Here is a 221,186-nt window from a genome sequence, read left to right as displayed (position 1 = left end):
CGCCCACTTTCATGCCGCCCCACCGAGGGTCATCCACAGGTTCTGATCATTGCTCGGGGAACAGCACGATCCACAAGTAGTCGACCAGATGCCAGAACGACGCCACGGACTCCGGGACCAGGCGACGCGCGCTGTCGTAGAAACCGCGCCGGGAGTTGACCCAGACGTAGGTCAGCAGGCTGGTTCCCAGTAGCACGTGCGTGAGGTGGATGCCGGTCAGCGTGAAGTACCACATGTAGAAGGTGTCAGTCGCCGGGGTGATGCCGTGAGTCAATTTCTGGGTGTACTCAATCGATTTGGAAATCACGAACATGACTCCGGTGAGCACGCCTACCAGCAGGTAGCGCGATGCGTGAGCGATGAGGTCACGCTTAATGGCTTGCACCGCAAGGGCGACCGCACAGGAGCTGGTCAGCAGGATCAGTGTGTCGATTCCACCCAAGTTCATGTTGAGCGTCTGCCGAGCTGCGTCGAACATCGCGGGGTTTCGCTGCCGATCCTGCATGAAAGTCAGGAACAGGATCGCGAAGATCACCGAATCCGCGCCGAGGAACACCCACACGCCCTCGGCGCCGGGCAGCCGCCTGGGCCGAGCTTCGTCGACGGTAACCAGTTGCATGCGTCTAACCGTTCAGGCCACCGACGGCAGCACCGTCGGTACCGCTGCGAATCAAGAGACTCCGCACCCGGCACCCATTGGCCACCAGAACCAACTCCTTTCGCAGCCCATCAGCCACACCGATAGCCCGAATCCGCCTCACGGTCGATCAGATAGCCTCAGCATTGCGGACTCAGCGACCGCGGACATCCCTCGGACGAGCACACTTTGTTCTCCCCTTGGGGCAACCCGAGATTGGCCGCTTAGAACCCGACTCCATGGATCTCGTGCCCCGGTTGCTCCGCGCCGAGGCCGCGGTAGGCGTCTTCGACGGTGGCCCCGTGGTTGATGACGGAGTCCACCTGGCGGGCAATCGGCATGTTCAGCCCGTATTTTTTAGCGAACTCCATCACCACACTGACGGCCTTGACACCCTCGGCGACTTGGTTCATCGCCGTGATGATGTCCTCAATGCTCTTACCGGTGCCGAGTTGTTCGCCGACGTGCCGGTTGCGGCTGCGCTGACTAGTGCAGGTGACTATCAGATCACCCATCCCTGCCAGTCCGGAGAAGGTGTCTCGGTGGCCGCCCATGGCCTCGCCGAGCTTGGACATCTCGCGCACCGCGCGGGCCATCACCAGGGCGCGGGTATTCTCGCCGATGCCCAGTGAGTAGCCCATGCCGACGGCTATCGCATACACATTCTTCAGCGCTCCGGCCATTTCCACCCCCACCACATCATCGGTGGTGTAGGTCCGAAACCGCCTGGTGCGGAACAATCCGGCCAAGTTGGCGGCCATGTGCTGGTCGGGCATTGCCAGCACCGCCGCCGCCGCATACCCCTCGCCGACCTCGCGGGCGATATTGGGCCCGGCCAGGATGCCGGCCGGATGCCCGGGCAGCACCTCCTCGACGATCTGACTCATCCGCATGTTGGTGCCCTGCTCCAGGCCCTTCACCAGCGACACCACCGGTACCCACGCCCGCAAATCGGCGGCCAGCTCGATCAGTACCCCGCGGAACCCGTGGGACGGCACCGCCATCACGATGACGTCGGCGCGACTCGCAGCCTCGGAGAAGTCGGTGGTGGCACGCAGCGTGTCCGACAGCACAGCGGTATCGCCCAGATAGCGGCTGTTCCGATGATTGTCGTTGATGTCAGCGGCGGTCTCCGCCGAGCGCACCCACTGCAGCGTCGGACCGCGCCGCGCGCAGATGGAGGCAACGGTGGTGCCCCAGGAACCGCCGCCCAGGACAACGACATTCAGTTCACGCTGCGTAGGCACCATGCCGTTCACTTCTTGCCGGCCGCGCCGATCAGATCGGTGTACTGACCAGTCACCGCAAGGACCGTCTGCCAGAGGTATCCGTCGATATCGACCCGCTTTGGTGACGAGACCGCCAAGGGGATCGGGACATGAGTTAAACGGCGCCGCCAGGAACCGACGACGGTGTCCGTGTGACCCGCCATACCCGCATGCACGGCCGCATGTCCCAAACGGAGACAGAAGTTTCCGTCCCTGGCATTGGCGGGGAGACTGCGAATCATGTAACTCGGATCGATGTACTTGATGTTCACCGAACTTCCTCCCGATCGAAAAGCATCCTTGATCTGATCTCTCAAATAGAGGCCGATATCGGCGTAGCGGCGGTTTCCGGAGGCATCGCACTCGGCCACTTCGGCAAGCAGGTGTTGACCGGCACCCTCGGCGACAACGATCACCACGGAACCGTCTCGCTCGATGCGCCGTTCCGCGATGCGGACGACGTCATCAATGCTGAACGGGACTTCCGGGATGAGGCACAGACCGACCTGGGTGTCGGCGAGCGTCGCAAAGCTGGCGATGAACCCCGAATCGCGGCCCATCAATTTGACCAAGCCGATGCCGGACCGTGCGCATGAGGCCTCCACGTGAGCTGCGCGCGTCGCCTGGCGAGCCGCTTCGACGGCGGTGTCGAAGCCGAAAGACATGTCGATGAAAGAGATATCGTTATCAATGGTTTTCGGTACACCTACAACTGCGATCGCCAGTCCCCGTCGCCGTATCTCCTGAACTATCGCGTGCGAACCCCGTAATGTCCCGTCACCACCGATCGTGAACAACAACTGGATCCCGAACCGCTCAAGCGTGTCGACGATCTCATCGACAGGTTGCGGTCCGCGGGACGAGCCCAGTACCGTACCGCCGATTTCGTGGATCTGACTCACTCGACGGGGCGTCAATTCGATCGGCGCCAGTGCATCGCGCTCTATCAAGCCTTCATAGCCGAACCGGAACCCGTACGTCGTCGGGACACCGTAGTTTTCGCGTAGGCAGAACACGATAGAACGGATGACATCGTTCAGACCGGGGCAGAGTCCGCCACACGTTACGATCCCGCACCTCAGTTCGGCCGGATCGAAGTAGATCCTCTCCCTGGGTCCCGCCAGTTCGAAAGAAGGCGGTTCGACATCGGCATCCAGTTGAGCCCGCAGCTCATCGACGTCGTTGCGAAACAACAGCCGTTTCTCCGTATCAATGAAACGGCTTGCTCGGAACGGCGAGACGAATCTGCATTCGCCCAGCCGAGCGGTTTCGAAATCTGACCGCACCGGTGTGGCCTCTATCACGTCGTCAGCATCACCGATCCGGCTTGCGCGCGCCTCCTTCAACAGGGCCCAATATGGTCCCCCTTTCGAGGCAGGCGGTCGAGGTTGCCGTCAGCTGCGGCAAACCCACTCAGCATCGGGATCCCGACAAGCTATCGGACCACGACGGCATCGTGTTGACCCGATTCGGCCAACTCGTCGGCGTAGCGGTGTACGTGTCGGCACATGCGCCGTGCCGCCGCTGCGTCGTCGCGCCCCCGAATCGCTTCTGTTATCGCCCGGTGCGCCTTGGCCGTGGCCGCGCGGATCTCGGAGTCGATGAACGCGGCGTTCTCGGTACCGGTGTAGATGGCTTTGGACAGAGCGAGCATGAATCCCATCAACAGCTCATTGTGGCTGGCTATCGTCACACCGACGTGCCAGTCCAGGTTGGCCTGCAGGAATTGTGCGAGGTCAGCCGCCGGGTCAGCGATCGCCCGGTTGGCTCGGTCAAGTTCAGCGAGGTCCTCGTCGGTGCGGTTGCGGGCGGCAAGCTCGGCGCAGCACGGCTCCAATGCCTCCCTGGCCTCCATCAGGTCACCGAGTTTGATGTGCTGCCCCCTGATCAGCATGGTGACGGAGTTGACCATCGACGTGGTGGTCGGTCGCTGCACGAAGGCGCCGCCCGCCCGACCCGGTTTCACCCGAACCAGGTTCTGCACTTCCAGGATGCGCAGTGCTTCACGCACGGTGGCCCGGCTCATCTGCGTTTGCTTAACCAGCTCACGCTCCGCCGGCAGCGCAATGCCCTCGGCGAGTTCGCCGTTGAGGATTCGCTCCCGGAGCTCCCCGGCGAGGACGTCGGAGGATTTCGGGACGTCCACAGGGCTCAGCCTGAGGTCGGATCGCGAGGGTTTGGCTGCCGCTGGTTCCATCGCATGCCCCTCTTGGTTTATGGTCAGACCGAAGATACCATTATCTATCCTCGGTCGTCCCGGGCACGGAGCCCGATCACGGCCGATCGGCGGCAGGAGAGATGGCGATGCATTGGGAGCTTTCCGAAGAACAGGAACTGTTCACCACCTCGCTGCGCGAGTGGCTCGGCGAACGCGCGAACTCGACAACGGTCCGCAGCTGCTGGGAAGCCGGCGATTCCACCGGCTTCGAGAACATCTTCGTCAGCGAAGGGTGGGCCGGCGTCGGCTTTGACGATGACCTCGGCGGCCAGGGCGGCGGCCTGCTGGAGCTAGCTCTCACCGCCCGTGAGCTGGGCCGAGCAGCGGCACCGTCGACAAGCTGGCTGCAGTCGGCGATCATCCTGCCTGCCCTGGCCGGCGAACCAGCGCTGGTACGCGCCGCCATAGAGTCCGGCGAGGTGACCGCGTTGGCCGTGCGCGCCGACCAGATCCCGTCGGCGACAACTTCGGTACGCATAGCCGCCGATCGGCTACACGGACGGATCCCCTGCGTTCTGGGCGCCGGCCGGTCACAGCGGCTCCTGGTCCCGGTCCAGGACGGCCACACCACGTCGCTGTGGCTGGTGGACAGCACGGACGGCGGCGTCCAGCTGCGCCCGAGGCCGCTGCTGGACCGTTCACGCGATGTCGCCGACGTCGTTCTTGACGACGTCACGGCGCGCCGGCTGGACATCGGCCCCGACGCGGCGCTTGGCGAGATCGCCGCCAGGGCAGCGGTTCTGACAGCCGCCGACGCTCTCGGAGCTTGCGAACGGATGCTGCAGTTGGCCGTCGAGTACAGCAAACAGCGTCAGCAGTTCGGGCACCCGATCGGCTCGTTCCAAGCCGTCAAACACGCCGCGGCACAGATGCTGGTCACCGTGGAATCCTCGATGTCGATCGTCTACTACGCGGCACAATCAACCGAGGAAGGTCAGCCCGAGCATGCAACACACGCGGCTGTGGCGAAGGCGCAGGTCACCGAACATGGGGCCGAACTGGCCGACAGTGCGTTGACCCTACACGGAGCGATCGGATACACCTGGGAACACGACCTGCACCTGTTCTACAAGCGGGCAAAGCTCGACCGAGTGCTCTTCGGCACTCCAGCATCCTGGAACGAGTGCATCGCACAGAATCTGCCGCTCCTGCCAGCGCCCGCCTGACCCGACGGCCGGAACGACCATGTCAGATGTTGAACTTCCATTTTGGTCTGTCCATTAGTATCATTCTCACATCAGGTTGATTTGTCCTACAGTTCGTTGAGCGGGGAGCGTTGTGAACTTTGAGTTGAACGAGGATCAGCAGACGATCCGCACTGCCGTTGCAGAGCTGGCCGGCAAGTTCGACGATCACTACTGGATGACCAAGGATCAGAACCACGAGTTTCCGACTGAGTTCTACAACGCGTTCGCCGAGGGCGGTTGGCTCGGCATCACTACCCCAGAGGAATACGGCGGCCACGGTTTCGGCATCACCGAGGCCTCGATCCTGCTGGAGGAGGTGGCGGCCAGCGGCGCCGGGATGAACGGCGCCAGCTCCATGCACATGTCGATCTTCGGCATGCATCCGGTGATCGTGCACGGCTCCGAGGAGCTCAAGGCCCGCACGCTACCCCGCATCGTCACCGGTGACCTGCATGTGTGCTTCGGCGTTACCGAACCCGGCGCGGGGCTCGACACCACCAAGATCACCACCTTCGCCAGACGCGAAGGTGACCACTACGTCGTCAGTGGCCGCAAGGTGTGGATCTCCAAAGCACTGGAATCGGAGAAAGTGCTGCTGCTCACGCGCACCACGAAATTCGAGGATGCCGCACGCAAAACCGACGGCCTCACCCTGTTCCTCACCGACCTGGACCGGAGCAAGGTCGACATCCGTCCCATCCCTAAGATGGGTCGAAACGCCGTGTCCTCCAACGAGTTGTTCATCGACGGACTCGAAATTCCCATCGAAGACCGCGTCGGTGAGGAAGGCAAGGGTTTCCGGTACATCCTCGACGGCCTGAATCCCGAGCGGTGCCTGATTGCCGCCGAGGCGCTGGGCATGGGACGAGCCGCACTACGCACCGCGGTGCGCTATGGTAACGAGCGCGAGGTGTTCGGCAGGCCGATCGGAAAGAACCAAGGTATCCAGTTTCCGCTGGCCGACTCACTGGCCCGCCTCGATGCCGCCGAACTGATGCTGCGCAAGGCCACCTGGCTCTACGACAACGGCAAACCGTGTGGGCGGGAAGCCAATACGGCCAAATACTTGTGCGCCGACGCCGGGTTCGACGCCGCCGATCGCGCACTGCAAACTCACGGCGGCATGGGGTACTCCGAGGAGTACCACGTCGCCCGATACTTCCGGGAGGCTCGGTTGACACGCATTGCCCCGATCAGTCAGGAGATGGTTCTCAACTATCTGGGCGAGCACGTCCTGGGTCTCCCGAGGAGCTACTGATGACCAAGCAGCATGACGTCTTTCGTCTCGACAACCGTGCAGCACTGGTCACCGGTGCGGGAAGTGGCGTCGGCGCGGCGATCGCCCGTGCCTTCGCCGCCGCTGGTGCAGCGGTGTTGGTAACCGATATCGATAAGGACGCCGCTGCCTCCACCGCGGAGTCGATCACCACGGCCGGCGGAACCGCAAAACCATTCGCCCTGGATGTACGCGACTCGTTCGCGGCAGGCACAGCGGCCACCGCCGCTGCCGAACTTGGTGGCGGCAGCCTGCACATCCTGGTGAACAACGCCGGCGCCATCGCCCCGGCGATGTTCGAGAATCTCTCGGAGGAGAGCTTTCGCCGCATAGTCGACATCCACCTGTTCGGCAGTTTCGTGTGCAGCCAGGCTGCGCTTGAGCATCTGGCCAGCGACGGTACCGGTCGCATCATCAACGTCACCTCCGCCGCGGGACTGACCGGGACCATCGGACAGGCCAACTATGCGGCCGCCAAGGCCGGTATTATCGGACTGACCAAGTCTCTCGCCCGTGAGCTGGCCCGTAAGTCGGTGACCGTAAACGCAGTCGCACCACTGGCCGCGACCGCGATGACCGAAAACATCCGCAGCAATGAGAAGCTGGCCGCCAAGACCCTGGCTCGAATCCCGTTGGGCCGCTGGGCTTATCCGGATGAGATCGCGCCAACATTCGTCTTTCTGGCCTCCGACGCCGCCTCTTACATCACCGGTCAGGTACTGCCGGTCGACGGCGGGACGGTGATCTGATGGGCCGCAAGGTAACTGGCCCCTTCGCCTCGACGGGCCGTGAAGTCTACATCGCCGAAGCGGTGCGCACCCCGACCGGAAAATCCCATCCGGAACGCGGGTGGTACCGCGATATTCACCCCAACGCAATGCTGGCCGCCTGCTACATCGAACTGATCGCCCGCAGCGGCATCGACCCGGTGATGGTCGAGGATCTGGTGATCGGCTGCACCGCCCCGTTCGGCGAGCAGTCCCGCAACATCGCCCGCAACGCCTGGCTGCAGGCCGGTTATCCGCCCGAGGTGCCGGCCACCACGCTGGACCGGCGCTGCGGATCAGCGCAAACCGCGGTGGAAATGGCGGCCGCGCTGGTGGCATCGGGTACCCACGACGTCGTGATCGCCGGCGGGGTGGAGAACATGGGACACGTCCCAATAGACTCGCCCGCCAAGATCTCCGAACTATACGGCGATCCCTGGCCGGTCGATCTGCGCGACCGCTATGCCTTTGTGCACCAAGGCGAAAGCGCCGAACTGATCGCCGACCGCTGGCAGCTGAGCCGAGAGGAGATGGATGCATTTGCCGCTCGGTCACACCACCATGCCGTAAAGGCCGTCGCCGACAACAGGTTCGCCGCCGAAATGGTGCCGATGACTCTTGATGGTCAGGTCCGCACCAGCGACCAATGTGTGCGACCGGATACCACCGCAGGGACGTTGGCCAACCTCAAGCCGGTCTTTCGCAAGGAGAACGGCCGGATCACCGCCGGATCATCGTCGCCGATCAGTGACGGCGCCGCCGGTGTGTTGCTGTGCTCCGGGGATGCCGCACGGCAATTCGGCCTGCGGGTCCGAGCCCGGATCGTCGACCAGACCACTGTCGGCGTCGACCCGATCATCATGTTGACCGGCCCCATCCCGGCTACCCGTAAGCTATTGCAACGAAACAACCTCGACGTCAATGACGTCGACTTGTTCGAGGTCAATGAGGCCTTCTCCTCGGTGGTTCTGGCCTGGCAGCGTGAGCTACAGCCCGACATGGACCGGGTCAACGTCAACGGCGGAGCGATCGCGTTGGGCCATGCTGTCGGCGCCACCGGGGCCCGACTGATCGCCACCTTGATCGCTGAGCTGGACCGCCGTGAGGCCGATCTCGGCTTGGTGACAATGTGCTGTGGGGGCGGGCTGGGTACGGGAACGCTGATCCAACGGGTATCGGCATGATCGATTTCGGCCAGTACTTGACTGCGGGCTCCGGCGTCTGGTGGGGCCAGGCCGCCGCCGAACCGCGTCCACTGGTCGACGCGCTGTTGGCACAACACGACCAGATCGGCCCACTGCGGGTCTTCACCGGCCTCAGCTGGAATGACCAGCTTGCGATCAGCATGCCCGATGACGCGTCCATAGTGTCCTATGGCGGGCTCGGCGAGCTTCGGGAGTTCAGCAAGTCCGGGCGACTCGACGTGGTGCCCTGCCACTATTCAGCACTACCGCGGATGTTCGCCGAGCGTCGGCTACCGTGCGATGTCGGTCTGCTACAAGTGTCACCGCCCGACACCGAAGGCGGGTGCTCACTGGGAATTGGCGTCGATTACGTCGCCGACGCAATCCCGCACACACCGATACTGATCGCCGAGATCAACCAGCGGATGCCGGCTACGCAAGGCACCCAACGGATTCCGCTCGACAGGTTCGCGGCAACGATCACCACCGATCGGCCGCTGACTGAAGATCCCACCCGGGCGCCAGGTACTACCGAGCTGAGCATCGCCACCAACGTCGGCGAACTCATCGATAGCGGCGACACCGTACAGCTGGGAGTCGGCTCGCTGGGTACTGCGATCCTCGACGCCTTGGCCGGACATCAGGATTTGGGCTTTCACACCGGCATGGTCACCGACGGGCTACTCCGGCTAGTCGACAAGGGCGTCGTGACAGGTGCGTGCAAGGAGATCGACCCCGGGCTGATCATCGCCGGCACCGCACTGGGTTCGACCGAGCTGTATAACCGGGTGCCCGAGTTGCCCGCCAGGTTTCTGCCAACCAGCTATACGCATAGCCCGGAGATACTTTCGCAGCTGCAATCACTGGTGTCTGTCAACTTCGCAGTCGAAGTCGACCTCACCGGGCAGGTGGGCGCAGAGGTGTCCCACGGCGTGTACGTCGGCGCGGTCGGCGGGCAAGTCGACTTCGCCCGGGCTGCCGCATTGACCGGCAAGCGATCCATCATCGCGCTGCGGGCGACCTCGCGCGGAGCCTCGACTATCAAGCCGGCACTTGAAGGTGGGGTGGTCACCACTGCACGCTCCGACGTCGACACCGTCGTGACCGAATACGGCGTCGCGCACCTGCGCGGCTGCAGCATCACCGAGCGGGCGCGCCGGCTGTGCGCGATTGCCGCCCCCGAGTTCCGCGACCAACTCGAGCTGGAAAGGAAAAGATTGTGAGCAGCTTGCCCGCACACGTCCACATCCGCGAGGTGGGTCCACGCGACGGGTTTCAGAACGAACCCGAAACCATCGCGACCACCGACAAGATCCATCTGATCAACCAGCTGGCCCGCACCGGCCTGCGCCGCATCGAGGTGGCCAGCTTTGTGCGACCCGACGTGATCCCGCAGCTGTCCGATGGTGTCGAGGTGCTGCGCGGGGTCGAAGTGCCCGACGACGTCGAACTGATGGTCCTGGTGCCCAACAGCAAGGGACTCGACAACGCGCTCAAGGTACGCGAAACCTTCTCCGAAGTAGCGATTTTCGTCAGCGCCTCGGAGACGCACAACAGAAAGAACGTGAACCGGACCATCGCCGAGTCGATGGCCGACAACGAGGTGATCGCTAAGCGCATCGTCGACGAGGGCTTGCGATGCGCCGCCGTGATCGCGACCTCCTACGGCTGCCCGTTCGAGGGCAGAGTGCCGATGACACGAGTTCTTGACATCGCTGAGCAGTTCGCCGCGGCAGGCGCCACCGAGATCGGATTCGGGGACACCACCGGGATGGCCAACCCCGCATACGTCGGTGAGTTCTTCACCGCCGCCATCCGACGCCTGCCCGGCGTCGAGGTGACCGCACACTTCCACAACACCCGCGGCCAGGGATTGGCCAATGCGTATGCCGCACTACAGGCTGGCTGCACCAGCTTCGAGTCCAGCTTCGGCGAGCTCGGCGGCTGCCCGGTACCCGCTGGCTCCACCGGGAACATCGCCTCGGAGGATCTGATCAGCATGTTCCATGAGATGGGCGTGGACACCGAGGTGTCGCTGCCCGCACTGATCGACGCCGCCCGCGCTGCCCAACATGTGCTCGACCGCAAACTGACCAGTCACTCGATCGTTGCCGGACCAATCGACTGGAAACCGACCGCCAACGCCTCGTCCTGCTGCTAAACCCAACCGTCACAAGGAGAAACCGTCATGAGCAACCGCGTCGCCTTTGTCACTGGAGGAGCCCAGGGCATCGGCCAAGGCATCTCGGAAACCCTGGGAGCCGCCGGGTTCCGGGTCGCCGTCGCCGACCTCAACCTAGAGGCGGCAGAAGCCACCGCGAAACGCATTGCCGCCGCGGGTGGTGAGGCTATCGCCGTGGTCGTCGACGTGACTGACACCGCGTCGGTGCGCAGTGCGGTCGCGGCTGTGACCGCCGAACTCGGGGATATCGAGATCGTGGTCAACAACGCTGGATGGGATGACTTCATGCCGTTCCTGAAAACGTCGGAGGACTTCTGGGACAAGATCCTCGACATCAACTTCAAGGGGGCGCTACGTGTCATCCACACTGTGGTACCGGGCATGGTGGAACGCGGTTTCGGGCGGGTTATCAACATCGGCTCCGATGCCGGACGGGTCGGATCCTCCCTGGAGGCCGTGTATTCCGGCGCCAAGGGGGGCATCATCGCGTTCACCAAGACACTGGCGCGGGAGGTGGCGACCAAAGGGGTGACCGCGAACACCGTCTGCCCCGGCCCCACCGACACCCCGGCGCTGCGTAAGTTCGCTGACGCTTCCGGGCAAGAGGCTGACAAGGTGATCGGCGGCATGACCCGCTCGGTGCCGATGAAGCGGCTGGCCCAGCCATCCGACATCGCCGCAGCCGTCGCGTTCTTCGCCTCCGATGCCGCCGAATACATCACCGGCCAGACCCTGTCCGTCAGCGGCGGCCTGACCATGGCCTGACAGCCGCGCTCCCCCTTCCGAACCAAGGAGACGTATTCCCATGACACTGTCCGATGATGACGCGCCGGCAAGCCTGCGTGTGGAAGGCCCAGTCGTCGAGATCATGCTCAACCGCCCGCCGGCCAATGCGCTCGGGCTTCCGCTCATCAAGGCTCTGCACACCGGGCTCGATGCCGCCGATGCGTTACCCGCCAAGGTCATCGTGGTGTCCTCTGCTCGGGCCGGGTTCTTCGCCGCCGGCGCCGACATCAAACACATGTCCTCGGTCGACGCCGCATCGTTCAGCGCCTACGGGGATGCCCTGCGCGCCGCCGTCGAACGGCTAGCCTCTCATCAGGCGTTGTCAGTGGCCGCCATCGACGGACTCGCGCTGGGCGGCGGCTTGGAGCTTGCGATGGCCTGCACACTGCGCGTCGCCGGCACCGACTCCCGGATGGGACTGCCCGAGGTAAAGCTCGGCCTGATTCCGGGCGCCGGTGGAACGCAGCGGCTACCCCACCTAGTCGGCCGCGGAGCCGCACTGGACATCATGCTCACCGGTCGGCAGGTTGACGCCCAGGAAGCACTGCGCATTGGTCTGATCGACCGACTGGTGGCTGCTGGCGACGCGGCGACCGCCGCACGCGAGTTGGCCCGCGAGTTGTGCGGCCCCTCATCGGCGGCGCAACGCGCCGTTGTCCGAACCGTCAACGCGGCCTATGAGCGGATCCTCCCCGATGGCCTGCGGTTCGAGGCCGATCAAATCCAAGAACTGTTCGAACGGGGTGAGGCGGCCGAGGGAATCCGAGCGTTCGTCGAGAAGCGCACACCGGAATTCGCCTGAATGACAGGATGTTTCAGTGGAACACTCAGTCTCGATCGGTGAGCCGGCGGCGCAAACTTCATACGGCATCAACGTAGTCGGTGTCGGCAGGGGGCGGGAGCGGTTCGACATCATGACCGATCTGGCCCAAGAAGCTGAAGCCGCGGGTTGCTCCGCGATCTGGGCCAGCGAACTTTACAGCCGCTCGGCAACCGTGCCTATGACACTGTTGGCCGCAACCACCAGTCACGTACAGATCGGGTCAAATATCGCCTACGGCGTCGGGCGGTCACCGTTGATGTGGGCCGCGGAGGCACGGGATCTCGATGAACTCTCCGGCGGACGACTGATACTCGGGCTCGGTAACGGCACGTCCACCATGATGCAGAACTGGCACGGCGTCACCGGTGATGCACCGGCAGCCCGGATGGCTGAGTTGATCACTGTGTTGCGAAAGCTGTGGCGGCTACACGAGGGACCAGTGGACCACGATGGACGGTTCTACACCGTGCACATTGCGCCCGGTACCGACATGTCTCCGCCACTACGAGCCCACCTGCCGATCTGGATCGCCGGCGTCAATCCGGCGATGATCCGGACGGCCGGCCGGATGGCCGATGGGCTAGTCGGCCATCCGATGTTCACCACCGACTACGTCGAACAGGTGGTGCGCCCCGAACTTGCTACCGCAGCAAGCCAAGTCGGCCGTCCTGTCAGCGACGTCACCGTCATGGGTATCCGGATCTGCGTGCTCGACGACGATGAGGATGCGGCGCGCCGACGCGCGGCCTTTGCGATCGGTCAGTACGCCGCGTCAAGGGTGTATGACCGACTGTTCGACCTGCACGGCTGGTCGGCCGCCCAGCAGAAGATCCGCGCGGCCGCTCGCGACCGCGACACCGAAGCCCTGATCAGGGCAGTACCCGACGCCGCCGTCGACGCGATCTCCGTCGCGTGCACCCCGCGAGACTTCCCCGCTCGGCTACGGACAGCCTCGCAGGGGTTCGACCACGTCGACACGACCGCCCCACCTTGGGGGCTATCAGATACGCAGACGCTACATGGGACACGGCAGATCCTGGCCGGACTGCGGGCTCTGCTTGGGCGCTCGACCACGCCCGACGTCAAACGCAAGACCGAACGATCGGAGATGGTGTCGTGATTGATCTCGAACAGCGTTATGAAACCTTGCTTCTCGAGGCTCCTGCCGACGGCGTGATCCAGCTGACGTTGAACCGGCCGGACCGGTTCAACGCGATGACGGTGACCATGTTCGACGAGCTGGAAGCGGTTGCACGTGCGGTCGCCGACGACCGGGACATCCGGGTGCTGATCCTGACCGGGGCGGGCAGGGCGTTCTGCGCGGGCTACGACCTCGACGACGCCGAGGAGCTGACGTCGCTCTCGGCGCTGGGCATGCTGGACCGCCAGGAGCGTGCCGCCCGGGCGCTCAGCGCCATCCGGGGTGTCCCGGTTCCGGTGATCGCCGCGGTCAACGGGCCGGCCGCCGGCGGCGGCATGTCGCTGAGCCTGATGGCCGACATTCGGCTCGGGTCGCCGTCGGCGAAGTTCAACGCCGCGTTCGTGCGGATCGGGCTGTCGGCGGGCGATCTGGGGACCTCCTGGCTGTTGCCGCGGCTGATCGGCCCGTCCGCGGCCGCCGAGATCGGCTTCACCGGGCGCGTCGTCGAGTCCGAGGAAGCCGAGCGGCTCGGCCTGCTCAACCGGGTGACCGGTCCGGACGACCTGATCGGGCAAGCGCTGGCCATGGCCGCCCAGATCTGCGCCAACTCCCCCGGCGGTGTCCGGATGTCCAAGCGGGCACTGCAGTCCAACCTGGAGGTCGCCTCGTTTGCGGCGGCGCTCGAACTGGAAAACCGCGGGCAGGCGCTGCTGACCCGCTGTGACGATATGACCGAGGCGTTAGCGGCCTTCAAAGCCAAGCGCGCACCGATCTTTTCCGGGCGCTGACCATGGACACCACACGCTGGAACCGGGTGGCCCGACGCCCGCTGGACGAGGTACTTGCCGAGCTGCGTACCGCCCACACCCTGGCCTTCGACGAACCTAGCCCCGGTCTCGTGGTGATGTCGGTGAACCGGCCCGATCGCGGGAACTCGCAGACCGTTGAGATGTTCGGCGAGATTGCCTGGGCCACCGCCACCTTGCGGCACGCGCAGCTGCGGGCGCTGATCGTCACCGGGGCGGGCGGCAAGGCATTCTGCACCGGGTTCGATATCGGCGAAATCGATGTCCTCACCCGGATGTCGGTGTCGGAGTTCACCGACCTGGTGGAGACCGCCGCGGCCGGCTCCACCGGGCTGCGTGCGCTGCCCTACCCGGTGATCGCTGCGGTCAGCGGTCCCGCCGCCGGCGGTGGCCTGTCGCTGGCGCTCGCCGCCGATGTCCGGATCGCCGATGCCACCGCGAGTTTCAGCGCCGGGTTTGTGCGGGTCGGGCTGTCCATCGGCGAGCTGGGCACCTCGTGGAACCTGGTCCGGCTGATCGGCCCCGGCCGCGCCGCGGAGCTGGCCTTCACCGGGCGCACCGTGCGGGCCGCCGAGGCGGCGCGGATCGGGCTGGCCGATCGGCTCGCCGAAACCGGCACCGCCCTGCACGCCGCGATCGAGTTGGCCGACACCATCGCGGCCAATCCGGACGACAGCATGCGATCCACCAAGAACGCGCTGGTTCGGAACCTGGAGAACAACTCATTTCAGTCCGCCCTGGAACTGGATAACCGCGGCCAAGCGCTCATCATGCAGGTACCGGAAACAAGGCAGGCCTTGACGAAGGGATAGTTGTGATTATTGCCAACGGCATTGACTCCGGTCTCGGACCTGATGACGACCTGCGGCACCGGCCGATCGCCGGGGAACGTACCCGCGACAGCCTGTTCTGGCAGCTGATCATGCCGGAGCATGAGGTCGGCATGCAGGTCTACCTGTATCTCACCGGTAGCGGGAAGGCCGGCTACAACGTCTGCGTGTGGGGGCCTGATTCGCAGCCACTCGCCGTGCATCTGCACAGCGGGCGGATACCCGATGACATGGACCTGGACGACTTCTCCTTCGACGGGTTGACCCTCACCCAGCCGGAACTGCGCAAGTCGTGTCTGATGACCTACGACCGCGACGGTGTGCAAATCGAGTTCGCGTTCGATGGGATGCACGACGCGTTCAGCTACCGAAGCAATCCGGACGGCCTGCCGTCGTGGTTCGCGGAGAACCGGATTGAGCAGACCGGCCGGGTGTACGGCGGGATCAACATCGCGGGGCGCCGGATCGAGTGGGACCGGATGGGGCATCGCGACCACTCCTGGGGTGTACGCGACTGGGGTATGCCGCAGCATTGGAAATGGCTAGTTGCCTATACCGAATCCGGCCGGGCGGTCAACGGTTGGATCTGGATCGCCAAGGGCGAGTGGGGTTTCGCCGGGTACGTGGTGCGCGACGGCATCACCTATCCGGTCCGGAGTATCGACCAGCGCGCCGAATACGGCGACCAGATGCGTCAGCGCCGGTTGCGGGCGACGCTCACCGACGTCAGCGGCGGGCGAACCGAGTTGGAACTCGACGTCTTCGGTGTGATTGAACTGCCCACTCACGACAGGCTGCAGACGGTGATCCGGGAAGGCGCCTGTCACGCCGTCATCGACGGCGAACGGGGCGCGGGCCAGTTCGAAACTCACTGGCAAGGCAGTTATCTGGACTATCTCTGCGCCCAGGACTTCTGATGTGGACCTGGTCTCAAGCTCAGCTTGTGCTGCTGGGAAGATTCCTGGCCGAGCGTGGCCTGTGCGGCCCGACGGTGAGCACCGAGCCGATCGGTGACGGCCATTCCAATCTGACGTTTCTGGTGTCGGACGGCCGGTCGCGGGTGGTGGTGCGCCGCCCACCACCGCCGCCGTTGCCTCCCGGCGCCCATGATGTGCTACGCGAAGCGCGGCTGCTATCGGCATTGGCCCAGACGAATGTCCCGACACCCCGGGTGTTGGCCACCGCGGCAGCCGACGAGCTGCTCGACGTTCCGCTGCTGGTGATGGACTTCGTTGACGGGGCGGTGATCACCGAGTCGACACCGGCGCCCCAGGACGATCAGCAGCTGCGCCGGCGCATCGGTGAATCATTGGTGGATACCCTCGCTGAGTTGCACACCGTGGCTTGGCGCGAGGTGGGGCTCGGCGACTTTGGTAAGCCGGATGGGTTCAACGCGCGGCAGTTGCGGCGGATGCGGTCGCTGGTCGCCGCCGATGGAGCCGTACCGCACACCTTCGCGGCGTTGGACGAGTGGCTGCACGCGCATCTACCGCCCGAGTCGGCGACATCGATTGTTCACAACGACTTTCGGATCGGCAACATGATTGTCGACATCAGAGCGGGAAACGTCGCCGCGGTACTGGACTGGGAGCTGGCCACGGTCGGCGATCCATTGGCCGATCTGGGCTATCTGCTCGCGTCGTATCCGGTGCCGGGTGAGCCGCTGGTGGCTACCTCGGCGCTCGGCACCGCGGTGCTCGAACCCGGCTATCCCACCCGTACCGAGTTGCTCGACCGCTACGCGAACTCCACCGGGGCCGACGTGTCGCAGGTGAATTGGTATGCGACGCTGTCGATGTACAAGCTTGCCGCGCTCTACGAGTACAGCCGACGACGTTTCGAGAGCGGAGTAGGCGACCCCTACTACGCGGATCCGGGGCTGGTGACAGCGTTCCTGGCCGCCGGGGAACACCTGGCCGGCGAATAGACCTCAACCCCCGTCGGACTGATACAGCCGGGATACGGCCTCGGCGCGGTTCTCGGCGCGAAGCTTCCGCAGAATGTGCTTCACGTGTTGTTTTACCGTGCCTTCGGCGATCACCAGCTGCGACGCGATGCGGGCGTTGGTGCGTCCCTGCGCCATCAGTTCCAAGATTTCGACCTCACGGTTGGTCAGCACGTCCCGTACCGAACGCAGGGCCCGGTTCAGTACGCGTGGTGCGACGCGGGCGGGCCCCGTTTCGTCAGCGGCCACCTCCCGGTGTGGCGCCAGCGAGATCCGGTGAACGCCGCTCAAGGCCTCCTCCGTGTCCTCCGCGGCGCCCCTCAGCGCGTTACTCACCGACTGCAATTGCTCAACGACTGACGCCCTGCTGAGCGCCAGCCGCAGACCATGAGCAAACGCAGTAAGTGTCTCGCAGTCGACGACGTCGGTGTCCCTTGCCTGTAGATAGCGATCCGCGTGAAGCAGCCCGATGACCTGCCCTTGAGAAATGATGGGCGCCGCCACGTAGGAACGTGACCGGGACTCGTCGGCGATCGGCCGGTGCACCCGCGAGTCGTGTTGGACATCGGTGACGACGATGGCCTGCCGCCGCCGAACGATTTCGGTTTCGAACAGGCCCGGTGTCAGCGTCTGGGGCTGCTCCTGTCCGATGCGGTTGATCTTCTCGGCCCACTGCGGGTCGTCAGCGACGAACACGCCTGTGGAGATCCAGACGCCGTCGACAATGCGGGAAACAATGCCGCGGTCGAAGCCCAGGTCTCCCATCATCCGGGGTGCCGCATCGACCACAGCTTTGACCGAACACGGTGCAGCCTCAAGCCGAGTCAATGCGTCACCGATTCGGTGTCCGACCTCCCGCCCACGCAGCATCCCGTCCTGGATTCGAGCCAACCTGCGCAGCATTTCGAGCAGCTCGACCGCGCCGGGCTGATGACGCTCCGCCAGCACGTCTGCCAACGTCGTCCATGCATCGCTGACAACTGCACCGGCATCTGCCGAGTTCAGCGACATGCCGGAGTCGCTTATCGTCCGCAATGCCTCCAGCACGGCGCGTACGCCATCCTCCGAAGTCGCCGCCTGGACCGCGACGTTCCCCGCCATTTTGATGTGACCCACCGCACAAGTCTAGGCCAGTTCGGGCGTCAATATCGGACTCCGCACCAATTCAGGAACACAGCGGAAGGTCCGTGGACGATGACCGGATGCCGGATCCTGTGACAGCAGTTCAACGACCGTCGGGGATCACCGGAAAAAACCCGCCCGAAGACCACTGCCGTTGTGGGAGTACAACTCTCCGTCACCGTCGCATCGGCTCATCGCGGTACCACATTCGCCTCGAAGGGCATACTGACAACACCTCGGATGAAGTTGGTGCGCACCAATTCCGGCTCACCGACGCTGAAGTCAGGTGTCAGTCGATGTAATTCACGAAACAAGGCACGCAGCATCGACCTGGCCAGATGCGTTCCCAGGCAGTAGTGGACACCACCGCCGCCGAAGGCAATGTGCGGGTTGGGATGCCGGGACAGGTCGAAGGTGTCGGGATTATCGAAGACGTCGGCGTCGCGGTTGCCGGAGGCGTACATCATCACCACCTTGTCGCCGGGCAGGATCTGCTGACCATTGAGCACATACTCGGTGACTGCGGTGCGCCGGAACGTCATAACTACTGAACCCCAACGCAGAAACTCTTCTATCGCCGAAGCGATACGGTTATCGAAGTCCTCCCACAGCCAACGACGCTGCTCGGGGAAGTCGGTCAGGGCTTTGGCCGCGAAACTGGCAGTGTGCCGGGTGGTATCGGTACCTGCGACCGCGAACAGCACCATCACCGCGCCGATCTCGAAGTCCGACAACTTCTCCCCGTCAACCTCGGCCCGCATCAGGGCGGTCAGCAGATCATTCTCAGGCTTCTCGCGCCGCTGCGCGATCAGATCCGCGGCGATCTCATGAATCAGCGAGGTGGCCTCGACCTGCACCTCGACGGGGTCACGGCCGGCGAGCAGCACCGGATCGGCCCAGGCCATCGTCTCGTCTGCGGCGCGACCGACCTTCAGGCGAAGCTCCTCTGGGATGCCGAACATGCTGCAGAACATTTCCTGAGGCAACTGCATGGAGATGTCCTCGACGAAGTCGACCGGTTGTCCGGCGGCGGCCTTTTCGGCGGCGGTGGCCACGATCCTGCGCGCACGCGAGGCGATGTCGTCTTCGATCCGACGGATCTGGCGGGGTGTGAAGGCGGCAACCACCAGTCGCCGCACCTTGTTGTGCTTTGGATCGTCCATCGACAGAAACGACGTCGCCATTTCCAGGAATACCGGCGGCAACGTATCGAACATCATCCCGTAGCGGGAGACGAACACTTCGTCGTGCTGACTGACCTCGATGATGTCCTGGTGCCGCACCACCGCCCAGAACCCGGGATCGTCGGGATCGGGGACCGCCGACGTCTCGACAGGCGGTTGCCAGCTAATCGGACGGTCCCGGCGCAGTCGAGCAAAGGTTGCATCACGTTCAGGTAAATCCAAGTCCCAAAACGCATCTGCCGACACATTGATCTCGTCGTATTGACGGGTGGCGGCAACGTCATTGGTCGGTGGAATATCGACGCCGTCGTCTTCCCCGTCGTCAAAGGACAGGTCGGTGTCGTCAAACGAGGTGGTCATGGTTGTGACTCGCCTTTCTCATCGGCATGGCTGAGCAGGATGTCGTAGGGTTTGGCGGCACGGCCCCCGGACAAGTCGAGGTGCACGGTCTTGACTTCGGTGTAGGAATCAAGTGCATCGGGGCCGAGTTCACGGCCGATGCCACTCTGCTTGTACCCGCCGAACGGCACCTGGCAGTTGATCTGGTGGGCGTCGTTGATCCAGACGCTGCCGCTCTGGATGCGTTCGGCCACCGCGAGTCCGCGGGCGTTGTCGGACGTCCAGACACTCGCCGCCAGTCCGTAGTCGGTATCGTTGGCGATGGCGATCGCCTCGTCGTCACCGTCATAGGGGATCACTACCAGCACTGGGCCGAACACCTCTTCGCGAGCGATGCGCATGTTATTACGGACGCCGGTCACGATGGTCGGCTCCACCCAGAACCCCTTGGCGAAATCGTCACCGGGCACCGATTCGCCGCCAAGGACGACGGTGGCGCCGTCGGCCTGCGCTTCCGACAGGTAATCCAAGATGCGGCGACGTTGCTTGGCGTCGATCACCGGCCCCATGTCGGTGTCCCAGTCGCGAGTGGGGCCCACGACGATCGACTTCGCCCGCTGCACTAACCGCTCTACGAATCGGTCATGAATCTGGCGGGGAACCAGTGCGCGGGTTCCGGATTCACATACTTGGCCGCTGTAGACGAAGCAGCCGTAGAGCACGCCGTCGACGGCCAGATCGAGGTCGGCGTCGTCCAGGACGATTGACGGGCCTTTGCCGCCGAGTTCTAGCGTGACCTGCTTGACGGTGCCGGACGCGAGCCGCATGATCTCGCGCCCCACTTCGGTGGAACCGGTGAATGCGATTTTGCCTACGTCAGGATGAGATGCCAGCCGGGCTCCTGCCTCCCGTCCGTCGCCCGGGACGACGTTGAGCACCCCGGGCGGCAGTCCGTTGCGTTCGGCGATGCGGGCGAATTCCAGGATCGATAGCGGCGTGTGCTCATCGGGTTTGACCACGACGCTGTTGCCTGCGGCCAGCGCCGGGCCCACCTTCCAAAGGGTCAGCAGCAGCGGAAAATTCCACGGCGCGATCGCTCCGACAACGCCGATCGGTTCGCGGTGCACGACGCTCTGACTCAATGCCGGAAATGTCGCGATAGGCGCCGGCCGCCGCCATGCATAGGTTTCGGCGAGGTCGGCGAAGTAGGTGAAATGCGCTAGTGCGTAACCGATGTGGAAGCCGGTCGCTTGGCGCACGGTGGCGCCGTTGCACGCCATCTCCAGCTCCACGAGGTCTTCGATCACCTCATTGGCAGCCGCGGCGATCTGCCGCATAACGGCGGCGCGCTGCTGCGGGGTCGTGCCCGACCAGGCGCCGCTGTCGAATGCGGCGCGGGCGGCGGTGACCGCGGCGTCGATGTGCGACGCATCGCCCTGGGCGACGGTGGCGACCACCGACTCGTCGCTCGGGTCGATGATCGTCATCCGCCGGTCCGAGTCGACGTCTTTGCCGTCGATCAGCATCAGCTGGTGTTGAACGGTCATACTCAGCCGACCTCGGCGTCCTTCTTGGCGATCTTCTCCCGATACATGCCAAACAGCGGCTTGGTCAGCGGAACCAGCTTGAGGATCTTGTTCACCGGACCCTTCGCCTTGACCTGGCCCTTGGCCAGCCCGATCGCCAGGTTGTAGTCGCCGCGCCAGAATTGGTCGGCGGTGTCGCCGCGCATGAGCAAGGTGATGTCCGGCTTGAGGTCCGTCGGTCCGGCGTTGACCTGATAGTCGTCACGGAATGCGATCGTCATCTCGCCGTCGGGATCGGCGTAGATGACCCGCATCACGAGGTCGGCGGCCCGCAATTTGGGGCCGGATTCGGGATGGTCACCCGCGTCGCGGAACACTCCCCCGATGTATTCGTCAAGTTCGGCCGCATCTCTGAAGAAGCCCACCGTCACACCTCCGGCTCGTTGATGACTTCCATCACATCACCGCAGGTCAGGAGAGGTTAGCCCTCGAATGGGACGTCTTCGTGTCTCGAAAGGGATACCGAGTCGCGCCGCTGCGCGGCGGAGCCGCCGGTCTTGCCAGCGCTCACGACAGCGCCTACCGTACAAATGGTCAGGCCAAACATGATCCGAAGGAGCTCACATGCCCGGCGTCATCGACATCATGAACTATGCGCCGTATGTGGCCCCGGGACTGTCGGGTACCGAGTATCTGTACGAAGAGTTCCAGACCATGGTGCGAACCACGCTGCGGCCCCTGCTGCGTGACGGCGTCGTGACGACCCAGTGGGGCCGCGAGGTCAAGGTCGACGACCCGCCTACCGAATCCGACCCCACGCTGCACATCGAGGAGGCGATCTCCCAGCTGGACCGTGAGGGTTGCGACGCGATCGTGTTGGCCTGCCTGAAGATGTGGTCCTACCACCACCATCACCAGCTGATCATCGACATGCCCGAAGAGGTGGTGGCCGAGGCCGTCAAGGCGGCCGGCGACCGGTTCATCGGCGCCGCCGGCTACAACCCGTTTCGCATCGACGACAGCTTGCGGCGCATCGAGACGTTCGTGCGGGATCACAGCTTCAAATACGTCTACTTCCACCCGATGACCTTCGGAATCGCCCCCAACGACCGGCGCTGCTACCCGCTCTACGCCAAGTGCGTGGAACTGGGTATCCCCGTCGGCATGCAGGTGGGCCATTCCGCTGAGACACTGCCCAGCAACGTCGGACATCCGATGCTGGTCGACGACGTCGCCATCGACTTTCCCGACCTGAAGATCAACCTGTCGCACACCGGCTGGCCGTGGACCGGGGAGTTCATCTCGATGATGTGGCGCCACCCGAACGTGTACGGCGACATCTCGGCGTACTTCCCGAAAACCCTGGACCCCGAACTGGTTCGAGCCATGGACCGTCAGTTGCGCGGGAAGATCATGCTGGGCAGCAACGGCTTCGACCTCACCCGTTGCGTCCGCGAGTTGCAGGAGTTGCCGCTCAAGGACCGCACCAAGGAGCGGATCATGCGCGAGAACGCCATTGAGTTCTTAGGCTTGTGAGCCCCTCGGACTTTCCAGCTGCCACCAAAGTGCAGCGTCACCACTCCCTTTCGGGACACGAACACATGCCGTTCGGGGGCTAACGGTTGATGACCTGCTGTGATTGTATGACTTTCGGCCGTCAGGCCAGCAAAGACATGGTGCCCCAACAGATTGCGTGATGATTGTGACCCAGCAGAGCACATCTTCGATTCATGCCCGCACATCCTCCGTGCAGGACCTGCCCAGGACCGCCGAGCGACTCTCCGATGACATCCTGCTGCCAGCCGAGACCGTCAAAATACGCGGTGAAGCACGAGAATTCGCGGAACGGGTGCTGGCGCCCCGCGCCGCCGAGTTGAACTCGGCTGAGGAATCGGCGGAAGCCTTTCCATACGACATCGTGCGGGATATGACCGATGCCGACCTCTTTGCGATACCGTTCCGCTCCGATGTCGGCGGCCGGGACCTGGAGTACCCGATGCTCGCCGCCGCGACGGTGCTGGAGGAACTCGCCTACTACGCGCCGGGGGTCGCCTCGGCGCTCTACGACGGACAGATCATGCTGGTCGGGGGCACCCTCGATGCCGCCCCGAACCATATTCGCGCCGAATTCCTACCCCGCTTGATACATGGCGAGATCGTCGGCTCCTTCGCCACCAGCGAGCCCGACGCCAGCACCGACCTGACCGCCGACGCAATGCGCACCACCGCGGTCGCCGTACCAGGCGGCTACCGGCTGACCGGCCACAAACGGTGGATCACCAATGCGTGCGCCGCCGACATCGTGACCGTGCTGTGCGTGGTCGATGGCGCGCAGGCGATGCTGCTGGTCGACATGCACGCCGAGGGCGTCACCGTCGGTGAGCCGGACCGCAAGATGGGTAATCGGCTGCAGTTGACCTCCGACATCGAGTTCACCCATGTCTTCGTCCCCGATAACCACGTGATCGCCGAGCCCGGGCGTGGGCTTGCCGCGGCGTTGAAGAGCCTGTCGATGGGCCGGACCGGCGTCGCGGCGATGGGTGTCGGAATGGGCCAATGCGCCTTCGATCATGCCGCTGCCCATTTGCGGAGGCGCAGCGCATTCGGGTCCAAGCTCGGCGCGTTTCAGCACTGGCAGTTTCGCTTCGCCGAACACGCGATCGCGCTCGAGACAGCCCGCTCGCTCTATCAGAAGGCCGCCCGCAAATCCGACACCACCGACGCCTCCGAGCCGGAAGCCGCGATGGCCAAGGTTACCGGGAGCCGGGTAGCCGTCGACATCGCCCGCGACGCGATCCAGGTGCACGGCGGCTACGGGTTCGTGCGCCGGCTGTCCGCCGATGGGCACATCAACCATCTGGAATCGATCTGGCGGGACAGCAAAATCGGCGAAATATATGAGGGCGCCAACGAAGTACAGCTGTGGAGTATCGCCCGCCTCGCCCTGGGGCGCGATATCACCGGCTGAGGCGGGCAATATCGCGTCCGGGTCTTCACCTCGGCGAGCCGCCACCGGACGATCCGGTGGCGGCTTCCACACCGCTTCGGACCAGGAATTGTGTGGTGGTCACCAGTGTGTCGATCGACCCGCGCTGAGAATCCCACCATTCCGCGGCCCAGTTCATGGCACCCAACATCAACATGCGCGCGATCCGGACATCGAACCCCGGAGGAGTTCCCCGACCGCCGATCGCATCCTCGAACAAGGTGCGCCACATCCGACCGTAGGCGGCCTCCAACTTCTTTTGCCGCTTACTTTTCCCCCCAGGGACCTGGCCCGCATTCCGAATCCACGCACTGCAGTAGTCGGAAAACTCGAGAACCTGCCTAAGGTGAGCTTCGACAGCAGCCATGAGACGATCCAGCGGCGCCACCCCGGACGGCAATGCGGCCAGCGTCACCTCCAGGTGAGTGTGCATCTGGCTGATTCCGCAGTACATCACTTCTTCGATGAGACGCTCGCGGGCCGGAAAGTAGGGATAGATCTCGCGCAGCGGGATCTGGGCGCGCTCAGACACGTCCGTCAGCTGCGTCCCGGCCAGACCCTTGGTGCTGAACGCGCGGGCGGCGGCGTCAAGAATCGCCGTCCGAGTCTGCTCGTTCAAGCCGGAACTGTCAGCTGTATCCGGCTCAACAAAACCTCGTGTATACCGCATCTTTCACACCTACTTACCTAAGCCCCCGCCGACTTACCTTGATTGCACCGCAAGGGATTTACCCTCTTATTCGAAACGCGACAAGGCCTAGTTCGCCGCCAGCGACGGCGGCGGGTAGATCCCCCGCAGAATCCTGGCCCACCAGTTATTCCCGAATTCGATCTCGTCACTAGCGTCGTAGTCGGGGCTGGGATCCAACGGTATGTTCTGTCCCTGGGTCGCATCGGGCTGCTGCGGCTGTCCGTACACCGCCACCACCACGGTGCGGTCCACGCTGTTCTCCGACCACACCCCGATCTGGGAATTGGCGCAGTTGGCCATGATGGCGTGAGCGACAGGGTCGCTGTACCACCGGTTGATCAAATCGACCCCGCTGATCGCAATGGCCGGATTGATCGCAATAGTCTGGGCCACTTGGCCAACGTAACCCGCTGCGTTCGCCCGATCTTGCGGGGTGGACCCGTCAGAGCCGATGTCACCATCGAGGGCACGGTTATTGAGTACATCGTTGGCGTGCCACTGAGCAGCGCGTTGCAGCTGCGGGTTGATCCTGACGTCGTTGGTGCAGTTCGCCTGATGCTGCACCGTGTAGACATTGGCGACCACTCCGTTGTTGAGCCGGTGATTGTTCGGCAGGAGTGTGTTGTTGTCGTTGTCCGCGAAGGCATCCGGGGCACTCAACAGTGTGCCGGCAGCGAACAACGCCAAAGCGGTCAGAGTCATCGATTGATGTGGCATGTTCATTCCTCCTTGTGACAGTTAGCCGCGATAGTGCACTGCGGAACTTCGCAACTTCGGGATCAGTGCCGGGCACAGTTCGTTCACCGCCTGGGTGATCAGATACATCGCCCCTTCCGACGGGGTGACGTCGCTCTGCACGTCGGCCACGAGCTGTCCGTACGGTTCGCCCTGAGACACCTTGTTGCAGATTCCGTACCCGTAGCTGAGGGCTTCCCCGGGGCTGACGAAGTTGAAGTGCCCCATGGACGTATTCCATTGATAAGCCCATACCTTGTCGGGCTGATCGGTGGTCCCCGGGTCCGGATCGGCGAGCACGGCCGGCGCGAGTGCAACGATCACGACTCCGGATAATCCGGCCCAAACGCCGAGGACTTGCGCCAGGAGACGGCGGAATACCGAATAATGCTGTCTCATGGCCATCTCACACCGGGTCGAATCCGGAGATCAGCCAGCGGTTGTGGACTTTGTCGAGGCTGACCCGCACGCTTGAGGCGGTACTGGTAGGAGCGTCCTGGCCGACGATGATCGACTGGTCGACGAACAGCAGTACCACCGCGCGGCTGGCGGTCGCCGATACCGACGCGGCAGCAGGGACGGTGGCCACCGCCGAGATGTCCTTCTGCTTCGATCCCGGAATCACCACGTCGTGCGTCAGGTCGGTGTAAGCCTGCAGAAACGGGCCGGTGAGGTTGCCTCGTGCGGCTTCAAGATCCGCTTCGACAGTGTCGGCCTTATACGACAGCAATGCGACGGTGCCGTCCGTGGCAGCGCGGACTGCCTCTGCGCCAAGATCTTTCGCGGCGCGCGCTGACCCGTCTTGCCACTTCAGGACACCCGCCGCCGCTACCAGCAGCAGCGCCAGTGCGGGCAACACTCCGTAGGCCAAGAACCGTGACCACCGGACGCGGCCTCGCCATCCGGGTGGCCGACCCTGCCGGTCCATCCCTTCGACTTCCGTTGTTGCTTCCGCATCGGCAATCTCCCCGGCGCGCCGGGATTTAAGTAACCTCATGGCACAAACTCCACGTTCGAAACTTTCATCTGATTGTCAACCGTCTGCAGCGAGATCCGCAGCCGCCATGACCGTGGAAACTGCTCGGCCTTACCCGCATTCGATGTCTGAACCGTTACCGCGACCAAGGCTTGAGCCGCGTCCCCGGTCTCCGTCTCCAGCGCCGCCTCGGTGACAGTGCCGACCGAGGTTGACTGGAATTTCTTGATGACGTCGATGAACGGCTGCGACCGCCCGGCGAAATCCTCGTAGAATTCCGCGGTTGCGCCATCCATGATGCGGTGCACATCGGCTTCGGCGTGATGCCAGTCGATGGTCGTCAGGTTCAGCGCAGTTTGTCGAGCCACCTGCAGAAGGCGGCTTCGCTGGACCTCATCCTGATGCGATTGGGCGGCGCGCAGTCCCAACCAACCAACCAACATCGAAAGCGCGACAACGACCGCCAAGCCGAACATGGTCACCCGCCGTGACGTCCCCAGCTTTCCCGAGGCCGTAGCCGGCGGTTGACTGGCGTCGCCGTCGGCCTCGGACTCGGGAGCCGTGTCCCCGACGTCGCCTGTGCCTTCGGCAGCGTCGAGAGCGTCGCGGTTTCCCGGATCGTCGCAATCCGTTATCACATCCGAGATTTCGCATCGCGAGGTCAAGTCTGACTCGCTCGCTACTTGCATGCGACCCTCCGTTCGTCGTGGTTGCCCTGGGTATTCCTCAGCACTGTCAGCTGCCCGGCGGCACCAGCATTGTTTGCCATGTCTTCTCCGTGGGCGCACTTTGGGCCAGATCGGATTGGGTATACCGGCGCCCGTCGGGGCCGATATAGCTGCCGGTCGCCGGGTCGTACTCGACTATTGGCGGCAGCTGCGTCGACATCTCAAGCTCCAGCCCGGGGTCCCCGGGCCCCAGGACATCTGGAATGTCTTGGCCACTGAGTGTGGCGTTGGGGTCACCCTTCCAATTCGTTCCATCGTTGAGCGGCACGTATTCCTGGTCGCTTTCGCACAACTTCACTGACGGGGCACGTTTGCCTGGCCGGGTGGTGCATGGGGTATTGCGGGCACCGCGGACCGAAGTGAGCGCATCCTGCGAAATCCTGCAGTAAGTGGCGCCGGGTGGGCGTTTCGGATAGTCCTCGAACGATGGATTCCGCTGCTGTTGGGCGGGCAGGAACCCGGTGGTGCAGGGCACCGGGAGGTTGAGGTTCAGGTTGAAGCTGAGGTATTGCCCCCGATAGGCCTGTTTGGTGTTGTGGTTGGCAACCAGACCTGCTGATTCGACGGCCACAAGCTGGGGCACCAAGACAAGAAGCTGCTCGAGGTTCGGTTGGTAGGTCAGGGCAACCTGGCTGACGCTGACCATGTTGGCAAGCACAATCGGCAGGCTGGGTTGGAGCCGTTCAACCAGCGTGCGTGCCTCGCTCAATGCGGGCCCGGCGTTTTGGATGACGCCGGCGACGGCGTCGTCGTGGGTTTGCAGTTCGCGGGTCACCGTCGCCAGATGCGATGCCCAACTCTGGATCGCATCCGAGGTCTCCGTCTGCGAGTCGAGTACCGGCCGTGCCTTGTCGATCACCGCGAGCAGCGGGTCCAAATTCTCGCGGGCGCCGATCGAGAGATCAGTAACACCCTTGACTAGCTTGGATAGCTCCGGGCCGAGTCCGCCTACCGCCGTGTACGACTCGTCGACGACGGTCCTCAGATTTTCACGCGGCACCGCTTGTAAGCCGGTATTCACGGCGTCGAGCAGGGAATTGATGTCGGGCGGCACCGAGCTGTTACTCACTGGGATCACGTCGCCGTGTTTCAATGGCGGCGAGGTGCCGTTTCGCGGCAGCAACTCGAGGTACTGCTCCCCGATCGCTGACTGGCTATGTACCTCGGCGGTGAGATCCGACGGGATGTCGATACCCGACTGGAGCGATAACTCGGCTGCAGCTCCTGTCGGGGTGAGTTGCACCGACTCCACCCTGCCCACCTCGCTGCCGCGATAGGTGACATTGCTGGTTTTGTACAGTCCGCCACTTCGCGGCAACTCCACCGTGACTGTGTAGCGACCGACACCGAACAGATTCGCTGGCAACTGCATGAAGTGCAGTCCCATGGCGGCGAGTGCGGTCATCGCGATCGTCGTGAACACGATCAGCTGGATTGTCGCCTGTCGACTCAAACGCATGTCACGGCCCCTGGTCCCAGTGGTACGGAATTGTGAGTGGATTACCCAAGTTGAACCGGCCGCCGGCCATACACGGACTGGGGTACTGCCCAATGGTGCGGCCCCACTGCAGCTCCAGTTCGGTCAGATCGCACTCCCACTTGGTCCCGGTGAAAATCCCTTGGTCGATCCGGCTCAGCGTGAGGTCGATGATCGCCGTCAGGTTCGCGTACTCACCTCGTTGCCACTTTTCGATGCTGTCGGTCGGGAATGGATACGTGGGGAGGTAGTGGAGCGCGCTGGTCACGCTGTGACCGGCGTTGGCGACCGACTCCAGCACCGGCCCGAGTGCCCTGAGCTCCTTGACCAGGTCTTCCTTGCTGCTATTCACGGTGTCAGCAGCCAGAGCACTGAACTTCCCTAATTGGTCGGCTGCTTGGATCAAGACCTCGCGGTCGCCGTTGATCACCTCAAGGGCACGAGGAATAGTCTTGATAGCCCGGTCAAGGACGGGTTGCTGCGCCGCCACCTTTCCGACCAGCCGGTTGAGGCTGTCACTGGCCGCGATGATGTCACCGGTCTGGTCGTTGAGGTTCGCGGCGAACTTGTCCAACTGGTCGATCAAACTACGGACATCTTGCTCACGACCGCGAAACGCCGTGCTCAGCGCCTCGGTGATGTCCCCAACCTGGCCCAACCCGCCGCCGTTGAGCACCAACGACAACGCGGCCAGGGTCTGCTCGACAGTCGGGAAGGCGGCCACCTGCGACTCCGGAATCAGCGATCCATTGTGTAGTTTACCTTGCGGCTCAGTGTCTTTCGGAGGTGCGAGTTCGATATGCAGCGAGCCGAAGATGGTGGTCTGGCCGATCTTCGCGGTCGCGTTGGCGGGTAAGTCGACGTTGCCGTCAAGACGCATGGTCAGTAACGCACGCCAACCTTGAAGCTCAATTTTGGTCACATGACCGACCGTCACATCGGCGACACGCACCCGCGAATTCTGTTGGATGTTCCTGACATCGGGCATCTGCGCCTTGATCTCGAAGGAGTCGGGGCCATTACCCTCGGTGCCCGGCAGCGGCAACGAGTTCAGCCCCCGCCAGCCACAGCCGGAGCCCCCTACCGCAACCGCGATCAGCACCAGGCATGCCGCTGCGCGACGGGACCAGCGGCGCCTCATGAGCCACCTCCCGGGGCAACCATCATGCCGGGTAGACCGGAAGACGGGTCGGTAGCGACAACCCCAGTTGGGGATGCCTCCGCCGGTAGTGGCGAATCTCCCGCCGGCGGAACGTAATCGGGTCGCATCCAGTTCTCGCTGTAGGTCACTTCATTGGGTCTGGCCTGCGGTCCGACAAACAGGTTCTCGCCTAGCGGGAAGAAGTTGTACTGCCGGTTCTTGACGATCGGCGCCAGGTACTGCACGCATAGCTTCGCCGCTTCCTCGCCGCCCAGTCGGGACGCGGCCTGCACGGCACCGCAGAGGAAGGCGATCGGGTTGTTCATGTTGGTGCCGGCCAGCGCACCGGTCAATGAACCGTTCGCCGGCTCGTAGATGTTGATGAAGTTGACGGCTGCCGTCGGGGCAAGGTGGAGCAGATCTTTGATGTCGTCGAGTCTTTCGGTGACAGCGGTGGTGATCGAGGCCAATCGATCCGACGTGGTGCCCAACGTTTCGCGATTTTCGGCGACGAAGCTCTGCACGTCGCCGACCACCGAGTTGAGGTCCTCGACTGCTTGTCCGATTTTGTTCGGGTCGTCGGCCAACACCGACGACACGCTGGCCAGGTTGCGGTTGAGTTGGCTGAGCAGACCGCTGCTGTCATGCAGCGCCGACACCAGCGTCGATAGGTTTCTGACCGTGCTGAAAATGTCATCGCTGTGGTCGCCGAGCACCGACACCGCTTGCGACAGCTTGATAATGGTGTTTCGGATGGAGCTGCCTTGGCCGCGCAGGTTGTCAGCAGCGGTGTTGATCGCCTCACCGAGCGTACTCACTCCGCCGGGCTCGGTCGGCTTCAGCAGTTCTGTCAGCCGCACCAGTTCAGCCCGGATGTCGTCCCACTCGACCGGCACCACAGTGCGATTCTGTGGGATCACCGCACCGTTGCCCATCGTGGGCCCGCCGGTGTAGGGCGGTGTCAACTGGATTGCCCGACCGGTCACCAGTTGCGGTGACAGGATCGCCGCTTTGACTTCGGCAGGGACCTTGTATTTGCGGTCGAACCAGAACGTGATTTTGGACCGCAGCGGCTGCGGTTCGATCTTTACGACCTCACCGACCCGCACACCCCGGATGCGCACCTCGTCACCGGGATACAGGCCACTGCTGTTATCGAAGTAACCGACCACCGTGTTCCGGGTGATCCGTTGGAGCCCCTGTAGAGCGACCACACCGCCAGCACCGAGCATCAGTACCAAAACGGTCGCCATCACCATGCGCGGATGTGCTCGCAGCCGCGTGATCACGGTTGACCTCCTGCCTGGTTGGGGGGCGGCACCTCACCCGGCGCCCGCACGTAGATCGGTGTCTGCGCCGGTGCGGGTATGGTCACCGCGGGCGGTCCTGGCGGAGGCCCGCCGGGCGCCGGCGCCGGCGGTGGCTCCCGATAGGGGTAACAGCCGGTGCCCCAACCACAGGGGCGGTCTCCGGGGTTGCCGGTGATCGAGTCGGGCAGGTTCAGCCGCGGCTCGCCGCCCTGACCGGTTCGCGGATATGGCGTCGGCAGTGCCGGGGTGCCGGGCTGGCCGACCTCTGGGTCACTCAGCTGCGAGGGCAGCAACGTGGCGGGGTCTAGTCCCAAGTCGGAGAAGGCGGAGTCGACATAGGGTTGCACGAATTGTCCCGGGAAGAGGTTGACGACGTAAGCACTGAAGAAGGGACCGGACGCCAGCGCCTCCCCCAGCGATGTGACGTGAGTGAGTAGCCCTTTGATGGCCTGCTGCACGCGCTCTTTGCGGTTGTCGACGACCTCCAACACCCCGTTGAGCTTGTCCAGCGCGGGACGCAACTGCTGCCGGTTCTCGGCGATGAATCCCTTCAATTGCCGTGACATTGCCGAAATATTGGTCGCAATCTGATCCAGCGCCGCACTCTGTGTGCGCAACTGCGCGAGGAGCGCATTGGTGTCCCGAACCAAGCCGACCACTTGATCGGTGCGCTTGGCCAGTACTCCGGTAGCCTTGGCCGCGTTACCCAGCAGGCTGCGCAGCTGGGCGTCGCGGGCGTCAAGAGTTTCGGCGAACCGGGCCACGCCCTGCACGGCGATTTTCACGTCGGGCGGCGTATCGGAAAAGGTCTGGGCCAAAGTGGCCAGCGAATCGGACAGCTGATCGGTCTTCAGCCCGCTGATGGTGGTGGCCAAGTCCCCGAGGGCGTCGGGCAGCTGGTATGGGGATGTCGTCCGGTCGATCGGGATTGCACCGATCAGTTCGCCGTCGCCCTTCGGGGTGACGTCGAGCATCTTGGTACCCAACAGACCCTTGGTTTTGATCCCCGCTTCGGAACGGTCACCCAAGTGAATGTTCTTGGCGACGGTGAACCGCACTAGAACGCCGGGACCGTCGAGTGCGATGCTGGATACCTTGCCCACCGGATAGCCGGAAACCTCCACGGCCGCGCCGGTGAACAAGCCACCCGCATCATCGAAATACGCAGAGACATTCTTGTTCTGGTTGACGATCGGCAACTTGTGGTACTGCAGCGCGACCAGCATCAGCACGACCACGCCGGCGATACCCCCGGCGCCGATCGCCAAGGGACTGCGCTCAGCGAACGACTTATTCCTCATTTCGGCGCGCACCGACCCGTGCTCTGGCCGACCACCTTCGTGTACACCGGCTGTCCCCCTTTGCCGTTAAGTTTGAGGACGACGTCGCAGAAGTAGAAGCTGAAGTAGCCGCCGTTGAGCGCTTGCCGATTGATCGCTCGATATTTGTCCGGCAGTACATTGAGCAACGCGTCGATGTCGTCGCGGTCCTCCATCAGGATTTCCGCGGTGCGGTCGGTCTCGCCAACCACCTTTTGGAAGGGCTCCCTCCCCTGGCTGAGTAGGTCAGCGATGGAGCCGGCAGCAGCATTGGTGTAGGCCACCGCATTCGTGACTTCAACTCTGCGGTCTGCCAATCCATGGGTCAACTCCGCCAATGAGGTCACCGCTTTGTCGAGCTGATCGCTCTGCCCGCCGAATGACCCCATCACCACGTTGAGGTTGTCGATGACCTGCCCGATCAACAGATCACGGTCGGCCAGCGTATTGGTCACGGCTGCAGCCTGACTCAAGAACGAGCTGATCGTCCCCCCCTGGCCCTGTAGCACCGACATCAACTGGCCGCTGAGTGCGTTCACCTGATCCGGATCCAACGCCCGAAACAGTGGCCGGAAGCCGCCCGTCACCGAATCCAGATCTAGCGCAGGCGCAGTGCGAGAGACCGGGATCGTCTGGCCCGGATTCAGTATCCGGGCATCCCCGGCTCCTTCCTCCAGTGCCAGATAACGCCCTCCGATCAAATCGTCATAGCGAATCTGTGCCCGAGTGCCTTCGGTGAGAACTACCGAAGGGTCGGCAGCAAAAGTGACCCGCACCGTGGAGTCCGGCTTGACCACGATGTCCTGGACCTTGCCAACCTCCACACCGGCGATTCGGACCATCTGGCCCTTTCTCAATCCGGTGACATTGGTGAACTCGGCGTTGTAACTTTTACCGCCACCGAATCGAAACTGCCCGAAGATCACCGCTGTCGCGGTCGCGGCCACCACTGAAAGGGCCATGAAGATCGCGAGACGCCACACGACGCCTCTCAAATTCGCCGTCACGGCTGGTCTCCTGATTCCGGGGACATGGTCGCGCTTTGCCGTTCAACCGACGCCGGATTGGGCTCTGCCGGCGGCACTCCCGGGAACAGCGGCACTCCGCCTGGGCCATACAGCGCCGCGCCGTACGGGGGTGTGCCGAACCCGAGTTCCGGTTGAGGGCCCACCGCCGGTCCCGGGAGGCACTCCCGGGCGGCCGGCGGCAACGGCACCGTGCGAGTGACTCGGAAATAGTCGACATAGCAGTTCTGACCCAGACCCGGATTGGGCCGGACATCCAGGCCGGTTCCCCAGCCGGTGTTGGTGAGCAACTGGCGCACCGGGAAGTTCTGCGTCACATCAGGCAGCGACCCGCACCCCGGTTTCCCACCGGGTCCACCCTTGGCGGCGACGATAGGCAGGTTGTCTGGATAGACATAGGGTTCGTTACCCCCCAGCAACTGCACATCGAACTGGATGGTCCGGCCGTCACCGCCCCAGGCCCAAGCTCCATTCTGGCGGAACCAATCGGCTCCCTGCAGCGTGCACGTGAGTTCTGGGTTGTACTCAAGCAGCAGGTCTGTCGTTGGCCCCAAGAGGTTAGCCGTCGAGACGAAACTGTCTTTGGTTGCTCCCAGCAGAGTCGTTCCGGCCTCGGAGAGGCCGAGGGTGCTGAGCAGCAGACCATCAAGTGCGTCTTTGTGTTTCACGACGGTGGCACTACTGGTGGTGGCGGCGTCCAGGACCGTGACGATGTTGTCCGCGGCGGCGGCGTAGGTCTCGTTGAAGCCGTTGAGTGAACGCCAATCCTGGCGGATGGTGTCACTACGAGCGTTGAGCGCTACCAGCACCTCATTGAGTCCGGTGGTCGCTTCACCGATCCGTTGACCTCGTCCGCGCACGCCTTCGGCAACCGCAGACAGTACGGCATTCAGCTTCTCCGGTTCGACCATCTTGAGCAGGTCGACAACGTTCTCGAACACCGTGTTGACCTCGGTGGTGACGTTGCTGGATTGCAGCACTGCATGGGCAGCCAGCCGCTTGGGGCTGGGGTGCTCCGGATACTCCAGTTCGACGTACTTAGCACCGAACACCGTGGTGACATCGATCTTCGCCCCCACATTGGCCGGAATGTAACGGATTTGATCCGGGTCGATTTCGAGTTTGAGGGCGGCCCGCCCCTGCCCATGATCGATCTGCGCGACCCGCCCCACATCCACACCGCGCAGCTTGACCTTTGCACCGGTCTCCATGACCAGTCCGGAGCGATCCGACGTCAGCGTGACCGGCACAAAGGATCGAAAGCTTCCGTTATACGCCACCGATGTCGCGAAGATTCCCGCACCGATTATCGCCACCAGAACCAGTGGCCACCACGCGGTGGGGATGCGGTGTTCTTGTCGCCCGGATGCCATGTCGCTAGCCGGCCAGATGGAAGTTGGGGTTGTGGCCGTAGATAGCCAACGTGACAGCCATGAGGACCGCTGACCCGATCACCATCGATGCCCGTACCGCCCGGCCGACCGCCTCACCGACTCCGGCCGGTCCGCCGGAGGCGTTGAACCCGTAGTAGGTGCAGACCAGCATGACCACGACCACCTCCGCGACGGTTTGGACGAACGACCACATCAGGTCGGTCGGGTTCAGAAAGGTCTTGAAGTAGTGGTCGTAGACACCGGTTGGCTGACCGTAAAAGACGGTCGTACCCAAACGGGCAGCAAAGAATCCTGCCATCAGCGCCACGGCGTACAACGGGACGGTGACGACGGTCCCCGCAACAAGCCGCGCCGACGCCAGGTACGTGATGCTTCGAATGCCCATCACCTCTAAAGCATCGATCTCCTCGTTGATCCGCATCGCGCCCATCTGCGCGGTGGCACCGGCACCGATAGTGGCCGACAACGTGACCTGTGCAGTTCCAGGGATGATGAGCCTGGGAATGAAGAACGCCGCCGCGAAGCCCGTCAGTGCTTCGATTGCCACAGACTGGAATTCGGTGTATCCCTGCGTCGCCACGATGGCGCCGGTCATCATCGTCATGAATCCGATGATCACGATCGTGCCGCCTATCAGGGCGAGAGCGCCTGTCCCCATGCCCATTTGGGCTACAAGTCGCAATAGCTCAGAGCGATAGTTGATGATCACATCGGGTACCGCGCCGAGGGTGCTGAAATAGAACCGCGTCTGCTCTCCGATCTGATTCCACCCGTCGACCACTTTTTCCTTTGCCCGCGCCAGATGCGGTAGCCGGTGAGAGGGAATTGAAATCGTCACGTTGCCAGTCGTTTTCATTTGAGCGTGAAGTGAACGCCGACGGCGGTCACGATGATGTTGGTGGCGAACAGCGCCATGAAGGCAAACACGACGGTCTCGTTGACGGCGTTCCCGACCCCGGCCGGCCCACCGCCGACCGTGATCCCCTTGTAGCAGGCAATCAAACCGGCAACCAGACCGAATAGCAGCGCCTTGATCTCCGACACCACGAAATCCCCGAATCCGGCAAGCACTGTCATGCCGAAGACGAAGGCACCCGGGGAGACATTCATGACGAAGACACTGAAAAAGAACGTCGCGATCATTCCCGACAAGATCACCATCGCGCCCAGGGCCAATGACACCGTGGTCATTGCGAGCACGCGCGGGATCACCAATGCCTTGATCGGGTCGATGCCCATCACGCGTTGCGCGTCAAGCTCCTCGCGGATGGTCCGTGCACCCAGATCGGCGCAGGTGGCGGTGGCAGCCGCACCCGAAATCACCAAGACGGTCACGATCGGGCCAATCTGGGTAAGGGTGAAGAACGCGGCGCCGGCACCAGAGTAGTCGGCCGCTCCGAACTCGTTCAGCAAGATGTTGAAACAGAAATTGCTGATCACCGAATACGGGATGCACATCAGTATCGCGGGCAGAAAAGATACCCGGGCCACGAACCAGGTCTGACTGAGGTATTCCTGCCAAGATAGTCGAGACGTGAACAGCCCTACAAAGACATCCAGCGTCATCGCAAAGAAGTCCCCCACGGCGATGACCGGTCCAGCGTACCGACGCATGGAATACAACGCCCTCATCACCTCGAGTCGGTGTCCGCTGGGTGTGGGCGCCGGGCTCGTCGGACTCGGTGATGCCATCAGCGTGGAGTTTCCTCCGGGCGCTTCTTGCTCCAGATCGTCGTCGGCTGTTAGCACAACACGGGACGTTATCGAGGCGGTCACCTCGCTGGCTACCTACTAAAGGGGTACATCGAGTCCTCCGAAGAGGTAATGCACCTGCAATCTGGCCGTTCGATGCGCAGGAGTCGCGACGACATCTGCGGGCCGAACTGCTTAGTGAACGCAGATTATCGATCACGGAACTCGTTCGCAAAACCGCCTGGCGGGCAGGTGCTTTCGCGATGACGAAGCTCGATGCGCCGGATCTTTCCGGAAGCCGTCTTAGGCAGTTCAGCGAATTCGATCCGCCGGATGCGCTGGTAGGGGGCAAGGCCGCAGCGAGCATGGTCAAAGATCACGTCGGCGGTACTCCGATCCGGGGACCATCCTGCCGCCAGGCTGATGTAGGCCTTCGGCACCGCCAACCGGGTCGGGTCTGGGGCGGGCACCACGGCTGCCTCCGCCACCGCTGGATGTTCGATGAGCACACTTTCCAGCTCGAACGGGGAGATCTTGTAGTCGGAGGCTTTGAAAACATCATCGGTGCGGCCGATATAGGTGAGGTAGCCGTCCGCATCGCAACTGGCCACATCCCCGGTGTGATAGTAGCCACCTGCGGTGGCCAGGGCGTTGCGGTCGGCATCGCCGAGATAACCGGCCATGAGGTTGACCGGTCTCGGATCCATGCACAAACAGATCTCACCCTCGGCGGACGGCTGCCCGGTGACGGGGTCGACGATCTGCACCGCAACGCCGGGCAGCACCCGTCCCATCGAACCCGGCCTGATCGGTGAACCCGGGGTATTTCCGATCAGGGCGGTGGTTTCGGTCTGCCCGAACCCGTCACGGATGGTCACACCCCAGCGCTTCTGCACTTGAGCGATGACCTCCGGGTTCAACGGTTCGCCTGCGCCCACAGCCTCCCGTAACGCGACGGGCCGGGCACCGAGGTCGGCCTGAATGAGCATGCGCCACACCGTCGGTGGCGCGCAGAGCGAGGTCACCTCGGCCGTCCGCAGCATCGCCAAAAAGCGCGATGCGTCGAATCGCGTGTAGTTGTAGGCCACAATCGTTGACTCGGCGATCCACGGCGCGAAGAACGAACTCCAGGCATGCTTGGCCCATCCCGGCGAACTGACGTTGAGGTGAACGTCACCGGGACGGAGCCCCAAAAAATACATCGTCGACAGATGCCCGACCGGATAGGACCGGTGGGTGTGCTCGACGAGTTTGGGCCGGCTGGTGGTGCCCGAGGTGAAGTAGACCAGCAACGGGTCGTCCGCACCGGTCCGGGCACCGAGCTGCAGCGGCGGGGCTCCTCTGTCGGCCAACCGGTAGGGCCGCCAGGGGGATTCCGCGTCGCCGATCACGATGCGGCCAAAATTCCCTGGTATTTCAGCGAATTTGTCCACTTGGTCGGCATTGGTGATGACATGGCGCACCGCGCCGCGGCCGATACGGTCAACAAGCTCGTTGGCCCCCAGTGCGGTTGTGGCCGGCAGGATCACCGCGCCCAGTTTGATGATGGCCAGCATTGACTCCCATAGCTCGACCTGGTTTCCCAACATGACCATGACGCGATCGCCGGGCACGACGCCGTCAGCCGCCAGGGATGTGGCGAGCCGGTCTGAGCGCGCAGCCATATCGGCGAACGAGTAGGAGCGATCCGTCCCATCCTCACCGATGATTCGTAGCGCCGTTCGAGGGTTGCCCACCGCGATCGGGTCGAACCAGTCGAGCGCCCAGTTGAATCGTTCCCCGACATCAGGCCAGTGAAAATTGGCGGCCGCAGCGTCGTAGTCGCTGCGGTGTCGCACCAGGTTGTCGCGGACGGCGCGGTAGGCTGCACCGCTGGTTGTGTGGTCCATCGATCCGTACTCCTCACAATCGGTTCTGATTGGAAAACTTGTATGCCGGCGCTACTGTGGCGCCGATGCCGAACCCGAAGGGGGCTGCGTATGCAACCGCGCGAGCCTGCACTGCGCTCCTCTCGGGCTGAACGCGTCGCTGCCGATCTGGAGCACGAGATACTCAGCGCCCGACTGCCGGTCGGAGCGCACCTCGGGCGCCGGTCGGAGATCATGGACCGCTTCGGTATCAGCCCAACAGTGATGAACGAGACGTTGCGAATTCTGCGTGATCGCGACCTGGTCACGGTCCGCCCGGGACCGGGCGGTGGAATCACCGTGGCCAGCGCGCCTCCTCAGGTCCATCTGGGAGCCCTCGACCTGTGGTTTCAGCCGTCCACCCCGCACCCCCTGGACCTTCTGGAAGCCCGGCTGTACCTCGAGTTCGGCCTGACCAAGGCGGCGTTCGAGCGAGCGACCAGCGACGACATCGCCGCGATGCGCTCGGCTATGGCCACGATGCAGACCAGCACCGAACCCGCGCAGTTCTTCGACGCGGTGCTGGCGTTCCACGGCGTGATCGCGGTTGCGGCCCACATCCCCGTACTGGAGGGCATGCACCAGCTCGTCGTGACCAGCATCAAGGCCGTGTTGAGCCGGGTGGTGTTCGTGAGCGGCCATGAGCCGCTCCTGGCCGAGAGCCTCGAAGTTCACAACGACATCGTGGCCGCCATCGCTTTGCACGATCAGCCGGCGTTCATCGATGCGCTCGACCGCCACGATCGAGACTTGATCCGCGGTGACGATCTGGACCGAACGCCCCACACCCCGCAGCAACCCTGACCCGACGCTGCCGCTAGCCGGTCCGAACGGCCCGGTTGCCACTCTCCCCTGCATCGCCGGGGTCAATCGTGCCTGCATATCGGTACTTCTACCACCAAGGGCGCACCCCTAACAACTATTGTGTATGTATGTCTTGAATTATGTAGTCATAATCATTATTGTGATGCGAGACTCGCCCCTACGATTTGCTGGACGGAGGCACGACCATCGACGTTCACCGATCTGCCGGCACCGGCCTCCTCGACGTGCATACCCATGCCGTCGACGTCGACTTGCCAGATCTGCGACAGAGCTATCCGGCTGACAACTGGCCCAGTATCGAGCGCACCGGCGCAGCCACCGCATGCTTGATGTTCGGCCGGCGGCGCTACCGCCAGATCGATCACCGGTGCTGGTCCCCCGGCGCCAGAATCGCCGACATGGATCATTACGGTGTTGCGGTACAGGTCCTTTCGCCCATTCCGGTTACGTTCTGTTATCGGGCGTCGGCGAGCGGAGCGGCGGAGCTCGCGTCGGCCCAGAACGAGTTCTTTGCCCGACTCGTGCAGCAACACCCCACCCGGTTCGCTGCGCTGGGCGCCGTCCCCCTCCAGGATCCCGACCTTGCCGTCGAGGAGATGCGTCGGTGCATGCGGCGTCCGGGATTCCTCGGAGTCGAGATCGGCACGCAGGTCGTCGACACCGAGTTGGGCGATCCGAGCCTGGACCGATTCTTTGCTGTGGCGCATGAACTCGGCGCCATGGTGCTGGTCCACCCCAGCGACCAGGATCTATCGCCTCGGGTGACGGGTCTGGGACTCGGTTTCGGCGCCGGAATGCCGATCGAGACGGCTCTCGCGGCAGCAGCACTGATAACCGGCGGCGCACTCGTACGCCGACCCGAGGTGCGACTCTGTTTGGCGCACGGTGGCGGCGCATTGCCAGCGATGATCGGGCGGCTCGACAAGGGGGCGAGGCTGGCCGGCAACGACGCCGGAACACCAGCCCTGCCAAGTCGGCTGGCCGGCCGATTATGGTGCGACTCACTGACATACGACCGAAGTGCGCTGCGCGCGGCGGTCCGGCTCTTCGGCCACGACCACGTCATGTTCGGATCCGACTACCCATTCCCCGCAATGCCCGAACCCATCGATGACATCGTGGGCGACCTTCCCGCCGACCTGCGTCGCAGGATCAGCCGCACCAATCTGGAGGAACACTATGGCGCAATTCCTGGGGCTGGGCCTGACCCACTATCCGCTGCTGGCCGGGACAGACGACCACATGGCGGATCTCCTGCGTTGGACACTGACTGATCCCGACATTCCCGCCGAAGCGAAGGATCCCGCCAACTGGACCGCGCCGATGCGCGCCGAATGGGGCGCCGACGGCGGTGTCGCAGCCGCGGCACAGCACCGCAAGGTACTGGTGGACAACCTTTCTCGCTGCCGTGATGCCCTCGACGAATTCGCCCCCGATGTGGTGGTGGTGTGGGGCGACGATCAGTACGAAAACTTCCGGGAAGAGATCGTCCCGCCGTTCTGCGTACTCGCCTACGACGACGTCGACGTCAACCCCTTCGAGCTGATGAATCACCGGGGCAGCCCGAACGCCTGGGACCTACCCGACGACTCCGCCATCACTCTGCACGGCGACGCCGAGCGCGCCCGTCAGCTGGCTAACGCCTTGATCGCTCGCGGATTCGACATCGCCTACTCCTACCAGAAGCGCAGCAACGCACCGTTTCCCCATGCCATCGTCAACACTCAGCTGTTCCTGGACTACCCCCACGCCGGGGCACAATTCGACTACCGGATCATCCCCATCACGGTCAACTGCTACGGGCAACATGCAATCGCGCGCCGGGGTGGCCTGGCCCGATTCGCCGCCATCGCAGACGAACGGCTTGATCCGGCCGGGCCCACTCCAGCCCGTTGCTTCGCGCTGGGCCGCGCAGTCGCCCAGGCGTTCCGGGACACCGACCTGCGCGTGGCCCTGGTGGCGTCCTCGAGTTGGTCGCATGCGTTCTTGACTGACAAGACCTGGCACATCACACCCGACACCGACGCCGACCGCCGGCTCTATCAGCTGTTCGTGGACCGCGACTACGACGCGTGGCGCGCCACTCCCAGCCGCGACATCGTCGAGGCCGGTCAGCACGAAATGCTCAACTGGTTCTGCCTGACCGGCGCGGCCGACGAGCTCAGCCTGGACCTGGCCTGGTCGGAGCTCGTCACCACCGATGTCTTCAACTCCAACAAGTGTTTTGCCGTATTCCAGGAAGGGAACCCGCGATGACGAAACCGACCGAGACGGAGATGGTGTTAGAGCCGCACACCATCGATGCCGGACGCATCAAAACCACCTACCTTGAGGCCGGCTCCGGCGAACCGGTCATCATGCTGCACGGTTCCGGCCCCGGCGTCTCGGGACTGGCCAACTGGCAGTACAACATCGGGCCGTTGTCCCACAAATTTCACGTACTCGCCCCCGATATTGTCGGGTTCGGCGCAACCGAACGACCCGATGACATCATTTATTCACTGCGCACCTGGACCGACCATGTCTGGGCGTTCCTCGACGCACACGACATCAGAAGTGCTGCGGTGGTCGGCAACTCGCTGGGTGGGCGCATCGCGCTACAGATGGCCATCGACCGGCCGGACCGAATCACCAAGATGGTGCTGATGGGCACTCCGGGAGTCGGTATGACGCTCACCGACGGTCTGGCCGCGCTGCGGGCCTATGAACCCTCTCATCACGCGATGCGCGAGCTATTGCGTACCTATTTCGCGGTCGACCCGACGATGATCACCGACGAACTCGTCGCAATCCGTCACGAAGCCAGTATCGCCGCCGGCGTCTTCGAGGCGTACCGCGCCATGTTCTTCGATCCCAAACATGCCGGGTCCGAACTGGCTATCACCGAATCAGAAGTCCGCGGCATCGCCACTCCGACACTGCTCGTTCATGGCCAGGAGGACAAGGTTGTTCCCCTAGACGTCTCGGTCACGATGATGGGGCTACTACCCAACGCTGATCTGCACGTGTTCAGTGCATGCGGACACTGGACCCAGATCGAGCGCGCCGGTGAGTTCTCCGCGCTGGTCGCCGACTACTTGGGTCAGCGATGAGCGCCGGGGTGGGCCCCTCGGTGTCCCGGGCCACCCAGGATGTGGCGCAGCTGCCGCTGGTGGTCGATGACACGGTAAATCAACGGTTCCGAGTGCACCGCTCGGCGTTGACCTCTCCGGAGGTACACCGAGCAGAAGTCGACCGGGTCTTCGGGAAGTCCTGGCTCTATGTCGGCCACGAATCTGAGATCACCGAGCCGGGCGACTACGTGCGACGTTCGGTCGGCGGTCGGCCGATATTCATGGTCCGCGGGGTGAAAACCGGTAACGTCAACGTGTTCCACAACACCTGCACCCACCGCGGCGCGGTGGTATGCCGCCAGGATTCTGGAAATTCCAAAGTGTTCCAGTGCTTCTACCATGCATGGACCTTTGACTCCGAGGGAAAGCTCAAGGGAGTGCCGGGCCGCGATGCGTACACCGGCGGCTTGGATTTCGAGGAGCTGGGACTCAAGCGGGTACCCCGGTTGGAAACCTACCGCGGCTTCGTATTCGCGAGCTTTGATCCCGATATCGTGGATCTGCCGACCTATCTGGCGGGCGCCAAGGACTACCTCGACCTGGTCATCGACGGCTGCGGCGGGTCGGCCGAGTTGGTCCGCGGCAGTCACCAGTACAGCTTCGGCGGGAACTGGAAGCTACTCGTGGAGAACAGCTTCGACGGGTATCACGCCGAGTCCACCCACGACACCTACTTCAAGTACCTGGTGTCGCTCGGCACCGACCTGCGCGGTGGCGTCCTCGGCCGCGGGGTCGACCTCGGCAACGGTCACGCTGTGATCGAATACTCCTCTCCGTGGGGACGCCCGGTAGCCAAGTGGGAGCCGCTGTTCGGTGAGGATTCGCGCGTAGAAATCGACCGACTGCGGGCCGAACTCGTCGAAAAGTACGGTGAGGAGCGCGCGCATGCGATGGCCGAAGTGAATCGCAACCTGGTCATCTACCCGAACCTGGTCATCAACGACATCATGGCCGTGGTGGTTCGCACCTTCTACCCACCCGCCCCCGATGTCGTCGACGTATCCGCTTGGGAACTCGCTCCGCTCAACGAATCTCCTGCATTGCGCCAACGACGCTTGGACAGCTTTCTGACGTTTCTGGGCCCGGGCGGCTTCGCCACCCCCGACGACGCGGAGGCGCTGGAATCCTGCCAACAGGGTTACACCAGTGGTGGAGTCGAATGGAATGACATCTCCCGCGGCATGGGACGAGATCCGGTTGCCAGCGATGAGGAACAGATGCGGGCCTTCTGGCGGCGGTGGCAGCAGCAAATGGGCAGCGCCGCGGACTTGGCGGACGCGAAATGACCGCGCCGACTGCGAAGGAAGGAGCTGCGGTCGCCGCGGTAACCAGGTCGGAAGTTGAGGAGTTTCTCTACGCCGAGGCGGCGTTGCTGGACGGGTGGCGACTCGACGATTGGCTGCTGCTGTTCGACCCGGACATCAAATATGAGGTGCCCTGCAATGACGCGGTCGACGCCGATCCCAATCAGGATCTGATGCTCATCGACGACAACTACACCCGGCTGGCGGCCAGGGTCACCCGCCTCAACAGCCGACATGCCCACCGCGAATTTCCCCATTCCCGCACCAACCACCAGGTGTTCAATGTGCAGCTGGAGACGTCGGGGGACGAGATTTCGGTGACTGCGCTGTTCACCGTGTGGAGGTTCCGGGCCGGACGTTCGGACTGTTACGTCGGCCGTTACCGCTACCGACTCCGCCGCCGAGACGGTCAGCTCCGGATCGCCTTCAAAAGGGCGGAACTTGCGATGACGGATCTTCGTGCCGTTGCCGACGTGGCGATCATCCTATGAGCGGCGCGTTGAGCGGCCGGACGGCGGTCGTTACCGGTGCTGCCTCGGGCATCGGCCTGAGTATCGCTACGCGAATGATCGCCGATGGTGCAACAGTTTTCGCCGCGGTCCGCAGCAACGAGAGTCTGGAGCGGCTGCGAGAGAAGGCCCGGATCGCCGGAGGCTTCGTCGGCCAGCTCAACCAGCCCGGGGTGGCCGACGATCTGTTCGCTGCTGCGGTCCAGGCACTCGGCCACGTCGATGTCTTGGTGAACAACGCGGGCGGCGGCGCAATCCTACCGACACTGGAACACACTGAGGAGTCGCTGCGGGCCACCATCGATAACAACCTGTGGACGACCATCTACTGCGTGCGCGCCGCCCTGCCGCACATGGTCTCTCGAGGACACGGTCGAATCATCAACATCGGTGCCGATTCAGTGCGTACCGGTCTGGTGGACCATGCCATGTACAACGCCGCCAAAGGCGGTGTGCATGCGATGGTCACCGGTCTCGCACGCGAGTTCGCCACCAGCGGCATCACGGCCAACACCGTGGCGCCGTGTTACGTGCGCACGCCTGAGCTGGCCACGTTGCTTGACTCCGGCTGCGCACCACCGCGCCTCGTTCACGTAATCGAGGAGGGAACCGCCATAGTGCCGCTGGGCCACCCGGGCGATCCCGCTGACGTAGCGGCTGCTGTCGCCTTCCTTGCCGGCAAAGACAGCGGATTCATCACCGGACAAACGATTTACGTCAACGGCGGCAGCAGCATGGGCTGACGCCCCGCTGCCCACGATCTGAAGGACTCAACGTCATGGCCCGCACCACAACTGACTTGCATCAGGCCGCAGATCGGCTGATCTCGGCGGCCGCCGCACCGCTGCAATGCGACCCGGTCCGTAACATCCTGGGCGACCAGGACATCGTCTCGGCCTATGCAGTGCAGCAACTGCTCACCGAGGACTCGCTGGCGCGCGGACGCCGGATCGTCGGCCACAAGATCGGCCTGACGTCCCCCGCCGTCCAGCGCCAACTGGGCGTCGACCAACCCGACTCCGGGGTGCTGTTCGCCGACATGCAGCTGGCTTCGGGAGCGAGCGCTTCTATCGGAAAACTGTTGCAGCCCAAGGTCGAGGCCGAGATCGCCTTCATCTTAGCCGAAGATCTGGACGGCGAACTTTCGGAGTCACGGATCAGGGCAGCGGCCGGCATCGCGGTACCAGCCATCGAGATCGTCGACTCACGAGTGCGAGACTGGTCGATCAGCATCGTCGATACCATCGCCGACAACGGTTCGTCGGCCCTCTTCGCGCTGGGAGCAGAGGTCGTCGACGCAGCCGACGTTGACTTCGCCTCCCTCGGTATGCAGCTCACCCAAGACGGGGTTGCCGTGTCCAGCGGACGAGGTTCGGATTGTTTGGGCAGCCCACTCAACGCACTACGGTGGCTGGCCCGGACTGCCTGTGACAACGGGGCTCCGCTGCTGGCCGGGCATATCGTGCTCTCCGGGGCGCTAGGACCGATGGTGCCCGTGCACCCTGGCAGTACCTACCGAGCGGTGATCGACGGAATCGGCTCGGTCGAAGTCTCTTTCACCGAGGCAGACCGATGACGCGCACCAAGGTAGCAGTCATCGGGTCCGGCAATATCGGCACCGATCTGATGATCAAAATACTGCGGCTGTCGGACCGCCTTGAGGTGGGCGCGATGGTCGGTATCGACAAGGACTCCGACGGCTTACATCGGGCACGCCGTCTCGGCGTACCGACCACTGCGGACGGTGTGCGGGGCCTGTTGGCTAGGCCGGACTTCGATGACATCGCGTTGATCTTCGACGCGACCTCGGCGGCCGCGCATCACAACAACGCCCGACTCCTGACGCCGCACGGTAAGACACTGGTCGATCTCACGCCAGCGGCGATCGGTCCGTTCGTCGTCCCGGCAGTCAACCTGCACGAACACCTGGACAGGTCAAACGTCAACATGGTGACCTGCGGCGGGCAGGCCACCATTCCCGTCGCCGCGGCGGTCAGCAGCTGCACACCGGTTCTCTACGCGGAGATCGTCGCCTCAATCGCGTCGAAGTCCGCGGGCCCGGGCACCCGGGCCAACATCGACGAGTTCACCGAGACCACAACCAAGGCATTGGAGGTCGTCGGCGGCGCGAAGCGTGCGAAGGCGATCATCGTGCTCAATCCGGCTGAGCCACCGCTCATCATGCGCGACACCGTGCATTGCCTGATCGGCGATACCGACCTTGACGCGGTCGAAAGGTCGGTGGCGACGATGGTGGACACCGTCGCCGCCTACGTCCCCGGCTACCGGCTGAAACAACGAGTGCAGTTTCGGGCAATCGACGCCGGCGACCCGGCCCATAACTTGGTCGAAGCTCAACACGGCCGCCCCAGCTGGCAGGTGTCGGTGTATCTGGAGGTCGAGGGCGCGGCCCACTATCTGCCCGCGTATGCCGGCAACCTCGACATCATGACCTCAGCCGCACTGCGGGTTGGCGAAACCCTTGCCGCACAAACACCGGAACGGGTGCAATGACAGAGCTTTACCTCCAAGACGTCACTCTTCGCGACGGCATGCACGCGGTCCGGCACCGGCTCGCGGTCGATGAAGTCCGCCGCATTGCCACCGCCCTAGACGCCGCCGGCGTTGCGGCGATCGAAGTCGCGCACGGCGACGGGTTGGCCGGCTCCAGCCTCACCTATGGGCCCGGCAGCTGCACCGACGGACAATGGATCGCCGCCGCGGCCGAGTCAATCACCAACGCCCGGCTGACGACCTTGCTGCTGCCCGGGATCGGCACCGTCCACGATCTGGTAGCCGCCCACGACCTAGGTGTCACATCGGTGCGGGTAGCCACCCACGCCACCGAGGCCGACATCGCCCAGCAGCACATCGCCAAGGCCCGCGAGCTGGGTATGGATGTGTCCGGATTTCTGATGATGTCGCACATGGCCGCGCCGGATCTCCTTGCGCGCCAGGCGAAGATCATGGCCGACGCTGGCGCGCACTGCGTCTACGTCACTGACTCCGGTGGGCGTCTGACGATGCGCGATGTGCGTGACCGGGTGCGCGCCTACCGCGACATTCTCGACCCGGACACCCAGATCGGCATTCACGCCCACGAAAACCTGTCGCTATCGGTGGCAAACTCGGTGGTCGCGGTCGAAGAAGGCGCCTACCGTGTCGACGCGTCGCTGTGCGGCCACGGCGCCGGAGCAGGCAACTGCCCCATCGAAGCGTTCGTTGCCGTCGCTGACTTGCACGGCTGGTCTCATGGTTGCGATCTGTTCACCCTGCAAGACGCCGCGGAAAATCTGGTCCGCCCGCTGCAGGACCGGCCGGTGCGCGTCGACCGGGAAACCTTGACCCTCGGCTACGCCGGCGTGTACTCCAGCTTTCTGCGCCACGCCGAAAACGCCGCTCAGCGCTACCGCATCGACGTACGAGACATTCTGCTCGAAGTCGGCCGCCGGGGCTTGGTCGGTGGCCAGGAAGACATGATCGCCGACGTAGCGCTCGACATGCTCACCGCGGGCGCCGATAACCTCCCGTTAGGGGGACGACCACCCGGCGGCGACGGCCCTAGCCTGGGTGCCGCGGCAACCTCTGACGTCCGGAAAGGACCTTCCGTATGACCAGCACCACCAGCGATCTCGCCGGATACCCGGCCCGATATTTCGCCGCATGGAACCAGCGGAATTTGGCGACGGCGCTCGATGTGATTGCCGCGAGCGTGCAGTGGGAAGACCCGTCGCTGCCCGCACCGATCACCGACCACGAACAGGCCGGCGGATTCTTCACCTCGGCATGGGCCGGGTTCCCCGATATGGCGTTTCATGCCGTGGGCGAGCCCCTCGTTGACGTCGCCAACCGCCGCGTATCGCAGGAATGGCGGATGCTCGGCACCCACACCGGGGAGGGGTTCCCACCTGGGGTCGCGCCCACCGGTCGCTCGTTCGACGTTCCCGGGCTCGACGTATGGGAGGTCGACAACGATGGCCGGGCGGTCTCGGTGCACGCCTACTGGAATGTCGCCACCCTGTTGACCCAACTCGGCTTGACGTAGCGGGTCCCGCGGCGTGGTAGCTGAATCTGACGAGGTACTGGCCCACGTCGAGGGCGGGGTGGGCCAGCTGACCCTCAACCGCCCCAAAGCCATCAACTCGCTGAACGCCCCGATGGTGGCCGCGATGACCGCGACGCTGACGGCTTGGGCCGAGGACCCGGCGGTGCGCGCGGTGGTGCTGGCCGGAGCCGGCGAACGCGGGCTGTGCGCCGGCGGTGACGTGGTCGCGATCTACCACAGCGCCAAAGCCGACGGCGCCGACGCCCGACGCTTCTGGTACGACGAATATCTGCTCAACGCGGCGATCGGCCGGTTCCCCAAGCCGTATGTGGCGTTGATGGACGGCATCGTGATGGGTGGCGGCGTCGGGGTGGGGGCGCACGCCAACACCCGGGTGGTCACCGACACCACGAAGATGGCGATGCCCGAGGTGGGTATCGGCTTCATTCCCGACGTCGGTGGTACCTATCTCCTGTCGCGGGCGCCGGGCCAACTCGGCCTGCACGCGGCACTGACCGGGGCCCCGTTCTCCGGCGCGGACGCCATCGAGCTGGATTTCGCCGACCACTTCGTCGCCCACGACGCGCTGGCCGCATTCACCGACGCGATCATCGCCGACGGGCTGCCCGAGGCGCTGGCCGCCCACGCAACCACGCCGCCGCCGAGCCCGCTTGCCGCGCAACGCGACTGGATCGACGATTGCTACGCCCACGACAGTGTCGCGCAGATCGTGGCCGCGCTCGCCGGACACGCCAACCCGGAGGCCAACGCCGCCGCCGAACTGATCGGCACCCGCTCCCCGATCGCCTGCGCGGTGACCCTGGAATCGGTGCGCCGGGCCGCGAAGCTGGCCACGCTGGAAGAGGTTCTGGTCCAGGAGTTTCGGGTATCGGTGGCCTCGCTGCGCACCCACGATCTGGTGGAGGGCATTCGCGCCCAGCTGGTCGACAAGGACCGCAACCCGCAGTGGTCCCCGGCCACCCTGGCCGAGGTGACTGCCGCCGACATCGAGAGCTACTTCGCCCCAGCCGATCCCGACCTCACCTTCTAAGGAGCAGCCCATGAGTTACGAATCCATCCTGGTCGAGCGCGACGGTCGCGTCGGCACCATCACCCTCAACCGGCCCCAGGCGCTCAACGCCCTCAACAGCCAGGTGATGAACGAAGTCACCACCGCCGCAGCCGAACTCGACGACGACCCCGGCATCGGCGCGATCATCATCACCGGCAACGCCAAGGCGTTCGCCGCCGGCGCCGACATCAAAGAGATGGCCGACCTGAGCTTCGCGCAGGTATTCGCCGCCGACTTCTTCGCCTCCTGGTCGAAGCTGGCCGCCGTTCGCACCCCGACCATCGCCGCGGTCGCCGGGTTCGCCCTGGGTGGCGGCTGCGAGCTGGCGATGATGTGCGACCTGCTGATCGCCGCCGACACCGCGAAGTTCGGCCAGCCCGAGATCAAACTCGGTGTGCTGCCCGGCATGGGCGGCTCCCAGCGGCTGACCCGGGCCATCGGCAAAGCCAAGGCGATGGACCTGATCCTGACCGGCCGCACCATCGACGCCGCCGAAGCCGAACGCTCCGGCCTGGTCTCGCGGGTCGTGCCCGCCGACGAGCTGCTGGCCGAGGCCGGCAACCTCGCCAAAACCATCGCGGGAATGTCGCTGTCGGCGGCACGGATGGCCAAGGAGGCCGTCAACCGAGCCTTCGAATCCACCCTGGCCGAGGGCCTGCTCTACGAGCGACGGCTGTTCCACTCGGCATTCGCCACCGACGACCAGACCGAGGGCATGGCCGCGTTCACCGAGAAGCGCCCCCCAACTTCACCCACCAATAGGTGAGTGTCCTTGTCAGACCATCGGTCTTGACCTCTCCCCCAAATACATCTACGGTCTGACCATTCGTATTAATTGCAATGGAGCGTCGATGCTCGATCCCGACATCCGCGGCCTCCCCGACGTCGTGCGGGGCTGGTCGGACACGCATCCGGACAAGGCCGCCCTGATCGCGCCCGATCGTGTTGTGACCTACGCCCAACTCGACGACCGGTCGAACCGAATCGGGAGCGCACTGGTCAGGGCCGGTATTCGACCTGGCTCCCACATCGGCTATCTAGGCAAGAACTCTGCGGCATTGTTCGAGATCTGGCTGGGTACCAACAAAGCCGGATGCGCCCTGACCCCGTTGAATTGGCGTTGCGCCCCAGCGGAACTCGCCGAGGTGGTCGGAGATGCCCGCCTGCCGCTGATCTTCGCTGGTTCCGACTGCATCGAACTCGCCGGCCACGTCCGCGACGCGACGCAAACCCCCGTCGAGGTCGTACCGGAAGATACGGTGGCGGATTGGGCCGAGAATGCCGGGACGGAGGAACCGGCCATCAGACTGGTCGACGACACCATTGCTTTGCTGGCCTACACCTCGGGGACCACGGCCACTCCCAAGGGGGTACCGATCTCACACGGCGCCCTCATGCGATGGTTCAGTGCCGCATCAGCAGAGCCATCGGTCAGTTGGGATTCCGAGGACATCGGGTTGATGGTGATGCCGAACTTCCATCTGGCCGGCACCTGGGTTTCACTCTCGGCGTTGTATCACGGTGCCTCACTGGCGATCCTGCCGGAATTCGATCCCACAGCCTTCGTCGCCGCCGTCACGGCGCACCGCCCCACGGTGACCTGTCTGGTCCCCACCGCGATACAGCTGCTGCTGAATCACGAGGCGGCACGGTCAGGAGATTTCTCGTCGCTGCGCCGAATCCTGTATGCCGGTTCACCGATCGGACCGCACACTTTGCAGCAAGCACTGAGACTGTTCGGTTGTGATTTCGTGCAGTTCTACGGAACCACCGAAACGTTCATCATCACCCTGCTGCGACCGGATCAGCACTGCCTCGACGATCCCGATTTACTGAAGTCCTGTGGGCAACCGATGCCCGCGGTAGAACTGCGAATCATCGACCCGGCCGGATGCGATGTAGCCCCGGGTAACACGGGCGAAATCCTGGTGCGCTCACCATGGATGTTCAACGGTTACTGGAACAAACCAGACGCCACGACTACCGCAATCCACGACGGGTGGTATCACACCGGCGACGCCGGTGTCCACGATGCGGGCGGCAATGTCTTCCTGGTCGACCGACTGAAGGACATGATCATCAGCGGCGGCGAGAACATCTACTCCGCCGAAGTCGAGCGGGCGCTGGCGGCGCACCCGTCGGTCGAATCAGTGGCCGTCGTCGGCACCCCCGATGACAAGTGGGGCGAACGCATCGTGGCGTTCGTCGTCCTCCGCTCCCATGCGCAGGTCGATCAGTCGGACCTCTCGGTGCACTGCCGAGGCCTCATCGCTGGATACAAGGTCCCCAAGGAGATCCACTTGGTCGGCGCACTGCCGCATACCGCCAGCGGCAAGGTGCAGAAGGCGGTTCTGCGCGAACAACTTCGGGAAGCCCAGAGCTAAAGGAGCGCTATGAGTTATCAGTCAGTCTTCACCAAGGATCTGTTCGCCGGGCGAACAGTGGTCGTCACCGGCGGGGGCAGCGGAATCGGCCGCTGCACCGCACACGAGTTGGCCGCGCTGGGTGCGTCCGTCGCGATCGTCGGCCGCAGTCACGAGAAACTCGCCGCCGTCGCGGCTGAGATCAGCTCCGACGGCGGACGGGTCAGCACCCATAGTGCGGATATCCGCGACGAAGGTGCTGTCGCCGACGTCGTCGACTCGATCCTGGCCGAGCACGGCCGCATCGATGGACTATTCAACAACGCTGGGGGCCAGTATCGCGCAGCCCTGGAGACCATCAGCACCAAGGGCTTCGAGGCGGTGGTGCGCAACAATCTCACCGGCGGGTTCATCGTGATGCGCGAGGTCTACACGAAGTGGATGAAGGACCATGGCGGGGCCATCGTGAACATGATCGCCGACATCTGGAACGGCTGGCCACACTTCGCGCACTCGGCGGCCGCCCGCGGCGGCATGCTGACGCTGAGTGAATCCGCGGCGACTGAGTGGGCCTCAGCGGGCGTGCGGGTGAACACCATCGCGCCCGGCTCCATCGCATCCAGCGGACTGGACACCTACGACAGCAAGGACACCGAGTTCATCCGCAACCAAGTCGCCCGTGAAATCCCGCTGCAACGCTTCGGCACCGAGGCCGAGGTGTCCGCCGCGGTGGTATTCCTGTTGTCCCCTGCCGCCAGCTTCATCACCGGGACCTGCATTCGGGTCGACGGCGGAGCACCAAACGCCAAGCCGGGCTGGTGGGAACTGCAACCGGCGCAACACAACAGCGCATTCAACGGATTCCACCGCGCCACCCTCCCCGCCATCCTCGACGCGACGCCGTCGCGCTAGCCATCAACCGAAAGGCCCGGTCATGACCGCGAAGGTGCTCTACGAGAAGCGCGACGAAGTCGCCCACATCACGCTGAACCGTCCGGATGTCAAAAACGCCATCGACATCGAAGCCCACGAGCTGTTGTGTGAGATCTGGCGCGATTTCCGCGACGACCCGGCGCTGCGCGTTGCCGTGATCACCGGCTCCGGTGACGCCTTCACCGCCGGAGCCGATCTGAAAACCCATGCGCCCGAGTGGCAGACCGTCGGACCGATGGTTGGGCGCGAACGCCTCGAGGACGGTGTCTCCGGGATCACCCGTGGGCCGCTATCGCGCATCAACAAGCCCATTGTCGCCGCGATCAACGGCTGGTGCGTCGGCCACGGTGTCGAACTGGCGATGGCCTGCGACATCCGCATCGCCTCCGACCGCGCCCAGTTCGGCACCTTCGAGGTCCGACGCGGCATGCATCCGGCCGACGGCGGCATCGTGCGACTGGTCAACACCTGCGGGGTCGGGGTCGCGTTGGAGCTGCTGCTCACCGGGGAGCCGATCTCCGCGCAACGGGCGCTGGCCGCGAACATGGTCGCTCGAGTAGTGCCACACGAGACGCTGATGGAGGAGACCGATGCCGTAGTGCAGCGGATCCTGCGCTGCGATCAGGCCGCCATCGAATCCGCCAAGGAGACGGTACTGGAAATCATCGGCCGCCCCCTGCACGACCAACTTCGCGTCGAAGCGATGTGGGGCTACGCGCTGTGCGCCGGCAACACCACCGTGATGGAGCGTTCCCAGCAGTTCTTCGATAAGGCTGATCGCGGCCGCAACGGCGCCACCGCCACTCCGCTGTGACGCCTTCCACTCCAGTAGATTTTGAAGACAATGGGGTGTCCAGCCGCACGGGGATCATCGAGCATCATGGTGACGCCGGCGGCTGAGGCAGCCCAGCGTTTGGCTCGTGAGACGCTGCTACGTTCCGGTCAGATTGCCGCCACGATCACCGAGCAGTTGCTGACGAAACTGCCCCAGTTGGCGCCGCAAAATGAGCCGGAGACCGTCGACGCGCTGCGTGAGAGCACCGATCAGAACATCGGCGTCCTCTTCTCGACTCTGGCGTTCGGCGTGTCCCCTGCCACGGCCGAGCCGCCGCCGGGCGCGCGCAGGCTGATGCGCCGGTTACTGGCATCGGGTGCGGACATCACCGACATGCTGCGCGCATATCGCTACGGCCATGAGTTGACCTGGCGTCACTGGCACTGTTTCGTGACCGAGCAATTGACCGGGTCCACGCTGTTGCCGGACGTGTTGGACTTGTCATCTGACCACATGTTTGCGTTCATCGACCGATGCTGTGATCTGATCACCGCCGAATACCGCAGGGACTTCGGCGGATTGCGCCCTGCCGGCCTGGCTCGATGTCCTGCCGAAGTGATTCGCGAGTTGCTGGAGGACGGGTCGGCCGACGAGAACGCGGCGAGTTCGGTACTGCATCACGATGTCGGCGGATATCACGTAGCGCTCGTGTTGACACCGGTGGAGGCCACCGGAGATCCCCGGCGCGCGGTGGAGAAGATCAGCGAAGTCGCAGGCGGATCGAGACTTGTTCTACCCGTAGGCGACGGTACCTTGTGGGCTTGGCTGACCTGGCCCGAGGAGCCGTCACGAGAGCGAGTCGATGCGGTAGCAGCCACGTCATACGCCGGCGTCTTGGTGGCGATCGGCTCGCTCGGCAGTGGCCGCCTCGGCTTCCGACGCTCCCACGAACAGGCGAGAGAGACCGAGCAGATGCTACGCCTAGCCGACAATCCATCTGCGGGTGTGGTGCGGCACCGAGACGTGGAGTTGGCGTGTGTGCTGTGCACCAACCCGAGACGGGCACTCCGCTTCGCCACTGATCGGCTCGGACCGCTGGCTACGGCTGATGAGATGAGCGAGCGTTTGCGAGAGACGCTCTTCACCTATCTCACCCACGGCTGCAACAAGACCCGCACCGCGTCGCTTCTGCATGTGCACTACAAGACCGTGACCTATCGTCTCGCCCAGGCTGAGGAATTACTCGGCTATGCCATCGATGGCCACGCCATCGAGGTGGGAAGCGCACTGTTGATCATTCGCACGCTCCGAGGCTGCTGATACCGCCCCGTTTGCCGACGCTGCACGCGCGCAGCGAGCAGTCAGCCACAGCGCATCGCTCTTTATCCATAACAGGGAACTGGTTTGGCGGAAGTGGCCAAGCTCTACCTCGTGACGAATGTGGTCGGCGCCGCAGTCGACGCATCTGTCCAGCCGGCGTCGAGAACGTTGCCTGCCAACGCCATTGGCGTCGGCCCCCATCAGAGGAAGTATGTGACGTCAAGCGTTCCGGCACTGCTGAGCAAATTGGCCGGAGACACGGCCGTACCGCAAGCCCGGAACCCAGCCAACGAGAGGCGGACATGAGCGAAATAGGGTCTGATACCCGGTCCCTGGCTTACTACGTGGTTCCCGGCCACGTATCCTCCGCCGCGCCGGTGGCCCGCGAGGTCCGGGACGGAGCGGAGCGCGGATTCGGCGCGGTCCTGGTGTCGGAGCGGTTGAACGTCAAGCACAGCGCCGTGTTGGGTGGCTACGCCGCCGCACTGGCCGGAGAGATGGAGATTGTCACCGCCGTGACATTCCCGCACACCCGCCATCCGATGGATCTGGCGGCCTACGGCGCCACCATGGCCCAGCTGGCCGGTGGTGGGTTCACCATGGGCATGGGCCGGGGCCCGAACCACCAGTGGGACGCCTGGGGCATGCTCCGCCCAAGTACCGCGATGCTGGAAGACGCGGCCGGAGTGCTGCGCACGCTGTGGAGCGGCGGAACCGTAGCCGACCACGACGGGCCACTGGGCCGCTTCCCCGGTCGACTGACACTCGGAGTGGAATTGGCGTGCGCACCCCGCCTGGCGCTCGGCGCGCTCGGGCCAAAGACCCAAGAGATGGCCGGGCGCGCATTCGACGATTTGATCCTGCACTCGCACTGGACCGATGAGGCGGTCGCCGACAGTGTTGCCCGGGTACGAAAGTCTGCCGAACACGCTGGCCGGGATCCGAATGCACTGCGGGTGTGGGCGATGTTGGTCACCGCGTGCGACCAGCCGGAGGAGCAGGTGCTGCTACGAGTGGTGCGACGGATGACGACCTACATGCAGTGGCCCGGTTACGGCGAACTGATCGTGCGCGCCAACGGCTGGGATCCGGCTGTGCTGCGCCGCGTTCGCGAGCACCCGCTGCTGGTGGGGCGGATGGCCGACGTCACGAGTTTCTCCACCGACGAGCTGCGGCGCCTGGCCGCCGTTTACCCCGAATCATGGTTGCTCGATGGGGCCGCAATCGGAGACGCGCAACACTGTGCCGCACGCGCCCGCCAGCTGCTCGACGCCGGCGCCCACCGGGTGATCTTGCACGGCAACGCCCCGGCCGACCTCGACGCGGTGCTTGCCGCGTTCTGTGCCACCACCTGATCGCCGCAACCGACCTATCCGCCGATCAAACCAGGGAAGAGGACGCGCCGATGAATCCACCGTCGAAACCAACGATTGGTGCACTCGCATGACCACAATCGCGCGCAGCCCCGAGGATCTGACCTCCGCCTGGTTCACTGGCATGCTGCGTGGCGCAAAACGGATCACCGACAGCACCGTGGAGACGGTTGAGATCGCTGTGGTCGGAACCGGTCAGCTCGGTTCGCTGTTGCGCGCCACCCTTTCCTACGACCGAGCGGAGCCGGGTGCGCCCGACTCGGTGATCGTCAAGCTTGCGTCCACCGACGATGGCAGCCGTGAAATGGGGATACGCACCGGCGCGTATGAGGCCGAAGTCCGCTTCTACCAGCAGATCGCACCCACCATCCAAATGGGTCTGCCGCACTGCGAATACGCGGCGTTCGACGCACAGCACGGCTGGACAACCGTGGTCATGACTGATCTGTCGGACCGGACCGAGCCCGGCGACGTCCTGCAGGGCAGTTCGGTCGACCAAGCGTCGGCAGCGCTGCAGGAACTTGTCGGCCTGCAGGCACCGCGCTGGAACGACCCCCGACTCGCCACTGAGCCGTGGCTCGATCACAGCCGAACCGTAGCGCTGTTCGACGAGGTGCCAGGTCAGGCTCAGGCTATTCTCGCGCGCTTCGGAGACAAACTCGAACCCGAGCACGTCACGCTGATCGAACGGGTCGCCCCACTTGCCCCGAAGTGGGTGCGCAGCTGGGGAACTCCCCGAGTCGTGCAGCACGGTGACTACCGACTGGACAACATGCTCCTGGCGACGCATCCAGGCGCTCCACGGATCATTGTCGTGGACTGGCAGACCGTGAGGCTGGGACCACCGACCATCGACGCCTCGTACTACTTGGGTGTCAGCCTGTCCGTTGAGCAACGACGGCACCACGAAAAAGACCTGATGGCCGATTACCACCGGAGCCTTATCGCGGCGGGCGTACGGGATTGGTCCTGGGATGACTGCTGGCTCGAGTACCGCACACAGTCCATCTACGGCCTGTACATGGCCCTTGCCTTCGGGGCGCAGGTCAAGCAGACCGAGCGGGGCGATGCGATGTTCGCGATGGCGACCCGCGTATACGCGGACCTGGCGCTCGACCACGACGCCGCCAAATTGCTGGAACAGCAACTGTAAGCCTCGACCTGTTCATCGATGCCGGCCCGGAGCCGGAAAGGGAGATCATGACCGTCACGTTCGATCAGATCAAGAAAAACTACGCCGAGGAGGTCGAGCTTGGCCGAAACCGTACCCTCTCGTCCGGCGACCAGCTGCCGTTGAGTTACGAGGAGATCACACCGACCTGGTTGACCGCCGTACTGACCAGCAGCGGTTCGGGTGCGCAGGTACTGTCCCACCGACTCGGACCACCGGACGCAGGTACCTCCAGTCGCCGGCGTATTTATCTGACGTGGAACAAGACCGGCACCGAGGAGGGACTGCCTGCGAGTGTGTTCTGCAAGGGCACGATGAGCCTGCAGAGCCGGTACATCCTGGGCATGAACGGCGGCGTCGCGGCCGAGCCGGTCTTCTACAACAGCGTACGGCCTACCCTGGACGTCCGGGCTCCGCAGCCACTGTTCGCCCGATACGACCCGGAGACGCTCAACTCGGTCACCGTCATGCACGACTTAGGCGAAGAGGTGACCTTCTGCTCGCATGAGTCTGAGGCGTTCGAGCTGACCCTGCAGCAAGCCCGCAGTCAACTGCGACTGCTGGCGAAACTACATGCGAAGTACCTCGACGGCCCGGAGCTGAAGTCCTCCCTGCACGAGTTCAACGACTGGGAGGACTACTTCACGATCACCGTGGAGGCAGCGGGGTTCGGCCCATCCTGCGCGCGGGGCTTCACCATGGCCCAGGACGTAATCCCGCCGCGCCTGTTCGCCCGCGCCCACGAGATCTGGCCGGCGACACTGCGTAGCGTCGAGGAGCACCGAAAGCTGCCTCGCACCCTGATCCATTCCGACGTACACCTCAAGAACTGGTACATCGACACCGACGGGGAGATGGGTCTAACCGACTGGCAGTGCGCCTGCAAAGGCAATTGGGGCCGCGATCTGGCTTATGCGCTGTCCACCGCGCTGACGCCGGACAACCGCCGCGCCTGGGAACGCGATCTGGTGGCCTACTACACCGAACAACTACACGCCGCTGGCACCCCGCAGGTGGGATTCGACACCGCGTGGCGGCTGTACCGGCACAACCTGTTCTCCGCGCTGGCCTGGTGGACCGGCACACTCGGCCAGCCGCCGGAGGCCCCGCAGATGCAGCTCCCGGCAGTCTCACGGGAGTTCATCCGGAGGATGACCACGGCCATCGACGACTTGGACGCCCTGGACAGTTTCGACTGAACGCCGTTTCCCCGAGCGGCACGACACAAGATCAGATACGGACTGACCATTATAACTATAATGCAGTAAGCTGACGTCGGCGGTCGGCGATTCCAGACAAGACCAACGAGGAGTTGCGATGAAGGTAGCGGTGATCGGTGGCGGTCCCGCCGGGTGTGCGGCGGCGTACACGTTGCGCAAGCACGGCCACGAGGCAGTGCTGTTTGAGGCGCAGGATCACGTGGGTGGACGCACCAGCCAAGTGCTCAAGGACGGGTTCAACCTGGGCTCCGGCGCCCTGTTTCTGATGGGCGGAATCTATCCGCGCACCAACGCCATCCTCAAAGAGATGGGTCACTACGACGAGTTGGTGCGCTGGAACGCCGACACCGAGGTGCTCGATGCCGACGGTCGGCGCTACACCGCGAAGTTCGATCAGGTGTTGAGCTTTCTGGGCATGTCCGCGCTGTCATGGAAAGACAAGCTGCGGATCGCGACCGGCGTCGTCAAACAGTTGCTCACCCCGGGGCCCAAACTGTGTTTCGACGGCGCCGAGTTGGCCCGTCACGACTCCGGGGAGAGCCTGGAGACTTGGTCGCGGCGAGTACTGGGCGACCGGGGCCACAACTACATCACGGTGCCCTACATGGGTTTTCTGTACGCGGTGCCGATGAGCTGGTTGTCCCCGGCGCTGTTCCACGCAGTGCTCAAGCAGTTCTACCGGCTGTCGTTATCGGTGCCGCCGCAGGGCATGGGACAGATCTGCGACTGGCTGATCAAAGGCAGCCCCGGACTGGACCTGCGGCTCAGCGCCCCGGTCGAGCGGATCACCAAGGCCGGCAATGGCTATGTGGTCTCCGCTGCCGACGAGACACACACGGTGGACGCGGTGATCGTGGCGCCCGAACCCGGGGTAGCCGCCGAATTGTTGAGTGAGCTGATCCCAGAGGCTTCGACGAAGAAACTGCGCGAGTGCCTGTACTCCGACTATGCCCACGTCCAAGTCTGCTACAAGCGCAACCCCTGGCCCCAGCATCACGCCAGCGTGGCGCTGCCGGCCAACATGGAACGAGACTGGGGCGCTTGCGTTTTGCTGAGCAAACGACAGCCCACAGCCGTTCCCCCCGGCGGCGAGGCGGTCGGCGTGTACTTCTACACTCCCCCGCTGGAGCATCTGAGCGACGACGCCATCATCAAGTCCGCCATCGACGCGGTGCACGAGGTTTACGGGCCTGCCTCGGAACCAGACTTCGTCGAACTGTTTCACTATCGACGCGGGTTGTCGATTGCCAACCCGGGCCACTACGGACGCCTTGACTCGCTGCATGCCGAGATGCCACCCGGCATCTACCTGGCCGGCGACTATTTCGCCCACGCCGGCGTGGAGGCCGCCATCTTCAGCGGCGAACTCGCCGCCAGTCGGCTCGCCCAAGACCACCGCTAACCTGTTGGCGCCCACCAGGTCGGGGCATGACCTCAGGAAGCCAGACAGTTAAGGACCGTGCCCGTTCTCGACCAATGCGTGCACCGCGGCGGGCAGTCGGAGGGCGGTCTCGTCGGGTCTGGCCAATTCACCAAAGTCGCGCCGTTGCCAGGGTCCGAGCGCAACCACCGATCCGGTCAGCCCAACTCCGTGCGCGCCTGCGTGCCCGCTTCATCACTTTGAGCGCGCCTGTCGAGATACCGTTCACGGGTCACGATATACAGCGGGAAGGCCATCGACACGCCAATGTAGGACAACACCACGAAGATCCAGCCCCATTGGTATCCCAGCCCGATGCGCTTGCTGTCGAACACGACCCACACCATGAACACCAGCCAGGCAATGGCCATATCGATGCTGAGGAAGGCGGCGGTACCGCCGGGCGCCATTGCGTCGCCAAAGAACGTCACCGGGTTGAGGATGTTCCCGCCGGCCGCCATCCACCGAAATGCGTGCGGCCAAGTCAACAACAGCGCCGCAGCACCGGCAAGAAGGAAGAAGCCATGACGGATGTTCGTGGTTGTGGAGTGCGACATTGCGACGGTCCTTACTGCGATGTGGGTACTCGGGCGTCCAATGGAAACCTGACCGGCGCGCCCCAACGATCACGGCATTGGCTTCTTCGGCGCTCTGCATGTCGTCGGTTTTCATCATCTGTTTCGATTCGCCCGGCGTAGGTCTCCGGTGGCCAGAATGCGGCAGACACCACCAGATTTCGCCACTCAATCGGGGGAAAACCGGTCTACCGAACGAGGAATTATCATCGGCCCGGCACGTACCCGAGCCTTGACTCTTTCGGTCTGACCATTTTAATGTCATGGGGTGACACCTAAGGCCCCAGACAAGATCGCCCACCGCTCCGCAGACGGTAGGCCGCTCTTCCGCGTCTACGACCACAAGGACTGACTCATGACCGAACTACCCGCGCCCAAGGAACTCGCCGAATCGTCGGCACTGATCGTCGGCGGCACTGCCGGTATCGGGCTGGCGTCAGCACGCGCCCTCGTCGCGGCCGGCGTCCCGCGGATCGCCATCGTGGGCCGAAACCCTCAGCGCGGACAGTCGGCCGCGAGATCGCTCGCCGAAAGCGGCAGGGACGCGCATTTCATCGTCGGCGACGCCACCGACCCCGACGCCGCGGTCCGCATCGCCCAGGAGGCGGACGAACTGCTGTCGGGGATCGACATCCTGATGTGCACCACCGCCGCCGACGTGCGACCCGAGCTGTTCATCAACATTCCGATCACCGACATCGGCCGCGGCATCACCCAACTGGCGCTGCCGTCGATGCATATGGCCAGCGCCGTACTGCCGGGCATGCGCAGCCGCCGCGGCGGTGTGATCGTGAACGTGGCCTCCGATGCAGCCAAGACCGCCACCCCGGGTGAAGCGGTGATCGGTGCCGCCAAAGCCGCGATCGTGATGTTTACCCGAACCATCGCCATCGAAGAGAAGCGCTACGGAATCCGGGCTAACGCGATGACACCGTCGCTGGTCCATGGCACCGCCTCCACCGAACGGATCACAACCGACGGGTTCAGCGCCAAGCTCTTTGCCCGAGCGGCTCAGGCAGCTTCTCTGGGCGTTCCGACCGCCGACGATATCGCCGAGCTGACGGTGTTCCTGTGCAGCCCGGGGGCGGCGCGCCTGACCGGACAGGCGATCAGCGTCAACGGTGGCATCTCGGCGGCTTAACTCTTGCCCGCGAGCAGTCCCCCGCCAGCGAGGGACTGCTCACCGACGGTCAGAAGTAGCGCGGGAACGGACCGTAGTCGGGGTCACGCTTTTCCAGGAATGCGTCGCGGCCCTCGACGGCCTCGTCGGTCATGTACGCCAGCCGGGTGGCTTCCCCGGCGAACAGCTGCTGGCCCACCAGGCCATCGTCGAGCAAGTTGAACGCGTACTTCAGCATGCGCTGCGCCTGAGGTGATTTCGCGTTGATCGCCGCTGCCCACTCCAGCGCGACCGTCTCCAGGTCGGCGTGGTCGACCACCTCGTTCACCGCGCCCATCCGGTGCATCTGCTCGGCGGTGTAATCCTTGCCCAGGAAGAAGATTTCACGGGCGAATTTCTGCCCGACCTGGCGGGCCAGGTACGCACTGCCGTAGCTGCCGTCGAAACTGCCGACATCGGCGTCGGTCTGCTTGAACCGGGCGTGCTCGCGGCTGGCCAGTGTCAGATCACAGGTCGAGTGCAGGCTGTGTCCGCCGCCGGCAGCCCACCCGTTCACCAAGCAGATCACCACCTTGGGCATGAACCGGATCAGCCGCTGAACTTCCAGGATGTGCAACCGTCCCGCGCGCGCCACATCAACCGTGTCCGCGGTTTCTCCGCTCGCGTACTGGTAGCCGGTACGTCCGCGGATACGCTGATCGCCACCGGAACAGAACGCCCACACCCCGTCGCGCGGGCTGGGCCCGTTGCCGGTCAGCAGCACCACCCCGACGTCGGGGGACATCCGGGCGTGCTCAAGTACCCGGTAGAGTTCGTCGACGCTGTGCGGCCGGAACGCGTTGCGTACCTCGGGCCGGTTGAACGCCACCCGCACTGTCGGCCGCAACGCACCGTCGGCGGAGATGTGGCGGTGGTAGGTGATGTCAGTCAGGTCGGCGAACCCCTCGGAAATTTCCGCGACGGGACGCCACGCCTCGGCGCGGAATGGATTGTCGCTCACCGGATTGGACGCCTGGGTTTGGTCTCGTCCAGGTACAGGGCGATCGCCTCCGATCGGTTGATAGCGCCGATTTTGCGCAGGATTCTCTTCACATGTGTCTTGACTGTTTCCACCGTGACGACGAGGTCCTCGGCGATGTCGGCGTTGGATGCGCCCCGCACCAACCGTTCGAAGACTTCACGCTCGCGGCCCGAGAGTGCGGCCCCGAGCGCGGATTCCGCGCCGATGGTCGGGAGTTCGACGCCAATGTCGTCGTGGTCGACGTCCAAGCTGATGGCCGCCGCGGCGATGCGTTCGGCTTCTTCGGTCAGCCGTGCCGCCGCGCGGGCGATGGAGTCCCGCTGGTGTTGCACGCGTTCCAAATTCAGCATTCGCTCGTAGAGCAGCGAAAAAGCGGAGGCGAATGCATCGAGCACGTCGCTGTCCCCGATGGTGACACCGCCTCGGCTGCGGCGGCCGGCGTGCAGCAAGGCCACCACCTCGCCTTTGGCGATGACCGGTGCAACGAGGTACTCACCAGACTCCAGCAACTCCAGATAGCCTGGAGTGGCAGGCAGGTCGGGCTCGTCGGTCCGCACGGTTTCGCGTCGCCGAATGCAGGCCGCCTCGGGCCCGCAATCTCGGCGCGGAATCACGGTGGGACCTCCCAGTCCGTGATCGGACTCCTCGACTACGAAGCCGTCGTTTTCGATAAAGGACAGCAGGGCGTGGTCGAAATCGAGGGTTTCGCATAACTCACCGCAGGCCTGGCGGCCGAGTCGGTGTAGTGATTCGGCCTTCCTCATCCGGCGGATGACTGCCGTCAAGGACCGCACCACACCAACACGGTCATTGGCTCTCGTCTCGCGAGCCTCCACCTGGGCCTGTAAATACTCGGCCAACAGGTTGCCATGAACGGCGCCCTGGCCGGCCATCACCCGATCTGTGGTGGCGGCCGCCATCGTGATGGCTTCATCCAGGGTCGTCGCATCACCGGAACGGCTGATACCGCGCGCACGACACAGCTGTTGGTCGAGGTCGTTGAGCCTGGCCAGCAGGGCCCGGGTGGTCACCACACCCCCCCGGCATCAGCGGTTGCCATGCCGGAATAGACGGCGACCGCCGCGGCTCGACTAGGGGTGTTGAGCTTTTTGGCAATCCGCTTCAGGTGGGACTTCACCGTTCCCTCCGAGATCACCAGCGCCCGGGCGATCTGGCCGTTGGTCGCGCCGGTAGCGACATGCGAGATGATCTCTCGTTCCCGCGCGGTCAGCGAGGAAGCGGCGGGGTGATCGAGTTGGAACTCACCAGCGTGCGCACCCGCGGCTGGCCGCACCGCCGATTGAGCCGATCCGCTGAGCAGGCCGTCGACGTTGCCACACAGCTTGTCGACCTCAGTCCGCTGCTGGGCGGCCTTCTCCTCGAGCACCGCACTCTCGAACGCCACGGACAGGCATTCGGCGAACGTTTCCAGCTGGTCGAGGTGCTCCATTGACACCATTCCGCACGACCCGGGGCGGTCGGCGTGCAGCATCCCGATCGCCCTGCCATGGACAGTGATGGGCGCCACAATGTAGCCGAAGCAGCCGGCCACTTCGACGATCTCTTTGAACGTGCGCTTGTCGTCGAGCGGCGCCGGGACCAAGGCGCCGCACCTCTTGCGGACGAGTTCGGTCTCCAGCGCAGCAACTGACAGCGGAATGCGCGCGCCGTCGACATATTCACGGAAGCGTTTCGAGTGGCGGTCCGTCTCCTCGGCAATGTGCAGCCGCTGCGGCAACCACAACGAACCACGCACGGTGGAGATCATGGTCCGGGTGAACGCCAGCTCGCGACTCAGCACGACCGGGGCGGCGTGGATCATCTCACGCGGCGACAACCCTCGCAGATCCCCCAGCGCGTTGCGGATCTCCGACAGCGCGCTTACTCGCCGAACCAGGTCATGGTCGATCAGATCGCACCGCAGCCTGAGCACGGCAATGAGAATCTCGGCGGTGGCTACCGTGTCGTCGGTCGGCTCAGCAGAGGACGCAATGCGCTGCTCGAGGCGTTTTCGCAGATCATCCAGCTGACTTTCCAGCACAGCGGACGTCAGGTCGGGCAGCGGCAGCCCAAGGCGCTCGACGGCAGCCGCGACTACCGACTCCGCGCGCTCGGCCACCGTCGCATCCTCGGCCCAGGGTTCCGTCCTCAATTGCGAGACCATGACCATTTCTCTCCCCCATCACGAGTCAGGTGCGGTCAGACCATTGAACCAAAGCTTAGCCTAAATGTCGCGCGAATCACAACCAACCGGCAAAGCGCTCCGCGTCACCTACGTCTAGTCGGGCCTCCCTCGAGGTAGTCCGACTCTGGATGCAACTCCACCCGGTCGCGCCAGAACGAGACAGCTCCCACCGGTCGAGCACTCCGCTTTGTCATTGCGCCGCAATCCTAATCAATGGTCTAATGGTCAGTCCATAGAGGAGGTGGGCATGCACGCTGTGGTCATGCACGAGTTCGGCGCCCCGACGGTGCTGCGGGCCGGCGAATTGCCCGACCCGGCAGCACGTCCAGGCTGGGTCACCGTGGCGCTGCGCGCCAGTGCACTGAACTGGCACGACGTCCTGGTGCGCCAGGGTCGCTACGGTTCGCCACTGCCACATGTCATCGGCGCCGACGGTGCCGGTGTGCGTACCGACACCGGCGAGGAGGTGGTGGTGCTGCCGTCGCTGCACTGGGGTGAACGCAATGAGGCACCCGGTTCCCGCTTCGAGATCCTTGGCGACCGCACACCCGGCACTTACGCCGAACTGGTCAGCGTGCCCGTCGAGTGCCTGGCAGCCAAACCCGCGGGTATGAGCTGGGCCGAGGCGGCGGCGCTGCCGCTGGTGGGGGTGACGACCTACCGGGCGCTGTTCACCCGCGGACGACTGCATGCCGGCGAGTCGATGCTGGTGATCGGAGCCGGCGGCGGGGTCGCCACCATGGCGATCGCTCTTGCGGTGGCCGCCGGCGCCGACATCACGGTGACTTCCTCCTCCCCCGACACCATCGAGCGGGCGGTGGCCGCCGGCGCTCGCGGCGGGGTGTTGCACACCGAAACCGGTTGGCCCGACCAGGCCCGCACTCTGTCACGGGACAATGCCGGATTCGATCTGATCCTCGACCCGGTCGGGCGCTGGACCGAGTCGGTGCGCGCACTGCGGCCCGGTGGCCGGTTGGTGGTACTCGGCGCCAACGCCGCGCAGAGCGCCGACATGGATATCCGCAGTTTCTATTTCGGTCAATTCGACCTGCTCGGAACAACCATGGGCAGCAGCGGGGACTTCGCCGGCCTGCTCAACATGATCGACCGATATTCGGTGCGCCCGCCGGTGATCGACCGCGAGTTCCCGCTGGACCGGGCCGCCGAAGCACACGAATATCTCGAGCATGGCCGCACCTTCGGCAAATGCGTTCTGACCCACTAGGAGACACACCGTGAGCAAATCCCCCGACCTGGTGACCTACCGACTCGAAGCCACCGATCCGGCCACCCCTGACGACGCACTGGCCGCCTACCTGACCCTGGATGACCCCGCACGACGCAACGCACTATCCGATGCGCTGCTGGATCAGCTCGTCGCGCTCCTGCGTCAGGCCGCTGCGGACTCGCGCGTCCGGGTGATCGTGCTGACGTCGTCGCACCCGCGGGTCTTCTCCTCTGGCGGCAACCTCGACGCGTTCGCCGACGACCGGGCAACGATCACCAAATACGCCGGCCTGTCCCGGTTCCCCACCCTGTATCGAACCCTCGGCGAGATCGACAAGCCGGTGCTCTGCGCCGCCAATGGCGATGTCCTTGCCGGTGCGCTCGGCATCGCCCTGGCCTGCGACCTGATCATCGCCAAGGAGTCGATCCGGTTGGGCTGCCCGGAGATCAACGTCGGCGCCTTTCCGTTCATGATCTCGGCCTTGATATTCCGCGCCACCGGACGGCTGGTCGCCAACGAGCTGATGATGACCGGGCGCCTGATCGGCACCACCGAGGCGGCCGCAGCCGGGTTGATCAACGCGGCGGTACCCGACGCGGAGTTCGACGACACCCTGCGCCGCTGGGTCGCCGACATCGCCGGCAAGTCACCGCTGCTGTTGGGCATGGGCAAGCGAGCGCTGGCGGCGACCCGAGACATGCCGCTGGAGTCCGCGCTGGAGTATCTGCAGGCCCAACTCGCGCTGGCCTTCACCACCGATGATCTGGCCGAAGGTGTACGCGCCTTCAAGGAGAAGCGCTCCCCACAGTGGCGCAACACGTGATCATCGCAGGTCGACACCATTGCCATTTCGGTCTGACCATTCTATAGTTCGATGAATTGATGCCGCCGGTGTGCGATCCGGATGGCGGATCGAAGGGAACCGAGGAATAGCGCGATGAAACCCAGCCCGCACACCGATCGCTATAGCGCACAGGAGATCCGCGACTACTACGAGGCGGGGCTGTGGTCATCGGAGACTTTCCACGACCTGCTGATCCGGCACGCCGAGCGCACTCCGGACAAGGTGTTCGCCACCGACGGAACCAGGTCACTTACCTTCCGGCAACTCTTCGACGCGGCCCAACGGCTGGCGGTCGGTCTGCACCGGCAAGGCTGGCGCGCCGGGGACACCGCGGCCGTGCAGCTCCCGAACTGGGTGGAGTTCATCCAGGTGCTGGCCGCGTTGTCGCGCCTGGGGGTGATCGGAGTTCCGATCATGCCGATCTACCGGAGCGATGAAATCGGCCACGTGCTCTCCAACGCCGGAATCCGCGCGGTGTTCACCCCGGCCACTTTCAAGAAGTTCGACTATCTCGAGATGTATCGCGGTCTACGCCAGGATCATCCGGACCTCACGATCGTCGTCGTGCGAGCCCCCGACGCCACGGCCGACGCGAACGCCGACGACAATGTGTTCAGCCTGGACGAGCTGGAAGCCGATACCGACGACGACAGCGCCCGCGCCGAACTTGGTACCCCCGCAGCTGCCGACGACCCGTTCGTCGTCGTCTATACCTCCGGCACCACATCGCGGTCCAAAGGCTGCGCGCACACCTTCAACACCTACTGTTCGGGGGCACGGCAGCTGGTAACGGCGTTCGGCTACACCGACGCCGATGTGCAGTTCGGCCCCTCCCCCATCGCCCACACCACCGGGCTGGTCACCAGCGTGCTGCTCCCGCTGCTGGCCGGTGCGTCCACCCACCTGATGGCCGAATGGGATCCGGCCCGTGCCGCCGAGGAAATCCAGCGCTTCGGCTGCAGCGCGGCGGTGACCGCCACCACCTTCCTGCACACTCTGCTGTCCGCCTACGACGCCGGGCGCCACGACCTGTCCAAGTTACGGTTGTGGACCTGCGCGGGCGCACCGATCCCCACCGCGGTGGTCGAACAGGCCAACGCGACGCTACCCAACCTCCGGGTACTCAGCCTCTACGGTCGTAGCGAAAACCTGGTCACCACCACGTGTTCCATCAACGATGAGGTGTCGCGTGCACTGACCTCCGACGGCGCTGCTTTGCCCGGATCCCAGATCAGGGTCATCGATGCCGACGGCACCGCACTGCCCCCGGGCACCGAAGGCGACATTGCCTTCCGTGGTCCCTCCCACATGATCGAATACCTCGGCAATCCCGAGGAGACCGCGGCCTTGTTCACCGCAGACGGATTCTCTCGCTCGGGCGACCTGGGGGTGATGACCGACGACGGTTACGTCCGGGTGACCGGGCGGACCAAGGACATCGTCATCCGCGGCGGGATGAATATCAGCGTCCGCGAAATCGAAGAGAACCTGGCCCATCATCCCGGGCTGCAGGTGTCCGCGTGTGTGGCGATGCCCGACGAGCGGCTCGGCGAAAAGGTGTGCTGCTATGTGGTCACCAACCCTGGGCAGGATGCTCCTACCGTTGCCGAATTGCGTGAGTTCCTGTTGGAGCGCGGCATGGCGATCCAGAAAACCCCCGAGCGCGTCGTCGCCGTCGACGCGTTGCCGATGACGGCAACCGGCAAAGTGCTCAAACACCAATTACGTCAAGACATCAAAGACCGCCTGGACGCCGAACACGACCAGGCCAGCGAGATAACGGGACCCCGCTGATGGAACTCAAGGACAGCGCCGAAGAGGCCGAATTCCGCGCTAAGGCCAGCGCCTGGTTGAGCGACACCGTGCCGCAACTGGGTGGGCCCGAACCCGCTCGGCTGGAAGACAAGCTCGATTACTGGCGTACCTGGCAGCGGTTGCTCTACGGCGCCGGCTATGCCGGGCTGTCCTGGCCCAGTGAGTACGGCGGCGGCGGGGCGAATGCCAAGCTGCGTGCGGTGTTCAATGAAGAACTCGACCGGGCCGGCGCCCCGGAGCGGTTGAACATCGTCGGCGAGGATTTCGCCGGACCAACGATCATCGAGTTCGGCACGGCCGCCCAGCAGGAACGCTACCTGCGGCCGATCCTCACCGGCGACGAGCTGTGGTGCCAGCTGTTCTCCGAGCCGGAGGCCGGCTCGGACCTGGCATCGTTGCGCACCACGGCCACCAAGGTCGACGGTGGATGGTGCATCCAGGGTCAGAAAATCTGGACCAGCCGCGCACAACTGGCCGCACACGCGATCCTGCTGGCCCGTACCGGTGGCGGGCCGCGGCACAAGGGCATCACGTATTTCCTGCTCGCCATGGATAGTCCAGGCGTCGAAGTCCGGCCGCTGACGCACATGCTGGGCGAGTCGGAGTTCAACGAGGTCTTCCTGGATCAGGTGTTCATTCCCGACGACAACGTCCTCGGTGAGGTGGACGGCGGATGGGCCGTCGCCATGGGCACCCTGGCGTTCGAACGGGTCGCTATCGCCACCGGCCGGGTGAACACCACCGGCGCTGTCAACGATTTGATCCGCGAGATCGGCGATCGCACTACCCATGACGGCACCCCGCTGGGCGCCGACCCGGGGGTCCGGCAACGCATCGCCGACCTGTACGGACGAGCCCTGATTCACTATTTGATCGGGCAGCGGGTCATCACCGGGGCGGCCGGCGACGGACCGCCGGGGCCGGTCACCTCGATCGGGAAGCTGTACTTCTGCCCGCTGGTGGAGGACATCGCGGATTTCGGGTTGGACCTCGACGAGATGGGCGGGCAGTTCGCACTGGCCGAAAAGGCCGACGACTCCGGCATGGCCGATCACCAGCGGTGGCTGCGGCTGGCCTATCAGGCACGCGGCACCGCCATCGCCGGCGGGTCGACGTTCATCCAGCGAAATATCGTCGCCGAGCGCATCCTCGGTATGCCCAGAAGCTGACAGCCCGGCCTAGGAGGCATCTGATGTTGAACAAAGTCGTGGCGACAGCGGCTGAGGCCGTGGCCGACGTGACCGACGGGTCGTCGCTCGCGGTCGGCGGATTCGGGCTGAGCGGCATCCCCGAGGCGCTGATCGAGGCGGTGCTCGAGCTTGGCGTAACCGACCTGGAGACGGTGTCGAACAACCTGGGTGTCGACGGGATCGGGTTGGGAGTACTGCTGCAGCACAAGCGAATCCGGCGCACTGTCAACTCCTACGTGGGGGAGAACAAGGAATTCGCCCGGCAGTACCTGTCCGGTGAGCTTGAGCTGGAGCTGACCCCCCAGGGCACACTCGCCGAGCGGTTACGCGCCGGCGGGGCTGGGATCCCGGCTTTCTACACACCGACCGGAGTAGGGACCCAAGTGGCTGACGGCGGCCTGGCGTGGCGTTACGACCCGTCCGGTGCGATCGCGGTGGCCTCACCGCCCAAGGAGACCCGCGAATTCGATGGGCGCACCTACGTGTTGGAACGCGCCATCCGAACCGATTTCGCCCTGGTTCACGCCTTCAAAGGCGATCGACACGGCAACCTCGTCTACCACGCGGCCGCCGGAAACTTCAACGCGGACTGCGCCGTCGCGGGCCGTATCACCATCGCCCAGGTTGAGCATCTTGTCGAACCGGGCGAGATCCACCCCGCCCAGGTACACACTCCCGGGATTTACGTGCACCGCGTGGTCCACATGCCGAACCCGGTGAAACGAATCGAGAAGGAAACGGTGCGCTCATGAGCGTTGGCTGGAGCCGTGACGAGCTGGCGGCCCGGGTAGCTGCCGAATTCTCCGACGGACAGTACGTCAACCTCGGGATCGGGCTGCCCACCTTGATTCCCAACCATATTCCCGCCGAGGTCACCGTCGTCTTGCACTCGGAGAACGGGATCCTCGGGGTCGGACCTTACCCTCGACGCGAAGATTTGGATGCCGATCTGATCAACGCCGGTAAGGAAACCGTCACGACGTTGCCGGGTGCGGCGTTCTTCCCGTCCTCGGCGTCATTCGGGATCATCCGCGGCGGGCATCTCGATGTGGCGGTGCTGGGTGCCATGCAGGTCTCGGCGACTGGGGATCTGGCCAACTGGACGGTCCCGGGCAAGATGATCAAAGGCATGGGCGGGGCGATGGACCTGGTGCACGGGGCACGGCGGGTGATGGTGATGATGGACCACACCGCCAAGGACGGCAGCGCGAAGATCGTCGAGCGCTGCACGCTGCCGCTCACCGGTGCGCGCTGCGTGAACCGGATCTTCACCGATCTGGCCGTCATCGACGTCACCGACGACGGGCTGCGTCTGGTGGAAACGGCGCCCGGGGTCAGCGCCGACGAGGTCGTCGCGAAAACCGCAGCACCGGTATCACTTCCGGCGCGGATGTGAAGGTCTGACGCCTGACGCTCGTCACTCAGTCGTCGACTTTGATGGCGCCACGCTTGTCCATCGCCAACGCGGCCTTGGCGTAGCTGTGCACATGCCGTCCCATGCGTCGGCCTGCGGCCTCGGCGTCACGGTTGCGGATCGCGGTGGTGATCGACCGGTGTGCGCGCTGGGTGACGGCTCGCACGTTCTCGTCGACGAACGCGGGGTTCTCGGTGCCGGCGTAGATGGCATGCGACAACGCGGTCATGAACCCGATCAGCAATTCGTTGTGCCCTGCCACCGCCACCCCAACGTGCCAGTCCAGGTTGGCCTGCAGGAACGCCGGCAGATCGGCATCCGGATCTGCGATCGCGTCGTTGGCAGCGTCGAGCACCGCTAGGTCCTCATCTGTGCGGTTACGGGCCGCCAGTTCCGCGCAGAACGGTTCCAGCGCCTCGCGCGTCTCCATCAGATCGGCGAGTTTGATCTGCTGGCCGCGGATCATCATGCTCACCGAGTTGGCCATCGACTTGGTTGTGGGTCGCTGTACGAAGGCACCTCCGGCCCGTCCCGCCCTGACCCGTATCAGGTTCTGCACCTCCAGGATGCGGAGTGCCTCGCGCACCGTGGCGCGGCTCATCTGCGTCTGCTTGACCAGTTCACGCTCCGCGGGCAGTGCCACCCCCACCGCCAACTCACCGCTCAAGATCCGTTCACGCAATTCGCGGGCCAGCACATCGGAGGCTTTAGGCACATCGACTGGTTTGAGGATGACGTTCGAACGCGCTGATGTCGATCCCGACCCGTCTGGTTCCGTCACCGCTGCACCCGTCTACGCCTCAGTCAAATGGTCCGACCTAAGTCATGGTCTTAATGTCAGAGTATATTGCTCGACAGCTTCGAGCACACGACGCGCGCCGGATGGCGGGGCTCAGAACACCATTCGTGCGATCATCTCCGCCACCGCAGCAGGCTTCGCCGAACCGTCGAGTTCGACGGTATGCCGCACCGTCAGGTCCACCGTAGTGTCGTTGACCTTCGCAGCGTCTATGAGCTCAGATCGGACGCGGACACGACTGCCCGCCCGAACTGGCGCCAGAAACCGCACCCGGTTCAGCCCGTAGTTGATGCCCATCTTAGCGTTGTCGACGCGGTAATTGTCCTTGCTCAGCGCCGGAATCAGGGACAGCGTCAAGAATCCGTGTGCAATCGTCCCGCCGAAAGGGCTCTCGGTGCGGGCCCGCTCGACGTCGATGTGGATCCACTGCTGATCACCGGTAGCGTCGGCGAACGCATTGATGCGCTGCTGATCCACGGTGATCCAGTCGGAAGCGCCGAAGTCTTGACCGACGGCCTCGATAGCTTCGCCGATAGATGAGATGATTCGCACCGCTTACCTTTCTGCTACCCGACGGGTCCGCGCCAGCCGGCGGGATGACGGCTTCGCCGTCGCCATTGCATCGCCCTGGCCACCAGATTGATCGGGATTGAACCGGAACCGCCGACAACCATGGCCCCGACAGCCACCGTCGTACTGCCCAGAACCACCCCCACCACCACGAAACATGCCGCAGCCAGGGTATTGAGAAGGGATATAACGACCCACCTCGGCGACGCGGTGAAAGCGCCAGCCCCGTACTCCGCGGCCTTCACCGTGTTCCGCATCCCACTCACGGATCCGTCACACCGAACGCTCCGCCTTGGCGGCTGCAGATGCCCTCTTGCTCCGCTCCCGCGCGGCTGCCCAGTCCTCATCGGTCAGCTCTGAGAGCCCGGCGAAGGTGTTGGGCCCGGCCAGCCGTTGTCCGCCGTCCATCGCAATGGTTTCCCCAGTCAGGTAGTCGCACGCGTCGGAGAACGCGAAAATGGTCAGGTTCGCCAGCTCCTCGATGGTTCCGGGCCGGCCTAGTGGAATCTGGTCGGACTGCGTCGCGCCGACCGAACTCTTGTCCGTGGGGTTGAGCATCTCCCAGGCGTACTCGGTTGGGATCGGCCCGGGTGCCAGGGCATTGAGGCGAATTCCATAGGGACCCCACTCGACGGCCAACGACATCGTCATGGCATGCACCGCGGCTTTGGCCATTGCCGATGGGACGACGAAAGCCGACCCGCTCCACACCCATGTGGTCAGGTTCGACAACACCGAACCGGGTAGTCCATCGGCGATCCAGCGCTTGCCGACGGCCAACGTGGTATTGAACGAGCCGGTCATCACCGTCGAGGTGACCGCCTCGAACGCACGCTGGCTCAAGCTGACGGTCGGGGCGATGAAGTTCGCGGCCGCGTTGTTCAGCACACCGGTCAACGGTCCGTGCCGATCCCAGATCTCGGCCACCGCCGCCTCGACTAGGTCGAATTCGCGCACGTTGACCGCCTGATGGGCCACCCGGCCGGGGTGGCCGGCCCCGATCTCGGCGGCGGCCTCGGCGAGCACGGCCTCCCGACGGCCCCACAGATGCACGTGAGCGCCGTGAGCAACCAGTTGGGCTGCCACACCCCGGCCCAGGCCGGTGCCGCCGCCGGTGATCAGGATTCGCTTGCCCGCCAGCACGTCCGGCGCGAAGATACTCCGGCTCACAGCGCCAAGCTCTTCGCGATGATGTCACGTTGAATCTCGTTGGCACCGCCGTAGATCGGTGGCGCCAAGGCCTTGCGCAGCTGCGCTTCCATCCCGAACTCGACCGTGTATCCGTTGCCGCCCATCAGCTGGATTCCTTCCAGCGCAGCCTTTTTAGCGACCTCGGTGCATTTGAGTTTCGCGATCGAGCCCGCGCGCGCCAGCTGATCCTCCAGCCCGGCGTCGATCTGAGCAGCAACCTGATACGTGAAGGCACGGCAACATTCGATCTCGGCGACCAGATCGGCCAATCGATGCCGGACGGCCTGAAAGCTGCCGACGGAATGCCCGAAGACTTCGCGCTGGCGGACATAGTCCAGCGTGTCCTCCAGGGATCGTCGCGCGGCGCCGAGCGACATCGCGGCAATGATCAGCCGCTCCACGTTGAGGCCACGCATCAGCCGGTGCCAGGCGTCGCCGATCCCGCCAACGACGTTGTCGACGGGAACGGCAACATCGGTGAAGAACACTTCATTGACGGTATGACCGTCCATGGTCTTTATCGGCTTGATGTCGAGTCCGGGCGTCGAGGTGGACAGGTACATCAGCGTGAGGCCATGGTGTTTGCCGACATTGGGGTCGGTGCGAGTAAGCACCAGCAAGTGGTCGGCCAGGTGCGCGGCGGTGATCCAGGTCTTCTGGCCGTTGATCACGAACCGGTCGCCGTCACGAACCGCCCGGGTACAGACCGCGCCCAGATCGGATCCGGCACCGGGCTCGGACAACGCGATCGCCTCGAACCGCCCGGCGCACAGATTGTTCAACACCTCGGACTTTTGCGGTTCGGTGCCGTGCCGCAGATAGGTCTGGGCGGCGGTTAGGCCGGTGCCGTAGGCGTGAATCGGCGCCTGACCCCGGGCGGTCTCCTCAAGGAAGATGCACTCCTCGACCATGCCCGCTCCGCCGCCGCCGTACTCGGCAGGTATCGACACACCCAGCCAGCCGAGCTCGGCCAACTGCCGCAACACCACCGGGCTGTTCGACAGCGTCCCACCATCGGTGAGTTGGGCCCGTTTCTCGGCGGTCCCACAGGTCTCAGCACAGAATTTCTCGATGGCGTCAGCAAACTCACGCTGTTCGTCGGTGAATAACCCGGCGGTCACGGTCTACTGGCCCCGGTAGGCGGCGAACTCGGGAGCGCGCTTCTCGTTGAAGGCGGCTACACCCTCCTGCGCCTCCGGCGTGTCGCCGAACATCTTCAGGCTCGAGTACGCCATCTGCCCCATCGACGCGAACTGTTCCGTGTCGGTGTTGAACGACTGCTTGAGCACCTTCAACGCCGTCGGCGAGAGCTGCAGAATCTCATCCGCCCAAGCCCGCACCTCGGACTTCAGCTGATCGGCCGGCACCACCTTGTTGACCAAGCCCCAGTCCGCGGCCTGCTGCGCCGAGTACCGCCGGCACAGGAACCAGATTTCACGCGCGCGCTTCTCTCCGACTATCCGCGCCAGGAATCCGGTGCCGAAGCCGGCATCGAACGACCCGACCCGCGGTCCGTTCTGGCCGAATACCGCGGTGTCGGCGGCGATCGTCAGGTCGCACAGCACGTGCAGCACGTGGCCACCCCCGATGGCGAACCCGTTGACCGCGGCAATGACCGGTTTGGGTGCATCTCGGATGACCCGATGCAGCGAATCCACCTCGAAGAGACCGGTTTCCGAGGGGCCGTAGTCGCCGGTCTCGGCGCGCTGTTTCTGGTCGCCGCCGGTGCAGAACGCCTTCTCACCCGCCCCCGTCAGGCAGATCACCCCGACCTCCGAGCTCCCCCACGCCAGCTTGAATGCCCGGATGAGCTCGTCGAGGGTACGCGCGCGAAAGGCGTTGTACCGCTCGGGCCTGTTGATCGTGATCCAGGCCAGGCCGTTGTCGACCTCATAGGTGATGTCGGTGAATTCGGTCATCGGTTACCTCTCCTCGTTGAAAGCCTTGAGTACTGCCGATCCTGAAGCTTTGGTCTTACCATATTACCAAAGAAGCTGGGGTTGCGGAACCCCCCGTTCTGCCGCACTCAGCCGGCCCCACGACCTCGCCGCATGCGAGCCAGTTCGCCGATCGACATCTGTAACTCATCCAGCTCAGCTACCAGCTCAACCCGACCATCCGCAATGTCCGCCGCGGTTCTATCTGCGCCCAGCAGCCCACGGTGGCGCGCCATCTTCAGTGCCGTAGCGAACATCTCCCCGGATACCGATTCCTCGGTGATGCGGTGCTGCAGCGACCATTGCCGACCAAGGCGCAGGCACCTCGTCAACAACTCCCGTTCCTCCACATCGCGACCAAGCCCCAGACTCATCAACTCCTCGGCCACCACGCGGTAAGCGTCGATGAACGGCCTGAGCACCAGATGTGCTACCAGCAAATGAGTTTCATGCAGGCTGCGTGCGGCCTCGTCCGTATTGATCGGGGCATCGGGGTCCTGCCGACGCCCGGTCATGATGGCGAACTCATGCCACAGTTCCTCGGCGAACTCGTCACGACCAGGGAAGAAGAAGTCGAACTTCAACAGTTCCCGGACCGCCAACGCCCTTTCCCAGCCAATGCGTTTGGTGGCACCCGGTGTCTGCACGATGGCCAGCAAGGCCAGCTCGGCGATGGCCCTGAGCACCAGGACATGGATCGCGCTATTGCGATAGACCCCAACGATCAGGTGCTGATCCGCACCTATTCCCCACACCGTCACCGGCCCCTCGGAATAGCTGGTCAGCACACCGGATCCGACCAGGTCATGCAATGTCTGCGACACGGTGGCACGGTCAGTGAGGTCGGCGCCTCCGGCGACGGGCCAGCCGCGGGCGCGTAGGTAGCCGGCCAGCGGCGCGACAGTGGCGCACACTTCATCGAGAGTCAATGCGCGGTCTTCACCGAGCATCGCGACGCAGACGGCGGCCGTCGCGGTCACCGGGGTGGCCTGGTTGAGTCGGTGGCAGATGTCCAACGCGATGCGCTCGACTACCTGTCGATCATTGAGCCCCTCGGCGCGCAACGCAATGATGCGCTCATGCAGCGGCACCGGTGGTCCGAAATTGATGTAGATGCGTCCCAGCCGGTGACGCAGGCCTCGTGCGTAGCTGAGGAGCCAACGCACGTTTTCTGGCTTCTTGGGCAGTCCACGAGATTCCGCGGCCATCAGTTTGACTTCGTGCAACGGCAACTGATCGAACAAGATGGAGACCGGCACCGCAACGGACTGTTCAGACCCGACGGCTTCGACTGCGTCGGTCACATAGCTCAGCAACCCGTATCGCGGCGGGCGTAGCTTTCCGGTGCGGGTCCTGCCTCCTTCGATCGACCAGACCAGGTTGCGGCCACTGGCCACCAGTCGGCCGACGAGTGCACGCAGGGCCAGCCGGTAGACCGGGATGTCACCGGTGGCACGTCGTAACGGAATGAAACCATTTCGACGGGCCAAGGTGCCCAGCGGAAAGAAATTCAGGTTGGCGCCGGCCAGCCCGAACGTCGGCGATATGCCTGCCTGCGTCAGGCGGGGCGGGAACGAGAATTGATCCAGGTAAGAACGGTGCGAGATCAAGAAGATCAGCGCATGGTCGCGGTCAAGCACCCGCAATCTGGCAAGGTCGTCGTCATCGATGACGACCTGGAAGCCACGGACCATCCACGCCGACCACGCCTGCCAGGCGCGCACGACCGCGGGGACGTGGGTCACCGTCATCTCGCGCACGTAAGTGGCGGCTTCGGCCCGCACGTCTGCCAGATCACGGTCCAATTGCGCCGCCAATTGTACAGTGGCACGACGTATTTCATCAGAATTCAGCAGCTCAGCAGCCTCATCGCTCGACGTGGCGGACTCACTCCGGCGCAGCAACCGCGCCAGACGATCCGGCAACAGCGTCATCGTCGCACCGATGCCTGCGCGATCGCCTCCGACCACTGCCTCCCGACCTCGACGCCCGGCCAATCATCGAGAGTGTCGATGTAGAGCTGACGCGTTCGCGGCACCCACTCGTCGAGGTCAGCTTTGGTCCAGTTGACAGTCGGAAGCGGTTCGTGGACAACGACCTCGATTGTGCCTTCCTGGACCACTTTCGCGTTGCGCCACATGATTTCACCGGCATTTCGGATGACGATGGGAACGATGGGAACGCCCGCGTCGCGAGCCAGGTGAAAGCCGCCTTTCTTGAACGCGCCTATCCGCGGACTCAGCGACCGAGTGCCTTCCGGCGACATCGCGATCGACACTCCGGCACGCAACTTATCCACCGCGGGCTGCATCGCTGAAATGGCCTTCGATGTGCTCGAGCGGTCCACGAAGGCTACGCCCGCCAGGTCGAGCAACTGCCCGAGTACGGGCACCTGCTTCACTTCTGCCTTGGCCACCACGGTGAAACCTCGCTGCACGACGCGCGACGTAACGAGCGCATCGATCAGCGTGCTCTGATGGTTGATGAAGAACACCGCGGGCCGGTGCGTGGTGTGCTCCTCACCACTGATGTCGAAGTGGATATTGCTCAATTGCCCTGCCATTCGGCCGAACAGGGAGGTCGTTAGGTCCATTCCGCCGCGACTGTCGTTGGTTAGCACGCCGGCGAGGGTGCCCGCTCCGACCGCCGCCGCGAAGCCGCCTATCAAGGCCGTCGTCCGGGCCAGTGCCATCGGATGCAACTGGTTACGTTTTGCCGGGAAACGCACCGCAGGCCACTGGCGCTCGGCGGCGTGGTGGGCCAGGATCGGCGCGGGGTTGACCGGGTGCGGGAACCCGACCCCGTCGAGCAACGCGACATCCTCATCACCGTTGGCATAGGCGTGGCTATCCCCCAGTCGAATCCGCTTGCGATGGGCGAATTCCCGAACAGCGGCGATTTTCCCCGGTCCCCACAGCGTCCGGCCCGCCAGTCCACCGGTGAGCACACCGTTTTCGGTCTCCAGCTCGGTGCACAGCACGTGCTCGATGCCAAGTTCCCGGGCCATCGGTGCCACCTGCATCCGGGTCGCCGACGTCGCGATCACCACAGTGTGACCGTGGTTCTGATGGGCGCGCACCAGCCGCCAAGCCCCATGGAACAATGACCCCGCGACATGTTCGACGAACAGTTGATCACCGAGTTCCATCAGCTCGTCGTCGGTGCGGCCTACCCAGCCTTGAATTCCCCGCAACATCAGATCAGTGAAGGCGTCCTCATCGAGCGGGCCGGCCAGCGCAGCGCGCATCGTGCGCACCAACTCATCCGGCCCCAGTTCGAAATTGCGAGCACGGTGTGCATACAGCGCACCTGCCGAATACCCCTCGATCAGGGTTCCATCGAAGTCGAAGAACGCCGCGATCTTGGGCCCACCCGGTCCTGCCTTGATGCCGGCGATGACGTCGTCGACCGAGACCACCGGCGGTGAAGCTGTCATTGCGTCTCCTCGTTAGCGGCTACGACTGGGCCCGACCCCGGCACCGGCATGCACGCCTTCTTGATGGGGGCGACGTGCCCGCGCGGTGCCGGGGCGGGTGGTTCGCGGCGGTCATGTTCCGGCCTCTCCCACTATGAGGAGACGACCTGGCGCAGCCAAGAGCGTCGGACCGAAATACCTCTAACGAGGCGTACAAACCTCTCCACGTGGTGACGCGGCATCGCCGCGGTCTCCGTCACACTCGCAGCACAAACAGTCAGCATTGGTAAGGGGTAACGGATGCAGATTTCAGCCGCGGTGGTGCAAGAGGTCGGCGCACCGTTCGTCCTCACCGACCTCGACCTACAGGAACCAGGTCCGGGTGAAGTGGTGGTCCAGATCGCCGGGGTCGGCATCTGCCACACCGATATCGCAGTCCAAGAAGGGCACCTGCCGTTCCCCTTTCCTGGCGTCCTGGGACACGAGGGCAGCGGAACCGTGGTGTCCGTCGGCCCCGATGTGACGACCGTGAGCGTCGGCGATCACGTCGCGATCAGCTTCAACAGCTGCAATGCATGCCCCCGTTGCGCGAAGAATGAACCGGCCTATTGCCATAGCTTCCTCGAATACAACTTCGGGGGCGGCCGCCCGGACGGCTCATCTGGGCTCTCAACTGGCGGAACCAAACTGGGCAGCAACTTCTTCGGCCAGTCGTCATTGGCGACCCACGCCCTGGCACACGAACGCAACGTGGTCAAGCTCCCCCAGGGCGCTCCACTGGAACTGGTGGGGCCGCTGGGATGCGGAATCCAGACCGGAGCTGGCGCAGTGCTCAACTCCCTCGACGTCCAGCCCGGATCCACGATCGTGATCGCCGGCGCCGGGCCGGTCGGCCTTTCCGCGGTATTGGCCGCCGTGGTGCGCGAAGCCGCCTCGATCATCGTGGTCGAACCACACCAGAACAGACGGGATCTGGCCGCCGAACTGGGCGCCACCCACGTCGTTGACCCACAGGCCGGCGAGGTTTCCGAACAGATCCGACAATTCCTGCCCGCCGGTGCCGACTACGCCCTCGACACCACCGCGGCGGCTCCGGTCGTCGAGCAACTGCTTGCCTCACTCGGGATGCGAGGCGTGCTGGGGATGCTCGGTGTGCCCGCCGATCCGCTGGCCGCGTTTTCGGTCGGGCTGTTCCAAACCCCGATGCTGGGCCTGACGATCCGCGGCATCGTCGAAGGCGACGCCGACCCGCAGACATTCATCCCCTATCTGCTGGATCTGCATGCGCAGGGGAAGTTCCCATTCGACAAGCTGATCACCACCATGCCGCTGACACAGATCAACGAGGCGGTGGCCGCCCAGCTCCGCGGCGAGATCCTCAAAGTTGTACTGACCCCGTGACCGCCGGGAACGATCCGGGACGGCGCTGGACCGCCGTCACCAGGGCGGTCCTCGTCGGCAGTGCCCTTGCCACCACGTGCGCCCGGCGCAAACGAGGCAGGCCACGCCGTGTGCTCCCGCACTTGGAGCTCACCGCCGGCCATCGCGCCGGAACCGGTACGCCACTGCTATTGCTGCACGGCATCACGGCTTTCTGGCATGTCTGGTCGCCGGTGCTGCCGTATCTGGAACCACACCATGACGTCATCGCACCGACGCTGCCGGGCCACGCCGGTGGGCCGCCTGTGGACCCCCAGGTTGCGCCGTCAGTTCACGCCCTGGCTGACGCTGTCGAAAACGAGCTGGACCGACTGGGTTTGCAGACGGTCCACATCGCCGGCAACTCGCTGGGCGGGTGGCTCGGCATCGAACTGGCACGTCGCGGTCGGGCCCGGTCCCTGGTGCTACTCAGTCCCGCGGGCGCGTGGAAGTCACAGCGCCGCATCGAGTTACTCGCGACGACCATACGATGTTCCGCCGGTGTGCTCAGTCGCTACACTGCGCGCGCCGACGCAATCGCCACCAACCCTGTGCTGCGCTGGCCACTGTTGTCCAGCCAGGTCGCCCACCCCGGCCGCGTTGCCCCCGAATTGGTAGCGGCCACCATCCGGGCCAGCGCCGCCTCGCCGATCGTGGCGCCGCTCGCCAGGGTCCTGCCGCACTCCCAGGTTCAGCCACTCCCGGCCGATCACGATTATCCAGTGCGGGTCGTCTGGGGCGATCGTGATCGGGTGCTGCCGTTCAAGCATTTCGGCGCTCCGATGATTGAACGCATACCCGGAGCGGAATCGGTTCGGCTAGCCGGTGTCGGGCACGTACCGATGTCCGATGAGCCGGCCGCAGTGGCCAACCTGATCCTGGAGGTGACCCGTGATGTCGACAAGAAAGCCGTCTGAAGTGCCCATCCTCGACGACGACGGATTGGCCTCATGGGGTGGTGGCCAGGATCTCAGCGCCTGGGAAGCCTTGATGTGGCGTGTTTCTGGCGACTATCGCGCCCGCTCAACCGGCGTAATAATCGAGCTTCTCGATACCGAGCCGGACTGGGATCGGCTGGTCGCCGGCCATCGTCGTTTGACCCAGCAGGTTCCGCGCCTACGGGAACGTGTCATCGAGCCACCCCTGCCGTTGGTTGCTCCGGCATGGTCTCCGGACCCGCATTTCGACCTCGACTATCACTTGCAACGGGTGCGGCTGCCCGGAGACGGGTCGATGGCCGAACTGTATTCCCTGGCAGCCCAGTTCGCCGCGCGTCCGCTCGACCCGGAGCGCCCGCCTTGGGAGGCCCTGCTCGTGCTCGGTGTCGTGGAGGGCCAAGCCGCTTACCTGTTCAAGCCTCATCACAGCCTCAGCGACGGGATCGGTCTGCTCCAACTGCTGGACCTCGCCCATGGACACCGCCGGGACCACAGCCCGGCCGATGATCGGCCGCTGCCCCACCCTCGACGTCGGGAATCACCCGAGGGACTGTTGGCAAATCGGTTGGCCGCCATGATCGTCGGGCTGCCCGGAAGGGCGCTGCGCGACACCGTCCGCCTCGCCGACAGGTTTGCCCACGACCCCGTCGGCACAACCAACGACGCCGTGAAATTCGCCGCCTCGCTACGGCGCGTGCTCACACCTCCGGACGCACCCCACTCCCCCGCACTGAGCGGCAGTGGATCCGGTTACCGGTTGGACGCCTTCGACGTGCCGTTGGACCGCCTGAAATCCGCCGGACGGGCAGCCGGAGGTTCAGTCAACGACGCATTCCTGGCAGGCCTCATGGGTGGGCTCCGCCGGTATCACGAAAAGCTCTCCATCACTGTGGATTCCATGCCCATAGCATTCCCGGTCAGCCTGCGCACCGATACCGATCCGATGGGCGCGAACAAGTTCGCCGGCGCCCGTTTCGTCGCGCCGGTCGGCGAAGCAGATCCCAAGGCACGCATCGCCGCCATCCACAACCTCATTGTGGATGCACGTATGGAGCCCGCACTCGGATTTCTCGATCTTCTCGCGCCGGTACTCAGTCGCCTGCCGGGGCTAGTACTCACTCGGATCACCGGCGAGATGACGGGGCTTTCTGACCTGCAGGCGTCCAACCTCGGGGCGATCGGCCGTCCGCTGTATCTGGCCGGTGCACGGGTGACGCGCATTTACCCGATGGGACCGCGACCCGGTATCCCAGCCATGGCCACGATGCTGACCTACCAGGGAACCTGTTGTATCGCCGTGAACTACGACCCGGAAGCCATCGCCGACGCCACCGTGTTTGCGACTTGCCTCCGGGAGGGATTCCAGGAAGTGATTGCGCTGGCCGACGCGGTGTTACCCCCAAAGTAGGAGCGACAACCCCCCCTAATGGTGACGCGCTGGTTCACCGGCGCGAAGAGACTTGAGCTACCAAATCCTCGCCCCACGAACTCTCGCACCAGACAACAGAAAGAGGACCCTCGTGACGACCGCCCAGCACACCGAAGCAGCAATTCTTCCCGACGAGATCGCCCGGCAGATCGTGCTCCCCGAGGGCCACGCCGACCTCGACGCCCTTTTCGCCGCCTACAAATGGGCACGCAACAACATGCCCGTGGGCAAGGCCATTGTGGAGGGATATGACCCACTGTGGCTGATCACCAAGCACGCTGACATCCAGGAGGTCGAAACCCTCTCTGAGGTCTTCTGCGCCGGCGGCGGCGAGGAGAACCCGGGTTCGCACAACCCGATCCTGACGAATCAGGCCGGAGACGAGTTCACCAAGAGTCTCCTCGGCGGAAGCTTGCGCATCCTCGATGCGCTGCCGTATATCGACCCGCCAGAGCACAGCGAGGCCAAGAACGCGGTGTTCGACTCGCTGCGGCCGGTGAACCTCAAACAGTACGAAGAACGGATTCGCGGACTCGCGAGGGACTCCATTGCGCATCTCGTCGACATCACCGCAGCCGGGAAGACGATCGAGGTCATCGACGACTTCGCCATGGCCTACCCGCTGCGCGCGCTGATGTCACTGGTCGGCATACCGCAGCAGGAATACCCACGGATGCTCAAGCTGACCCAGGAGTTCTTCGGCGCCGCCGACCCGGAACACCAGCGCAACGACATCGAGGTAACCCCGCAGCAAATGGCAGAGCAGTTTGCCGCCACTATCCAGGACTATTACGGCTACTTCGACACAATCGTCGAAGACCGCCGCGCTCACCCCACTGAGGATCTGGCCACCGTGATCGCCTGCGCCAAGAAATCCAATGGCGAGCACTTCTCGAAGACGGAATGCTACGGCCGCTACATCGAATTCGCCACCGCCGGGCATGACACCACCTCCGCCACTATGGCTGGCACACTTCGGCTGCTGGCCGAACACCCCGATGTCATGGCCCGGGTCAAAGCGGATATGAAGTTGCTGCCCAACCTCATCAACGAGGCGTTGCGGTTAGTGTCGCCGGTCAAACACTTCATGCGACTCGCACTGTCGGACTACACATTGCGCGGACAGACCATCAAGGCCGGCGACAGGCTGATGCCGTTGTTCCAGTCGGGCAACCGCGACGAAGACGTGTTCGCCAATGCCGACACGTTCGACATCGACCGCAAGCCCAACCCGCACCTCGGGTTCGGATTCGGCACACACACCTGCCCGGGCCAGCACGTCGCCAAGATGGAACTGAGGGTGATGTTCGAGGAGTTGCTGCCACGCCTGGAATCCATCGAGTCGGCCGGACCAGGGCAAGTGACCCAGACCAATTTCGTTGGCGGACTCAAGCACTGGCCCGCCAAGTTCACCTTCTCCTCCTAGGCGGATCAGCAATGACGACGATCGACTACCCGCAGCTTTACATCGGTGGCAAGTGGGCTACTCCGGTCGGCCACGAAACCATCGAGGTCCATTCCGCGGCCACCGAGGACCGCATCGGCTCGGTGCCTCGCGGCAACGAAGCCGATATCGACGCCGCTGTCGTTGCGGCGCGAGCCGCATTCGACGCCGCCGACGGGTGGGCAACCTGGCACCCTAAGGAACGCGCCGAAGTCCTCGAACGGTTCGCGGTGGAGCTGGAAGCACGCGGGGCTGAGACGGCCCGCCGGGTATCCATGCAGAACGGCATGCCGATCTGGGTCGCGGAACAGTTCGAGGCTGGCTTCCCAGCGCTGCTGCTGCGCTACTACAGCGGCCTGATGACCGATGCGCCCATTGAGGAAGCCCGCCCCGGCATGCTGGGCGGCACGTCACTGGTGTCGAAGCAGCCAGTGGGCGTTGTCGGTGCAATCGTTCCCTGGAATGTCCCACAAGGGATTACGTTCCTCAAACTTGCACCAGCGCTGGCCGCTGGTTGCACCTTCGTCCTCAAGCCAGCCGAAGAGACTGTGCTCGACGCGTTCCTGATGGCCGAAGCCGCCGCTGCAGCAGGACTACCCGACGGGGTGCTCAACGTGGTCCCCGGTGGCCGCGACGTCGGCGCCTACCTTGTTGGACACCCGGGAATCGACAAAGTTTCGTTCACCGGATCCACCACTGCCGGGCGGTGGATCGCCGAGACATGCGGGCGCCTCCTTCGACCTGTGACCCTTGAACTCGGCGGCAAGTCCGCAGCCATCATCCTCGACGACGCCGACCTGTCCGACATGATCGAGCCCTTCTTCGGATGCACTCTGCTCAACAACGGCCAAATCTGTTGGCTCAACACCCGGGTGTTGGCTCCTCGTAGCCGATACTCGGAAATTGTCGACACCATAACCGATTTGGCGAGCTCCCTTGCTATCGGTGACCCGTTGGATCCCGCCACCAAGATCGGCCCCCTGGTGTCGAAGCAGCAGCGCGACCGTGTCGAAGGCTACATCGCCAAAGGCAAGAGTGAAGGTGCCCGTCTCACCACCGGTGGTTCGCGGCCGGCAGGCCTTGACCGTGGCTGGTTTCTGGAACCAACCATCTTCGCCGACTTGGACAATGAGGCGACGATATCGCGGGAAGAGATCTTCGGGCCGGTGCTCTCGGTGATCCCCTATTCCGACGAAGCTGAAGCCGTCGCACTGGCCAACGACAGTGTCTACGGCCTGGGTGGCAGTGTGTGGTCATCAGACCCCGAACGCGCGACCGACATCGCGCGGCACGTTCGTTCCGGCACGGTGGGGGTCAACCACTACGTCAATGATCCCGTCGCCCCGTTCGGCGGCATCAAACAAAGTGGGATGGGTCGCGAGCTCGGACCCGAAGGGCTGCACGGATTCCAGGTGTACAAGTCCATCTATCTGCCGCCGACAGCCTGACACCTGTCGCGGATGGAGCCCGAAAACATGTCTGCACCTGCCGTTACCAAGCCCACAGCCAGCGTCCGTGAATTCACGGCCGAACTGGTCGTGCAACGACGCACTACGCCCGCCGATGGCGTGGTGGTCTTGGACCTGGGTGCTCCTGGGGGGCAGGATCTGCCGCGCTGGGAGCCTGGTGCGCACATCGATCTCATTCTGGTTGACGGACTGACCCGGCAATACTCGCTGTGCGGCGATCCGCATAATCCTGCCACGTGGCGAGTGGGGGTGCTGCTCGACCCCAACAGCCGCGGTGGTTCACGCTACGTCCACGAGAACCTCAGCGAGGGCAGCACCGTCCAGGTGCGTGGCCCACGCAACAATTTTCCCCTTGTCGAGACAGCGAGCTACCGGTTTATCGCCGGAGGCATCGGTATCACCCCGATCTTGACGATGATCCAGTCCGCAGAGCGCGCGGGCACCGAGTGGACCCTGCTGTATGGCGGACGGACCCGAGCATCCATGGCGTTCGCGGAAGAGTTGGTCGACCGCCATCCCGAACGAGTCACGGTGTGGCCGCAGGATGAATGCGGGCTCCTCGATCTGGAGACGCTACTGAAGGATCCCCCACGCGACGCCCTGGTGTATTGCTGTGGGCCGGAGCCGCTGTTGGCGGCGGTCGAACAGCACTGTGCCCACTGGCCGGCCGGTGCGCTGCACATCGAACGATTCGCAGCCAAGGCACCGCCTGTCGAGCAATCCGGTGAGGCGCTGGAAAGTTTCGAGGTGGTGTGCCAGCGGTCGGGGGTCACCTTGCAAGTGGAGGCAAACCAGTCGATCCTGGAAGTCCTTGAAGCAAACGGTGTTCCCACGCTTTCCGCCTGCTACGAAGGAATCTGCGGAACCTGCCAGGCCCGGGTTCTTGAAGGTGCCGTCGATCACCGCGACTCAGTACTCAGCGAAGCTGAGCAGGCATCGGGCGAAGTCATCATGACATGCGTATCCCGGTCACGTACCGAGAAGCTGGTGCTGGACCTGTGAGCAACTACCCGAGGAATTGCTGGTACGTAGCGGCGACCACCGATGAAATCACCGACTCGCCACTGGGACGACGACTACTCGACGAAGATATCGTTTTGTGGCGCGGCGCAAGTGGCGTGGTCACGGCGTTCCAGAACCGCTGCGCACACCGGGCATTCCCGTTGTCGCACAGCCGTATCGAGGGAGACCGGTTGGTGTGTGGCTATCACGGATGCACCTATGCCACCGATGGTGCGTGCGTACACATCCCGTCCCAGCCCAACGTCCCATTCGGGATGACCGTACCGGTGTTCCCGGTCATTGAGGAACCACCGTTCGTCTGGATCTGGACGGGATCGCCGGCCGCCGCGGCCAGCAGCCAACCGCCCAACGCGGTCTGGGTCAACGACGCCGGATGGACCACGTTCGCAGATTCCTGGCGGGTGAACGCCAACTACATGATGGTCCACGAGCACTACCTGGACTTCAGTTATGCCACCGTCGTGCACGCAAACGACATTCCCAAGGAAATCGGGAGTATGCCGGCGTTTGGCGATATCGAAATATCCGAAACCACCGTAAGTTACACCCGTATCATGCCCGAAGCCTCCCTCACCGACTGGCAAGCAGACGCCACGGGACTCGACCAAGACCGCATGTACAAACACCGTGAGAGTGGCACATTCGTCTCGCCCGCGATGCACCGCCAGTATTGGGATGTCGAGACCTCCGCCGGCAAGGAGTACACCACTACCCGGACCCATGCGATAACACCTGAGACTGCTTGCACCACTCACGTGTTCATGCAATCGTCTCGGAACTACTCAACGGATCGCCACGAGGCGACCATCCGGCTAAGGTCATTCCTCGCCCAAGTCGCCGAACGCGACACGGCTGTTCTGGAGATGGCGGCTCATCATTCCGGGTACGACGGATGGCGCGGTGGGGTTGAGTTCCAAGCTGACCTGGCTTCTCTGAGGGCACGACGCATTGTCGGAGTGATGCTGGCCAAAGAGTCGGGCCCACACGCTCTGCGGCCGGGTCTGGCACCCAACGCCCGCGACAATTCGCTCAGTCCCCTGCAACCCCTTACGAGTTAGGAACACCTGGCGGCATGAACTTTGAAGATGTGGTCAAGATCCTGGATGAGTCAGTCGGCGGCCCCGACGCCGATGTCGCCTCGCATGGACCCTTTTGGCGCGACGTCACCCGGGACCAATTCGTAGCCATGAAGGTCGGTGGACGGATGCTTGTGTCCCCGGGCGATGGGGCACGCTCCAATTTGGTGTTGTCACTGAAAGGTGAGCCACCGTTCGGTTCTGATCTTCCAGAACGCATCAAAGGTGCGGTCACACCCCGCATGCCATCTTATCTTCCACCAGTGCCGGCCGAGTCCATCGATGTGATCGAACAGTGGATCAACCAGGGATGCCCGGAATGAACTACCCGGGCACACGAAGGAGTCGGGAATGCGGAATCTGCTGAATCTTTTGCAACCGCTACTTTCCGCGGTGCTGACGCTGGGATTGATAAGCGCTACAACGGTCGTCGGTGCCGGCGGCACCGCTCATGCCTCCCACGAGACCTTGATGGTGCCGTCGGCGGCGATGGGCCGCGACATACCGGTAGCCTTCTTGCCCGGCGGTCCTCATACGGTGTACCTGCTCGACGCGTTCGATGCGAGCCCCGACGTTAGCAACTGGGTCACTGCGGGCAATGCGATGAACACACTTGCCGGCAAAGGGGTCTCGGTAGCCGCCCCCGCCGGCGGTGCCTACAGCATGTACGCCGACTGGGAGCGGGACGGCAGCAAGCAGTGGAACACATTTCTGTCCAGCGAGCTGCCGGACTGGTTGGCAGCCAACAAGGGACTGGCACCCGGCGGTCACGCCGTTGTCGGCGCCTCACAGGGGGGATACGCAGCGGTGGCCTTAGCCGCGTTCCACCCCGAACGGTTCCGCTACGCGGGATCGATGTCAGGTTTCCTCTATCCATCCGAAACCGCGATGAGCGGCGCGATAAACAACGGCTTGTCAAATTTCGGCGGGGTGAACTCCGACGACATGTGGGGAATGCCCCAGCTGGGTCGGTGGAAGTGGCATGACCCCTACGCCCACGCTGCATTACTGGCGCAGAACAACACCCGGCTGTGGGTCTTCAGCCCGCAAACCTTGACTGCCAGCAACCCAGCCGCGATGTTGGGCGTCGCGGACCTCGCACAGAGCACCAACAAGATGTTCTACGCCCAATACCGGGGCGTCAGCGGGAGCAACGGCCACTTCGACTTCCCAGTCAGCGGTGACCACGGCTGGTCTACCTGGGGCCCGCAACTGAGTGCCATGTCCGGCGATATGACCAGGGCTATCCGCTAATGCCCATGCTGGAGTGCTGGAAGTCTTTCGAAGTCGTGCTGGCGTCCGACCTGGCAGCAGAGCACGTCATCGATCGGATCACGTCTCAGATTCGGCTCATTGCGGCCGACGCGGGCGACTTCGTCCAACGCGTCCGCATCGATTCCGGACAGCATCATTCAGACGGCTGGTGTCGGTGGTCAGCCGCTTACCTGCCCGGACCTCCCGGTACATTTCCGACGGCAATACCCGAGACACTTCTGAATCATCGTCGCCTGTTGGAGCCGGCCGTCCGACTAAACACCTAAGTACTGGCATTTCCCCATGCGACCGCATAGCAGGAGGCGGCAAGCGGGGTCCCAGAGGCGTCGCGAGTTTCGTCGGCTCCGGCTCCGGCTCAGGCCGGCCGCCGGCCGATCACACCGGTCGCGGCCAGCTCCTCGATCTCCGCATCCGAGAAGCCGACTTCGCGCAGCAGCTCCTGATTGTGCTCGCCGAGCAGCGGGGCGGGCCGGCGGTGGAACCGCTTGGGCCCCTGCGTAGGCCGCGCGGGCAGCGTGCTGTGCCGTACCGCCGGATTGACCGGGTGGTCGACTACCTCGAAGAAGCCGCGGTACTGCAACTGGGCCAACTCGGCCTGGCGGTGCGGCTGCATCGCCTTGGCGACCGGGATGTCTAAGGGCCAGAGCAGTTCGACGATCTCGTCGCCACTGCGTTCGGCACACCAATCCCCCAGTCGGGCGTCGATGAGGTCGTGGTGCCTGCGGCGCCCGGCGTGGGTGGTAAGGCCCGGGTCGCCGGCCCAGTCCGGGCGGCCCAACGCCTCGCCGAGTGCGGTCCATTGCTCGTCGGTGGCGATCGCGATGGCCACCCAGCTGTCCAGACGGCCGAACTCGTCGATATCGGCAGTGCGATAAAGGTTTTGCGGGGCGGCGGTCGGTCCGCGGTTGCCGTCGCGTTGCAGCAACGCACCGTAGGCGGAGTATTCGATCACCTGCTCGGCGGCGATGTTGAGTGCGGCGTCGACCATCGCCGCTTCCACCAGCATGCCCCGGCCGATGCGGCGGCGATGTTCCAGCGCGAGCAGCACCGCGTTGAGCGCGTGCACGCCCGCGTTGGGGTCACCCACCGAGTACGGCTCATAGGGGTTGCGTTCCGGGAATCCGGTCAGCCAGCTGACCCCGGATGCGGCCTCGATGACATAGGCGAACGCCGGGTTGTCCCGCCACGGGCCGTCCAGGCCGAAGCCGGGCATCCGCACCATGATTGCCGCGGGTTGCAGGTCCCGGACGGTGTCGAAGCCCAGCCCGATCTGTTCCAGGACCCGGGGGGTGAAGTTCTCCACGATCACGTCGGCGGTCGCGATCAGCTTCCGCAGCACGTCCCGGCCGGCCTCGCGCTGCAGGTCGACGGTGAGGCCCTTCTTGTTGGTGTTGAGCGCCGAGAAGATCGGTGAGCGTTCCCACCACTGCGGTTCGCTGACCGGGATGCCGGCGATCAGCCGGGTTCCGTCCGGCCGGCGGGCAGATTCCACGTGGATGACGTCGGCGCCGAGCATCGCCAGCGGGTGCGTGCAGCTCGGCCCGGCCCAGAAGGTGGTCAGGTCCAGCACCCGCAGACCGGCGAACGGCAGGATCTCGGCGCGGTTTTCGTCGCTGAGCGGGCTCGATCGCGCCGAAATCACCGAGGACCGGTAGTGCTCGGTGTGCTCGCCAAGACGCGGCGCGGGCTGTGGCGCCCGGAGTTCGGCGGGTTCCAGCCGGTAGGGCCGGGCGGGTTGGGTGAAGCCATCGGGGTTGGCCACGAACGACTTGCGTGCCACGAAATGGTCGAGTCCGGTGACGTTGGCGCCGTTGGCCACCGGGGCGTTCGGGATGCGGAACGCGGTGGCCAGTTCGCGGACCTCCTGCACCGTCTGCTCTTTGACCCAGGCGTAGATCTGCTCGGCCTTCTCGTTGGCCTGCTCGGTGATCGACAGCGGCGAGTCCTCGTCGATCCACTCCGGATGCCCGGTCATCGCGCACAGATCGAACCACTGCTGGGCGGTGCCGCAGCCGACGTCGACGAGGCCGTCTTTGGCCGAGGCGATTCCGGGGACGGTGAGCTTGCGGGCGTCGCGCCAGGGCCGGTGAAGCATCTCGAAATAGGTGACCGGGAAATACGTCAGGCCGAGGATCGCGGTCTCAAGCATCGACAGATCCAGCAGCTCACCCGCGCCGCCGTCGCCGCGGGCGTACCAACATGCCAGCGTCATCGCACTGGCATAGGCCCCGGCAAGGTATTCGCCGACCTGTCCGCCGACGAATGCCGGTGGCAGATCGGGCGATCCGCGGCCGATCCCGAAGACCCCGCCGGACCAGGCCTGCAGGGTGAACTCGGTGGCGGCGCGGTCGGACCACGGCCCGTCCAGCCCGAACGGGGTGATGGCGGTGACGATCAGGTGCGGGTGGTCGCGGCGAATCTGATCGGGGGCATGCTGTTCGGCCGACCCGCGTGACCACACCACCGCGTCGGCACCGGCCAGCAGTTTGTCGACGAGCTCGGGGTCGCCGATGACGCTGTGTTTGCCGCCGGCCAGGAAGCTGAACAACGCACCCCCGCTGCCCGCCCCGGAAGCCGACCACGACCGCAACGGATCACCCTGCGGCGGCTCGACTTTGATGACGTGCGCACCGCCGTCGGACAGCAGCCTGGTGCAGTAGGCGCCCGCGATTCCGGTGGACAGATCGACGACGGTGAAACCGTCCAGCGGTGACACCGGCTAGCTGTCCTTGCTGCGACTGGACTTGCTCAGCCGAAAATCCGGGGGGAACTTGGCGTCGTTATCCTTGACCGCGCCGGACAGCCCGGATTCGATGGCCTCGTCGAGCATCAGGTCATCGGTGTCGGGGGCGACCCCGGAGCCCATCGATTCGAAGAACGCCGACAGCAGGCTGCCCATGTACTCACCCTGGTGCTGCTTGTAGACCTCGAAGAACATCTTCTGCATGAACACCGTGTCCACCGGCCGGTTGCGGGCGCAGGCCAGGGCGTATTTGGCGACTTCGTCTTCGAGCTGGTCGCGGGGCACCACCTTGTTGAGAAAGTTGCACTTATCCATGTCCGCGGCGGTGAAAGGCCTTCCGGTGAACACCATTTCGGAGAACTTGCGCAGCCCCATCATCTGCACCCAGGTCCACATCCGCGGGCCCCAGCCGTAGTAGCGGAACGACGGATGCCCGAACAGCGCGTCATCGCTGGAGATCACCAGGTCGGCGTCGGCGGCCTGGTAGAAGTGCCAGCCGTAGCAGTAGCCCTTGGCCTCGACGATGCTGATCTTCTTGAGTTCCTGCAGCGGCCGGTTGCCGGCTTGGACATTGGCGTACCAGGCGCTGATGGTGGCGCCATTGCGGAAGGTGCCCTTGGGCGGATAGTTGACGTCTTCGCCCAGGGCGCCCTCCAGCTTGAGCTCGGCCAGCCGCAGCTCCGGGTTCTCGACGCCCTCCATGAACTCGGGAAGGTCGGCGCCGCTACCCAGATTCTCTCCGACGCCGCGGATGACCACCACTTTGACGTCGTTGTCGACACTGGCGCCGCGCACCAGGTCGGCGTAGCGAAGCCGCGCGGCGGAGGTCGGCGCGTTCAGGTACTCCGGCCGGTCGAAGGTGATGGTCGCGATCTTGGTGGCCGGGTCCTTGTGGTAGAGGATGATCTCCTCGGGAGTCGGCCGCGCGGATTCGCCCATCTCAGTTCCCTTCCGGCCGAAGCGGACTCGACGACAGCACCTCGTGACCGTCCTCGGTGATCAGCACCGCCTCACGGCCGAACACCGCACCGACGCCGGGCTCGAACACGTATCCGGTGACGGCCAGCACCATCCCCGGCTCGAGCTGCTCGGCGGCGGCGGTGGCCGGAAGCTGCGCCGACACCACCGGCGGATCGAACCCCAGCCCCAGCCCGTGTGCCACCGGCACCGGCGGCAACGGCTCAGCCGAGGCGGTGTACGCGTCCAGCAGTTCGCTGCCGGCCGCCCCCGGATGCAGCCGACGGGCAAGGTTGCCCCACAACACATCCCAGCGCCCATAGAGGGCTTCGGTTGCGGCGGTCACCGGCCCGGCGGGATAGGTCCGGCCCACCTCGCCGACGTAGCCGCAGGCCAGCACGCCGGCAGAGAACGCCACCAGGTCCCCGGTCTGCACCCCGCCGCTGCCGGCCACCCGGCGCCACGGGTGTTCCCGCGACGTCACCCAGGCCACGTCCTGGGTGGCCGGGGTGCTGTAGCCGCCGGCGGTCATCGCCTCCAGCAGCACGCCGGTCAGCGTCTGCTCGCTGACCCCGGGCGCCAATGCGTTGACCGCGACCGCCATCGCCGACTCGGCGACCTGCACCGAGGTCCGCAGTGCGGCTACCTCGTCGGGTGTCTTGATGCGGCGCGCGGCGCGCATCGCCAGTTCCCCGTCCACCAGCTCCGCCTTCGGGAAGGCCATCGGCAGCAGCTGGGCGAACAGCGGTGACATCGCGTCGGTGCCCACCCGCCGGGCAGTGGCCGCACCGTCGATACGCGCCAGGTTCGCGATGGTGTTGGTGGGGTTCCAGGAGATGCCGTAGAGATTCTCGTGCGGAATGTCTTCGGGCACACCCTCATCCCAGGTGCTGAGCAGGTGGATCGCCCGGGTGGCGCGCACCAGCACGCAGGAGGGCCCGAACGGGCGGGTGCCGGCCACCCAGAGCTGCGGCGCCCCGGTGATGTAGCGGATATTGGCCTGCCGTCCCAGCACCAGCACATCCAGGTCGTGGGCTTCCATCTGTGCCAGCGCGCGCTCGCGCCGCCCGCCACGCAGCGCGACGGAGTCCGGCAGTACCTCGGCAGTCATCGTCATGATCCTTCCCCGTAGGGCGTATACGGGTAGTCGGTCAACGCGATCCAGCCTTCCTCGGTGACGACGACGACCTCTTCGCCGCGGTAGCCGCCGGTGCCGTCCTCCCACACCACCGGCTCGAGCACCAGCACCATCCCGGGTTCGAAGGCGAAGTTGTTGTCGAACTCGTCGCCCAGATCGGTTCCGATCATCGGCATCTCGGCGGCGTTCACCCCGATGCCGTGGCCGAGGTAGAAGTGCGGCAGCCAGGGCCGGGTTCCATTACCGTTGGCCGCGATCGCCGCCCGGGCCAGGTCGCCGGAGGTCACTCCGGCTCGCAGCACGCCGCGCACGGCGTCGAGGATCTCCCGCCATTTGGCGAACTGGGCCTGCTGGCGGGCAGTCGGGTCGGCCCCCACCACCCAGGTGCGGCCGAAGTCCGAGCAGTACCCCCCGTAGGTGATCGAGACGTCGGTCCACAGCACATCACCGGCGCGCAGTTCGCGTTCGGTGGAGAGCAACGGCAGTGCCAGATCCCCATGGGTGGTCCACACCCCGGATTCACGGGTGTCGGGCATGACCTGCCAGATCGGCTCCAGCATGCTGGCGCTGGCCCCCAATTCGAAGGCGTGCCGCAGGAATTGGGCCGACAGGTCGATCTGGCGGATACCGGGCGCCAGTGCCGCCTGCACGTCGACCATGGCCTCGTCGGTGATCCGGCAGGCGGTGCGGATGCAGGCCAGCTCGTCGACGGTCTTGATCATCTTGGCGGCGCTGACGACCTGGGACGCGTCCACCGGCCGCCCGCCCGGGAAGAGCCGGCCGGAGGCGCGCCGCATCGCCCCGGTGCATTCGTCGATGCCGATCACCGCGTTGCCGGGGATCAGCTCGGCGAGCACCCGGGCGAAATGCTCCACCCCTTCGTCGAATTCGAGGTAGACCGGGCCGTGTACGTGATCGGCCGGCAGGTCGGACTCGCCGGACGCACCCTCCCGGAACGGCAGGAACAGGTGCGGCCACTCGTCGGCGGCCAGCACGACGGCCACCGGCCGCTCCACGTGGGACAGTCCGGCGTCGCCGAGCCGCCAACTGGTGCCGGTGGCGTAGGTGACGGCGTTGTTGCCCAGCAGGATCAGCGCGTCGACGCCGCGGTCGGCCATCGCCGCCCGCAGTCGCGCGCCGGTCTCCCGGCGCAGCCGGGCCCGGTCGGGGACCTCGGGTATCTCGATGCCCCCGATGGTTGCGGTGGCCGATGTCGGTGCGGTCATCACAACCCCAGGAAACCGGTGATGTTGCCGCCGACCACCTTCGCCGCGTCCTGCGGTCCCAGGGCCGCCACGACATTGGCCAGCGACTTCTCCGAATAGCCGAAGGTGCTCTCGTTGTGCGGGTAGTCCGACGACCACATGACGTGATCCACCCCGATCTGGTCGATCAGCCGCAGGCCGAGCGGGTCGACCATGAACGACGCACTCATGTGGGTGTCCCAGTAGTACCGGATGTCGTGCTGCAACTGGTGGCTGAACATGTGCTGATACGACGCCAGCAGGTGCTCGGCGTCCTGCAAAGCGGTGGGCACCCAGGCGATCCCGCCTTCGAACCAGCCGACCCGCAATCCGGGGTGGCGGTCGAGGATGCCGGAGAAGATGTACTTGGCGAACTGCTCGCGGAACGAGTCGACATTGACCATCATGCCCACCACGACGCTGTTGACCTCGCATGGCGTCTTGGGCGGGGTCTCACCGATGTGGTGGGTGATCGGCAGGCCGGCCTGTTCGATCTCGTCCCACACCGGATCCATCACCCGGGCGCCGAAGTCGATGATGTTGCCTTCGTCGTCCTTGCCGGGGTTCAGCGGCAGCAGGAAAGTCTTGAGCCCCAAGGACTTCAGCTCGTCCAGCGTGCGCCGGGTACCGGCGGGATCCCACCAGTTGATCAGGCCGACCCCGTAGAAGTGCCCGTTGGAGCGCTCCTGCAGTTCGGCCATGTACTCGTTGTAGATGCGGAACACCCGCTCCCGCAGGTCCTTGTCGGGGAAATGAAACAGTGCCAGTACCGCGTTGGGAAACGCCAGTTCCCTGTCGACGCCGTCGGAGGCCAGCTCGGCGATGCGGGCCTCGATGTTGCTGCTGGCCGCACCGGCCAGGTCGTCGTACTGCATGAGCACCGCCGAGAAGTCACCCGGCAGGAACGACTGTCCCTTGCGGCCGACCATGTAGGCGCCGTCCTCGTACCAGATCCGGGGCGCCTTGTCCTTGAGGTCCTCGGGGAACCGTTCGAAGAAGATGTCGTCGGCTATCGAGATGTGGTTGTCGGCGGAGAACACCTCGGTACCTGCCGGCAGCCCGACGTCGCTCAAGCCGGCCCCGGCCTGACCATGCCGGTCTTTGGGTGCCCCGTATCCGCCGGGGGGATAGAAAGTTGTTGTGCTGGACATGTCAATCCACTCCAATCGGGCGGGTTACCAGGTGACGGGGAGTTCGTAGACGCCGTAGGCGAGGCGGTCGTTCTTGAACGGGATCTCGTCGACCCCGACCGCGAGCCGAAGGGTCGGGATGCGGCGGAACAGGGTGCGGAAGGCGATCACCATCTCGGCGCGGGCCAGCTGCTGGCCGACGCACTGGTGCGGGCCGAAGCCGAACGCCATGTGCTGGCGGGCCGGTCGCGTCAGGTCGAGCACCTCGGGCTCGGGGAAGACCGTGCCGTCCCAGTTGGCCGGCGCCAGGTCGATGATGATGCCGTCGCCGGCGCGGATGGTCTCACCGCCGATCTCGATGTCCTCCAACGCAACCCGGCGCTGACCGGTGTGGATGATCGACAGGTAGCGCAGCAGTTCCTCGACCGCGTTGGCGATCGCGGCGTCGTCGTCGCCGCGGAAGACCGCGGTGCGCTCGGCGATCTTGTCAGGCTCGCCCAGCAGCGCCACGATGCCCAGGCCGATCATGTTCGCGGTCGTCTCGTGGCCGGCGATCAGCATTCCGGTGCCCAGCTGGGTGGCCTCGCGCACCGACAGGTCACCGTCTTTCACCCGCTTACCCAGGTCGGTGACCATGTCCTCGGCCGGTTCGGCCATGCGGGCCTCAAGCAACCGGACCAGGTACTTGGACAGTTCGGTCGCACCCTCGGCGAGGTCGTCGGAGGTGGCGTTGCGGTCCACGCCCATGGTGGCGTGCTGCTGGAAGAACTCGTGGTCCTCGTAAGGGACGCCGAGCAGTTCGCTGATCACCAGCGACGGGATCGGCAGCGCGAATCCCTCGATCAGGTCGGCGGGCTGCGGCCCGGCCAGGATCGCGTCGATGTGCTCGTCGGTGATGCGTTGCGCGACCGGGGTCAGCGCGTCGACCCGCTTCATGGTCAGCGACGGCGACAGGATCCGGCGGTACCGGATGTGCTCGGCGCCGTCGGTGGTGAACACCGACTTGGGTCGGTGGTCGACGCTGGCACGCATCATCTCGTTCCAGTGCGGGAACCCGGGCTGGTGGTCGTCCACGCTGACCCGCGGGTCGGAGAACAGCGTGCGGACGGCGTCGTAACCGGTGATCAGCCACGGCGTGCTGCCGTCCCAGATCCGCACCCGGCTCAGCGGCGCCTGCGCGGCCAGCGCCATGGTCTGCGGCGGCGGCGCGAACGGGCACCGGCCGTCGCGGGTCATGGGGTACTCCGGTGTCGCGGTGGCCGCGATGGTGGTTGCGTCGGTCACGCTTTACTCCTCAACGATCTTGATGGCTCCGGACGGACAGACTGCGACCGCCTGACGAACGGCGTCGGCCAGTTCTTCGGGCGGGTTCTCATCGAGCAGGACGACGACGCCGTCCTCGTCGCGCTGGTCGAACACGCGCGGCGCGATCGCGGCGCACTGTCCGGATGACGCGCAGATGTTCTGGTCGGCGGTGACTTTCATTGCGAACCTCCCGTGACGGGGGCGCGCCACAACCCGACGATCGCGTCGATCAGGTTGGAACTCGCCTCATGCCAACTCGTCTTCGGCTTGCCGCCCCCGGCCAGGGTGCGTTCCCAGTCGGCACAGGTGTGCATCAACAGGTTGCGGGCCATCACGTTGCGGGCCTGACGGACCGGGGCCGGCAGGTCCGGCAGGCAGCGGTTGATGCCGTCGATGACCTGTACCAGCGAGGGCGAACTGAGCGCGTCCTTGACGACGATCTCGTGGTAGGCGGGATCGGCCATCACCTGCGCGGCGAATCGTGCATACCAGGTCGGGTTTCCCAGCGCGACAAGGTGATCGGTGAGCGGCCGGACCAGACATGACACCCAGTCACGCAGGTCGGCCGAGTCGCCGGTGACCGCGACCATCTGCTCGCGCAGCAGTTCGACGGGAGCACGGTGGCTGCGTTCGATCTCGCGGACCAGGTCGGTCTTGGTGCCGAAGTGATAGCCGACGGCGGCGTTGTTGCCCTGACCGGCGGCCTCGCTGACCTGGCGGTTGGAGACGGCGAACACCCCGTGCTCGGCGAACAGTCGCTCGGCGGCGGCCAGGATCGCCTCGCGGGTGCTGTTGGCCCGCTCAGCGCGCACGGCCTTGTCAGCGGTGGTCACGACCGTCAGTCAATCGCGGATCATCAATTAAGTCAAGCGATTGATTTAATTCGGTTGGCCTTCGGGCCGCCGGCGCCGGATGGCCTTGCCCGCCACGGTCCCGCCGTCCACCGGCAGCACCACCCCGGTCACGTAGCGCGACCGCTCCCCGGCCAGGTACAGCGCCGCCTCGGCGACGTCGTCGGGGGTGCCCTCGCGCTTCAGCGGGCGATCGGCGCGCATCGTCTCGCGGATCGCCGCTTCGTAACGGGTGACCTCGTCCGGATCCAGGTTCGCCGCGGCCGATGACGCCACGAAGGGTGTCGGAATGTTGCCCGGCGCGATGGCATTGACCCGGATGTCGTAGTGCGCCAATTCAATGGCCGCGGACTTGGTGAATTGGATGACGGCAGCCTTGGATGCGCGATAGGTCATCACCCCGCCGCCGGCCTGGATACCGCCGATCGAGGTCAGGTTGATGACACATCCACCGCCGTGAGAGGCCATGTGCCGAGCGGCGTCTCGGGTGCCGGCCATCACCGCGAGCACATTGACCGCCATGATCTTGTGGAAGTCGGCGAGGTCGTCGTCGAGGAAGCGGTTGTGCATGGTGCCCGACACCCCGGCGTTGTTGACCATGACGTCCAGGCCGCCGAAGTCGCCGACCGCACGCGCCACCACAGCGCCGACCTGGTCGGGATCGGACACATCCGCCGGCACGAAAACAGCTCCGTCGCCGAGCCCGTTGGCCAGTTCGGCGCCGCGCTCGCTTGCCAGGTCGGCGATCACCACCCGGGCCCCCTCGGCCACGAAGCGTTCGGCGATCCGCCGACCGAGTCCCGATGCGCCTCCGGTGACGACGGCTACTTTTCCCGCGAGTTCATTGGCCATCAGGAGAGTTAATCGGTGTCGTCTTTGTTAAGTCAAGTGCTTGATTTAACCTGTTGACCACGAGATCCCGTTACCGTCGTCATGTGAGCAGACCGGCCGACCCGGCGCGGAGCACCCTCGCGCGGACTTCGCTTCACTACGCGGGCAGCCTCGCGCTGGCGCATCTGCTCAGCGTCGCCGAGGTGCTGATCGTAGTGATCACACTGCACGGCCACACTCCCGACAGCCCGTACTTCTCCACGAGCTATGTGACCACGGCGGTAGTGCTGTCACTGCTGTCCACGCTGGGTGTCCTGGCCGGCGGCCTCGTGCTGATCTCCCGATCACTGCGATGGTTCGTCCGCGGCGACGTGCCCACCCCGGCCCAGCGCCTGGGCGCGCTCAACATCATCCGGGACCAGTCCCTGCTGCTGGGTGCGGCCTGGGCGACCGGCGGGCTGGCCTTCGCCCTGATCGAACGCGGCGGCGCCGGTATCGCGCTGGCCGCTGCGCTGTCCATCGTCCTGGGAGGTGCGGCCGCGACCGGAACCGGAGTGTTGTTCAGCCAGCGCACGATTCGCCCGATCATCGCCGCCGCCACCCGCGGCTTCGACGGTTACCTGACCGCACCCGGGGTGCTGTCCCGGCTGATCAACATGTGGTTGCTGTCCAGCGGACTGCCCAGCCTGGTGATCGCCGCCCTGATCGTGTTCCGGTCCAACGGGTGGCTCATCCCTACCACCGCATCGGTGGAGCTACCGGTGCTGGTGCTGTCGCTGGTCGCGGTGATGCTGGGGTGGCGTGGCATGGCACTGGTGTCCCGCTCGATCGCCGACCCGATCCGCGAAGTCGTCGACGCGATGGCCGAGATCGAGCACGGCCAGATCGGCACGCTGGTCGACGTCTACGAGCGCTCCGAGATCGGCCGTCTGCAAAGCGGATTCAACCGGATGGTGACCGGGCTGCAGGAACGCGACCGGCTCAACGATCTGTTCGGGCGCTACGTCGGCACCGACGTGGCCCGCCGCGCCGTGCAGGACGGTGCCGCGTTCTCCGGCGAGGTGACCGAAGCCGCGATCCTGTTCGTCGATCTCGCCGATTCCACCCGGCTGACCACCAGCCGGCCACCGCAGGAGGTCGCCGACGTGCTCAACGGCTTCTTCCGGATCGTGGTGGGCGCGGTCGACGAGCGCGGCGGGCTGATCAACAAATTCCAGGGCGACGCGGCCCTGGCGGTGTTCGGGGTGCCGCTGCGCAGTCGCGGTGCGGCATCGGCGGCGCTGGCGACCGCACGCGCCCTGGCGATCCGGTTACGCGACCTGCCGGAGGTCGACTTCGGTATCGGCGTCTCGGCCGGTTCGGTGTTCGCCGGCAACATCGGCGCCGAGAACCGCTACGAGTACACCGTGATCGGCGACGCCGTCAACGAGGCCGCGCGGTTGGCCGACCTGGCCAAGTCCGCCGATCAGCGGGTGCTGAGTTCGGCCGCCGCCACCGACCGCGCCGACGAAGCCGAACGCCGGCAATGGGTCTCGCACAGCTCCGAAGTGTTGCGCGGTCGGTCGGAAGTGACGCCGATCCTGGCTCCCGGCCCTGCCGAGTCGGACACTCTCAGGGCGTGAACCGAATGTGCAGCCTGGTCAGTCCGCGCAGGATGAACGTCGGCAGGTACCGGTAGCGGCGCTGCCCCGGCGGGCCGTGCACCTCTTCGTCGATCCAGATCTGCGAGGTGCGGTCCAAGAGCCTCTCCAGGCTGACGACCGCCTCGGTGCGGGCCAGCGGGGCGCCCGGGCAGCTGTGCACACCTCGGCCGAAGGCGACGTGGTGACGGGCGTTGGCGCGCTCGGCGTCGAAGACGTCGGGGGCGGCGAATCTGCGCGGATCACGGTTCATCGCCGCGTTGACCAGCATGACGATCGTGCCGGCGGGAAGATCGACGCCACCGACGGTGACCGGCACCTTCGCCATCCGGAAGTCGCCGCGCACCGGGCTCTCATAGCGCAGGCACTCCTCGACGAACCGCGGCAGCAGATCACGGTCGTCCCGCAACTTGCGTTGCAGCGCTTGATCTTCGGCGATGATCATGACCGCCGTCGACAGCAGTCGTACCGTGGTCTCCTGGCCGGCGGCGAACAGGTTTGCCGCCACCCGGACCGCGTCGATCACCTCGGGCGTACTGCCGTCGGGAAACGTCGCCGCGGCTACGCCGGTCAGCACGTCACCTCGCGGGTCGGCTCGCCGGTCGGAGATGTACCCGGTGAATTTGCCGTACAGGTACTCCAGCGGCGTATGCGTCATCGCATCACCGGAACTGCTCCCGATGGTTCCGGTTGCGCCCCGCAGCAGCGCCGCGCGGAACTCGTCGTGATCGGAATCGGGGACACCGAGCAGGTCCGCGATCACCAGCATGGCGAACGGGTTGGCGAAATCGTTGATGAATTCACACGCTCCGCCGGTCAACACCTCGTCGTACTGCTGATCGGCCAGCCGCCAGATGAATTCGGTGTTCTCCTTGAGCCGCTTGGGCGTGATCATCCGGGCGAGCAGTTCCCGGTGCGCGGTGTGCTTGGGTGGATCGAAGGTGGGCAGCTGATCGCTGAACGGCAGCTCGTCCCGGTGCTTTTCGATCAGCGATGAGACGTCTCCCCCTGCCAAGTCCCCCTGCACCGGAACCGGGAAGCCGGGGAACGGCCCGGTCACCGACACGCACGCCGAGAAGCGCTGGTGGTCGTTGTAGATGGCGACGCCTTCGTCGTAGCCGGTCACCATCACCACGCCGTGGTGCGGCTCGCGGCGCAGTGGGCATTCGCCGCGCAACTGCGCGAGGTAGGCGTACGGATCGTGCAGCAGGGTGTTGTCGGTGAAGAAGTCGACCGCGTCGACGTCGACCCGGTCGGTGTCCACGGTCATCCGGAGATCTCCACTCCGTCATAGCTTTCCAGCATGTTCATGTTCGGCAGTGCCATCTGCAGATACAGGTCGATGTGCCGGATCTTCCCGTCGTCGTTGAACTCATAGACCGACAGGGAGTTCACCACCGATGAGAAGTCGCCTACCTGGCTGCGCTCCTCGAGTTCCAGGAAGACCACACCGTCGACCTCACTGATCCGCCTGAACGACGCCTCCCACTGCGCCGATGGGGCCCAGCTGGACATGAATCCGAGGTATTCCGGCCAGGTCATGACCTCTTTGAAGTTGCCGACGCGCTCAAATGCGCCGGTGTCGACCAGTGCCGCCAACGGGGCCCAGGAGTCGGTGGTGAAACCCGGTTGCTTGGCGGCGTCCGCCAGCCGTTTGACCGTCTGGGTGTAGCGCAGCACGGTGTGCGGTCGTCCGGTGTAGGCATCGATGATCGCGTCGACATCCGTCATCACGACGACACTCCCGCCCGGTCCAGACAGCGGTGCAGTGCGTCGACGTATTCGCTGGTGCCGTGGAACGGCCCGCTGACGCCGATCGCCACCTCCAAAAACGGGCTGTACTCGTCGTTGACGTGGGTCTCCCACCGCGCCACCTCGCCGTGCTCGTTGGTTTCGACGAAGCTGTAGGAGTAGAAGCCCATCGTCGTGCCGTCTTTGGTGGTGCCCTGCCACCGGGTCTTCATCACGAATCCGTTGTCGGCCGGCCAGTAGTTGAAGCTCGCGGGCTTCCAGTCGGGGAAGGTCAGCGAGTACGCCTTGGCCTCCATCGTCGCGGCCTGTGCGGTGTCGGTGGGAAATTCCTTGAGCAAGAAGACCTGATCGCCGGTGAAGTACGGCGAGACGTACACGCCGTCGTCGGCGAAGGCCCACGCCTCATAGGTCTCGCCGTCCTGAACCCCTTGGTGCAGATAGGCGTTGCGGTAGGCCTCGGCCATCCGGCGGTGGTGTTCGATGCGTTCTTCGGTGTTCATGTTCGCCTTCCGTTGGGAGCTTTCAGGATTTCGTGAGTGCCGCGAGGCACTTGTCGACGACCGAGTGGAAGTGCGCGATCACGACTTCCTCCTTCACCAGTGCCATGTAGGTGAGCATGCTGTTGCGCAGGCCGACCTGCTGGCGCGGCATCTGGTCGTAGTCCTGCTGCAGGGCTTCGAAATACTTGTAGCTGCCGGGCTCATCGACGACCAGCGGTTCGACGGTGAACGCCGCTTTGTGCTCTTCGGGCAGATACATGTAGCTGGCGACGTGCCAGACGCACCGATGCGGATCGCCGTCGGGATCGGGCAGCGCCATGATGATGTGGCACTCGCCGGCGCGGATCGTCATGAAGAAGTTGGGGAACAGCACCCAGCCGTGGCTGTCGCTCATCTGCGCGTCGGTCAGTCCGCTGACGTCAAGCCCCATGCCGCTCAACGTGTCCCGGGTCGCCTTCTGTAACAGCGTGCGGGCGGTCACCCCTTCTGGGAAGGCCAATGAACCGTCGGCGGCCTCGTACCCCGCCACCAGCTCTTGGAACCGCGGCAGCACCGCGACTGTCGACGGGAAGGTGTCGGGCAGCGCCATGGTTCCCTCGACCTGCTGTTCGGCGGTGGCGCCGACCATGTCGAACGGGGCGACGGCGACGCTGTGCTGATCGAAGAACCGGTAGCGCGTGGTGGCCGGGTCGATGTTGATGACGCGCAGCAGTTGCGGGTGGATGCCGTTGATGTGGTAGCCCTCCTGGAAGGCGTCCATGACGACCTTCCAGTTGCATTCGATGCGCTCGGTCACGTCCATCACCGTGGTCATCTCGTCGAGGTGGTAGGGAGCGAGCATGTCGGCGATCTCATCGCCGATGAACTCGGCCAGCGGGGCGGCCTGCGGGTCGGGGTTGAGGAAGATGAATCCGGCGAAGGTGTCGACCGGGACCTCGATCAGCCCGTGGGTGTCCTTGTCGATCGGGCCGGCCAGGTCCTCCCGCAGCATGCCGGTGAGCTTGCCCTGCAGGTCGTAGGACCACAGGTGGTAGTTGCACAGGAAGTTGCGCTTGGTGTTTCCGCGCGCCTCCGGGCACAGCAGGTTGCCGCGGTGCCGGCAGGCATTGACAAAACCGCGGATCTTGTCGTCCTTGCCGCGCACCACGATGAACGACTGGTCCAGGATCCGGTACTGCTTCCAGTCCCCGGACTTGGCGAGTTCGTCGACGCGCCCGGCCACCTGCCAGGTCTTCATCCAGATCGAATCGCGTTCCACTGCAGCGAATTCGGTGGTGGTGTAGCGCTCGGTCGGAATCTGCATCCGGTAGCGGTCGGGGCCGATGTCGTCGAGCGTCGTGGCGTTGTCGACCCAATTGCCCGGGAGCGTTGTCTGCATGAGAGAGCCTCCTTGCTTGTGACTGGCATCACGACTATACATCTCTGTATATTCGATACAAGAGTGGTTATTAGTGTCCTGGCTCACAAACGAGATCACGGGAGGTTGCACACGGTGCGGTCACGGTTGGAGGTCTGGGCGGGGGATCCGGCAGAGGCGGTGCTCTGGGCCGGCGGCCTGATCTGCGACCGCGCCCTCGATGGGTGGGACGTCGTGGTGCTGCTTCCCGACCGGTCAGCCGGTCACGCGCTGAAGATCCTCGGCGCGACGGTCGATTCCCACGAATCCCATCCCAGACCAACCGGTTTGACAGGACCAATGCTGACGATCAGTGCAGCCTCGGGCGATCCCGACCAGGAACCGTATGTGAGGTCCTACGTCTGCGGGCTGTTCGAGCCCGTGGGGCACGGGTTTCGGCATCGGCTCAGCGCGGGAGCGCGCGCGTTCAAGTCCTACGCCCTGCGTGCCGCCGGCCTGGAAACAGAGGTGGCTGCCGCCGAAATGTTCCGAACCACGAAGCTCCGGCCGCTCACGGTCGCCCATGGAAGGATCGACAGATGGCCGAACGCTGGACAAAGGAACGACGCCTCGAGCACACCCGGAGCCTGCTGCTAGACGCCGCCGAGGAAGTGTTCGCCCGCCGGGGGTTCGACGCCGCGGCATTGGAAGACATCGCGGACGCGGCCGGCTACACCCGCGGTGCCATCTACTCGCACTTCGGAAGCAAAGCTGAACTGTTCCTCGCGGTGGTCGAACGGCAGCGTCAGCAGTTTCTGGACGGCTTCGCGGACGTCATCTCCACCTTCCACCGCATCGACGACCTCAACACCGATGAACTCGCCGACCGCTGGAACCAACTCATCACCAAAGAAGGTCCCGACCGCGCCGTCCTCGGCTACGAGTTCACTCTTTTTCTGCTACGCAATCCCGATGCCCGCGAACGGGTCGCGGCCCAACGCGAAGAGACCGCCCATGCGCTGGCCGACTACATCAGCAAGGGGGCCGCGCGACTCGGTGGCACGCTCGCCATGCCCGCGCTGGAGCTGGCGCGCGTCGTGCTGGCGGCCAATGACGGCGTCACGCTGAACAGTCTGCTCGACGATCAGGCCGTCTTCCGGCCGTTCCTGCGCATGGTGGTCGCCAATATCGTCGCGCCGCTGTAACTCGGCTGAGAGCGATCAGATTTGTTGCGGAAAAAGGTTGGCGAGGGTGTGTTGGGGCCCGCGCTCCGGATTCCCTACTTGGGCGGGAAGCGCAGCGCACCGTCGAGTCGGATGACCTCCCCGTTGAGGTAGTCGTTCTCGATGATCGACAGTGCCAACTGGGCGTACTCGGTAGAGCGGCCCATCCGCTTGGGGAACGGCACCTGCGGACCCCAGAATGCCTCCAACTGGTCAGCGGATTGGCCGTACGCCGGGGTATTGATGGTGCCCGGCGCAATGGTGACGACCCGGATGCCGAACGGCGAAAGGTCGCGGGCGGCCGGCAGCGTCATACCGATCACTCCCCCCTTGGCGGCCGCGTAGGGGACCTGACCGATCATGCCTTCGATCCCTGCGATGGATGCCGTGTTGATGATTACTCCTCGCCCACCTTCCTCGAGCGGCTCGGTCCGAGCGATGGCAGCCGCCGTCAGGCGCATGATGTTGAACACCGCGGTGAGGTAGAACTTCAGCGTCGTGACGTATCCGTCGAGGTCCAGCGGGCTGCCGTCCTTGCCGATCAGACGCCCTCCGCTGGCCGATCCACCGTGGGTGTCGACCGAGATACGCAGCGGCCCCAGCGATTCCGCCTCGGCGATGGCGGCCAGGACACTCTGTTCACTGGTGGCGTCCGTTTTCACGTAGCGGACTCCTCCGAGTTCTGACGCCAGCGCTTTGCCCTTGTCGTCAGCCATATCGGCGATGACGACCTTGGCCCCTGCGCCGTGCAGTCGGCGGACGGTTGCCTCGCCCAGGCCGCCGGCACCGCCGACGACGATCGCGGAGGTCCCGTTGATCTGCATGTTGCATTCCTTTCGTGAAATCACCTTTGCGACTTGTCAATAACGAGTCCGAGCCCAGTGCGGTGGCACCGACCTATCCCCCAGCTACGACTCGCAGCGGCTATAGGACCTTCGGTTTGATCTCCTCTATCACCCACTGGGCGTAGTCGAGGTACTCGTCCACGTTCCGCACGGCGGGCAGTGGCACGGCACTGACCGTCACGCCCTGTTCGGCGAGCCAGTTCAGTCGGTCGACGATCTCCTGGCCGCTCATCCCGGAACGGGCATTCGGGTCGTCGCGGGCGACGTGCCCCTCCCCGACCCTGGTGGTCGCCATACCGTGCACGACGTCGAAGGCGCGCCCGTCGTATTCCGGCTGGGATTTGATGAAGTCCACCCGCTCGGCGATCCGCTCCGGCGGGGTGAGAAAACTCCACCATCCCGAAGCGAACCTTGCCGCACGTCGCAGCGCGGCATCCGCGTCGCCGCCGATCCAGATCGGAAGATGGGGCCGCTGCACCGGCTTCGGCTCGAACGCCACCTCATCGAAGGAGATATAGCGCCCCTGGAACCGCGGCGACTCGCTGGTCCACAGTTCGATGATGGCCGCCAGATACTCGTCGGCGATCCGGCCGCGCTCGGTGAAAGGCACGCCCAGAACTTCGAACTCACGCTGCAGCCACCCGACTCCGAAGGTGACCATCATCCGGCCGCCACTGAGCCAGTCGGCGGTGGCCAGCGCCTTGGCCAGCACGATCGGCTGGTGCAGTGGTAGCACGGTGATACACGAATTGAGCATGATCCGCTCGGTCGCGCCGGCGAGGTAGGCCTGGGCGACGGTCGACTGAAAGTAGTGCGGCCCCGACAGTTCGACATGCTCGGTGGGGATCACGAAATGCTCGGGAACCGCGATCATGTCGTAGCCCCAGGCGTCGGCACACTCGGCCATCCGGGTCTGGTCGGCTCCGGTGACTTGTGCCTCCCACGGCTGCATCATCGCCTTCAGTCGCAACATATGGGGAAGATTGAATACCAGCTTCATAGCGATCCGACTCTACAACAATAGAGTCATTGTGGGTAGGATCGGCAAGATCATGCGACGAAAGCCCAATCCAGATCAGCGCCGGCGCGAACTCTGCGACGCCGCCATCCGACTGCTCGCCGATGACGGCGTGAAAGGGCTCAGCCACCTCAAGGTGGATCGCAAGGCCGGCGTCCCGGATGGGACCACATCGTTCTACTTCCGCACCCGATCGGCGCTGCTGCAGGCCGTTGCGGTCCGGGTCTCCGAACTGGACCTCAAGGACCTGACCGCCGCGATCCGGTCACAGTCGCCGCCGGTCACCGCGGACGAACCGTCCGGCCTGGCGACCCTGGTGATGCGCACGGCGACCGGAACCAGGCTGGTGCGCACCAAAGCCCGCCTCGAACTCGCCCGCCAGGCCGTTCGGGACCCGCTGCTCGACCAGGCGCTTCGTGGCTACAGCGAGCGGTTCCACGCGCTGATCAGGGACGCGGTGCTGCGACTGCAGTCGGCGAAGAAGAAGCCGGACCCGGCGGTGGCGGACCGGCAGGCCTACGTAGTGATGACGTTCATCAGCGGCCTGATGCACGCCTTTGCCGGCGGTGATCGCCGGATCCGGAGCGCGGCGGAACTGGACGCGTTCATCTCGGGCATCGTTGCCGGAATCGGCTCTTCCACCGCTCTACGTTAGTAGAGTAGCGTTACCCCGCAGAAGAAAGGACCTGTTATGACTGCGGTGCAAGATGATTCGGGTGTCCTGGCCGGCACGCCCCGCATGCTCGTCGATGGTGAGCTGATCGAGGCCGATGGCAAAGCGACGTTCGACGTCGAGCATCCCGCCAGCGAGCAGGTCGTCGGCAGCGCTGCCGACGGCACGGTCGACGACATGGAGCGCGCGGTCGGCGCGGCCCGGCGTGCGTTCGACACCGGCGACTGGGCCCGCGATCTGGATTTCCGGGTGCACTGCCTGATGCAGCTGCACGCCGCACTGGAGGCGGACAAGGAGCGGCTGCGCCGGATCCTGATCACCGAGGTGGGTTGCCCGACCACCGTCACCGGCAGCCAGATCGAGAGTCCGATCGCCGAGGTGAAGCACTGGGCCGAGCACGCCCGCGCCTTCGAGTACCTGGTCGATACCGGGCTGCACGACACCCCGCTGGGCCCGGCGCGCCGCAAGCTGCACTACGAGCCGATCGGGGTGGTCGGTGCGATCACCCCGTGGAATGTGCCGCTGTACCTCAACATCGCCGAGACCGTTCCGGCCCTGCTGGCCGGCAACACCGTCGTACTCAAACCGGCGCAGCTCACGCCGTGGTCGGGCAGCGAGCTGGGCCGGATCGTCGCCGAGCAGACCGACATCCCGGCCGGAGTGTTCAACGTCGTGACCTCGAACGCCAACGAGGTCGGTGCGGCACTGTCGGCCGACCCGCGCGTCGACATGATCACGTTCACCGGCTCCACGGCCACCGGCCGGGCCATCCTGGCCGCCGGCGCCGCCACCGTGAAGAAGACCCTGCTGGAGCTCGGCGGCAAGTCGGCGCACATCGTGCTCGATGACGCCGACTTCAATGCGGCGTTGCCTTTGGCCGCGATGATGGCGTGTGTGATGTCGGGGCAGAGTTGTGTTCTTCCGTCGCGGATCCTGTTGCCGCGCGGCCGCTACGACGAAGGCCTGGCAATACTGAAGGCATCGATGGAGAACTTCCCGATGGGCGATCCCTGGACCCCGGGCAACATGCAGGGCCCGCAGATCAGCGCGACGCAGCGGCGCAAGGTGCTGGGGCTCATCGCCTCCGGCCTGGATTCGGGTGCCCGCCTGGTCACCGGCGGCGGGGTCCCCGAACATCTGCCCACCGGCTACTACGTGCAACCGACTCTGCTCGCCGACGTCGACCCCGACAGTCAGATCGCGCAGGAGGAGATCTTCGGCCCGGTACTGACCGTGACTCCCTACGACACCGACGACGAAGCGGTCGCGATCGCCAACAACTCCATCTACGGTCTGTCCGGTGAGGTCAGCAGCGCCGACGTGGATCGGGCCGTGGCGGTGGCGACCCGGATGCGCACCGGCAATGTCAGCATCAACGGCAAGAGCCATTTCGGCATCGACAGCCCGTTCGGGGGCACCGGGCAGAGCGGCCTCGGATACCGCAACGGGGCGCAGGGTTTCACCGAATATCTGCACATCAAGACGATCGGAATGCCCGGGTGAGCAGGTCGGCGCCGGCCGAGGACCAACTGGAGATCTCCGCCCTGCTGTATCGCTATGCCCGCGCCGTCGACGGCAAGGACTGGGCGCTGTACCGCTCGGTGTTCACCGACGACGCGGTGATCGACTACACCTCGGCTGGCGCGATCCGCGGCAGCCGCGACGAGGTCGCCGACTGGCTCGCCACGGGTTTTGTCGCCATCCCGATGTCCATGCACTACATCACGAACATCGAGATCCTCTCCTACACCGATGATTCCGCGACGGTGCGGGCGATGTTCTACAACCCGATGCAGCTGCCTGGCATGACCGAGATGAGCTACTGCGGCGGCTACTACCACCACGAACTGGTCCGCACGGGCGACGGCTGGCGCAGCCGCAATCTGCGCGAGGAGAACGTCTGGTTCACCAATCCGCCGGGCTCAGGCTAGAAACTCCAGCAGTAAGCTGTTGACCTGCTCGGCCTGCTCGATCTGCGGGCAGTGCCCGGCGTCGTCGACGACGACGGCCCGAGCCCCGGAGATCTGGTCGGCGATCTGCTTCGACCAGCCCGGCGGCAGCAGCTTGTCGGCGGCACCTTCGATCACCAGCGTCGGCACCGAGATGCGTTCGTAGGCACGGCTGCTCGAGGCCGGCGGCGGGGCGTCGGCGCCGGGGCGGCGGAAGCGAGCCGCCGCCACCGCCTCCCAGGCTCCCGGTGCGGTGCTCGAGTCGTAGCGCCGCTGCACGTAGTCCTCGTCTGCGGGATAGGCCGGGTCACTGAACAGCGCGGTGACGATCCGGCGCATCGCCGGGACGGTGGCGTCGTAGTCGTAGAGCGCGGCCATGTGCTCGTTCGCCTGGATCTCACCGCCGCCGCAGATCGCCACCATCCGCCGCACCGGCAGCAGCGGCGCCTCCGAGGTGGTGTCGACCAGCAGCATGATGGCCCCCATCGAATTGCCCACGAAATCAGCGGATTGCACGCCGAGCGCGGCGCAGAACGCTGCGACGTGGCGAATGCGCATGCCCCGCCCGTCGTTGAAGTCGATGACCTTCGCCGACTCCCCGAAGCCGAGCAGGTCCGGCGCCAGCACGCGATGATGCTGCGCCAGTGCCGCAATGGTGCGCTCCCAGCCGACTTCTGCACCCGCCCCGAACTCCCCGCCGTGCAACAGCACCACCGCGGGGGCGCCCGGATCGCCGGCTTCCAGGTAGGACGTGCTCAGCCCGTCGACCGTGACGGTTTTGCGCTGCACTGTGGGCTCCTCAGTTCGGGTTCAACGGACCGGTCGGGCGAGTCGTGGTGGCGTGCACCAGCAGTTCGGCCAGTTCGGCGGGCCGGCTCAGAAACGGCGAGTGGGAGGCGTCGATCCTCAGCGGTTCGACGCCGAGCCGGCTGCACACCACGTCGGCGAGCCAGCGCGGGTAGGCGCGGTCCTGTTCGCAGCGAATGAAGCTGCGCGGAATATCGGCCGCCCAAAAGTTCGGCACCGAGACCGGCGCGACGGTGGTGTCCCCGAAGCGTTCCGGTCCGAGTCGCTCGAAGGCCCACCGCAGCGTCTCGTCGTCGCAGTCGTGGTAGAAGTACTGCCGCGCACCCTCCATGCTGGCGAACGTCATCGTCCCGTCGTCGGCGAAGTGCAGATGCGACAGCATGTCGGCGGCGGCGGTGTCGAAGAACTCCGCGCCCTCGCTGCCCATCGTCATCGCGTCGGTGTAGCTGTAGCCCTCCCGCGGCAGGGCCGCGGCCAGATAGACGATGTGGCCCACCAACTCCGGCGCGCTGTCCGCGCCCAGGGTGGCATCGAAACCACCGCCGGAATGCCCCACCAGGACGTCGCCGGCCTGCAGCACCGAGGCGACGGCCTCGCGTCGGTTGACCAGGGTGGACTCCTCGTCCAGGCGGGAACCGTGGCCGGGCAGGTCGATGGCGATGCCGCCGTGGCCGAGCTTCTCCAGCTCCGCGATGGTGCGGCTCCAGCACCAGGAGGCGTGGAATCCGCCGTGCACGAACACGAATCTCATTGCTGCCCCGTCCTATTTGATGGCAATCGGGTTCACCGGTGATCCGACCCCGCCGGTCACCCGCAACGGTGGTGCCACCAGCTGGAATTCGTACACACCATCGTTGGCGCAGTCCGCCGCCAGCGCTTCGAGATCCCAGTACTCCCCGAGCATCATTCCCATGTCCCGAAGGCACAGCATGTGCATCGGCAGGAAGGTGCCCTCGACACCAGACACCGGGTCCTCGACCATCAGGTTGTCGGCGGCCACCGCGGCCACCTGATGCTCGTGCAGCCAGCTCGCGCACCGCCAGTCCAGTCCTGCGCCGGGCTCGGAGCCGTCACCGGTCTGGCGAAACCTTCCCCACCAACCGGTTCGGACCAGCACGATGTCACCGGGTTCGATCGCGACCTGCTGCGCGCGGGCCACCTCGTCGAGCTCGTCGCGGGTGATCGGGGTGCCCAGCTCCAGGAAGGTGCCGGCGCCGCGGTGAGCCACCACGTCGAGCAGCACGCCGCGAGAGGTGATGCCCTTGCCGTCGACCTTGTCGATGCCGCAGTGGAAGGCGCCGAAGCTGGTGACCGAGCTGGCCGGGAACCCGTTGTAGAGCTGATCGTCGTAGTAGACGTGCGACAGGGCATCCCATTGGGTGGCGGCCTGCAGCGGCATGACGATCATGTCGTCGTTGAACCGGAACGGGTTGTCCACGAAGTAGTCGCTGAGTTGCTGCGCGACGACGTTACGGGCCCACTGCGGGCCGTACCGGGCCAGGGTGTCGGCGTCACCGCCGTCGACGGTCATGGTGTGAATCGGGTTGTGCCGGAACTGGAATGCCCCCTGCGGTCCCGACGAGCCGAAGTCCACCCCGAGTGGGAAGACCTTGCCACGACGCACCAGACCGGCGGCCGCGGCGACCTTCTCGGGCGTGATGAGGTTCAAGGTGCCCAGTTCGTCGTCGGCGCCCCAGCGGCCCCAGTTGCGTACTTCCTCACCGACCCGGCGGAACTCGGTCAGGCCCGCCATCAGTGCGTCCCGCCCGGCAACATGGCTGCGGTCCGGCCGGCGATGTTGCCGCCGTCGACCCAGAGCACCTGGCCGGTGATGTAGCCCGCCGCCGCGCTGCCCAGGAACACCAGCGGGGCGGCCTGTTCGGCCGGGCTGGCCACCCGTCCCAGCGGCTTGGGGATGTCGTCGAGAAAGCTCTGGCCGTAGCTGCTGCGCAACTGATCCAGGATCGGGGTCTCGGTGACGCCCGGTGCGGTGGCGTTGATCCGGATTCCGCGCGCCGCCAGCCGGCCGGCGTTGATCATGCCGTAGAGGATGATCGCCTCCTTGGACAGTCGGTAGCCACCGTCGGACAGCGCCTCGGGATGCGCTCGGCACCACTGTAATCCGCTCGCCATGTCCTCGGTGCGCAAAAGCCCGTCGGTGACCTGCGCGTTGTCCAAGTAGGCCGCGGCGGCCAGCGACGAGACGCCTGTGATCGCCGATCCGGCCGGCATCGCCGGCAGCAGTGCCTCGGTGAGCCGGCGGGTGCCCAGGAAGTTGATCGCCACCACCCGTTCGGGATCTCCGATTCCCGACGACACCCCGGCAACGTTGAACAGCGCGTCAACCGGCGCCGGGATCGCGGCGACCGCCGCGTCGATCGAATCCGAGTCGGCCAGATCCAGCGGGAGGAATTCGTCGGCGTCGCAGCCGGGTTCGGCCCGATCCAGGCCGGTGACGTGCGCCCCGAGCTCACGCAGTTGGGACACCAGCGCAGCGCCGATGCCCGACGCGCAACCGGTGACCACGGTCCGCCGACCGTCGTAGCGCCACAACCCGGCGGGCGCTGTCATTGCCCGCCGCGTTCCCGCTCTTCCTTGGCGCGCTGCGCGGCCTGCACCCGACCCTCGTTGATCTCGGCCATGGCTTCGGGGATCTCGGTGGCGGTGAACTTGTCCCGCCCGGTGGGCAGCCCGCCGAAGGAGTAGTCCTCGTCGAAGGCGGGCGCCGTCGACTTGGGCCGGCGGGCCTCCAGCTTCTCCAGCACCGGCGCCAGCCGCTTGTTCTTCTCGGCGACGGCCTTCTCGTCGCGTTCGATGAATTCCGGCAACACCTGGGTGCCCATCAGTTCGATGGCCTCCATGGTCGCCTCGTGGCTGCGCGGGTTGAGCAGCAGGATGAGCTCGTCGACGCCGCTCTCCTCGTAGCCACGCAGGAATTCTCGCACCATAGCCGGGGTTCCGATCGCACCGCGGCCGGGACCGTAGGCCAGCGTCGGGTCCTTGTCGACCTCTTGCAGGTAGCGCTCCCACACCCCGGTGCGGCCGGGGGTGTGTTGGCCGGTCATGTAGTAGTGCATGATCCCGAAGGAGAAGAAGCCGCCGCCCACCCCGAGCCGGTCAAGCGCCTGTTTCTCGGTGGGGGCCACCATCATCGACAGGTCGCCGCCGATCGCCAGGATGTTCGGGTTCATCTGGGGCGTGGCCGGGACACCGATCTCTTCGAGTTGCTTGTAATAGCCGTTGACACGTTCGGCCAGCGGGCCCGGACCGGTGTAGGCGAAACTCAGTGCCCCAATGCACTTCTCGGCAGCCATCTGGATGGACGCGGGCCGAGTGCAGGCCACCCAGACCGGCGGGTGCGGACGCTGCAACGGCTTGGGGACAACGTTGCGGGCGGGCATCTGTACGTGTCGGCCTTCGAATCCGGTGAAGGGCGTCTCGGTCATGCAGCGGATCGACACCTCCAGCGCCTCCTCCCACTGGCTGCGCTTGTCGGCGGGGTCGATGCCGAATCCGCCGAGCTCGGCGATCGAGGAGCCCTCCCCAGTGCCGAACTCGACCCGCCCGTTCGACAGCAGGTCCAAGGTGGCGATCCGCTCGGCCACCCGGGCCGGATGGTTGACCACCGGCGGAAGGTGCATGATGCCGAAGCCGAGCCGAATGTCCTTGGTGCGCTGGCTCGCAGCGGCCAGGAAGATCTCGGGTGCGGTGGCGTGGCAGTACTCCTCCAGGAAGTGATGCTCGGTCAGCCACACCGTGGAGAACCCGGCCTTGTCGGCGGCCTCCACCTCGTCGAGGCCGTCCTGGAACAGCTTGTGCTCGTCGTCGTCGGTCCATGGCCGGGGCAGCGCGAATTCGTAGAACAGTGAGATCTTCACGGGTTACCTCCTGGGAGATTGGTTGAGGACTGAGAGGGTTTGACGTTGTGGCGGTCGGCGATGTGCCCGGCAGCGACGTAGCCGAAGGTCATCGCCGGGCCGATGGTGGCGCCGGCGCCGGCGTAACTGCGTCCCATCACCGCGGCCGAGGCGTTGCCGACGGCGTACAGGCCGTCGATCACGGTGCCGTCGGCGCGCAGTGCGCGAGCGAACTCGTCGGTACGCAGGCCACCGGAGGTGCCCAGGTCGCCGAGGATGATCCGGAACGCGTAGTACGGCGGCTTGCCCAGCGGATACAGGTTCGGATTGGGCAGGGTGGGATCGCCGTAGTAGTTGTCGTAGACGCTGTCGCCGCGGTTGAAGTCGTCATCGTGGCCGGCGCGAGCCAACTCGTCGAAGCGTTGTGCGGTGCGGCGCAACGCGTCCGCGGGAACGCCGATCTCGCCGGCCAATTCGTCGAACGACGATCCGGTCCTGACCACCCCGGAGTCCAGCCAGGCCTGCGGAACCCGGCGGCCGGTGGGCACCGGGGCGCCCGGGATCTTCGGGATCGGCAGGTGTCCGGCCACCACGTAACGGTTGAACGACCGCTGGTCGGTGATGAGCCAGCACGGGATGTGCTCGACGCCGGATCGCTGGCCGTCGATCATCGCGTGCGCGAAGTCCATGTAGGGCGCCGCCTCGTTGACGAACCGCTGTCCGGCCCCGTTGACGATGAACTGCGACGGCATCATGCGTTCGTTGAGCATGAATTGCAACCGGCCGTCGGGCCAGCACAGCGCGGGGAACCACCAGGCCTCGTCCAGCAGGTCGGTGTCCGCACCGGCCCGCATCCCGGCCCGGATGCCGTCGCCGTCGGCCAGCGGATTGCCGAAACTCCAGTCGTGCTCCAGCACCGGCAGATGTTCGCGGCGCCAGGCCAGGTCGTGGTCGAACCCGCCGGTGGCCAGGATGACCCCGCTGCGCGCCGAGATGCGTTGTGCCACACCGTTGCGGAGCACCGTCGCGCCAATGACCGCGCCCGAGTCGTCGGTGATCAGCTCGGTCATCGGGGTGTCGAGCCACAGCGGGATGCCCTGCTGCTTCATGGCCAGCCGCATCCGGGCCGCCAGCGACTGGCCGATCGCGGCCATCCGCTCGCCGAAGACCCTGGCGCGCATCATCCGCCACAGCAGCTTGACCAGTACGGCCTTGCCCCGCCAGTTCTGCCGGACCTGGTAGAACAGCCGCAAGTCTTTCGGCCCCAGCCAGATTCCCTTGGGCGCCAGGGCCAGCGGCGCCAGCAGGTGCTGCTCTTCTTCGCCCAGGTCGCGCAGATCCATCGCCGGCACGTTGATCGTGCTGCCCAGCGCCGATCCGCCCGGCAGCTCCGGATAGTAGTCGGCGTAGCCGGGTTTCCAGACGAACTCGAACCAGTCGCTGGTCTGCTCCAGGAACTCCATCATGCGCGGCGCAGAATCCACGTACTGACGCAGCCTGGCCTCACTGACCAGGCCGTCGGTGATTGTGCGCAGGTAGCCGACCACCTCCTCGGGGTCGGGGCGGTAGCCCTCGCGGAGTTGCGCCGGCGCGCCGGGCACCCAGATGCCGCCCCCGGACAGCGCGGTGGATCCGCCGAAGTGCGCCGCCTTCTCGATCAGCAGGGTGTCCAGCCCGCGGGCGTGCGCGGTGAGCGCGGCAGTCATACCGCCGCCGCCGGAGCCGATCACCAGCACGTCGACCACGTGTTCGCCGGGCGCCGTCATCGCTGCTCCACCGGCAGTGCGGTGCGGGTGGCGAAGCCGGCGATCAGCTCCGGTGCGGCGCGGTAGTAGCGGTTGTCGGTCCGGTATTCGCCGGCTGCGGCCAGCGCGGCGAAAGCGGCTACCCAGGTGCGGATCTCATGCGCGGAGTTGCCGCCGGCGTCGGTGATGTACGCATTGGTCCAGTCGTCGAAGTCGGCCAGCGACCCGTTGTCGACGATGTCCAGGAACCGCTGGTCGAAGTCGGGGTTCAGCGCGGCGATCGTGCTGCGACCCGCGGCGAAGTCACGCGCGGCGGTGATCACCGCGTCCTGGCGGGCGGCGCGCTGTTCGGGGCTCATCGGGGCGCCGTGCACGATCCGCTCGCGCACCTGCTCGGTGGCGGTCGCCAGGGTGGGCAGCGGCGGATCATGCGACAGGCCACCGGATCCCACCACCAGGACCCGCTGGTCCAGGCCGGCCAGGAAGGCGCCGACCGCCGCGCCGAGTTCCCGGGCGCGGCGCAGCGGGCCCAGCGGGGCGCCGACGGCGTTGACGAAGATCGGGATCACCGGCCGGGCGGTGGCGTCGAAGAACAGTCGCTCCAACGGCTGCACGGTGCCGTGGTCGACGTCCATGCACGCCGAAACCGCGACATCGACACCGTGATCGAGCACTGCCGACGCGCACGCGGTTGCCAGCTGCGCGGGCACATTCAGCGCTCCGTCGTGGGTGCCGTAGTCACCGACACCGCGTGCGGCGGTGCCGATGCAGAACGGCGGCATCAGCCGATAGAAGAACCCGTTGTAGTGGTCCGGGGCGAACACCACCACCAGATCAGGATCGAAGGCGGCGACGAACTTGCGGGCGTCGGCGATCGCGGCCTCGACGTCAGCCATCAGATCATGGGGCGGTCCCGGCAGATTCAGCAGTGGACTGTGGGACATGCAGCACAGGGCCAGTGGCATCGGCGTGATCACCTCCTTGGGCGGTCAGGGCCAGCACGTCAAAGAGCCGGGCGCTGGTCTCGCCGGCCCGTTGGGCGATGCACGCCGCGGCGATGCACCGGTCGGGCCGCAGGAACAGCACCGATTCGGCGTGCCGGTCGAACCAGGCCTTCAGTTCCCCGGCGCGGTCGCCGACGATCGTGATGTCGGGGTCGTCGGTCTGACCGGGTGCCCTCCAGTGCAGTTGGGTCTGCGGCCGGGCCGCGATGAAGCCGGCTCCCAACGCTTTCCACCGGGCGAAGGCCGCCTCGCCGAGCAGGGTGCGTGGATCGTTGTTCCAGCACACCACCGCGAATCCCGTGCCGACCACGTCATCGAGCAGCACGCCTTGAGCGGTGCGGGTGTCGACGCGGGGCTGGATGAACAAGGTGCCGGCCGGGTCGTCGGCGCGGGTCGGGTGATCGTGGACGACGGCGCCGGATTCGTAACGTGGCATCGGTTTGAACCGCATCTCCAGCACATATCGTTTCAGCGTCGGCACCGCCGAGGCCGCCCGGATCAGGCCGTCGCGCAGTGCGGCCACCCGCCGGTCGGTCGGGGAGATGACCCGGCCGACCATCGTGGACAGGTCGATCATGGCGCGGGCGTGCTTGCGGCGTTCGGTGTCGTAGCTGTCCAACAGTTGGGCACCGGCCTGCCCGCGTACCACTGCGGCCAGCTTCCAGCCCAGGTTCGCCGCATCCCGGATACCGCTGTTGTAGCCCTGCCCCTGCCACACCGGCATCAGGTGTGCGGCGTCACCGGCCAGCATCATCCGGCCTTGGCGGAACGCGCCGGCGATCCGCGAGTGGTGGGTGTAGACCCGGTGCCGGATGATGTCGACGTCGCGGGGGTGCGGGACGAACGAGGCCAGCATGGCCGCGACGAAGTCCGGGTCCTGCGCCTGTTCGTCGGTCTCGTTCGCGTGAATCATGAACTCGAAGCGCCGGATGCCGTGCGCGATCGAGATCGAGGCATAGGGCCGCGCCGGGTCGGCGCCGACCTCACTGTTGGGATGGCCCAAGGGGTCATTGGCCAGATCGATGACCAGCCAACGGGTTTCCGAGGTGGTGCCGTCGAAGGACACCCCCATCAGCCGGCGCGTCATGCTGCGCCCGCCGTCGCAGCCGACCAGATACCGGGCCCGCACCTCGGTGCCCTCCCCCAGTTGCACCCTGAGCCCCTCATGGGTCTCGGCGCAGCCCGTCATCGCCTGTCCCCAGTGCACCTGGACGTGGGCGAAGCGCTCCAGGCCGCGCAGCAGTTCGGCGTCGACCAGGGGCTGCACGAAGCCGTTGCGCTTGGGCCAGCCGAAACACGCGTCGGCGGGGGCCATCTCGGCCAGCAGTCTGCGCTTGCCGTCGTAGAACCGCAGGATCTGATTCGGCACGGTGTGCGGCAGCACGGCATCCACCAGGCCGATCGCCTGAAAGGTGCGCAATGACTCGTCGTCGAGCCCGACCCCGCGTGGATAGTCGATGAGGGTGTCGCGTTCCTCGACCACCAGCACACTGATCCCTTGCAGGCCAAGGATGTTGGCGAGTGTCAGCCCGACCGGGCCGGCGCCGACCACCAACACGTCGACGTCGTTGAGTGCGCTTGTCCTGGCAGTCACGCTATTGCCCCAGCAGGAAGTCCACGTGCAGCCGGTTGAACGTCGCCGCGTCCTCGTACTGCGGCCAGTGGCCGCAGCCGGGCATCAGCTCGAACCGGGAGCCCGGGATCATCGACGCGATCCGTTTGCCCTCCTGCACGTCGGCCGTCGGGTCGTCACTGGTCCAGACCACCAGGGTCGGCGCAGTGATCCTGCCGTATTCAGCCGGCCCCAACAGGTTTCGGGCCCGGATCTGCGGGTCCTGCAGCGCCATGATGTCGCGCATCGCGTCGATGAATCCCGGCAGCCGGTAGATCCGCTGCCGGCTCGCCACGATGTCGTCGTAGTCCTTGGACTTGTCCGCCATCAGCCACTTGATCCGCGCCTGGACCGTCTCCCAGGTCGGGTTCTCGACCGCGGCCATCGACAACGTGATGATCCGCTGCATCACCTCCGGGTCGGCCTGGGAGCCGCCGGCGGTGTTGAGTACCAGGCGCTCGACGCGGTCCGGGTGGTCGATGGCGGCCCGCGCCGCCACCCAACCGCCCAGTGACTCACCGCTGATATTCGCCTTGGCGGCGCCGATGGTGTCCAGCACCGCCATCAAGTGGGTGACGTAGTGCGAGATCTCCAGCGGGTGTCCGGGCTTGTCGGTGTAGCCGTGGCCGAGCATGTCGATCGACCAGGTGCAGAAGTGCTCGGCGTGTGCGGCGAGGTTGCGCACGTAGGCCTCGGCGTGGCCGCCGGAGCCGTGCAGCAGCACCAGTGCCGGCAGTGCCGGGTCGCCGGCCCGCAGGTAGCGGGTCCGCACGCCGGCGGCATCGAGATAGCCCTGCTCGAATGCGACGCCCTGCAGGTCGCTCCAGATGCTCTCGAAGGCCGGCATCGCCACCTCGTCCTGGTCGAGGAAATGGACGGAAACGTCATTTCCGATTTAGGAAAGTAATCCGTGCTTTTATCGCACACATGTGTACGTTATATTCAAGAGCATCACTCTCAACGGGATGGATGTCAAGGAGACAGTGCCGATGACCACGCTGAAGCCCGACGCCGCGGCCGATGCCACACCGGGTTCGCAGACCCTGGCCAGGGGGCTGGCGGCGCTGCAGGCGGTGGCCGCCACCCCCGAAGGACTGACCATCGCGCAGATCGCCGACCAGGTCGGCGTGCACCGCACCATCGCCTACCGCCTGCTGAACACGCTGACCAGCTTCCGGCTGGTGGCACGCGGCGAGGACAGCCGCTACCGCTCGGCGGCCGCGCTGGCCGTCCTAGGCGCCTCGTTCGACAACAACGTCCGCCAGCTGAGCCTGCCGATCCTGCGCACGCTGGCCGACGAACTCGGCTCCACGGTGTCGCTGCTGGTGGCCGAGGGTGACCAGCAGGTGGCCGTCGCCGTCATCGTGCCCACCCAGGTCGGTTATCAGCTGGCGTTCCACGAGGGCAGCCGCCACCCGCTCGATCGTGGGGCCGCCGGGATCGCACTGTCGGCCGGCATGCCCGCACACGCCGGGGAACGCGAGATCGTCGGGCAGACCCGGGAGCGCGGTTGGGTGGTCACCCATGGCGAGATCGAGCCCGGCGTCTACGGACTGGCGGTGCCGGTGCGGCGCCGGCCACCCGCGCCGGCCACCTGCATCAACCTGATCTCGCACCGCGAGGACGTGGTGCTGCGCGGGCGCGACGCGGCGCTGGCCGCAGCAGCCCGACTGTCGGAGATCCTCAGCTAGTTCGGTGCCGCAACGAGGCCGGAAGGGAAGCTCGCCATGCACGAATGGGACAACACCGTCGACGTGGTCGTGCTGGGTACCGGCGGCGCCGGACTCACCGCGGCACTGACCGCTGCGATCGGCGGCGCGTCGGTCGCACTCTACGAGAAGTCCGGCACCGTCGGTGGCACCACTGCGGTCTCCGGCGGCATCGCCTGGATCCCGGCGCATGATCGGGCCCCCGGGCTGACCGCCGACGCCGCCCTGGACTACCTGCGAGCCCAGTCCTTCGGTGCGATGGACGACAAACTGGTGACGACGTTCGTTCGCACCGGGCCAGAGATGGTCGACTTCGTCGAGAAGCACAGCGACGTCCGATTCGAGGTCGCCAACGGCTTCCCGGACTACAAGCCGGAACTGCCGGGCGGGCGTCCGTCCGGTGGGCGCTCGCTGAGCCCGCTGCCCTATGACCTGTCCCGGCTCGGGCCCTGGGCCGACCGGATCACCGCGTTCCCGGCCGACTACAGCAACGTCGGATTCGACGCCGAGACCCGGGCCCGGCTGCACGCCGACGTCGGGACGGACTCGCACGACGTCTGTGTGGCCGGCACCGCGTTGATCGCCGGGCTGCTGCGCGGTGTGCTCGACGCCGGGATCATCCCGCAGACCAACTGCCGCGGAGTCGAACTCATCGCCGGGGCGTCCGGAGAACACCCGGGAGTGGCTGGGGTGCGCGTCGAGTGCGAGACCGGCTCGGTGCGGGTGCGCGCGCGGCGCGGGGTCATCCTGGCCAACGGCGGCTTCGAATGGGACCCCACGTTGGTGGAGGCATTCCTGCGCGGGCCGATGCGCGGCGCGGTATCACCGCCGAACAACACCGGCGATGCGCTGCGGATGGCGATGGCGCACGGCGCCGACCTGGCCAACATGGGTGAGGCGTGGTGGGTTCCGATCGTCCGGATTCCCGGTGACACCATGGACGGCCACCAGCGCAGTCGCAGCGTCCGGTTGGAGCGCACCCGACCGCGCAGCATCATCGTCAATCGGGCCGGCCGGCGGTTCGTCAACGAGGCCTGCGACTACAACTCGATGGCCGGCGCCTTCCACTATCTGGAACCGCGCGGCGGCTACGTCAACGACCCGGCCTGGATCGTGTTCGACGCCGAGCACCTGCGCCGCTTCGGGTTCCTCGGCACCCCGCCCGGGGGCGAGGTACCGGACTGGTTCGCCCAGGCGCCCGATCTGCCCGGCCTGGCCGCGGCGACCGGTATCGACGGATGCGGACTGACATCGACGGTCGCCGCGTGGAACCGCAACGTCGCGGCGGACTGCGATCCCGAGTTCGGCCGCGGCTCCAGCGCCTACGACGGCTACTGGGGCGACGACCAGGCCACCACCCCGGCCGGCCGCACCCTGGGCCCGTTGGACACCGCGCCTTACTATGCGGTGCCGCTGTCGGTGGGGTCGATGGGGACCAAGGGCGGGCCGCGCACCGACGACGACGGGCGGGTCCTGCATGTGACCGGACATCCGATCCGCGGCCTGTTCGCCGCCGGCAATGCGATGGCGGGAGTGACCGGACGCGCTTACGGTGGAGCGGGCGGCACCATCGGTCCCGCGATGGTGTTCGGCTTCCGGGCCGGGCAGGCCGCAGCCGGAAATGTTATTCTCGCTGACTAAGAATCTGGATCTTGGAGGGTGGTGGAGCGGCCCGTGAAAGCCCTGGTACCGGCTGTGCCCGCTGCTCTGGTTGGCCTGACCTGCGCCGGCCTGCTGACGTCGGCACCCGCAGGCGCCGACGACCCGGCAGCGCACCGTGTGCACTACACCGTCAGCGCCACCCAGACCGCACAGGCGTCGGTCTACTATCGCGAGGTTCAGCCACCCAACTTCGGCGAGTACAGCCACAACCCGTACCAGTACAGTCCACGTGCGGATGTCATCGTCGGGCCCAACCAACCCTGGATCTTCGACACCACACTCGCCGATCCGCAGGACTGGGCAATGGTGGTGGTGTCGCTGCCGGGCAACCACAAGGAGCTTGCCAGCCCCGGGTTCGTCTGCGAGTTGCGCGTCGATGACGTCGTCGTCGCCACCGACTCGGGCACCAAGGGTGCACTCTGCTCGACTCGGACCTGGTAGGGAGGCTTGATGGGTTCGCGTGATCCGGGTGAACCGGATGAGGCGGTGACGCTCGCCGAGGCCGAGGCGCACGCCGCTGCGACCGCGGCCGAGGCAGCCAGCGCTCGCGCGAAGCTGCTCAAGTTGCGGCAGGACCGCGCGGAGACTGAGGCGGCCACCGCCGCCGAACCCGCCGAACCCGCTCCCGAAACCACGACCGCAGTCGCCGAGCCCGCCGGGTGGCGCAGCCGACTCCACATCGGCTGGGTCGGCCGGCACCTGCCCGTGGTGGCGGCGGCCCTGGTGGCCCTGGCCGTCGGAGGCCTCCTGGTCAGCGATGTGCTGATGCTCGTCGGCCATCGGGCCGTCATCCAGCGCGAACGCCAGGCGGCCGAATACTCCGCGGCCGCCCGACAGGGTGTGGTGACGGTGATGTCACTGAACTACGAGACCGTCGAAGACGACGTCAAACGCATCCTGGACAACTCCACCGGCGAATTCCGCAAGGACTTCGAGGCCCACGCCGGCGACTTCATCAAGGCCGCACGGGAGGGGAAGGCCATCACCGAGGCCGCCGCCACCGTCTCCGGTATCGAGTCGATGTCGGCCAATGAGGCGGTGGTGCTGGTCGCCGCCACCACCAAGGTCACCAACGCCGCCGGGGCCAAGGAAGAGCTGCGCAGCTGGCGCCTCACCATCCACATGACCCGCGACGGCGATCAGGCCAAGGTTTCGAAGGTGGACTTCGCCACATGAGCCAGTCCGAAGAGACCACCGAGACCACCGAGGCCGTCGAGCCGGCCGAGCCGGCCGAGCCGGCCGAGACGGCCGCCCCGGAGGAGACCGCGGCCACCGAACCCACAGCCGCGGAGCCCGTTTCCCACGGTGGCCGGATCGCGGCAGCACTGGGGGCGCTGTTGACCGTCGCCGCTGCCCTGACCTGTTGGCTCTACTTCGGGATATACCGGGCCGACCGACAGGTCGGCGTCGAGGCCGAGCAGGCGGCCATGGCGGCGGCCGCCGACGGTGCGGTTGCCGTGCTGACCTATTCGCCGCCAACCCTGGAGAAGGACTTCGCCGCGGCGCAACAACATCTCACCGGCGACTTCCTCTCGTACTACACCGATTTCACCGAGAAGGTCGTCACCCCGGCGGCCAAGCAGAAGGGCGTGCAGACGGTGGCCGCAGTGGTCCGCAAGGGTATCGTGAGCCTGGGGCCCAACCGCGCCGAGGTGCTGGTCTTCATCAACCAGACCACGGTCAGCCAGGCCAATCCGGACGGCGCCTTCTCGATGAGCAGCGTCAAGGTCGGCCTGGAGAAGCACGACGGCCGGTGGCTGATCTCGTCGTTCGACCCGGTCTAGCAGCGATCGCAAGCGCGGCGGAGCCGGGCGCTGCGGGTCGCTGCCATCGGCACAGCGTTACATCCGCACCAGCGCGAACGTCCAGGTGTTCACTCCTGGCGGTCCGTTGAAACATCCTGTCTCGTAGTGTGATTCAACGACACCGACCAGTGTGTTGGCATCCCAGGTGTAGACGTCATGACTCGGCAGCATCGCACCCGGGCAACGCAGGCCGTCAGCGACGTCGGTGGCGAACGAGTACTTGCCGTCGACCAGCCGAGCGGTACCGCCGTAATACTGGCGGCCGAAGAAGTGCGGCCTGTCTATGGCGCTGATCGTCACGCAACCGGGCGGCAGCTCGTCGAACTTTCCGGGCGTCTCGCACGGGTAGGCCGCCCACACCCACGAGGCGTCGGTCCACCGGTTGCTCTCGACGTCGTAATTGCCATAGGGCATGTCCGCCGCTGCCTGCGGCGCCAACACCGTGGCGACGGACAGCGCCGCGAGCCCGGCACCGAAAGCGGTTCGCAACATTGTTCAGGCTCCCTCGATCTGCCAAACCAACTGCGCCACTACAGATCCCCCCGACGCCAAAGCGTTTCACCGTCAGGAACGCAGGTCAAGAACAACCCGTCGGGCGCCTGGGCAACCTCACCGTCGAAGGTGTCGCACTTGGTGCCCTCCTCCTTGACGCCGTGCATCTCCGGAGACCGGAACCAGCGCGGGTCGTAGCGGCGCGGCGATGCGCAGAACACCAGCCGGCCCGGCAGGTTCGACGCCCCGGCGACAGCGGACCCGAAGACGTAGTAGGTGGTGTTGTCGCACGGCGAACCCATGACGACATTGGGCATGATCCCGGGAGTGCACGCCGGGACATCGCATTGCGGCACAAAAGGTTCAGCGGTCGCCGAACCTGCCGGCGCCAGGGTGCCGGCAGCTACTGCGACTCCCACCGCCGTCGCGAGCATCCACGTGTTGTGCATCCGCTCCCCCATCCCTACAACCGCTGCAGACTCAGCGGCATCTGGATCACCGTGGGCTGGTTGCGCCCACAGGCACCCGAGACCCCGATCGTCCTGTCGTAACCGACCAACCGATCGACGTTGAGCTTGTCCCACTGGCCGTTGGCGTCACTGCCCTGGAACTGGTAGCGCTGGCGGCCCGACGAAGTGGTGCCGTCCGGGCAGGTCTGCCAGTTCTCATGGAATCGGTCGACGATCCAGCGCGAGGTGCGGAACTCCACCGGTGCGGTCCAGCCCTGGTCACTGCTCACCTGACCGGTGCACTGGTGGGCGTTGGCGCAACTGGAGCTGAAAGTCCACACCGACACCACGGTGTGCTCGTCCATGTAGACCTCGTTGGTCTTGGCCCAGTCGCCGTTCGAGACCACCCGGTAGGGACCGTTGAGTTCGAAACCCAGGCCCGCCTGCGCCGGTGGTGCGGCCGTGAGCCCCAGTGCCAGCCCGACTGCCGCTGCGGCAAAAGATGATTCACGAATGCGCATGACAGATCCTCCCTCAGCTCGGCATCAATTCGGTCCAGGACTTGGCAGTCGAACCGGTCACCAGGTTGGTCTGCTGCTCATACCGGCCGTCGGGGGTCATGTACTTGCCGGTGTTCGGGTCATAGGGCAGCACCGCAACCGACGGCCCGCCGCCGTCATAGCCCGACGGTGCGACACCCGGTGCCGACGGTGACGCGGCAGCCGGCGGCGGGCCCGGCGCCTCGGGCGGCGGCGCGGGCACCACCGGCCGGGGCGCATCCGGTGGGGTGCCGGAGCGCACGGCGCCCGGCGGCATCGGGGTTCCTTCGGTGGGAGCGAAGATCCGTTCCTGGAAATCCACCCGGTCGTCGACCGGATAGCCTTGCTTGAGCAGGTTGGGGTCGAACGGCCCCGGACCGGTGAGGTGCTGGCGCATCGCGATCGGGACGAATCCCCTAGGGTCGTCGCAGAGTTCGACGGTCGGCGCGCGCTTGCCCGGATGCTCGATGCACGGGAAGTTGCGGGCGCCCCGCACCGAGGTCGGCGAATCCTGCGGCAGTTTGCAGTACAGCCCGTCCGGGGTGTCGATGGTGGTGGTATCGGCCGGCGACCGCCATGACGACGGGGGCAGGAATCCGACCGTGCACGGGTTGGGGTCACCGAAGGTCAGCGTGAAGTCGCCCTGCGGCAGGCCGGTCGCATTGTTCTTCGGCAGCCCGAAAGACTGCTGTGCCGCAACGTACCCGGGCAACAGCACCAGCAACTGCTCGATCGACGGGTTGTAGGCCAGCAGCACCTGCCCGACGGTGTTCAGGTTCGCCAGCAGGATCGGCAGCGTCGGCTTGAGATCCTGCATCAGTCCCGACACCTCGTCGGCGAAGCCGGGCCCGCGCTGCAGGATCGCCCGCAACTGGGGGTCGTTGACGGCCACCTGACCGGTGATCCCGGCCATGCTGCGCGCGAAGGTCCGGATCGCACCGGTGCTCTTCTCCTGGGAATCGAGCAGTCGCGCGCCGTCGTCGATCAGTCGGCGCATCCGCCCCGAGACGCCGTTGGCGTCGTGGCTGATGGTCGCCGCCGAGTCCAGCAGGGACTGGAAGTCATAGCCCGCACCGTTGAACGCCTGATAGGTCTCGCCGAGCAGCTGACTGACCTTGTCCTTGGGGATGCTGTCGACCAGCGTGCTGACCTGGTCGAGCATCGGCCCGACCTGTTGCGGCACTTCGGTGTTCGCCGCCGAGATCACCGAACCGTTCTGAAGGTACGGCGCGCCGTCACTGCGCGGCAGCAGATCGACATACTGCTCCCCGACCGCCGACACACTGCGCACCGCGGCCTGCAGATCCGCCGGGACGCGAGGCGAACGCTGCAGCGACAGCGTGGCCCGCACCCCGGTCGGTGTCAGGGCGACATCGGTGACCGTTCCGATCTGCACGCCGTTGTAGGTGACGTTGGCGAACCGATACAGCCCGCCCGTCTCGGGCAGGTCCAACTTCACCGTCACCCGGCCGATCCCGAGCATGGTCGGCACCTGCATGTAGCCGAACAGCATCGCTCCCACGCCGATCACCGAGGCGATCGTGAACAGGATCAGCTGCATCCGGACAAAGCGTGTGAGCATGTCAGCCACCCCCTCCCGGTGCCGCAGGCAGCCCCACCGGTGGGATGTTGGCCCCCGATGACTGCAGGACGGGTTGCTGCAGCGGGTCGTAGGAGTAGTTCAGGTACCACGGATCACCGGGCGCCGGAACCAGCCTGGTGTCTTCGTCGCCCCACTGGGTTCCGGCGAACAGGGACCGCTTGAGCCGCGGCTTGGTGAGGTCGAAGACCGCGAACAGGTTCAGGAAGTCACCCCGCACAGCACGCTCGATGGCGTTGGGCCCGTAGGGGAACGCGCTAGAGTACGCCACCGCGGCGTTGAGATCCGGGCCGATGTCGGCCAGCGACTCCAGCGCGGGTTCCAGGTGAATCAGGTCCGAGACCAGGTGGCTGCCGGCGTCGTCGACCAGACCGGCAGACAGATCGCCGAACTTGCCCAGTTTGGTCAGCGCCTCGGTGAACTTGGGCCGCTCCTTGATCAGCACGTCGATGGCCGGCGGAATCTTGTTCAGTGCAGTGTTGATCGTCTCGCGCTGCCCGGCGAACGTGGAGGCCACCCGGTTCATCTCCCCGATGGAGACGACGATGTTGTCTCGCTGCCGGTCCAGCGCCGCGGTGAAACGGTCGAGACGTTCGAGCAGATCGCGGATGTCGCCCTCACGGCCCGACATGGTGGCGCTGAAGTTGTGGATGATGTCGCCGATCTGGCCCAGCCCACCGCCGTTGACCAACACCGCCAGCGAGGACAGCGTCTGCTCAGTCGACGGATAGGTCGACGAATCGCTCAGCGGGATGGTCGCCCCGGACGCCAGCCGACCCGACGGAGCCTGGCCCACTGGCGGGTTGAGCGCCAGATGCATCGAACCCAGCAGGCTGGTCTGGCCCACGGTGGCCACCGCGTTGGCCGGCACCTCCACTCCCGGGTTCACCGCGACGTCCACGCGGGCGTGCCAGTTGGTGACGGTCATCTTGCCGACGCTGCCGATCACCACATCGGAGAGCAGCACCGGCGAATTGGATTCCAGCGTACCGACATTGGCCAATTCGACGGTGAAGTGCTGCGCCCCGTGGCCGCGGCCCTGCACACCCGGCAGCGCAATCGAGTTGGCCCCGCCGAACGAACATCCGGTGGCGGTGACGGCGATGACGCCGGCCAGCGCCAGCGTGCGCCGCAGCGTTTTCAGCCCGATCATGGTGTCCCCTCCGCAGGCAGCGGCGGTCCCGGTGGCCCCGGCAGTGGCGGTCCCGGCGCCGGGCCGTCCGGCAACAGCATCCCGTCGAAGGTCATCCGGCTGGGCGGAGGCGCCCCGGGGAGCAGCGGCGGCGTCGCTGCGGCGGGCAGGCCGTCGGGAACCAGGGAGCCGCGCGGTTGCGACGGATCCGTCCACCCCGGTGGCGGCGGGACGTCTCCGTGCAGACCGGTGTAGGCCGAGATCGACGGTGCCTGCTCCACCGGTACCGGCGGATGCTCGTTGTGCGGCATCAGCGCCGGATCGGTGTAGATCAGTTTGTCCGGGCTGCCCGACTTGGTCAGATACGGGGCGATCGGCAGCGGAAATCCGTTGAAGTTCAGCAATCGCATGGCCGGCCCGAGATACGCCGTGCACAGCTTGCCGGTCTCGATCGACGTGGTGTTGCCGATCCCGCCGATCATCGCGCAGATCGCCTGAACCGGGTTGGAGAAGTTGGCGAACGCGAACGACCCCAGCGGGGTTCCGCTGGTGACGTTGTACATGTTGAGCGTGTTGGCGATCGCGTTCGGGGTGATGTGCAAGATGTTGCGGATCGCGTTCTTGGAATCGGCCAGCGTCTGGGTCACCTGCGCCAGTCCGTCCACCGCTTCGACGGTCGCGGCGCGACTACCCGAGACGAAGTCCCGCACCTTGTCGATGGTGCCCGAGAAGTCCCTCAGGGCGGCGTCCAGGCTGGTCCGGCTGTCGTCGATCACGCTGGTCAGCGTCGCCAGCCGTGATTCGAACACCACGATCTGCTGATCGCTGTCACGCAGTGCGGTCACGAAGGTCTGCATGCCCTCGATGATGTCGACGATGTTGCCGCTGCCCTCGGCGAAGATCCTGGCCACCCCGGACAGCTGCGCCAGGGTGTCGCGCAGCTTGGCGCCGTTGCCGTCCATCGCACTGGCCGCGGTTTCGATGAACCGGGATGCCGAGGTACCCGAGATACCGCTTTTCGGGCCGAGTTCGCTTGCCAGCCGGTTCAATTGGGTCTTCACCTCGTCCCACTCGACCGGGACCGCGGTGTGCTCCCGCGGGATCACCGCGCCGTCGGACAGGGTGGGCCCGTCGCCGCGGTGATAGGCGGGCGTCAGCTGGACGAACCGGGCGGCCACCAGGTTCGGGGCGACGATGACGGCCTTGGCGTCGGCGGGAACCGGGACCTTGCGGTCCACCCGCAGGGTGAGCTTGGCCTGGGTGCCCTGCGGTTCGATCCGGTCGATGGTGCCGACCTTGACCCCGGACACCCGGACTTCGTCGCCGGGGTAAATGGCTGTGGCGGTGGAGAAGTAGGCGGTGATCGTGGTCGGTTTCAGCACGGTCCTGCCGACCAGCATCACAGCACCCGCGAGCAGCACCAGGGCCAGCAGCCCGGCGCCCGCGATTCGCAGCGGTTTTCCGGTACTCATCGCGGTGGCAGGTCTCCTGGTTGCGGAATCCCGTTGACCGGGAAGGGAAGTTCGGCGCGCGGTCCGGCATTGTCGGGCGGCTGACCGGCGTCCACGCCGCGCCGGAATCCGAAGGCGTAGTCGAAGAACGGCTGGAACAGCTGCGGCAGCATCAGGTTCGGCACATACGCGCTGTAGTACGCGCCGTTGGAAACCGTCTCGCCCTGGGTGAGTTCATATTTGGCCAGGCCGGGCAGCGCCTTGGCGAGGTTGTCGCGGTTCTTCACCAGAATCTTGTTCAGCGAGTTGATCTCGTCCAGCGTCGGTTTGAGCTGTTCGTTGTTCTGATCGACGAGTTCGGACAGCTGCCGCGACACCGCCGACGTGCTGACCAACAGGCTGACGATCGCCTGCCGGCGGGTGTTGAGCACGTCGACGAGGCTGTTGGCGTCCAGGATCAGCGAGTTGATCTGCTGGCTGCGCTCGGAGAACACCCCGGTCACATCGGCGGCGGACTTGAGCAGATCGGCGAGGCTCTCGTTGCGGTTGTTCAGTGATCGCGACAGCCGGCTCAGTCCGTCGAATGTCGGACCCAGGCGCGGGGCGATCTGATCGATGGTGTCCGACAGGGTGTCCAGCGACCGGTTGAGCGACTCCGTGTCGGTGCCGGCGGTGTTGGAGGTCAGCTCGCCGACCACATCGGTCAGCGAATACGGCGAGGACGTGCGGGTGACCGGGATGACGTCGAGCGGGCGCATCTTGCCACTGCCGGACGGTTCGAGCGTCAGAACCCGCTCACCGAGCAGCGATCCGGTGCGGATGTGCGCGGTGCTCTGCGACCCCAGCGGGTACTTGCCGGCCAGCGTGAACGTCACCAGGGCGTCGCCGTTGTCGAGCACCACATCGGTGACCGAACCCACCTTGATCCCCGACAGCGTGACATCGGCTCCGGTGCCCAGCCCGCCGGCCTCGGTGAATCGGGCCTGGTAGCGCACCGAGGTGGCCCACTGAAGCAACTGCTCGGGCTGCAGCCCGATCGCGACGATGAACGCGATGACGACGGCCCCGATGAAGCCCATCCGGAACAGGTGACTCCCGTGATATCGCAGCATCAGCGCACCCCGGGTCCGTCGGCGATCAATCGGTGTCGCTGCATCGACCCTCCTCCGACTTGATCCAGGGGAACACCGAGGTGCGGCCCTGGGTATCGCTGACCCGGATCTGCACGGCGCAGAGGTAGTACTGGATGAACCCGCCGTAGGCGCCGAGCCGGATGGCCTTGCGGTAGTTCTCCGGAGCCTTCTGCAGTGACATGTCCAGGCCGGCCTGGTCGGCGTTGACTGCCTTGGCCAGCCGGTTGGTCTGGGCGATCGTGTCGGTCAGCGGATCACGTGCCCGGCCCAGCAGGTCGGCCATCGACGCGGTTCCGCGGTCCAGGGAGCTCACGGCGTTGCCGATGGCGTCTCGGTCGGCGGCCAGCCCACCGACCAGCTTGTTCAGCCGGTCGATCGCACCGGACAGTCGCTTGTCGCCGCTGGTGATGGTGGCCAGTACGGTGCGCAGCTGGTCGATCAGCGATTCGATCACCACGTTGTTGTCGGCCAGCGAGGTCGAGAACGACGAAGTCTGCGACATCAGCGAGTCGATGGTGCCGCCCTGACCCTGCATGATCTGGATCAGCGACGCGGTCAGCGCGTTGACGTCCTGCGGGTTCAGCCCGCGGATCACCGGCTTGAGGCCGTTGAGCAACAGGTCCAGATCCAGCGCCGGTGCGGTCCGCTCCAGCGGGATCTGCGCCCCGGCCGGCAACAGTCGCGTCGACCCGGGCCCGTCCTCGAGTTCGAGGTAGCGGTCCCCGACCAGGTTGAGGTAGCGCACCGAGGCCTTGGTGCCGGTGGTCAGCGCGACGTTGCGGTCGGCGGCGAACTTCACCAGCACCGTGCCGTCCTGCCGCAGCCGCACACCGTCGACGGTGCCGACCCGCACTCCGGCGACGCGCACACTGTCGCCGGACTTGAGCCGGGAGGCGTCGCTGAACACCGCCTGGTAGCCCGTGGTCGGCCCGGTGCGCACCTCGGCGAAGATCGCGAACAGCATCACCGTCGCCAGCAGCATCACCACGGCGAAGCTGCCGAACTTGATCAGGGTCGTGGTGGTGCCCCTCATCCCGGCATCCCCACCTGGGCGGTGTTGCGTGGCGGCCCGCCGAGCGGCCCGAACAGCGCCTGCTTGAGCCCCTCGGAGTTGATCAGGATGCCCTGGTTGCCGTACTCGTAGGGGTCGGCCCCGGTGTCGCCGATCAGCGCCGGCACCCGGAACTCGGGCGGAACGTCCGGCAGGCCCAGTTCGGCACAGTAGGAGCGCTCGGCGGTGGCAGCCACCTTCGGCAGGTGGTCGGGGTAGCGGTAACGCTCCCGGCCGAGGGTGAAGCTGGCGGTGATCACGATGCCGGGCACGGTGAACGGCGGCGACTTGGCGAACGGCACCAGACCGCCGATCGCACAGCCGAGGTGCTCGTGGTACTTGTCCAGCAGCTGCGCGGTGGGATCCAGGTTGCGGGTCAGGTCGGTCAACAGCTGCCGGTTGTCGCCCAGCACCTCGTTACCGGTGTCGGCCAGCCCGATCGCCGACATCAGGAAGGTGTCCAGGCTGTTGCGCTCCGCGACGATGCTGTCGCTCATCACCGAGGTGTTGGCCATGGTGGCGGTCAGGTCGGGGGCGGCATCGGCATAGGACGCGAACACCGGCGGCATGGTGGCGGCCTCGCGCTCCAGGGTGTTCAGGCTGGGCTCGAGTTCGGCGAGCAGATGGTCGAAGTCGGTCAACGCCTGCCCGATCTTGGCGCCGCGGCCGTTGAACGCCGTCGAGACGGCCCCCAGGGTTTCGTTGAGCTTCATCGGGTCGATCTTGTCCAGCACCCGCACCAGCTGCTGGAAGACGGTGTTGATCTCCACGGTGACGTGTTCGCCGGTCAGCGTCTGACCGGCGTGCATCCTGGCGGTGGAGGGCTGCGGCGGCGCCATCAGCTCGACGAACTTGGCCCCGAACACCGTCGACGAGGCGATCCGGGCGGTGGCGTTGGCCGGGATCAGCCGCAACTGGTCGGGCTGCAGCTCCAGTCGCAGGGCCGCGGTGCCGTCCGGCAGGGTGTCGATGGCGCCGACCTTGCCCACCTGCACGCCGCGCAACTTCACCTTGGCGTCTGGGTACATCACCAAACCCGCACGCGGGGACAGCACGGTGATGCCCACCGTGCGGGTGAAGCTGCCCCGGAACAATCCGATCGGCAACCCGATCAAAGCCGCGATGACGACCACCGTGGCAAGGCCGATCAGCGGCCGCACATAGGTCGGCTGCTGCCGTCGCTCACCGGTCTTGTGCCGGCCGCGGACGGCCGTGTCAGAGCCCACTGACGCCGCCCCCCTCCACGATGGTTACCGCCGAGACGGCCGTCGGCCCCCCGATGTTGTGCGCCAAGCCAATCCGGGCGCCATCGACCTGATTGACCGCGGTTCCCCGCAACTGCTCAAAGAGTTCTACGCACTGTGCCACACCGGTGGCACCCGGGGGGTGCCCTTTGGATTTCAGTCCACCGCTGGGATTGACCGGCAACGCGCCGCCGACGCTGGTCGCCTCGGTCTCCAGCAGCTTGTGCGCCTCGAACCGCTCGGCGAAGCCGAGATCTTCGTAGCTGATCAGTTCCACCCCGGTGAAGTAGTCGTGCACCTCGGCGACGTCGACGTCGGCCGGGGTCAACCCCGCCATGGCGAACGCCTGCTTGGCGGCGCGGACCGTCGCCGGGAAGGTCGTCATGTCCGGCTTGTGCTGATGCATCACCGAGTCCAGGCCGAGCCCGACCCCGCGAATCCACACCGGCCGGTCGGTGAAGCGGTCGACGACGTCCTCGGCGGCCAGCACCAGGGCGGCCGCGCCGTCACTCTGCGGAGCGCAGTCGTACAACCCGAACGGGGTCACCACGGTCGGCGCGTCCAGGGCCTGTTGCACGGTGATCTCGAAGCGCAGCCGGGCGCGCGGATTGCTCACGCCGTGCCGGTGGTTCTTCACCGCCACCATCGCCAGGTGCTCGCGGGTGGCCGGGGACTCGTGCAGGTAGCGGCGCACGTGCAGTGCAAAACCGGCCGGGGCGACCAGCCCGAGCGGATAGTCCCAGGCCATGTCGCGGGCGGTCTGCTCCCAGGCCCAGAGCATGTCCTTGGTGGCGTTCTCCCGCAGCTTGTCGGCGCCCATGACCAGGGCCACGTCCACCGCCCCGGAGGCGACCCCGAACAGCGCGTTGCGCACGGCGTCGTTCCCGGTGGCACACGAGTTCTCCACCCGGGTGACGGGCAGGTCCGGCAGCCCCAGGCTGTCGGCGAGGATCCCGGACGGAAACCCGTCGGTGGTGCCCAGCGCCCCGAACCAGGCCGCCTGCACGTCGGCCTTGGCCAGCCCCTTGTCGACGCTGGCGGCGCAGTCGGCGAACGCCATCGGCAGCAGGTCCTTGATGCCCAGCGCGAAGTGCTCGCGGAACGGCGTCATCCCGGCGCCGACGATCGCCACCCGCCTCATGCCGCCGCCTCCGGCTGGTCCGCCGGGTCGAACGGCTCGAAGGCGTAGCCGTAGTCCGGGACCCCGGAGCGCACCGCGACCCGGCGCAGCACCAGCCGGCCTCGGTCGCCGATCCAGACCCCACCGGCGGGAGCGCCGGTTACCTTCACCAGCGCGCGGACGCCCACATCATCGAGCTCGACGATGACCAGCGAGTACGGGGTCACCAGGCCGGGCACCGGCATCTGCACGGTGACCTCGGTGTAGACCGTGCCGACCCGGGGCAGCTCGACCCGCTCGTAGGCGGTGCTCAGAGTCGAGTCGTCGCCGACCCGATAGCGCGGCGGGAAGTCGAGTTCGTCGCTGCCGGGATGCCGGCCGGCCTCCCAGCGCACCTTGGCCTCGAACGCGCGCTCGTAGGCGGCCAGTGAGATCGGCAGGTCCGCGCCGGGTGTGCGCTCGCCGTCGGGCAGCGGCCGCGGCGCCGGTTCACGGCGGTGCACTCCCACCTGTGCGCCACCGGATACCTCCCCCACCGTGATCCCGGACAGGCTGGCCTGCTCGACGGCCAGCAGCGGACCTGAGGTCCCGGTCTCGGCCAGTACCGCCAGCGCGAACAGTCCCGAGCTGGCGCCGACCGTCGGCAACGGCGCCGGATCGCCGCTGCACAGTTCGGCGGCCCGATCGTGCCCGACCCCGGCCAGCATCACCGGGGTCTGAACCCACGCCGCCACCAGCGACGCCAACAGACCCCGCTCGTGCAACAGCCGGGGGTCGCCGTAGTCGTGCACCACTCCGGCATCGCGGGTACGCACCGGCAGGCTGCGGGCGATGCGGGCCGCGGTGCGGATCGCCAGCCCGGCGTCGCCGGTGAGCACCGCGACACCGCCGGCAGGCTCCAGGTCCGCCCCGATGACCAGGGTCCGGGGCCGCGCCGAGCTCAGGGCGTCCAGCGCGGCCGGCGCACCGCCGAGCCGCTCGACCACCTCCAACTCGGGGTCCAGTCCCAGGCCCGCCAGCAGCACCGCGGCGTTGCTGCCCTCGGTCAGCGGAAGGTCGCGACTGACCACCACCACCCGCTCCACCGCGCCGCCGTCGGCCAGGGCGGCCCGGCCGGCCTCGACCGCCAGGGTGATGGCGTCTTCGTCGTCGCCGGCGACCCTGGCCGCGTCAGTGCCCCAGCACGGCAGATAGGTGCCAATCGAAGCTACGTGCGGCATCGCGAACCTTGCCCTGTCCTCGCCCTACCCGGTCACCTAGGTGACCGCGCCGAGGGTCTTGAGTTCGATGATCCGGTCCCAGTCCAGGCCGAGGTCGAGCAGGATCTCGTCGGTCTGCTCGGCGAATCCGGGCGCGGGACCGGTCGCCGGGGCGGCCACGTCGAACTGCACCGGGTTGGCGACCAACTCCAGTTCGCCTGCCTGCACGATGTATTCGTTGGCGCGGATCTGCGCGTCCTGGGCGGCCTGGAGGGTGTCCTGAACCGGCGCCCACGGGCCGGCCAGGGTGGCGAAGCGCTCACTCCACTCGGGCAGCGTCCGCTTGGCCATCGCCGTACGCAGGATCTCCACGGCTGCCGGGGTGTTCTCGGCGAAGGACGCTGCGGTGGCGAACCGCGGGTCGTCGATGTGGTCGTCGAGTTCCATGTGCCGGCAGACGTCGGCCCAGAACTTGGTGGGCTGCATCATCACGAACGAGATGTAGCGCTCGTCGGCGGTCGCGTAAACCCCGACCAGCGGGTTGATCGGCGAGCCGTGCACGCCCGGCGGCTGTTGGACCAGCCGCTCGCCCAGGTGACTGGTCAGGGCAACGGTGTGCCCCATCGCCCACAGGCCGCTGCCCAGCAGGGACACGTCGACGACGGACGGCTCCCCGGTGCGCTCGCGCTGGAACAGCGCCGCCGCGATACCGCCGGCCAGGTTGGTGCCGGAGATGGTGTCACCGTAAGCCGGGCCGGGTGGTCCGATCATGCCCTCGATACCGGGCGGGGTGATGGTGGCGGCCGTACCGGCGCGACACCAGAAGGCGGTCATGTCGTACCCGCCCTTCTCCGCTTCGATGCCGCGGGGGCCCAGCGCGCTGCCGCGAGCGTAGATGACCTTCGGGTTGACCGCGCGGATGTCGTCGACGTCCATGGCGAACTTGCGGCGGTGCCCGGGAAGGAAGCTGGTCAGGAAAACGTCTGCGCGCTTTGCCAATTCGAGCAGAACCTCGCGACCCTGCGGCACCGACACGTCCAGTCCGATGCTGCGCTTGCCACGGTTGGCGTGCTCGATGTTGGGGTTCGGGTCGCCTTCGACCCGCAGCATCCCGGTCTGGCGCAGCCCGCGCTGGGGGTCACCGGTGACGGCGTGCTCGACCTTGATGACCTCCGCGCCCCACTCGGCCAGTACGGCGCCGGCCGACGGCACGAAGCCGTACATCGCGACCTCGAGTACCCGGACGCCTTCCAACGGCTTCATCCGGGCTGCCCCGCAGCCGGGGTTGCGAACGTCTTGGACTCCAGGAACTCCTCCAGGCCGGCGACGCCCATCTCCCGGCCGATGCCGGACTGCTTGAATCCGCCGAACGGCGCGTCGGGGCTGAAGTAGTTGCCGCCGTTGATCGAGAACGTTCCGGTGCGGATCCGCCGGGCCATCGCGACCGCGCGGTCCTGGCCGCCGAAGATCGCGCCGGACAGCCCGTAGATGGAGTTGTTGGCGATGCGCACCGCGTCGTCGTCATCGTCATAGCCGATCACGGTCAGGACCGGCCCGAAGACCTCTTCCTGAGCGATCTCGCTGTCCGGGTCGACGCCGGTCAACAGGGTGGGCGTATAGAAGAAGCCCGGGTCGACCTTCTGACCGCCCGTCACCAGCGTTGCGCCGGCGGCCACCGCACGCTGCACCATGGCATCGACCTTGTCGCGCTGGCGGGCACTGATCAGCGGACCCATGTAGGTCTTCGGGTCGGTCGGGTCGCCGTAGCGCACGTGCGAGAAGTTGGTCTTGATCCGCTCGACGATCTCATCGTGGTGACTGTTGGGCACCAGCAGCCGAGACGTCAGCGCGCAGCCCTGGCCGGCGTGGGTGACCATCGAGAACGACGCGAACACCGCGGCCATGTTGAAGTCGGCGTCGTCGAGGATGATCGCCGCGGACTTGCCGCCCAGCTCCAGAAAGACCCGCTTGAGGGTGCCGCTGGCGGCGGCCATGATGGCGCGGCCGGTTGGGGTGGACCCGGTGAAGGTGACCATGTCGACGCCGGGGTCGGTGGTCAGCGCCGCACCGACCTTGGGGTCCGACGAGCTGAGCACGTTGACCACCCCGGGCGGGATGTCGGTGTGGTTGGCGATCAGCTCGCCCAGAGCCAGGGTGATCAGCGGGGTGTCCGGGGCCGCCTTGAGCACCACGGTGCAGCCGGCGGCCAGCGCGGGCGCGAGTTTCGCCAGGGCCAACTGGTTGGGGTAGTTGTAGGCGATGATCGCGGCGACGACGCCGGCGCCTTCCTTCTCCACCCAGCGGTGGTGCAGCATCCCGCGGCTCTCGATGTTGCCGAGGTCCTCGGTCATCGGGTAGTCCTCGAGCAGATCGGCGTAGTAGCGCACGATCGCGATCGGCTGGTCGAGCTGGGCACCCTGGGTCAGCGCCGGGGTGGCGCCGACCTCGGCGATGGTGAGCGCGGCGAACTCGTCACGGTTTTCGACCAGCGCCTTGTGCAACTGATCCAGGCAGCGGATCCGCAGTGCGACATCGGTGGCCCAGCCACTGTCGTCGAAGGCCCGCCGGGCCGCTTCCACCGCCGCGGCGGCATGGGTTACGTCGGCCTCGGGGGCGTGGCCCAGGACCTCTCCGGTGGCCGGATTGAGCGAGGGGTAGGTGTTCACGCCCTCGACCAGCTTGCCGTCGATCAGCAGTCGCCGACCAGCCGTTTGACCAGCTGTGACGGACCCTGCCGTGTCCTGCGATCGCATCCGAGCCTCCCGCCGGGTAACTACATTCTCGTGTGCGGCGAATCATACATCTCAAAGCCGAGAATTCAAGGGTCGAACGAAACCGGCGGACAGCGCCCTGAGTCACCGCATTTGGACTAGGTTCTTCTATATCCCCTGATGAGAACCGGTGCGCGCCGGTCTTGCCAGAAACGCAGCTGCGAGAGTATGATTCTCGTCGTTCGGGAAGGGGATTCTTTGTGAGCGAGACGGCCCTCGTGAGGACTGCTGTTGTGACCGGGGGTGCCTCGGGTATCGGTGCGGCGGTGGTGAACCGGTTACGTGCCGACGGGCGCCAAGTCGCGATCATCGACCTTAAACCCGGCGATCAGGAGTTGGCCTTCGCCGCCGACGTGACCGATCGCGGGCAGATCGACGCCGCGCTGTCGCGGATCCGCGAGCAGCTGGGGCCGGTCACCATCCTGGTCAACGCCGCAGGCAAGGACGGCTTCAAGAAGTTCAGCCACATCAGTTTCGAAGACTGGCAGCAGATCATCGACATCAACCTCAACGGGGTGTTCCACACCACCCAGGCGGTGCTGCCCGACATGATCGAGGCCGGCTGGGGACGCATCGTCAACATCTCCTCATCGAGCACGCACTCCGGCACTCCCTATATGGCGCACTACGTCTCGGCCAAGTCCGCGGTCAACGGTCTCACCAAGACCCTGGCGCTGGAGTACGGACCAGCCGGCATCACCGTCAACGCCGTGCCGCCGGGCTTCATCGACACCCCCATGCTGCGCAACGCCGATCGTCACGGCTTCCTCGGCGACATCGACGACAACATCGCCAAGACCCCGGTGCGGCGCATGGGTAAACCCGAAGACATCGCGGCGGCGTGCGCCTTCCTGACGTCCGAGGAGGCCGGTTACATCACCGGGCAGATCCTGGGCGTCAACGGCGGCCGCAACACCTGATCACCTGCCACATCGCTAGTGCAATGACGAAAGGAACAGCTGTGGGACGCGTTGCCGGAAAGGTCGCATTCATCACGGGGGCTGCCCGCGGGCAGGGCCGCAGCCACGCGCTGCGACTGGCCGAGGAAGGCGCCGACATCATCGCCGTCGACCTGTGCCAGGACATCGAGACCATCGGCTACCCGATGGCCACGCCGGAGGACCTTCAGGAGACCGCAAAGCTGGTCGAGAAGACCGGCCGGGGCATCGTCACCGCGCAGGCCGATGTGCGCGACGCCGCCGCCCTGCGGACCGCGCTGGAGGCCGGGCTCGCCGAGTTCGGCAAGCTCGACATCGTCGTCGCCCAGGCCGGAGTCGCCGGCATGAAGGGCAATCCCCCGCTGCAGGCGTGGATCGACGTCATCAACACCAACCTGGTCGGCACCATCAACGGCATCCAGGTGGCGCTGCCGCACCTGGGTGAAGGCGCCTCGATCATCGCCACCTCCTCGGCCGCCGCGCTGATGGACGCCCACCAGAAGGCCAACCCGGGCGGCGACCCGGGCGGGATGGCCTACATGACCTCCAAGCGGCTGATGGCGCAGTACGTCCATGACCTGGCCACCGAGCTGGCGGTTCGCGGTATCCGCGCCAACGTGATTCACCCGACCAACTGCAACACCGACATGTTGCAGAGCGAGCCGATGTACCGCTCCTTCCGGCCCGACCTGGACCACCCGACCCGCGCCGACGCCGAACCGGTCTTCTATGTGCAGCAGGCGATGAAGGTGCCGTTCATCGAGCCCGAGGACATCTCCAACGCGGTGCTCTGGCTCGCGTCCGAGGAGTCCCGGTTCGTCACCGGCATGCAGTTGCGGGTCGACGCCGGTGGCTACCTGAAGTGGTACGACTACCACGTCTGATGACCGACGACACTCGCCCGGATCGGATAGGAGCAGCATGAAAGTTTGGGTCGACCCGCAGCGCTGTCAGGGCCATGGGCTGTGCAAGATGATCGCGCCCGACGCCTTCGAACTCGACGACGTCGACGGCCACTCCACCGCGGTCAGCGAGATCGTCGCAGCCGACCAAGAGGAAGTCGTGATCGAGGCCATGCGGTCGTGCCCAGAACGCGCGATCTTCGTCGACGGGAAGGACTCCACCGGCCAGGCCGCGGCCGGTGCTGGGCAGCCGGATTGGACCACCAAGTGAACGAACAGAAGAAGCAGCACAACTATCATTTCGACCGCCACGCGCCGGAATACCGTGATCGATTCCTCGACATCACCGATGAGATGCAGGCTAAGTGTCCGATGGCCTGGAGCGAGACGTACGACGGCCACTGGGTGGCGGCCGGCGCCTCAGAGGTTTTCGAACTGGCCCGCTGTCCGCACGTCTCCAACGACCACGACATCCACAACGAGCGTCGCGGCTACAAGGGCATCTCCATCCCACCCGCGAAGCGCGCCCAAAACCGGGGTGGCGTGCTGGAGATGGACGGCGATGAGCAGCAGTTCTACCGAGACCTGCTGAACCCGTACATGTCCCCGGCCGCCATTAAACGGTGGATTCCGTTGATCGACGAGATCACGCGTGCCACCATCAACGAGAAGATCGAGGACGGCCGCATCGACTTCGTCGACGACCTGGCCAACATCGTCCCGGCCGTCTTCACGCTGGCGATTCTCGGTATCCCGCTGAAGAATTGGACGATCTACTGCGAACCGGTGCACGCCGCGGTGTACACCCCGGAGAACGACCCGGACTCGGTGCGCGTCGCCGAGATGCACCGGCAGATGGGCCTGGATCTGGCCACCAACTACTTTGAGGTCAAACAGAATCCGCGGCCCGGCATCGTCAACGCGCTGGCTCAGGCGGTGCGGAACGGCGAACCGATCCCCGACCTCGACGGGCTGTCGATGGTGGGTGTGGTGATCGGCGGCGGCTTCGACACCACCACCGCACTGACCGCGCACAGCCTGGAATGGCTGTCGGAGCACCCGGGCGAGCGCGAGCGCCTGAGCGCCGAGCGCGAAAAGCTGTTCAACCACGCCACCGAGGAGTTCCTGCGCTACTTCACCCCGGCACCCGGCGACGGGCGCACCTTCTCCGAAGACGTCGAGGTGGCGGGCGTGCAGGTCAAGGAGGGCGAACGACTGTGGTTGTCCTGGGCGATGGCCAACCGTGATCCGTCGGTGTTCGACGAGCCCAACAAGTTGATCATGGACCGAAAGGGTAACCGGCACTTCAGTTTCGGTCTCGGTGTGCACCGCTGCATCGGCTCACACGTCGCGCGCGCCGTTTACAAGTCGATGATGCTCGCGGTGCTCGACCGGATGCCGGACTACCAGTGCGATTCCGCCGGTGCGGTGCACTACGACACCATCGGCGTCATCCAGGGGATGCGGCACCTGCCGGCGACCTTCACCCCCGGAAAGCGGATCGGGCCGGGGCTCGACGAGACGCTGGAGAAGCTGCAGCGGATCTGCGACGAGCAGCAGTGCGCGCTGCCGATCACCGAGCGCAAGGAAGATGTCGTCATCGACTAGGACCGTGCGATCACCGTCTCGGCGAACTCGGCGATGGTCTCCGGCGATGGATCGGAGAACCACACGTAGAATCGTTGCACTCCTTGGCTTCCCAGCCGGCCGAAGTGGTCGATGAGTTCATCGGCGCGCGCGCAGATCAGCCCGGATCCCAACTGGGCGTAGCGGCGCCGGCTTTTGCCGATCACCGCCTCGGCGTCGGCGCCTGCACCGATGAAGCCGACCATCTGTTGTACCGAAGCTCGGGCGTCACCGATCTGCGGCATCAGCCGGGGCAGGTCGTCGAGATGGGTGGCCGGCAGGTTCCACCAATCGGCATGCCGGCGAACCAGTTCCAGCATCCTGGGCCCGCGACCGCCGAGCAGCAGCGGTATCGGCTCGCGCGGCGCAGGTACCTGGTCGGCCCAGTAGCGCGACAGGTCCTCCAGGGTCCGCTGCAGCGCGGCCACCCGCTCGCGTCCGGTGGCCGTCCCGAACCCGAAATCCGCCAGCTCGTCGGGCATCGATCCCGAGCCCAGCCCCAGGTCGAACCTGCCACCGGAGACCTCGGCCAGCGTGACGGCCTGCTTGGCCAGTACCGACGAATGGCGGAACGCATCGCAGAGCACCAGGTGGCCGATCTGCAGCCGTTGCGTTTTCGCCGCGATCCAGGTGGCCAGCGTCATCGCCTCCCAGACCGGGCTGGCCGGCGCCATCGGTGTCCGAAGGTGGTCGAGCAGCGCAACCCCGTCGAAACCGCTTGCCTCGGCGGTACATGCGCGCAGCGTCAGCTCGTCGACACCGAGTCGGACCTGCGGCAGGAACAGGTACCACTGCGCCACGATCGGCTCAGCCGCGGGGTAGGCCCAGCACCTGCTGGGCAACGATATTGCGGTGGATCTCCGATGTGCCACCGGCGATGGTGCCCGAGAAGCTGCGGGCGTGCCGTTCGAACCAGCTGGCGAAATAGCTGTCGAGGTTCATCGGCGCGTAAGGTCCCGAATTCGCCGGATGCACAAGCCCTTTGGAACCGGCCGCGTCCAGTGCGTGCCCGGAGGCGAACATCTCGGCCTCCGAGCCGAGCAGCTTGAGCACCGACAGCGCGGCCACATCCTCCTCGCCGCGGGCGGCCCGGGCCAGCGCTGCCGACCCCATCAGTCGCAACGCCTGGTAATCCATGACGGCCGTGGCGAATTGGTCGCGCTGCAGTGCGCCTTCGGGCCGGAAGTCGGCGATCACATTGTCCAGCCGGTCGGCGAAACCCAGCCACATCATGGTGCGTTCGTGCCCCAGCGATCCATTCGCCACCCGCCAGCCGCCGTTCAGCGGACCGACCAGATTCTCCGCCGGTACCCGCACGTCGGTGAAGAAGACCTCGTTGAAGTCCTTGTCGTCGATCCCGCAGATGGTCGGGAACGGTCGGCACACCACGCCCGGGGTGTCGGTGGGGATCAGCAGGACGCTGATGCCCTTGTGCTTGGGGGCATCGGGATCGGTGCGCACGAAGGTCAGCAGCACGTCGGCGTCGTGCGCCCCGGAGGTCCACACCTTCTGGCCGTTGACCACGAAGTCATCCCCGTCGCGTTCGGCCCGGGTGCGCAGCGACGCCAGATCCGAACCCGCGCTCGGCTCGCTCATCCCGAGTGACGCGGTGATCTCGGCCCGCAGGATCGGCACCGCCCAGCGTCTTTTCTGCTCGTCACTGCCGAACGAAAGCAACGACGCCGCAATGATATTCACACCCTGTGGATTGAAGCTGTGATAGATGCGGCGGCGGCACAACTCCTCCAGGTGGACGAACTGCTGCAGCAGGGTGGCGTTGCGTCCGCCGAACTCCGGCGGGTTGCCGGGCAGCAGCCAGCCGTTGTCGAACAGCAGCCGCTGCCAGCGGCGGGCCCAGTCCGGCATGTGCGACACCGACCGCGGCCGCTCCAATGTGTCGGCCTGATCCGGCAGGTTCGCTTCGAGGAAGGCCGCGAACTCGGCGCGGAACTCCTCGACGTCGGCGTCAAATGTGAGCTGCAAGGTATTCCTCGGCGATCGCGGCGCGATGTTCGGCGGCTCCGCCGAGCATCAGCTCACCGGCCTTGGCCCGCTTGAGGGCGAACTGCAGGTCGTTCTCCCAGGTGAATCCCATCGCGCCGAACAGTTGCAGTCCGTGCCGAAAGACCAGGGACTGGCATTCGCCGGCCGCGGCCTTCGCCATCGCCGCGGCCATCCGCCGCCGTGGGTCGTCGGCGGCAATGGTCAGCGCCGCGAAATACCCCAGCGCGCGGGCCCGTTCGATCGCCACGTGCATGTCGGCCGCCTTGTGCTGGACGGCCTGGAACGAGCCGATGGGCACGCCGAACTGCTGACGGCTGCGCACGTGTTCCAGGGCCAGGTCGAGGATGCGCTGACAGGCCCCCACCATGGTCATCGCCATCCCGGTGAGCGCCACATGGCGCGCCCGGTCGACGTCAACGCGGACCCGGGCGCTGTCGGGCACCTCCACCCCGGCGAAGGACAGGTCGGCCACCTGCAGCGTCGGGTCGAAGACCGCGGATGGCCGGGCGGTCACCGCCGAACCCTCGACCAGGAACACCCCGGCGTCGGCGACGACGGCCAGCCGGTCGGCCCGGGCGCCGTCGAGCACGTTCAGGGCGGTGCCGTCGAGCACCCAGCCGGCGGCGCTGCGGTGGGCGGTCACTCCGCTGTAGACCGCCGCGCCGGTCGAACCGTCGGCGCGGTGGTGTTCGCCAACCAGTGGCGCGAACTGCGTCATGGTTGCCAGAAACGGGGTGGGGTCGGTGGCGCGTCCCAGTTCTTCGAGGACGATCGCCAGCTCGACGGCGGTCTCCGGTTCGTGCAGCTCCGTCCAGCCCAGGTCGGCATAGACCTTCCACAGCGGGTCGATCAGAGCGGCGGTGGAGCCGTCAGCTCCTTCTGCGGCGCCTTCTACGACGCTGCGCACCAGCGACGGCGAGCATTGTTTGCCCACCACGTCGCGCACCGTGCCCTGCCACAACCGCTGGTCCTCGTCGAACTCGAGCAGCATTGCGCTCACCTCCTCCAGACGCCGGTCGAGAATAACATTCTCGCAATCGGATGTAATGATCTCAAACTGAGATAGCGTGCTGTCGCAGCGTATCGCCGGTCATCGCGGGCCTTGCAGGGGGTCATCGGTCGCCCCGCTCCGGGCCGATGATGAGAATCTGATTCTTGCAAGCCAAGAACACAGCTATACAATGGGAGGCGTGATCGAACATCCGGACGGGAGCCGGACACCCGTCATCGACGCCAGCGTGCACATCTTCGCGGCGTCCAACAAGGACCTGCGCGAGTTCCTGCGGGAGCCCTACCGCAGCCGGGGTTTCCCCGACTACGAGATGGACTGGTATGGCGCGCCCGGCGGCGAATACGCGCCCGGCACCGACGGGCCCGAGCGCCAATACCCCGGCTCCGACCCCGATGTGGTCGCCCGCCACCTGTTCGGTGACCGCGGCGTCGACGTCGCGGTGCTGCATCCGATGACCCGCGGCGTCATGCCCGACCGGCACCTCGGGTCGGCGATCGCCGCGGCGCACAACGAGATCCTGGTGTCGCGCTGGCTGGACCACCCCGAACACGGCGAGCGTTTTCGCGGCACCATCCGGGTCAACCCCGACGACATCTCCGGCGCGCTGCGCGAGATCGACCGATGGAAAGACCATCCCCGGGTGGTGCAGATCGGCATCCCGTTGCAGTCCCGGGAACTCTTCGGCAAGCCGCAGTTCTGGCCGCTGTGGGAGGCCGCGGTCGACGCCGGTCTGCCGGTGGCGGCCCACATCGAGGTGGGGACCGGGATCGCCGCCGCCCCGACGCCGTCGGGCAACACCCGCACCTACGAGCAGTACGTGTCGTTCATGGCGTGCAACTACCTCTATCACCTGATGAACATGATCACCGAAGGCGTTTTCGAGCGGATGCCCGAGCTGAGGTTCGTCTGGGCCGACGGCGGCGCGGACCTGCTGACCCCGTTCATCTGGCGGATGGACTGCTTCGGCCGGCCGCACCTGGAGCAGACGCCGTGGGCGCCGGAGATGCCCAGCGACTACCTGCCCGGTCACGTGTACTTCGTCCAGGGCGCGATGGACGGCCCCGGTGACGCCGACATGGCCGGTGAATGGTTCGGCTTCACCGGCAAAGAGGACATGGTGATGTACGGGTCGAGCTACCCGCATTGGCAGCTCAACGAACTGACGGTGCCGAGCGCGTTCAGTGCCGACCAGCGCGACAAGCTGTGCTGGCGCAACGCCAGTGGGCTCTACGGCATAGAAGTGCCTGCCGTTCCCGACGTCGCGAGCGCACACTAGAGAACAGTTGGGATCAAGGGAGATCACGATGTCTGTGACAGCCACCGAACGCAAACCGGCAGCCGAGCGGGTCGCCGTCCGCTGCGTCGACTCCGACGTTCATCCGGTGCCCCGCCGCGGCGAACTGGCCCAATACATTCCCGAGCCGTGGCGCAGCAAGTACTTCCTGCCCCGCCGGGTCGGCGAGCTGATCTACTACGACGCCCCGGATTACGCGCATGCCTTCGCGATGCGGGTGGACGCGTTTCCCGCCGACGGCGAGTTCCCGGGCAGCGACCCGGATCTGGCGTTCAAGCAACTCATCATGGATGCCGGTTCGGACTTCGTGATCCTGGAGCCCGGCGCGTACCCGGCCCGCATTCCCGAAGCGCAGCAGGCGATGTCGTCCGCACTCAACGACTGGCAGGTCAACCACTGGCTGGACGCCAAGAACAACTGGCATCAGCGCTGGCGCGGATCGATCTGCGCATCCATCGAGGACCCGTTCGGCGCCGCCGCCGAGATCGAGAAGTGGGCGGGCCACCCGTATATGGCGCAGATCCTGATCAAGGCCGAGCCCCGCCCGCCGTGGGGTGACCCGAAGTACGACCCGATCTGGGCGGCCGCCACCAAGCACGACATCACGGTCAGCTGCCACCTGTCCCGCAGCCACCACGAAGAACTGCCGATGCCGCCCGTGGGACTGCCCAGCTACAACCACGACTTCATGGTCACCTACTCACTGCTGGCGGCCAATCAGGTGATGAGCCTGATCTTCGACGGGGTCTTCGACCGCTTCCCGACGCTGCGGATCGTGTTCGTCGAGCACGCGTTCACCTGGATCCTGCCGCTGATGTGGCGGATGGACGCCATCTACGAAGCGCGCAAATCGTGGCTGGACATCAAGCGCAAGCCGAGCGAATACGTCAAGGACCACATCAAGTTCACCACGCAGCCGCTGGACTACCCGGAGGACAAGACCGAGCTGACCCGGATGCTGGAGTGGATGGAGTGCGACAAGATCCTGCTGTACTCCTCGGACTATCCGCACTGGACATTCGACGACCCCCGCTGGCTGGTCAAGCACCTGCCCAAGGCGGCCCGGGAAGCGGTGATGTTCCGCAACGGCCTGGCCACCTACCACCTGCCCGACACGGTTCCGGCTCTCGAGGGACAGGTGCGGGTGTTCTAGGATGAGCCAGGACGAACAGCATCCCCGGCTGGCCCAGGGCCGCGAGCACATCGTCGCCACGGTCGATGAGATCCCGCCCGGCACAAAAAAACTCGTACCGATAGGGCATCACGGCGTCGGGGTGTACAACATCAACGGCACGTTCTACGCGATCGCCAACTTCTGCCCGCACCAGGGCGGCCCGCTGTGCTCCGGCCGGCTGCGCGGACGCACCGTCGTCGACGAGACCGCGCCGGGCGACGCCACCATGGTCCGCGACCTGGAATACATCTACTGCCCTTGGCATCAATGGGGTTTCGAGCTCGCAACCGGCACCACCGCGGTCAAACCCGAGTGGAGCATCCGCACCTATCCGGTTCGGGTGGTCGGCAATGACATCCTGGTCCAGGCCTAGCACGGGAGTTATCGGTGCCCTCTGTCGAAATCAATGGTGGAAACGTCGTCTACGAAATCCTCGGTGACAGCGGCGAACTGATCGTCCTGACACCCGGAGGCCGGTTCTCCAAGGAGATTCCGGGGCTGCGCCCGCTGGCCGACGCGTTGGTCGACGGCGGCCACCGAGTGCTGTTGTGGGACCGGCCGAACTGCGGGGCCTCCGATGTGCAGTTCTACGGCCAGTCCGAATCGCACATGCGCGCACAGACCCTGCACGGACTGCTCACCGCACTGGACACCGGGCCGTGCATCCTGGCCGGCGGGTCCGGCGGTGCCCGGGATTCGATGTTGACCACCATGCTCTACCCCGAACTGGTCACCAAGCTGGTGCTGTGGAACATCGTCGGCGGGATCTACGGCACCTTCGTGCTCGGCTCCTACTACATCGTGCCCAACATTCTGGCCGTCCGCGGCACCGGGATGGATGCGGTGGCCAAGATCGCCGAGTGGCGAGACCGCATCGAGGAGAACCCGAACAACAAGCAGCGGTTCCTCGACTTCGACCGCGATGAGTTTCTCGCGGTGATGCTGCGCTGGCTGGGCGCGTTCGTGTCCAAGCCGGGGCAGACCATCCCCGGCGTCGACGACGAGATGTTCGATGCCATAAAGGTTCCCACCCTGATCATTCGCGGCGGCGAGAACGACCTGGACCATCCCAAGCGGACCTCCTTGGAGGTCAGCTGCCTGATCAAGGGTTCCGAGCTGATCGATCCCCCGTGGCCGGAGGACGCCTGGGAGCGGGCCTCCGAGGACCGCGCGTCGGGGAAGGTGAAGCACTTCAACATGTTCGACACCTGGGTGCAGGCCGCCCCGGCGATCCTGGAATTCCTGGACCGCTGATGACCTCAGCGACTGTGGATGTGGACTTCGCAGTTCAGCGATGCCTCCAGCGCGGTGTGAATCCTGCTCTCCCCCACCCGCTGCATATCCGGCTCGGCCAGCGTCACGCTCACCACGTCGAGGCCGTCGACTCCGGGCGCGCGGGCGACCTCACCGGTCAGCCCCAGCCCGGCCAGCACGCCGTGCACGTCGTCATCGGTGCCCCGGCTCAGGTAGGTCACCACACCGGCCGCGGGCACGGTGCCGAATGCGCTGGCGCACAGTCGGACCCCGATGTCGATGACGTCCTCCTCGGTACCGGCGATCAGCAGCCGGGCGATACGGCGGCCCACCGGCATCCCCGCCACCCCGGCGTCCACCACCTCGGCGCCGTCCTGGGCGGCCAGCTCGCGCAGCGCCGCCATCCCGGCTTCCAACTGCTCGGGGGCCAGCTCTCCGATCGGGTCGACATCGACACGCACCACCGCTGTTCTCACGTCCGCGAGCCTAACCACACGAGGTGGCAATGACGAGCACTGCTGCGAATCCGGCGATCTCGACCGCGATCTGGCCGGGATGCGAACCTCGGCTGTTGCACCAGACGCCCGAAGGCGCCGAAGACGGTGCCGGCTACCTCGCCGCAGGCGGCTACCGCGAGCTGGGCGACCCGGAGGAGTTTCTGGCCGAGGTGAAACGCAGCGGACTGCTGGGCCGTGGCGGAGCCGCATTCCCGCTGGCCGTCAAACTGGCCTCGGTGCGCGAGTCGGCGGTGCGCCGCGGCTTGGAGGCCGTGGTCATCGCCAACGGCGAGGAGGGCGAACCGGCGTCGGTCAAGGACCGCTGGCTGCTGCGCAACCGGCCGCACCTGGTTCTCGATGGCCTGCGGCTGGCGGCCGCGACCGTGGGCGCCACCCGCGGCTACGTGTACGTCTCCGACCCGGCCTCAGCCGCCACGGTCGAGGCGGCACTGAACGAGATCAGCCCGACGAAAGCCTTTGGCGAGCTTGTGGTCAGCGTGTACACCGTGGCACCCGGCTATGTGGCCGGCGAGGAGACCGCGGCCATCCGCGCGATCAACGGCGGGCCGGCCAAGCCGACCGACAAGCCGCCGCGCCCCTACCAGAAGGGTGTCGCGCAGCGCCCCACGCTGGTCTCCAATGTCGAGACGCTGGCCAATCTTCCGTATCTGCTCCGGCAGGGCGCGACCGCGTTTCGCTCGGTGGGCACCGAATCCTCTCCGGGCACCTTCCTGGCCACGGTGTCCGGTGGCGGCCGGCCGCCGGTGCTCTACGAGTTGCCACATGGCACCGTGCTCGCCGACCTGCTTGACGTGCACGGCATTCCGACCGATCAGGTGCGCGGGGTGCTGATGGGCGGCTACTTCGCCGGCGTGTTCAACGCCGAGGTGCTGGAGGTCACGCTGGATCACGAGACGCTGCGGGCGGGCGGCAGCGGCCTGGGCTGCGGTGCGATGTCGGTGCTGACCGACGACTGTCCGGTGGCCGTGGCCGCTTCGGTGCTGGCCTACTTCGGGCGGGAGAACGCCGGCCAGTGCGGGTCGTGTTTCAACGGCACGGCGGCCATGGCGGCGGTGGCCGAGGCACTGCGCGACCAGGTGGCGACCACCGAAGACGTTGCACGACTGCAACGGTGGGCCGGGGTGCTGCCCGGACGCGGCGCCTGCGGAACATTGGACGGCGCCACCAATGTGGCGGCGAGCTTTCTGACCCAGTTCCCGGAGCTGGTCACCACCCACCTGGCCGGAGCCTGTGACACCTGCCGCGGCGGTGCTTTCCGCGCCGAACGCCCCTACGCGATCGAGGAGGTACCGGCATGAGGATCCGGCTGGATCGCACGCTGTGCGACGGGTTCGGCTACTGCGCCAAGCACGCGCCGAAGTATTTTTCGTTGGACGACTGGGGATATGCGTCGCTGACCGGTGACGGCAGGGTGGACCCCGGCGACGAGGACGACGTCATGCGGGCCCTGATGGACTGCCCGATACACGCCATCATCGAGATCACCGAAGAAGGCGACGACATATGAGCGCACCCGGACGTCCGCTGCCCGCAGTCACACCGGAGAACGAATTCTTCTGGACCGCGGGCGCCGACGGTGTGCTGCGGCTGCAGGAGTGCGGCGACTGCGCCGCGCTGATCCATCCACCGCAACCGGTGTGCCGGTACTGTCGCGGCACCAACATCGGCGTGCGCGATGTCTCGGGGCGGGCAACCCTGGCCGGGTTCACCGTCAACCACCGATTCAGTCTGCCCGGCATGCCGGCACCGTATGTGGTGGCGCAGGTGGCGATCGACGAGGATCCACGAGTTCGGCTGACCACCAACATCATCGACTGCGACCCGGAACGCCTCGAGCTGGGCCAGCAGGTCGACGTGACGTTCGAACAGCACGAAGACGTCTGGCTGCCGCTGTTTCGCCCGGCCCCCGGCGACACCGGTGCCAAGCCGCTGCCCGACGACGAGATCGCCCCGCAGGACTACGCCCGGCACGTGCGCCCGATGGTCACGACCGAGAAGTTCGAGGACAAGGTGGCGCTGACCGGTGTCGGCATGTCCACCCTGGGCCGCCGGCAGATGGTCGATCCGCTGTCGCTGACCGTGGCGGCGTGCCAGGCGGCCGTCGCCGATGCCGGGCTGAGCCTGGACGATATCGACGGCCTGTCAACCTATCCCGGTGCCGGCCTGCCGGGCCCGTTCGGTGAGGGCGGGGCGACCGCGGTCGAGGCGGCATTGGGCCTGCGCCCCACCTGGCACAACGGTGGCCTGGAGACATTCGGGCCGGGCGGGTCGGTGATCGCCGCCATGCTCGCGGTGGCCACCGGGTTGGCGCGCCATGTGCTGTGCTTCCGCACGCTGTGGGAGGCCACCTACAACGAGCTGATGAAGCAGGGCAAGATCATCCCGCACGGGGGGCGGACCACCAGCTGGCAGATGCCGTTCGGCGGTATCTCGGCAGCGCATACCCTGGCGCAGAACGCCCAGCGGCACTTCCACCGCTACGGCACCACCCGCGAGACGCTGGGCTGGATCGCGTTGAACCAGCGGGCCAATGCCCAGCTGAATCCGACTGCGATCTACCGCGATCCGATGACCATGGACGACTACCTGTCCGCCCGGATGATCACCACACCATTCGGGCTCTATGACTGCGACGTGCCGTGCGACGGCGCGGTGGCGGTGATCGTCTCCGCCGTGGATGCCGCGCGTGACCTGGCCAAGCCGCCGGTGCTCGTGGAGGCGGTCGGCACTCAGATCATCGAGCGGATCGACTGGGACCAGAGCACGCTGACCCATGAGCCGCAGGTGCTCGGTCAGGCCGCGCATCTGTGGTCGCGAACGTCGTTGCGCCCGTCCGACGTCGACGTCGCCGAACTCTACGACGGGTTCAGCTTCAACTGCCTGTCCTGGATCGAAGCACTGGGCTTCTGCGGCATCGGCGAGTCCAAGAGCTTCCTGGACGGCGGGGCCAACATCGCCCGCGATGGGGTGCTGCCGCTGAACACCCACGGCGGTCAGTTGTCCCACGGCCGCACCCATGGGATGGGGCTGATCCACGAAGCCGTCACCCAGCTGCGCGGCGAGGCCGGCGAGCGCCAGGTGCCCGGTGCCCGGGTCGCGGTGGCCAGCAGCGGCGGGCTGACCCCCAGCGGGGTCATCCTGCTGAGGGCCGATACGTGAGGGCCCGGACGTGAAGGCCCCCACGTGAGCCCCCAGGTGGTGCGCCCGCGGATGGTCGACGCCGGCGGTGTGCCGATGTCGGCACTGGTGGCCGAGGTGCCCGATCCGCACGCCGTGGTGGTAGCGCTGCACGGCGGCGGGACCACGTCGGTGTACTTCGACTGCCCGGGTCAGCCACAGTTGTCGCTGCTGAGAATCGCCGCAGCACAGGGCTATACCGCAATCGCCTTGGATCGGCCCGGCTACGGCTCGTCGGCGCTGTATCCCGAGGCGCTGGAAGATCCCGCGCAGCGTGTCGAGTTGGCCTACCGGGCCGTCGAGGCAATCCTGGGCGAGCGGGCCCGGGGAGCGGGCCTGTTCGTGCTGGGCCACTCCAACGGCTGCGAACTGGCGCTGCGGATGGCCGCCGATGACCGGGGCACCGAGCTGCTCGGACTCGAACTGGCCGGCACCGGGCTGCGCTATCACGATGCCGCACAGCAGGTCCTGAGCACCGCGGGTCCCGGCCGACGGCCGGCAGGCCTGCGCGACCTGCTGTGGGAACCGGCCGCACTGTATCCCGAAGCGGTGCGGCGCGGTATCACCAATGCTCCCGCCGGGGCGCCCTACGAGACCGCCATGGTGACGCAGTGGCCGCGCATCGACTTCCCGAAGCTCGCTGCGCGGGTTCGCGTTCCGGTGCGATTCACCTTTGCCGAACACGAAAAGGTCTGGCATTCCGACGCCGCGGCCCAGCGCGACATCAGCGCGCTGTTCACCGCTGCGCCGAGCTTCACCAGCAACGACCAGTCGGACTGCGGGCACAACCTCAGCCTGGGTTTCGGCGCCGTGGACTACCACCGTTCGGTGTTGTCATTCGTCAGCGAGTGCGCGGCCGCCACTGCCGCCAGGGAATCGGAGGTCAGTTGATGCGGGTCGGATTCATCGGATTGGGCAGTCAGGGCGCGCCGATGGCGCGACGGATCGTCGAGGCCGGATACGCCACGACGTTGTGGGCGCGACGGGACGGCACGCTGGAACCGTTCTCCGACACCGAGGCTCGCATCGCCGACTCCCCGGCGGAGCTGGGCGCCCAGAGCGACCTGGTCTGCCTGTGCGTGGTCGGTGACGCCGACGTCGACGAGGTGGTCCGGGGCGCCAACGGTGTGCTGGCCGGAATGGCGTCCGGCGGTGTGATTGCGATTCACTCCACGGTGCATCCCGACACCTGCCGAAAACTGGCGGCACACTGCGCCGATCGCGGTGTTTCGGTGATCGACGCACCGGTCAGCGGTGGCGGCCCGGCGGCCGCAGCCGGGACGCTGCTGGTGATGGCCGGCGGCGACGCCGACGTTGTGCAGCGGTGCCGCCCGGTCTTTGAGACCTACGCCGATCCGGTGGTGCATCTGGGTGAGCTGGGCTCAGGTCAGGTGACCAAGCTGCTCAACAATCTGTTGTTCACCGCCAATCTCGGCACCGCGGCCACCGCGCTGGCACTGGGCAAGCAGATGGGCGTTGCGACCGATCGACTCGCCGAGGTGGTGACCCGCGGCAGTGCGAACAGCTTCGCGCTGAACAGCATCCGGGGTTCCGGCGGCACCCTGGACCGGCTGGCCGCAATGGCCGGTGGCCTGTTACAGAAAGACGTGCGCCTGGTGGCCGACCTGGCGCAGCAGGCGGCCGCGACACCGGGCGCGGTGCTCGACGCCGCCGATGCGGCGCTGGCACTGATGGAGCACCGGCGATGACCCCCTTCCGGGAAGCTGCCGTTTGTCTTACAGTAGCGGCTATAGTCCATCGTCTCGGCGTCGGCTTCCGGCGCCCTGAGGAGGTTCGATGACCAAGGCGGAGCTCATCTTCGACCCGTTCTCGGAGGAGTACTTCAACAATCCGTTCGACATCTATCGGCGGATGCGCGAAGAGGCGCCGCTGTACTACGACGAGAGGGAAGACTTCTACGCCCTGACCCGTCACGCCGACGTCTCCGCGGCGCTCAAGGACTTCGAGACCTACTCCTCGGCCCGCGGCTGCGACCTGGCGATGGTGCGTAGCGGAGAACCGCCGCAGAAGTCCATCATCTTCATGGACCCGCCCGAGCATCGGCACCTGCGCAGCCTGCTCAACAAGGCCTTCACCCCGCGGGCCATCCAGGCCCAGCGGGAGACCATCGTCGAACAGGTCGAGCGGTTCCTCGGGGCCGCCGACCCGGATCGCTTCGACGTGGTGCAGGACTTCTCCGGACCGTTCCCGGTGGAAGTGATCACCCGAATGGTCGGAGTTCCCGACGAGTACCACCAGCAGGTACGACACTGGATCGACACCTCCCTGCACCGCGAACCCGGGCAGATCGAGACCAGCGCCGAGGGCATGCAGGCCAATATGGAGACGGCCATGTACTACTACGGCCTGGTGCTGGAGCGGCGCGCCAACCCCCAGGATGACATGCTCAGCAGGCTGATCGCCGCCGAGATCCCCGGCGAGGACGGCCAGATGCGGCGCCTGGACGACATCGAGATCACCGGCTTCGCCACGCTTTTGGGCGGTGCCGGCGCCGAGACCGTCACCAAGCTGGTCGGCACCGCCGCGGTTGTCTTCGCCCGCAATCCGGACCAGTGGCGCAAGCTGCTCGACGACCGCAGCAAGGTTCCGGCCGCGGTGGAGGAACTGCTGCGCTACGAGGGCCCGGTGCAGTACAACGTCCGCTACACCCTCAAGGAGGCGCACGTCGGCGGCGGCACCATTCCGGCGGGCAAGCCGGTGTTCCTGCTGAGCGCCGCGGCGAACCGCGACCCGGAGGCGTTCACCGACGCCGACACCTTCGACATCGACCGGGACCAGACCGAGGCCCAGCACCTGGGCCTGGGCTACGGCATCCACAGCTGCCTGGGTGCGGCGCTGGCCCGGATGGAAAGTGTGATCGCGCTGGAGAAACTACTGGACTTCATGCCCCGCTATGAAGTGGATTGGGATGGCCTGCAGCGCGTCCACATGCAGAACGTCTCGGGCTGGCTCAACGTCCCGGTCCGGGTGCTGCGGTAGGAGTGACGATGTCCAAACGCCAGGTAGTGGTTGACTACGGACTGTGCGAAGCCAATGCGATCTGCATGGGCATCAACCCGGAGGTCTTCCACCTCGACGACGAGGATCACCTGCACATCCTCAAGCCGGACATCACGCCGGAGACCGAACATGATGTCGCCGAGGCGATCCGCCGGTGTCCGCGCCAGGCGCTGTCGATCGTCGAGACCGACTGACCGCCGCAGGTCCTAGCGTCCCGGGAACCCGGACAGGATGACCGCGTTGCAGTCGGCCGCGGACTGCCGCAGCTTCGCGGCGTTCTGGTAGCCCTCGGAGAAGTACCACGCCCGAGCGGCTTGGACCGACTCGAATTCCAGTACCACGGTTTGGCTTCCGTGCCAGTCGCCTTCAAGCAGCTCGGGCTTGGTCTCGACGGCCAGGATCGTCGCACCCCCGGATGCCATCGTGGGCCCGGCGGCTTTGCCGTAGGCGGCCATGCCGGCCGGGTCGTTGATCGCCTCGGTGAGGATCACATATCCCTTGGGCCCGTTGGTCATCGGTGCTCCTCAGTCTGTCTGGTCGGTGACATCGTCGATGGCATGCTCCGGGCACTGCTTGATGGCGTCGCGGACAGCGGCCTCGTGCTCGGCCGGCACCTCGTCGACGGTGACCTCGGAGTACCCGTCGGCGGTCATCGAGAACACCTCAGGGCAGATCGTGGTGCAAATACCGTGTCCGGCGCAGCGATCCGGGTCGACCCAGGCCTTCATCGCTTCACCCCCGGCGTGAACTCCAGATGCAGATCTATCAGGCCACGCAGGATGTAGGTCGGGATGTAGCGGTACCGGCGGGCACCGGCCGGACCGTGCTGCTCTTGCGCGACGGTGATCTCCGAGGTGCGATCGAGCAGGCGCTCGATCGCGATCCGGGTCTCGGCCCGCGCCAACGGCGACCCGGGGCAGCTGTGGATGCCACGGCCGAACGTGATGTGCTGGCGCGCGTTGGTGCGCGCGAGATCGAAGGTGTCCGGGTCGGTGAATCGGCGCGGGTCGCGGTTGGCACCCGCACTGAGCACCATCAGCGTCGTGCCGGCCGGGATCGTGACACCGCCGATCTCGGTGTCGAACCGGGAGAGCCGGAAGTCGCCCTTGACCGGGCTCTCGAAACGCAACACCTCTTCGATGAAGTTCGGGATCAGGCTGCGATCCGCGCGCAGGCGCTGCTGGACGTCGGGCCGCTCCCCGATGATCTTGAGCGCGGAGCCCAACAACCGCACGGTGGTCTCCTGCCCGGCCGAATAGACGTTGGTGGCAACCCGGGCCACGTCCATCGGCTCGGGAATCGAGCCGTCCGGGAAGGTCGCCTCGGCCATGCCGCTGAGCACGTCACCGCGGGGCGTCGCGCGACGGTCGGTGATGTAGTCGGCGAACTGGGCGTAGAGGAACTCCAGGGGGCTGTGCGCCAGGGCTTTGGCGTCGGTACTGCCGATCCCGCCGCCGGCGTTGTGGTGCATGTTGTCGACGAAGTCGTCGCGGTCTTCCTCGGGCACGCCGAGCAGGTCGGCGATCACCAAAAGCGTGAAGGGCGAGGCGAATCCGCCGATGAACTCACCGGATCCCGGCGCGAGGTAGTCGTCGAGCACCTGATCGGCGAGCTCCCACATGGCGTCTTCGTTCTCCTTGAGACGCTTGGGGGTGATCAGCCGCATCAGCAACGCGCGGTGGTTGGTGTGGGTGGGCGGGTCCAGGGTGGGCAGCTGGTCGGAGAACGGCAGCTCGTCGCGGTGTCTGTCGATCAGGCCCGCCACGGTCTCGCCGCCCAGGTCACCGTCGAGCGGCACCGGGAAGCCGGGGAACGGGCCGGTCACCGCGATGCACGAGGAGAACTTCTCGGCGTCGCCGGCCACCGCGCAGGCCTCATCCCAGCCGGTCACCATCATCACGTTGTGGTGCGGCTCCCGGGTGATCGGCGACCGCTCGAACAGTGAGCGCAGGTAGGGGTACGGGTTGTCGACCACGGCCTGGTCGGTAAAGAAGTCGATCGCATCCGGATCCGTCACGACCCGCCTCACTCTCTGGCACGCATGTATTGCTCTCAAAGATGAGAATGTAATTCTCCGCCGCTGACAGACTTCCATACGCCCGGTGAACTCGTCAACGGCGCGGCGCTCAGCTGTTGGCTTGGGCAGCCTCGGTCAGGGCGTTCGCCTGGCGTTCGCCGTCCTTGTGGTGACTGAGGGCCCGAATCGCCACGTCGTGGCCCTGCGCCGCGGCCCGCAGCGCCCCGACCGTCGCCTGCTCGCGGGGAACATGGGCGAACGGGTCGAAGGAGTACCAGCGCATCGCGTTCTCGTGGGTCATCTTGTTGATGTCGGAGTCGGGAACGTTGTTCGCGGTCAGCACCTCCCACAGCTCCTCGGGCGCGTTCGGCCACATCGAGTCGCTGTGCGGGTAGTCGGCCTCCCAGGCGATGTTGTCGATGCCGATGTCGTTGCGCAGGGTCACGCCGACCGGATCGGAGATGAAGCAGGTCAAGAAGTGGTCCCGGAACACCTCGGAGGGGACCTTGCCGCCGAAGTCCTGGCCGGTCCACGTCGAGTGCATGTCATAGGTGCGGTCGACACGCTCCAGGAAGTAGGGAATCCAGCCGGTGCCGCCCTCGGACAACGCGATCTTGAGGTCCGGGTACTGCTTGACCGGGCGAGACCACAGCAGATCGGCGGCGGCCTGCACGATGTTCATCGGCTGCAGGGTGATCATCACGTCCATCGGCGCGTCGGGTGCGGTGATGGCCAGCTTCCCCGACGACCCGATATGCACATTGAGCACCATGTCGTTGTCGCACAGGGCCTCCCACAACGGGTTCCAGTACTCGTTGTGGAAGCTCGGGTACCCCATCGCGGCCGGGTTCTCGGTGAACGTCAGCGCGTGCACGCCCTTCTTGGCCACCCGCCGCACCTCGTCGGCGCACCGCTGCGCATCCCAGATCACCGGCAATGCCATCGGGATGAAGCGCCCGGGGTAGGCGCCGCACCATTCGTCGATGTGCCAGTCGTTGTAAGCCTGCACCAGCGCGACCGAGAAGTCCGGGTCGTCGGTGGCGAACAGTCGCCCGGCGAAACCGGGGAACGACGGGAAGCAGACCGAGCCGAGGATGCCGCCGGCGTTCATGTCCTTGACCCGCTCATCGACGTTGTAGCAGCCCGGCCGGATCTCGTCGAGACCCTGCGGTTCCAGGCCGTACTCCTCCTTGGGCCGCCCGGCCACGGCGTTGAGCGCCACGTTGGGGATCACCACGTCGCGGAACTGCCAGCTGTCGGACCCGTCCGGGTTGTGCACCAACCGCGGCGCGTCGTCGAGATACTTGCGCGGCAGGTGATTGGCGAACATGTCGGGTGGCTCGACGATGTGGTCATCGACGCTGACCAGGATCATGTCGTCCTTGTTCACGGCCTTCTCCGATCCGGGCCGGCGCTGCGAGGCGGGCCCAACGAGTCCTGTGGCACCTGATATGAAAACTATCTTCCCGCTTTCCGAGAATCAACCTTCTGACGTGCCCATGGCGGCGGGCTGCCCCGAGCGTCGTCACCGACATCTGCGGCCCGCTCCGACCAACGAGCTCTAGCTGCGGAAACAGTCGACTGTTGACCAATCGAGCAAAACATGGAAATCTGTTGGTCAAATATGAGAACGTGATTCTCATACCGAGGAGGAGCACATGCGCCTGACGCCGCTGACGGAGTCCCAGTGGGACGACGAGGAGGTTCAGCGCGCCCTCGCCCAGGTGCTGACCGCGGACCGGCGCAACCCGCGCGGCGCCGGCAGCGCAATGACCATGCTGGCCCACCACCCCAAGCTGGCCCGGGTATTCCTCAAATTCAACGTCGAGTTGCTGTATCGCGGGACGCTCCCCGGACAGCTGCGCGAGCTCGCCATCCTGCGGACCGCACATCGTCGCGGCTGCGAATACGAGTGGGCTCACCACGTAACGATGGGCAAGGAAGCCGGACTGACGGACTCCGACATCGAAGACCTGCAGCACGGCGCGGCGAGCGACGAGTTGTACCAGGCGGTGCTCAACGCCGCCGACGAACTCGACGAGAATTCCCGGCTCTCCCCCGCCACCGAGGCGGTCCTCACCAAACACCTGGACGAGCATCAACTGATGGAGCTCGTCTTCACGGTCGGCTGCTACAGCATGCTGGCCATGGCCTTCAACACATTTGGCGTTGAACTCGACGAAAAACCCGAAGCAGAGAGGTAATACCGTGGCCCATTTCCCCAAGCCGGCTGCAGGCAGCTGGACGCAGAGTTATCCCGAACTCGGCACCGCGCCGGTCGATTACGCGGATTCGTACGATCCGCAGCACTACGCCGACGAGCAGGAGGCGATCTTCAAGCGCACCTGGCTCAACGTCGGGCGCATCGAACGACTCCCCAAGGCCGGCAGCTACTTCACCCGAGAGCTCCCGTCGGTGTGCAAGGGCACCTCGATCATCCTCGTCAAGGGCAAAGACGGTGTGGTGCGGGCGTTCCACAACATCTGCCGGCATCGCGGAAACAAGCTGGTGTGGAACGACTTCCCCAACGAGGAGACCGAGGGCACCTGCCGTCAGTTCACCTGCAAGTACCACGCCTGGCGCTACAGCCTCGAAGGTGACCTCACCTTCATCCAGCAGGAGGGCGAGTTCTTCGACGTCGACAAGAGCCAGTACGGCCTGGTGCCGGTGCGCTGTGAGGTGTGGGAAGGCTTCATCTTCGTCAACTTCGACGACAACGCAGGCCCGCTCAACGAATACCTCGGGCCGCTGGGCAAGGGCATCGAGGGCTACCCGTTCGGTGAGATGACCGAGGTCTACTCCTACAAGTCCGAGATCGGCAGCAACTGGAAGCTGTTCCTCGACGCGTTCACCGAGTTCTACCACGCGCCGATCCTGCACGGCGGGCAGTACACCAAGGAAGAGGCCGCCAAGATCCAGGCGACCGGATTCGAGGCGCTGCACTACCAGTTCGAAACGCCGCACTCGGTGATCTCCAGCTGGGGCGGACAGTCGCCGCCGGCCGACCTCGATATGGTCAAGCCGATGGACCGGACGCTGCGCAGTGGCCTGTTCGGCCCGTGGGACAAGCCCGATATCGAAGGCCTGGACGCACTTCCGCCCGGCGTGAACCCGGCGCGGGCGCCGAAGTGGGGCGTCGACTCCTTCGTGTTCTTCCCCAACTTCATGATTCTGCTGTGGGAACCGGGCTGGTACCTGACCTACCAGTACTGGCCGATCGCCGCCGACAAGCACATCTTCGAGTCGAACCTGTACTTCGTGCCGCCGAAGAATGCACGGGAGCGGCTGGCCCAGGAGCTTGCCGCAGTCACCTTCAAGGAGTACGCGCTGCAGGACGCCAACACTCTGGAAGCCACCCAGACAATGATCGGCACCAAGGTGGTCGATAACTTCCTGCTGTGCGACCAGGAGGTCATGCTGCGTCACCTGCACAAGACCGCCCGCGACTACGTGAGCGAATACAAGAAGACCCACAAGACCAAGGAGCACGCCAATGGCGCTACCTGCTGACTTCGCCGACCTGCAGCCCCACGAGGCCTGGGACCTGGCCACCGAGCCGGAGCGCTACGCCAAGAGGCTCGCCTCGACCATGCCGGAGATGCAGGAGTTCTACGACGCCGCGATGCCGCGTCTGGAAGATGCGATCACCTACATGGACAAGTTCGACCTCAACGATCTGCCCGATGATGCCCGCTCACTGATGCACGTCATGCAGTCTTTGGTGATGGTGTCATTCCCGATCGAGGCCTGGAAGCAGGCTCGGGTTCCGGACAGCGGTGCGGCATGGATCGACTGCATCAAGGAACCGGTCGTCTGACGGTGTTGACGCTCAAGGCAGCCGGCCTGCTCGACGTCGACTCCGGCGAGATCATCCGGCCCGGTGTCATTCGGGTCGAGGGAGATCGGATTGTCGGTGTCGGCGGTCCGGTCTCCGAGGATGACGGCGAGGTGCTCGATCTCGGCGATCTGATCCTGCTGCCGGGGCTGATGGACATGGAGGTCAACCTGCTGATGGGAGGCCGGGGTGAGAACCCCGGCCTGTCCCAGGTTCAGGATGATCCGCCGACCCGGGTGCTGCGCGCGGTCGGCAATGCGCGACGCACCCTGCGGGCCGGGTTCACCACGGTGCGCAACCTCGGCCTGTTCGTCAAGACCGGCGGCTACCTGTTGGATGTGGCGCTGGGCAAGGCGATCGACGCCGGCTGGATCGAGGGCCCCCGGGTGGTGCCGGCCGGACACGCGATCACCCCGACCGGCGGGCACCTGGACCCGACCATGTTCGCCGCGTTCATGCCGGGCGTGCTGGAGCTGACCATCGAAGAAGGCATCGCCAACGGTGTCGACGAGATCCGCAAGGCGGTCCGCTACCAGATCAAGCACGGCGCCCAGCTGATCAAGGTGTGCTGCTCGGGCGGTGTGATGTCGTTGACCGGCGAGGCCGGCGCACAACACTATTCGGACGAAGAGCTGCGGGTGATCGTCGACGAGGCACACCGGCGCGGGCTGCGGGTGGCCGCGCACACGCACGGCGCCGAGGCCGTCAAGCACGCGGTGGACTGCGGAATCGACTGCATCGAGCACGGATTCCTGATGGACGACGAGGCTATCGCGATGCTCGTCGAACACGATCGCTTCCTGGTGACCACCCGGCGGCTGGCCGAGGCCATGGACGTCTCCAAGGCCCCGGCGGAGTTGCAGGCCAAGGCCGCCGAGATGTTCCCCAAGGCCCGTACCTCCCTCAAGGCGGCCTATGAGGCCGGCGTCAAGATCGCCGTCGGCACCGACGCTCCGGCGATCCCGCACGGCCGCAACGCCGATGAACTGGTCACCCTGGTCGAATGGGGAATGCCTCCAGCCGCCGTACTGCGGGCCGCAACGGTGACCGCGGCCGAGCTGATCAACGCCGACGATCGCGGCCGGCTGGCCGAGGGCCTGCTCGCCGACATCATCGGTGTGCCCGGAGATCCGTTGTCCGACATCAGCGTTACCCGCAACGTTTCGTTCGTCATGAAAGGCGGCAAGGTCTATGTCCACAAGAACTGACGATCTCGTCGAGATCCAGCAGACGCTGGCTCGTTACGCGGTGACCATCACCCAGGGCGACATCGACGGTCTGGTGGGGGTGTTCACCCCCGACGGCACCTACAGTGCGTTCGGCGAAACCTATTCGCTGGACCGGTTTCCGGTGCTGGTGGACGCCGCACCCAAGGGTCTGTTCATGACCGGCACCCCGGTGATCGAGCTGGACGGCGACACCGCCACCGGCACGCAGCCGCTGTGCTTCATCGATCACGCCAGCCATGACATGCGGATCGGCTACTACAACGACACCTATGTCCGCACCGCCGACGGCTGGCGGTTGAAGACCCGCAAGATGACCTTCATCCGGCGCAGCGGTGACCACGACGCGGGACGGCCGCACGCCGTCGGCAGGCCAGAAGCCGGATGAGTGCGCTGCACGACCCCGCCGAGTTCCGCACCCAACTGCGCGCCTGGCTCGACACCAATGACCTGACGGCCCCGGCCGACCACTCGCTCGAGTCGCACATGCGGCAGTTCATCCGGGTCCAGCGCGCCCTCTACGACGCCGGGTGGGGCCGTTACGGCTGGCCCGAGAAGGCGGGCGGTCTGGGCGGTCCGGACATGCTGCGCGCCATCGTCGGCGAGGAGGTGGTCGGGCGGCGATTGGCCGAGCCGGGGCCGTATTCCATGCTCGAGGTGCTGACGCCGACGATGATCGACTATGCCAGCCCGGAGCTCGCCGCGGAAATGGTCCCCAAACTGCTGCGCGGCGAGGAACAGTGGTGCCAAGGCTTTTCCGAACCCGGCTCCGGCAGCGACCTGGCATCGCTGAGTACCCGAGCCACCCCCGACGGCGACAACTGGATCATCAACGGGCAGAAGGTCTGGACGAGCTTCGCCCAGTACTCCCAACGCTGCATCCTGCTCACCCGCACCGCCCCGGGGCACGACGGGATCACCGCGTTCTTCGTCGACATGGACGCCCCCGGGATCACGGTGCGGCCGCTGCACACCATGCACGGTGTCGATGAGTTCTGCGAGGTCTACTTCGACGACGTGGTGGTCTCCGGTGATCGCATGCTCGGCAAGCCCGGTGACGGCTGGCCCCTGGCGATGGATCTGCTGCCGTTCGAACGGTCCACCTGCTTCTGGCAACGGATCGCCTACCTGTACTCCCGTTTCGACGACTTGATCGCCCAACTGGCGGCACGCGGCGAGACCGACGACTCCGCGATGGGCGCAACGTATCTGGCGCTGCACACGCTGCGCTGCCGGTCGGCGGCCACCCAGCACCGACTGGCCGGCGGCACCCGGCTGGGCCCGGAGACGTCGATCGACAAGGTGTTGTTGGCCGGCGCTGAGCAGCAGCTCTACGACACCGCGCGCGACGTGCTGCCCGGGGCCATCGAACTCGACGAGTCACCCTGGCGCACCGAGTACCTGTATTCGCGGGCGGCAACCATCTACGGCGGCACCTCGGAGATCCAGCGCAACATCATCGCGCGCCGGCTGCTGGATCTGGGTAAGGAGTGACGATGACCACCGGAACCGATGCCGCATCAGCCGCACTGCTGGAAGACACCCTGCGCAAGACCATGGCGTCGGCGTCCGGCCCGGCACTGGATCAGGCGCTGGCCGAACTCGGCTGGGCGGAAATGCTTTCCGAGGACCCCGACCTGGCCATTCCGCTGGTGTTCCGACTGCTCGGGGAGACCGGGGCGCACGCCTCGGTGCTCAACGACGTGATCCTGGAGACCATCGGCGGCCTACCCGGCGGCACTCCCCCGATGCCCTATGCCGGTGGCAACTGGGTGATCTGGGAGCGCACCGAACGCGAGGGCAATCCGATCCTCGGCGGGCTTCCCCTGCTCGAGATCCCCGGCGGGGAGCAGATGCGCCTGGGTGAGGCCCGGCGCGCGTTGGGGTGGTGGCTGGTCGGCTCGGCGCGGGCGATGCTGGACCTGGCCCGCCAACACGCACTGGACCGGGTGCAGTTCGGCAAGCCGATCGCCTCGTTCCAGGCGGTTCGGCACCGACTCGCCGAGACCCTGGTCGCCATCGAGGGGGCCGAGGCCACCCTGTCGGTGCCTGTCGCCGACAGCCCGGACCTGATCGCGATGCTGGCCAAGGCGGCGGCCGGCCAGGCCGCGCTGACCGCGGCCAAGCACTGCCAGCAGGTACTCGGCGGGATCGGCTTCACCGCCGAACACGAACTGCACCACCACATCAAGCGCGTCCTGGTGCTCGACGGCCTGCTCGGCAGCACCCGCGAGCTGACCCGCCAGGTCGGGCGGGGGCTACGGGCCCGCGGCTCCGCCCCCCGGTTGGTGCAGCTCCAGCGATAAGCCTCGCCGAGAGGGAATTACACGACGAGACACGCCGTCTGGGCGTCGCCCGATTCCCTCTCGCGACGCAATCGCGGTTACCGCGGCAGGCCCAGCACCCGCTGGGCGATGATGTTGCGCTGAATCTCCGAGGTTCCTCCGGCGATGGTGCCGGAGAAGCTGCGCAGGTAGCGGTCGAACCAACTGCTGGTGGCGTGGTCCTCGTTCATCGGCGTGTAGGTCCCCGAGACCGCCGGGTGAGCCAGCGCACCGGAACCGGCCGCGTCCAGAGCGTGCTCGGCGCCGGTCTGAACCGCCTCGGAGCCGAGCAGCTTGAGCACCGACAGCGCCGGGACGTCCTGCTCGCCGCGCGCTGCCTGGGCCAGCGCCACCGAGCCGAGCAGGCGCAGCGCCTGGTTGTCCATCAACATGGTGGCGAAGTGGTCGCGGTCCAGCGGCCCGACCGGACGGAAGTCGTGGATCAGGTCGCGCAGCCGGTCGGCGAAGCTCATCCACAGCAGGGTGCGTTCGTGCCCGAGCGAGCCGTTGGCCACCCCCCAGCCGCCGTTGAGCGGCCCGACCAGGTTCTCCGCCGGCACTTCCACGTCGGTGAAGAACACCTCGTTGAAGTCGATGTCGTCGTGCGCGCACGCCGAGGCGAACGGGCGCCGCACCACGCCGGGCGCGTCCGTCGGGATCAGCAACACGCTGATTCCCTTGTGCTTGGGGGCATCCGGGTCGGTGCGCACGAACGTCAGCAGCACGTCGGCATCATGCGCTCCGGAGGTCCACACCTTCTGGCCGTTGACCACGAAGTGGTCGCCGGTCAGTACCGCGCGGGTCTGCAACCCGGCGAGGTCCGAGCCGGCGCCCGGCTCACTCATGCCCAGCGATGCGCTGATCTCGGCCCGCAGGATGGGCACCGCCCAGCGCCGCTTCTGCTCGTCGGTGCCGAACGACAGCAATGACGCCGCGATGATGCCGACGCCCTGCGGGTTGAAGCTGGGATAGATCCGCCGCCGCGACAGTTCCTCGGAGTGCACGTACTGCTGCAGGATCGTGGCGTTGCGGCCGCCGAACTCCGGCGGGTTTCCCGGCAGCAGCCAGCCGTTGTCGAACAACAGTCGCTGCCAGCGACGCGCCCATTCCGGCACGTGGGAGCACGATCGGGAACGTTCGATCGTGTCGGCCTCCGCGGGCAGGTTCTCATCGAGGAACGCGGCGAACTCCGCGCGGAAGTTCTCGACATCGGCATCGAAGGTGAGTTGCACCGACACTCCTCGGCTCGGGAATTTTGCGAGTCCACTTCCATAGACGCGACCATGAGAATATCATTCTCGGATGGAGAAGTTACAATCTCTCAAATGTGGGGGCAGCGCCGGCGCGGCGCGCAGTAGCAGAGTTACCGTCCAGTACAGTTGCGTCATGCCCCGGTTGCCACACACCCTTACGGAGGGCTGGTGAGCAGCCCCAGCGAAGAGCCCGCCTGGAAACAGCGCGCGGTCGAACGCTCCATCAAGACCGCGAAGATCCGCGCGGCGCAACGCGTTCAGCGTTTTCTGGATGCCGCACAGTCGATCATCATCGAGAAGGGCAGCACCGACTTCACCGTCCAGGAGGTCGTGGACCGCTCACGCCAGTCACTGCGCAGCTTCTACCTGCAGTTCGACGGCAAGCATGAGCTGCTGCTGGCCCTGTTCGAAGACGCCCTGAGCCGCGCGGCCGACCAGATCCGCGCCGCCACGGCCAATCACTCCGACCCGATCGAACGCCTCAAGGTCGCCGTGGAGTTGCTGTTCGAGTCGTCGCGCCCGGACCCGGCGGCCAAGCGTCCGCTGTTCTCGGACTTCGCACCCAGCCTGCTGCTGACCCACCCCGCCGAGGTCAGGGTCGCCCACGCCCCGCTGTTGTCGCTGCTGTCCGAGCTGACCGAACAGGCGGCCGAGGCCGGGCAGCTGCGCCCCGGCGCCAACCCGCGGCGGGTCGCCGCGATGATCATGCAGACGGTGCTGTTCAACGCCCAATCCAGCCCCGCCTCAACCGATCCGGCGGTCAACCCGTTGACCGCGGACGAGGTCTGGGACTTCTGCGCTCACGGCTTCGGCCGTAACTGATCCCCTCCCCCACCCGCGCGCCCGATCGACTCGGCGACCGCGCGGTCTTCGCGCGCCCGAACGAGTCTGGACAAGGGGTGACGAAGCGCATACTCTCGTCTGCGAATCCAATTATCAGTAGATGAGAAGGGGATTATCCATGTCGGTGCAGGCGGTCTTGGACGACATCCGGAAGGTCCCCGGTACCGGTGACGTGATTCCGATCATCGACCCCGCCACCGAAGAACAGATCAGCGAGTTCACCGACTGCGGCCCCGAGGCCGTCAACGACGCCGTCGCCCGCGCCAAGGCCACCGCCGAGTCCGGCGTGTGGTCGGGCATGGCCGACTACGACCGGGCCCGGGTGCTGTGGAAGATCGCCGATCTGATCGATGAGAACGCTGAGGTGCTGGCCGAACTGGAGTCCGTCAACGCCGGAATCCCGGCTTCGCAGGCCGCGATCATCACCAAAGTGGGCTCGGAGTGGTTCCGCTACTACGCCGGCTGGTGCACCAAGATCGACGGCATCGCCCGCGACGTGAACACCGGTGGCCTGACCGGGATCGAGTCCCATCAGCACGTCTACACGCTGCGCGAGCCCTACGACGTTGTGGGACTTATTTTTCCGTGGAACGGGCCGGTCTTCAACTTCTGCGCCAAGCTGGCCCCCTCGCTGGCCGCGGGTTGTAGCAGCGTGGTCAAGCCGGCCGAGGAGACCCCGCTTTCGGCGCTGGTCCTCGACCGCATCCTGAGCGAAGCCGGTGTTCCCGACGGCGTGGTCAACATGGTGCTCGGCTACGGCCACACCGCCGGAGCGGCGATCACCGCGCACCCCGACGTGGACAAGGTTGCGTTCACCGGATCGACCGAGGTTGGCCGGGAGATCGTGCGCGCCTCTGCGGCAAGCAATCTCAACAAGGTGACCCTGGAGCTCGGCGGCAAGTCGCCGGTGCTGATCTACGACGACGCCGACGTGGACATGGCCATCACCATGGCGGCGTTCGGCACGTTCGTGCACTCCGGACAGGCCTGCGTGTGCGGTTCACGCATCTTCGCCCAGCGCGGCGTCTACGAGCGCGTCGTGGAGGGCATCGCCAACATGGCCAACATGATGCAGCTCGGCGGCCCCCGCGACGAAGGCGTCATGGTCGGTCCGCTGATCAGCCAGAAGCAGCTGACCCGGGTGCTGGGCTACCTCGAGCAGGGCAAGGCCGACGGCAACGAGCTGGTCACCGGTGGACACCGGCTGGACCGCAAGGGCTACTTCGTGCACCCGACGGTGGTCACCGGCGTCGACCCCGACACCAGCCGGCTGTTCCAGGAGGAGATCTTCGGCCCGGTCGTCACGATCCTGCCGTTCGACGACGACGACGAGGCAATCGCGTTGGCCAACAACAGCAGCTACGGCCTGGCAGCTACCGCGTGGACGACAAACCTCGGCCGCGCTCACCGGCTCGCCAAGCGGCTCAAGGCCGGAACCGTCGGGCTGAACTGCCAGATGCAGTTCGACCACTCCATGCCCTTCGGTGGATACAAGCAGTCCGGCTGGGGCTATGAGTCCGGCAAGGCCGGCATCGAGGCCTACCTCCAGACGAAGATCGTCTGGACCCAGATGTAGCCGGGGGCTGAAACGACATGGCGCGCAACACCAGAACTCCGTATCGGGTCGTCCAGTGGACGACCGGCAACGTCGGCAAGAGTGCGGTCCGGGCTATCGCTGCCAATCCCGACTACGAACTCGTCGGGCTCTTCTCGTGGTCGCCGGACAAGGTCGGCCGCGACGCCGGCGAGCTGGTCGGCATCGACGCGCTGGGCGTCACCGCGACCGATGACGTCGCGGCGCTGCTGGCGCTCAAACCGGACTGCGTGGTCTACAACCCGATGTGGATCAACGTCGACGAGCTGGTGGCGATTCTGTCGGCGGGCGTGAACGTGGTGACGTCGGCGTCGTTCATCACCGGGCACAATCTCGGCGCTGACCGGGACCGGCTGGAAAAGGCCTGTCTCGACGGCGGTTCCACGCTTTTCGGGTCCGGGGTCAGTCCGGGCTTCGCCGAGTTGCTGGCGATCGTAGCTGCCACGGGCTGCGACCGGGTCGACAAGGTCACCATCACCGAGACCGCCGACACCACCCTGTATGACTCCCCCGACACCGAGCGCCCGGTGGGATTCGGCACCGCGATCGACGACCCCGGCCTGGCACCGATGGCCGCCAACGGGACGGCGGTCTTCGCCGAAGCCGTTCGGCTGGTGGCCGACGCCATCGGGGTGGAACTCGACGAGATCACCTGCGTGGCCGAATACGCTCAGACCACAGCGGATCTGCCGATGGCGTCGTGGACGATCCCATCAGGTCACGTGGCCGGTGTGTTCGCCAGTTGGCAGGGAATCGTCGGCGGAAAGACCGTGATCGACATCAACGTGCGGTGGCGCAAGGGCCAGGCGCTGGAGCCGGACTGGCAGCTGGGCGGCGACGGCTGGAAGATCACCATCGATGGGCGCCCGACAGTCAACCTGCAGGTGGGCTTCACCCCGCCGCAGGACATGATCGAAACCGCCACCTGCATCGATGATTTCTTCGAGCTCGGTCACATCATGACTGCGATGCCGCCGATCAACGCCATCCCGGCCGTGGTCGCCGCCGAGCCGGGCATCGCCACCTACAACGATCTGTCACTGACCCTGCCGCGCGGCCGGGCTCACCAGAGATAGATAGCCAGCACCGACGCCCACAGCAGCGCCTGCCAGGCATCGGTGGCCCGGCGCAGCCACACCGGTGCGGTGCGCACCTCCATGAAGTTGGAGATGATCAGCCGGACCTTGACGGCCGAGAGCGCGATCACCAGGACAGTGATTCCGACACTCGGCTCGACGTGCCGGCCCGCCGGCGAGAGCCACCACGACACGACGGTGATGGCCACCAACCCCAGCCAGGTCAGCGTGGTCAGGCGATCGGGCCGATGCGCGAACATCGATTGGTCGGTCAACGTCATTCACCTCATCACGTAGAGCAGCGCGAAGATCACGACCCAGAGCAGATCGACCATGTGCCAATAGGTCGCGCCCTGCTCGACCATGCTGACCCGGCCTCGGCGCGGGTTGCGCAGGTCGCGGATGACCACGCCGAGGATGAGCAGTCCCAGCGCCACATGGAACAGGTGCACCCCGGTCAGCACGTAGTAGAAGCTGAAGAAGGTGCTGGAATTGGTGTAGCCCGCCTGTATCTCGGCGGTCCACTCGTAGACCTTGATCACCGCGAACAGCGCACCGCATCCCATTCCGGCGCCGATGAGGCCGATAGCACCCGAGCGGTTGCCGGCCCGGGTGGCGTGCACGCTCTGCACGATCAGCCACGAGCTGGTGATCAGCACGACGGTGTTGACCACGCCGAGGGTGATGTTGAGGTGCTGCTGGTCGGCCAGGAACTCCGCGGGTGCCTTCGCGCGGAACACCATGTAGGCCAGGAAGTAGCTGCCGAAGATGAACAGGTCGCCCAGCACCATGAACCACATGTGCCCGTCACCGGGAAGATGTGTTGTCCGGGGCCGCGTTTCGGTTCGGTGGAAGGTGGTCGTGGCTTGATCGGTCATCAATGCGCCCCCGCTTCTAGACGATCGGTGGAGAGTCGAGCGGCTCACGGGCGCCGATCACCTGAAGGAAGGCGATCAGTGCCCCCAACCAGAGGCAGAACACGACCACGGCGATGTAGAACGTGATGATCCCGTTCCAAGCGAACGCGCCGGAGTCGAACAGCCACATCTGGCTGGCGATCACCTCGGTGACGATCTGCCAAATGCTCACGTAGGCGAACCATTTCGGGAAGATGTTGTTCTTGTCGTAGAAGATCGCGATGGCCAGGCTGAAGTAGGCGGCGGTGAAGCAGCCCAGCGAGCCGTTGTAGGACAGCAATCCCAGGTCGTAGAAGAGCCGCACCAGCTCCGGGTCGCGGTCTGTCCGGAACGCCCCGAGCGAGTAGCACAGGATCACCAGCTGGAAGCCGGGTACGGCGCCGACTGCCATCCCACCGATATAGCCGTAGGCCAGAACCGAACCCGACGACATCCGCAGCATGTGGTAGCCGACCAGGCCGTTGGAGATCGCCGCGCCACCGGTGATGGCCAACAGCAACACGAAACCGATGTGCATGGTCGTCGCATGCTGGGCGAACCAGGCCTGCATCTCCTCCGGGCCCACGTCGGGCCGCGGCGGTGGCGTGATCCGGCCCAGCAGACACACCCCGAGGCCCATCAGCCCGTAGAACACCACGAATATCCACCACACCAGCCGCACATCGGGTTTGCCCGCGTCGGGCGGCGGGGTGGCCTGGATGTCGTCGCCGTAGAGCAGGGTGGCGACGTTCACCGCAGCACGCCCTCGGCAACGCCCTGCCGGTACAGCGCATCTCGCAGCGCGAAGAACATCGCGAAGACGAACACCGCGAATGCCCCGTTGCGCACCCAGAAGGAGATCAGGCCGTCCCAGGCCAGCGGCCCGGTCTTGAACACGGTGGCCATAACCGACGGCAGCATGGCCAGCGCGGTGACCACCGACAAGTGGGCCACCCAGCGCGGGAAGACCGGATCAGGCCCGCGGTCGGCGTAGACGGCGCACGCCAGCATGGCGAACTGCCCGACGATCATGCCGACCGGTGCGATAAACGACATCCAGGCCAGATCGTTGAGCGCCTCGATGACCTCGGGGCTGCGGTCGGAGCGAAACGCCGCCACCCCGAAGAAGATGTTGGACAGCGCGAAAAGCGTTGCGCCACTGACCACTGCAGCCAGATATCCGTAGGCGAACACGTGACTCTGGCCCGACATCCGTTTCATCTGGCCGACGATCAGCACCAGGAACGGCACGATCATGATGCCGCAGAGGTTGAATCCGACCATGCTGAGCCGGATCCAGGCCCGGTGCTGGTCGTAGAACTCGGCCACCTGCGCCGCCGACATGGCCGGTGACATCGGCGGGAAGAACCCGGGAAAGGCAAAGAACAGTGCGAGCAGCACCGCTCCTACCGCCGGGCCGGACCACAGCAACACCAACTGGGCGCGGAATGCCGCTGCCCGCGGGGTCTCCTCCGCCTCGGCGAGCATCTGCATGGCACTCAACCCCTTCCACCCCTAGCCGATCGGCTACTGGCGAAGATAGCCGATCGGCTATCCGGCAGTCAACGCCTGGCGGCGAAGTCATCGCGGCGCGATGAATCGCTTGGTGAGCCTGAGCAATTGGGCACGCAAAGTCTCGTCGTCGATCTCGCCGACCAGGGGATGCATCACCCCGACCGCGATGGCGCCCGACAACATCGCCGCCGATACGACGGCGTCGTCGCCCTCCTCGCCGACCAGCACCCCGTACAACCGCGCGATGAACTGCTGGAACGGCTGATGCTCGGCCAACAGCCGCACGATCACCGGATCGAATTGCAGAGTGCTCGCCGCGCCACGCCTGCGTACCGTCACGTCGATGACACCCTCGAGCAGCAGTTCCCGGGCCCTCGGCGGGCTCTGCTCGGCTTCGGCCAGCTCGAGCGCCTCCTCCAGCTCGCCCAGTTCCCGCTCGGTGAGCGCGACCACGATCTCCTCTTTGGTCTTGAACTGGTGATAGACAGCGGCCTTGGTGACCCCGATGATGTCGGCGATCATCTGCAGTGACGTCCCGCCGACACCGTTCTCGCCGATCAACGCCAGCGCGGCATCGAGGATGCGGGTCTGCGCGGCGCTGCGGGTGATGAAGCGGAACCCGCCGGCGGCGGGAGTGAACGTCATGCGACGAGAGTAGCCAATCGGCTAGTCGGCCAACAGCCGATCGGCCGCAGAGTACGGATCGTCGTCGCCGTCGGCGACACGCTCAGCGAGCCGGTCCAGCTCGGGGTGGCTGCGCAGCCGGGTGTGGGCCAGCGACAGGATCTGTGACCGCGACCGCGCCACCCGGCGTTCGCGGCTGTCGGTGCGGTGGTGGGCCGCGATCGCCTCCACCAGCTCGGTCACACCTTCACCCTGCGAGGCGATCAGGGTGAGGATCTGCACGCCCGACGAATGCAGTTCGGTCTTGAGATCACGGACGGTCTGGGCGGCACCCTCGCGGTCCGCCTTGTTCACCACCACCAGGTCGGCGACCTCGAGCAGACCAGCCTTGGCGGCCTGAATAGCGTCTCCGGCACCGGGATTGAGCACCACGACGGTGGGATCGGCGATCGCGGCCACCTCGACCTCGGATTGACCGACACCGACCGTCTCCAGCAGCAGCACGTCATAGCCCAGGGCCGCGAGCAACCGGATGGCCGCGGGCACCGCAGCCGACAGCCCCCCCAGGTGGCCGCGGGCGGCCAGCGAGCGGATCAACACCTGCGGGTCGTTGACGTGGGCGGCCATCCGGATGCGATCACCCAGCAGCGCACCGGAACTGAACGGCGATGACGGATCGACCGCCAGCACGGCCACCCGCAAACCCTGTTGACGGTATGCGGTGACCAGCGCACTGACCGTGGTGGACTTGCCCGCACCCGGAGGCCCGGTCACCCCGATCACCCGAATCGCCCCCGGCGCGAGCAGATCGAGGACCTCGGCGCGCCGATCCCCTTCGACCAGACTGAGCAGCCGGCCGGCAGCGCGGACGGACCCGCCGCGCGCCGCAGCGAGCAACTCGGCGATCGTCATCGCAGACATCAATTCTTGTTCGCGGTGAGCCGATCGATGATCTTGTTGAAGTCGTCGGTCTGAAACGACTGGTCTTCGGCCATATTCGCAAAATCCAAGGTGGCCAGCACGGCCCGCTCCAAGTGGATGTTGAGCAACCGCTTGGTGCTCTCCACCGCCTGGCGCGGCAGTTCGGAGATGCGCTGCGCACACGAGATCGCCTCGGCCAGCGGGTCTTCCACCACGTGGTTGGCCAGCCCCAGCTCCACCGCACGGGCCGCCGGGATGCGGGCTCCGGTCAGCGCGTACTCCTTGGCCTGCAGCAGGCTCATCTGCAGCGGCCAGGTCAGCGGGCCACCGTCGGCGGCGACCAGGCCCACCTGCACGTGTGGGTCGGCCAGATAGGCGGACTCGGCCATGTAGACGATGTCGCTCAGCGCGACCAGGCTGCAGCCCAACCCGACCGCGGGTCCGTTGACCGCGGCGATCACCGGTTTGCGGCAGCGCGCCATACCCAGCACGATCTCACGGCCGTGCAGAATCGTCTTGGCGCGCAGCGCCGCATCACCACGCAGTTCGTCGAGGTAGGCGAAGTCGCCGCCGGCGGAGAAGGCCCGGCCGCTGCCGGTGATCACCGCTGCCCGGGCGTCGTGGTCCTCGTCGAGCTGCGCCCAGACCTTCGCCAGCCCGGTGTGCAGCGCATCGTTGACGGCGTTGAGCGCGTCGGGGCGGTTGAGGGTGATGATGCGCAGCGGGCCCTCGGCGCGCACCTCGATCTCAGCGGGCAGGTCATACATATCCAACTCCTTCAACGTTCTACAGTCCCAGTATTCGGCCGGCGATGATGTTCTTCTGAATCTGCGAGGTCCCGCCCATCACGCTCTGGGCACGACTGTAGAGATACGCGCTGAGCAGATCGGGGTCATCGGTGCCGCCGACCGCCAGCGCGGCGTGGCCGACGGACTGTTCCACCCAGGTCATCAGCAGCTTGTCCAGTGATCCCTCCGGACCGTGCGAGAGCCCGTCGAGCTGCTCGGACAGCCGACGACGTACGTGCAACCGCAACATTTCGGTTTCCACTGCCGCCCAGGCTAATTCCTCGGGGACGTCGGTACCCTCGCGGCCGACTCGAGTCGCCATCTGGCGAACCAGCTTGCCGTAACGAGCCGAGTACCCCAGAGTCGACGGTTCCCGCTCATGGCCGACCACGGTCATCGCCAGCGCCCAGCCCTCCCCCGGCTCACCGACCATCTGACTCGCCGGTACCGTCGCGCCGTCGAAGAGCACCTGTCCGAACTCGGTGGTGACACCGTTGATCATCTGCAGCGGACGCTGCTCGATGCCGGGCTGGTGCATGGAGATGATGAACGCCGAGATGCCCCGGTGCCGCGGCGCGTCCTTGTCGGTGCGCGCCAGCAGCAGGCACCAGTCGGCGACGTCGGAGTAGCTGGTCCAGATCTTGTGGCCGTGAATGACGTAGTCATCGCCCTCGCGGGTCGCGGTGGTGGTCAGCGAGGCCAGGTCCGATCCGGCCCCGGGTTCGGAGAAGCCCTGGCACCAGCGCTGTGTTCCGTCGATCATGCCGGGCAGGAAGCGTTGTTGCAGTTCCTTACTGGCGTGGCGGCCCAGCCCGACCACCAGATAGCCCAGGCTCGGCCGCGGCGGGGCACCGGCGGCCGCCAGTTCCTCGTCGACGATGACGTCATAGACCGGGGGCAGTTCGTGGCCGCCGTATTCCTTCGGCCAGGACGCGCCGAAGAAGCCGGCCGCATACAGGGCCTGATGCCACTCGCCCTGGCGCGCCCAGTACTCGTCGTCTCCGGCGGTGGGAAAGGTGCCGGCCTGCTCGGCCAGCCAGGCCCGAAGCCGGCCGCGGAAGTCGGCTTCGTCGGGTGAGTCACGAAAGTCCATCAGCGATCTCCCTCATCGTCACGGGCCAGAGGCCGGTCGAAGTCAGCGCGCGCCGCAGGTACACGTGCACAAGACATTCCCAGGTGTTACCGATGCCGCCATGCACCTGTATCGCGGTCTCACAGACCGTCCGCGCGGTGCGCGCGCAATAGACCTTCGCGATACGGGCGGCGTGTACCGCCTCGGCGCCGGGGGCCTCGTCCACCGACCAGGCGGCGTGCCGCAGCACGCTCACCGACCCCTCGATCAGCGCCAGCCCTTCGGCCAGCAGGTGGGCGATGGCCTGATAGCTCCCGATCGGCTTGCCGTACTGCTCACGGATCTTGGCGTAGTCGCACGCCAGCGCATGGGCGCCGCGCGCGGTTCCGACCAGATCCGCAGACGTGGTCACCAGCGCCAGCGCCTGCCAGCGCGCGGCGTCCTCGGCGCTGAGTTCGCCGGCCGGTTTCCACGCGCCGGCCGGCTCGGCCCCGGATCTGGTCAGGTCCGCCCCGGATCGCGCGTCGCCCACCGCGGCGGTCAGCACCGCTCGGTCGCGTACCGTCACGGCCTGCGCGGCGGTGCGGGCATCGACGGCGGTCTCGTTGAACGCGGCGGTGGCCGGATCCGCACCCAGTGCCACGTGCCGACCCAGATCGTCGGCGAGCACCGGGCCGAGGAACGGCACGTCGACCAGTCCTCGTCCGAACTCCTCGGCGACGATCGCTACCTCCACCCCCGACGCGCCATCGGTCCGCAGCGAACGCCAACCTGTTTGGGCGACAGACCTTTCCAGCCTTGTCAGGCGACTCTCGTCATCGAGTTCAGCGACCGAGCCGGGCCCCAGATCGTCGGCGAGCTTGGCTGCGGCCTCCCGCAGTTGTCGCTGCTCAGCATTCAGCCGGACATCCATAGGCGCTCCTTCAGTAATCGACGCAACAGCTTTCCGGATGGCAACCGGGGGATCTCGTCGACGATCACCACCCGGCGCAGACGTTTGTAGGACGCGAGGCGATCAGCCACCAGCGTCGCCAGTTCGGTATCGCTGACCGGTGCGCGCAGCGCAACCGCCGCGACGACGGCTTCCCCGTCGCACGCGTCGGGCACCCCGAACACGCCGCAGTCCGCGACGGCCGGATGCTCGTGCAGCACCGCCTCGATCTCGGCGGGGGCGACCTGGAAGCCGCGGACCTTGATCATCTCCTTGCAGCGGTCAGTGATCCGCAGCCAACCGTCGCCATCGAGGTAGCCGACGTCGCCGGTGTGAAACCAGCCGTCGCGCACGACTTCCGACGTCGCCTCATCCGGAAGATAACCGGCCATCAGCGAGTCGGACCGGGCCAGGATCTCGCCGGGGACACCGGGAGGCAGCGGCGCGCCGGTGTCTTCGACATCGGGGGCCACCACCTGCACGTCGACCCCGGGCACCGGCCGTCCGACGGCGTCGAGGCGCGCCGTACCGGCCGTACTGCACGCGATCACCGGCAGCTCACTGGTGCCGTAGGCCGGCACGATCGGCACGCCGGTGCGCCGGGTGACCTCCTCGGCGACGGCGGCCGTCACCGGGGTGGCGCCCCACACGATGAACCGCAGCGAGGACAGGTCGACCGACTCCAGATCGGGATGCGCGGCCAGCGCCAGCGCGATCGGCGCCACCGCCATTTCCACGGTGATCCGGTCGGCCTCGATCGAGCGCAACATGACGTCGACGTCGAACCGGCGATGGAGCCGCAGCCGCGCCCCCACGTGCAGGGCGGTCAGGATGTTGAGCAGGCCCAGAATGTGCGACGGCGGGGTCATCACCTGCATCCGGTCGGCCGCGGTCAGCCCCAGCGCGTCGCGCCAGTGCTGCACCGCCGCGCGTAGCGAATCATGGGTGTGCCGAACCGCTTTCGGCAGGCCGGTGGTGCCGGAGCTGAAGACCAACAGCGCGTCGGCTTCGGCGCGAGGCCGGGCATCGACCACCGACCCGACCGGGACCGCGTCGTCGAGATGGCGCATCGGCATCAGTTCGGCCAGCACCTGCTGGTCGCCGAGGGCGTACCGCGGTTCGGCCAACGACAGGGCGTGCGCCACCTCGTCGCGCTTCCAGGCGGGGCTGATCAGGGCGACGACGGCGCCGAGTCGCCAGACGGCACGGACCGCGATGACGAATTCCGGCCGGTTGGAACACATCAGCGCCACCCGGTCACCTGCGGTCACGCCGTCGGCGGCCAGGGCCGCTGCCAGCGCGTTCGCCCGTGCGTCGAGCTCCGGCAGGCTGTACTGCCGGTCCTCGAACGCAAGCAGCGCAACAGCTGACCCTGACATCCCAGACACCATATTGAGAAGATCCTATCGGTTTGAGAGAATAGTATTCTCTATATCGAAGAACGCAAACCAGAGGAGGCGGCATGGCGGTCACCCATGTTTTCCAGCGGGCGACCGTGACCCGCATCGTCAAGGAGACGGCCGACGCCTACACGTTCGTGCTGGCGCCCCATGAGGCGCCGTTCGCCTACCGGGCCGGTCAGTACTCGACGTTTCAGGTGCGGGTCGACGGCGAGGAGCTCTACCGGTCCTACTCGATGTCGAGCGCCCCGGAGACCGACACCGAACTGATGACCACGATCAAGCGGGTTCCCGGCGGTCGGGTGTCGAACTGGTTGCTGGACAACGTCGCCGAAGGCGACGAGTTGACCATGACGCGGGCGGCCGGCACGTTCTGCCTGGATTCCTCGGACGCTCCGCTGCTGGGTTTCTCCGGCGGCAGCGGGATCACGCCCATCCTGTCGCTGGCCAAGAGCGCACTGGCCACCACCGAGCGCAGCGTGCGGCTGCTGGTCGCCGACCGGGACGCCTCGGCGGCGATCTTCGATGACGCCCTGACCGAGCTCGCCGACCGCTACCCGGGCCGGCTGTCGGTGCAGCGGCATCGTGACGACACCGACGGGCTGCTGGACGCGGCCGCCGTCGCCGCATTCGCCGGCGACGACACCGGGGCCGACTGCTACCTGTGCGGCCCGGAAGGATTCATGGCGGTGGTGCGGGGGGCCTGGCCGGGTCCGGGCCGGCTGTTCATCGAGGATTTCGACACCACGGCCGCCCCGGCACCCGCAGCGCCATCGGCAGCCGAGGTGAGCGGAACGGTGACGATCCACCTCGGGCGAAAGACCGCTTCGGTGCCCCGGGTCGCCGGCGAGACCCTGCTGCAGAGCGCGCGGCGGGCCGGGCTGGCGCCGCCGTTCTCCTGCGAAGCAGGCAACTGCGGGACCTGCATCGCCCACATCAGCGAGGGCTGCGCCACGATGATCGCCAACACCGCACTGGACGACGACGAGATCGCCGACGGCTACATACTCACGTGCCAGGGCGTGCCGGAGGGCGGGTCTATCACGGTGGACTACGAGTAGGGTCCCCGGCGGATGGCCCGCCTTTACCTCAGCTCGCCGCCCCGTACCCCAGCGTGCTCTTGGTCTCCAGGTATTCATCGAATCCGGCGTCACTCCACTCGCGGCCGTTGCCGCTGCGCTTGTAGCCGCCGAACGGCGCGTTCAAATCGAAGGCGTGGTTGATCGTCACCCAGCCGGCCCGGATCCGGCTCGCCACCCCCCGCGCCACGTCGAGATCGGCGCCGGAGACGTAACCGGCCAGACCGTACTCGGTGTCGTTGGCGATCTCGACCGCCTCGTCGACGTCGTCGTAACCGAGGATGCACAGCACCGGCCCGAAGATCTCCTCCCGCGCAATCGTCATGTCGTTCTTGACGTTTGCAAAAACCGTCGGCCGCACGTAGTAGCCGGCGTCCAGCCCGTCGGGACGGCCCGGCCCGCCGGCGGCGACCGTCGCCCCCTCGGCGATGCCCTTCTCGATCAGCGACTGCACCTTGGTGAACTGTGCGGCCGAGGCCACCGGTCCGATGGCTTTGTCGTCGTCGAGATCGCCCACCGCAACCTGCCCGGCCACCGCGTGCGCGATCGCGATGGCCTCGTCCATCCGCGAGTTCGGCACCAGCATGCGCGACGGCGCATTACAGCTCTGCCCGGAGTTGGGCATCATGCCGGCCACCCCGGCGGTCACGCTGTCGACGAATGCGTCGTCGTCCAGCACGATGTTGGCACTCTTGCCGCCGAGCTCCTGGGTCACCCGCTTCACCGTGGCCGCGGCGTTCTCGGCCACCGCAACGCCGGCGCGGGTCGACCCGGTGAACGACACCATGTCGATGTCGGGGTGTTGCGCCAGCGCCACCCCCACGCCGGGCCCGTCACCGTTGACCATGTTGTAGACCCCGGCCGGGACGCCCGCGGCAGCCATGATCTCGGTGAAGACGTAGGCCGAGAACGGCGCCACCTCAGAGGGTTTGAGCACCATGGTGCAGCCGGTCGCCAGCGCCGGGTAGACCTTCACCGCGATCTGGTTCAACGGCCAGTTCCACGGCGTGATCAGCCCGCACACCCCGATCGGCTCGCGGGTCACCAGCGTCTCCCCGCGCTGCTGGGTGAACGAGAAGTTCTTCAGCACGTCGATGGCGGTGACCAGATGGCCCATCCCGAGCTGCACCTGCGCCCCGGCGGCCAGTGCGGGTGGGGCGCCCATCTCCTCGTGCACCGCGTCGGCCAGATCGCCGCTGCGCCGCTGGTATTCGGCCAGGATCGCCTGCAACAGCTCCAGGCGTTCGGCGCGACTGCTCTGCGACCAGGTTCCGAAGGCCCGCCGTGCCGCGGCGACCGCGCGGTCGACGTCGGCCGCCGAGCCCAGGGCGATCTTCCCGGCGACCTTTTCGGTGGCCGGGTTCTCCACGTCGAGGATCTGCGTCTGGGCCGGGTCCACCCACTGGCCGTCGATGTAGAACTTGAGGTATTCGCGCATCACAACTCTCCTTCTGAGGTGGCCATACCGAAGCTGTACCGGATGTGGTCGGCGTGCCCGTCGGGCACCACCGGGAAGATCACCGGCGCGTGCACATCCCGGATCTGCTCGATCCGGTCGCCGACCTGCTCGATGGTCCACGACGGCTGATACACCCCGGGACTCTCCACGACCGCTGCCCGGGCGATCCGGCCCGCCAGAGCGATCAGCACTTCGCCCGTCACCGAACAGGATTCGTGCGCCAGCCAGCCGACCGCGGGCGCGGCCAACTCGGGCTCCATCGGCGGGTAGCCGGAGGTGTCGATCCCCTCGGCCATCCTCGTCACCGCGGCCGGAACGATCACGTTGCATTTCACCCCCGCCGCGGCGCCTTCGAGCGCGACCACGTTGCTCAGCCCGATCAGCCCGGCCTTGGCGGCGGCATAGTTGGCCACGCCGACATTGCCGTAGAGCCCGCCGATCGAGGAGGTCAGCACGATACGACCGTAACCCGCGTCACACAGCATCGGAAAGGCCGGGCGCACGACGTGGAACGCGCCGCGCAGGTGGACGTCGAGGACGGCCTCGAAGTCGGCGTAGCTCAGCTCCCGCAACGACCCCCTCCGGACGTTGCCGGCATTGTGGATCACGATGTCCACCCGGCCGTAGGCCTGTACCGCCGCGGCGATGATCGCCTGACCGCCGTCGGGGGTGGCGACCGACGCGACACTCGCCACCGCGTGCCCGCCGGCGGCGGTGATCTCATCGACCACGGCGTCGGCCGGCTCGGCGTCACAGTCGTTGACCACCACCCGTGCCCCGCGGGACGCCAGCAGTTCGGCGTAGGCGCGGCCCAGGCCCCGCCCGGCGCCGGTGACGACGGCCACCCGGCCGTCGAAGTTCAGCGGGTGCGTCTCGCTCAAGCGAACGGTTCCTCACCGGCGAGTTTGGTGCGGCGCAGCATCCGACCCGACGCCGGGTCATAGGGCAGCGCCCGGTGCATGGTGCCGGTGTTGTCCCACATGACCAGATCGCCGACCGACCACCGGTGCCGATAGACGAACTGCGGCTGGGTGGCCCAGTCCCGCAACCGCACCAGGGTGCTGGTGCTCTGGGCATAGTCCATCCCGACGATGTCGCTCGCGGTGCAGCCCAGGATCAGCGAGCGCCGGCCGGAGCGGTGCGCCCACACCACCGGCAGCTCGCGCTGTCCGATCGCCATCATCTGTTGCAGCGTCGCGAACTCCGGTTCGGGGTCGTAATAGAGCAGTGAGTTCCACGCCGAATGCATCGCCCGCAACGTGCCCAGCTGCTGCTTGTCGTCGTCGGGCAGATCGTCGTAGGCGGCGTAGGTGTTGCAGAACTCGGTGTCGCCACCGCCGTCGGCGGGCAGCACCTTGCTGCACAGCAGGGACGCCAGGATCGGCACCTCGTTCATGGTGCCGTCCAGGTGCCAGTAGAACGATCCCTTGAGGTAGTCGGCCTGCTTGTTGACGGTGGTGTCCAGGGTGACGTCGTAGACGGCCTCGCCGTCACGTTCAGGCGCCAGCGTGCCCAGTGTTTCGGTGAACGCGACCTGCTCGTCGTCGGAAAAGCCGATCTTCGGGAACACCAGAACGCCGCGCTGCTCCAGTAGTTCCCGGATCGCCCCGGCATGGTCGCCGCTCAGCAGCGCGGCCTTGTCGGCGATGACCTCGGTGGCGATCCGGGGGGTGAGGTCACGGGTGGTCAACGTCATCGTCGTCATGGGCGCAGTTCCAAACCTTTCATGTCACCCGCAGCGCGCCAGTCGCGCAGCAGATCATCGAACGCATAGAAGCCGGGGCTGTAGGTCTCGCCCAGGAACGAGCGGCTGGCCTCGCCGAATCCACGACCCTCGTTGTTGTAATAGCCTGGCGTGCAAGACAAGTCGAACGCCGTATTGTCGAATGCCAACTCCCGGATGGTGTTGACCCAGTCGTTCTGCCCCTCCTCGCTGGGCTCGACGACCGCCACTTCCCGTTTGAGAGCCTCGGCGATGATGTAGGCGATGTGCTCGGCCTGCTGCTCGAACATCGCGGTGGTGTTGGCCGAGACGCCCCCCTGGATGAAGCCGGTGTGGAACTGGTTGGGGAACCCGCGGCTGGTCATCCCGTGCAGGGTCGCGAACCCGTCCCGCCAGTGGTCGAACAGCGACACCCCGTCGCGGCCTTCGATGACGTCGATCGCATACCGGCGGCTGATCTCCGTGGAGATCTCGAAACCACTGGCGAAGATGACGCAGTCGACCTCGTACTCGACGCCGCCCGCGACAATGCCTTTCTCCGTGAGCTTTTCGACTCCCTTGGATTCGGCCACGTCGACCAGCGTGACGTTGGGCCGATTGAACGCCGGTAGGTAGGTGTCGCTGGAGGTCGGGCGCTTGCACATGAACCGGTAGTAGGGTTTGAGCGCCTCAGCGGTCTGCGGGTCCTCGACGATGTCGGTGATGCGGCGGCGCAGCCGCTCCATGATCTTGTAGTCCTCCTCCTCCCGCATCGCCATGATCTCCTCGACACCGAGCGCCGTCGGGTCGGGACTGGCACCGATCCGGGCGGTCAGGTTGCGGCCCAACTCGGTCCAGAAGTCGCACACCATGTCGGGGGCGTCGAACACCACGCCTTCGAACGGCGACCAGCGGTGGAAGTTGCGCTTGCGTTCGGCCTGCCAGCCCGGCTGCAGCGACGCAGCCCACTGCGGGTCGGTGGGCTCGTTGCCTCGGAAGTCCACCGACGACGGCGTGCGCTGGAAAACATAGAGCTGCTTGGCATCCCGACCCAGATGCGGGACCAGTTGCACACCGGTCGCGCCGGTGCCGACCAGAGCCACCCGCTTGTCGGCCAGCTTGTCCATGCCCCCGTCGGCGTCACCGCCGGTGTAGTCGTAGTCCCAGCGGGCCGAGTGGAAGACGTGGCCGCCAGCGTCCATGAAGTCCTTGATGCCCGCGATACCGGGCAATTTGGGCCGGTTGTAGGAGCCCTGCGCCATCACCACGAAACGCGCCCGCAGGTCGTCACCCCGGTTCGTCGTCAGCTGCCAGCGCTTGACCTCCTCGTCCCAACAGGCGGTGCGCACCTGGGTCGAGAAGATCGCCCCGTCATAGAGGCCGAAGTGCTTCCCGATGTTCTGGCAATGCGCGAAAATCTCCGCGCCGTCGGCGAACTTCTTGGACGGGATGAAGTCGAGCTCTTCGAGCATGGGGATGTAGCAGTACGCGTCGTTGTCACACTGGATTCCGGGGAAGCGGTTCCAGTACCAGACGCCGCCGAAGTCGCCGCCCATCTCGATCACCCGCACGTCGGCCACGCCGGCCTTCTTCAGGTAGGCGCCGGCGAGCAGTCCGGCGATGCCACCGCCGAGGACCACCACCTCGATGTCGGCATCGATGGGTTCACGCGGAGTCACCGGGGTGTATGGATCGACCTCGGCGAACTCGACGAAGTCGTCCTTGAGTTCGAGGTACTGACTCGAGCCCTCGGGGCGAATGCGTTTGGCCCGCTCTGCGGCGTACTTGCTTCGCAGCGCATCGATATCGATGTCCTCAGGTGTGCTGCTCGGGGCGCAGTCGGTCATCGGCTGTTTCCTTTTCCGATCTGCTCGGGCGCACCGGTACCCATGTACTTGGCCAACTGGTGATGCAGGTTGACGATCGCGCGCTCGCGATACGGGTTGGGCCTGGCCCCTTGGTAGCCCAGAGATTTCATCCCCTGCTGCACGGCCGCCATGTTGGAGAAGTCCTGCGGCAGCACCGACCGCCAGCCCGGGTCACCCACCGGGGTGTGCTCCCACTGCGTCTGCGGCTCTTCGCCTTTCGGGAAGAGCTCGAACACCGACACCTCGAAGATGCACTTGTCGGGGTTGTAGCTGGGATGTGGCCGGGCGCTGTAGCACAGCGCGCTGGTCAATCCCTGGCCGATCTGGAAGTTCGGGAAGATCTGCCAGGCCGTCCCGGCCTCACCGAGCACGTCGGGGTCGATGGTCGGCCAGATGACCCCGCGGGCCTCGTCGTCGCGGCGTGCCGAGGCCAGCCAGTGCGCCAGCACCTGATCGGCCGGGGTGCCCTCGGGAAGTTCGTCGACCAGACGTTTGGCGGCGTTGACCAGGGTCGCCGTGGTGGTGGCGTTGGTCTCCTCCATGGTGTAGATCTGCATCTCCGCGGTCGACACCCGGGGGTCGTCGCCGATGCCCAGCCGGATCTTGGACTTGGTGGCCTCCAGGTCATCCGGCGCGTCGTAGCCGATATTGCTGTGCCTGCCCTGCGCCCGGGCCCAGCCCTTGAACTCACCGAACCGGTTGAACTCCGGATGGGTGGTGTAGACGTGGTAGGTCTCGTTGAAGGCCTCCATGGCGACCTTCCAATTGCAGTCGAACTCAACCCATTTGCGCCACTTGTAGCGCATGTTCTCCAGACCGAACGGTTCGAGGACCTTGGCCGCCGGGAACAGGTAGTCGGCCAACGATTCGCCGTCCGGATCCATGTTGATCCACAGCCAGCCGCCCCAGGTGTCGACGCGCACCGGCCGCAGGTGAGTGTTCTCCGGCGTCAAGGTGCCCTGCCAGTCATCCTGCTCCCGGATGTGCGTGCAGGCCCCGTCGAGATCGTAGGTCCAGCCGTGGAACCCGCACACGAACGACTTTCGGGTGCGCGCGCAAGCGTTCTTGGCGCCTTCGGGGGTGTCGATCAGCCGGCGACCACGGTGCATACACACGTTGTGGTGAGCCCGAAACTCCGAGGGTCCGGTGCGCACCACAATGATCGAATCGTCGAGGATGTCGTAGGTCAGGTAGCTGCCCACCTCCGGCAGGTCTTCGACCCGGCCGGCCTGCTGCCACACCTTGCGCCACAGCCTGTCTCGTTCGGCCCGGGCGTAGTCGCCGCAGGTGTAGGCCTGCGCGTCGATCGTCATCGGTTGCGAAAGCTCCTCGGTACCACCGGCGTTCGCACTCGTCATCACATCCTCCTCATCGCGGCGCGGAAGGTCTCGTCCTTGAGAAACAGCGAGGTGTTGTCGGCGCCGAGGTGGCTCCACCGCAGGTCGATGCCACCGTCGACCAGCAGCGTCTGGCCGGTGATGTAGCTGGACAGCTCCGTGAGCAGGAACAGGATCGGCCCGGCCTGTTCCTCGGGACGTCCGCGGCGCCCCATCGCGATGGCCTGCCGGTCGCGCTCGGGATCGTCGTCGACGTAGGTGGCTGAGGCCGCCGTCTCGGTGACGCCCGGGGCGACCGCGTTCACCCGGATTCCGGCCTGCGCGAGTTCAACCGCCATGGTGCGGGTCATCGCGACCACGGCGGCCTTGGCGGTGCCATAGGCGATGTGGAACGGCGCGCTGTTCATCCCGCTGATCGAGGAGATCGAGACGATCGAGCCGGGAATCCTGCGGGCCACCAGTTCGGCGGCGATCGCGCGGCTCATGAAGAACGCGGTTTCGAGGTTGTGCGAGAAGATCTCTCGCCAGTCCGACCGCTCCACCCGGGTTGACGGCATCCAGGTCGCCGGGGCGGCACCGCCGGCGACGTTGACCAGCCCGTAGAGCCGGCCGTCGGCGCGGTCGGCCGCGGCGAGCACCGCGGCGATGCCCTCGTCGGTGCCGGCGTCGGCCACCACCGGCACCACCGGCAGGCCCTCGCCGATCAGCGGGCCGATGTGTTGTTCGAGGTTGTCCGCCGACCGGCTCACCGCGATCACGGTGGCGCCGGCGCGGGCGGCCATCGCGGTGACCTCGGTTCCGATCCCGCCTCCGCCGGCACCCGAGACGACCACGACGCGGCCCGCAAGGCTCACGAGGCTGGAGAGATCCGCCATGACCCGCTTTCTCCTGGCACACGGAATTTGTCCGGACAACATACGGGATTCTTCCCTTATGAGAACACTATTCCGCAGGGAGTTACGCAGAGTCAAGACTCGGCCGGGCGACCCGGCTGTTCCATATTGTCTGGACTAAAGCGGTGTCGTCAGACCTTGGGGCAGTAGTGCATCGGGTTGTCCCGCTCGTCGAGCGGCGGAAGGTTGCGCGCGGGGGTGTGCACCAGGGGCGCATCGGCCGGGCAGCGGCCGGTGGCCCGGTCCCAGCCGGCCCGGGCCCGCGGGTGCATGCGCATCCGGCGCGGCACCACGGCGAACACCGCCCCGACCAGCCTGCCGAACCGGCGGTGCAGCCATGCCTCCCGCGCGGACCAGGTGTAACCCAGCAGCTCACGCACCGGCGGGTCGTAGAGCCCGACGGTCAGCCACACGAAGAACGGGGCGACCATCTTGCGCTGCTGGGCCCACATCCAGTCCGGGATCCACTGCGCAAAGGGCGGTTTCGGCAGCGTGGTCAGGTCCAGCACGTCGCGGGTAGCCTTGTTGTCCTCCAGCACCTCGTGACACATGTGGTCCCAGTAGACCTCGAAGTCCTCCCAGGTCTGCGGCACCGGGCGCATGCTCATGCCGTACATGGCGTACCAGGTCTTGTGCTCCTCGAAGAGCTGACGGCGCTCGTCGTCCGAAATGCCCCCGCACAGCCAGTCGGCCACGATCATGGTGCCGACGAAGAACGTCGCGTGCGCCCAGTAGAAGACCTCGGGGTTCAGCGCGTGATAGCGACGGCCCCGGGCGTCGACGCCCTTGATGTTGACGTGGTAATCGCGGACCTCGGCGCCGGTCATCGGAGCCCGGTCGCCGTCGAAGACCACCCCGCCGATCGGATACAGCGAGCGCATCAGCCGCGGCCAGCGCTCCCGGAAGAAGGTCGAGTGCTCTTCGACTGCCGCACCGAGCTGCGGGTGCATATTCTGCATCGATCCGGCCCACGGTCCCTGCAGCATGCCGCGCCAGTCGCCGAAGTATTTCCAGGTCAGCGAATCCGGGCCGAGCGGCTGCGGCGGGGTGTCGGCCGGCAGCGGAGCCACCACCTCGGAGATGTCTTGGGTCACGATGGAGTTCCCGTCGGGCGTAGGCGTCTTTGACAACGAATGTTGTCAGAATGGAACTGCAGCGTCAACACGCCCATTTCGAACTTGATGCAACCGACAGACACAGATATATTGCCTGCAACTAGCGGACACAGATACCTGGGGAGCTGCCATGGCGCGGGAATGGACCGAACTGGAGTTGCTGCACGAACTCGAACCGGTCGTCGAGAACGCGGTCAACCGACACTTCTCCATGACCAAGGACTGGAATCCGCACGACTACGTGCCTTGGTCCGAGGGAAAGAACTACTTCGCGCTCGGGGGGCAGGACTGGGACCCCGAGCAGTCGAAGCTGTCCGAGGTCGCCCGGACCGCGATGATCCAGAATCTGCTGACCGAGGACAACCTGCCCTCGTACCACCGCGAGATCGCGATGAACTTCACCATGGACGCCCCGTGGGGCACCTGGGTGAACCGCTGGACCGCCGAGGAGAACCGGCACGGCATCGCCCTGCGCGACTACCTGGTCGTCACCCGTAACTGCGATCCCATCGAACTGGAGACGCTGCGGATGGAGACCGTCAACCGCGGCTTCAGCCCCGGCCAGAACCACCAGGTCTCCGGCGACCTGTTCGCCGCGAGCCTGTTCGATTCGGTCGTCTACGTGACCTTCCAGGAACTGGCCACCAGGATCTCGCACCGCAACACCGGCCGGGCCTGCAATGACCCGATCGCCGACCAGCTGCTGGCCCGGATCTCGGCCGACGAGAACCTGCACATGATCTTCTACCGCGACGTCAGCGCCGCCGGTTTCGACATCGCGCCCGATCAGGCGATGTACTCGCTGCACCGGGTGCTGGCCAACTTCCAGATGCCCGGGTATGTGGTCCCGGAGTTCCGCCGCAAGGCGGTGATCATCGCCGTCGGCGGTGTCTACGACCCGGTGATTCACCGCGACGACGTGGTGATGCCGGTGCTGAGGAAATGGGGCATCCTCGAGCGGAGCTTCACCGGCGAGGCCGCCCGCTACCAGGAGCAGATCGGTGGGCTCGTCGCCGAGCTGGACGACACCTGCGAGAAGTTCGAGATCGCCAAGCAACGCCGGCAGGAGCGCGAGGCCAAGGTGGCCGAGAAGCGCGCCGCGCAGGCCGCCGCCAAGGAGCTCGCCTCATCGGCGTCGTAACCGACACGCAGAGCGGGTTGAAGATCGGCTCGATCGAGCTCGCCAGCCCGGTGGTGCTGGCCCCGATGGCCGGTGTGACCAACGTCGCATTCCGCACGCTCTGCCGCGAATTGGAGCGATCCCGGGCGGGTACCGTCAGCGGGCTCTACGTCTGCGAGATGATCACCGCCCGGGCGCTGGTCGAACGCAACGCCGCCACCTTGCACATGACGACGTTCGGCCCGGACGAGTCACCGCGCTCGCTGCAGCTCTACACCGTCGACCCGGACACCACCTACGCCGCGGCGAAGATGATCGCCGACGAGGGCCTGGCCGACCACATCGATATGAACTTCGGCTGCCCGGTGCCCAAGGTGACCCGGCTCGGGGGAGGGTCGGCGCTGCCCTACAAGCGCCGGCTGTTCGGCAACATCGTCGCGGCAGCCGTGCGGGGTACGGCCGGTACCGACATTCCGGTGACCGTGAAGTTCCGGATCGGTATCGACGACGCCCACCACACCCATCTGGACGCCGGGCGCATCGCCGAGGCCGAGGGCGCCGCGGCCGTGGCCCTGCACGCGCGGACCGCCTCGCAGCGCTACTCCGGCACCGCGGATTGGGACCAGATCGCCCAGCTCAAGGCGCATGTCACCTCGATTCCCGTGCTGGGCAACGGGGACATCTTCGAAGCCGGCGATGCGCTGGCCATGATGGCCGCCACCGGCTGCGACGGCGTGGTGATCGGCCGGGGCTGCCTGGGCCGGCCGTGGCTGTTCGGGGAGCTGTCGGCGGCGTTCGCCGGCCGGCCCTCCCCCACGCCCCCCACCCTGGGTGAGGTCGCCGACATCATCCGCCGGCACGGCGTGCTGTTGGCAGCGCACTTCGGTGAGGACAAGGGCATGCGCGAGATCCGCAAGCACGTCGCCTGGTACCTGCACGGATTTCCGGCCGGTTCGGAACTGCGGCGCGCGCTGGCGATGGTCACCACCCTGGGCGAGCTCGACGGACTGCTGGGGCAGCTGGACGGATCGATCCCGTTTCCCGACGCTGCGACCGGGCCGCGCGGCCGGCAGGGCTCAGCGGCCAAGGTCGCCCTTCCCGATGGCTGGCTGGCGGACCCGGACGACTGTGCGGTGCCCGTTGGGGCGGACATTATGCACTCAGGTGGCTGAAATGAGACGTTCTCGACATCGCGTGTCACGAAAAGTCTCAGTAGTATGAGTTGCTTGCCGCCCCCGCCCCGGGGGTAGTCCCGCTGAGGACGCACGACTGAGCTGACGTGGCAGGAGCCCGCCAGTCCCAAATTTTCCGGAGGCCCTTGAGGACATGAGTGACGGCGATAACGCCACTCCTGGCCGTTGGGTACCTGATGGCCGGGATGACGCGGAACACCAGCTGATGACGATGAGCCCACCCGGTCCTGCGCCATGGGAGCGCTGGCAGGACGCGTCCAACGCCGCCCCCGCCCCGTCCAACGACGCCCCCGACCCGTCTCGGCCCGAGGGCGAGCCCTCGCGGCGCCGCAACGGCGGTACGGGATCGGTGAGCGTCGCCGACCTGATCGCCCGGGTCAACGCGGACGCTCCACCGTCGGGAGGCCGCACCCGGCGCCGCGCCCCCGAGGAACCGGAGACCCCTCAGGGACCAGAAGCACCCCCAGCCCAACAGCGCCCGCCGGCCCCGCGGCCCCGGGTCTCCCCCGAACCCGCAGAGATCGAGTACCCGTCGGAGCTGCCCGACCTCGACCGGATTCACCGCCCGCGGCGCGCTCCGGTCGACCTCGACAGCCTGTGGGACGAAGTCGAGGCTCCCACCACCCGGCTTCCCGATGTAGCAGCCGAGATCCCGCCGGTCCGCATCGAGCCGATCCCGCCGGTCCGCACCACGCCGATCCCCGACCCGCCGCACCAGCAGCAGCATCACCGGACTCTGCTGGCCGGCCGCCTGGTGGCGGCAATGATGGCCGTCCTGGCCCTGGTGCTGACCGGTTCTGCCTGGCAGTGGAGTTCGTCAAAGAACCGCAGCCTCAACCACGTCAGCGCGCTGGACCCCGACTCGCACGACATTCTGGACGCGGCCGGACAGTACGGCGACGAAAACTTCCTGATCGTCGGGGCAGACACCCGCGCCGGGGCCAACAGCAATGTCGGCGCGGGCAGCGCCGACGACGCCGAGGGCGCCCGTTCGGACACCATCATGCTGGTCAACATCCCGGCGAACCGTAAGCGTGTCGTGGTGGTGTCGTTCCCACGCGACCTGGCCATCACCCCGATCGAGTGTGACGTCTGGAACGCCGCGACCGGCGCATACGGCCCGATCTACGACGAGCAGACCGGGACCTACAGCGGCGAGACGGTCTACACCGAGACGAAGCTGAACTCGACCTACGCCTACGGCGGACCGAAGTGCCTGGTCAAGGAGATCCAGAAGCTGTCCGGGCTGGCGATCAACCGGTTCATGGCCGTCGACTTCGTCGGCTTCGGCAAGATGGTCGACGCGCTCGGCGGCGTCGAGGTGTGTACCACCAGCCCGCTGTACGACCTGGTGCTGGGCAGCGTCCTGGAAGACACCGGGCGGCAGCGGGTCGACGGCACCACCGCGCTGAACTACGTGCGGGCCCGCCACGTCACCACCGAGGACAACGGCGACTACGGCCGCATCAAGCGTCAGCAGCTGTTCCTGTCCTCGCTGCTGCGCTCGCTGATCTCCACCAACACCTTCTTCTCACCGACCAAGCTCAACAACGTGGTCAACATGTTCATCGGCGACAGCTCGGTGGACGGTGTCACTACCAAGGACCTGGTGAACCTCGGCCAGTCGCTGCAGAAGGTCGCCGCCGGCCACATCACCTTCGTGACAGTGCCGACCAGTGAGACCGACGAGAACGGCGACGAGGTCCCCCGGATGGACGACGTGCGGGCGCTGTTCGACGCGATCATCAACGACGACCCGCTGCCCGGCGAGAACAACCACAACGCCACGTCGGTGTCGACCACATCCACCGCGGCGCCGTCGACGGCTGCCCCGTCCTCGGTCGCCCCGGCCAAGCCGCAGGTCGAGCAGGTGCGCGCGGTCACCACGTCTCCCGGCGAGGTCACCGTGCGGGTGTCCAACGCCACCGAGCAGACCGGCCTGGCCGCCGCCACCTCGGAAAACCTGCAGCAGTGGGGCTTCGACGTCGACAACGCCGACGACTACCCCGGCACGGTCAAGACCAGCAAGGTGTTGTTCTCCCCGGGCAACGAACAGGCCGCCGCCACGGTGTCCTCGGCACTGGGGGGCGCGCCGATCGAGCGGATCACCGGCCTGGGCAACATCGTGCGCGTGGTGCTGGGTTCGGACTTCCGCAGTGTCAACAAGCCGGCGGCCAGCGGCTCGCAGATCAGCGTGCAGCTCAACCGCGGCGCCAGCGTCGAAGCGACCACCCTGCCCGATGACCTGACGGTCACCAACGCCGCCGACACCAGCTGCGAATAGACCCGCGGCCGGCAACTGCCGGCACGCCCGCGATCGCCGTTCACGCTAGTCTGGGGGCTATGCGCACCGCCTACCACGAGCAACTCTCGCACCTGGCCGAACAACTCGGCACCATGTGCGGCCTCGCCGGAAAGGCCATGGAACGTGCCACGCAGGCGCTGCTGCAGGCCGACCTGGTGCTTGCCGAGCAGGTCATCACCGATCACGAACAGATCGCCGCGATGAGCGCCCGCGCCGAGGAGAGCGCGTTCGTACTGCTGGCGTTGCAGGCTCCGGTCGCCGGGGACCTGCGGGCCATCGTCGGCTCCATCCAGATGGTCGCCGATATCGACCGGATGGGCGCCCTGGCGCTGCACGTCGCCAAGATCGCCCGGCGCCGCCACCCCCAACACGCACTGCCCGAGGAGGTCAACGGCTACTTCGCCGAAATGGGCCGGGTGGCAGTCGAATTGGGCAACAGCGCCCAGGAGGTGCTGCTCTCGCGCGACCCGGAGAAAGCCGCCCGCATCCGCGAAGAAGACGACGCGATGGACGACCTGCACCGGCACTTGTTCTCGGTGATGATGGACAAGGAATGGCGGCATGGGGTGGCCGCGGCCGTCGATGTGACCCTGCTTGGCCGGTTCTACGAGCGCTTCGCCGACCACGCAGTCGAGGTCGCCCGTCGGGTGATCTTCCAGGCCACCGGCAAGTTCCCCGACGAGAACACCCTGCCCTCATCCGAGTAGGGCATCGATCGCGCGATAGATGCGCTGTTCACTCACCGGCCGGGGCGTGCCCAGCTGCTGGGCCCATAGGCTCACTCGTAATTCCTGGATCTGGCGGGCGATGTCGAGCACGTCGTCGTCGTGGTGGCGTGCCGTCGGCAGCGCCGTCAACACGTCTCGGTAGGCGTCCTGCACCGCATGCACCCGGGCCATCCGATCCCGGTCGGCCTGCGCTGCACGGGGCAGTTGCTCGAGCCGGCGGCCGGCCGCGATGAGGTAGCGGGTGAGGTCCGACAGGCGGTCGCGCCCGGTGGCAACGACGAATCCGGGTGCCAGCAGCGCGTCCAGCTGACCGTCGATGTCGGCGATCGCCTCGGCGTGCGCGGCCGGCGGCTGGGCCGGCAGCGCCAGCTGGACGTCACGGGCGGCGGCCAACACCTTCTCGACCCGGGCCAGCACGTCGGCGGTGGCCCGCACCAGGTGCTCGGCCACGTGAGCGCGCGCCGCGGCGAACTCGTCGCGGGTCCCGACCGGCGAGGGTGTCAGCGCGTCGGTCGCGGCGTCCGCGCAGTCGTCGATCAGCGCCGCCAGCGAGCCGTCCGGGTTCGCCTTGAGCATCAGCCTGCTCTGCGAACTCAACTGCCGTTCCACGGCTTTGACCGGCGAGGCCACCGCGCAGCGCAGCAGCCTGCGAAGGCCCGGCCGCGACGCAAATCGTTGCTGTGCCTCGGTGGCGAACACCCGCAGCCCCGCGGAATCGCCGTCGTCGACCAACGCCGGGAACCCCCGGACCATTCGCCCCGACACCAGCTGTTGCACGGCCCGCGGCAGGGTGTCCACGTCGTCCGGCCAGTCGCGCAGCCCGGTGCGTTCCCATTCGGCGCCGACCGCATCAGCCACCGCGTCGCGGGCCGAATCGGCAAGCCGATCCTGCAGGGCGGGAAGATCTTTGCCGCGGGCCACCTCGGTACCGTCGGCCGCCTCGACGGCGAACGTCACCCGCAGGTGCGCCGGCAGCCGGGTCAGGTCGAAGGCATCGGTGGGCACCGACACCCCGGTGCTGCGGCGCAGCTCAGCCGTCAGCGCCTCGAGCAGCGGGCCGGTGAGCGACTCGAGTGCCGGGAGCAGCGCGCGGGCGGTGTCGGGTGCGGGAACGAAGTTGCGCCGCAACTCCTTCGGCAGGGACCGGATCAGCGCGGTGAGCATTTCTTCGCGCAGAGCCGGCACCTGCCAGGCGAATTCGTCACCGCCGAGCCGCGCCAGCACGTCGATCGGCACGTGTACGGTGACGCCGTCGTCGGCCGCACCCGGCTCGAACCGGTAGCTCAGCGGGAGCGCGACATCGCCGGCCGCCCAGCTGTCGGGCCGGTCGGCGTCGACGGCATCGGTGCGCAGCAACTCGGTGCGGGTGAACGTGAGCAGCTCGGGACTGCGGTGCTGCTGCTTGCGCCACCACCCGTCGAAGTGCCGCGCCGAGATCACCTCGGCGGGAATCCTTTTGTCGTAGAGGTCATAGACGGTGTCATCGTCGACTATCAGGTCATGGCGCCGCACCCGGTCCTGCAGCTCCTGCAGTTCGCTGAGCAGTGCGGCGTTGTCCGCCAGGAACCGGTGTCGGCTCACCCAGTCCCTCTCGACCAGCGCGTGCCGGATGAACAGTTCGCGGGCTACCACCGGGTCCACCCGCGCATAGCCCACCCGGCGGCGCGCGGCCAGCACCAGTCCGTAGAGCGTCGCCTTTTCGAAGGCCATCACCTCGCCGCGCCGGGCGTCCCAATGCGGTTCGCTGTAGCTGCGCTGCACCAGGTCGGCCGCCACCCGCTCGACGGTCTCGGGTGAGATGCGTGCGGCGGTGCGCCCGAACAGCCGGCTGGTCTCCACCAGCTCGGCCACCACCGTCCAGCGCGGCGGGCGTTTGGCCAGTGCCGATCCGGGTGCCAGCACGAACTTCGAGTTACGCGCCCCGGCGAACTCGCGGCCGTCGTCGCGGCGCATCCCGACATGCGACAGCAGCCCGGCCAACAGTGCGGCGTGCACGGCCGCCGGTTGCGCCGGCTCCCCCGATTCCCGGATGCCCAGGTCCGCGGCGATGCTGCGCAGCTGCCCGACCAGATCCTGCCATTCCCGGATCCGCAGGTAATGCAGGAACTCGTTGCGGCACATCCGGCGAAACGCGCTGCCGGTCAGGGCTTTCCGCTGATCCGTCAGGTATGCCCACAAGTTGAGGTAGGCGGTGAAATCCGAATCGTCATCGGCGAACCGGGCGTGCTTGGCGCGGGCCGCCTCCTCCCGGTCGGCCGGGCGCTCCCTGGGGTCGGGGATGGTCAGCGCGGCCGCCAGCACCAGCACCTCACGCACACAGCCCTCGGTCTCGGCGGCCAGGATCATCCGGCCCAGCCGCGGATCCACCGGCAGCCGGGCCAGCCGCCGCCCGACGGCCGTGATGGTCCCGTCAGCGGTGAACGCTCCGAGCTCGACCAGCAGCGCCACCCCGTCGCGGATGCTGCGCGCATCCGGCGGGTCGAGGAACCCGAAGTCCGCGACCTCCCCCAGACGCAGCGACGCCATCCGCAGCAGTACCGCAGCCAGGTTGGTGCGCAGCACCTCGGGATCGGTGTAGCGCGGGCGGGCATCGAAGTCGGCTTCGCTGTAGAGCCGGATGCACACCCCGGGCGCGGTGCGGCCGCACCGGCCGCTGCGCTGCGAAGCCGACGCCTGCGAGATGGGTTCGATCGGCAGCCGCTGCACCTTGAGCCGGCGACTGTAGCGGGAGATGCGGGCATTGCCCGGGTCGATGACATAGCGGATTCCCGGCACCGTCAGCGAGGTCTCGGCCACGTTGGTGGCCAACACAATCCGTCGACCGGCGCGGGCCGGAGCGAACACCTTCTGCTGTTCGGCGGTGGACAGCCGCGCATACAACGGCAGAATCTCGGTATTGGTCAGCCCACCGAGAGCTTCTGCGGTGTCCCGGATCTCGCGCTCACCGGACAGGAACACCAGGACGTCGCCGGGCGGTTCGGCGGACAGCTCATGCACCGCGTCGACGATCGCCTCGATCTCGTCGCGGGTCTCGGTGCGGATGATCTCGCGATCGGGATCGTCGGGGTCATCGGAGGCGGCTCCGGCGCCCAAGGCCACCGGCAGTTCCAGTGGTCGATAACGGATCTCGACCGGGTAGCTGCGGCCCGAGACCTCCACGATGGGTGCACCACCCAGATGTTCTGCGAAGCGCTGCGGTTCGATGGTGGCCGAGGTGATGATCACCTTGAGGTCCGGCCGCCGCGGCAGCAGCTCGCGCAGGTAGCCGAGCAGGAAGTCGATGTTGAGGCTGCGTTCGTGGGCCTCGTCGATGATCAGCGTGTCGTAGCGCAGCAGCCGGCGGTCGCGTTCGAGTTCGGCGAGCAGAATCCCGTCGGTCATCAGCTTGACCAGCGTGCGGTCCGACACCCGGTCGGTGAACCGCACCGCATAGCCGACTACATCGCCGAGCGGGCACCCCAACTCCTCGGCGATGCGCTGGGCCACCGTGCGGGCGGCCAGCCGGCGCGGCTGGGTGTGCCCGATGGTGCCGCGGATGCCGCGACCGAGCTCCAGGCAGATCTTGGGCAGCTGCGTGGTCTTGCCCGACCCGGTCTCACCGGCGACCACCACGACCTGGTGATCGCGGATCGCCGCGGCGATCTCGTCGCGGCGCGCACTGACCGGCAGGTCGGGATAGCGGACCTCCGGCACCGCGGCGCTACGCGCGGCAACCAGTGCCTGCGCGGCACCCATCCGCTCGGCCAGCTTCCGCAGCTGCTCGGGCTTTGCGTCGCGCAGGTCCTTGAGGCGCCGCCCGAAGTGGACCGCGTCCCGCACGGTCAGCTCGTCGAGGAGCGTACGCAGCTGCGCGACGGACGGTTCGACCACTTCGCGAAGCATACGGACCTGGCCGGCCTACCTGTCATCTGGCATTTAGCAAGTCCATATCGGCGTCATCAGAATTCCACCAGAATTCCACCGTCGGATCATGGCTGTTCACCGTAGCGTAACCTTTGTTCACCGCATTAAATAGAGGGAAACCGACTCGGCACGCACGTCATTATTTCGGATAGGCGCCCGGGTTTATTCGGTGATGTCGCATAAGCGGTCATCGCCCCTGATTTGTCTGCGAAAGGTCAATGTGAAACTGAACGGGATTGGTACTGCGCTGGGCATTATGGCGACCGGCGCATTGGTGTTATCCGGGTGCGGTAGCGACAAGAACACCGACACCGCTGAGAAGACAACCTCGGGCTCGGTCGCCACCGGCGGAAACTGCGGCGGCGCGGAGACTCTGAAGGCCAGCGGATCGACCGCGCAGCAGAACGCGATGTCCCGGTTCGTCAAGGCATTCATCGACGAATGTTCGGACCACAACGTCAACTACACCGCCAACGGGTCGGGTGCCGGTATCCGAGAGTTCGTCGGCGGCCAGACCGACTTCGCCGGCTCCGACGTCCCGCTGGGCGCCGACGACTACGCCGAGGCGCAGCAGCGCTGCGGCTCCCCGGCATGGAACCTGCCGGTGGTGTTCGGCCCGATCGCGATCACCTACAACATCGCGGGCGTCGACAACCTGATCCTCGACGGCCCGACCGCCGCGAAGATCTTCAACGGCACCATCACCAGCTGGGATGACGCGGCGATCAAGGCACTCAACCCGACCGCCACGCTGCCCGCCCAGCCGATCCACGTGGTGTTCCGCAGCGACGAGTCCGGGACCACCGACAACTTCCAGCAGTACCTGGACGCCGCCTCCGGTGGGGCCTGGGGCAAGGGCGCCGGTAAGTCCTTCACCGGCGGCGTCGGCGAAGGCGCCAAGGGCAACGACGGAACCGCCGGCGCCATCGCGGCCACCGAGGGGGCGATCACCTACAACGAATGGTCATTCGCCCAGGCCAAGAATCTGGCCACCGCCCAGATCGTCACTTCGGCCGGCCCCGACCCGGTCGCGATCAGCACCGAGTCGGTCGGCAAGACCATCGCCGGTGCCACCATCAAGGGCCAAGGCAACGACCTGGTGCTCGACACGGCGTCGTTCTACCAGCCGACTCAGACCGGCTCGTACCCGATCGTGCTGGCCACCTACGAGGTGGTGTGCTCGAAATACCCGGACGCCGATGTCGGCACGGCGGTGCGCCTGTTCCTGAAGTCGACCATCGGCCCCGGCCAGAGCGGTCTGGCCGACAACGGCTACGTGCCGATCCCCGAGGCTTTCAAGGCTCGCCTGGCGTCCGCGGTCGACGCCATCTCGTGACACCCGGGAATCCGCCGACGTCGCTGATGAGCAGTCGCTCGCCGAGAGGCGAGCGACTGTTCCGGGCGGCAGCGGTCTCGGCCGGATCGACAGTGGTGGTGGTGATCGCGCTGATCGCGATCTTCCTGCTGGTGCGTGCATTCCCGTCGTTGCTCGCCAACGAGGCGAACTTCTTCACCAGCCCGGAGTTCCTCACGAACGATCCCGACCACCTGTCGTTCGGCATCCGGGACCTGCTGATGGTCACGGTGTTGAGCTCGGTGTTCGCGTTGACACTGGCGGTGCCGATATCGATCGGTATCGCAATCTTCCTCACCCAGTACGCGCCCCGCCGGCTGACCCGGCCGTTTGCCGTGGTGGTCGACCTGCTGGCGGCGGTGCCGTCCATCATCTTCGGCCTGTGGGGGATCTTCGTGCTGGCGCCGATGCTGGTGCCGCTGATGCGATTCCTCCACCGTCACTTCGGCTGGCTGTTCCTGTTCGACAAGGGCAACGTGTCGCTGGCCGGCGGCGGCACGATCTTCACCGCGGGAATCGTGCTGGCCGTGATGATCCTGCCGATCATCACCTCGGTCTCGCGGGAGGTATTTCGGCAGACCCCGGTCGCTCACATCGAAGCCGCCCACGCCCTGGGAGCCACTCGCTGGGAGGTGGTCCGCATGGCGGTGCTGCCCTACGGCCGCAGCGGCGTGATCGCCGCGGCGATGCTGGGCCTGGGGCGCGCCCTGGGTGAGACGGTCGCGATGCTGATCATCCTGCGGGCTGCGGCAAAGCCTGGGAACTGGTCGCTGTTCGACGGCGGGTACACGTTCGCATCCAAAATCGCGTCGGCGGCGGCGGAGTTCAGCGCCCCGCTGCCTACCGGCGCCTACATCGCCGCGGGGTTCGCATTGTTCGCGCTCACATTCTTCGTCAATGCCGCTGCTCGCGCGGTAGCCGGCGGCAAGGTCAACGGATGAGCACCCAACTGCTCGACGCACCGGTCAAACCGTCGGTGCCACGTCGCCGCCATCACCTCAGCATGCGGCGCCGGTTGACCGACAAGCTGGCCACGGCGGCGTTCACCGCCTCGTTCGCCGTCGCGGCGGTCCCGTTGGTCTGGCTGCTCTGGGTCGTGGTGGCCCGAGGTTGGCACGCGATCATCAATCTCGACTGGTGGACGCACTCGCTACGAGGCGTCCTGCCCGAAGAGTTTGCCGGCGGGGTGTACCACGCGCTGTACGGCACCCTGGTGCAGGCTGGGATCGCCGCCGCGCTGGCGGTGCCGCTGGGGCTGATGACGGCCATCTACCTGATCGAGTACGGCGGCGGCCGATGGGCGCGAGTGACCACCTTCATGGTCGACGTGCTTGCCGGGGTGCCGTCGATCGTGGCGTCGCTGTTCGTCTTCAGCCTCTGGATCGCCACCCTGCGATTCGAGCAGAGCGCGTTCGCGGTGTCACTGGCGCTGGCCCTGCTGATGTTGCCGATCGTGGTGCGCTCCACCGAGGAGATGCTGCGCCTGGTCCCCGACGAACTGCGGGAGGCCAGCTACGCGCTGGGTGTGCCGCGATGGAAAACGATCCTGCGTGTCGTCATTCCCACCGCACTCTCGGGCATTCTGTCGGGAATCTTCTTGTCGATCGCCCGGATCATGGGTGAGACCGCGCCGGTATTGGTGCTGGTGGGCTACAGCCGTTCGATCAACTACGACATCTTTCACGAGAACATGGCCTCGCTACCGCTGCTGATCTACTCCGAGCTGGGGAACCCGCAGGCGGCCGGGGCTGCCCGGGTGTGGGGTGCGGCGCTGACGCTGATCATCCTGGTCGCGATCAGCGCGATCGTGGCGGCCGTGGCGACTCGGCTGACCTCGGTCCACGATCGCTGACCGGCGAAGCTGGAACCGCCGCGAAAAGTCCGCGGTTCAGCCCCGCGGTTCGGCGCCGCCGACCAGTTTCACCACCCGGTTGTTGCCGCGGTCGGCGACATAAAGGGTGTCGCCCGAACCGACCACTACCTGCAGCGGGGTGTTCAGGCCGGTGAACGGCATCTTCGTCTGAGTATTGGCCCCAGCGGCCAGCTTCAGCACGGTGTGGCTGTCGTGGTTGGTGACGTAGACGTTGCCGGCCCCGTCGACGGTGACGCCCCACGGGGCATCGAGACCGGTGAACGGGAGCACGCTCTGGGTGTTGGATCCGGCGGCCAGCCGCACCACCCGATCATTGTCGGTGTCGGTGACGTAGACGTTGCCGGCGGAGTCGACGGCCACGTCGTCGGGGTTGTGCAGACCGGCGAACGGCAGCACCACCTGGCTGTCAGCCCCGGCCGGCAACTTGACCACCCGGTTGTTGCCCCGATCGGCGACGTAGACGCTGCCGGCGTTGTCCACCACCAGGCCTTCCGGATAGTTCAGCCCGGTGAACGGCAGCTCGGACTGGGCGTGGGAATCCGGGTCGAGCTTCACCACCCGATTGTTGAAATCGGTGACGTACACCGCGCCGGTTCGATCGACGGCTACCCCTTGCGGCTCGTAGAGCCCGGTGAACGGCAGCATCACCGGGGTGTGCGATCCAGGTTCCAGCTTCACCACCCGGCCGTACATGCTCTGGTTGGTGACGTAGATGTTTCCGCTGCCGTCCAGCGCCAACCCGCCCGGCGAGAGCCGGAAGCTCAGGCCGTCCAGGGGCAGCACGCTCTGCCCGTTGACCGACGCCGGCGCTGACGCCGACGCCCCGGGAGACGTATCCGAGCGGTGGGTGATCACGTAGCCGCCCGCCCCGACCACGACCAGCAGCGCAGCGGCTGCCGCGGCCGGCACCAGCCAGCGGCGATCGCCGCGGTTCTTTGTCTCGGCGGCGAATTCCGGCACGGCAGGCGAGGACTGCTGCGGCGGGTGGTCCCGCCAACCGGTGATGGCGGGCCGCACCTGGGTCTGCCCGTGCGGCTGGTCGTAGGCGTTCGGTTCGTACGCGCGCTGTTCGTAGCCGACCAGCTCCTGCCGGTATCCGTTGGCGGGCGAGCTCCCGCCACCGTTAGTGGCGGCACCGACGGCGCTGGCCATTCGGGTGGCCACCCCACCCTGCTCCACGATCATCGCGGCCTGATGCTGCTCTGCGGTGGTCAGCGCATCGTGTGCGGCGCGTGCCAGCTCACCGGCACTGCTGTATCGATCCCGCGGGTTCTTCGCCATCCCTCTGGCGATCACCTGGTCCAGTGCGTGCGGTACGTGGCCCGGCCGTAGCTGACTGGGCCGCGGGGCGGGTTCCATCAGATGTGAGGCGACCAGTCGTTCAATGGTCTCGGCCCGGTACGGCGGCTGGCCGCTCAGACACTCGCTCAGCACACAGGCCAGCGAATAGATGTCGGCGCGGTAGTCGACCTCGCCCCCACGGAACCGCTCCGGGGCCATGTAGTTGTAGGTGCCCAGCGCCATCCCGGTCTGGGTCAGGCCGGGATCTGCCGCGGCGCGGGCAATGCCGAAGTCGACAAGGTAGGCGAAGTCACCCCGGGTGAGCAGGATGTTCGCCGGCTTGATGTCGCGATGGGTGATTCCTCCGGCGTGCGCCGCGTCCAGGGCGGCGGCCACCTGTTCGACCACCGCCACCGCTCGAGCCGGGGCCAACGGGCCGAAGCGCTGCAACTCCATGCCCAGGTCATCTCCGTCGATCAGCCGCATCTCGACGAACATCTGACCGTCGATCTCGCCGTAGTCGTGGATGGGTACCACGTGCGGCTCGGTGAGCCTGCCCGCCGCGTCGGCCTCGCGCTGCATCCGGATCCGGAATGCCGGATTGCCCGACAGCACGGGAGTGATCAGTTTCAGTGCGACCGATCGGTGCTTGCGGGTGTCCTCGGCCTCATAGACCTCACCCATGCCGCCCCGCCCCAGCAGCCGAAGCAACCGGTAAGGACCGAATTGGGAACCCACCCGCGAAGCAGATCCGCTATCGTTCACGATGCTCCATTCACCCGGTCACGATCGGCATCAAGCAATCAACTGTTGCGGTGAACAGAAGATTAACCAAAGGTTACCAGCGAAAAGTGATCGTCGCAGATCTCGGCGATCAGGAAACTGCGTCGACGGCCGTCTTCAATTTCGAAGTGAATTCCGGCGGCAGCGGAATATAGCCGTACTGGTCCAGATCCTGCTGTCCGTCGCCGATCGCCGCTTGCATAAACGCCTTGACCGCTTGGGCCGTCGCCGAGTCAGGGTATTGCGAGCAGACGATCTCGTAGGTCACCAGCACGATCGGGTAGGCACCTGCCACGGTCGGCTTGTAGAACGAGGAGGTGTCCACCACCAGATCGTTCCCGGCGCCGCTGAACTTGGCTCCGGCGATGGTCTTGTCCACCGAGTCGACAGAGATGGTCACCGGCTGCGGGCCGGCAGAGGTGACTATCTGGGCCATGTTGAGCTCGCGCCCCACCGCATAGGACCACTCGTTGTAGGTGATCGACCCCTCGGTGGTGCGCAACATCGCCGAGGTGCCGTCGTTGCCCGCCGCTCCGACACCGGTGCCACCGTTGAAAGCCTTGCCCACACCGCGGCCCCAGCCGCCGTCGGAGGCGACGTCGAGGTACTTCTGAAAATTGTCGGTGGTTCCGGAGTCATCGCTGCGGAATACCACGTGAATGGGCTCGGCGGGCAACGCCGCATCTTTGTTGAGAGCTTTCAGCGCGGGGTCATCCCACTTGGTGATGGTGCCGTTGAAGATCTTGGCCAACGTGGGCCCGTCCAGATCGAGTTCGTTGACGCCGCCGATGTTGTAGGTCACGGCGATCGGACCGAAGACCGTCGGCAGATGCCAGGGCGTCGAGCCGCATCGCGCCGCCACCCGCTGCGGCTCACCGTTCGACGGATCAAGCGGAGAGTCTGACCCGGCCAAATCGGTTTGCCCACCGGCGAATTCAGCGATGCCGTTGCCAGATCCATTGGCCCGATAGTCCAGGGTGTAGTCCGGGCAGGCCCGGATGTAGGCGTAGACGAACTGTTCGATCGCATGCGCCTGAGCCGTCGAGCCACTCGCGGTCAGCTTCTGCTTGCCGCCGCACTGCACTTCCGAGGAGCCCGAACCTGACGAAGACGATTGCCCGACACCGCATCCCACGACCGTGAGCAGCACGACCGCCAGCAGACTCGAGACGATACCGAATCGCTTGGTCTTCACGGCACTCCTCGGCGGTCAGCGTGACAACCCCAAGCTAGCCGGACGTGGTAATAGGTCAGCCAAAGCGGCCCGAGATGTAGTCCTCGGTTTCCTTAAGTCTCGGATTAGAGAAGATTTTCTCGGTGTCATCGATCTCGACCAACCGGCCGGGTTTACCGACCGCCTCCAGGTTGAAGAACGCGGTCTGGTCACTCACCCGCGCCGCCTGCTGCATGTTGTGGGTGACGATCACGATGGTGTACTCCTGCTTGAGCTGGGAGATCAGCTCTTCGATGGCCATCGTCGAGATGGGATCCAACGCCGAGCAGGGCTCGTCCATCAACAGCACATCCGGCTGCACCGCGATGGCCCGGGCGATGCACAGTCGCTGCTGCTGGCCGCCGGAGAGCCCACCACCGGGCTTGTCGAGACGGTCCTTGACCTCGTTCCACAGGTTCGCCCCGCGCAGTGACTGCTCGGCGGTCTCGTCGAGCAGCTTGCGGTTGCGCACCCCTTGCAGAGTCAGACCAGCGACCACGTTGTCGCGAATCGACATGGTGGGAAACGGGTTTGGGCGCTGGAACACCATCCCGATCGCCTTGCGCACCCCCACCGGGTCGATGCCGGGTTGGTAGATGCACTCGCCGTCGAGCAGCACCGAACCCTCAACCCGTGCCCCCGGGATGACCTCGTGCATCCGGTTGAGGGTGCGCAACACCGTCGACTTGCCACATCCCGACGGCCCGATGAACGCGGTCACGCTGCGCGGCGGTACCGACAACGTCACATCGGCGACCGCGTGAAACGCCCCGTAGTAGATATTGACGTCGCTCAGGTCCAACCTTTTGGCCACCGGCAGCCATCTCCTCACTCGACTAACGCAACGATCTGCGCGCCAGCCTAGCCACGATGCGCCGTGAGGCGCCGTCTAGCCGAAGCGGCCGGAGATGTAGTCCTCGGTTTCCTTGCGGGTGGGGTTGGAAAAGATCTTCTCGGTGCCGTCAATCTCGATCAGCCGACCCGGCTTACCGACGTCGGCGAGGTTGAAGAACGCGGTCTGGTCACTCACCCGCGCCGCCTGCTGCATGTTGTGGGTGACGATCACGATGGTGTACTCCTGCTTGAGCTGGGAGATCAGCTCTTCGATGGCCATCGTCGAGATGGGATCCAACGCCGAGCAGGGCTCATCCATCAACAGCACATCCGGCTGCACCGCGATAGCCCGGGCAATACACAGTCGCTGCTGCTGGCCGCCCGAGAGCCCGCCGCCGGGCTTGTCGAGACGATCCTTGACCTCGTTCCACAAGTTGGCGCCGCGCAACGAGAACTCGGCCGTCTCGTCCAGAGCCCGTTTGTTGCGGATCCCCTGCAGCTTCAGACCGGCCACCACATTGTCGCGAATCGACATGGTGGGGAAGGGATTCGGGCGCTGAAACACCATCCCGACGGCTTTACGGACGCCCACCGGGTCGATCCCGGGGTGATAGATGTTCTGGCCGTCGAGCAACACCGACCCCTCGATGCGGGCCCCGGGGGTGATCTCATGCATCCGGTTGAGGGTGCGCAACACGGTCGACTTACCGCAGCCCGACGGCCCGATGAATGCGGTAACACTGCGCGGCGCGACCGACAACGTCACATCGGCGACCGCGTGGAACGCGCCGTAAAAGATGTTGAGGTCGGTCAGATCCAACCTTTTAGCCACCGTGCAGCTCTCCTTGGACTCAACTAGAACTTCTTGGGCGCGAACATTCGCGCTCCGAACCTGGCGGCGATGTTGAGGATCGCGATCAGCACGATGAGCGTCAGCGCGGCGCCCCACAACCGGTCGGTGGGAACCGCACTGGTTCCCGCGCCCGCCGACGTCTGGTCATACATCATTCCCGGCAGCGATCCCATGAAGCCGTGCAACATGTCGAAGTTCATGGCCTGCGAATAGCCGACCAGGATCAGCAGTGGCGCCGTCTCCCCCATCACCCGGGCCAGCGCCAGCAGAATCCCGGTGATGATCCCCGACAGCGCGGTCGGGATCACGATGGTCACGATGGTCTTCCATTTCGGTGCGCCCAGTGCGTAACTGGCCTCCCGCAGATCCATCGGGATGATCCGCAGCATCTCCTCGGTGGCCCGCACGATCACCGGCACCATCAGCAGCACCAGCGACAACGACACCGCGAACCCGGATCGCTCGAAGCCCAAGGTGGCCACCCACAGCGCATAGATGAACAGTGCCGCCACGATCGAGGGAACGCCGGTCAGGATGTCGACCATGAACGTCGCCACCTTGCCCAGCCGGGTGCCGGCACCGTATTCGACCAGGTAGATCGCGACGAAAACCCCGAGTGGAATCGACAACGCCGCACACACCGCGCCCTGCAGCAGGGTCCCGACGATCGCGTGGTAGGCGCCACCGCCGGACGCGAAAGCCGTCATACCGGCTTGAGAGTGCGTCCACCATCGGCTGGAAGCCACTGTCGCCCAACCGAAATCGATCACCGAGTACATCACCCACACCAGCGGCACCAGCGCTGCGCCCATCGCGAGGGTGACCAGCACGGTGGCGATGTTGTCGGCCACCCGGCGGCGCAGGCCCACCGCGGCGAACGTGCGCTCCTTGAGCGGCCGGTCCAGCAGGGCGGTCATCAGTGCGCCTTCGTCGTGATGGCGGCGCGCGCCAGCGCGTTGACGATCAGGGTGAGCACGAACAGCACCAGCCCGGCGGCGATGTAGGCGCCCGCCTTGTACTGATCGTTGAACTCCGATGCGGTGGCGGCGATCTTGGTGGCGAAGGTCGAGCCTCCGTCGAACAGCGACCAGCCGAACGCCTTCTGGGTGGCCCGCAGACTGATCAGCAACGCGACCGTCTCACCGAGTGCACGCCCCAGCCCGAGCATCGCGGCACTGATGTAACCCGAACGCCCGAACGGCAGCATCACCATCTTGACCACCTCCCAGCGGGTCGCACCCAGCGCCAAGGCGGCCTCGACCTGACCCCGGGGCGTCTGCGCCAGCACCTCGCGGGTGACCGCGGTGATGATCGGCAGGATCATCACCGCCAGCACGATCCCGCCGGTGAAGATGGTTCCACCGCCGGCCACCGACGCGTTGCCGGTGGCGAACAGGAAGAATCCGCCGAGGTGGGTGTTGAGCCATTCCGCGGTGCCGCGCAGCTGCGGCGCCAGCACGTAGAGCCCCCACGCGCCGTAGATGATCGACGGCACGGCGGCCAGCAGCTCCACCAGGTACGCCAGCGGCCCGACGAACTTTCGCGGAGCGTATTCGGCGAGGAAGATGGCCACGCCCAACGCCACCGGCATGGCCAGCAGCAGGGCGAACACCGAGACGAAAACCGTCACCCGCAACAACTCGGCGATGCCGAAGTGCATGGCCGAGGTGTCGGTGGTGATCCAGCTGCCGGCGTAGGTGAAGAAGTTCTCCTTGTTGCGCTGCAGCGCGGGAACGGCACGCAGTAGCAGAAAACCGCCGACGGCGGTGATCAAGACGATGATCAGGACGCCGGAGCCCTCGGCCACCAGACGAAACACCCGGTCAGGCAGGCGACTTCCGGTCGTCGACGGAGTCACCGGCGGCTGGTCTGCCACCGATGACTCCGTCACGTTGGGAGGGGCCGACTCGGAGACGCTGGCCACCCCCCTATTGAATCGCGTCGATCGCAGCACTCAATCGCCGCTTCAGCTGATCGGGCAACCGCACGTATCCCGCGGCCGCCAACCCGTCCTGACCGGTGGTCGACGCCGTCTTGAGGAAGGACTTCACGGCCGCCGACGTGTCGGGTTCATAGCCCTTGGAGCAGACGATCTCATACGTCACCAAGACTAGCGGGTAGGCCGCGGCCTGCTTGGTCCCGTACAGCGAGCGCAGGTCCAGACGCATGTCGTTGCTGTCCTCGGCGACGAACCCGGCCGCCTGGATCGCGACACCAGCCGACTCGTCGGTCGCGGCGACCACGCCGGCGCCCGAGTCGAGCATCGCCGAGGGCAGCTCCGCCTTGTCGGCGAAGCCCTTCTCGACGTAGCCGATCGCGCCCGGGGTGCTCTGCACCGCCTGCGCCACGCCCGCCGACTTCTGCGCGCCCTCGCCGACACCGCCCTGGAACTCACTGCCGGCGCCCTTGGTCCAGGCCTGGGGCGCGGCGGCGCTGAGGTACTTCTGGAAGTTGTCGGTGGTGCCCGAGGAGTCCGACCGGTAGATCGGCGTGATCGCCAGCGCCGGCAGTTCCACGCCCGGGTTCAGGGCCACCAGCGCCGGGTCGTCCCAGCTCGTGACGGCGCCGCTGAAGATCCGGGCCAGCACGTCGCCGTTCAGCACCAGGTGCTCCACGCCGTTGAGGTGATACGCCATGCTGACCGGGCCGAACACCAACGGCAGGTGCCACGCCGGGTTGCCGCCGCAGCGCTCGGCCGCCGTGGCGACCTGGGCGTCGCTCAGCGGCGAGTCCGAGCCGGCGAAGTCGACGTGGCCGGCGATGAACTGTTCGCGTCCCGCGCCCGATCCGGTCGGGTTGTAGGACAGGTTCTTACCCGCGCACTGCTTGACCCAGGCCTGGTTGAACACCGCGATCGCGTTCTGCTGGGCGGTCGACCCCTCGGCGGTCAGCGTGTTCTTGCCGGCGCACTCCGCCGAACTCGATGCGGCCCCGGCGGCGCCCGCTGCGCTGCTACCGGTGTTGTCGTCACTGCCGCAGGCCGCCAGCCCCAGCGCGGTGACCGTGGCGGCAAACAGCGCAAGACCCGCCGTCGTGGATTTCATCGTTCCTCACTTCCTCGCAGCATGTTCGCACCTGGTTCGATTCCCCCGGAACCTAAACGGCACTCATGGATGGATTCCACCCGGCAGGTGAACGCATGGTGAACAAAATCAACCGCCGGTCACCCCTGGGCGACGGCATACGCGCAATCCACGTTGTGTACCGAAAACCCCAGCCGCTGGTAGGTGCGCAGGGCCGCCGCGTTGTCCGCCTCGACGTAGAGCAGCACGGTCGGGTTCGCGGTACCGGCGAGCCTGTCCGCCAGATACGCCAGGCCTACCTCGGTGAGCACCCGCCCCAGACCCCGGCCCTGCGCGGCCGGGTCGACGCCTACGACATACACCTCGCCCAACGGTTCGGCGCCGGGGTGGATCTTGGTCCAGTGGAATCCCAGCAACCGGGCGCCATCGCCGTCGCCGGTGTCCTCATCGAAGGCCAGGAAGAGCCCCCGTGGATCGAACCACCCCTCGGCGCGCCGTTCGGCCAGGTCGGCCGGTGTCCAGCCGCCCTGCTCGGGATGCCAGGCGAACGCCGCGTTGTTGACGCGCAGCAGTTCGGCGTCATCGGCGTCGCCGGCGTAGCTGCGGATCACCACACCGGGCAGCGGGGAGGGACTGCCGACCCCGTGCAGCGACCGGCGCATCTGCAACAGTTCGCGCACCGCGACCAGCCCCAGCGCAGCCGCGACGGACCGGGCGGCGGGTGAGTTCCCGTGCGCCCAGAATCGGGCACGACCGTCGGTTCTTCTCAGCGCGGCGCGGGCCAGCGCTGTCGCGATGCCGCGCCGCCGGGCCTGCGGGGCGACCACCATCTCCGCCATCGGCGTTGAATCATCTTCTTCGGCAGTCAGATTCAGGTAGCCGACCACAGTCTCGTCGTCGACAGCGGCGTGGACCAACAGGTGTGCGGTGCGCTGAGCGGACAGCTCTCGCAGCACCTGCTCGCCGACCGGGGCGATCCCGTCATGGTCGGTGGCCGTGGCGATCAGCCCCCGGATCCCACGCTGCTCCTCGGCGGACAGCGCAGCGCGCCACTGCACGTCGGTCACTGACTGGCCAGCGACTCGGGTGCCCCGTCCCCGGCGGCGTCGTCTCCGGCGGTGTCGTCCTCGAACGCTTCGTCGTTGTCGTCGTCGTGTTCGTTCCCGGAGGCCTGCGGCGTGCCGCGCGCCGGCCGGACGGCCTTGTAACCGACATTGCGGACCGTGCCGATCAGCGATTCGTACTCCGGCCCGAGCTTGGCCCTCAGCCGCCGGACATGCACGTCGACCGTGCGGGTGCCGCCGAAGAAGTCATACCCCCACACCTCCTGCAGCAGCTGGGCCCGGGTGAAGACCCGGCCGACGTGCTGGGTGAGGTACTTGAGCAGCTCGAATTCCTTGTAGGTCAGGTCCAGCGGGCGGCCGCGCAGCCGCGCGGTGTAGGTGCCCTCGTCGATCACCAGCTCGCCGAGGGTGGTCTTCCCCGACGCCTGCTCGGCGGTCGGCGAGTCCCTGCGCCCGGCCAGCAGCCGCAGTCGGGCGTCGGTCTCGGCGGGCCCGGTGCCCGGCAACAGGATTTCCTGAATCCCCCACTCGGCGTTGACGGCCACCAGCCCGCCCTCGGTCACCACCGCCACCACCGGGACCGATCCCGCGGTGGTACTCAGCAGCCGACACAGTCCGCGCGCGCCCACCAGATCGACACGCGCGTCGACGATCACCACCTCGGCCGCACCCGCCTCCAGCAGCGCGGAAACCTCCGGCGGCGCTGTCCGCACAGTGTGTGCCAGCAGCGACAGCGACGGCAACACAGCGTCAGGGTGCAGGTCAGCGGTCAACAGCAGTAGCTCCAACGAGGCCCTCCAGCGTCCCAGGTGACCTAACGATAGCGTGCGACCTGCCAGAATGACCGGGTGCGAAGGGTGTTTATCGGGATATCGGCGGTGATCGCGGCTCTGGCAGTCCTTGTCGGCGGAGCGGACTTCGGGACCAGCGTCTATGCCGAATACCAGCTCTCCCAGGCCGTGCGCCGCGACGCCGGCCTCGATGCGGACCCGTTCGTGGCGATCCTGGGATTCCCGTTCGCCCCCCAGCTGCGACGCGACCGCTACGACGAGGTGGAGATCAAGGCGCCCGGCGCCGCGCAGCCGCTGATCGGCAAGGCGCTGCTGGAGGCGACCATGCACTCGGTCGATCTGACCGACGCCACCTGGAAGTTTCGGCCCGGCGCGAAGATCCCGGTCGCCACTCTGGAGAGCCGGGTCATCATCGGCAATGTGTATCTGGGCCGCTACCTGGGCATCCGCGACCTGATGGTGGAGGCCCCACCGGTCGAGACCAACGACGCCACCGGCGGCACCACCGAATCCGGGATCTCCGACAGCCACGGCCTGGTGTTCACCGGAACTCCGCAGGGCTATGGCAAGCGGGTCAGCGTATCGGTGGACGTGTCGATGTCCGGTGCCGACCGCCGCACCCTGGAGATCACTCCGACCGGCGTGCTGACCGGTCCCGACACCGCTGACGAGGACGTTCCCGATGCGGAGCGGGACAAGGTGCTGACCGCGTTCCGCGGCAGCCTGCCCCAGCAGCGGCTGCCGTTCGGGCTGACACCGACCAACTGGGGCGCCCGCGGCTCGGACGTGATCATCGAGGGCATCGCCGAGGGAATGACGGTGACGCTGGCGGAGTTCCGCAGTCCATGAGCTTCGTCGCGATCGGCATCGGCCTGGCACTGGCCTGCCTGGTCGGCTGGTGCCTGAATCGCCGGGCCGGGGTGCTGCGGGAGCTGCCGGCCGGTGCGCCCGGCGCCGGTACGGGCACCGACGCCGAATACCTCGGGCTGGAGCCCGGACGGCCGACGGTGGTGCATTTCTCGGCCCCGTGGTGCGGCCCCTGCGCCGGGCTGCGCCGGGTGGTCGATCAGGTCTGCGCCGAGCTCGGCGACCTCGCCCACAAAGAGATCGACATCGACGACGACCCTGCCGCGGCACGCCGGTTCTCGGTGCTGTCACTGCCCACGACGTTGATCTTCGACGCCGACGGAGCGCAGCGGTTCCGGGCCGCCGGCGTCCCCACCGCCGCCGATCTGCGCTCTGCACTCAAGCCGCTATTGGCCTGAACCGCCCATTAGTGGGTAGGCTGGGCCTCGTGTTCGCCCGCCTTGAGCTTGTGCTCACCAAGCGCCGCGCAGTTGACCTGTGCCGCACCGCGGGCTGCTGTTGTTGTTGCTGTCGCTGAATCGCCGCTTTTTCGCGTCGTTTCGGGAGTCGTCCGTTAACGGGCATGCCTCCCACCAGCCAGCCGCAACAACAGCCAGGGAGCTCTCACCATGTCGAGCAACGACACCAATAACTCACCCGTGGACGTCCGGGGTCCCCGCTTCGCCGCCTGGGTGACCACCGCCGTCCTCATCGGCGTCCTGGTCCTCTTTGCCTTCAGCCCCGTCGCCGCGACCGTGCTGCTGGCCGGCCAGGCCGTCGTCTTCGCGGTCGGGGCACTGGTCGGCCCGCGCCGGCATCCCTACGGCGTGCTGTTCGCCAAGCTGGTGGCACCCCGATTGTCACCGGTCACCGAACGCGAGCCGGTGGAGCCGCTGCGGTTCGCCCAGTTCGTCGGCCTGATCTTCGCGGTGGTCGGGCTCGCCGGCCTGCTGGTCGCTCCGGTGGTGGGCCTGGCCGCGGCCGCGCTCGCGCTGACGGCGGCCTTCCTCAACGCCGCGTTCGGCATCTGCCTGGGCTGTCAGCTCTACCCCCTGGCCGTGCAGCTGCGCCCGACGCGCGCATGACCACCGCCTCCCCCGCAGCCCACACCGCCGAGCAACCGGAAGGATCCCCCGACATGGCTCGCTCCGACGTCCTGGTCTCGACCGCCTGGGCCGAGAGCAATCTCGACGCGCCGAACACGGTCTTCGTCGAGGTCGACGAGGACACCAGCGTCTACGACACCAACCACATCCCCGGTGCCATCCGGATCGACTGGCGCACGGATCTGCAGGACCCGGTTCGTCGCGACGTCATCGACGCCGCCGCGTTCTCCAAGCTGCTCTCCGAGCGCGGCATCGCCAATGACGACACCGTGATCCTCTACGGCGGCAACAACAACTGGTTCGCGGCGTTCGCCTACTGGTACTTCAAGCTCTACGGCCACCGCAGCGTCAAGCTGCTCGACGGCGGCCGCAAGAAGTGGGAGCTCGACGGGCGGCCACTGGTGAGCGGGCCGGTTGATCGGCCCACCACCTCCTATATCGCCGCGCCGCTGGACGAGTCGCTGCGGGCCCGCCGCGATGAGGTGGTCGCCGCGATCAACGTCAAGAACCTGGTCGATGTGCGTTCCCCCGAGGAGTTCTCCGGCAGGATCCTGGCGCCGGCGCACCTGCCCCAGGAGCAGAGCCAGCAGCCCGGTCACATTCCGAGCGCGATCAACGTGCCGTGGAGCCGGGCGGCCAACGAGGACGGCACGTTCAAGTCCGACGAGGAGTTGGCCGCGCTCTACGGCGCCGCGGGCCTGGACGGCGAGAAGGAGACCATCGCGTACTGCCGGATCGGTGAGCGTTCGTCGCACACCTGGTTCGCGCTGCGCGAGCTGCTCGGTCACCGCAACGTGAAGAACTATGACGGCAGTTGGATGGAATACGGCTCCCTGGTGGGCGCCCCGATCGAGTTGGGAAGCTGATATGTGCTCTGGACCCAAGCAAGGTCTCGCTTTGCCGGCCAATGTGGACCTGCAGAAGGAGACGGTCATCACCGGCCGGGTGGTCGACAGCTCCGGGGCGACCGTCGGCGGCGCCTTCGTGCGGCTGCTGGACGCCTCCAAGGAGTTCACCGCGGAGGTCGTCGCCTCGGCCACCGGTGACTTCCGGTTCTTCGCCGCTCCGGGATCGTGGACGGTGCGGGCACTGTCCACGGCCGGCAACGGCGACGCCGCGGTGGCGCCGTCCGGGGCAGGCCTGCACGAGGTCGACATCAAAGTCGCCTGACGGCTCAAGATAGACTGCCTCCCGTGGTTCTGTTCTTTGAGTTGATGCTGGTGGCGGCTACTGGCCTGATCACCTGGTTCGCGCTGTACACGCTGTATCGGCTGATCACCGACGAGATGTGAGCGCTCCCGACGACGGCACGCCCGACGACGACCATCCCGTCATTCCGGGCTCCGGCGACCGGGCGGTGGCCGCCGCTGCGGAGCGGGCACAGCAGACCGCAGCGCGTAATCTCCCGGCTTTCGAGTGGTCCGCCGATCTTCCGGTCGTCGACACCGCCAACCTGCGCGAAGGTGCGAACCTGCACGACGCGCTGTTGGCGTTGCTGCCGCTGGTCGGGGTGTGGCGCGGCGAAGGTGTGGGCCACGGCGCGCACGGCGACTACCGGTTCGGCCAGCAGATCGTGGTCTCCCACGACGGCGGCGACTACCTGAACTGGGAATCGCGCTCCTGGATGCTCGACGACGACGGCGGATTCACCGGGCGGTCCCTGCGAGAGACCGGATTCTGGCGATTCGTCACCGATCCCGCCGACCCCGGTCAGGCTCCCGACGAATCGCAGGCCATCGAGCTGCTGTTGGCGCATTCGGTCGGCTATGTGGAACTGTTCTACGGGCGTCCGCACGGGCCGGCGTCCTGGGAGCTGGTCACCGACGCCCTGGCACGCAGCAAGTCCGGGGCCCTGATCGGTGGCGCCAAGCGGCTCTACGGGATCGTCGACGACGGCGATCTGGCCTACGTCGAGGAGCGGGTGAACGCCGACGGCGAGCTGGCCCCGCACCTCTCAGCGCGGTTGTCGCGCTTCGTGGGCTGATTCCGTCCTCAGTGCCCGATGGCGGTGTCCACCAGCCCGGCGAACTCGGCGTCGGGCAGCTGCGGGTTTAGCCTCCGGCCGTCCAGAGTGTGTACCCGGGCGGCCAGCGTGATGCTGGAGACCAGCCAGACATCCTGCGCGGCAACCAGATCCGCCGGACGCAGCGGCGTGTACTCGCACCGGTAGCCGGCGTCGCGAGCCACTTCGAACAGGGCCTCCTGAGTGGTGCCGCGCAGGATCGGCTGCGACGACGGCGGGGTGAGCAACCGGCCCGGCTCGACCAGCACCACCGAGGACCGCGGACCCTCCAGCACGTAGCCGTCGGAGCTGATGAAGATGACGTCGTCGGCGCCGTGCTTGGCGGCGTGCCGCAGCGCCGCCATGTTCACCGCGTACGACAGGGTCTTGGCGCCGGCCAGCAGCCAGGGCATCGCCGGCCCGTGAGCAGCCAGCCCGCGATCCAGACTCAACGCCGCCACGCCCTCGCGGCGGGCCGCGGCGATGCGCTCCGGCAGCGCCGTGATCATCACGTATGCCGTTGGCGCCGAACCGCTTTCCCGGCCGCGGCTGTAGATCATCCGCAGCGCGCCCTCGCCACCCGGCGGCCAGCGCCGCACCGCCTCATCGACAGCACGCCGCCACTGCGCCAGGTCGGGGGCCGGCAGGTCCATCAGCTCGGCCGAGCGGACCAGCCGCTGCAGGTGGGCGTCACGCAGGCACGCCGCGCCGTCGCGCACCAGCAGGGTTTCGAAGACACCGTCACCGCGCAGCGCGGCCAGGTCATCGGCGTACAGCAGCGGCGAATCCGACCGGGCCGGCACGTCTTCGAGGGTGACGATCGTCACGGGGGCATCTTCGAGATGGGCTTCCGCTGGCATGGACCCTGAGCGTAGTGACTCCGTAGAGTTGATTCGTGTCCGCAGTACCTGCTCCCGATCCGGGTCCCGACGCCGGCGCGATCTGGCACTACGGTGATCCGTTCGGTGAACAGCGAAGCGCGCAAACCGAAGCCGTGCTGGTGGATCGCTCTCACCGGGTGGTGCTGACCGTGCGCGGAGCGGACCGTACGACATGGCTGCACACCCTGTGCACCCAGCACGTCGCCGAGCCGCCCGAGGGTTCCAGCACCGAGAACCTCGTCCTGGACAGCCGGGGCCGGATAACCCTGCACTGGGTTCAGACCGAACTGGACGGCACCACCTACCTCGACACCGAGTCCTGGCTGGGCGAGTCGCTGGCCGCTCACCTGCGCAAGATGGTGTTCTGGGCCGACGTCAGCATCGAGCCGGCGGATCTGGCGGTGCTCTCGCTGCTCGGCCCCGGCCTGGCCGAACCCGCGGTACTGGGGGCGCTGGGCGTGGCGTCCCTGCCCGACGATGCCGCGGCGCCGGTCGGTTCCGGTGGGTTCGTGCGCCGGGCGCCCGGCGGGCTCGGGTTGGACCTGCTGGTGCCGCGCGCCGAGATCGCGCAATGGCGCGACGCGCTGTACCGGGCCGGGGTCAAGCCGGCCGGGGTGTGGACGTACGAGGCCGAGCGGGTGGCCGCCTGCCGGCCCCGGATCGGGGTGGACACCGATGAGCGCAGCATCCCCCACGAACTGAACCTGATCGGCGGACCGGGCGCGGGCGCGGTACATCTGGACAAAGGTTGCTACAGCGGCCAGGAGACGGTGTCGCGGGTGCACAACCTGGGCAAGCCGCCGCGGATGCTGGTGTTGCTGCACCTGGACGGTTCGGCCGACCGGCCGTCGACCGGCGATCCGGTCACCGCCGGCGGCCGGCCGGTCGGCCGGCTGGGCACGGTGGTGGACCACTTCGAGCTGGGACCGATCGCGTTGGCACTGCTCAAACGCGGCCTGCCGGCCGACACCGAGCTGCTGACCGGCGCCGGTGACGAGGTCAGCGCGGTGATCGACGTCGATTCGATGCCGCCGCCGGATGTGCGGGGCGCCGGTAGAGTGGCCGTGGACCGGCTGCACGGCCGGGTTTGATCACGGTCACACGCCCGCAGACCAGGGCGACGGCCCTGCCGACGGCACGGTAAGCTGTCGGCAGGACAATACACACACTCAGATCGGAGCCGCCTGTTCGTTGGGCCGCTCCGTTATTGCGCGAGGGGGTCCCCCGATGGGCCGCGGCCGGGCTAAGGCGAAGCAGACCAAGGTTGCCCGTGAGCTGAAGTACAGCTCACCGTCGACCGATTTCAGCCAGCTCCAACGGGAGCTGGCCGGGTCTGAGATCAACGACTCCGACGGTGACGACTCGTGGAGCGACAGCGATGATTGGCGTCGCTGACCGCTAGAACCTCGGGTGCTGCCCGACTAGTTTCGCGCCGGCGCCTTCGGCAGCCTTCTTCCCCGCCTTGCCGGCCTTGCCCACCGTGCCCAACGGCCAGCAGTCCACGTGGCGCGCGGTCAGGATCGCCAGCGCCCGGTCGGTGTCCTCAGGCGCGACGACGGCGACCATGCCGACGCCCAGGTTGAAGGTCTTCTCCATCTCTTCACGGCTCACCCGGCCGCGCTGCGCGATCATCGCGAACACCGGCGCGGGTGTCCAGGTACCGCGATCCACCTCGGCGGTCAGGCCGTCCGGGATGACCCGGGCCAGGTTTCCGGCCAGCCCGCCACCGGTCACGTGGCAGAAGGTGCGCACCTTGGTCTCGGCGGCCAGCGCCAGGCAGTCCTTGGCGTAGATCCGGGTCGGCTCGAGCAGTTCCTCACCCAGGGTGCGGCCGAACTCCTCGACGTGGCCGGCCAGGTTCATCCGGTCGATGTCGAGCAGCACCGCGCGGGCCAACGAGTAGCCGTTCGAGTGCAGGCCCGATGCACCCATGGCGATCAGCACGTCGCCCGGGCGGACCCGGTCGGGCCCCAGCACATCATCGGCCTCCACGACGCCGACGCCGGTCGCGGAGATGTCGTAGTGGTCGGGCTCCATCAGCCCGGGATGCTCGGCGGTCTCCCCGCCCAGCAGCGCGCAGCCGGCCTGCACACAGCCCTCGGCGATACCCGACACGATCGCGCTGATCCGCTCCGGCACGGTGCGGCCGACGGCGATGTAGTCCTGCAGGAACAACGGTTCGGCGCCGCACACCACCAGGTCGTCGACCACCATGGCGACCAGGTCGATGCCCACGGTGTCGTGCTTGTCCATCGCCTGGGCGATCGCCAGCTTGGTGCCCACCCCGTCGGTCGACGAGGCCAGCAGCGGTTCGCGGTAGTCGTTGCGCAGGGCGAACAGTCCGGCGAACCCGCCGAGCCCGCCGCGTACCTCGGGGCGGCTGGCGCGGGCGGCCAGCGGCTTGATCAGTTCGACGGCGCGGTCACCGGCGTCGATGTCCACCCCTGCCGATGCGTAGGTAACGCCCTGGGAGCTTGAGTCTGCTGAGGTCATCGCGGTAAAGGCTACCGGTCGCCGACTGCGGGCGGTATCGCACTCGACGTAACGGGCTCAGAGCCGGTTGTGGCGTACCTGGTTGAACGGCACGCCACGGTCGGCGGCGTACTCACGGGGCAGGCCCAGGACCCGTTCGGCGATGACGTTGCGCGCCATCTCGTCGCTGCCGCCGCCCAGGCCCACGGTCTGCCGAGACAGGTACCGCCGGCCCGTCCTGAACAGGTTCGCCTCGTCATCGACCACCGCCAACGGACCGGCGACCGCCATGGCGGTGTCGACCTCCAGATAGGTCACATCGGAATGGGACAGCCGGATGATCGAGGCCGCGGCGGGCGGAAGTTCGCCGCTGCGCATGCCACGCCCGGCGTAGTCGATGAGCTGGTCGCGCACCATGCGCCGGGCCAGCACCCGGCCGATCTGGTCCTGGGTCAGCGGGTCGTCCGCGGTGCCGGCGTCCTGAGCCAGGGTGAGAAAGTCGCCGGCGGCCATCTCGGTGCGTTCGGGGCCGCGCCCGCTGGCGAACTCCGACCCCTGCCCCACGGCCCGCCGTTCGTGATAGAGCAGCCGCGACGCGACGTCCCAGCCCTTGTTGACCTCACCGACCACCGTGTCGGCCCCCAGCCGCAGCCCGTCGAAGAACTCCTCGCAGAACTCGTTGGAACCGTCGACCTGCTCGATGCGGCGCAGCGTGACGCCGGGCGCGTCGATCGGCACCAGGAACATCGTGAGCCCGTCGTGCTTAGGCACCGTCGAATCGGTGCGGACCAGCAGCAGCCCGAAGTCGGCGGCGAACGCACTGGTGCTCCAGGTCTTGGCCCCGGTGACCACCCAGTCGTCGCCGTCGCGTTCGGCGCGGGTGATCAGGCCGGCCAGGTCGGAACCGCCGCTGGGCTCCGAGAGCAGCTGCACCAGCACCTCGTCTCCGCGCAGTGCGGCATGGATGTGGCGGCGCTTCTGATCCTCACTGCCGGTGTCGAGCAGCGTGGCGCAACAGATGGTGAAGGTCGGGACGTTGAGGATCAGCGGCATCTCGTAGCCGACGGACTCGGCGTCGAAGGCCTTCTGGTAGCTCAGATCCAGGCCGAGACCGCCATATTCGCGGGGGAAGCAGATCCCGGCGAAGCCGCCGTCGTACAGCCGTCGCTGCAGTTGGCGTGCGCGTTGCCAGGCGCCGTCGTCGTCACGTCCATTGCGAGGGGGGTGCTGCGGATCCAGGCGCGGCATGTTGGCGGCCAGCCAGTCGCGTGCCGACGCGGCGAACTCGTCAACGGTGATGTCGGTCATGCGGCGGGCTCCGTGCTGTTGGCGGCCGCGTAGATGGCCTGGTGGTGCTCGGCGGGGGTGCCGAGCAGATTCCGGTACAGGGTGGCCCGGCGCAGATACAGGTGCAGGTCGTGTTCCCAGGTGACGCCGATGCCGCCGTGCAGTTGCACGCATTCCTGAATCAGCCGGCCGGCGTGCTCGCCCAGATAGGACTTGGCCGCGCCGGCCCACATGGCGGCGTCGGGCTCACCCGCGGCGACCTTGTCCACGGCGCCGGCGGTGATCGCGCGGCAGGCGTGCAGCCACATGGTCATGTCGGCGAGTCGGTGTTTGATCGCCTGGTAGGACGCCAGCGGCCGCCCGAAGCTGTACCGGTCGCGGGCCCAGGCGATGGTCATGGTCATCGTGGCGTCCAGGATCCCGACGGTTTCGGCGCACACCAGTGCGATCGCGACCTGGGTCTGACGGTCGATGAGCGCACCGGTCTGTGCCGCGGTGCCGACCACCGCGGACGCGTCGATCTCGGTGTCGACGAATTCGACGCGCGCGTACTGCTTCACCAGATCGATGCCGGGCTGCGGTGTAACCCGCACGCCGGCGCTGTCGGTGCGGACCAGGAACTGGCGTAGCGCACCGTCGTCGGTGTGCGCGCCGATCAGCACCAGGTCCGCCCGGTCTGCGGCCTCCACCCGATCTTTGATCCCGTTGAGCCGGTATCCGCCGGGGATGCTGGTTGCGGTCAGGCCCGGTTGGTGAGGGCGAAAGCCCCGACCGGGTTCGTCGCAGGCCCAGGTCGCCACCGTCTCCCCCGCAACCAGCGCCTCGATGCTGCGCGCGTGGGCGTCGCGGTTGTCGGCGTCGACGAGACCGGCCAGGACCACGCTTACCGGGTAGAGCGGCCCGGACGCGACGGTGCGTCCGATCTCGGTGGCGACGGCGGCCAGGTCACGCAGGCCGCAGCCCGAGACACTGCCTCCGCCGAGCTCTTCGGGCACCAGCAGGCCGGCCCAGCCGAGATCGGCCGCCTGCCGCCACCATGCCGGGTCGTAGGAGTCGCCCCGCGCGTGCAGGTCCCGGTAGTCGCTCAGCGCTGCGGTCTTGTCCAGGAATGCGCGCGCCGTGGCGACGAACAGCTCGCTCTCGGTGGACAGATCGGTCATGTCGTCTCCTCCGATACTCACCGGATGGGCTCGTCACCGAGCACCGTGGTGCGCAGCATCTCCCGGGGAGAGTCCGGGTCATACGGCGCGGCCCGATGCAGGACGCCGCGGTTGTCCCAGATGACGGTGTCACCCACCGACCAGTGGTGACGATAGACCCGGCCGGCCACGGTGGCGCGCGTGAGCAGTTCGTCGAGCAGGGCCCGCCCGGCGTCGAGTTCCATTCCGACGACGTAGTCGGCGGAGGCGCCCAGTACCAGTGACCGGCGGCCGTCGCGGTGCGTCCACACCAGTGGATGTTCGTGGGTGGGCCGGGCCCGCCACCGGGCCAGCTCTTCCGGTGAGGGATCCGGGGTGACCCGCCGCTGGGAGGCCTCCAGTGAGTGGACGACGCGCAGCGCGCCGTAGCGTCGCTTCTCGTCGTCGGTGAGCACGTCGTAGGCGGCGTAGGAGCTGGCGAATTCCGTCTCGCCGCCGCGCTCGGCGACCTGCACCGCCGAGAGCACGGTGGCCTTCTGCGGGTATTCGTCGCCGGTCGGCGTGCACCCGTCGATGTGCCAGTCGAAGGTGGCGCGCAGGTAGCTCGCCGACGAGTTCTTGGACCGGTCCAGCGTGACGGGGTAGATGCCGGCGACCTCGTGATGGCCGTCCGAGGAGTAGTCGACTCCGCCCAGCCGCCCGCAGAACGCAACCTGGGCGCGAGGGTCGATCCGCAGATCGTGGAAGACCAGGACGCCGTTTGATTCCAACGCCTCGAGTACCGCGGCACCCAGGCTGTCGTCAGCGGCCAGGCGCTCGGGGTCGACGCCCAGTACCTCGGCACCGACCGAGGACGTCAGCTTGTTGATGGTGAGCAGACTCATCGGCTTGTCCTTTCTGAGGATTTCGCGCCGGCTACGGGATCGGCCAACCGGTGCGGATCATGACAGCGTCGGCGGCGTCGACGGGGGCGGGCTGGCCCATGATCTCCACCGCCATCGCCGCCATCACCAGCGAATAGATCAGGTGCAGCAGGTTGCGCGCGTCGTCGGGAAGTTCGTCCAGCGCGAATTTGTCGCAGTACTCGATCGCTTCTTCCAGGCGCGGAAAGAACGCGTCGTAGAACTGCCGCAGCTCCGGAATGGTGCTGGCCAGCCTCTGCTCGAAGCGTTCGGTTTCGGTTGGCAGGCACCAGGTTTCGGCGAATCCTTCCAGTTCGGCGAACGCGCTGGGCAGCCGTGCGGCGGTCATCGCGCCGCTCCCGTGCCGGCCTGCTCACGTCGGTAGTCGTCCACCCAGTCGCCCACCACCTTGTGCAGGTGGCGCACCAGGATCTCTTGATCGCCCAGCGGGAAGTCGTCGACGATGCCGTACTCCAGCGCTGCCTGGGTGCCGCCGAGCATCCCGGCGTCTTGCAGCGCAAACTCTTTGAGCACCACCGACGCCACCTCGTGCTCGATGCGCTCGCGCACCGTGCGGGCCGGATGGAAGTAGGTGTGGGCCTCGAA

215 protein-coding genes and 2 pseudogenes (1 of these 217 running past the window's edge) are annotated in these 221,186 nt (G+C 66.2%); 104 read left to right on the top strand and 113 right to left on the bottom strand.

Features of this window, described 5'->3' with window-relative positions; all coding sequences use genetic code 11:
- Positions 1-46: 46 nt before the first annotated feature.
- From K6T84_RS04245 to K6T84_RS04230, 4 genes are all read right to left on the bottom strand, one after another.
- The gene (locus K6T84_RS04245) at positions 47-619 is read right to left on the bottom strand and encodes a cytochrome c oxidase subunit 3 (protein WP_225400607.1); all 573 of its coding nucleotides are present in this window, start codon (positions 617-619) and stop codon (positions 47-49) included.
- A gap of 242 nt (positions 620-861) precedes the next feature.
- Complete coding sequence (locus K6T84_RS04240) at positions 862-1,887, bottom strand: NAD(P)H-dependent glycerol-3-phosphate dehydrogenase (protein WP_225400608.1); 1,026 nt, start codon at positions 1,885-1,887, stop codon at positions 862-864.
- Positions 1,888-1,892: 5 nt separating this feature from the next.
- Positions 1,893-3,251, bottom strand: coding sequence for an ATP-dependent 6-phosphofructokinase (locus K6T84_RS04235; RefSeq protein WP_225400609.1), 1,359 nt, complete (start codon positions 3,249-3,251; stop codon positions 1,893-1,895).
- Positions 3,252-3,340: 89 nt separating this feature from the next.
- The gene (locus K6T84_RS04230; protein ID WP_225400610.1) at positions 3,341-4,102 is read right to left on the bottom strand and encodes a FadR/GntR family transcriptional regulator; all 762 of its coding nucleotides are present in this window, start codon (positions 4,100-4,102) and stop codon (positions 3,341-3,343) included.
- Positions 4,103-4,209: 107 nt separating this feature from the next.
- Here K6T84_RS04230 and K6T84_RS04225 point away from each other — a divergent pair, with 107 nt between their 5' ends.
- The 13 genes from K6T84_RS04225 (at position 4,210) to K6T84_RS04165 (ending at position 17,032) form a co-directional block, all read left to right on the top strand.
- A complete protein-coding gene (locus tag K6T84_RS04225) occupies positions 4,210-5,289 on the top strand; it encodes an acyl-CoA dehydrogenase family protein (protein ID WP_225400611.1) in 1,080 nt (359 codons plus the stop codon).
- Positions 5,290-5,401: 112 nt separating this feature from the next.
- Entirely contained in the window at positions 5,402-6,568 is a 1,167-nt protein-coding gene (locus K6T84_RS04220; RefSeq protein ID WP_225400612.1) for an acyl-CoA dehydrogenase family protein, read from the top strand.
- A complete protein-coding gene (locus tag K6T84_RS04215) occupies positions 6,568-7,335 on the top strand; it encodes an SDR family NAD(P)-dependent oxidoreductase (RefSeq protein WP_225400613.1) in 768 nt (255 codons plus the stop codon). The genes K6T84_RS04220 and K6T84_RS04215 overlap by 1 nt, the downstream gene beginning before the upstream one ends.
- Positions 7,335-8,537, top strand: a complete 1,203-nt coding sequence (locus K6T84_RS04210; protein WP_225400614.1) for a thiolase family protein — start codon at positions 7,335-7,337, stop codon at positions 8,535-8,537. The genes K6T84_RS04215 and K6T84_RS04210 overlap by 1 nt, the downstream gene beginning before the upstream one ends.
- Complete coding sequence (locus K6T84_RS04205; protein WP_225400615.1) at positions 8,534-9,760, top strand: acetyl-CoA hydrolase/transferase family protein; 1,227 nt, start codon at positions 8,534-8,536, stop codon at positions 9,758-9,760. The genes K6T84_RS04210 and K6T84_RS04205 overlap by 4 nt, the downstream gene beginning before the upstream one ends.
- The gene (locus K6T84_RS04200; RefSeq protein ID WP_408066048.1) at positions 9,757-10,698 is read left to right on the top strand and encodes a hydroxymethylglutaryl-CoA lyase; all 942 of its coding nucleotides are present in this window, start codon (positions 9,757-9,759) and stop codon (positions 10,696-10,698) included. Before K6T84_RS04205 ends, K6T84_RS04200 begins: the two co-directional genes overlap by 4 nt.
- Before the next feature lie 27 nt (positions 10,699-10,725).
- Entirely contained in the window at positions 10,726-11,484 is a 759-nt protein-coding gene (locus K6T84_RS04195; protein ID WP_225400616.1) for an SDR family NAD(P)-dependent oxidoreductase, read from the top strand.
- A 40-nt stretch (positions 11,485-11,524) separates the two neighbouring features.
- Positions 11,525-12,307, top strand: coding sequence for an enoyl-CoA hydratase/isomerase family protein (locus tag K6T84_RS04190; RefSeq protein ID WP_225400617.1), 783 nt, complete (start codon positions 11,525-11,527; stop codon positions 12,305-12,307).
- Between the two features lie 16 nt (positions 12,308-12,323).
- Positions 12,324-13,448 carry an LLM class flavin-dependent oxidoreductase gene (locus tag K6T84_RS04185; RefSeq protein ID WP_225400618.1) on the top strand — a complete coding sequence of 375 codons (1,125 nt, stop codon included), beginning with the start codon at positions 12,324-12,326 and terminating at the stop codon, positions 13,446-13,448.
- Complete coding sequence (locus K6T84_RS04180; protein ID WP_225400619.1) at positions 13,445-14,257, top strand: enoyl-CoA hydratase/isomerase family protein; 813 nt, start codon at positions 13,445-13,447, stop codon at positions 14,255-14,257. The genes K6T84_RS04185 and K6T84_RS04180 overlap by 4 nt, the downstream gene beginning before the upstream one ends.
- A gap of 2 nt (positions 14,258-14,259) precedes the next feature.
- Positions 14,260-15,087 (top strand): enoyl-CoA hydratase/isomerase family protein, encoded by an 828-nt coding sequence (locus K6T84_RS04175; protein ID WP_225400620.1) that lies wholly within the window; start codon positions 14,260-14,262, stop codon positions 15,085-15,087.
- Between the two features lie 2 nt (positions 15,088-15,089).
- Positions 15,090-16,022: a DUF7064 domain-containing protein gene (locus K6T84_RS04170; RefSeq protein ID WP_225400621.1), complete on the top strand. Its 933-nt coding sequence runs from the start codon at positions 15,090-15,092 to the stop codon at positions 16,020-16,022.
- Positions 16,019-17,032 carry a phosphotransferase family protein gene (locus K6T84_RS04165; RefSeq protein WP_408066052.1) on the top strand — a complete coding sequence of 338 codons (1,014 nt, stop codon included), beginning with the start codon at positions 16,019-16,021 and terminating at the stop codon, positions 17,030-17,032. Before K6T84_RS04170 ends, K6T84_RS04165 begins: the two co-directional genes overlap by 4 nt.
- Before the next feature lie 3 nt (positions 17,033-17,035).
- Here the strand turns inward: K6T84_RS04165 and K6T84_RS04160 are convergent, their stop codons facing one another.
- The 4 genes from K6T84_RS04160 to K6T84_RS04145 form a co-directional block, all read right to left on the bottom strand.
- A complete protein-coding gene (locus tag K6T84_RS04160; RefSeq protein ID WP_225400623.1) occupies positions 17,036-18,166 on the bottom strand; it encodes a LuxR C-terminal-related transcriptional regulator in 1,131 nt (376 codons plus the stop codon).
- A gap of 197 nt (positions 18,167-18,363) precedes the next feature.
- Positions 18,364-19,716 (bottom strand): cytochrome P450, encoded by a 1,353-nt coding sequence (locus tag K6T84_RS04155; RefSeq protein WP_225400624.1) that lies wholly within the window; start codon positions 19,714-19,716, stop codon positions 18,364-18,366.
- Positions 19,713-21,242: an aldehyde dehydrogenase family protein gene (locus K6T84_RS04150; protein ID WP_225400625.1), complete on the bottom strand. Its 1,530-nt coding sequence runs from the start codon at positions 21,240-21,242 to the stop codon at positions 19,713-19,715. Before K6T84_RS04150 ends, K6T84_RS04155 begins: the two co-directional genes overlap by 4 nt.
- 2 nt (positions 21,243-21,244) lie before the next feature.
- Positions 21,245-21,646, bottom strand: coding sequence for a hypothetical protein (locus K6T84_RS04145; protein ID WP_225400626.1), 402 nt, complete (start codon positions 21,644-21,646; stop codon positions 21,245-21,247).
- A gap of 199 nt (positions 21,647-21,845) precedes the next feature.
- On the opposite strand from K6T84_RS04145, the gene K6T84_RS04140 reads away from it, so the two are divergent.
- Both K6T84_RS04140 and K6T84_RS04135 read left to right on the top strand, forming a co-directional pair.
- Positions 21,846-22,757: an amidohydrolase family protein gene (locus tag K6T84_RS04140; RefSeq protein WP_225400627.1), complete on the top strand. Its 912-nt coding sequence runs from the start codon at positions 21,846-21,848 to the stop codon at positions 22,755-22,757.
- A gap of 166 nt (positions 22,758-22,923) precedes the next feature.
- A complete protein-coding gene (locus K6T84_RS04135; protein ID WP_225400628.1) occupies positions 22,924-24,189 on the top strand; it encodes an acyl-CoA dehydrogenase family protein in 1,266 nt (421 codons plus the stop codon).
- Positions 24,190-24,214: 25 nt separating this feature from the next.
- Here K6T84_RS04135 and K6T84_RS04130 read toward each other — a convergent pair whose 3' ends face one another.
- The 14 genes from K6T84_RS04130 to K6T84_RS04065 form a co-directional block, all read right to left on the bottom strand.
- Positions 24,215-24,826: a TetR/AcrR family transcriptional regulator gene (locus K6T84_RS04130; RefSeq protein ID WP_225400629.1), complete on the bottom strand. Its 612-nt coding sequence runs from the start codon at positions 24,824-24,826 to the stop codon at positions 24,215-24,217.
- A 138-nt stretch (positions 24,827-24,964) separates the two neighbouring features.
- The gene (locus K6T84_RS04125) at positions 24,965-25,600 is read right to left on the bottom strand and encodes a CAP domain-containing protein (protein ID WP_408066051.1); all 636 of its coding nucleotides are present in this window, start codon (positions 25,598-25,600) and stop codon (positions 24,965-24,967) included.
- A gap of 36 nt (positions 25,601-25,636) precedes the next feature.
- Positions 25,637-26,032: a DUF732 domain-containing protein gene (locus K6T84_RS04120; protein ID WP_329786642.1), complete on the bottom strand. Its 396-nt coding sequence runs from the start codon at positions 26,030-26,032 to the stop codon at positions 25,637-25,639.
- A gap of 7 nt (positions 26,033-26,039) precedes the next feature.
- Positions 26,040-26,561, bottom strand: coding sequence for a hypothetical protein (locus K6T84_RS04115; RefSeq protein ID WP_225402054.1), 522 nt, complete (start codon positions 26,559-26,561; stop codon positions 26,040-26,042).
- A 65-nt stretch (positions 26,562-26,626) separates the two neighbouring features.
- On the bottom strand, positions 26,627-27,298 hold the full coding sequence (locus K6T84_RS04110) for an Rv1363c family protein (RefSeq protein WP_225400632.1): 672 nt from the start codon (positions 27,296-27,298) through the stop codon (positions 26,627-26,629).
- Positions 27,299-27,344: 46 nt separating this feature from the next.
- Positions 27,345-28,796: an MCE family protein gene (locus K6T84_RS04105; RefSeq protein ID WP_225400633.1), complete on the bottom strand. Its 1,452-nt coding sequence runs from the start codon at positions 28,794-28,796 to the stop codon at positions 27,345-27,347.
- A gap of 1 nt (position 28,797) precedes the next feature.
- Positions 28,798-29,955, bottom strand: coding sequence for a virulence factor Mce family protein (locus K6T84_RS04100; protein ID WP_225400634.1), 1,158 nt, complete (start codon positions 29,953-29,955; stop codon positions 28,798-28,800).
- Positions 29,952-31,244: a virulence factor Mce family protein gene (locus K6T84_RS04095; RefSeq protein WP_225400635.1), complete on the bottom strand. Its 1,293-nt coding sequence runs from the start codon at positions 31,242-31,244 to the stop codon at positions 29,952-29,954. The genes K6T84_RS04100 and K6T84_RS04095 overlap by 4 nt, the downstream gene beginning before the upstream one ends.
- Positions 31,241-32,566 (bottom strand): MCE family protein, encoded by a 1,326-nt coding sequence (locus K6T84_RS04090; RefSeq protein ID WP_225400636.1) that lies wholly within the window; start codon positions 32,564-32,566, stop codon positions 31,241-31,243. Before K6T84_RS04090 ends, K6T84_RS04095 begins: the two co-directional genes overlap by 4 nt.
- Positions 32,563-33,591 carry an MCE family protein gene (locus tag K6T84_RS04085; protein ID WP_225400637.1) on the bottom strand — a complete coding sequence of 343 codons (1,029 nt, stop codon included), beginning with the start codon at positions 33,589-33,591 and terminating at the stop codon, positions 32,563-32,565. Before K6T84_RS04085 ends, K6T84_RS04090 begins: the two co-directional genes overlap by 4 nt.
- Entirely contained in the window at positions 33,588-34,982 is a 1,395-nt protein-coding gene (locus K6T84_RS04080) for an MCE family protein (protein ID WP_225400638.1), read from the bottom strand. Before K6T84_RS04080 ends, K6T84_RS04085 begins: the two co-directional genes overlap by 4 nt.
- Positions 34,983-34,986: 4 nt before the next feature.
- Complete coding sequence (locus tag K6T84_RS04075; protein WP_225400639.1) at positions 34,987-35,841, bottom strand: ABC transporter permease; 855 nt, start codon at positions 35,839-35,841, stop codon at positions 34,987-34,989.
- Between the two features lie 14 nt (positions 35,842-35,855).
- Entirely contained in the window at positions 35,856-36,617 is a 762-nt protein-coding gene (locus K6T84_RS04070; protein ID WP_408066050.1) for an MlaE family ABC transporter permease, read from the bottom strand.
- A 287-nt stretch (positions 36,618-36,904) separates the two neighbouring features.
- Positions 36,905-38,584: an AMP-binding protein gene (locus K6T84_RS04065; protein ID WP_225400640.1), complete on the bottom strand. Its 1,680-nt coding sequence runs from the start codon at positions 38,582-38,584 to the stop codon at positions 36,905-36,907.
- A 90-nt stretch (positions 38,585-38,674) separates the two neighbouring features.
- Between K6T84_RS04065 and K6T84_RS04060 the strand changes: the two genes are divergently transcribed.
- From K6T84_RS04060 to K6T84_RS03960, 21 genes and pseudogenes are all read left to right on the top strand, one after another.
- The gene (locus tag K6T84_RS04060; RefSeq protein WP_225400641.1) at positions 38,675-39,406 is read left to right on the top strand and encodes a FadR/GntR family transcriptional regulator; all 732 of its coding nucleotides are present in this window, start codon (positions 38,675-38,677) and stop codon (positions 39,404-39,406) included.
- 185 nt (positions 39,407-39,591) lie between these two features.
- The gene (locus K6T84_RS04055) at positions 39,592-40,701 is read left to right on the top strand and encodes an amidohydrolase family protein (RefSeq protein WP_225400642.1); all 1,110 of its coding nucleotides are present in this window, start codon (positions 39,592-39,594) and stop codon (positions 40,699-40,701) included.
- Positions 40,607-41,683, top strand: coding sequence for a DODA-type extradiol aromatic ring-opening family dioxygenase (locus tag K6T84_RS04050; protein ID WP_225400643.1), 1,077 nt, complete (start codon positions 40,607-40,609; stop codon positions 41,681-41,683). The genes K6T84_RS04055 and K6T84_RS04050 overlap by 95 nt, the downstream gene beginning before the upstream one ends.
- The gene (locus K6T84_RS04045; RefSeq protein ID WP_225400644.1) at positions 41,680-42,519 is read left to right on the top strand and encodes an alpha/beta fold hydrolase; all 840 of its coding nucleotides are present in this window, start codon (positions 41,680-41,682) and stop codon (positions 42,517-42,519) included. The genes K6T84_RS04050 and K6T84_RS04045 overlap by 4 nt, the downstream gene beginning before the upstream one ends.
- Complete coding sequence (locus tag K6T84_RS04040) at positions 42,516-43,826, top strand: aromatic ring-hydroxylating oxygenase subunit alpha (protein WP_225400645.1); 1,311 nt, start codon at positions 42,516-42,518, stop codon at positions 43,824-43,826. The genes K6T84_RS04045 and K6T84_RS04040 overlap by 4 nt, the downstream gene beginning before the upstream one ends.
- A complete protein-coding gene (locus K6T84_RS04035; protein WP_225400646.1) occupies positions 43,823-44,335 on the top strand; it encodes an aromatic-ring-hydroxylating dioxygenase subunit beta in 513 nt (170 codons plus the stop codon). The genes K6T84_RS04040 and K6T84_RS04035 overlap by 4 nt, the downstream gene beginning before the upstream one ends.
- Positions 44,332-45,096, top strand: a complete 765-nt coding sequence (locus K6T84_RS04030; RefSeq protein ID WP_225400647.1) for an SDR family NAD(P)-dependent oxidoreductase — start codon at positions 44,332-44,334, stop codon at positions 45,094-45,096. The genes K6T84_RS04035 and K6T84_RS04030 overlap by 4 nt, the downstream gene beginning before the upstream one ends.
- Positions 45,097-45,131: 35 nt before the next feature.
- Positions 45,132-45,929 (top strand): 2-keto-4-pentenoate hydratase, encoded by a 798-nt coding sequence (locus K6T84_RS04025; RefSeq protein ID WP_225400648.1) that lies wholly within the window; start codon positions 45,132-45,134, stop codon positions 45,927-45,929.
- Positions 45,926-46,867: an acetaldehyde dehydrogenase (acetylating) gene (locus tag K6T84_RS04020; protein WP_225400649.1), complete on the top strand. Its 942-nt coding sequence runs from the start codon at positions 45,926-45,928 to the stop codon at positions 46,865-46,867. Before K6T84_RS04025 ends, K6T84_RS04020 begins: the two co-directional genes overlap by 4 nt.
- Positions 46,864-47,967, top strand: a complete 1,104-nt coding sequence (gene dmpG, locus K6T84_RS04015; RefSeq protein ID WP_225400650.1) for a 4-hydroxy-2-oxovalerate aldolase — start codon at positions 46,864-46,866, stop codon at positions 47,965-47,967. The genes K6T84_RS04020 and dmpG overlap by 4 nt, the downstream gene beginning before the upstream one ends.
- A complete protein-coding gene (locus K6T84_RS04010) occupies positions 47,964-48,398 on the top strand; it encodes an ester cyclase (protein ID WP_225400651.1) in 435 nt (144 codons plus the stop codon). The genes dmpG and K6T84_RS04010 overlap by 4 nt, the downstream gene beginning before the upstream one ends.
- A gap of 13 nt (positions 48,399-48,411) precedes the next feature.
- Positions 48,412-49,449 (top strand): enoyl-CoA hydratase/isomerase family protein, encoded by a 1,038-nt coding sequence (locus K6T84_RS04005; protein ID WP_225400652.1) that lies wholly within the window; start codon positions 48,412-48,414, stop codon positions 49,447-49,449.
- A gap of 10 nt (positions 49,450-49,459) precedes the next feature.
- Positions 49,460-50,232 (top strand): annotated as a pseudogene (locus K6T84_RS04000) (enoyl-CoA hydratase).
- Between the two features lie 89 nt (positions 50,233-50,321).
- A complete protein-coding gene (locus K6T84_RS03995) occupies positions 50,322-51,854 on the top strand; it encodes a class I adenylate-forming enzyme family protein (RefSeq protein WP_225400654.1) in 1,533 nt (510 codons plus the stop codon).
- A 9-nt stretch (positions 51,855-51,863) separates the two neighbouring features.
- Positions 51,864-52,745 carry an SDR family oxidoreductase gene (locus K6T84_RS03990; protein WP_225400655.1) on the top strand — a complete coding sequence of 294 codons (882 nt, stop codon included), beginning with the start codon at positions 51,864-51,866 and terminating at the stop codon, positions 52,743-52,745.
- 22 nt (positions 52,746-52,767) lie between these two features.
- Positions 52,768-53,580, top strand: coding sequence for an enoyl-CoA hydratase/isomerase family protein (locus tag K6T84_RS03985; RefSeq protein WP_225400656.1), 813 nt, complete (start codon positions 52,768-52,770; stop codon positions 53,578-53,580).
- Positions 53,581-53,646: 66 nt separating this feature from the next.
- Positions 53,647-54,861 carry a PucR family transcriptional regulator gene (locus tag K6T84_RS03980; RefSeq protein WP_225400657.1) on the top strand — a complete coding sequence of 405 codons (1,215 nt, stop codon included), beginning with the start codon at positions 53,647-53,649 and terminating at the stop codon, positions 54,859-54,861.
- A 302-nt stretch (positions 54,862-55,163) separates the two neighbouring features.
- Positions 55,164-56,216, top strand: coding sequence for a TIGR03857 family LLM class F420-dependent oxidoreductase (locus tag K6T84_RS03975; protein WP_225400658.1), 1,053 nt, complete (start codon positions 55,164-55,166; stop codon positions 56,214-56,216).
- Positions 56,217-56,304: 88 nt separating this feature from the next.
- A complete protein-coding gene (locus K6T84_RS03970) occupies positions 56,305-57,387 on the top strand; it encodes a phosphotransferase (protein ID WP_225400659.1) in 1,083 nt (360 codons plus the stop codon).
- 47 nt (positions 57,388-57,434) lie between these two features.
- Positions 57,435-58,604 carry a phosphotransferase gene (locus K6T84_RS03965; RefSeq protein WP_225400660.1) on the top strand — a complete coding sequence of 390 codons (1,170 nt, stop codon included), beginning with the start codon at positions 57,435-57,437 and terminating at the stop codon, positions 58,602-58,604.
- A gap of 118 nt (positions 58,605-58,722) precedes the next feature.
- On the top strand, positions 58,723-60,027 hold the full coding sequence (locus K6T84_RS03960; RefSeq protein ID WP_304621278.1) for a protoporphyrinogen/coproporphyrinogen oxidase: 1,305 nt from the start codon (positions 58,723-58,725) through the stop codon (positions 60,025-60,027).
- 176 nt (positions 60,028-60,203) lie between these two features.
- Here the strand turns inward: K6T84_RS03960 and K6T84_RS03955 are convergent, their stop codons facing one another.
- Positions 60,204-60,602, bottom strand: coding sequence for a DUF2834 domain-containing protein (locus tag K6T84_RS03955; RefSeq protein ID WP_225400661.1), 399 nt, complete (start codon positions 60,600-60,602; stop codon positions 60,204-60,206).
- Positions 60,603-60,975: 373 nt separating this feature from the next.
- On the opposite strand from K6T84_RS03955, the gene K6T84_RS03950 reads away from it, so the two are divergent.
- Positions 60,976-61,761, top strand: coding sequence for an SDR family NAD(P)-dependent oxidoreductase (locus K6T84_RS03950; RefSeq protein WP_225400662.1), 786 nt, complete (start codon positions 60,976-60,978; stop codon positions 61,759-61,761).
- A 49-nt stretch (positions 61,762-61,810) separates the two neighbouring features.
- On the opposite strand, the gene K6T84_RS03945 is transcribed toward K6T84_RS03950, so the two are convergent.
- From K6T84_RS03945 to K6T84_RS03935, 3 genes are read right to left on the bottom strand one after another with little or no spacing between them, the layout of a single operon-like run.
- Positions 61,811-62,740 carry a 1,4-dihydroxy-2-naphthoyl-CoA synthase gene (locus K6T84_RS03945; RefSeq protein ID WP_225400663.1) on the bottom strand — a complete coding sequence of 310 codons (930 nt, stop codon included), beginning with the start codon at positions 62,738-62,740 and terminating at the stop codon, positions 61,811-61,813.
- Complete coding sequence (locus K6T84_RS03940; RefSeq protein ID WP_225400664.1) at positions 62,737-63,792, bottom strand: LuxR C-terminal-related transcriptional regulator; 1,056 nt, start codon at positions 63,790-63,792, stop codon at positions 62,737-62,739. The genes K6T84_RS03945 and K6T84_RS03940 overlap by 4 nt, the downstream gene beginning before the upstream one ends.
- Positions 63,789-64,913: a response regulator transcription factor gene (locus tag K6T84_RS03935; protein ID WP_329786640.1), complete on the bottom strand. Its 1,125-nt coding sequence runs from the start codon at positions 64,911-64,913 to the stop codon at positions 63,789-63,791. Before K6T84_RS03935 ends, K6T84_RS03940 begins: the two co-directional genes overlap by 4 nt.
- A gap of 280 nt (positions 64,914-65,193) precedes the next feature.
- Between K6T84_RS03935 and K6T84_RS03930 the strand changes: the two genes are divergently transcribed.
- From K6T84_RS03930 to K6T84_RS03905, 6 genes are all read left to right on the top strand, one after another.
- Entirely contained in the window at positions 65,194-66,171 is a 978-nt protein-coding gene (locus tag K6T84_RS03930; RefSeq protein WP_225400666.1) for a quinone oxidoreductase family protein, read from the top strand.
- Positions 66,172-66,202: 31 nt separating this feature from the next.
- Positions 66,203-66,997, top strand: a complete 795-nt coding sequence (locus K6T84_RS03925; protein ID WP_225402056.1) for an enoyl-CoA hydratase/isomerase family protein — start codon at positions 66,203-66,205, stop codon at positions 66,995-66,997.
- Between the two features lie 114 nt (positions 66,998-67,111).
- Positions 67,112-68,812, top strand: coding sequence for an AMP-binding protein (locus K6T84_RS03920; protein WP_225400667.1), 1,701 nt, complete (start codon positions 67,112-67,114; stop codon positions 68,810-68,812).
- Complete coding sequence (locus tag K6T84_RS03915; protein ID WP_225400668.1) at positions 68,812-70,002, top strand: acyl-CoA dehydrogenase family protein; 1,191 nt, start codon at positions 68,812-68,814, stop codon at positions 70,000-70,002. Before K6T84_RS03920 ends, K6T84_RS03915 begins: the two co-directional genes overlap by 1 nt.
- A 26-nt stretch (positions 70,003-70,028) precedes the next feature.
- Positions 70,029-70,775, top strand: a complete 747-nt coding sequence (locus tag K6T84_RS03910; RefSeq protein ID WP_225402057.1) for a CoA transferase subunit A — start codon at positions 70,029-70,031, stop codon at positions 70,773-70,775.
- Positions 70,772-71,419: a CoA transferase subunit B gene (locus K6T84_RS03905; RefSeq protein ID WP_225400669.1), complete on the top strand. Its 648-nt coding sequence runs from the start codon at positions 70,772-70,774 to the stop codon at positions 71,417-71,419. The genes K6T84_RS03910 and K6T84_RS03905 overlap by 4 nt, the downstream gene beginning before the upstream one ends.
- Before the next feature lie 25 nt (positions 71,420-71,444).
- Here K6T84_RS03905 and K6T84_RS03900 read toward each other — a convergent pair whose 3' ends face one another.
- The 7 genes from K6T84_RS03900 to K6T84_RS03870 form a co-directional block, all read right to left on the bottom strand.
- The gene (locus K6T84_RS03900; RefSeq protein ID WP_225400670.1) at positions 71,445-72,152 is read right to left on the bottom strand and encodes a FadR/GntR family transcriptional regulator; all 708 of its coding nucleotides are present in this window, start codon (positions 72,150-72,152) and stop codon (positions 71,445-71,447) included.
- A gap of 177 nt (positions 72,153-72,329) precedes the next feature.
- Positions 72,330-72,788: a MaoC family dehydratase gene (locus K6T84_RS03895; protein ID WP_225400671.1), complete on the bottom strand. Its 459-nt coding sequence runs from the start codon at positions 72,786-72,788 to the stop codon at positions 72,330-72,332.
- Between the two features lie 291 nt (positions 72,789-73,079).
- Complete coding sequence (locus tag K6T84_RS03890; protein WP_225400672.1) at positions 73,080-73,976, bottom strand: SDR family oxidoreductase; 897 nt, start codon at positions 73,974-73,976, stop codon at positions 73,080-73,082.
- Positions 73,973-75,118 (bottom strand): acyl-CoA dehydrogenase family protein, encoded by a 1,146-nt coding sequence (locus K6T84_RS03885; RefSeq protein ID WP_225400673.1) that lies wholly within the window; start codon positions 75,116-75,118, stop codon positions 73,973-73,975. Before K6T84_RS03885 ends, K6T84_RS03890 begins: the two co-directional genes overlap by 4 nt.
- A 3-nt stretch (positions 75,119-75,121) precedes the next feature.
- A complete protein-coding gene (locus tag K6T84_RS03880; protein ID WP_225400674.1) occupies positions 75,122-75,916 on the bottom strand; it encodes an enoyl-CoA hydratase-related protein in 795 nt (264 codons plus the stop codon).
- Positions 75,917-76,023: 107 nt separating this feature from the next.
- A complete protein-coding gene (locus tag K6T84_RS03875; protein ID WP_225400675.1) occupies positions 76,024-77,868 on the bottom strand; it encodes a 1-acyl-sn-glycerol-3-phosphate acyltransferase in 1,845 nt (614 codons plus the stop codon).
- Entirely contained in the window at positions 77,865-79,352 is a 1,488-nt protein-coding gene (locus K6T84_RS03870; RefSeq protein ID WP_329786639.1) for an HAD-IB family hydrolase, read from the bottom strand. The genes K6T84_RS03875 and K6T84_RS03870 overlap by 4 nt, the downstream gene beginning before the upstream one ends.
- 297 nt (positions 79,353-79,649) lie before the next feature.
- On the opposite strand from K6T84_RS03870, the gene K6T84_RS03865 reads away from it, so the two are divergent.
- From K6T84_RS03865 to K6T84_RS03825, 9 genes are all read left to right on the top strand, one after another.
- A complete protein-coding gene (locus K6T84_RS03865) occupies positions 79,650-80,750 on the top strand; it encodes an NAD(P)-dependent alcohol dehydrogenase (RefSeq protein WP_225400677.1) in 1,101 nt (366 codons plus the stop codon).
- Positions 80,747-81,685 carry an alpha/beta fold hydrolase gene (locus K6T84_RS03860; protein ID WP_329786638.1) on the top strand — a complete coding sequence of 313 codons (939 nt, stop codon included), beginning with the start codon at positions 80,747-80,749 and terminating at the stop codon, positions 81,683-81,685. The genes K6T84_RS03865 and K6T84_RS03860 overlap by 4 nt, the downstream gene beginning before the upstream one ends.
- On the top strand, positions 81,663-83,114 hold the full coding sequence (locus K6T84_RS03855) for a wax ester/triacylglycerol synthase domain-containing protein (RefSeq protein WP_225400679.1): 1,452 nt from the start codon (positions 81,663-81,665) through the stop codon (positions 83,112-83,114). Before K6T84_RS03860 ends, K6T84_RS03855 begins: the two co-directional genes overlap by 23 nt.
- Before the next feature lie 112 nt (positions 83,115-83,226).
- On the top strand, positions 83,227-84,561 hold the full coding sequence (locus K6T84_RS03850; protein WP_225402058.1) for a cytochrome P450: 1,335 nt from the start codon (positions 83,227-83,229) through the stop codon (positions 84,559-84,561).
- Between the two features lie 11 nt (positions 84,562-84,572).
- Positions 84,573-86,027, top strand: a complete 1,455-nt coding sequence (locus K6T84_RS03845; RefSeq protein WP_225400680.1) for an aldehyde dehydrogenase — start codon at positions 84,573-84,575, stop codon at positions 86,025-86,027.
- A gap of 27 nt (positions 86,028-86,054) precedes the next feature.
- The gene (locus K6T84_RS03840; RefSeq protein WP_225400681.1) at positions 86,055-87,050 is read left to right on the top strand and encodes a PDR/VanB family oxidoreductase; all 996 of its coding nucleotides are present in this window, start codon (positions 86,055-86,057) and stop codon (positions 87,048-87,050) included.
- On the top strand, positions 87,047-88,129 hold the full coding sequence (locus tag K6T84_RS03835) for a Rieske 2Fe-2S domain-containing protein (protein ID WP_225400682.1): 1,083 nt from the start codon (positions 87,047-87,049) through the stop codon (positions 88,127-88,129). Before K6T84_RS03840 ends, K6T84_RS03835 begins: the two co-directional genes overlap by 4 nt.
- Positions 88,130-88,143: 14 nt before the next feature.
- Entirely contained in the window at positions 88,144-88,470 is a 327-nt protein-coding gene (locus K6T84_RS03830; RefSeq protein WP_225400683.1) for a hypothetical protein, read from the top strand.
- 28 nt (positions 88,471-88,498) lie between these two features.
- A complete protein-coding gene (locus tag K6T84_RS03825; protein WP_225400684.1) occupies positions 88,499-89,401 on the top strand; it encodes an esterase family protein in 903 nt (300 codons plus the stop codon).
- 376 nt (positions 89,402-89,777) lie between these two features.
- Here the strand turns inward: K6T84_RS03825 and K6T84_RS03820 are convergent, their stop codons facing one another.
- The 9 genes from K6T84_RS03820 to K6T84_RS03780 are packed head-to-tail and all read right to left on the bottom strand — an operon-like array spanning position 89,778 to position 99,642.
- Entirely contained in the window at positions 89,778-92,138 is a 2,361-nt protein-coding gene (locus K6T84_RS03820) for a CaiB/BaiF CoA-transferase family protein (RefSeq protein ID WP_225400685.1), read from the bottom strand.
- Between the two features lie 3 nt (positions 92,139-92,141).
- Positions 92,142-93,104, bottom strand: coding sequence for an enoyl-CoA hydratase/isomerase family protein (locus K6T84_RS03815; protein WP_225400686.1), 963 nt, complete (start codon positions 93,102-93,104; stop codon positions 92,142-92,144).
- 1 nt (position 93,105) lies between these two features.
- Entirely contained in the window at positions 93,106-94,233 is a 1,128-nt protein-coding gene (locus tag K6T84_RS03810) for a M24 family metallopeptidase (RefSeq protein WP_225400687.1), read from the bottom strand.
- Between the two features lie 2 nt (positions 94,234-94,235).
- Entirely contained in the window at positions 94,236-95,486 is a 1,251-nt protein-coding gene (locus K6T84_RS03805; protein ID WP_225400688.1) for a M24 family metallopeptidase, read from the bottom strand.
- The gene (locus K6T84_RS03800) at positions 95,486-96,655 is read right to left on the bottom strand and encodes an amidohydrolase family protein (protein ID WP_225400689.1); all 1,170 of its coding nucleotides are present in this window, start codon (positions 96,653-96,655) and stop codon (positions 95,486-95,488) included. Before K6T84_RS03800 ends, K6T84_RS03805 begins: the two co-directional genes overlap by 1 nt.
- 24 nt (positions 96,656-96,679) lie before the next feature.
- The gene (locus K6T84_RS03795) at positions 96,680-97,870 is read right to left on the bottom strand and encodes a cytochrome P450 (RefSeq protein ID WP_225402059.1); all 1,191 of its coding nucleotides are present in this window, start codon (positions 97,868-97,870) and stop codon (positions 96,680-96,682) included.
- A 51-nt stretch (positions 97,871-97,921) separates the two neighbouring features.
- A complete protein-coding gene (locus K6T84_RS03790) occupies positions 97,922-98,119 on the bottom strand; it encodes a ferredoxin (RefSeq protein WP_225397193.1) in 198 nt (65 codons plus the stop codon).
- Complete coding sequence (locus K6T84_RS03785; RefSeq protein ID WP_225400690.1) at positions 98,116-98,772, bottom strand: TetR/AcrR family transcriptional regulator; 657 nt, start codon at positions 98,770-98,772, stop codon at positions 98,116-98,118. Before K6T84_RS03785 ends, K6T84_RS03790 begins: the two co-directional genes overlap by 4 nt.
- Positions 98,773-98,817: 45 nt before the next feature.
- Positions 98,818-99,642, bottom strand: coding sequence for an SDR family NAD(P)-dependent oxidoreductase (locus K6T84_RS03780; RefSeq protein ID WP_225400691.1), 825 nt, complete (start codon positions 99,640-99,642; stop codon positions 98,818-98,820).
- A 155-nt stretch (positions 99,643-99,797) separates the two neighbouring features.
- On the opposite strand from K6T84_RS03780, the gene K6T84_RS03775 reads away from it, so the two are divergent.
- Positions 99,798-101,243, top strand: coding sequence for an adenylate/guanylate cyclase domain-containing protein (locus tag K6T84_RS03775; RefSeq protein WP_225402060.1), 1,446 nt, complete (start codon positions 99,798-99,800; stop codon positions 101,241-101,243).
- Here K6T84_RS03775 and K6T84_RS03770 read toward each other — a convergent pair.
- From K6T84_RS03770 to K6T84_RS03755, 4 genes are read right to left on the bottom strand one after another with little or no spacing between them, the layout of a single operon-like run.
- Positions 101,233-102,531 carry a cytochrome P450 gene (locus K6T84_RS03770; protein WP_225397196.1) on the bottom strand — a complete coding sequence of 433 codons (1,299 nt, stop codon included), beginning with the start codon at positions 102,529-102,531 and terminating at the stop codon, positions 101,233-101,235. The genes K6T84_RS03775 and K6T84_RS03770 overlap by 11 nt on opposite strands.
- Positions 102,528-102,992 (bottom strand): hypothetical protein, encoded by a 465-nt coding sequence (locus tag K6T84_RS03765; RefSeq protein ID WP_225397197.1) that lies wholly within the window; start codon positions 102,990-102,992, stop codon positions 102,528-102,530. The genes K6T84_RS03770 and K6T84_RS03765 overlap by 4 nt, the downstream gene beginning before the upstream one ends.
- Positions 102,992-103,513: a hypothetical protein gene (locus tag K6T84_RS03760; RefSeq protein ID WP_225397198.1), complete on the bottom strand. Its 522-nt coding sequence runs from the start codon at positions 103,511-103,513 to the stop codon at positions 102,992-102,994. Before K6T84_RS03760 ends, K6T84_RS03765 begins: the two co-directional genes overlap by 1 nt.
- A gap of 22 nt (positions 103,514-103,535) precedes the next feature.
- Positions 103,536-104,891, bottom strand: a complete 1,356-nt coding sequence (locus K6T84_RS03755) for an aromatic ring-hydroxylating oxygenase subunit alpha (RefSeq protein WP_225397199.1) — start codon at positions 104,889-104,891, stop codon at positions 103,536-103,538.
- Between the two features lie 557 nt (positions 104,892-105,448).
- Here K6T84_RS03755 and K6T84_RS03750 point away from each other — a divergent pair.
- Complete coding sequence (locus K6T84_RS03750) at positions 105,449-106,054, top strand: TetR/AcrR family transcriptional regulator (protein ID WP_225397200.1); 606 nt, start codon at positions 105,449-105,451, stop codon at positions 106,052-106,054.
- 74 nt (positions 106,055-106,128) lie between these two features.
- On the opposite strand, the gene K6T84_RS03745 is transcribed toward K6T84_RS03750, so the two are convergent.
- Positions 106,129-106,896, bottom strand: a complete 768-nt coding sequence (locus K6T84_RS03745) for an SDR family NAD(P)-dependent oxidoreductase (protein ID WP_225397201.1) — start codon at positions 106,894-106,896, stop codon at positions 106,129-106,131.
- Between the two features lie 100 nt (positions 106,897-106,996).
- Positions 106,997-107,917: a TIGR03619 family F420-dependent LLM class oxidoreductase gene (locus tag K6T84_RS03740; RefSeq protein WP_225397202.1), complete on the bottom strand. Its 921-nt coding sequence runs from the start codon at positions 107,915-107,917 to the stop codon at positions 106,997-106,999.
- A 52-nt stretch (positions 107,918-107,969) separates the two neighbouring features.
- Between K6T84_RS03740 and K6T84_RS03735 the strand changes: the two genes are divergently transcribed.
- The 3 genes from K6T84_RS03735 to K6T84_RS03725 are packed head-to-tail and all read left to right on the top strand — an operon-like array spanning position 107,970 to position 110,539.
- Positions 107,970-108,590 (top strand): TetR/AcrR family transcriptional regulator, encoded by a 621-nt coding sequence (locus K6T84_RS03735; protein WP_225397203.1) that lies wholly within the window; start codon positions 107,970-107,972, stop codon positions 108,588-108,590.
- 36 nt (positions 108,591-108,626) lie between these two features.
- Positions 108,627-110,111, top strand: a complete 1,485-nt coding sequence (locus K6T84_RS03730) for an aldehyde dehydrogenase family protein (protein ID WP_225397204.1) — start codon at positions 108,627-108,629, stop codon at positions 110,109-110,111.
- Complete coding sequence (locus K6T84_RS03725) at positions 110,108-110,539, top strand: nuclear transport factor 2 family protein (RefSeq protein ID WP_225397205.1); 432 nt, start codon at positions 110,108-110,110, stop codon at positions 110,537-110,539. The genes K6T84_RS03730 and K6T84_RS03725 overlap by 4 nt, the downstream gene beginning before the upstream one ends.
- Here the strand turns inward: K6T84_RS03725 and K6T84_RS03720 are convergent.
- Genes K6T84_RS03720 through K6T84_RS03680 form a run of 9 tightly spaced genes read right to left on the bottom strand, consistent with a single transcriptional unit; the run spans position 110,531 to position 120,429 of the window.
- Positions 110,531-111,346: an alpha/beta fold hydrolase gene (locus tag K6T84_RS03720; RefSeq protein ID WP_225397206.1), complete on the bottom strand. Its 816-nt coding sequence runs from the start codon at positions 111,344-111,346 to the stop codon at positions 110,531-110,533. The two genes, K6T84_RS03725 and K6T84_RS03720, sit on opposite strands and share 9 nt — an antisense overlap.
- A gap of 10 nt (positions 111,347-111,356) precedes the next feature.
- On the bottom strand, positions 111,357-112,115 hold the full coding sequence (locus K6T84_RS03715) for an alpha/beta fold hydrolase (protein ID WP_225397207.1): 759 nt from the start codon (positions 112,113-112,115) through the stop codon (positions 111,357-111,359).
- A gap of 12 nt (positions 112,116-112,127) precedes the next feature.
- The gene (locus K6T84_RS03710; RefSeq protein ID WP_225400692.1) at positions 112,128-113,117 is read right to left on the bottom strand and encodes a cyclase family protein; all 990 of its coding nucleotides are present in this window, start codon (positions 113,115-113,117) and stop codon (positions 112,128-112,130) included.
- Positions 113,117-113,935 carry a coniferyl-alcohol dehydrogenase gene (locus K6T84_RS03705; RefSeq protein WP_225400693.1) on the bottom strand — a complete coding sequence of 273 codons (819 nt, stop codon included), beginning with the start codon at positions 113,933-113,935 and terminating at the stop codon, positions 113,117-113,119. Before K6T84_RS03705 ends, K6T84_RS03710 begins: the two co-directional genes overlap by 1 nt.
- Complete coding sequence (locus tag K6T84_RS03700; RefSeq protein WP_225400694.1) at positions 113,932-115,242, bottom strand: LLM class flavin-dependent oxidoreductase; 1,311 nt, start codon at positions 115,240-115,242, stop codon at positions 113,932-113,934. Before K6T84_RS03700 ends, K6T84_RS03705 begins: the two co-directional genes overlap by 4 nt.
- Positions 115,239-116,987, bottom strand: coding sequence for an FAD-binding protein (locus K6T84_RS03695; RefSeq protein ID WP_225400695.1), 1,749 nt, complete (start codon positions 116,985-116,987; stop codon positions 115,239-115,241). Before K6T84_RS03695 ends, K6T84_RS03700 begins: the two co-directional genes overlap by 4 nt.
- Entirely contained in the window at positions 116,984-117,931 is a 948-nt protein-coding gene (locus tag K6T84_RS03690) for a 3-carboxyethylcatechol 2,3-dioxygenase (RefSeq protein ID WP_225400696.1), read from the bottom strand. The genes K6T84_RS03695 and K6T84_RS03690 overlap by 4 nt, the downstream gene beginning before the upstream one ends.
- Positions 117,867-119,564 carry a bifunctional 3-(3-hydroxy-phenyl)propionate/3-hydroxycinnamic acid hydroxylase gene (locus K6T84_RS03685; protein ID WP_225400697.1) on the bottom strand — a complete coding sequence of 566 codons (1,698 nt, stop codon included), beginning with the start codon at positions 119,562-119,564 and terminating at the stop codon, positions 117,867-117,869. Before K6T84_RS03685 ends, K6T84_RS03690 begins: the two co-directional genes overlap by 65 nt.
- Before the next feature lies 1 nt (position 119,565).
- Positions 119,566-120,429, bottom strand: coding sequence for an alpha/beta fold hydrolase (locus K6T84_RS03680; RefSeq protein WP_224862623.1), 864 nt, complete (start codon positions 120,427-120,429; stop codon positions 119,566-119,568).
- 142 nt (positions 120,430-120,571) lie between these two features.
- On the opposite strand from K6T84_RS03680, the gene K6T84_RS03675 reads away from it, so the two are divergent.
- Genes K6T84_RS03675 through K6T84_RS03655 form a run of 5 tightly spaced genes read left to right on the top strand, consistent with a single transcriptional unit; the run spans position 120,572 to position 124,737 of the window.
- Positions 120,572-121,273: an IclR family transcriptional regulator gene (locus tag K6T84_RS03675; RefSeq protein ID WP_224862625.1), complete on the top strand. Its 702-nt coding sequence runs from the start codon at positions 120,572-120,574 to the stop codon at positions 121,271-121,273.
- Positions 121,274-121,309: 36 nt separating this feature from the next.
- Complete coding sequence (locus tag K6T84_RS03670; protein ID WP_224862627.1) at positions 121,310-122,932, top strand: FAD-dependent oxidoreductase; 1,623 nt, start codon at positions 121,310-121,312, stop codon at positions 122,930-122,932.
- A 33-nt stretch (positions 122,933-122,965) separates the two neighbouring features.
- Positions 122,966-123,394: an Rv2576c family protein gene (locus K6T84_RS03665; protein WP_408066047.1), complete on the top strand. Its 429-nt coding sequence runs from the start codon at positions 122,966-122,968 to the stop codon at positions 123,392-123,394.
- Positions 123,395-123,403: 9 nt separating this feature from the next.
- A complete protein-coding gene (locus K6T84_RS03660) occupies positions 123,404-124,129 on the top strand; it encodes an Rv1363c family protein (protein WP_224862629.1) in 726 nt (241 codons plus the stop codon).
- Positions 124,126-124,737: a twin-arginine translocation pathway signal gene (locus K6T84_RS03655; protein WP_224862631.1), complete on the top strand. Its 612-nt coding sequence runs from the start codon at positions 124,126-124,128 to the stop codon at positions 124,735-124,737. Before K6T84_RS03660 ends, K6T84_RS03655 begins: the two co-directional genes overlap by 4 nt.
- A gap of 57 nt (positions 124,738-124,794) precedes the next feature.
- Here the strand turns inward: K6T84_RS03655 and K6T84_RS03650 are convergent, their stop codons facing one another.
- The 13 genes from K6T84_RS03650 to K6T84_RS03590 all read right to left on the bottom strand — a co-directional run bounded on the left by K6T84_RS03650 (position 124,795) and on the right by K6T84_RS03590 (position 138,921).
- A complete protein-coding gene (locus K6T84_RS03650; protein ID WP_224862633.1) occupies positions 124,795-125,250 on the bottom strand; it encodes a hypothetical protein in 456 nt (151 codons plus the stop codon).
- Positions 125,251-125,288: 38 nt separating this feature from the next.
- Positions 125,289-125,699 (bottom strand): hypothetical protein, encoded by a 411-nt coding sequence (locus K6T84_RS03645; protein ID WP_225400698.1) that lies wholly within the window; start codon positions 125,697-125,699, stop codon positions 125,289-125,291.
- A gap of 14 nt (positions 125,700-125,713) precedes the next feature.
- Positions 125,714-126,220, bottom strand: a complete 507-nt coding sequence (locus K6T84_RS03640; protein ID WP_224862637.1) for an Rv2253/PknI dimerization domain-containing protein — start codon at positions 126,218-126,220, stop codon at positions 125,714-125,716.
- Between the two features lie 13 nt (positions 126,221-126,233).
- Entirely contained in the window at positions 126,234-127,820 is a 1,587-nt protein-coding gene (locus tag K6T84_RS03635) for an MCE family protein (RefSeq protein ID WP_225400699.1), read from the bottom strand.
- Between the two features lies 1 nt (position 127,821).
- Positions 127,822-128,991 carry an MCE family protein gene (locus K6T84_RS03630; protein WP_225400700.1) on the bottom strand — a complete coding sequence of 390 codons (1,170 nt, stop codon included), beginning with the start codon at positions 128,989-128,991 and terminating at the stop codon, positions 127,822-127,824.
- Positions 128,988-130,442 carry an MCE family protein gene (locus tag K6T84_RS03625; RefSeq protein ID WP_225397224.1) on the bottom strand — a complete coding sequence of 485 codons (1,455 nt, stop codon included), beginning with the start codon at positions 130,440-130,442 and terminating at the stop codon, positions 128,988-128,990. The genes K6T84_RS03630 and K6T84_RS03625 overlap by 4 nt, the downstream gene beginning before the upstream one ends.
- The gene (locus K6T84_RS03620; RefSeq protein ID WP_225397225.1) at positions 130,439-131,533 is read right to left on the bottom strand and encodes an MCE family protein; all 1,095 of its coding nucleotides are present in this window, start codon (positions 131,531-131,533) and stop codon (positions 130,439-130,441) included. The genes K6T84_RS03625 and K6T84_RS03620 overlap by 4 nt, the downstream gene beginning before the upstream one ends.
- Before the next feature lie 25 nt (positions 131,534-131,558).
- On the bottom strand, positions 131,559-132,587 hold the full coding sequence (locus K6T84_RS03615; protein ID WP_225397226.1) for an MCE family protein: 1,029 nt from the start codon (positions 132,585-132,587) through the stop codon (positions 131,559-131,561).
- Positions 132,584-133,756 (bottom strand): MCE family protein, encoded by a 1,173-nt coding sequence (locus K6T84_RS03610; protein WP_225399880.1) that lies wholly within the window; start codon positions 133,754-133,756, stop codon positions 132,584-132,586. The genes K6T84_RS03615 and K6T84_RS03610 overlap by 4 nt, the downstream gene beginning before the upstream one ends.
- Positions 133,757-133,820: 64 nt before the next feature.
- A complete protein-coding gene (locus K6T84_RS03605) occupies positions 133,821-134,990 on the bottom strand; it encodes a thiolase C-terminal domain-containing protein (RefSeq protein ID WP_225397227.1) in 1,170 nt (389 codons plus the stop codon).
- A complete protein-coding gene (locus tag K6T84_RS03600) occupies positions 134,987-136,189 on the bottom strand; it encodes an OB-fold domain-containing protein (RefSeq protein ID WP_225397228.1) in 1,203 nt (400 codons plus the stop codon). Before K6T84_RS03600 ends, K6T84_RS03605 begins: the two co-directional genes overlap by 4 nt.
- A 36-nt stretch (positions 136,190-136,225) precedes the next feature.
- A complete protein-coding gene (locus tag K6T84_RS03595) occupies positions 136,226-137,431 on the bottom strand; it encodes a CaiB/BaiF CoA transferase family protein (RefSeq protein WP_225397229.1) in 1,206 nt (401 codons plus the stop codon).
- A complete protein-coding gene (locus K6T84_RS03590; protein ID WP_225397230.1) occupies positions 137,428-138,921 on the bottom strand; it encodes an aldehyde dehydrogenase family protein in 1,494 nt (497 codons plus the stop codon). Before K6T84_RS03590 ends, K6T84_RS03595 begins: the two co-directional genes overlap by 4 nt.
- Before the next feature lie 236 nt (positions 138,922-139,157).
- On the opposite strand from K6T84_RS03590, the gene K6T84_RS03585 reads away from it, so the two are divergent.
- The 4 genes and pseudogenes from K6T84_RS03585 (at position 139,158) to K6T84_RS03570 (ending at position 142,387) form a co-directional block, all read left to right on the top strand.
- Entirely contained in the window at positions 139,158-139,859 is a 702-nt protein-coding gene (locus K6T84_RS03585; RefSeq protein WP_225397231.1) for an SDR family NAD(P)-dependent oxidoreductase, read from the top strand.
- Between the two features lie 41 nt (positions 139,860-139,900).
- Positions 139,901-140,761 carry a mycofactocin-coupled SDR family oxidoreductase gene (locus K6T84_RS03580; protein WP_225397232.1) on the top strand — a complete coding sequence of 287 codons (861 nt, stop codon included), beginning with the start codon at positions 139,901-139,903 and terminating at the stop codon, positions 140,759-140,761.
- A 37-nt stretch (positions 140,762-140,798) separates the two neighbouring features.
- A pseudogene (locus tag K6T84_RS03575) lies at positions 140,799-140,984 on the top strand (ferredoxin); the annotation flags it as partial.
- Positions 140,985-141,046: 62 nt separating this feature from the next.
- The gene (locus K6T84_RS03570) at positions 141,047-142,387 is read left to right on the top strand and encodes a cytochrome P450 (protein WP_225397233.1); all 1,341 of its coding nucleotides are present in this window, start codon (positions 141,047-141,049) and stop codon (positions 142,385-142,387) included.
- Here K6T84_RS03570 and K6T84_RS03565 read toward each other — a convergent pair.
- The 3 genes from K6T84_RS03565 to K6T84_RS03555 are packed head-to-tail and all read right to left on the bottom strand — an operon-like array spanning position 142,384 to position 145,400.
- Positions 142,384-143,205 carry an LLM class flavin-dependent oxidoreductase gene (locus tag K6T84_RS03565; protein ID WP_225397234.1) on the bottom strand — a complete coding sequence of 274 codons (822 nt, stop codon included), beginning with the start codon at positions 143,203-143,205 and terminating at the stop codon, positions 142,384-142,386. The two genes, K6T84_RS03570 and K6T84_RS03565, sit on opposite strands and share 4 nt — an antisense overlap.
- Before the next feature lie 7 nt (positions 143,206-143,212).
- Positions 143,213-144,388 (bottom strand): acyl-CoA dehydrogenase family protein, encoded by a 1,176-nt coding sequence (locus K6T84_RS03560; protein ID WP_225397235.1) that lies wholly within the window; start codon positions 144,386-144,388, stop codon positions 143,213-143,215.
- Positions 144,372-145,400 (bottom strand): acyl-CoA dehydrogenase family protein, encoded by a 1,029-nt coding sequence (locus tag K6T84_RS03555; RefSeq protein ID WP_225397236.1) that lies wholly within the window; start codon positions 145,398-145,400, stop codon positions 144,372-144,374. Before K6T84_RS03555 ends, K6T84_RS03560 begins: the two co-directional genes overlap by 17 nt.
- 199 nt (positions 145,401-145,599) lie before the next feature.
- On the opposite strand from K6T84_RS03555, the gene K6T84_RS03550 reads away from it, so the two are divergent.
- From K6T84_RS03550 to K6T84_RS03535, 4 genes are read left to right on the top strand one after another with little or no spacing between them, the layout of a single operon-like run.
- Positions 145,600-146,697 (top strand): amidohydrolase family protein, encoded by a 1,098-nt coding sequence (locus K6T84_RS03550; RefSeq protein ID WP_329786637.1) that lies wholly within the window; start codon positions 145,600-145,602, stop codon positions 146,695-146,697.
- Positions 146,698-146,725: 28 nt separating this feature from the next.
- Positions 146,726-147,868 (top strand): amidohydrolase family protein, encoded by a 1,143-nt coding sequence (locus tag K6T84_RS03545; RefSeq protein WP_225397238.1) that lies wholly within the window; start codon positions 146,726-146,728, stop codon positions 147,866-147,868.
- A gap of 1 nt (position 147,869) precedes the next feature.
- Positions 147,870-148,262 (top strand): Rieske (2Fe-2S) protein, encoded by a 393-nt coding sequence (locus K6T84_RS03540; protein ID WP_225397239.1) that lies wholly within the window; start codon positions 147,870-147,872, stop codon positions 148,260-148,262.
- A gap of 14 nt (positions 148,263-148,276) precedes the next feature.
- The gene (locus K6T84_RS03535) at positions 148,277-149,143 is read left to right on the top strand and encodes an alpha/beta fold hydrolase (RefSeq protein WP_225397240.1); all 867 of its coding nucleotides are present in this window, start codon (positions 148,277-148,279) and stop codon (positions 149,141-149,143) included.
- 5 nt (positions 149,144-149,148) lie between these two features.
- On the opposite strand, the gene K6T84_RS03530 is transcribed toward K6T84_RS03535, so the two are convergent.
- Positions 149,149-149,619, bottom strand: a complete 471-nt coding sequence (locus K6T84_RS03530) for a hypothetical protein (protein WP_225397241.1) — start codon at positions 149,617-149,619, stop codon at positions 149,149-149,151.
- Between the two features lie 29 nt (positions 149,620-149,648).
- Here K6T84_RS03530 and K6T84_RS03525 point away from each other — a divergent pair, with 29 nt between their 5' ends.
- The 7 genes from K6T84_RS03525 to K6T84_RS03495 all read left to right on the top strand — a co-directional run bounded on the left by K6T84_RS03525 (position 149,649) and on the right by K6T84_RS03495 (position 156,053).
- The gene (locus tag K6T84_RS03525) at positions 149,649-150,959 is read left to right on the top strand and encodes an NADH-ubiquinone oxidoreductase-F iron-sulfur binding region domain-containing protein (protein WP_225397242.1); all 1,311 of its coding nucleotides are present in this window, start codon (positions 149,649-149,651) and stop codon (positions 150,957-150,959) included.
- Entirely contained in the window at positions 150,956-151,168 is a 213-nt protein-coding gene (locus K6T84_RS03520) for a ferredoxin (protein WP_225397243.1), read from the top strand. Before K6T84_RS03525 ends, K6T84_RS03520 begins: the two co-directional genes overlap by 4 nt.
- The gene (locus tag K6T84_RS03515) at positions 151,165-152,820 is read left to right on the top strand and encodes a thiolase C-terminal domain-containing protein (protein WP_225397244.1); all 1,656 of its coding nucleotides are present in this window, start codon (positions 151,165-151,167) and stop codon (positions 152,818-152,820) included. Before K6T84_RS03520 ends, K6T84_RS03515 begins: the two co-directional genes overlap by 4 nt.
- A gap of 24 nt (positions 152,821-152,844) precedes the next feature.
- The gene (locus K6T84_RS03510) at positions 152,845-153,729 is read left to right on the top strand and encodes an alpha/beta hydrolase (protein ID WP_408065866.1); all 885 of its coding nucleotides are present in this window, start codon (positions 152,845-152,847) and stop codon (positions 153,727-153,729) included.
- Positions 153,729-154,547 (top strand): NAD(P)-dependent oxidoreductase, encoded by an 819-nt coding sequence (locus K6T84_RS03505; protein ID WP_225397245.1) that lies wholly within the window; start codon positions 153,729-153,731, stop codon positions 154,545-154,547. The genes K6T84_RS03510 and K6T84_RS03505 overlap by 1 nt, the downstream gene beginning before the upstream one ends.
- Positions 154,548-154,635: 88 nt before the next feature.
- Positions 154,636-155,838, top strand: a complete 1,203-nt coding sequence (locus K6T84_RS03500; RefSeq protein ID WP_225397246.1) for a cytochrome P450 — start codon at positions 154,636-154,638, stop codon at positions 155,836-155,838.
- An 8-nt stretch (positions 155,839-155,846) separates the two neighbouring features.
- Complete coding sequence (locus tag K6T84_RS03495) at positions 155,847-156,053, top strand: ferredoxin (RefSeq protein ID WP_225397247.1); 207 nt, start codon at positions 155,847-155,849, stop codon at positions 156,051-156,053.
- A gap of 12 nt (positions 156,054-156,065) precedes the next feature.
- On the opposite strand, the gene K6T84_RS03490 is transcribed toward K6T84_RS03495, so the two are convergent.
- The 4 genes from K6T84_RS03490 to K6T84_RS03475 all read right to left on the bottom strand — a co-directional run bounded on the left by K6T84_RS03490 (position 156,066) and on the right by K6T84_RS03475 (position 159,266).
- Entirely contained in the window at positions 156,066-156,374 is a 309-nt protein-coding gene (locus tag K6T84_RS03490) for a DUF1330 domain-containing protein (RefSeq protein ID WP_225400701.1), read from the bottom strand.
- Between the two features lie 9 nt (positions 156,375-156,383).
- Positions 156,384-156,587 carry a ferredoxin gene (locus K6T84_RS03485; RefSeq protein ID WP_225400702.1) on the bottom strand — a complete coding sequence of 68 codons (204 nt, stop codon included), beginning with the start codon at positions 156,585-156,587 and terminating at the stop codon, positions 156,384-156,386.
- Positions 156,584-157,876 carry a cytochrome P450 gene (locus K6T84_RS03480; RefSeq protein WP_225400703.1) on the bottom strand — a complete coding sequence of 431 codons (1,293 nt, stop codon included), beginning with the start codon at positions 157,874-157,876 and terminating at the stop codon, positions 156,584-156,586. The genes K6T84_RS03485 and K6T84_RS03480 overlap by 4 nt, the downstream gene beginning before the upstream one ends.
- Positions 157,877-157,985: 109 nt before the next feature.
- On the bottom strand, positions 157,986-159,266 hold the full coding sequence (locus K6T84_RS03475; RefSeq protein ID WP_225400704.1) for an amidohydrolase family protein: 1,281 nt from the start codon (positions 159,264-159,266) through the stop codon (positions 157,986-157,988).
- Positions 159,267-159,534: 268 nt separating this feature from the next.
- On the opposite strand from K6T84_RS03475, the gene K6T84_RS03470 reads away from it, so the two are divergent.
- From K6T84_RS03470 to K6T84_RS03440, 7 genes are read left to right on the top strand one after another with little or no spacing between them, the layout of a single operon-like run.
- Positions 159,535-160,080 (top strand): carboxymuconolactone decarboxylase family protein, encoded by a 546-nt coding sequence (locus K6T84_RS03470; protein WP_225400705.1) that lies wholly within the window; start codon positions 159,535-159,537, stop codon positions 160,078-160,080.
- A 4-nt stretch (positions 160,081-160,084) separates the two neighbouring features.
- Positions 160,085-161,386 carry an aromatic ring-hydroxylating oxygenase subunit alpha gene (locus tag K6T84_RS03465; protein ID WP_225397253.1) on the top strand — a complete coding sequence of 434 codons (1,302 nt, stop codon included), beginning with the start codon at positions 160,085-160,087 and terminating at the stop codon, positions 161,384-161,386.
- On the top strand, positions 161,370-161,693 hold the full coding sequence (locus K6T84_RS03460) for a hypothetical protein (RefSeq protein WP_225397254.1): 324 nt from the start codon (positions 161,370-161,372) through the stop codon (positions 161,691-161,693). Before K6T84_RS03465 ends, K6T84_RS03460 begins: the two co-directional genes overlap by 17 nt.
- 2 nt (positions 161,694-161,695) lie before the next feature.
- Positions 161,696-162,919 (top strand): metal-dependent hydrolase family protein, encoded by a 1,224-nt coding sequence (locus K6T84_RS03455; protein WP_225402061.1) that lies wholly within the window; start codon positions 161,696-161,698, stop codon positions 162,917-162,919.
- A complete protein-coding gene (locus K6T84_RS03450) occupies positions 162,903-163,325 on the top strand; it encodes a nuclear transport factor 2 family protein (RefSeq protein WP_225400706.1) in 423 nt (140 codons plus the stop codon). The genes K6T84_RS03455 and K6T84_RS03450 overlap by 17 nt, the downstream gene beginning before the upstream one ends.
- Positions 163,322-164,431: an acyl-CoA dehydrogenase family protein gene (locus K6T84_RS03445; RefSeq protein WP_225397256.1), complete on the top strand. Its 1,110-nt coding sequence runs from the start codon at positions 163,322-163,324 to the stop codon at positions 164,429-164,431. The genes K6T84_RS03450 and K6T84_RS03445 overlap by 4 nt, the downstream gene beginning before the upstream one ends.
- Before the next feature lie 2 nt (positions 164,432-164,433).
- Positions 164,434-165,243, top strand: a complete 810-nt coding sequence (locus K6T84_RS03440; RefSeq protein ID WP_225397257.1) for an acyl-CoA dehydrogenase family protein — start codon at positions 164,434-164,436, stop codon at positions 165,241-165,243.
- A gap of 77 nt (positions 165,244-165,320) precedes the next feature.
- Here the strand turns inward: K6T84_RS03440 and K6T84_RS03435 are convergent, their stop codons facing one another.
- Positions 165,321-166,493, bottom strand: a complete 1,173-nt coding sequence (locus tag K6T84_RS03435; RefSeq protein WP_225400707.1) for an acyl-CoA dehydrogenase family protein — start codon at positions 166,491-166,493, stop codon at positions 165,321-165,323.
- Positions 166,494-166,682: 189 nt separating this feature from the next.
- Between K6T84_RS03435 and K6T84_RS03430 the strand changes: the two genes are divergently transcribed.
- The 3 genes from K6T84_RS03430 to K6T84_RS03420 all read left to right on the top strand — a co-directional run bounded on the left by K6T84_RS03430 (position 166,683) and on the right by K6T84_RS03420 (position 170,027).
- A complete protein-coding gene (locus tag K6T84_RS03430) occupies positions 166,683-167,336 on the top strand; it encodes a TetR/AcrR family transcriptional regulator (RefSeq protein WP_225400708.1) in 654 nt (217 codons plus the stop codon).
- 139 nt (positions 167,337-167,475) lie between these two features.
- Positions 167,476-168,933: an aldehyde dehydrogenase family protein gene (locus K6T84_RS03425; protein WP_225400709.1), complete on the top strand. Its 1,458-nt coding sequence runs from the start codon at positions 167,476-167,478 to the stop codon at positions 168,931-168,933.
- 17 nt (positions 168,934-168,950) lie between these two features.
- On the top strand, positions 168,951-170,027 hold the full coding sequence (locus tag K6T84_RS03420; RefSeq protein ID WP_225400710.1) for an NAD(P)H-dependent amine dehydrogenase family protein: 1,077 nt from the start codon (positions 168,951-168,953) through the stop codon (positions 170,025-170,027).
- Here K6T84_RS03420 and K6T84_RS03415 read toward each other — a convergent pair.
- The 10 genes from K6T84_RS03415 to K6T84_RS03370 all read right to left on the bottom strand — a co-directional run bounded on the left by K6T84_RS03415 (position 170,015) and on the right by K6T84_RS03370 (position 178,153).
- A complete protein-coding gene (locus K6T84_RS03415) occupies positions 170,015-170,308 on the bottom strand; it encodes a cytochrome C oxidase subunit IV family protein (protein WP_224862735.1) in 294 nt (97 codons plus the stop codon). The genes K6T84_RS03420 and K6T84_RS03415 overlap by 13 nt on opposite strands.
- Positions 170,309-170,905 carry a cytochrome c oxidase subunit 3 gene (locus tag K6T84_RS03410; protein WP_224862737.1) on the bottom strand — a complete coding sequence of 199 codons (597 nt, stop codon included), beginning with the start codon at positions 170,903-170,905 and terminating at the stop codon, positions 170,309-170,311. It lies immediately after the preceding gene.
- A 16-nt stretch (positions 170,906-170,921) separates the two neighbouring features.
- The gene (locus tag K6T84_RS03405) at positions 170,922-171,677 is read right to left on the bottom strand and encodes a hypothetical protein (RefSeq protein ID WP_224862739.1); all 756 of its coding nucleotides are present in this window, start codon (positions 171,675-171,677) and stop codon (positions 170,922-170,924) included.
- Entirely contained in the window at positions 171,674-172,417 is a 744-nt protein-coding gene (locus K6T84_RS03400; protein ID WP_225402062.1) for a hypothetical protein, read from the bottom strand. Before K6T84_RS03400 ends, K6T84_RS03405 begins: the two co-directional genes overlap by 4 nt.
- Positions 172,418-172,504: 87 nt before the next feature.
- A complete protein-coding gene (locus K6T84_RS03395; protein ID WP_224862741.1) occupies positions 172,505-173,083 on the bottom strand; it encodes a TetR/AcrR family transcriptional regulator in 579 nt (192 codons plus the stop codon).
- Positions 173,084-173,104: 21 nt separating this feature from the next.
- The gene (gene meaB, locus K6T84_RS03390) at positions 173,105-173,974 is read right to left on the bottom strand and encodes a methylmalonyl Co-A mutase-associated GTPase MeaB (protein WP_225402063.1); all 870 of its coding nucleotides are present in this window, start codon (positions 173,972-173,974) and stop codon (positions 173,105-173,107) included.
- A gap of 8 nt (positions 173,975-173,982) precedes the next feature.
- Positions 173,983-174,750, bottom strand: a complete 768-nt coding sequence (locus K6T84_RS03385) for an enoyl-CoA hydratase/isomerase family protein (protein WP_225400711.1) — start codon at positions 174,748-174,750, stop codon at positions 173,983-173,985.
- 19 nt (positions 174,751-174,769) lie between these two features.
- Entirely contained in the window at positions 174,770-175,864 is a 1,095-nt protein-coding gene (locus tag K6T84_RS03380; RefSeq protein ID WP_225400712.1) for an acyl-CoA dehydrogenase family protein, read from the bottom strand.
- Positions 175,851-176,756 carry an acyl-CoA dehydrogenase family protein gene (locus tag K6T84_RS03375; RefSeq protein ID WP_225400713.1) on the bottom strand — a complete coding sequence of 302 codons (906 nt, stop codon included), beginning with the start codon at positions 176,754-176,756 and terminating at the stop codon, positions 175,851-175,853. Before K6T84_RS03375 ends, K6T84_RS03380 begins: the two co-directional genes overlap by 14 nt.
- Positions 176,741-178,153, bottom strand: coding sequence for a class I adenylate-forming enzyme family protein (locus tag K6T84_RS03370; protein ID WP_225400714.1), 1,413 nt, complete (start codon positions 178,151-178,153; stop codon positions 176,741-176,743). Before K6T84_RS03370 ends, K6T84_RS03375 begins: the two co-directional genes overlap by 16 nt.
- Positions 178,154-178,236: 83 nt before the next feature.
- Here K6T84_RS03370 and K6T84_RS03365 point away from each other — a divergent pair, with 83 nt between their 5' ends.
- The gene (locus K6T84_RS03365) at positions 178,237-179,235 is read left to right on the top strand and encodes a ferredoxin--NADP reductase (protein WP_224862751.1); all 999 of its coding nucleotides are present in this window, start codon (positions 178,237-178,239) and stop codon (positions 179,233-179,235) included.
- Positions 179,236-179,263: 28 nt separating this feature from the next.
- Here the strand turns inward: K6T84_RS03365 and K6T84_RS03360 are convergent, their stop codons facing one another.
- From K6T84_RS03360 to K6T84_RS03330, 7 genes are all read right to left on the bottom strand, one after another.
- The gene (locus tag K6T84_RS03360) at positions 179,264-180,691 is read right to left on the bottom strand and encodes an aldehyde dehydrogenase family protein (RefSeq protein WP_225400715.1); all 1,428 of its coding nucleotides are present in this window, start codon (positions 180,689-180,691) and stop codon (positions 179,264-179,266) included.
- On the bottom strand, positions 180,691-181,593 hold the full coding sequence (locus K6T84_RS03355) for an SDR family NAD(P)-dependent oxidoreductase (protein WP_225400716.1): 903 nt from the start codon (positions 181,591-181,593) through the stop codon (positions 180,691-180,693). The genes K6T84_RS03360 and K6T84_RS03355 overlap by 1 nt, the downstream gene beginning before the upstream one ends.
- The gene (locus tag K6T84_RS03350; protein ID WP_225400717.1) at positions 181,590-182,417 is read right to left on the bottom strand and encodes a TauD/TfdA dioxygenase family protein; all 828 of its coding nucleotides are present in this window, start codon (positions 182,415-182,417) and stop codon (positions 181,590-181,592) included. The genes K6T84_RS03355 and K6T84_RS03350 overlap by 4 nt, the downstream gene beginning before the upstream one ends.
- A complete protein-coding gene (locus K6T84_RS03345) occupies positions 182,414-184,261 on the bottom strand; it encodes a flavin-containing monooxygenase (RefSeq protein WP_225400718.1) in 1,848 nt (615 codons plus the stop codon). Before K6T84_RS03345 ends, K6T84_RS03350 begins: the two co-directional genes overlap by 4 nt.
- On the bottom strand, positions 184,258-185,640 hold the full coding sequence (locus K6T84_RS03340) for an aromatic ring-hydroxylating oxygenase subunit alpha (RefSeq protein WP_224862761.1): 1,383 nt from the start codon (positions 185,638-185,640) through the stop codon (positions 184,258-184,260). The genes K6T84_RS03345 and K6T84_RS03340 overlap by 4 nt, the downstream gene beginning before the upstream one ends.
- Positions 185,640-186,494 (bottom strand): SDR family NAD(P)-dependent oxidoreductase, encoded by an 855-nt coding sequence (locus tag K6T84_RS03335; protein WP_225400719.1) that lies wholly within the window; start codon positions 186,492-186,494, stop codon positions 185,640-185,642. Before K6T84_RS03335 ends, K6T84_RS03340 begins: the two co-directional genes overlap by 1 nt.
- Positions 186,495-186,643: 149 nt before the next feature.
- Positions 186,644-187,609, bottom strand: coding sequence for an oxygenase MpaB family protein (locus K6T84_RS03330; protein ID WP_408066049.1), 966 nt, complete (start codon positions 187,607-187,609; stop codon positions 186,644-186,646).
- A 148-nt stretch (positions 187,610-187,757) separates the two neighbouring features.
- Here K6T84_RS03330 and K6T84_RS03325 point away from each other — a divergent pair, with 148 nt between their 5' ends.
- From K6T84_RS03325 to phoU, 4 genes are all read left to right on the top strand, one after another.
- Positions 187,758-188,768 (top strand): acyl-ACP desaturase, encoded by a 1,011-nt coding sequence (locus tag K6T84_RS03325; protein WP_224862765.1) that lies wholly within the window; start codon positions 187,758-187,760, stop codon positions 188,766-188,768.
- 17 nt (positions 188,769-188,785) lie between these two features.
- A complete protein-coding gene (gene dusB, locus K6T84_RS03320; protein ID WP_225400720.1) occupies positions 188,786-189,919 on the top strand; it encodes a tRNA dihydrouridine synthase DusB in 1,134 nt (377 codons plus the stop codon).
- Between the two features lie 226 nt (positions 189,920-190,145).
- The gene (locus tag K6T84_RS03315; protein ID WP_225402064.1) at positions 190,146-192,224 is read left to right on the top strand and encodes an LCP family protein; all 2,079 of its coding nucleotides are present in this window, start codon (positions 190,146-190,148) and stop codon (positions 192,222-192,224) included.
- A 59-nt stretch (positions 192,225-192,283) separates the two neighbouring features.
- Positions 192,284-192,952 carry a phosphate signaling complex protein PhoU gene (gene phoU / locus K6T84_RS03310; protein WP_224862771.1) on the top strand — a complete coding sequence of 223 codons (669 nt, stop codon included), beginning with the start codon at positions 192,284-192,286 and terminating at the stop codon, positions 192,950-192,952.
- Here the strand turns inward: phoU and hrpA are convergent.
- Positions 192,941-196,855: an ATP-dependent RNA helicase HrpA gene (gene hrpA / locus K6T84_RS03305; RefSeq protein WP_408066046.1), complete on the bottom strand. Its 3,915-nt coding sequence runs from the start codon at positions 196,853-196,855 to the stop codon at positions 192,941-192,943. The genes phoU and hrpA overlap by 12 nt on opposite strands.
- Positions 196,856-197,096: 241 nt before the next feature.
- Between hrpA and pstS (K6T84_RS03300) the strand changes: the two genes are divergently transcribed.
- The 3 genes from pstS (K6T84_RS03300) to pstA (K6T84_RS03290) are packed head-to-tail and all read left to right on the top strand — an operon-like array spanning position 197,097 to position 200,082.
- Positions 197,097-198,212, top strand: a complete 1,116-nt coding sequence (gene pstS / locus K6T84_RS03300; protein ID WP_225400722.1) for a phosphate ABC transporter substrate-binding protein PstS — start codon at positions 197,097-197,099, stop codon at positions 198,210-198,212.
- A gap of 26 nt (positions 198,213-198,238) precedes the next feature.
- Positions 198,239-199,171 (top strand): phosphate ABC transporter permease subunit PstC, encoded by a 933-nt coding sequence (gene pstC / locus K6T84_RS03295; RefSeq protein WP_224862776.1) that lies wholly within the window; start codon positions 198,239-198,241, stop codon positions 199,169-199,171.
- On the top strand, positions 199,168-200,082 hold the full coding sequence (gene pstA / locus K6T84_RS03290) for a phosphate ABC transporter permease PstA (RefSeq protein ID WP_224862778.1): 915 nt from the start codon (positions 199,168-199,170) through the stop codon (positions 200,080-200,082). The genes pstC (K6T84_RS03295) and pstA (K6T84_RS03290) overlap by 4 nt, the downstream gene beginning before the upstream one ends.
- A gap of 36 nt (positions 200,083-200,118) precedes the next feature.
- Here the strand turns inward: pstA (K6T84_RS03290) and K6T84_RS03285 are convergent, their stop codons facing one another.
- The 9 genes from K6T84_RS03285 to K6T84_RS03245 form a co-directional block, all read right to left on the bottom strand.
- Positions 200,119-202,149, bottom strand: coding sequence for a serine/threonine-protein kinase PknD (locus tag K6T84_RS03285; RefSeq protein WP_225400723.1), 2,031 nt, complete (start codon positions 202,147-202,149; stop codon positions 200,119-200,121).
- Between the two features lie 109 nt (positions 202,150-202,258).
- A complete protein-coding gene (gene pstS / locus K6T84_RS03280; RefSeq protein ID WP_224862782.1) occupies positions 202,259-203,362 on the bottom strand; it encodes a phosphate ABC transporter substrate-binding protein PstS in 1,104 nt (367 codons plus the stop codon).
- A 55-nt stretch (positions 203,363-203,417) separates the two neighbouring features.
- A complete protein-coding gene (pstB, locus tag K6T84_RS03275; protein ID WP_225400724.1) occupies positions 203,418-204,194 on the bottom strand; it encodes a phosphate ABC transporter ATP-binding protein PstB in 777 nt (258 codons plus the stop codon).
- A 75-nt stretch (positions 204,195-204,269) separates the two neighbouring features.
- Entirely contained in the window at positions 204,270-205,046 is a 777-nt protein-coding gene (pstB, locus tag K6T84_RS03270; protein ID WP_225400725.1) for a phosphate ABC transporter ATP-binding protein PstB, read from the bottom strand.
- A 23-nt stretch (positions 205,047-205,069) separates the two neighbouring features.
- Positions 205,070-205,984 carry a phosphate ABC transporter permease PstA gene (pstA, locus tag K6T84_RS03265; RefSeq protein ID WP_225400726.1) on the bottom strand — a complete coding sequence of 305 codons (915 nt, stop codon included), beginning with the start codon at positions 205,982-205,984 and terminating at the stop codon, positions 205,070-205,072.
- Positions 205,984-206,943: a phosphate ABC transporter permease subunit PstC gene (gene pstC, locus K6T84_RS03260; protein WP_225400727.1), complete on the bottom strand. Its 960-nt coding sequence runs from the start codon at positions 206,941-206,943 to the stop codon at positions 205,984-205,986. Before pstC (K6T84_RS03260) ends, pstA (K6T84_RS03265) begins: the two co-directional genes overlap by 1 nt.
- A 52-nt stretch (positions 206,944-206,995) precedes the next feature.
- The gene (pstS, locus tag K6T84_RS03255) at positions 206,996-208,111 is read right to left on the bottom strand and encodes a phosphate ABC transporter substrate-binding protein PstS (RefSeq protein ID WP_225400728.1); all 1,116 of its coding nucleotides are present in this window, start codon (positions 208,109-208,111) and stop codon (positions 206,996-206,998) included.
- Positions 208,112-208,230: 119 nt separating this feature from the next.
- Positions 208,231-209,157 (bottom strand): mycothiol synthase, encoded by a 927-nt coding sequence (mshD, locus tag K6T84_RS03250; protein WP_225400729.1) that lies wholly within the window; start codon positions 209,155-209,157, stop codon positions 208,231-208,233.
- Positions 209,154-209,942: a winged helix-turn-helix transcriptional regulator gene (locus K6T84_RS03245; RefSeq protein ID WP_225400730.1), complete on the bottom strand. Its 789-nt coding sequence runs from the start codon at positions 209,940-209,942 to the stop codon at positions 209,154-209,156. The genes mshD and K6T84_RS03245 overlap by 4 nt, the downstream gene beginning before the upstream one ends.
- 60 nt (positions 209,943-210,002) lie before the next feature.
- On the opposite strand from K6T84_RS03245, the gene lmeA reads away from it, so the two are divergent.
- The 7 genes from lmeA to K6T84_RS03215 all read left to right on the top strand — a co-directional run bounded on the left by lmeA (position 210,003) and on the right by K6T84_RS03215 (position 213,881).
- Positions 210,003-210,794, top strand: coding sequence for a mannan chain length control protein LmeA (gene lmeA / locus K6T84_RS03240; RefSeq protein ID WP_225400731.1), 792 nt, complete (start codon positions 210,003-210,005; stop codon positions 210,792-210,794).
- A complete protein-coding gene (locus K6T84_RS03235) occupies positions 210,791-211,210 on the top strand; it encodes a thioredoxin family protein (RefSeq protein ID WP_225400732.1) in 420 nt (139 codons plus the stop codon). The genes lmeA and K6T84_RS03235 overlap by 4 nt, the downstream gene beginning before the upstream one ends.
- Positions 211,211-211,221: 11 nt before the next feature.
- On the top strand, positions 211,222-211,329 hold the full coding sequence (locus K6T84_RS23865; protein ID WP_408066045.1) for an Ms5788A family Cys-rich leader peptide: 108 nt from the start codon (positions 211,222-211,224) through the stop codon (positions 211,327-211,329).
- Between the two features lie 91 nt (positions 211,330-211,420).
- Complete coding sequence (locus tag K6T84_RS03230) at positions 211,421-211,876, top strand: DUF4395 domain-containing protein (RefSeq protein WP_225400733.1); 456 nt, start codon at positions 211,421-211,423, stop codon at positions 211,874-211,876.
- Between the two features lie 53 nt (positions 211,877-211,929).
- The gene (locus tag K6T84_RS03225) at positions 211,930-212,763 is read left to right on the top strand and encodes a sulfurtransferase (protein WP_224862796.1); all 834 of its coding nucleotides are present in this window, start codon (positions 211,930-211,932) and stop codon (positions 212,761-212,763) included.
- 1 nt (position 212,764) lies between these two features.
- Positions 212,765-213,067, top strand: a complete 303-nt coding sequence (locus K6T84_RS03220; RefSeq protein ID WP_224862797.1) for a DUF1416 domain-containing protein — start codon at positions 212,765-212,767, stop codon at positions 213,065-213,067.
- Between the two features lie 118 nt (positions 213,068-213,185).
- On the top strand, positions 213,186-213,881 hold the full coding sequence (locus K6T84_RS03215; protein WP_408066044.1) for a heme-binding beta-barrel domain-containing protein: 696 nt from the start codon (positions 213,186-213,188) through the stop codon (positions 213,879-213,881).
- Positions 213,882-213,889: 8 nt separating this feature from the next.
- Here the strand turns inward: K6T84_RS03215 and K6T84_RS03210 are convergent, their stop codons facing one another.
- Positions 213,890-214,759, bottom strand: coding sequence for an aminodeoxychorismate lyase (locus tag K6T84_RS03210; RefSeq protein ID WP_329786636.1), 870 nt, complete (start codon positions 214,757-214,759; stop codon positions 213,890-213,892).
- Positions 214,760-214,794: 35 nt separating this feature from the next.
- On the opposite strand from K6T84_RS03210, the gene ygfZ reads away from it, so the two are divergent.
- Both ygfZ and K6T84_RS03200 read left to right on the top strand, forming a co-directional pair.
- Complete coding sequence (gene ygfZ / locus K6T84_RS03205; RefSeq protein WP_225400735.1) at positions 214,795-215,871, top strand: CAF17-like 4Fe-4S cluster assembly/insertion protein YgfZ; 1,077 nt, start codon at positions 214,795-214,797, stop codon at positions 215,869-215,871.
- Between the two features lie 136 nt (positions 215,872-216,007).
- Complete coding sequence (locus K6T84_RS03200; RefSeq protein WP_225400736.1) at positions 216,008-216,175, top strand: DUF3073 domain-containing protein; 168 nt, start codon at positions 216,008-216,010, stop codon at positions 216,173-216,175.
- Between the two features lie 3 nt (positions 216,176-216,178).
- Here K6T84_RS03200 and purM read toward each other — a convergent pair whose 3' ends face one another.
- The 6 genes in view from purM to K6T84_RS03170 are tightly spaced (at most 57 nt apart) and all read right to left on the bottom strand, a layout consistent with a single transcriptional unit that may run on beyond the window.
- On the bottom strand, positions 216,179-217,273 hold the full coding sequence (gene purM / locus K6T84_RS03195) for a phosphoribosylformylglycinamidine cyclo-ligase (protein ID WP_224862801.1): 1,095 nt from the start codon (positions 217,271-217,273) through the stop codon (positions 216,179-216,181).
- Between the two features lie 57 nt (positions 217,274-217,330).
- Positions 217,331-218,560: an acyl-CoA dehydrogenase family protein gene (locus tag K6T84_RS03190; RefSeq protein ID WP_225400737.1), complete on the bottom strand. Its 1,230-nt coding sequence runs from the start codon at positions 218,558-218,560 to the stop codon at positions 217,331-217,333.
- Positions 218,557-219,699: an acyl-CoA dehydrogenase family protein gene (locus tag K6T84_RS03185; protein ID WP_225400738.1), complete on the bottom strand. Its 1,143-nt coding sequence runs from the start codon at positions 219,697-219,699 to the stop codon at positions 218,557-218,559. The genes K6T84_RS03190 and K6T84_RS03185 overlap by 4 nt, the downstream gene beginning before the upstream one ends.
- Positions 219,700-219,716: 17 nt before the next feature.
- Positions 219,717-220,562, bottom strand: a complete 846-nt coding sequence (locus K6T84_RS03180) for a TauD/TfdA dioxygenase family protein (RefSeq protein ID WP_225400739.1) — start codon at positions 220,560-220,562, stop codon at positions 219,717-219,719.
- 31 nt (positions 220,563-220,593) lie between these two features.
- Positions 220,594-220,929, bottom strand: a complete 336-nt coding sequence (locus K6T84_RS03175; RefSeq protein WP_225400740.1) for a hypothetical protein — start codon at positions 220,927-220,929, stop codon at positions 220,594-220,596.
- Positions 220,926-221,186, bottom strand: the 3' end of a protein-coding gene (locus K6T84_RS03170) for an aromatic ring-hydroxylating dioxygenase subunit alpha (RefSeq protein ID WP_225400741.1). It continues 969 nt past the right edge of the window; the window shows 261 of its 1,230 coding nt (coding positions 970-1,230); its start codon lies beyond the right edge, outside the window — the gene reads right to left on this strand; its stop codon occupies positions 220,926-220,928. Before K6T84_RS03170 ends, K6T84_RS03175 begins: the two co-directional genes overlap by 4 nt.

Source organism: Mycobacterium zoologicum (assembly GCF_020181635.2).
Taxonomy (GTDB): domain Bacteria; phylum Actinomycetota; class Actinomycetes; order Mycobacteriales; family Mycobacteriaceae; genus Mycobacterium; species Mycobacterium zoologicum.
Note: the sequence above shows the minus strand (reverse complement) of the source record. Positions and strands in the feature narration are given on the sequence as shown.

What these genes read in the sequence shown, in the direction of transcription:
- K6T84_RS03350 (WP_225400717.1), bottom strand. Translation starts at nt 182,417, where the DNA reads ATGACGACGATGACGTTGACCACCCGTGACCTCACCCCCCGGATCGCC.
- K6T84_RS04050 (WP_225400643.1), top strand. Translation starts at nt 40,607, where the DNA reads ATGGCGCAATTCCTGGGGCTGGGCCTGACCCACTATCCGCTGCTGGCC.
- K6T84_RS03630 (WP_225400700.1), bottom strand. Translation starts at nt 128,991, where the DNA reads ATGATCGGGCTGAAAACGCTGCGGCGCACGCTGGCGCTGGCCGGCGTC.
- K6T84_RS03200 (WP_225400736.1), top strand. Translation starts at nt 216,008, where the DNA reads ATGGGCCGCGGCCGGGCTAAGGCGAAGCAGACCAAGGTTGCCCGTGAG.
- K6T84_RS03365 (WP_224862751.1), top strand. Translation starts at nt 178,237, where the DNA reads ATGGCGGTCACCCATGTTTTCCAGCGGGCGACCGTGACCCGCATCGTC.
- meaB (WP_225402063.1), bottom strand. Translation starts at nt 173,974, where the DNA reads ATGACGATCGCCGAGTTGCTCGCTGCGGCGCGCGGCGGGTCCGTCCGC.
- K6T84_RS04205 (WP_225400615.1), top strand. Translation starts at nt 8,534, where the DNA reads ATGATCGATTTCGGCCAGTACTTGACTGCGGGCTCCGGCGTCTGGTGG.
- K6T84_RS03680 (WP_224862623.1), bottom strand. Translation starts at nt 120,429, where the DNA reads ATGCCGGCCTTCGAGAGCATCTGGAGCGACCTGCAGGGCGTCGCATTC.
- K6T84_RS03655 (WP_224862631.1), top strand. Translation starts at nt 124,126, where the DNA reads ATGAGCCAGTCCGAAGAGACCACCGAGACCACCGAGGCCGTCGAGCCG.
- K6T84_RS03960 (WP_304621278.1), top strand. Translation starts at nt 58,723, where the DNA reads ATGAAGGTAGCGGTGATCGGTGGCGGTCCCGCCGGGTGTGCGGCGGCG.
- K6T84_RS04070 (WP_408066050.1), bottom strand. Translation starts at nt 36,617, where the DNA reads ATGCGTCGGTACGCTGGACCGGTCATCGCCGTGGGGGACTTCTTTGCG.
- K6T84_RS03740 (WP_225397202.1), bottom strand. Translation starts at nt 107,917, where the DNA reads ATGAAGCTGGTATTCAATCTTCCCCATATGTTGCGACTGAAGGCGATG.
- K6T84_RS03670 (WP_224862627.1), top strand. Translation starts at nt 121,310, where the DNA reads ATGCACGAATGGGACAACACCGTCGACGTGGTCGTGCTGGGTACCGGC.
- K6T84_RS03235 (WP_225400732.1), top strand. Translation starts at nt 210,791, where the DNA reads ATGAGCTTCGTCGCGATCGGCATCGGCCTGGCACTGGCCTGCCTGGTC.
- K6T84_RS03675 (WP_224862625.1), top strand. Translation starts at nt 120,572, where the DNA reads ATGACCACGCTGAAGCCCGACGCCGCGGCCGATGCCACACCGGGTTCG.
- K6T84_RS04225 (WP_225400611.1), top strand. Translation starts at nt 4,210, where the DNA reads ATGCATTGGGAGCTTTCCGAAGAACAGGAACTGTTCACCACCTCGCTG.
- K6T84_RS03640 (WP_224862637.1), bottom strand. Translation starts at nt 126,220, where the DNA reads ATGCGCATTCGTGAATCATCTTTTGCCGCAGCGGCAGTCGGGCTGGCA.
- K6T84_RS03695 (WP_225400695.1), bottom strand. Translation starts at nt 116,987, where the DNA reads ATGACGGCGCCCGGCGAACACGTGGTCGACGTGCTGGTGATCGGCTCC.
- K6T84_RS03985 (WP_225400656.1), top strand. Translation starts at nt 52,768, where the DNA reads ATGACCGCGAAGGTGCTCTACGAGAAGCGCGACGAAGTCGCCCACATC.
- K6T84_RS03830 (WP_225400683.1), top strand. Translation starts at nt 88,144, where the DNA reads ATGAACTTTGAAGATGTGGTCAAGATCCTGGATGAGTCAGTCGGCGGC.
- K6T84_RS04025 (WP_225400648.1), top strand. Translation starts at nt 45,132, where the DNA reads ATGGCCCGCACCACAACTGACTTGCATCAGGCCGCAGATCGGCTGATC.
- K6T84_RS03995 (WP_225400654.1), top strand. Translation starts at nt 50,322, where the DNA reads ATGCTCGATCCCGACATCCGCGGCCTCCCCGACGTCGTGCGGGGCTGG.
- K6T84_RS03645 (WP_225400698.1), bottom strand. Translation starts at nt 125,699, where the DNA reads ATGCACAACACGTGGATGCTCGCGACGGCGGTGGGAGTCGCAGTAGCT.
- K6T84_RS03410 (WP_224862737.1), bottom strand. Translation starts at nt 170,905, where the DNA reads ATGACCGATCAAGCCACGACCACCTTCCACCGAACCGAAACGCGGCCC.
- K6T84_RS03315 (WP_225402064.1), top strand. Translation starts at nt 190,146, where the DNA reads ATGACGATGAGCCCACCCGGTCCTGCGCCATGGGAGCGCTGGCAGGAC.
- K6T84_RS03505 (WP_225397245.1), top strand. Translation starts at nt 153,729, where the DNA reads ATGCGGGTCGGATTCATCGGATTGGGCAGTCAGGGCGCGCCGATGGCG.
- K6T84_RS03970 (WP_225400659.1), top strand. Translation starts at nt 56,305, where the DNA reads ATGACCACAATCGCGCGCAGCCCCGAGGATCTGACCTCCGCCTGGTTC.
- K6T84_RS03715 (WP_225397207.1), bottom strand. Translation starts at nt 112,115, where the DNA reads ATGAGATTCGTGTTCGTGCACGGCGGATTCCACGCCTCCTGGTGCTGG.
- K6T84_RS03800 (WP_225400689.1), bottom strand. Translation starts at nt 96,655, where the DNA reads ATGTCCAGCACAACAACTTTCTATCCCCCCGGCGGATACGGGGCACCC.
- K6T84_RS03635 (WP_225400699.1), bottom strand. Translation starts at nt 127,820, where the DNA reads ATGCTCACACGCTTTGTCCGGATGCAGCTGATCCTGTTCACGATCGCC.
- K6T84_RS04010 (WP_225400651.1), top strand. Translation starts at nt 47,964, where the DNA reads ATGACCAGCACCACCAGCGATCTCGCCGGATACCCGGCCCGATATTTC.
- phoU (WP_224862771.1), top strand. Translation starts at nt 192,284, where the DNA reads ATGCGCACCGCCTACCACGAGCAACTCTCGCACCTGGCCGAACAACTC.
- K6T84_RS04105 (WP_225400633.1), bottom strand. Translation starts at nt 28,796, where the DNA reads ATGCGTTTGAGTCGACAGGCGACAATCCAGCTGATCGTGTTCACGACG.
- K6T84_RS04125 (WP_408066051.1), bottom strand. Translation starts at nt 25,600, where the DNA reads ATGACTCTGACCGCTTTGGCGTTGTTCGCTGCCGGCACACTGTTGAGT.
- K6T84_RS03620 (WP_225397225.1), bottom strand. Translation starts at nt 131,533, where the DNA reads ATGCTGCGATATCACGGGAGTCACCTGTTCCGGATGGGCTTCATCGGG.
- K6T84_RS03950 (WP_225400662.1), top strand. Translation starts at nt 60,976, where the DNA reads ATGACCGAACTACCCGCGCCCAAGGAACTCGCCGAATCGTCGGCACTG.
- K6T84_RS04155 (WP_225400624.1), bottom strand. Translation starts at nt 19,716, where the DNA reads ATGACCACCTCGTTTGACGACACCGACCTGTCCTTTGACGACGGGGAA.
- K6T84_RS03780 (WP_225400691.1), bottom strand. Translation starts at nt 99,642, where the DNA reads ATGGCCAATGAACTCGCGGGAAAAGTAGCCGTCGTCACCGGAGGCGCA.
- K6T84_RS03230 (WP_225400733.1), top strand. Translation starts at nt 211,421, where the DNA reads ATGTCGAGCAACGACACCAATAACTCACCCGTGGACGTCCGGGGTCCC.
- K6T84_RS03600 (WP_225397228.1), bottom strand. Translation starts at nt 136,189, where the DNA reads ATGCCGCACGTAGCTTCGATTGGCACCTATCTGCCGTGCTGGGGCACT.
- K6T84_RS04240 (WP_225400608.1), bottom strand. Translation starts at nt 1,887, where the DNA reads ATGGTGCCTACGCAGCGTGAACTGAATGTCGTTGTCCTGGGCGGCGGT.
- K6T84_RS03980 (WP_225400657.1), top strand. Translation starts at nt 53,647, where the DNA reads ATGGTGACGCCGGCGGCTGAGGCAGCCCAGCGTTTGGCTCGTGAGACG.
- K6T84_RS03190 (WP_225400737.1), bottom strand. Translation starts at nt 218,560, where the DNA reads ATGACCGACATCACCGTTGACGAGTTCGCCGCGTCGGCACGCGACTGG.
- K6T84_RS03520 (WP_225397243.1), top strand. Translation starts at nt 150,956, where the DNA reads ATGAGGATCCGGCTGGATCGCACGCTGTGCGACGGGTTCGGCTACTGC.
- K6T84_RS03345 (WP_225400718.1), bottom strand. Translation starts at nt 184,261, where the DNA reads ATGACCGACTGCGCCCCGAGCAGCACACCTGAGGACATCGATATCGAT.
- K6T84_RS03815 (WP_225400686.1), bottom strand. Translation starts at nt 93,104, where the DNA reads ATGGGCGAATCCGCGCGGCCGACTCCCGAGGAGATCATCCTCTACCAC.
- K6T84_RS03420 (WP_225400710.1), top strand. Translation starts at nt 168,951, where the DNA reads ATGGCGCGCAACACCAGAACTCCGTATCGGGTCGTCCAGTGGACGACC.
- K6T84_RS03745 (WP_225397201.1), bottom strand. Translation starts at nt 106,896, where the DNA reads ATGCAGATCAACGGGACCTCCGCGATCGTCGTCGGCGGTGCCGGCGGC.
- K6T84_RS04060 (WP_225400641.1), top strand. Translation starts at nt 38,675, where the DNA reads ATGCAACCGCGCGAGCCTGCACTGCGCTCCTCTCGGGCTGAACGCGTC.
- K6T84_RS04215 (WP_225400613.1), top strand. Translation starts at nt 6,568, where the DNA reads ATGACCAAGCAGCATGACGTCTTTCGTCTCGACAACCGTGCAGCACTG.
- K6T84_RS03515 (WP_225397244.1), top strand. Translation starts at nt 151,165, where the DNA reads ATGAGCGCACCCGGACGTCCGCTGCCCGCAGTCACACCGGAGAACGAA.
- K6T84_RS04210 (WP_225400614.1), top strand. Translation starts at nt 7,335, where the DNA reads ATGGGCCGCAAGGTAACTGGCCCCTTCGCCTCGACGGGCCGTGAAGTC.
- K6T84_RS03440 (WP_225397257.1), top strand. Translation starts at nt 164,434, where the DNA reads ATGACCACCGGAACCGATGCCGCATCAGCCGCACTGCTGGAAGACACC.
- K6T84_RS03325 (WP_224862765.1), top strand. Translation starts at nt 187,758, where the DNA reads ATGGCGCGGGAATGGACCGAACTGGAGTTGCTGCACGAACTCGAACCG.
- K6T84_RS04045 (WP_225400644.1), top strand. Translation starts at nt 41,680, where the DNA reads ATGACGAAACCGACCGAGACGGAGATGGTGTTAGAGCCGCACACCATC.
- K6T84_RS04040 (WP_225400645.1), top strand. Translation starts at nt 42,516, where the DNA reads ATGAGCGCCGGGGTGGGCCCCTCGGTGTCCCGGGCCACCCAGGATGTG.
- K6T84_RS03795 (WP_225402059.1), bottom strand. Translation starts at nt 97,870, where the DNA reads ATGACCCGCGACGGCCGGTGCCCGTTCGCGCCGCCGCCGCAGACCATG.
- K6T84_RS03650 (WP_224862633.1), bottom strand. Translation starts at nt 125,250, where the DNA reads ATGTTGCGAACCGCTTTCGGTGCCGGGCTCGCGGCGCTGTCCGTCGCC.
- K6T84_RS04175 (WP_225400620.1), top strand. Translation starts at nt 14,260, where the DNA reads ATGGACACCACACGCTGGAACCGGGTGGCCCGACGCCCGCTGGACGAG.
- K6T84_RS03605 (WP_225397227.1), bottom strand. Translation starts at nt 134,990, where the DNA reads ATGAGGCGGGTGGCGATCGTCGGCGCCGGGATGACGCCGTTCCGCGAG.
- K6T84_RS03460 (WP_225397254.1), top strand. Translation starts at nt 161,370, where the DNA reads ATGGCGCTACCTGCTGACTTCGCCGACCTGCAGCCCCACGAGGCCTGG.
- K6T84_RS03760 (WP_225397198.1), bottom strand. Translation starts at nt 103,513, where the DNA reads ATGAACACCGAAGAACGCATCGAACACCACCGCCGGATGGCCGAGGCC.
- K6T84_RS04120 (WP_329786642.1), bottom strand. Translation starts at nt 26,032, where the DNA reads ATGAGACAGCATTATTCGGTATTCCGCCGTCTCCTGGCGCAAGTCCTC.
- K6T84_RS03225 (WP_224862796.1), top strand. Translation starts at nt 211,930, where the DNA reads ATGGCTCGCTCCGACGTCCTGGTCTCGACCGCCTGGGCCGAGAGCAAT.
- K6T84_RS04080 (WP_225400638.1), bottom strand. Translation starts at nt 34,982, where the DNA reads ATGGCATCCGGGCGACAAGAACACCGCATCCCCACCGCGTGGTGGCCA.
- pstS (WP_225400728.1), bottom strand. Translation starts at nt 208,111, where the DNA reads ATGAAATCCACGACGGCGGGTCTTGCGCTGTTTGCCGCCACGGTCACC.
- hrpA (WP_408066046.1), bottom strand. Translation starts at nt 196,855, where the DNA reads ATGCTTCGCGAAGTGGTCGAACCGTCCGTCGCGCAGCTGCGTACGCTC.
- K6T84_RS03380 (WP_225400712.1), bottom strand. Translation starts at nt 175,864, where the DNA reads ATGGACTTTCGTGACTCACCCGACGAAGCCGACTTCCGCGGCCGGCTT.
- K6T84_RS03790 (WP_225397193.1), bottom strand. Translation starts at nt 98,119, where the DNA reads ATGAAAGTCACCGCCGACCAGAACATCTGCGCGTCATCCGGACAGTGC.
- K6T84_RS03220 (WP_224862797.1), top strand. Translation starts at nt 212,765, where the DNA reads ATGTGCTCTGGACCCAAGCAAGGTCTCGCTTTGCCGGCCAATGTGGAC.
- K6T84_RS03990 (WP_225400655.1), top strand. Translation starts at nt 51,864, where the DNA reads ATGAGTTATCAGTCAGTCTTCACCAAGGATCTGTTCGCCGGGCGAACA.
- K6T84_RS03595 (WP_225397229.1), bottom strand. Translation starts at nt 137,431, where the DNA reads ATGAAGCCGTTGGAAGGCGTCCGGGTACTCGAGGTCGCGATGTACGGC.
- K6T84_RS04140 (WP_225400627.1), top strand. Translation starts at nt 21,846, where the DNA reads ATGCCCGGCGTCATCGACATCATGAACTATGCGCCGTATGTGGCCCCG.
- pstA (WP_224862778.1), top strand. Translation starts at nt 199,168, where the DNA reads ATGAGCACCCAACTGCTCGACGCACCGGTCAAACCGTCGGTGCCACGT.
- K6T84_RS03915 (WP_225400668.1), top strand. Translation starts at nt 68,812, where the DNA reads ATGGAACTCAAGGACAGCGCCGAAGAGGCCGAATTCCGCGCTAAGGCC.
- K6T84_RS04030 (WP_225400647.1), top strand. Translation starts at nt 44,332, where the DNA reads ATGAGCGGCGCGTTGAGCGGCCGGACGGCGGTCGTTACCGGTGCTGCC.
- K6T84_RS04100 (WP_225400634.1), bottom strand. Translation starts at nt 29,955, where the DNA reads ATGAGGCGCCGCTGGTCCCGTCGCGCAGCGGCATGCCTGGTGCTGATC.
- K6T84_RS04020 (WP_225400649.1), top strand. Translation starts at nt 45,926, where the DNA reads ATGACGCGCACCAAGGTAGCAGTCATCGGGTCCGGCAATATCGGCACC.
- K6T84_RS04065 (WP_225400640.1), bottom strand. Translation starts at nt 38,584, where the DNA reads ATGGACCACACAACCAGCGGTGCAGCCTACCGCGCCGTCCGCGACAAC.
- K6T84_RS03385 (WP_225400711.1), bottom strand. Translation starts at nt 174,750, where the DNA reads ATGTATGACCTGCCCGCTGAGATCGAGGTGCGCGCCGAGGGCCCGCTG.
- K6T84_RS03590 (WP_225397230.1), bottom strand. Translation starts at nt 138,921, where the DNA reads ATGCGATCGCAGGACACGGCAGGGTCCGTCACAGCTGGTCAAACGGCT.
- K6T84_RS03175 (WP_225400740.1), bottom strand. Translation starts at nt 220,929, where the DNA reads ATGACCGCCGCACGGCTGCCCAGCGCGTTCGCCGAACTGGAAGGATTC.
- K6T84_RS03470 (WP_225400705.1), top strand. Translation starts at nt 159,535, where the DNA reads ATGCGCCTGACGCCGCTGACGGAGTCCCAGTGGGACGACGAGGAGGTT.
- K6T84_RS03840 (WP_225400681.1), top strand. Translation starts at nt 86,055, where the DNA reads ATGTCTGCACCTGCCGTTACCAAGCCCACAGCCAGCGTCCGTGAATTC.
- pstA (WP_225400726.1), bottom strand. Translation starts at nt 205,984, where the DNA reads ATGACCGCCCTGCTGGACCGGCCGCTCAAGGAGCGCACGTTCGCCGCG.
- K6T84_RS03185 (WP_225400738.1), bottom strand. Translation starts at nt 219,699, where the DNA reads ATGACCGATCTGTCCACCGAGAGCGAGCTGTTCGTCGCCACGGCGCGC.
- K6T84_RS03615 (WP_225397226.1), bottom strand. Translation starts at nt 132,587, where the DNA reads ATGAGGGGCACCACCACGACCCTGATCAAGTTCGGCAGCTTCGCCGTG.
- K6T84_RS03375 (WP_225400713.1), bottom strand. Translation starts at nt 176,756, where the DNA reads ATGGATGTCCGGCTGAATGCTGAGCAGCGACAACTGCGGGAGGCCGCA.
- K6T84_RS03500 (WP_225397246.1), top strand. Translation starts at nt 154,636, where the DNA reads ATGACCAAGGCGGAGCTCATCTTCGACCCGTTCTCGGAGGAGTACTTC.
- K6T84_RS03540 (WP_225397239.1), top strand. Translation starts at nt 147,870, where the DNA reads ATGAGCCAGGACGAACAGCATCCCCGGCTGGCCCAGGGCCGCGAGCAC.
- K6T84_RS03425 (WP_225400709.1), top strand. Translation starts at nt 167,476, where the DNA reads ATGTCGGTGCAGGCGGTCTTGGACGACATCCGGAAGGTCCCCGGTACC.
- K6T84_RS03400 (WP_225402062.1), bottom strand. Translation starts at nt 172,417, where the DNA reads ATGCAGATGCTCGCCGAGGCGGAGGAGACCCCGCGGGCAGCGGCATTC.
- K6T84_RS04190 (WP_225400617.1), top strand. Translation starts at nt 11,525, where the DNA reads ATGACACTGTCCGATGATGACGCGCCGGCAAGCCTGCGTGTGGAAGGC.
- K6T84_RS04195 (WP_225400616.1), top strand. Translation starts at nt 10,726, where the DNA reads ATGAGCAACCGCGTCGCCTTTGTCACTGGAGGAGCCCAGGGCATCGGC.
- pstC (WP_224862776.1), top strand. Translation starts at nt 198,239, where the DNA reads ATGAGCAGTCGCTCGCCGAGAGGCGAGCGACTGTTCCGGGCGGCAGCG.
- K6T84_RS03445 (WP_225397256.1), top strand. Translation starts at nt 163,322, where the DNA reads ATGAGTGCGCTGCACGACCCCGCCGAGTTCCGCACCCAACTGCGCGCC.
- K6T84_RS03495 (WP_225397247.1), top strand. Translation starts at nt 155,847, where the DNA reads ATGTCCAAACGCCAGGTAGTGGTTGACTACGGACTGTGCGAAGCCAAT.
- K6T84_RS04245 (WP_225400607.1), bottom strand. Translation starts at nt 619, where the DNA reads ATGCAACTGGTTACCGTCGACGAAGCTCGGCCCAGGCGGCTGCCCGGC.
- K6T84_RS03930 (WP_225400666.1), top strand. Translation starts at nt 65,194, where the DNA reads ATGCACGCTGTGGTCATGCACGAGTTCGGCGCCCCGACGGTGCTGCGG.
- K6T84_RS03360 (WP_225400715.1), bottom strand. Translation starts at nt 180,691, where the DNA reads ATGCGCGAATACCTCAAGTTCTACATCGACGGCCAGTGGGTGGACCCG.
- dmpG (WP_225400650.1), top strand. Translation starts at nt 46,864, where the DNA reads ATGACAGAGCTTTACCTCCAAGACGTCACTCTTCGCGACGGCATGCAC.
- purM (WP_224862801.1), bottom strand. Translation starts at nt 217,273, where the DNA reads ATGACCTCAGCAGACTCAAGCTCCCAGGGCGTTACCTACGCATCGGCA.
- K6T84_RS03750 (WP_225397200.1), top strand. Translation starts at nt 105,449, where the DNA reads ATGGCCGAACGCTGGACAAAGGAACGACGCCTCGAGCACACCCGGAGC.
- K6T84_RS03210 (WP_329786636.1), bottom strand. Translation starts at nt 214,759, where the DNA reads ATGCCAGCGGAAGCCCATCTCGAAGATGCCCCCGTGACGATCGTCACC.
- K6T84_RS03865 (WP_225400677.1), top strand. Translation starts at nt 79,650, where the DNA reads ATGCAGATTTCAGCCGCGGTGGTGCAAGAGGTCGGCGCACCGTTCGTC.
- K6T84_RS03340 (WP_224862761.1), bottom strand. Translation starts at nt 185,640, where the DNA reads ATGACGAGTGCGAACGCCGGTGGTACCGAGGAGCTTTCGCAACCGATG.
- K6T84_RS03920 (WP_225400667.1), top strand. Translation starts at nt 67,112, where the DNA reads ATGAAACCCAGCCCGCACACCGATCGCTATAGCGCACAGGAGATCCGC.
- K6T84_RS03370 (WP_225400714.1), bottom strand. Translation starts at nt 178,153, where the DNA reads ATGTCAGGGTCAGCTGTTGCGCTGCTTGCGTTCGAGGACCGGCAGTAC.
- K6T84_RS03690 (WP_225400696.1), bottom strand. Translation starts at nt 117,931, where the DNA reads ATGCCACTGGCCCTGTGCTGCATGTCCCACAGTCCACTGCTGAATCTG.
- K6T84_RS03450 (WP_225400706.1), top strand. Translation starts at nt 162,903, where the DNA reads ATGTCCACAAGAACTGACGATCTCGTCGAGATCCAGCAGACGCTGGCT.
- K6T84_RS03705 (WP_225400693.1), bottom strand. Translation starts at nt 113,935, where the DNA reads ATGACAGCGCCCGCCGGGTTGTGGCGCTACGACGGTCGGCGGACCGTG.
- K6T84_RS03955 (WP_225400661.1), bottom strand. Translation starts at nt 60,602, where the DNA reads ATGTCGCACTCCACAACCACGAACATCCGTCATGGCTTCTTCCTTCTT.
- K6T84_RS03490 (WP_225400701.1), bottom strand. Translation starts at nt 156,374, where the DNA reads ATGACCAACGGGCCCAAGGGATATGTGATCCTCACCGAGGCGATCAAC.
- K6T84_RS03880 (WP_225400674.1), bottom strand. Translation starts at nt 75,916, where the DNA reads ATGACCGAATTCACCGACATCACCTATGAGGTCGACAACGGCCTGGCC.
- K6T84_RS04115 (WP_225402054.1), bottom strand. Translation starts at nt 26,561, where the DNA reads ATGGACCGGCAGGGTCGGCCACCCGGATGGCGAGGCCGCGTCCGGTGG.
- K6T84_RS04035 (WP_225400646.1), top strand. Translation starts at nt 43,823, where the DNA reads ATGACCGCGCCGACTGCGAAGGAAGGAGCTGCGGTCGCCGCGGTAACC.
- K6T84_RS03335 (WP_225400719.1), bottom strand. Translation starts at nt 186,494, where the DNA reads ATGGCGGATCTCTCCAGCCTCGTGAGCCTTGCGGGCCGCGTCGTGGTC.
- K6T84_RS03730 (WP_225397204.1), top strand. Translation starts at nt 108,627, where the DNA reads ATGACTGCGGTGCAAGATGATTCGGGTGTCCTGGCCGGCACGCCCCGC.
- K6T84_RS03905 (WP_225400669.1), top strand. Translation starts at nt 70,772, where the DNA reads ATGAGCGTTGGCTGGAGCCGTGACGAGCTGGCGGCCCGGGTAGCTGCC.
- K6T84_RS03525 (WP_225397242.1), top strand. Translation starts at nt 149,649, where the DNA reads ATGACGAGCACTGCTGCGAATCCGGCGATCTCGACCGCGATCTGGCCG.
- K6T84_RS03855 (WP_225400679.1), top strand. Translation starts at nt 81,663, where the DNA reads ATGTCGACAAGAAAGCCGTCTGAAGTGCCCATCCTCGACGACGACGGA.
- K6T84_RS03660 (WP_224862629.1), top strand. Translation starts at nt 123,404, where the DNA reads ATGGGTTCGCGTGATCCGGGTGAACCGGATGAGGCGGTGACGCTCGCC.
- K6T84_RS03545 (WP_225397238.1), top strand. Translation starts at nt 146,726, where the DNA reads ATGTCTGTGACAGCCACCGAACGCAAACCGGCAGCCGAGCGGGTCGCC.
- K6T84_RS04090 (WP_225400636.1), bottom strand. Translation starts at nt 32,566, where the DNA reads ATGAGGAATAAGTCGTTCGCTGAGCGCAGTCCCTTGGCGATCGGCGCC.
- K6T84_RS03805 (WP_225400688.1), bottom strand. Translation starts at nt 95,486, where the DNA reads ATGACCGCACCGACATCGGCCACCGCAACCATCGGGGGCATCGAGATA.
- K6T84_RS04110 (WP_225400632.1), bottom strand. Translation starts at nt 27,298, where the DNA reads ATGCAAGTAGCGAGCGAGTCAGACTTGACCTCGCGATGCGAAATCTCG.
- K6T84_RS03965 (WP_225400660.1), top strand. Translation starts at nt 57,435, where the DNA reads ATGACCGTCACGTTCGATCAGATCAAGAAAAACTACGCCGAGGAGGTC.
- K6T84_RS04230 (WP_225400610.1), bottom strand. Translation starts at nt 4,102, where the DNA reads ATGGAACCAGCGGCAGCCAAACCCTCGCGATCCGACCTCAGGCTGAGC.
- K6T84_RS03485 (WP_225400702.1), bottom strand. Translation starts at nt 156,587, where the DNA reads ATGAAGGCCTGGGTCGACCCGGATCGCTGCGCCGGACACGGTATTTGC.
- K6T84_RS03975 (WP_225400658.1), top strand. Translation starts at nt 55,164, where the DNA reads ATGAGCGAAATAGGGTCTGATACCCGGTCCCTGGCTTACTACGTGGTT.
- K6T84_RS03555 (WP_225397236.1), bottom strand. Translation starts at nt 145,400, where the DNA reads ATGCTGCTCGAGTTCGACGAGGACCAGCGGTTGTGGCAGGGCACGGTG.
- K6T84_RS03810 (WP_225400687.1), bottom strand. Translation starts at nt 94,233, where the DNA reads ATGACTGCCGAGGTACTGCCGGACTCCGTCGCGCTGCGTGGCGGGCGG.
- K6T84_RS03765 (WP_225397197.1), bottom strand. Translation starts at nt 102,992, where the DNA reads ATGACGGATGTCGACGCGATCATCGATGCCTACACCGGACGACCGCAC.
- K6T84_RS03710 (WP_225400692.1), bottom strand. Translation starts at nt 113,117, where the DNA reads ATGGCGGGCCTGACCGAGTTCCGCCGGGTCGGTGAGGAAGTACGCAAC.
- K6T84_RS03755 (WP_225397199.1), bottom strand. Translation starts at nt 104,891, where the DNA reads ATGCAGACAACGCTCCCGGGCAATTGGGTCGACAACGCCACGACGCTC.
- K6T84_RS03625 (WP_225397224.1), bottom strand. Translation starts at nt 130,442, where the DNA reads ATGAGTACCGGAAAACCGCTGCGAATCGCGGGCGCCGGGCTGCTGGCC.
- K6T84_RS03825 (WP_225400684.1), top strand. Translation starts at nt 88,499, where the DNA reads ATGCGGAATCTGCTGAATCTTTTGCAACCGCTACTTTCCGCGGTGCTG.
- K6T84_RS04150 (WP_225400625.1), bottom strand. Translation starts at nt 21,242, where the DNA reads ATGACCGTTCAACACCAGCTGATGCTGATCGACGGCAAAGACGTCGAC.
- K6T84_RS03875 (WP_225400675.1), bottom strand. Translation starts at nt 77,868, where the DNA reads ATGACGCTGTTGCCGGATCGTCTGGCGCGGTTGCTGCGCCGGAGTGAG.
- K6T84_RS03845 (WP_225400680.1), top strand. Translation starts at nt 84,573, where the DNA reads ATGACGACGATCGACTACCCGCAGCTTTACATCGGTGGCAAGTGGGCT.
- K6T84_RS03180 (WP_225400739.1), bottom strand. Translation starts at nt 220,562, where the DNA reads ATGAGTCTGCTCACCATCAACAAGCTGACGTCCTCGGTCGGTGCCGAG.
- K6T84_RS03395 (WP_224862741.1), bottom strand. Translation starts at nt 173,083, where the DNA reads ATGACGTTCACTCCCGCCGCCGGCGGGTTCCGCTTCATCACCCGCAGC.
- K6T84_RS03415 (WP_224862735.1), bottom strand. Translation starts at nt 170,308, where the DNA reads ATGACGTTGACCGACCAATCGATGTTCGCGCATCGGCCCGATCGCCTG.
- K6T84_RS03770 (WP_225397196.1), bottom strand. Translation starts at nt 102,531, where the DNA reads ATGACCGTGGACACCGACCGGGTCGACGTCGACGCGGTCGACTTCTTC.
- K6T84_RS03735 (WP_225397203.1), top strand. Translation starts at nt 107,970, where the DNA reads ATGCGACGAAAGCCCAATCCAGATCAGCGCCGGCGCGAACTCTGCGAC.